Here is a 226128-nt window from a genome sequence, read left to right as displayed (position 1 = left end):
TGCTGGCCAACTACGCGCGGCACTACAAGACCGGTGAGCCGCTGCCGGCCGAACTGGTCGAGAAGCTGCAGGCGTCCACGCAGTACGGCGAGGGCTTCGCGACGACGGAGTACCTGGCGGCCGCGCTGCTGGACCAGGCGTGGCACCGGCTGGGGACCGAGGACGTGGTCGAGGACGTGGCGCAGTTCGAGGCCGCGGCGCTGGAGAAGGCCGGGGTCGCCGTGGCGGCCATCCCGCCGCGGTACCGCAGCACGTACTTCGCGCACATCTTCAGCGGCGGGTACGCGGCCGGCTACTACTCCTACATCTGGAGCGAGGTGCTGGACGCGGACACCGTGGAGTGGTTCCGCGCCAACGGCGGGCTGCGCCGGGAGAACGGCGACGCGTTCCGGCGCGGGCTGTTGAGCCGGGGCGGCAGCGTGCCCGCCATGGACGCGTTCCGCGACGTCGTCGGGCGCGACCCGGAGATCGGCCCCCTGCTCCAACGCCGCGGCCTCACCGGCGCCTGACCCCCACGCGTGTCCCCTCTTCCGGCCGGGTGTGTCCCCTCTTCCGATCCGCTCGAACGGGGGACACGCCGTGCGGGACGAGGGGACACGCGGGGTGGGACGAGGGGACACGCGGGTCAGTGGGTGGTCCATTCGGGGTGCGGGCCCTCGTGCAGGGCCGCGTATACCTGGTCGCGGAGCCGGTTGGCCTCGGCGTCGGTCAAGGTGCGGTCGACCGGACGCAAGACCAGGCGCACCAACGCGTTCAGCTGCCCTGGCTTCGTGCCCAGCCGCGCTTGGACGGCGGTCGGCAGGTCCTCGTGCGGGGTCACCGCCTGCACGGTGAGCGACTCCACGAGGTCGCCATCGACAGCCGCCCTTGCCTTGTCGCCCAACAGTTCTTCGTCCGCGACCGACACCACCAGGGACAGGTCGCGGCGCACCGGCGGCATCATCGAGACCGGCCGCCACGGCGCCAGATCCTGCATCTGCGACGCGATCCGCGGATCGGACGACCGCAGCAGGCGGATGTCCGGCACGCCCTTGCGCAGCATCAACGCCCGGTCCAGGCCCATGCCCAGGGCCAGGCCGTGCCAGGAACCGGCCAACCCCGCCGACCGCAACACGTGCGGGGCGGCCAGACCGCATTCGGCCAGCTCGACCCAGCCGTCCGGTGTCTCGACGTCGATCTGGCGCCCGCTCGTCGTGTACGGGTGCGTCGCGGGCTCGGCACGCCACCGCGCCCCGGGCAGCACCGCCCGCACCAGGGTGTCCACCATGGACAGTAAGTCGTCCTCACCGAGCGGGCGGGTGGCGATGCGCCACAGGTCGACCTGGTGCGGCGTTCCCACGTGCAGGCGATCGATCACGTCCCGGCGATACACCACGCCAGGCAGCACCAGCAACACGTCGTCCGGCGCTTCCAGCGCCCGCAACGCGGGCGGGATCCCGGCCGACGTGTGGCTGCGCAACATCACGGTTTCGCTGGCATACCGGGAATACCGGCCGTCCCGCGTGATCGCGGCCGAACCATAACCCAGGCGGTCGTAGTTGTCCTCAGTGGACACGAGAGGCCGGTCGCGGTGCCAGGACACCCGGGACGGCCAGGAATCGGCCAAGGCGGCGACGGCCGCGGACAGCAGCAACTGCATGGCGTGCGGCCCGGACGCGGGATCGGTGAGGTCGCGCAACGACAGCGCAGCGGAGAGTTCAGCCGGGGAAAGAAGGGTGTTCATGGTGAGTCCTCGGAAGGTCGTAGCGGCTTGGGGATTCACCCCCGGCCGCGACGACACGCGGGACTCAGGACGTCAGGCGTCGCACCCCGCGGCCGAAACCCGGCCGGGGGCGGAGAAATCGCCGACTGCTCATCACTCCATCGTAGCGGCAACGGCAACCGCTTTTGTCAAGTTCTGACCAAAAGCCAACACGGTAAGGGATACGCTGCCAGGCGTTCATCTGTTCAAGGTCAACAACCTGGGGGAACATTGATGATGTCCACTTTGGTGCGCCGTGTCGGCCTCACGATCGCGGCCGGCGTGGTGCTGGGCGCGACGTGGACCGGCACGGCCGCGGCCGCGCCGGCGCAGAGCGCCGACAAGGCGGTCGTGGCCGTGGATTCGGCAACGCCGGCAACGGCAACGGCATCGGGCCGGAAGTGGTGCGGGTTCAACTACGACACCTGCGAGGCGTCGCGGCTCGAGTTCGTCCACTACGGCTACCAGACGAGCCCGCTGTACTGGGCCGGCACCGACAACACGTGCCTGCCGGGTAGTCAGTGCAACGGCTACTACTTCGACTGGTGGGACTAAAGCCCTGACCGAATGAGCGGGTGTGGTTCGGTACGGATCCCGTGCCGAGCCACACCCGGCGAACTACGTCAGGTCCGCCTTGCGCAGCCGGAACACCTGCAACGTGAGCCCGTAGTACTTCTCGGTCTCGCCGACCCACTGCATCCCGGTCTTGTGGGCCACGGCGGCGGCCCGCTCGTTGCGCGGGCGCACCACCGCGAACACCTCGTCGATGTCCTGGCTGAACGCCCACTTCGCGAGGGCGTGGGTGATCTCGGTGGCGTAGCCCTTGCCCCACTGCGCGGGGTGCAGTTGCCAGCCGATCTCCAGATCCTCGTTGCCGGGCGGCAACGGCAGCAGCACGGCGCCGCCGATCACCTCGCCGGTCTCGCGCAGGGCGACCGTCCAACGCCCGGCGGGCGGGGCCAGCCGGGCGTCTTCGGCGGTCCACATCTGGATGAGCAGGCGCATCGCGGCGACGTCGGGCACCTGGTCCATGGCGGGGGACAACCATCGGGCCACGTTCGCGTCGCCGTACACGGGCAGCGCGGCGGGCGCGTCGTCCAGCGACCACGCCCGCAGCTGCAGCCGTTCGGTGACGAGGGTGGGGGCCGTGCTGTCCACCGGCTGCTCCACCTGCAGTGGCTCAGAGGTCATCCGCGTACTCCCGTCTGGCTGGCGACAAGACCGACAGTACGCCCGAATCGCCTGCTCAGTCGCCGGTCAACCGGGTCACGGAGGGGAACCCGGCGGACCGCCAGCCGGCGAAGCCGCCGACCACGTCGCGCACCCTGGTCAGGCCGAGTTCCTCGGTGACCTGGTGGGCGGCGAGGCTGGACGTGTAACCCTCGTTACAGATCAGGATGATCTCCTGGTCGAGGTCGTCCGGGCGCAGTTCCTTCAGCCGCCACGGGCCGGTGACGTCCAGGCGCCACTCCAGCACGTGCCGCGAAACCGCGACCGCACCGGGGATTTCGCCGTTGCGCCACCGGAACTCGGTCGGCCGCAGATCCACCAGGACGGCGCCGCGCCGCATGGCGTCGGCCGCCTCTTGCGGGGTGTAGCGGGTGATGTGGGCGCGTGCGTTGTCCAGTAACCGCTCGATGGTGGCTGTCACGGCGCCACCGCCACACGCAGCTCCGCGGCCTCGGCTTCGAGCGCGGTGGTGTCGGGTTCGGGTGTGTCGCAGGCGATCTCACGCAGGTGGTGCAGCCCGGTCGGCAACCAGCAGTAGAAGTTCATCGACGTCAACGCCGGTGCGTAGGCGTGGATGCTGACCGTCGGCGTCATGCTGACGTTGACCAGGTTGTGCACGTAGTCCGGCCCGAACGCCACCGCGTCGCCCGCGGTGTGCCTCCTGGTGCGCAGACCCGGCGTGGTCAGGCTGCCGTGGTCCTCGACGAGACTGCCCCTGGCCACCGCGAACGCGCCGACGCTGCCGCCGTGGTCGTGCAAGAGGGTGTCCTGACCGATGTCCCAGCAGATCAGCCAGACCTCGTAGTCGTCGGTCAGCCGCAGCCGGGAGAAATAGCGTTCCGTCAGGTCGAACCGGACCTCGTCCGCCCAGAGTTCGGGCGTCGCGGCGATGTCGGCGACCAGGGAGCGCAACTGGGCGGGCGTCTGCAGCCCGCGGTGGCGTGTGTCCACGAGATAAGCCTTTCTGCTGCCACACCCGTGATGTCCGCATCCGCCGACCCCCGGATTCGTGGGAGTCGTCGCACCCGGCCATCGCGGGATGTATCTCGCTCGAGCCGCCCTACCGCACGATCGCTGCACGGCAGCCCGAATTCACTATGCTTTTGTCAGGTTTCGTGGGGCACCCGATCGGGCGCCTTGTCCGCAGGGTAACCCCAAGACCTGGAGCGAGCACAGAGCGGGTGGTCACGCCTAAACTCCAAGCGTGCGGATAACGAAGGCGCAACGCAACGCCGTCGCCGAGAAGATCACCAGCCTGGAGCGCACGTTCTACGGGCGGGGGCCGCGCAACGTCAAGGTCTCGGTGAGCGAGGACGACCCGGTCAGCCTGGTCGTGCTGTCGGTGGACAGCCTGACCGTGGCCGACGCGGTGCTGACCGAGCGCGGCTACCGGGCCGCGGTGATCGAGCACCACGAGGCCCTGCACGAGGCGACCCGCGAGGACTTCCTGTCCGCCATCGAGGCGATCGTGGGGGAGCCGGTGTCGGCCTACCTCGCGCAGGTGCACCCGGGCACCGGCAACGCGGTGCGGGTGTTCGTGTTCTCCGACCACGACGAGTTCGACGCGACCGAGGAACTCAGCTCGTGACGGATGGCTGCCGGCCGAGCTGCGCAGCAGCGCGAAGGCTTGCGCCGGCCCGAGCTCGCCGCCTCCAGCCGCGGCATCTGTGGTCCCACCAGTCGATTCCTGCCGATGCCAGTCCCGGGAGGGCAACCTTGCGGTGCACCGCAGGAACGACTGCGGGGCTGCGCACGTTCGCAGGAAGAGGAAGGTGCGCCCGAGCGGTGCGTCACGATCACCGGGTCACGCCGGCGCTGGTCAGCTCGTGAGCCGGTAGGCGCCGGCCGAGTATTCGGCGGTGAGGGCGAAGCGGTCGCCGCGCACGATCGTGTGCCGCCACTCCACCGGGCCGTCGGTGGTGTAGCCCAGGCGCGTGATCGACAGTGCCGCGGCGTCCCGGCCGCAGCCCAGCAGCCGCCGCTCCCCGGCGGTCGGCACTACCGCGCGGATCTCCTCGCGGCCGCGGCTGACCACGATCCCGGTGCGGTCCTCGAGCTCCCGGTAGAGCGCGGTGTGGCGGAAGTCGGCGTCCAGCACCGGCCGGGCCAGCGCGGCGGGCAGCCACACCCGGTCGACGGCGAGCGGCTCGTCGCCCGCGTGCCGCACGCGTTCGAGGAACACCATGGGCGTCGAGCCTTCGAGCCCGAGGCGTTCGGCGATCAGGGCGTCGGCCCGGATGTCGAGAGTGCGCACGGTGCTGTGCTGGTCGAGCCCGGCCGCCTCGACGGAGGCGAACATGCTGTAGAGCGCGCCGAGCGGCTGGTGGATCTCCGGCGCGGTCGCCACTTTCGGCTGCCGGCCCCGCCCGGCCACGATCAGGCCGTCGGCCCGCAACCGCGCCAGGGCCTGGCGGACCGTGTGCCTGCTGACCCCGTAGTCGTGCACCAGCGCCAGCTCGCCGGGGAACTTGTCGGCGAACTCGCCCGCCTCCAGCCGCGTCACCAGGTCGCGCTGCAGCTGCTGCCACAGCGGCAGGTCAGCGTCGCGGTCGAGGGGACGGCTGGTCATGGCCGTCACGGTACTGATGGACAAATGTCCGGTCACCCGGTAACTTAAATGTCCGGACATTTGGAGGTGGCGGATGGCGCTGGTCGACCGGGTAGCACCGGACCAGCAGGTTCAGCCGCCGTCGCCGTTGCCCGGACTGGTGGTCGCCCTCGTGCTCGCGGCTGCGGCCACTGGCCTCGGCCTGCTGGTCCCCGTCGTCGGCGGGCCGGTCTTCGGGATCCTGCTCGGCATCGTGTGCGGGACGTTCGTGCCCGGCCTGCGCTCCGCGCGGCTGGCCGTCGGCTACACGCTCGCGTCGAAGAAGGTCCTGCAGCTCTCGATCGTCGTGCTCGGCCTCGGGTTGTCGCTGGGCACCGTCGTCGACGTCGGCGGCTCGTCGCTGCCGGTCATGCTCGGCACGCTCGCGATCGCGCTCGGCGGCGCGTACGTGCTCGGCCGGCTGCTCGGCGTGCGCGGTGACACGCAGCTGCTGATCGGCGTGGGCACGGGCATCTGTGGCGCATCGGCCATCGCCGCCACCACGGCGGTGATCGGCGCCGAGAAGTCCAAAGTGGCCTATGCGATCGGCACCATCTTCACGTTCAACATCGCGGCCGTCTTGCTGTTCGGGCCCATCGGGCACCTGCTCGGGTTGAGCCAGCACGCGTTCGGGCTGTGGGCGGGCACGGCGATCAACGACACGTCGTCGGTGGTGGCCGCCGCCTTCGGCTACGGGCCCGAGGCCGGCGGGTACGGCATCGTGGTCAAGCTGACCCGGGCGTTGATGCTGGTGCCGATCGTGCTGGTGCTGGCGTGGCGGCGATCGGGCAGGCGCGTGGCGCCGCACAAGGTCGTGCCGGTGTTCCTGGTCGGCTTCCTGGTCGCTTCGCTGCTCAACACCATCGGTCTGGTGCCTGCTTCCTGGCACGGGCCGATCGGCGTGTTCGGCACGTTCCTGATCACGATGGCGCTGGCCGGGATCGGCCTGGGCATGCGTCCGGACGACCTGCGGGCCGCCGGGCCACGACCGCTGCTGCTGGGTGGTTTGCTGTGGGTGGCGGTGGCGGCGTCGAGCCTCGGTCTGCAGGCGCTGACCGGCCAGCTCTGAGTCAGTTCCCTTCGGGCAACCGTGCGTCTTGGCGGTTGAGTTCCTTGCGCACGCTCTCGGGGTCGAGGTCCCCGTCCGCGGCCTGTGCCGCCGCCACCCCGGCCGCGTGCCCGGTGGCGAACGCCGTGCCCATCACGCGCAGCGAGCCACCCGCGAGCCGGTCCCCGTCCATGACCCGGCCGGCCGCGAACAAGTTGGCGGTGTTGTTGCTGCGCAAGGCATCCAGCGGGATGCCGAAGTAACCGGGCGCGTCGAGGAACTCCCACTTCGAGCCCTTGCCCGGGCCGAGGTGGAACTCCACGGGCCACGCGCCGAGCGCGACCGGGTGCGGGCCGAGCCGCGCGCTCTTGACGTGGTCGAAGTCGAGCTTGGTCCGAGCGACCACGTGGCGGGACTCGCGGGTGCCCAGCTCCGGGCCGGTGCTCGCGATGTAGGCGCCCGCGCAACCCGGCAACGAGCGGATGACCTGCAGGTATTCCTGGGCCTGCTTGCGCGCGCTGACCTCGGCGCGGGTGACGTCACGGGCATCGCGGGCGTCATAGGCCTCGTCGACCAGGAACGTGATGAGGTCGCCCGAGATCGGCAGCCGGGTGATGGCGCTGCGCTCGGAGAGCAGCGTCCGACCGGTAGCGCGGGCCGCGCGGATCGCCGTGGTCACGACCTCCCTGGTGACCTCGGCGGTGGCCGGGATGCCGCCGAACCGGACGCCGAGGCTGCCGTTCTGCACCCAGCCGTCGTTGCCGTAGCGCACCTCGGCGCCGCCGTGCGCGGCGAGGTCGGCCTCGCCACTGGCGTCCACAAAGGACCCGGCGGTGACCGTCCGGACGCCGCTGTGGTCGAGCAGGCGGACCGCGGTGATCCGGTCGCCGTCGCGCTCCGCGCCGACGACCTGGCTGTGCAGCAACAGTTCCACACCGGCCTGCATGCACACGTCGTCGAGCACGACCTTGAGCTGCTCCGGGTCGAACGCCACGAACACCGACGTGAGCTTTTGCGGGTCGGCGACAGCGCCCGCCTGCCGAAGCCCGGTAAGTACCTGCTCGGCGACGCCGAACACCACCTGCGTGCTGTCCTCGCGGGTGTAGAGGCCGCAGTAGGTCGTCACGTTGCGCAGGGTCGCGGCGCCGCCGAGGCACGGGCCGCGCTCCACCAGCAGCGTCCGGGCCCCGGCCTGGCTCGCGCCGACCGCGGCCGCCACCCCGGCCGAGCCGCCGCCAGCGACAATCACGTCGAAGTCGGTCACCGGCCCCAACCTAGTAGCGTTCGCCCCCATGGCGAGGACGGCGTTGGTCACAGGCGGCACCGGCGGGCTCGGCTCGGCGGTGACCGCGGCGTTGCTCGACCGCGGCTGGCGGGTGGTCGTGCCGTGGGTCGCCGAGCAGGAGCTGACCCGCGTCGGCGCGCACGAGCGCCTGGAGCTGGTGCAGGCCGACCTGTTCGACGAGGCGTCGGTGACCCAGTGCGCCGACCTCGCCGCATCGTCCCCCGACGCACCGCTGCGCGCGGTGGTCAACCTGGTCGGCGGCTTCGCCATGGGCGGTCCGCTGCACGAGACCCCGGTCGACGAGTTCGACCGGTTGCTGCGGCTGAACCTGCGGCCGACCTACCTCGTCTGCCAGGCCGCGTTGCCCTACCTGCTCGCGGCCGGCGGCGGCTCGATCGTCTGCGTGTCGGCGCGGGCGGCCTTGCACCCGTTCCCGGGGGCGTCGGGATACCTGACCGCGAAGTCGGCGGTGCTCGGGTTGGTCGGTGCCCTGGCGGCCGAGTACGGGTCGCAAGGGGTGCGGACCAACGCGATCCTGCCGGGCGTGATCGACACGCCGGCCAACCGCGCGTCGCAGCCGAACGCCGACCGCAGCAGGTGGGTCACGCCGCAACGCATCGCCGACGTCATCGCCTTCCTCTGCGACGACGCCTCGAGCGCGATGAACGGTGCCCACGTGCCGGTCCACGGTGCCTGAGCAGTCGCCGCCCAAAGAGGAGCCGAAGCCGCCCGAAGGCTTGTCACAGTTCCTCGGGAAGGTGCTGGACCAGCTCAGCCTGAGCGCGTGGCTACCCGCGATGATGCTGGTGGGCTGCTTGGCAGTGCTGACCCAACTGCGCACGCAGGGCAATTTCGACTTCGGCCACGCGGTGGTGGCGCTCACCGCGAAGCCACTCGGCATCTTGGTCGTTCTCTTCTTCGCGTTAGTGCTCGCGACGATGGTCAGCCAGGCGTTCGCCTTCACCGCGATCCGGTGGCTGGAGGGCTACTGGCGTGGGCCGCTGGTGAAGATCGGCATCTATCGCCTGTTGGTGCGCCACAAGGCAAGGCAATGCCTCAAGCTCGAGAAGCGGTCCGAGGACCTCGAGAAGCTGATCGACGAGGAAGCTCTGCAGTCGATGCGGGGGCACGGGATCCCGCGCGAGGTCATCTGGATCATGGAGGCGGAGAACTCGCCGGAAGGGCTCGGCGTTGGTCCATGGACCGAAGAGCACCGCAAGACGGCCGACGATTTGACTTTGCGGCACTTCGCACGCCCGGATCGGCTCGGTCGGTCCTTGCAGCTGATCAAGGCTCTCGACGAGTACCCGCGGATCCACCGGATGATGCCGACCAAACTGGGCAACGTCCTGCGGGCCACCGAGGATGTCGTCACCCCCGAAGGCGAGGAGACCGAGGGCATCGTGCTGCGCAGGGGCGAGACGATCCCGCCCCGGCTCCGGCAGCACCACGACCAGTTCCGAACACGGCTGGATATGTACTGCACGCTCGTGTTCATCCACGTGATTCTGGCCGCGCTCGCACTCGTCGTGCTCGGCACAAGGACCGGCATGTTCGTCGGTGCCGTGCTGGTCGCGGTCGTGTTCCTGATCTTTGCGATCGCCAGTTACTCAGCCGCCATCGCCAGCGCGCGCGGCTACTGCGCCACATTGCGGGCGATCTTCGCCGAGCCCGATTAGCCTTTGCGCTTCATCGGCATGCCGTGACACCGGGGCGGCGTGGCCTGCCGCTTCTGCTTGTGGCACACCGAGCACTCGTAGAGCCGTTGGGGCGGCATCGAGTTGCCAGGGGTCCGGTCATCGACCACCAGAGAACTGTGCGCCGCGCTGTGACCGGCGTCAATAGGCCGATTGATATGCAACGGGTTGCATTGCATCTGGGTGCATAGGTACCGTCGGTCCATGGCGCTGGAGCACGCGATCATGGTGTCGCTCGCCGAACGGGCCGGGTCGGGCTACGAGCTGGCCCGGCGGTTCGAGCGGTCGATCGGGTTCTTCTGGGCCGCCACCCACCAGCAGATCTACCGCGTGCTCAAGCGGATGGACGACGCCGGGTGGGTGCAGGCCGAGACGGTCGCGCAGGACGGGCGGCCGGACAAGAAGGTCTACACCGTCAGCGCGCTCGGCCACGACGAGTTGCGGCGCTGGCTGGCCGAACCGACCGAACCGGCCCCGATGCGTGACGAACTCGCGGTCAAGCTGCGTGGCGCGAGCCTGGGCGACGTCCAGGCGCTGTACGACGAGGTCGCCCGGCACCGCGACCTGGCCGCGACCCGGCTCGACGGCTACCGCGTGATCGAGAAGCGCGACTTCCCCGACCCGGCCCGGCTCACCGGGCGCAATCTGCACCACTACCTCGTGCTGCGCGGCGGCATCCGGGTCGAGCAAGGGCTCGTTGACTGGTACGAGGAGATCCTGCGCGCCCTGGAGGCCGACCGATGACCGGCACGACCAGCTACCCGCACCTGCTCGCCCCGCTCGACCTCGGCTTCACCACGCTGCCCAACCGCGTGATCATGGGATCGATGCACACCGGGCTCGAGGACCGGGCCAAGGACGCGCCGAAGCTGGCCGCCTACGTCGCCGAGCGGGCGCGGGGTGGCGTCGGGCTCATCGTCACCGGGGGATACGCGCCGAACCGGACGGGGTGGCTGCTTCCCTTCGCGGGCAAGCTGTCCACGCGCGCCGAGGCACGCCACCACCGGACCATCACCGACGCCGTGCACGAGGCGGGCGGCAAGATCGCCTTGCAGATCCTGCACGCCGGGCGCTACTCCTACCACCCGTTGTCGGTGTCGGCGTCGGCGATCAAGTCGCCGATCACGCCGTTCCGGCCGCGGGCGCTCAGCGACCGGGGCGTGCGCGCGCAGATCGACGCGTTCGCCCGCTGTGCCGCGCTGGCCCGCGCCGCCGGGTACGACGGCGTCGAGATCATGGGGTCCGAGGGCTACTTCATCAACCAGTTCCTCGCGCCACGCACCAACAAGCGCACTGACGCCTGGGGCGGCAGCGCGGCGAACCGCCGACGGCTCGCGGTCGAGGTGGTCCGGCGCGTGCGGGCGGCGACCGGACCGGACTTCATTGTGGTGTACCGGCTCTCCATGGCCGAGTTTGTCCAAGAAGGACAGTCCTGGGATGAAATCGTCGCACTGGGCAAGGAAATCGAGGCAGCCGGGGCGACGATTATCAACACAGGCATCGGCTGGCACGAGGCCCGGGTGCCGACGATCGTCACGTCCGTGCCGCGCGCGGCCTTCACGTCGGTGACCGCGCGGTTCCGCGAGCACGTCGGCATCCCCGTCGTCACCTCGAACCGGATCAACATGCCCGACGTCGCCGAGCGCGTGCTGGCCCGCGGTGACGCCGACCTCGTGTCCATGGCGCGGCCGTTGCTCGCGGATCCGGCGTGGGTCCGCAAGGCCGAGGACGACCGGGCCGACGAGATCAACACGTGCATCGCCTGCAACCAGGCCTGCCTCGACCACGTCTTCCAGCACCGCAAAGCCTCGTGCATGGTCAACCCGCGCGCGGCCCGCGAGACCGAACTGGTGCTGTCGCCGGCCCGGCACGTGAAGCGGGTCGCCGTCGTCGGCGCCGGACCGGCCGGGTTGTCGGCGGCGACAACGCTCGCCGCGCGCGGGCACCGGGTCGAGCTGTTCGAGGCGCTCGACGACATCGGTGGCCAGTTCGGGATCGCTTTGCGGATTCCCGGAAAAGAAGAGTTCGCCGAGACGATCCGGTACTACCGCCGCCAGCTTGAGCTCACCGGGGTCAAACTCCACCTGGGCGTGCGGGCCACGGCAGGCGCGCTGGGCGGGTTCGACGAGATCGTGGTGGCCACGGGGGTCGTGCCGCGGGTGCCGGACATCCCGGGGATCGACCACCCCAGCGTGCTGTCCTATGTGGACGTGGTGCGGCACGGGAAGCCCGTGGGGGAGCGGGTCGCGGTCATCGGGGCCGGCGGGATCGGCGTGGACGTCAGCGAGTTCCTCACCCAGACGCCGCTCGACCTGGCGGGCTGGCGGGCCGAGTGGGGCGTCACCGAAGGCGGCGGGTTGACCACGCCGTCGCCCGCGCCGTCCCCGCGCACGGTGTACTTGTTGCAGCGCAAGGAAAGCCGGATCGGCGCTGGCCTGGGCAAGACCACCGGGTGGGTGCACCGGGCCGCGCTCAAGGCCAAGCAGGTGCACCAGCTCTCGGGGGTCACCTACGACCGGATCGACGACGACGGCCTGCACATCACCGTCGACAGGCGGCCACGGTTGCTGTCGGTGGACACGGTCGTGGTGTGCGCCGGGCAGGAGTCCGTGCGGTCGCTGGCCGAGGAGCTGCCGGGCGCGCACGTGATCGGGGGCGCGGACGTGGCGGCCGAACTGGACGCCAAACGCGCGATCGACCAGGGCACCCGGCTCGCCGCGGTGATCTAGCGCTCCCGGGTGCCGCGCAGGATCAGGGCTGCGCCGATCAGGACCAGCGCCGCGGTCACGCCGTGCACGCCGAAGGCCGTGGCGGGGGCGCCGTGGTGGGCCAGGACGATGATCATGTCGCCGATCGGGACTATCGCGACGGTCAGCAGGACCCAGCCCAGCGCGCGGAACTGCCCGGTCGCGAGCAGGACCAGCAGGACGACGCCGGAGAACAGGTCGCGCACGCCCTTGGCGTTGCCCAGGTAGGCCGCGGCGTCGGGCCGCGGCTGGTCGGCGCCGACGAAACTCGGGGCCATCGCCGCTGGTCCGGCCAGGTACCGCACCCCGATGTAGCCGATGAACAGGCTGCCCAGCACGGCCAGCACCAGCCCGGTCCGCTTCTCCCACGTCATCTCTGCTCCAATTCCTAGCACTGCTAGATTTTCTAGCAACGCTAGCACTAGCAGCGCTAGGTTTTCTAGCGGTGCTAGGTTTGGGGCATGACCAAGCACGTCCGCAAGGGCCGGGAGCGCGACGAGCGCCACGCACTGATCATCCAGTCGGCCCGCGAACTGGCCGAGGCCGAAGGCTGGGACGCGGTGACCACGCGCCGGTTGTCCCAGCGGATCGAGTACAGCCAGCCGGTGCTCTACACCCACTTCCGCGGCAAGGACGAGATCGTGGCCGCGGTCGCCCTGGTCGGCTTCGGTGAGCTGGTCGACCGGATGAAGGCGACCATCACGCCGAAGGGCGCGACCCGCAAGTCACTGGCCGCCCTGGTCGCCACCTACGTCGAGTACGCCGAGGCCAACCCGGCCGTCTACGACGCGATGTTCGCCCTGTCCACCGGGCTCCCGTTCGCGCAGGACGAGACGCCGAAGCCGATGCGCACGGCGTTCGCCGTCCTGCGTGAGGCCGTCATGCCGCAGAACGGCGAAGGCGACCCGGACGTCTACGCCGAGATCTGCTGGGCGTCGCTGCACGGCCTGGTCTCGCTGGAGCGCTCCGGGCGGTTGCCGGAGCACACCCACCGCCAGCGGATGGCCGCGCTCGTCGACCAGTTCCTGGCCGCGTCCGCGCCCACGCGACCCAAGTGAGCCTTCAGCGCACGCGTCCCGGCAAGGTGAACCGGATCGTCTCGCGGGCCAGTTCGCGTTCCTGGACCGATACCGGGCCGAGGGCCCGCAGGACCTCCACCACTTCGTCCACCAGCGGAGGCGGGGCTGAGGCGCCCGCGGTGAGCGCCACCGTGTCCACATCGGACAGCCAGGACGGCCGCAGGTCGGCCGCGTCGTCGATCAAGTACGCGGGTACGCCCGTCCGGGACGCGAGCTCGACGAGCCGCTTCGAGTTGGACGAGTTCGTCGAGCCGACCACCAGGACGAGGTCGGCGTCGGCGGCGATCGCGCTCAACGCGCGCTGGCGATTGGTTGTGGCATAACAGATGTCATCGGACCCGGGGCCGCGCGCGTGCGGGAAGCGGCGCAGCAGCGCGGCCACCACCTCCGCCGTCTCGTCGACGGCCAGCGTGGTCTGGGTCAGGTACGACACCTGCGCCAGGTCGGGCAGCGCGGCCACGTCCGCCGGGGTTTCCACCAGGACGGTGCGGTCGGGCGCCTCGCCGAGGGTGCCGTCGACCTCCTCGTGACCGGCGTGCCCGATCAGCACCACGGTGTCACCGCGCCGTGCGAACCGGCGGGCCTCCGCATGGACCTTGGTGACCAGCGGGCATGTCGCGTCCACTGTGTCCAGTGAGCGGGCCGTGGCCTCGGCGCGCACGGCGGGGGAGACGCCGTGCGCCGAGAACACGACCGTGGCACCGGGTGGCACCTCGGTCAGCTCCTCCACGAACACCGCGCCGCGGGTCTCGAGGTCCTCGACCACGTGGCGGTTGTGCACGATCTGCTTGCGCACGTAGATCGGCCCGCCGTGCTCTTCCAGCAGCCGCTCGACGATCTCGATGGCGCGTTCCACCCCCGCGCAGAACGACCGCGGCGCGGCCAGCAACACCGTGCGGGCCCGGCCCGACACCGCCCGCCAGGCCGGGTCCGATGTATTGATCATCGACGCTCCTAGCTATCGCGGTGGGTGACGAGGTCGGCGATGCCGGTCAGCTCCGCCGCCGGGCCGGGCGCCGGGTCGGCCAGGCGCAGGTCGCACAGCGCGGCCTCGACCAGCGCGTCCGCCTGCTGGTGGGCCCAGGCCCGCCCGCCCGCCTCGTCGATCAACGCGGCCAGGCCGGGCAGGTCCTCGTCCGCCGTCGCGTACCGCTCGGCCAGGAGTTCGCCCGCGGGCGTGCCGGAGGTGAGGGCGGCCACCACCGGCAGCGACTTCTTGCGGTTCTCCAGGTCCGAGAACACCGGCTTGCCGGTCACGGCCGGATCGCCCCAGATGCCCAGCAGGTCGTCGACCACCTGGAAAGCCAGGCCGAGCTGTTCGCCGAAGCCCCGCAGGTGCTCCACCCGCACGGGCTCGGCCCCGGCGAACGACGCGCCGATCGCGCACGAACACCCCAGCAGCGCGCCGGTCTTCTGCTGCGCCATCCGCACGCACTCGGGCAGCACCACGTCGTTGCGGTCCTCGAACTCCAGGTCCGCGCTCTGCCCGGACAGCAGGTCCTGCACGGCCGCCGCCAGCACGCTGGTCGCCGGGTGCCCGTCCAGGACGTCCATCGCCAGCGTGACCAGCGCGTCGCCCGCGAGGATCGCAGGCCCGACGCCGAACACGCTCCACACCGTGCGCCGGTGGCGCCGGGTGTGGTCGCCGTCCATCACGTCGTCGTGCACCAACGAGAAGTTGTGCACCAACTCCACCGCGACCGCGGCCGGCATGGCGGCCAGCGGGTCGCCGCCCACGGCCCGCGAGGCCAGGAACACCAACGCCGGGCGGATCGCCTTGCCGCTGCCGGCGGCGGACCCGGTCGGCCCGCCGCGCTCGTCCCACCAGCCGAAGTGGTAGCCGACCAGGTGCCGCAGCGAGCCGGGCAGCGTGTCGACGGCGCCGCGCAGCGCGGGTTCCAGCGTCGCCCGGCTCCACGACAGGACTTCGCCGGGGGACCGGGTGCCGGACGGGTCGGCGATCATGTCGGTGGTCATGTCGGCCGTCACCGGTGGATCTCCACGTTCTCCAGCACACCCAGCGCATCCGGCACCAGCACGGCGGCCGAGTAGTAGGCACTGACCAAATAGGACATGATCGCCTTCTCGTCGATGCCCATGAACCGCACCGAGAGCCCGGGCTGGTACTCGTCGGGGATCCCCGTCTTGTGCAGGCCGATCACGCCCGCGTCCTTCGCGCCGGTGCGCATGGCGATGATCGAACTGGTGCCCCGGTCGCTGATCGGGATCTTGTCGCAGGGCAGGATCGGCACGCCGCGCCACGCCTGCACGCGCTTGCCCTGCACCACGACGGGCTCGGGGTACACACCGCGCGCGGTGCACTCGCGGCCGATCGCCGCGATGGTCCTGGGGTGGGCCAGGAAGAACTTCGTCTTGCGCCGCCGGGCCAGCAGGTCGTCCAGGTCCGCCGGGGTCGGCGGGCCGCCGCGGGACTGGATGCGGTGCTTGAGGTCGGCGTTGTGCAGCAACCCGAAGTCGGCGTTGTTGACCAGTTCGTGCTCCTGCCGCTCGCGCAGGGCCTCGATGGTCAGCCGCAACTGCTGGTCGACCTGGTTCATCGGGTGGTTGTAGAGGTCGGCGACGCGGGTGTGGACGCGCAACACGGTTTGCGCCACGGACAACTCGTACTCGCGGGGCGCGGTGTCGTAGTCGACGAACGTGCCAGGCAGGTCGACCTCGCCCTCGTGCCCGGCCGCGAGTTCGATCGCCGCCTCGCCGTGCTTGTTCGACGGCTTCGACGGCCGGGCGAGCGCCGCCGCGATGTGCGCGCGCAGCGGGTCGCCCTGCCCGTTCAGCTCCTGCAACTGCCGGCCACGCAGCACGAGCACCGTGCACGGCGTCGTCGCCCGCACGGTGAACGGCCACAACTCCGCGTGCCCGGTCAGGGCCTGCTGGCCGAAGTGGTCGCCGTCGGCCATGCCGCCCAGCGACACCGGGTCGCCGTACTCACCGGTGCCGATCTTGTCGACTTTGCCGTGCGCGATCAGGAACAACTGGTCGGCGGGCGCGCCCTCGGTGACGAGCACGTCGCCCGGCTGGAACTCCTGCTGGCTGAACCGGCCGGCGAGCGCGGTGAGCGCCTCGTCGTCCTCGAAGTCGCGCAGCAACGAGATCTCCCGCAGTTCTTGCGGGATCACCCGGATCTGCGCGCCTTCGTTGACGAACGTGATCCGGCCGTCGCCGACGGTGTAGTTGAGCCGCCGGTTGACCCGGTACGCACCGCCGGCCACCTCTTCCCACGGCAGCATCCGCAGCAACCACCGCGACGAGATGCCCTGCATCTGCGGGACGGTCTTGGTCGTCGTGGTGATCGTGCGTGCGGCGGTGACGCTCAGGCTCAGCCGCTGTTCGAGAACCTCGGTCACAGTGTCTTCTCCGATGTGGTCAGTCGCGGCCGAGTTCGGCGTTTTCCAGCACTGCCAACGCATCCGGCACCAGGACGGCGCACGAGTAGTAGGCGCTGACCAGGTAGGAGATGATCGCCTTCTCGCTGACGTTCATGAACCGCACCGAGAGCCCGGGCTGGTACTCGTCCGGGAGGCCGGTCTGGTGCAGGCCGACGACGCCTTGGGCCTGCTCGCCGGTGCGCATCAGCAGCACGGAGCTGGTCGCGGTGTCGGTCACCGGGATCTTGCCGCACGGCAGGATCGGCACGCCGCGCCACGACGGCACCTGGTGCCCGCCGAGGTCGATGCTGTTCGGGTAGATCCCGCGCTTGCTGCACTCACGCCCGAACGCGGCGATCGTCTTGGGGTGGGCCAGGAAGAAGCCGGGATCCTTCCACACCGCGGCCAGCAACTCGTCGAAGTCGTCCGGGGTCGGCGGGCCGGTGCGGGTGTGGATGCGCTGCTTGAGGTCGGCGTTGTGCAGCAGGCCGAAGGACTTGTTGTTGATCATCTCGTGCTCCTGGCGTTCGCGCAGGGCCTCGATGGTCAGCCGCAACTGCTGTTCGACCTGGTCCATGGGCTGGTTGTAGAGGTCGGCGACGCGGGTGTGGACCCGCAAGACGGTCTGCGCCACCGAGAGTTCGTACTCGCGCGGCGCGGTGTCGTAGTCGACGAACGTGCCGGGCAGGTCGACCTCGCCCTCGTGACCGGACGCCACGTCGATCGCGGCCTCACCGTGCGGGTTCTGCTTGCGTTCCTCGGCGATCGTGGCCTGCTCCACGTGGGCGCGCAGGGCGTCGGCCTGCTCCAGCAGGTCGCGGAAACGCTGGCGGGACAACGTGAGCACGGTGCATGCGGTGACCGCCTTCGCGGTGAACTCGCTGATCACCTGCTCGTCGGTGAGCACCTGCTCGCCGAAGTAGTCGCCGTCGGCGAGCACGCCCAGCGAGACCTGGTCGCCGTACTCGCCGGTGCCGATCTTGTTCACCTTGCCGTGCGCGATCAGCACCAGCTGGTCGGTCTCGTGGCCGAACTCCACGATCACGTCGCCGGGCTCGTACTCGCGCTGGTCGAACCGGCCGGCCAGCGCGTCGAGGGCCTCCGGTTCCTCGAAGTCGCGCAGCAGCGGGAGCTCACGCAGTTCCTGGGAGATCACGCGGACCTGGGCGCCGTCGTTGACGAAGGTCAGCCGGCCGTCCCCGATGGTGTAGTTGAGCCGCCGGTTCACCCGGTAGGCGCCACCCGATACCTCCACCCACGGCAGCATTCTGAGCAGCCACCGGCTGGTGATGCCCTGCATCTGCGGGACGGTCTTGGTGGTCGTCGCCAACGTGCGGGCCGCCGTGGTGGCGAGGCTCTGCTGCTGCGCTCCAGCCTCGTCCGCCTGCGCACCGGGGGACAGTAGATCGGTCACAATCCACACCTCGTATCTGACAGACCGGAAAAAGGGCGTGCTTGTCCGCCGCCGGAATATTTTTGGCGGCGGCGGATATCGGATTGGCGATCTGTGTATTTTGTCGTTCGAACGCCGATCGCCGAGCAAGCACCACGCTATTGGTGGCGATTGTCGGCCGTCAAGGTGCCCGCGAAGGGATACCCCGTCCGGTGGGACGGTCACACCGGACGGCCGGTTCCTGCGATTGACGGCGCGTGGTCACCACCACGGTTGGCCCAACCGGGTCACACCATGGGATGAGGTCTTATGGCAGCTCTTTACAAACGTTCCGGCGCGTCGATTCCCAGCAGGGACAAGCCGAGCACGAGCACGTCGGCGGTCAGCGCCGCGAGGGCCAGCCGGGAACCGCGCACGTCATCGGGGGTGCTCGACGCCAGGATCGGGCAGTTCTCGTAGAACCCGGTGAACGCCGACGCCGTCTCGAACAGGTAACCGCAGAGTTTGTGCGGTGCGTATTCGGCGACGGCCGCGTCGATTGCTGCGGGAAGCTGTAGCAATTTGACCGCGAGTGCCCGTTCGGCTGGTTCGCCGAGGCGGACCGCGGTGCCCGGCTGGACGGTCTCGCCGGCCTTGCGCAGTACCGACCGGATTCGTGCGATCGCGTATTGCAGGTAGACGGACGTGTTGCCGTCCTTGGCCAGCATTTTCTCCCACGTGAACACGTAGTCCTTGAGCCGGTCGCCGGCGAGGTCGGCGTACTTCACCGCGCCGATGCCCACCGCCCGGGCGACGGCCGCCCGGTCGGCCTCGGCCAGCTCCGAGCGCTCCTCGATGACCTTCGCCGCGCGCGCGACCGCCTCTTCGAGCAGGCCGATCAGCGCCACCGACTCCCCGGCCCTGGTCCGCATCATCTTGCCGTCGGCGCCGAGCACGCTGCCGAACGCGATGTGCTCGGCGCGGTGCTTGTCAGTGAGGTAGCCGGCCTGCGTGCAGACCGCGAAGACCATCTGGAAGTGCTGGGCCTGGGGGCTGCCGACCACGTAGAGCAGGTCGGTGACGTCGCGCTCGCGGGTCCAGTACCGGGCCGTGGCGAGATCGGTGGCGGCGTAGCCGTAGCCGCCGTCGCTCTTGCGCACGATCAGCGGCAGCCGCTGGCCCTCGCGGCCGGTGAACCCGGGCGGGAACACGCAGACGGCGCCGTCGCTGACCTCCGTGAGGCCCAGTTCGGTGAGCTCGTCCACGACCTCGCCGAGGTAGGGGTTGTAGAAGCTCTCGCCGTAGATGTTGGCCTGGGTCAGCCGGATGCCCAGCAGGTCGTACACCGCCTGGAAGTGGCGCGCGGACTCATCGACCAGCCGCTGCCACAGCTGCCGGGTCTGCTCGTCGCCCGCCTGCAGCTTGACCACGCGGTCACGCGAGCGGGTGGCGAACGCCTCGTCGGCGTCGAACTTGGCGCGGGCCTGCTGGTAGAAGGCGTTCAGGTCGGTGATCGAGCCGTCCAGGCCGCTGTCGAGCATGTGCTCGATGAGCATGCCGAAGGGTGTGCCCCAGTCGCCCAGGTGGTTGTGCGGGAGCACCTCGTGCCCGGCGAAGGCCAGCAGCCGGTGCAGCGCGTCGCCGATCACGGTGCTGCGCATGTTGCCCACGTGCATGGTCTTGGCCACGTTCGGGCTCGAGTAGTCCAGCGCGAACCGGCGCGGCGCGTCGGTGACCGGCACGCCCGCCCGCGGGTCGCCGAGCAGCTCAGCCACCCGCTCGGCGAGCCAGTCGTCACGCAGCACGAAGTTGACGAACCCCGGCCCGGCGATCTCGGTCTCGGCCACCATGTCGGCCGCGTCGAGGGCCTCGACCAGGGCGGTGGCCACCTCGCGCGGCGGCCGGCCGAGCTTCTTGGCCAGGCTCATCGCGATGTTGCACTGGTAGTCCACTCCGTCGCGTGTGGACGGACGGATGAGCGTGTCGACCGGGTCGACGCGCACGTCGAGCCCGGTTCGCAACGCGGCGGCCACGCGGGCGCCGAGTTCCATCCCGAGATCTGCGTGCGTGCTCACGACGACTCCTGCCTGCGAAGGGGGTGAAGAACCCAGTATCGCAGGCGACGACGTCCCTCCCGCTCACCCGGGCGTGTCCCACATTCGCGCCGGGTGTGTCCCCTCTTCCGACCCGGTGTGTCCCCTGTTCCAGCAGGGCGTGTCCCCCACTCCGGCTGGGTGCGTCCCACATTCGCGCCCCCGTGTCCGACACCCAGCGCGAACCAACCCGAGGCCAGGCCGCAGCCGACCGCGGCTCGTGGGTTCGGTTTTACACGGGGCACGACGGCCCTAAACTCGCGCGGTGCGGGCGCCTCACCTCCTGCCCGTTTTAGCGCCCGCGAGGGCCGTCGTGGGGGTCCCCGTGTCAAACCGAACCCACCCCAAAAGCCCCTGAACACAACGCGGGACACATCCCGCGCGAGTGGGGGACACCCGGTCGGAACGGGGGACACACCGGGCCGGAGCGGGGGACACACCCTGCGGGAGTGGGGGACACACCCTGCGGGAGTGGGGGACACACCCTGCGGGAGTGGGGGACACACCCTGCTTGAGAGGGGGACACACCCTGCTTGAGAGGGGGACACACCCGGCGTGAGTGGGGGACACGCCCGGGTCGGGGTTATCCGGCCAGTTCGCGCAGCTTGGTCATGAGGGCGAGTCGCTCGGGGTGCGTCGGGGCCAGCGGGGTGACGTTCACCGTGGTCACCCCGGCTTCCTTGAGCGCCGCGAGTCGTTCGGCCACAACGCTTTCCGGTCCGATGAGGTTGGTGGCGCGGACGAGTTCCTCGGGTACCAGCGCGGTGGCTTCCTGCTTCTTGCCGTCGAGGTAGAGGTCCTGGATCTGCTTGGCCTCGGCCTCGTAGCCGTAGCGGCACGCCAGGTCGTTGTAGAAGTTCTTGCCCCGCGCGCCCATGCCGCCGATGTAGAGCGCGAGCTGCGGGCGGATCATGTCGACGTAGGTGCCGACGTCCTCGGTGATGGCCACCGCGGTGGGGATGATGATCTCCAGCTCGCCCAGGCTCGGGTCGCGCTTGGCCTTGCCCTCGGCCAGCGCGTCGCCCCACACCTGCGACGCCCGCTCGGGGTGGAAGAAGATCGGCTGCCAGCCCTCGGCGATCTCCGCGGTCAGGGCCACGTTCTTCGGGCCGATCGCGGCGATCGAGATCGGCACCCGCTCCCGCACCGGCGTGGTGATGAGCTTGAGCGGCTTGCCCAGGCCCGTGCCCTTGTCGGCGGGAAGAGGAATTTGGTAGTGCTTGCCCTGGTAGTTGACCCGTTCGCGGCGCCACACCATCCGGCAGATCTCGACGATTTCGCGGGTGCGGCCCAGCGGCGCGTCGTAGGGCACGCCGTGGAAACCTTCGATGACCTGCGGGCCGGACGCGCCGATGCCCAGCATGAACCGGCCGTTCGACACGTAGTCCAGCCCGGCCGCGGTCATGGCGGTGAGCGTGGGCGTGCGGCTGTAGAGCTGGAGGATCCCGGAGGCGATGGTGAGCCGTTCGGTGCGTGCCGCGATGTAGCCGAGCTGGCTGACCGCGTCGAACGTGTAGACCTCGGGCACGGTGACCATGTCCAGGCCCGCGCGTTCGAACTCGCCCAGCTCGGCGACCGTCTCCATGAACCCGCCCGAGTAGGCGAGCGGCATGCCGATGCGCATGGATCCTCCGTTGGCTCGGGTGGCTACTGGATAGTAACCACGGATCGCCCGGCCCGCGCCCGTGATGCTGGCTACGATCGGGAATGCGAGCGGGGTCGTGACGTTGACCTGTACATACGGCCCGCATCAGGTACTGAGGAGAAGACATGGCAGGCACCGTCAACGCGGTCACCGAGGCGACCTTTGCCGACGAGGTCCTCAAGCACGACAAGCCGGTGCTTGTCGACTTCTGGGCGACGTGGTGCGGTCCGTGCCGGATGATCTCCCCGATCATCGAGGAGCTGGCCAAGGAGCGCGACGACGTCACGTTCGTCAAGATCAACGCCGACGAGAACCCGGCGGTCGGCCGCGACTACGGCGTGATGGGGCTGCCCACCTTGCTGCTGTTCAAGGACGGCGCGCCGATCCAGTCGTTCGTGGGCGCGCGGCCCAAGGGCAAGCTGGTCGCCGAGCTGGACGCGGCGCTGACCCAGTAAGCGCGGTTTCGACGCTGTGGCCCTCGACCTCACCCGAGGTCGAGGGCCACAGTTTTGTCCAGGGGTGTACGACCCGGCCATAGGGCAATTCCTGGACAAATAGTGCCCATAATTCGCACGGGCCTAGGAACCGGTAACACCGGGCATAGCCCGGTCGGAATATCCATGCATGGTCTTGCCAACTGCCCGTCCGGCGCAGGCGGCTAAACATGCACTCCCAGACCGCCGCAGAGTCCTTTTGTTCGGCGCCGAAGCGGTGGCCGCGGTCATCACGGCGTCGGTGGTGAGCTTTCTCGTCCAATGGGTCGTCAATCGGTTGCCGATCGAGCACGAGACCAATGTGCCGATCACGCTCACGTGGACCGCTGTCCTCATTCTGAGCTGCGCGATGCTGATCCTGATGTGGCGGCAATGGTCGTGGTCCGCCACGCTCGGCGCATGGATTCTGCCCGCCGCCCTGACGTCGGTGGTGCAGGCGCTGGAATTGTTCGGAACGCCGTTCTACCTCAACGGTACGAGCGGCGACCAGTTCTTCCGCCTCCAGTACCTCCAGCGGCTCACGGTCTCCGCCGGGCTGGCCGACGACAACTACCCCGGTTTGCCACCGTTCTACCCGGCCGGCTGGTTCTGGCTGGGTGGCCGGTTCGCCAATCTCGTTGGTCATCCGGCCTGGGCCGCTTACAAGCCGTTCGCGATCATGTCGATCGCGGCGGTGTCGTCGCTGTTGTTCGTCTTGTGGAGCCTGGTCACCTCGCGGCGCAAAGCACTCGGCATCACCGCCGTGCTCGCGCTCGCGAGTCTGACCTACGGGGCGTACGAGCCATACCGCTGGCTCGCGATGGTCACCATCATCCTGAGCGCGGTGCTGGCGTGGTGGCTCTTCCGCTCCGTCACGGATCCGAACGACTCGACGAGACGCGGTCCGGCGACCCTCCTGGTCGGGATAGGACTCAGCGTCACAGCCGCGACTTATACGCTGGTGTTCCTCTTCGGCGTGCTACTCCTCGTGCTCCTCGCCCTCATGGCCGCTCTGGTGGCCCGGTTCGAGGGGAGCAGGCCCCGGGACTGGCGCTCCACGGCCACCCTCGCCAAGGACCTGACGCTCAGATTGGTCCTGCTCGGTCTCGTGGCGTTGCCGCTCACATTGCTGGTGTGGGTCCCGTACCTGTACGCCATGCTGAGCCGGCCCACGGCCGCGAACGCGGCGGCCCAGGTCTTCCCGATCGGCCTGGCGAAATTCGGGACGCCGGTGTTGAACCCGACTGTTGCCGGTGCCGTCTGCCTGCTCGGTCTGGTGTGGATCGTCATTTCCTGGCGGCGGAGCACCGTCGCACAGGCGTTCAGCGTCATCCTGGTGGCTTGCGTGCTCTGGCAGGTGCTGTCGACGCTGGTGCTGGTCTTCGGCACCACGTTGCTGCCGTCGTACATCGCCGCGGTGGGCGAGGTCGTCTTGTGGTGCGCTTGTGGGTTCGGGGTGATCGACCTCATCGGGTTCATCCCCCGCCGGGTCAAGATCAGCAACCCGTGGAGCATGCGACTGCTGGCGTCGGTGCTCGCCGTGCCGGTCGCGATCGGGCTGACGCAGGCGGCTCCGCGCAGCGACCTGCTCCCCAGCGCGTTCAACTCGTACGGCCCGGACGGCCACGCCGCGAACCCGAAGGCGAAGTCGGCGGGACGCTACAACGAGCAACTGATTGCGACCATCGCGACCTTGTCCGGGAAGCCGCCGCAGGACAACGTACTGCTCACAAACCACTACCAGCTGTTGGATTTCCAGCCCTACTACTGCTTTCAGACCAGCAAGGAGCAGTACGCGAACCCGCTTGCGCGCTACCCGGAACGGAACCAGGAGCTGGTGAGCTGGTCGCAATCGACGACGCCGACGGAGTTGCTGGCGAAACTGGCGGTCAGCGAGTTCGAGCCGCCGAACGTGTTCGTGTTCTTTCGCAACAAGGCGGGGAACTACCCATTCCACCTTGCCGCCACGGACTTCCCGAAGGAGAACCGGTCGTGGGGGGTGACGTTCCGGTCCGAGGTCTTCCGCTCCGCGGACTTCGCGAGCCGTGACGTCGGTCCGTTCACGGTCATCGTCCGCGTCGAACGATGACCGTGAACGCCTACCGCGCGGTTACCTGACCCGGGTCAGGTAACCGTTGTCGACCAGCCACATCACGTTGAGCTGCGTGGGCGAGCCCGGCACGAGGCTCCCGTCGAGCTGGTACTGCAGGCCGCCGCCCGGCTGCGCGAACCACGCCGCGATGGGCCCCGCGTCCACCGCGAACGGCTTCGTGACCAGGTAGACGTGGTAGTTGCACGGTCCCGCCGGCACGCTGTCCAAACTGGACGGCGGGATCGAGCGCATGGCGTATGGCAGGCCGAGCGGGGCGAGGAAGCCGCCGTACTCGCTGCCGTAGCGGTCGATGCGCTGGCCGGGGGACAAGGTGAGCTGGAACTCGATCGGGTGGCCGTCGACGCCGATGACGTAACCGTTCAACGGCGGGTAGCGCCACGAACCGGTGCCCGAGTCGTAGAACATGTCCAGGAACTGCCGCTCCGGGAGGTACCCGGTGCGGTGGTAGCCGATCAGCTGCAGACCGACGTCCCCCGCCACCGGCAGTTGCTCCGGACCCAGTCGCGAATCGCCGTGGTAGAACGACGCCGAGCACTCGGTGAGCGATCGCGGCGCGGCCTCCGCCGGAGCCGCGACCAGCGCGACGCTGACCAGCACCGCGCCGAGGATCGCCCCCACCCGTCGGATCACGTGAACCTCCCAGGCGGCCGGATGCGTTGTCCCGCAACGGTTGTGGGCAGCCCGGCCAGAAGATCACGCTAGCGGCGCGCGGTCCTGCGGAAAATGGCAGTCACCCGAACGTCACGCCTGGCCGAGCGTTTGCCACCAAGGGTCGATGGATCCGGGGGCGTCGACGTCCACGCGTTCACCCGGTCGAGGGATCGCGATCGCCACGTCCCGGGCTTTCGCCTCCCGCCAGACCCGGTCGGCCGGCTCGGCCCACGCGTGCGTCGAGAGCACGAACGTCGCCCAGTGCACCGGGATCATCAGCCCGCCGCGCACGTCCACGTGGGTGGCGACGCCCTGCTCGGGGGTCATGTGGATGTCCGGCCAGCCCTCGCCGTAGGCGCCGACCTGCACGAGCGTGACGTCGACGGGTCCATGCCGCTCGCCGATCGCCTGGTAGCCGTCGAAGTAGCCGGAGTCGCCGGTGTAGATCACGGACCGGCCGCCCGCCTTGGCCAGCCAGGACGTCCAGAGCGTGCGGTCGCGGGCGAAGAGGCGGCCGGAGAAGTGCTGCGCCGGGGTGGCGGTGATGGTCAGCTCGCCGAGCTCGACCTGCTCGTCCCAGTCCAGCTCGATGATCCGGTCCGCGGGCACCCGCCAGCGGTCGAGGTGCGCGCCGACGCCGAGCGGCACCAGGAACGGCGCGTCCTGCGTGCGCACGAGGTCGCGGATGGTGGCCATGTCGAGGTGGTCGTAGTGGTCGTGGGAGATCACGACGGCGTCGACCCGCGGCAGGTCTTCGATCCGGTGCGGCGGCTGGTGCAGCCGCTTCGGGCCGGCAAACTGCGCGGGTGAGACCCGGTCGCTCCACACGGGGTCGAAGAGCACCCGCGCCCCGCCGAGTTCGACCAGCGTGGAGGCGTGGCCGTACCAGGTGACGTGCAACCCGGTGTCGGTGATCTCGGCTGGTCCCACCAGCGGCACTGCGCCCACTGGCTTGCGGACCTGCTTGCCGAACAGGTAGTCGCGCAGGACGCCACGCAGGTCGCCGGCCATCGTCGAGGTGTGCGCGCGGTTGTGGAACCGGCCGTCGGCGAACTGCCGCGAGCCACGCACCCGCTCGGCCCGCGCTCCGGTCGCCTTGCCGCCGATGGCCGCCGGGATGTCCCGCAACGCGCGCACCGACTCGGCGACCTTCCGCAATCTGCTCATGCCCAAGACTGCCACGAACGGCGGACCGCTCGCCGTCTCGCTGAGAGGTCCCTGAGAGTTCGAGAGGTTCCGGGCGTGGCGCGATGATGTGTGGCTGCAGGGAACGCTCAAGCGGTCTCGCGTTGTTGGTCCTGGGGCGCCTCGACAGGCTGCGTCTGCATGTAGTCGAGGGCCGTGCGGAGTTCGTCCAGCAGGGCATCGGTGAGTCCGATGGCGGCCTCGACGTGCTTGACGGCTTCATGCAGGCGGCGGTCCTTCGACGTCGCGGCGAGGGTCTTCAGGTCTGGAATGGTCCGGTTGTTCAGGTGCCACCTGTTGGCGCAGGCATCGATGCGAGCGGCCCACAGGATGCGGGCCAGGTCAGGCAATGGCTTGGGTGCTTTCTCGGTCATGGCTGCTCCGAAGTCGTGTGATTCGCGAGGGTTCTTCGCGTCAGCATTCCTGCTATTGCGGCGCTGATTGGCATTCCGGTCGTGTCCTCGATGAACAGCCACTGACCGTTCGGGTTGCATTCGAGGAACCAATATTTTCCATTGTGATCTTCGATGAAATCGAAGGCTCCGAAGTTCAAGCCGGATGCCTGGAGGAATTTGACGCAGTGGGCCTGCAGTTGGTCGGGCATCGAGGTTTCCCGGGCCCAGAACGTTCCCTGCCCGGCGTTGGCGCGCCAGTCGCGTACGTCCACGCCGGGAAATGCTTCTTCGCCCCCGCCGACCTCTGCCGCGAACACTTCGTCACCGACCACTGTGACTCGGAGTTCGCGGGCTGGTTCGAGGCAAGCCTGGAAGATCACCGGGTCGGCGATGAGCCCGTCGAAGTTGAGGGGCCGGCCTGCAGTGATGCGGGTGGTGTACAGAACACTGCCTTTGGGCGATCGTGCCGCGAGCGGTTTGACGACGCAGGTGCCGAGTCTCTGGACGAACTCGCGGGCCTGCCGTGGATCTGATGTCATCAGCGTGTCCGGGACGCTGAACCCGATCGATTTGGCCAACGCCAACTGCCTTGCCTTGCACTGGCTTCGCTGGATGGCGAAGTAGTCGGACACCCACACCGCGTCGGGGAACTGCGACATGAGGCATCTGGTCAGCGCCTCCCAGCCATTCAAGGCGTATTCTTGGTAGTCGGCGGGCACTGGCAGGCTCGGCGCCCGCAGTACCAGTGGTTTCCGGTACCAGACGCCGTGGACGTCAGCCAGTTCAGTGCCACAATGTGACACCACTGCCGGTCCGGTCTCGGTGAGCCGAAAACTCAGCGACTGACCGTCGAAGGTCCGAGCTGGGTCCACAACGACCAGTTCGGTGTCCGACGTGAAGTGTTGGGCCACCGGCGGCACGGAAACGTCACCGGTGGCCGTGACAACGACGATCCGCATGGCTAGTCGTCGGAGCCTTCGTTGTCGGTTGTCTTGACATCGATGGTCGTACGGCTGAAAGCCGCTGCTGCCGGGCATGAGGCGATCTCCGCGACAACTGCGTCTGCCGGAATCGCCAGGGCGGCCATGAACGGCACGATTTGCTGCATCGTGATCTCCTTCGATTCGCTGGTGTGATCACGATCGACTATCGCGGGAATGAGCGGTTCAAGGCCAACAGCTCAGAGTTGTACAACACGGAGCTGTACCGGGATCAGTGCAGGCGCGCGTCAATCGCAAGGCGCAGGAGCGCGGCGCCCGCGGCCTGCAGCGGATCGGTGCGGAGCGTGTCGGCGACGGACGCGGTGGTGAAGGGCCGTCGTTGGAGAACCCGTCCCTCGGCGTTGGTGGCCCCGGCACTGCCGAACAGTTCATCGAACACAGGTGCGTCGATGATCGCGACGGTGAGCAGGTCGGTTGCGAACGTCAGCGGGTCGACACCGAGTCCCAGGCAGTAGACCCGTAGCTGGGCGTCGTCGCGGGCTTGGTCGAGACGGGCGGCGAACGGCCAAGAGCCGTAGTCGATGGGCGCTTGTTCGCTGCCGTGGTCTTCATCGTCGCCGTGCAGCTCCTCGGCGAACTCGCGGACCATGTTGCGCCAGAGGGAGAAGTCGTTGTCGATGTTCCACTGGGGTCGACCGGACTGCTGGAAGATTCCGACCGGAATGGCTTGGTACATGCCGCCGGCGTGGCCGACCTTGCGGGGATCACGCCAGTGGAGCAGGAAGGTCTTGTCGCCGGTGTCCGGTTCGTTGCGAATGGTGAGCGTGCTGATCGCGAGGTTCACCGGTCGTTGGGCCGGGTCGCAGGGATCGGTGACCTGTTCGCGAATGCCGTGTGGAGCACGGTGGCCGAGGTGTGCCAGGGCGAACTCGTGCGCCGCAGCCTCCCCGGTGTTGATGCTGTCGAAGTAGGAACCGAGACCGAACTCGAGCACGGCGTGCCCTGGCGTGAGGTTCGCGTCGAGCAGCCGGTAGGTCGGCCGGTTCTCGAACACTGCCGGAGCCGCGACCTGCGCCATGACCTCGGCGTAACGGGTGTACTGGTGGCCATCAGCGCGGGTCGGCAGCCAGTCCAGGCGGACGGTGTCCGACGGTGCGGCGGCGGTGTCGAGACTCAGCACGATCTCATCGAGCGGCAGCGGCTGGGACGGGATCCAGTGCGGTCGGGTGAGCAGCGGCGTGTCGTGAACAGTCTCCGCTGTGGAGTACGAGTCGGCGGCGGCGCGGTCGAGACTGCCGCGGTTGTTGCGCAGGTAGGTCCGGACGTCGAGCCACTGTTGTTCGCTCGGCGTCAGCTTGGCCGTGCTCGTGTTCATGCCGCTCCCAGGCTGGTCACGGGATCAGGACATCGCGATGCTGCCAGGCAAGGGCCAAGCAGGCGGCTCCAGGTGCGGCGATCGGCTCGCTCGACAGGATGCGGTCGACCGCATCCGCGGTGAACGGCACACCATCAGCCGCGCGGCCGTCGCCGATTGCCACCACTTCGCCTTCGTCGTTGAATCGCACCGTGGCGGCGAAGTTCTTCTCGAACACGTCATCATCGATCACCACGACGGTCAAGATCGTGGCCGCGAGGGTCAGGGCGTCCATGCCCATACCGAGCACGAAAGCCGACAACCGGCCGTCGTGACGAGCCGTGCTGAGAGCTTGGTACAGCGGCCAGCGGTCGTAGTCGACGGGTTGGGTCCTGGTCCCGTCGTGCTCGGGCTGACCCAGTAGTTCCTCGGAGTACTCGCGGACCATGTTGCGCCAGAGGGAGAAGTCGTTTGCGCGGTCCCACAGCGCCACGCTCGATGGTTGGAACTCCCCGGCCGGAATCACGTCGTACACCCCGGCGGCGGTTGCGACCCGCGATGGGTCTCGCCAATGCAACAAGAAGGAGGGCGGAGATGGAAATCGTCGCAGACGAAGGGTCAAGGTGGTGATCGCGGGGATGATCGCCCGCCGGCCCGGGGCGAACGGGTCGCCGATGAGGTCCCGGAACGGTAGTTGACCGCCCAGTCCGTCTGCGTCATCAGGAAGGCCGTCCATGCATGCGATCGACATTTCGTGGGCGAGTGCCTCCGACACATCCAGTTTGTCGAAGTAGGCGGCCAGCCCGAACTCCAGTTGACCTGACGTGATGGATCCGCCGAGGTAGCGGTAGCTCGGTCGTGATTCGAACAGCCGCGGCCGGTCGAGGTGTTTGACGGCGGAGGTGTAGGAGGCGAACGACGTTCCCTGGTGGTGTAGCGGACGGACGGCCGACGTCTCCGGTTCCATGCCGGTGATGTCGAAGTGTTGGCGTTGCTCGCACAGGCTCAGCCTCACTTCGTCCAGCTCCACCGGCTGATCGGCCACCCAGCCTGGAGCGGCGATCAGCGAGGTCCGCGGGAGCCGATATCTGGCGGGGTAGTACCGCACGGCAAGCAGGCCGAGCTCGAAACGGTGTCGGTTGAGCCAGTCGCGCTGCGCACGCCAAGTGCCTTGGCTCCTGGCCACATCCGGTGCCATCGCGTGCGGAGTTGCCGACTGGTTGAACGACCCGGCCAAGCCGAGCCGCTCGGGAGGGATCCCCAAAGTCCGTGCGAAGGCGCGGCGCAGTTCGATCGTCAGCTGGCGTGTGCCGGTCTCCAGCTGGCTCAAGAACTGCTGCGTGATTCCCACCGCGCTCGCGACAGCGCCCTGGCTGCGGCCGCTGGCGAGGCGATACTCGCGGACGACCGAACCAGGGTGATCCTCGATGTTGGGCAGCTCGCCGGTACGACGCAGCCACGGGATCGAATTGTCGTCCGCCGGCTTTCGATCGGCGGTCACGAGACGATCACTCCACCGTGTGCTGCTCGCGCGAACTTCGGGAACCGCGCGGTCACCTTGGTACCCGCCCCGGGAGCTGTGTCGAAGATGAGTGCGTACTGGTTCCCGTAAAGCATGCAGATCCTGTTGTTGATATTCGCGATCCCGACGTGTGCCCCGGGGATGCTGCCGCCTTTGGCAATACCCTCGAGCAGGCGACCGGCGTCCATCCCCACGCCGTCGTCCTCGATGCTGACCAGTACCTCGCTTCCCCGATCCTGCGCCAGCAAGGTCAACGTACCGCCGCCGACCTTCTTCGCGATGCCATGGCGCACCGCGTTCTCGACCAAGGGCTGTAACGACAGGAACGGCACCCGGGTCTGCAGGACCTCCGGAGCGACGTTCACGTGTACCTTCAGCCTGTCGTGGCCGTAACGAGCGACCTCCAGAGCCAGGTAGCGACACACATTGATGACCTCTTCTGCCAAGGTCGTGAACATTCCAGACGAGCGAAAGGTTTCGCGGGTGAACTCGGCGAGGTCGAGCAACAGCTCCCGAGCTCGCTCGGGATTGGTAGCAATCAGACCGAGGATGGTGTTCAACGCGTTGTAGAGGAAATGCGGCGAGATCTGCGCGAGTAGCGCCTTTGCTTCAGCTGTGGCCAACCGCATGCGAACCGCATCGAGTTGACGGAATGTCATGCGATCGCACAAGAATTGGGCGATGGCGTCGGCTGTCGACCGCAGCCGTACGAGGTCGGCTCGGCCCAACATGATCAGCGCGCCTTCGACTTGCCCCTCGACGGTCAGCGGCACGATGACCACCGAGCGCACCGCGCACCGGCCGCGGGTCTGACACGGCAGGTGGTCGTGGGTGGCATGGGTGACATAACCCGACGTGACGACCCCCACCGCGAGGTGGCAGATGTCGTCGTAGTGCTCGTTGGCTGAACCATCCCATGACAGCAGTTCGCCGTTGGCGTCCACGAGGCCAAGCGCGAGGCACTTCGCTACTTCGCGCAGTAGCGGTGCTGCTTTGTCCGTGGCCCGCTGGGTCATCCCGCCTCGGCAGTGGTCGGCTGCCTCTGAGATCCGCTTCAGCGCGTGTCCGACGACGTCTTCAACGGCGGATCGGTGACGCCTGATCCCGAACAGGGCTCCCCCAAAGTCGACCATGAGGCTGCAACTTTCTGCAAGCATGAAGCATCAGCCTGTGCAACGCAAAGTCTCGGCCGCGCATGCCAACGGGCGGGGGCGACCTCGGCGTGACCGTCCGTCATGGATCCAGGGGCGTGCCGCCGGTAGGGGTGGGGGCTGGTCCTTGAGGGGGGTTGATCCGAGTTCTTGTCGAGTCCGGCTCGACGCAGCGTGGTCAACCTCGGGATGTGTAACCCACACGGGCGACCGGGCCCGTGTCCCTCGTGAACGATCGGGGATCGGCGTGGAACCCAATGAAACTCTCCACCCCGCCGGGGCGGCGGCCCTCGCGGGCACCGATCGGCTGGCCGCGGCCAAGGCACGGGTGGCCGAAGTGGACGCCGCGTTCGGCGACCCGTGGCACCGCGACAACCCGATCGGGTTCACCGCGATCGGTGCGGCCGACGAGGCGGGCGAGCTGCCCGCCGAAGGCGTGCGGCGCTACCACGAACTGGGCCTGAACAAGGAGTTCGTGCCCGCGGAACTCGGCGGCCGGCTCGATGGTCTGGACCTGCTCGGCCCGACGCTGCGGCCCATCTTCCGCCGCGACGCCGCGCTGGCCACCGGCTGCGCGCTCACCGCCTACATGGCCGCGACCGTGGTCTGGCTCAACGGCACCGAAAGCCAGCGCAAGCGCCTGGCCGACGTGCTGCTGCGCAACGGCACGGCCACGATCGCCTTCCAGCGCTTCGACCACGACAACGAGTTCGTCAGCGACGAGTTCCGCGCGCGGCGTGACAGCGAGGGCATCGTCTTCTCCGGGCGCAAGCTCGCGATCAACAACGCCGCCGACGCCGACCTGCTGATCACCTTCGCGGCCGTCGGCGACAACGCCTACTCGGTCTTCCAGTTCGACCCCGACGAGGCGGGCGACAAGCTCCGCAGGCTGCCGCGGCACACCACCAACGGCGCCCGCGGCCTGAAGATCTCGGGCCTGGAGTTCGCCGACGCCCGGCTGCCCATGGACACCCTGGTCGGCGGCTGGGGTGACGGCACGGCCGTCGGCCTGCGCACGTTCCCCCTGATCCACTCCTCCGTGCCGTCCATGGTGGTCGGCATCGGCGACACGGCGCTGCGCACCGCGGCCCGGTTCGGCCAGGAGAAGGGCGCCTACACCCGCGGCGTGCTCGAGGTGCCGCGGGCCCGGGCGGCGCTGGCCGGGACCTTCGCCGACCTGCTGATCGGCGACTGCCTCTCGCTGGTCGCCACGCGTGCGGTGCAGTTGATGCCCGACCAGTGCGACGTGCTGGGCGCGGTCGTCAAGTACGTGGTGCCGAAGCTGGTCAGCGAGACCATGTACCACCTGTCCGTGGTCATGGGCGACGCCTTCCACGCCCGCAGCGGCCACAACGCGATCTTCCGCAAGCACGTGCGCGACCTGGCCACGGTGACCTTCGGCCACGTGAGCAGCGCCGTCTGCCAGGCCACCATCGCGCCGTACCTGCCGGTGCTCGCCACCGAGAAGCTGGACCTGGCGCACGCCGCACCCGCGGACCTCTTCCGGATGGAGCGCCCGCTGCCCGCCCTCGACCCGGCGAAGCTCGCGGTCTTCGGCGGCTCCGACGGCCTCGGCGCGCACCTGGCGACCGCGGCCGCCGAGCTGCCCGTGGCGGTGGTCGGCGGCGCCGTCGGCCAAACCCTCTTGCGCCAGCTGGAACTGCTGCGCACCGAGCTGGACGAACTGCAGCAGGCCTGCGCGACGCTCGACGGTTCCGGCTACGCCGCCGACCCGAAGGCGTTCCCGCTGACCGACCGCTACGCGCTCGTGCTGGCCGCGGCCACGTGCCTGGGCGTCTGGCTGAACGCGGGCGCCGGTCCGGACGAGTTCCTCAACGACCCGTGCTGGCTGGTGCTCGCCCTGCACCGGCTGCTGCGCCGGCTCGGCTTGCCCGGCCCGCAACTGCCCGCCGAGGTGGAGCAGCGGGTGTGCGAGGAGAGCCTGCGGCGCGCGGCCGAGGCACGCAGCTACGACCTGTTCGGCGTGGAGCTCTCGGGATGACCCTCACGGCCGCACCACCGCCGGTGCTCCAGGTTCGCGGCCCGGACGGGCCGTGGACCGGGGCGCTCGCGGCGTTCGAGCGAACGGGCGTCGCGGTGGTGTGCGCCACGCAGGCGGACTGGCGTCCGCACCTGCCCACCGGCTCGAACCTGAAACGGTTGCTGGGCCGGGATTTCCGCCGGTTCCGCGCGCTCGCCTCGGACGAGCTGCGGGCGCGGTTCGTGGCCAGCCGGATGCTGGTGAAACACCTCGCGGCCGGGCCGCTGCAGGTCCGGCCCGAGGACCTCGAGCTGGGGTACGGCATGCACGGCCGCATGTACCTGCGCGGCTGCGAGCAGGTGGAGATCAGCCTGAGCCACACGCGCGACGTGCTGCTGGTCGGGATCAGCTCGGTCGGCCTGATCGGCGTGGACACCGAACCGGCCGACCGCAAGCTCTACGGCCGCGACGTCGAACGGCTGATGTGCACACCGCACGAACGGTCCGAATTGGACGCGTTGGAACTGACCGACCGCAACGACCGGCTGTTGCGCCTGTGGACGTTGAAGGAGGCGTACAGCAAGGCGCTCGGGCAAGGCTTGCTGTTCCCCTTCACCGAGTTCGGCTTCGTGCCGCAGGGCTGGTCGGCGCAGCTGGCCCGCGCCGACGGCACGCCGGTGGGCGACGCGCAGTGGCGCTACTGGACGGTGCCGGTGGCCGGGAAGTTCCTCGGCGCGATCGCCGTGCAGAACAACCGCCGCTCCGAGCGCCGGGACACCCGGGTCGGGACGGCGTTGCCCCAAAGGCTCGTCAACAGCATTCAAGACTCACTCCGCGCGCGGGCGGGGTAGCACCGGAAAGAGGTCGGCAGATGGACGTGCAGTTGCTCGGGCCGCTCGCAGCGCGGCTCCACGGCAGGTCGGTGGTCCCGGAGGCGGCCAAGCCGCGCAAAGTGCTGGCGTTGCTGGCGTTGCGCGCGGCCCAGGTCGTCCCGGTGCCCGTGCTGCTGGAGGAACTGTGGGAGGAGAGCCCGCCGGCGAGCGCCATGACGACGTTGCAGACGTACGTCCTGCAGCTGCGCCGGATGATCTCCGCGGCCATGCCCGACCAGCCGGTGGCGGCGGCGAAGGACGTGCTGTGCACGCGGTTCGGCGGGTACCTGCTGAACCTCGGCACCGGCGCGTCCGACGTCGCCGAGTTCACCCACCTCGGTGCGATGGGCGAGCACGCCCTCGCCCTGGGCGACCCGGACACCGCGAGCCGCTTGTTACGTGACGCCTTGAAGATGTGGCGTGGTGCGGCCCTGGTCGACGTGGAGGTCGGCCCCCGCATCGGCGCCGACCTGCAGTTCCTCGCCGAGCAGCGGCTGACGATGCTGGAGCAGCGCCTGGACGCGGACCTGCAGCTGGGCCGGCACGCGGAGGTGCTGGGGGAGCTGGCCGCGCTGACCTCGGAGCACCGGATGAACGAGCGGCTGTGCGAGCAGCGGATGATCGCGCTGTGCCGGTCCGGGCGGCGCTGCGATGCGTTGCTGGCGTACAACAAGCTGCGCAAGGACCTGGCCACCGACCTCGGATGCGAGCCGGGCAAGCGGTTGCGTCGCCTGCAGATGGCCGTGCTGAACTCCGACCCCGCGCTGGATGCCCGCCCGGGGCGGCGCCCCCGGCTGCTGCTCGGCTGACCTCACTTGCCGGCCGCGGAATCCTGTGGAAGCAACGGCGCCGCGGTCAGTAGGGTGCGCGATCGGCAGCGTGTCCGGTCGGTCCGAGGAGGTGCGTGGTGCTCGTCGAGGGTGTGCCCACGACGGTGCTGTGGCGGCCGACGGGACCGGAGGAGCTGGCGCTCGTGCGGGAGTCGGGCTGGCGGGCGTGGCCGCCGCGGTTGCCGGAGCAGCCGATCTTCTACCCGGTGCTCGACGAGGACTACGCGATCAAGATCGCCCAGGACTGGAACGTGCCCAATTCCGGCGTAGGCTACGTGACCCGGTTCCGCGTTGAGTCGGAGTTCCTTGACCGCTACCCGGTTCGCCAGGCGGGCGGCCGGACGATCCTGGAGTTGTGGGTGCCCGCCGAAGAATTGGACGAGTTCAACGCGCACATCGTCGGGTCGATCGAGGTCGTGCACGAGTTCCGCTGATCGCTTTCAGACCAGGCGCGACCGGGCCGCCTGCACCGCGGCCCGGTCGGCTTCCGGGCCGCGGAAGCGGTCCGGAAGCAACGGGGTGACCACGCCACGCGGGTGGCGGCGGGCGATCGCGGACAACCCTTGCCCAGGACCGGCTTCCACCAGGTGAACGTCCTGAGTGGACAGGATGTTGTCCAGCGTCGGCCAGAAGCGAACCACCGAAGCCGGTTGCATGCACCAGAATTCCGGCGTGCCCGGCTCGGTCAGCGGCTCGGTCGTGTAGGCCGACCAGAGCCGCAGCCGCGGCTGCTTCAGCGGCACCGAGCGGAACGCGGGCAGTGCGCGCTGGCAGACCGTGCCGATCGCCGGGCTGTGGAACGGGCGGTCCGACTTGGCGCGCAGGCAGACGAAACCGTCCGCCTTGAGCGCCCGCTGCACCGCCGCGAGCGGCGCCGCCGAGCCGGCGAGAAGAACCTGGTTGGGCGCGTTCTCGGCGCCGACCACCACGTCCTCACGCAGGTAGGGCAGGACCTCCGCGGCCGACGCGGCAACCGCGAGCATGCCGCCGGGCGGCGCTTCGGCCAGCAGCCGGGCCCGTTCCAGGAGCAGCGCCGCCACGTCCTCGACCTCGAAGATCCCGGCCAGGGTGGCCGCCGCCAGCTCACCGATGCTGTGCCCGACCAGCGCCCACGGCCGCACGCCCCAACCGAGCACCATCGCGCCCAGCGCGTAGTCCACGGCGAAGAGCAGCGGTTGCGCGCGTTCGGCGTCGTCGACCGGGTCGCCGTCCAGCCAGGCGCTGCGCAGGTCGTCGTCGAAGAGCGGGAGGACCCGGTCCATGGTGGCGGTGAAGGCGGGGTCGTGGCCGTAGAGGCCGGCGGCCATCCGCGCGTGCTGCGCGCCCTGGCCGGGGAACATCAAGACGACGGGCCGGGGGTCCATCCCGCCACTGTGACCGGCCGGCCTAGACCCCCGGTCGACCGAACGTAGTGCGGAAGACACCCGGCGTGAACGTGGGACACGCCCTGCCGGAAGAGGGGACACACCCGGCCGGAACGGGGGACACGCCGGGTCGGAACGGGGGACACACCCGACCCGACTGTGGGACACACCCGGTCGGAAGGAGGGACACGCGCGGTGGGTGGGTGGCGTGGGGCTTCTAGTGGGGTTGGCGGGCTGCGTCTACTGGCCGTCTAGTCGGGCGCCGGACAGTGGGGCGTGTGCGTTACGACGGTCTCTTCCTAGCTGGGCACGGCGCGTGGCTGCCGCCCGCGGTGCCCGTCGCCGACGCGCTCGCCGCGGGCGAGGTCAGTGCACGCGATGCCGATCGCGCCGGGATCGAGTCGGTGTGCGTTGCCGGTCGTGACGACGAGGACGCCCCGCCGCGGATGGCCGCGCGCGCGGCGAAAGCGGCGATGGCGCGGTCCGGGCACACCCTGGCCGAGATCGACTTGCTGCTGCACGCGACCGTCTACCACCAGGGCCACGACCTCTGGGCGCCCGCGTCGTTCGTCCAGCGCGAGGTGCTGGGCAACACGTGCCCGGCCATCGAGGTCAAGCAGATGTCCAACGGTGGCATGGCCGCGCTGGAGCTGGCCGCCGGCTACCTCAGCGCCGGGCCCGCGCGGGTCGCGGCGCTGCTGACCGCGGCCGACCGGTTCGCCAAGCCCGGTTTCGACCGGTGGCGGAGCGACCCGGGCACGTTCTACGCCGACGGCGGCACCGCGCTCGTGCTGTCCACCCGGCGTGGCTTCGCCCGCCTGCTCTCGATCGCGACCTGCGCGGACGCGGACCTCGAGCGGATGCACCGCGGCGACGACCCGTTCGGCCTCAAACCGTTCGCGGTGCGCGACACCGTGGACCTCGAAGCGTTGAAGAACGCGTTCGTACCCAAGTTCGGGCTGGCCGCCGGGATCGCCCGGGTCAAGGCGGGCCTCGGTACGGCGGTGAAGCACGCGCTGGCCGACGCCGACCTCGAACTGTCCGAAGTGGACTGGTTCGTGCTGCCGCACCTGGGGCAGCGGCGGCTGGAAGCGGGCTACCTGCGCCCGCTGCGGGCCGAGCCCCGCCGCACGACCGCGCGGTTCGGCCGCCGAATCGGGCACCTGGGCGCGGGCGACCAGTTCGCGGGCATCGGGCACTTGGCGGACACGGCGGGGGAACCCGGGCAAGCGGTGCTGGTCATCGGTTCGGGCGGCGGGTTCAGCTGGACGGCGGCCGTGCTGCGATTCGAGGAGGTGACCCGGTGACACGGGTCGGCATCACGGGCATCGGCGCGGTCGCTCCCGGCGGCGTCGGGGTCAAGGCGTACTGGGAACTGCTGACGCAAGGACGCAGCGCGACCCGGACGATCACCGCGTACGACCCGTCGCCGTTCCGGTCGCGGGTGGCCGCCGAGGTCGACTTCGACGCGCGGGCCGCCGGGCTCGGCCCGCAGGAGATCCGGCGCCTGGACCGGGCCGCGCAGTTCGCGCTGGTCAGCGCCCGGGAAGCGCTCGCCAGTGCCGGGCTGACACCGGGCGAACTCGATCCGGACCGGACCGGGGTGGCCCTGGGCAGCGCGGTCGGGTGCACACGCAGCCTCGAAGAGGAGTACGTCGTCGTCTCCGACGGCGGGCGGCTGTGGGAGGTCGACCACCGCTACGCCATCGCCCAGCTCTACGGGCACTTCGTGCCCAGTTCGATGGCCGCCGAGGTCGGCTGGGCGGTCGACGCCCGCGGTCCGGCCGCCGTCGTGTCCACCGGCTGCACGTCCGGCCTCGACACCATCGGCTACGCGGCCGAGCTGATCCGCGAAGGCAGCGCCAGCGCGATGATCGCCGGGTCGACCGAGGCGCCGATCTCGCCGATCACGTCGGCCTGCTTCGACGCGATCAAGGCGACGACGCCCCGCAACGACGACCCGGCGACGGCCTCGCGGCCGTTCGACCGGACCCGCAACGGGCTCGTGCTCGGCGAGGGCGCGGCGTTCTTCGTGCTGGAGGACATCGACGCGGCGCTGGCGCGCGGCGCGCACGTCTACGCCGAGGTCGCCGGGTACGCGACCCGTTGCAACGCCTACCACATGACGGGCCTGCGGATGGACGGGCACGAGATGGCCGAGGCCATCACCGTGGCCCTGGCCGAGGCGCGCACCGATCCGTCCGATGTGGACTACGTGAACGCGCACGGGTCGAGCACCAAGCAGAACGACCGACATGAGACCGACGCCATCAAGCAGGCGCTCGGCCTCGAGCACGCCCGCGCGACGCCGGTCAGCTCGATCAAGTCGATGATCGGCCACTCGCTCGGCGCGATCGGCTCGTTGGAGATCGCTGCGTGCGCCATGGCCATCGAGCACGGCGTCGTCCCGCCGACGGCGAACCTGCGCGAGCCGGACCCGGAATGCGACCTGGACTACGTACCGGTCACCGCCCGCGAGCACCGCACCGACGTCGCCTTGACCATCGGCAGCGGGTTCGGCGGGTTCCAGAGCGCGATGGTGTTGAAGCGGTGCCCGTCATGACCGCCGGGCGTGTCCCACATCCAAGCGGGGTGTGTCCCACACCCGGGTCGGGTGTGTCCCACGTTCAGACCGGGTGTGTCCCACATCCAGAGCGCGGGCGCGGCACTCGACGGCGGCCCGACTGTGGGACACGGCAGGTCCGAGTGTGGGACACACCCCGCGGGAGTGTGGGACACACCCGGTCGAAGGAGTGCGCGTCATGACGGCCGTGATCACCGGGATTGGCGTCACCGCGCCGACCGGACTGGGCACCGACTCCTATTGGGAGGCAACGAAAGCGGGCCGGTCGGGCATCACGCCGATCGACCGGTTCGACGCGAGCGGCTACCCGGCCCAGCTGGCCGGCCAGGTCCCCGGGTTCACCGCGGCCGAGCACCTGCCCTCGCGGCTGGTCCCGCAGACCGACCGGATGACCCAGCTCGCGCTGACCGCGGGCGCGTGGGCGCTGGAGGACGCCGCCTACGAGCCGGACGCCTTCGGCGAGTACGGCGTCTCGGTGGTCACGGCCGCGTCCGGCGGCGGGGTCGAGTTCGGGCACCGGGAGCTGGAAAACCTGTGGCGCAAGGGGAAGAAGTTCGTCAGCGCCTACCAGTCGTTCGCCTGGTTCTACGCGGTGAACACCGGGCAGCTGTCCATCCGCCACGGTGGGCGCGGGCCGTGCGGCACGCTGGTGACCGAGCAGGCGGGCGGGCTCGACGCGGTCGGGCAGGCCCGCCGGCACGTCCGGCGCGGGACCCCGCTGGTGGTCACCGGTGGGGTCGACGGCGCGTTGTCGCCGTGGGGCTGGGTCGCGCAGTTGTCGACCGGTCTGGTCAGCGGTACGGGGTACCGGCCCTTCGGCGCGGAAGCCGACGGCTACCTCCCGGGTGAGGGCGGCGCGATCCTCGTGCTGGAGGACGCGGAGTCCGCCGCCGCGCGCGGGATTCCCGCCTACGGCGAGATCGCCGGGTACGCCGCCACCCTGGACCCGCGACCGGGACTCGACGCGCCGCCGGGCCTCAGAAGGGCAGCCGAGCTGGCGCTCGCCGACGCGCGGGTCACGCCGTCCGAAGTGGACGCGGTGTTCGCCGACGCCGCCGGGGTGCCCGAGCTGGACCGGATCGAGGCTCAAGTCCTCTGTGGTCTGTTCGGACCGCACGGCGTGCCGGTGACCGCGCCGAAGAGCGCGACGGGGCGGCTCTTCGGCGGTGGTGCGGCGCTGGACCTGGCCGCGGCCCTGCTGTCGCTGCGCGACGGCGTGCTGCCGCCGACCCCCGGCGTCGAGCGCCCCGACCACCCGATCGACCTGGTCACCGGCGCGGCGCGCGAGTTGCCGCTGCGCACCGTCCTGGTACTGGCCCGCGGGCACGGCGGCTTCAACGCGGCCGTCGTCGTGCGGGCACATCACGGAAAAGGAGCACACCCATGGCGCAGCTGAACCTCGAGGACCTGGTCGCGATCATGCGGGACTGCGCGGGCGAGGACGAGCACGTGAACCTCGACGGCGACATCCTCGACACCCTCTTCTACGACCTCGGCTACGACTCGCTCGCCCTGCTGCAGACCACGGGTCGCATCGAGCAGGAGTTCGACATCGTCCTCGACGAGGACGGCATCACCGAGGCCGAGACCCCGCGGGCCCTGCTGGCCCTGGTCAACGACTGCCTCGCCCAAGCGGCCTGACGCCCACCATCATTCATTCCGCATGAATACGTGGACGCCCGAATCAAACCCGCAGGTCAGCCCCCAGACCCCTGCTCGCCCCGACGGGAATTAGCCCGCTGAATCCCGTCGTGGGGGAGCCGTTCGAGATGTTGTCCAGAGTGGCTTGAGCACAGGGGATCACGGTGTGGCCATGCAGGACAGACTCGCGGTGGTGACCGGAGGGACCAGCGGGATCGGGCTGGCCGTGGCGCGGCTGCTCGGTTCGCGGGGCTACGCCGTCCACCTCTGCGCACGCACGGCGGAAGACGTGGTCAGCACCGTCAAACAACTGCGGGCCGAGGGCATCGACGCCGACGGCCGCGCCTGCGACGTGCGGCGCAAGGCCGACGTCGAGGAGTTCATCGCCGCGGCCGCCGCGGCCCGCGGGCCGGTCGAGGTGCTGGTCAACAACGCCGGGCGCAACGGCGGTGGCGTCACGGCCGAACTCGCCGACGACCTCTGGTACGACGTCATCGACACCAACCTCAACAGCGTCTTCCTGGTCACCCGCGCCGCCCTGTCGACCGGCGGGATGCGTGCGGCGGGCCGCGGCCGGATCATCACCATCTCTTCCACCGGCGGCAAGAACGGCGTCGCGCTGGCCGCGCCCTACTCGGCCGCCAAGAGCGGGGTCATCGGGTTCACCAAGGCGGTCGCGCTGGAACTGGCGAAGACCGGCATCACCGTCAACGCCGTCTGCCCCGGCTACGTCGAAACCCCGATGGCGCAACGGGTGCGCCAGGGCTACGCCGCGCACTGGGGTGTGTCCGAACAGGACGTCCAGACCAAGTTCGAGGCGAAGATCCCGCTCGGGCGCTACGTCGCGGCCGACGAGGTCGCGGGCCTGGTCGGCTACCTCACCACCGACGCCGCCGCGGCCATCACCGCGCAGGCTTTGAACGTGTGCGGGGGCCTGGGGAGTTACTGACACCCGCCCCGCGCCGGGAGCAAAGGAGTACCACCGTGCCAACCCCGAAGTTACGCACCGCGCGGCACGCCATCACGGTCGCGGCCGCGCCCGAGCGGGTCTACCGGCTGATCGCCGACGTGCGGCGCTGGCCCCAGCTCTTCAGCCCGACCATCCACACCGAACACATCGGGCGCACGGAAACCGAGGAGTCGGTGCGCATCTGGGCGCTGGCCAACGGCGAGGTGCGGGACTGGACCACCCGGCGGGAGCTGGACCCGGCCGGCATGACGGTCGCGTTCCGCCAGCAGGTGTCCAGCCACCCGGTGCTCGGCATGGGCGGGGTGTGGCAGGTCTACCCGGACCGGGCCGGCGCGCGCGTCGAGCTGCTGCACGACTACCGGATCGTCGACGACAACGAGCAGGACGCCGCGTGGGTGGCCCGCGCGGTCGACCGCAACAGCAGCGCCGAGCTCGGCGCGTTGCGGGAGATGGCGCAGGCGCCCGGCGAGCTGGACGAGCTGTGGCTGTCCTTTTCGGACTCGGTCGAGGTCGACGGCGACCCCGAGGACGTGTACCAGTTCCTCGCCCGGGCCCAGGACTGGCCGCACCGGCTCGCCCACGTGGCCCGGCTGGACCTCGATGAGGAAGTGCCCGACGTCCAGCACATCACGATGGACACCGTGGCCCCGGACGGTTCGGTGCACACCACGAGCTCGGTGCGGGTGTGCTTCCCGAGCTCGCACATCGTCTACAAGCAGACCCGGATGCCCGAGGTGCTCACCGCGCACACCGGTCGCTGGACCATCGAACGACGAGACGCCGCGGTCGTCGCGACCGCGCACCACACCGTGGTGCTCAAGCCCGAGGCACTGGACACGGTGGACGACGTGCGGACCAAGGTGCGGGCGGCGCTGGGCGGCAACAGCCTGGCGACCTTGCGCCGGGCCAAGGAGTTCGCGGAAGCCCGCCGTCCGGTGGAGCGTGTGGCATGAGGGTGGCTGTGAGCGTGCCGCTCGGACCGGTGGATGCGTTGCCCCGCTTGGCCGCCCAGCGCTGGCCCGACCGGGTGGCGGTGTCGGTGGCCAACGGCGACAAGGTCACCTACGCGCAGCTGGAGAAGCGCGTGTCCCGCCTGGCGGGCGGGTTGCGTGCGTTGCTCGGCGCTGACGACGCCGTGGTCGCGGTGTCGTCGGTGGCCGGGATGGACTTCCCGGTCGCCTACTACGCCGTGATGCGCAGCGGCAACGTGGTCGCGCCGGTCAACCCGGTGCTGCCCGCCGACGTCGTCGTCCGGCTGCTCGCCACCAGTGGCGCGGTCGCCGCGCTGCTGGCGCCGCACGTGTACGAAGCGGTGGCGCCGCTGCTGCACCGGGCGCCGAAGCTGCGCCACGTCATGGTGCTCGGTGCCGACGAGCCGATCGCCATGGGCAGCGTGACGTCGGGTCGCGCGCCGGACGAGGCCACCGCCGCGATCATGTTCACCAGCGGGAGCACCGGGCCCGCCAAGGGCGTGCGCCTGTCGCACCGCAACCTCAAGGCGGGGGCCGCCCAACTCGGTGCGGCGCACGACCTGACCGAAGGCACGGTCGTGGTCAACGCCTTGCCGATCTACCACCCCATGCACCTCAACGCGGGCGTGCTCGCGGGCGTGACCCAGGTGCTCGCCGGACCGGAGCCGGTCGCCGCCGTGCGCACCGCCGCCAACGTCGGCGCCACCCACTTCTACGCGTTGCCGTTCCAGCTCACCCGGCTCGCCGGGCACACTGACTTCGGCCGGCTGGCCGCCCCGACCGTGCGCATCGCCGCGTGCGGTGGGCTGCCCCTGCCATCCTCCATTGTAGACAAATTGACTTGTCACTTCGGCTTCCGGCTGTTGCAGGGCTACGGGTTGACCGAGACGGCCGGGCTCGCGCACTCCGACCTCGTCGGCGCGCCCAAGCAGGGCACGGTCGGCCCGGCGCTGGCCGCCGCGCAGACCAGGGTCGTCGGCCTGGAGACCGGCGCCGTGCTCGCGCCCGGCGCGATCGGCGAGGTGCAGGTGCGCGGACCGCAGGTCTTCGTGGGCTACCTCGACGCCCCGGCCCCGCTCGACGCCGAGGGCTGGTTCGCCACCGGCGACGCCGGTTTCGTCGACGAGGACGGCTACCTGACCGTGATCGACCGCGTGCGCGACCTCTTCCGGGTCGGCGCGACGCTCGTCTCGCCCGCGTCGATCGAGCGGCGCCTGCACGCCCACCCGGACGTGCGGGAGTGCGCGGTGGTCGGGCTTTCCGGCCTCGGCGCCGCCGCGCTCGTGGTGCCGCGTGGGCCGGTGGACGCCGACGCGCTGCTCGGTGCCCTCAACGCAGGCGCGTCGCACGCCGAGGCCGTGCGCCGGGCCGTCACCGCACCCGCGATTCCCCGCCTGGCCAACGGAAAGGTCGACAAGGACGCGGTGCGCGCCCGGCTCGCGGACTCGGTTCCGGTGGTCCTGTCGAACTCCAGTTGAGTGCGAGGAAGCGGTCGGACCATGGAGAAGAGGCCGAGAGAAGGCAGCCGCCATGGACCAGTTCCGCAGTGATCAGGACGATCAACGCGATCAACCTGACCAGTCGGCCCCGGTGCTCGCCGTGGTCGGGATGGCCGGGCGTCTGCCCGGCAGCCCCGACCTCGACGCGTTCTGGACGCTGCTGACCGGTCGCGGCACCGCCGTCACCACCGTGGCGTCCGTGCCGCCGACCCGGTGGGATCCCGCCGCGCCGCTCGACCCCGAGCTCCCGGTGCCCGTCAAGGCCGGGTTCCTCGCGTGGATAGACCAGTTCGACCCCGCGTTCTTCGGGATCCCGGCGGAGGCGGCCGCCGACCTGGACCCCCGGCAACGGCTGATGCTCGAGGTCGCGTGGCAGGCGCTGGAGGATTCGGGGGTGCCCGCGGCGAGCGTCGCGGGCGCGCGGACCGGCGTCTACGTGGGTGCGGGCGCGGGCGACTACGCGTTGCTGCGCAAGCAACGCGGCGCCCGGCCCAGCGCGCACAGCTTCGCGGGCACCGCGCCGGACATGATCGCCGGGCGGGTGGCCGGGTTCCTGGGCATCACCGGCCCGAGCATGGTCGTGCAGAGCGGCGGGTCGTCCGCGCTGGTCGCGTTGCACGTCGCCGCCACCGCGTTGCGCGCCGGGGAGATCGACGCCGCGCTGGTCGGCGCGGTCAACCTGATCATCACGCCGGACGCCACCGTGGGCCGCAACCGGGTGCAGCCGGGGTGCGTGCGTGGCGAAGGCGTTGTCGCCTGCTGCGTCAAGACCTTGGCCAAGGCACAGGCCGACGGCGACCGGATCCGGGCGCTGATCACCACCACCTCGGCCGGGCCCGCGCAGCCGCCGCCGAACCTCGCGCATGTCGAGCGGCCGGACGCGCTCGTCGCCAAGATCGGTGACCTGGAAGCCGCTTCGGGGCTCGCCGGGCTGGCGAAAGCCGTGCTGGCCCTGGAAAACCACCTGGTGCCGGGGGAGCAGCGGGTGCAGCTCGGTCCCGGCGCACGCGTCGGCGTCGCCACCGAGGGGGCGCACGCGGTGCTCGCCGCCGCGCCGCCGGTCTCGCTGCCGTCCCTGGCGAGCGGGCCCGCGTTCGTGCCGCTGTCCGCGCACTCCGAGGACGCGTTGCGCCAGCGGGCGGCCGACATCTCCACCGTCGACATGGCGCCCGCCGTGCTGGCGGGCACCCTCGGCCGGCGCCGCGACCACTTCCCCGTGCGCGCCGGGTTCATCGCCGAAGACGCGGAGGAGCTCACCGGTCTGCTGACCGAGTTCGCCGCGGAGTACGAGGAGGCTCCCATCCCCGGTGTCGTCACCGGACGCGCCCGCCGGCTCGACGAAGCCGGTGCCCGCGTCGCGTTCGTGTTCCCCGGTCACGGCGCGCAGTGGGCCGGGATGGGGCGGGAGCTCTACGCCGCCGACCCGGTGTTCGCGACCGTCCTGCGACGGTGCGGGCAAGCGCTTGCGCCGCACGTCGACTGGGACCTGCCACGCGTGGTGACCGGCCGCGACGACTGGACCGCCGAGCCCGACGTCGCGGCGCCGGTGCAGTGGGCGCTCGCGGTCGCCATCGCCGAACTCTGGCGTGCCGCGGGTGTCTCGCCGGACGTCGTGCTCGGCCACGGTGCCGGCGAGATCGCCGCGGCCACGGTCGCCGGCATGTTGTCCTATGAGGACGCCGCACTGGTCGTGACCCGCCGGGTCGCGGTGGCCGGCCGGTACGCCGGAGCGGGCCGGATGCTCGCGGTCGGGCTGGACGCCCGCAAGGCGATGCTCGCCGCCGAGCCGTTCGACGGCGCGCTGGCGCTGGCCGCCGACAACGGGCCGGCGGGCTGCGTGCTGGCCGGGGACACCGATGCCGTGCTCGCGCTCAAGCAGCGCTTCGACGCCGTGGGCACCGACTGCCGCCTCGTGGGTGAACCCGTTGCCGCGCACAGCAAGCACGTCGACGTGCTCACCGAGGACCTGCTGCTCGCGTTCGACCCCGTCCACCCGCGGGCCGCCGACACCGAGCTCATGTCGCCGGTGCAGGTGCGGCCGGTGGCCGGGGACGAGCTGACCGCGCGGTACTGGACGGAGAACCTGCGCCAGCCCGTGCTCTTCGCCGACGCCGTGGACGCGGTGTTCGACCGCGGCGTCACGCACGTGATCGAGATCAGCGGCCGCCCCGCGCTCACCGACGCGATGGGCCGGTTGGCCGCGCGGCGGGCCGAACCGCCGGTCGTGCTGACCAGCCTGCACGAGGGTCACGCGGGCCCACGCGATGTGCTGGCCGCCTTCGCCCGCGCGTACGTCAGCGGGCTCGAACCCGTCGGGTCGGTACCGCCCGGCCCGCCGGTCGCGGTGCCCACCTACCCGTGGCAACGCGACACGCACTGGGTCGCCGACGGCAGCGGCGGCGACAGCACGGACCTCGTGCTCGCCCCCGCGCCCGGCGAACACGACACGTGGCAGGCCGTCCTCGACCTCGACCAGCGCGACCACCCGTGGCTCGCCGACCACCTGGTGCACGGGACCGCCGTGCTGCCCGCCGCGGCGATGCTGACCTTCGTCCTGGGCGCGGCCCGGTCCCGCACCGGCGCCCTGCCGGTCCGGCTCGACGCCATCCGGTTCACCGAACCGCTGCCGTCCGGCGAGCCCGTGCGGCTCGCCCTGGTGTGGCGCGACGACGTGGCCGACGGCGGCAGCGTCGTGCTGAAGTCGTTGCCGAGCGGTCGATCCGCGTGGACCGAGCACGCCAGCGCGCGGGTGACGGCCGGTGAGATCGTTGCGCCGCCGGACTTCCCACGCCACCTCACCGACATCGAGCCGGTCACCGCGGCGGCCTTCTACGCGTGCTGCCGCGACGGCGGCACCGACTACGGCCCGGCCTTGCAGGGCGTGCAGGCCTTGCACACCAACGGCGACCACGCCCTCGGCGAGTTGCTGCTGCCCGAGCGGTGCGCGGCCGGGCAGCGGCCCCACCAACTGCACCCGGTGCTGTGGGACGCGGCTTTGCAGGTGTCGCAAGCGTTGCTGGACGGCGACGACGCCGTGGTGCCGGTGTCCGCGACCGCCGTGCACCGGCACCGGGACTTCGGTGACCTCGCCGAGCCGGTGACCTCGGGCTACTCCTACGTGATCCGCCAGGGCAGCGGGCTCTTCGACGTGCACCTCTACGACATCCACCGCCAGCCGCTGCTCAGCGTGCTCGGCCTGGCCGTGCGGGTGCTCCCGCCCGAGGCCGCCGGTCCGGACGAGCGCGTGCACCGCCTGGTGTTCGTCGAGCAGTCGTGCGAGGAGCGGCTGCTCGCCGGGACCCAGCCGCTGGGCGTGTGGCTGGTTGCGGGGGACGACACCACGGGCATCGCCGCCGAACTGGTCGCCGCCGGGGTCAAGGTGACCCAGTCCGCGACCGTGGTGACCGAGGAACTGCTGCGCGAGGTCGTGCCGACCGGGCTGCTCTTCCTGGCCCCGAAGGCGGCCGACGGGCTCGACCGGCAACGCGCGGCGCTGCACGAGCTGAGCCTGACCGTCCGCGCGGCGTCGACGCTGCCCATCCCGCCGCGCGTCGTGGTGCTGACCACCGGCGCGCAGCCCGTGTCCGACGGCGACCTGCCGGACCCGGGTGCCGCGTTGTTCTGGGGCTACAGCCGGGTGTTGCGTCGCGAACACCCCGAGCTGCGCTCGCTGGTGCTCGACGTCGACGGCACGGTTTCCGACGCCGTGGCCGCCGAGGAGATCGTCGCCGACGAGGGCGAGGACCAGGCCGCACTGCGGGGCGGGCGCCGCTACGTGGGCAGGCTGACCAGGGGCAACGCCGACGAGCCGCCGATCCCGGCCTGGCGTGGACCCGCACAGCCCTACCGCCTGGGCGTGGACAGCCCGGACTGGGCCGGCTTGGTGCACAAGCCGTTGGCGCGGCGGATGCCCGGCCCCGGGGAGATCGAGGTCGCGGTGACCGCGACCGCCCTCTCCCGCCGCGACACCCGGTTCACCGCGCCGTTCGGGGCCGACTGCGCCGGCGTGGTGACCGAACTCGGGCCCGGCGTGACGGAGTTCGAGCCCGGCGACCGCGTGATCGCTTGCGTGCCAGGGGCGCTGGCCTCGCACGTGACGGTGCGCGCCGAGCACGCCAAGCCCGTCCCCGAGAGCATGGACGACGCCGACGCGGCCGCCGTGCCGCTCGCGTTGGTCACCGCCTGGCACTGCCTGCACGACCTGGCCCGCCTCGACGCGGACGACACCGTGCTGATCCACGGCGCGGCCGGCGGGGTCGGCCTGGCCGCGATCGCCGTGGCCCGGGCCGCGGGGGCGACGGTGCTGGCCACCGCCGGCACCGAGGAGAAGCGCGCGCACCTGCGGGCGCTGGGCGTGGCGGACGTCTTCGACTCCCGGACGCTGGCCTGGGCCGACCAGGTGCGTGGCCGGGTCGACGTCGTGCTGAACACGTTGCCCGGCGCGGCCATCCGGCTGGGACTGGATGTGCTCGCCGACGACGGACGGTTCGTCGAGCTGGGCCGCCACGACATCGGCCGCGGCCACTCGATCGGGCTCGCGCCGTTCGCCAAGGGCATCAGCGTGGCGGCCGCCGACGTGATCGGGATGATGGACCGCCGTCCGGCCCGCTTCGCCCGGCTGCTCGACGAGGTCTGGACCAGGGTCGCCGCCGGGGAGTTCGCCCCGCCGCCGTTGACCCGGTTCACCTTCGACGAGGCGTCCGAAGCCCTGCGGTACCTGGCCGACAGCCGGCACATCGGCCGGATCGTGCTCGTGGACCCGGCCTCGGTGCGCTCGGTCGCGCCGGAACCGCTGCGGGACGGGCGGTTGCGCGGCGACGGCACGTACGTGATCACCGGCGGGTTCGGCGCGCTCGGTTGCTCGCTGGCCGAGTACCTGGCCGCCCACGGCGCGGGTGCGATCGCGTTGGTCGACCGCGTGGCGCCGGGGGAGCGGGCCGTCGCCACCGTGGACAAGCTGCGTGCGGCCGGGATCGCGACGCACCTGGTGACCGTCGACGTGACCGACCGGGACGCGCTCGACGCCGCGTTCGGGGTGCTGCGTGCCGAGTTGCCGCCGCTGCGCGGGGTCGTGCACGCGGCCGGGATCGACGACGGTGCGCCCATCGACGAGCTGACCGACCAGGCGCTGGCCGCGGTGCTCGCGCCGAAGGTAGACGGCGCGGCCAACCTGCACGCCGTCACCGCCGACGACCCGCTGGACCTGTTCGTCGCGTTCTCCTCGGCGGACGGGCTGCTCGGCGAGCCCGGGCAGGCGGCGACCGCGGCGGCCGACGCGTTCCTCGACGCGCTGATAGCCGCGCGCCGGACGTGCGGGCGGGCCGGCCTGTCCGTGCAGTGGGGCCCGATCTCGGACAGCACGGCCGACGGCGACCTCGTGCCGGAGCAGGCGTGGCGCGCGCTCACCGGGTTCCTCGCCGCGGCCGAGCGGGTGGTCGGGTTCGTGCCGCTGGACCTGTTGCGGTTCTTCGACGCGCATCCGGACACGGCCAACCAAGCGAGCTGGCAGGTGCTGTGGCGCCTCACCGAAGCGATCAAGGCCGAATCGTCAGGAGCAACAAGGAGGTAGGACCGTGGACCAGACACCGAAGATCCCCGGACCGCGGCACGTCGTGCTGGAAGGTGGCCCGGCGGGGATCACGCCGGGTGCCGTGCCGGACGGGCACCGGCTCGACGACCGGGACCGGCTGAAGATCCCGCACCAGGGCGGCTACGAGCACTTCGAGCGCCAGCAGGGCGAGGCGGCCGACACGGCCGTCTACCGCTGGGTCGCCCGCACCAAAGTCGCCGAATAGGGGTCGAACGGGCAACTTTTCACCCGTTTGGCAGACATCAGGGGGCCACGCCGGGCACTCTGTGTGGCGGGGACCACAGGTGTGACTAGGAGGTGGACCGATGCCTGACCTGACATCGCACCCCGGTGCGGTCGAGATCGTGCTCGAAGGGGGCCCGGTGGGCATCTCGCCTGCCGGCGTGCTCGGTGGGCGTTCGCTCGCCGACCAGGACCGGCTGAAGGTGCCGTTCCGGGGCGGCTACGAGTACTACGAGCGGCTGGCGACGATGCCGGTGGCGGGCACCTTGCGAGCGGTTTTCCGCTGGGTGGCCGCATCGCCGAACTGAATTCGGTTCGTGGCGCCGGACCGGGAAACCGGCCCGGCGCCGACGTGTGTCCACGGTATCGAAAGCATCAAACCGACCGGCCGGTACGGCTCGGAACGATCACGACAGCTTGCACAACGGTCGGTGATTTGACAAGTTCGGATCGTCAAAAGTGCCCGGACGGGTAGCGCCGGACGGGGCATCAATGGGCTGGCTGGGTGAATTTTCGCTGCCCCATTTCCGCTAGTTTTGGCGTAATACCTCGGGAACCTCGGTGCGGGTCTACGATCATGGCTCTCGCACCCGTGATGGCCGGAGAGGCGCCGGATGATCAAGATCATGCTCGCCGAGGACATGAACATGGTCCGAGGTGCGCTGGTCGCCTTGCTCGCCCTCGAAGAGGATTTCGAGGTCGTCGCCGAGGTCGCGCGGGGCGACGTGATCGTCCCGACCGCGGTCAAGCACCAGCCGGACGTGGCCGTCATCGACATCGACCTGCCCGGCATGGACGGCCTCACCGCGGCCGCCGAACTGCAGCGCGAGCTGCCGAACTGCCGCACGCTCATCCTCACCAGCCTCGGCCGCCCGGGCACCCTGCGCAAGGCGCTCTCCGCCCGGGTCGGCGGGTTCATCCTCAAGGACGCACCGTCGAGTGAGCTCGCCGAGGCCATCCGCGGCGTGCACGCCGGGCGCCGGGTGATCGACTCGAACCTCGCGCTCGCCGCGTGGGACACGGCCGAGTGCCCGCTCACCGCCCGTGAACTCGAGGTGCTGCGCCTGGCCGCCGACGGCTCCGAAGCCGTCGAGATCGCCGCCCGGCTCTTCCTGTCCGCAGGCACCGTGCGCAACTACCTCACGGCCATCGCCACCAAGCTCAACGCACGCAACCGGGTGGACGCGATCCGCATCGCCCGGGACGCCGGCTGGCTGTAGTACTTGCGGGCCGGCTCCAGCGGCCGGCCACGCGACGAGCACCGGCGCTAAGCCGCCTCGGTCACCAGGTCCGGCTTCACACCCGGCCGCAGCGGAACCGCCGCCGTCAGCCGGAACCGGCCGTCCGTGCCGACGCCCGCGCTCAGCAGGCCGCCCAGCGCGGTCACCCGGTCGGACAGGTTGTGGATGCCGCTGCCGCTGTTGTCGCTGCGCGCGACCTGCTCCATCGGCTCGTCCGGCACGCCGTCGTTGACCACCAGGATGGCCACCTGGTCGTCGTTCTGCCGCACGCAGATCTTCACTTGCTCGGCCTTGCTGTGCCGCAACACGTTCGTCACGCCCTCGCGCAACACGGTCGCGAGCACCGTGGTGACCCGGGCCGGCAGGTCGTCGTAGTTCATGTGCATCTGGACGTCGACGTCGGCCGCGGCCAGCACCGAGCGGGCCGAGCGGGACTCGTCCTCCAGCGAAAGCTCGCGGTAGCCGCTGGCCACCGAACGCACGTCGGCCAGGGCCTGGCGGGAGATGGCGAGCACCTCGGAGAGCTCCTCGCGGGCGCGTTCCGGGTCCTTGGCCACCAGCCGGTGGGTCAGCTCGCTCTTCAGCGTGATCGCCGAGAGGCTGTAGCCGAGCAGGTCGTGCAGGTCGCGGGCGAAGCGCAGCCGTTCCCGGGCCACGGCCATCTCGGCGAGTTCCGAGCGGGCCGCGTTGACCTCCTTGACCAGGGTGGACAACCGGGTCAGCCCGTAGACGACCAGGCCGGTGATGCTCGTGGACACGAAGATGTAGACGGTGTCGGTGACCTCGAAGCCCGCGCTGGCCTGGTAGAGGGTCATGCTCAGCACGACCAGGCCGAACGCCGACCAGGCCGCGATCGCGGGCAGCACGAGCAGGGCTGTGCCCGCGACGAAGCCGGGCATGCCGGTCCACGCGTGGTGGAACACCAGCAGCGGCAGGTACGCCAGGGCCGCCTGCAGCACGTTCATCGCGATGCCGGTGTGGGTACGCACCTTGATCGGGTCGCGGCTGAAGTACAGCAGCTGCAACGCGAGCAGGGCGAGGGTGTCGAGCACCGCGAACACCTTCGGCAGCACCCCGAGGTCGGGCAGCGTCGAGATGTTGGTGAGCGTCACGGCGCAGAAGCCCGCGAAGACCCCGATGAGCACGCCGCGGCTCAGCCGGGGGGCGAGGGTTCCGTAGTCGCCCTGCGCTTCCACCGCGGGATCGCGCCGGGGCCACGACCTCTTGCGAGGCTGCCGTGGGCGGCCGTCGCCGGTCTCCCCGGCCTCCATCGCGCGCGCTGTCATGCGGGTGTCCCCCGTGACGTCTTCACTGAATGGTGCAAGCATAAGGGGAAGCCCCTCCCACCGGGAGACTCTTTGCGCCGTATGGACGCACCGGGAAGGCAATTCGTGACCACTTGGCGACAGATAGTGCCGTCTTATTAGGTTTCATTGTCAAGTCCCGGAATCCTGTGTTTCCGATCCGTTATCCGAGCGTTGGGCCGGAAGGCCGATCAGGAACTCACCCACGCTGCATTCCGCGGGCCAGTCCAGGCCGAAGGCGCGGCTGGCCAGCTCGCCGTCGCCGACGGCGAGCGCGCACGGCGCCAGGCCCATGGCGGTCGCCGCCAGGTACAGGGTTTGCTGCAACACGCCGACGTGCTTGAGCGTGGTGGCGTAGGCGAGCCCGCCGTAGACCCACGCCAGGCGCGCGATCCGCGCGGTCATGCTCAGCAGCACCGGCGGCCGCCGCGTCATGCCCGCGGTGACCATCGCGCTGTCCAGCAGCTCGGCCCGGTCCTGCTCGACCGCGTTGATCAGCGTGAGCACGTGGGCGTGCGGGTCGTAGTGGTAGATCCCGCACGGCAACCCGATGCAGCGGTCCACCGTCAGGTAGATCTCCAGCTCGTGCAGCCCGAACGCGCTCGGGTACGGCCGGTCCGAGGACAGGTTGCCCGGCACCGGCTCGCCCGGCCCGGGGCGGAACTCGCGGACCCGCGCGGCCCGGTAGAGCAGCTCACCGAGCTGGCTCGCGGTCACCGGCCGCTCAGCGAAGCGGTGGAAGGACCGCCGTCCCTCGACCACCTCGGTCAGCGTCGGGTCGTTCATCGCGAGCGTCTCGAGGTTCGGCCGGTGCAGCGGGTAGCGCGGGCCCATCGGCGCGGGCCGGAGCACCGGCGCCGGAGCGAGCCGGTCGGCGTAGGGGAACACGGGCCCGAGCGGACCCTCCTGGCGGCCGACCCGCGTGCGGGCGTGGAACTGCAGGTCGTGGTGCGACCACGGGATCAGCCCCGGGTCCTCGTCCTCGGCGTAGCGGGCCACCCGGCCGGAGCCGGCCCAGGTGCCGGTGACCACCATCGCGGTGGCGACCAGGTGCTCGACGAGGTCCATCGCGAGGCCCGGGTCGATGCCGAGCCCGGTGGCGACACCGGCGATCGTGGTGGTGGTGCCCAGCGACGCGGCCAGCAACGTGGCCGGCGCCCGGTGCAGCATCACGCGGTAGAGCGACAGCGGCGACTCCAGCTGCAGCCCGCCGTCCGGCCCGCCGCGCAACGAGGCGAACCGGGAGAGCCGGATCGGCTGGTCCACCCCGACCTGCGGCCGGGTGAACCGGGCCTGGCGGGCCACGGGGATCGCCGAGAGCAGCAGTCCACCGTTCTCCTGCACGCCGAGCGAGTACACAACCGAGGCTTGCAACAGGTCCATCGCCTCCTCGAGCCGGCCGCACTCGGCGTCGAGCTGGGGCTCGCCACCGCGGACGGGCACCCGGTCATCGGCCAGCACGTTGCGCAGGGAAACCGGACCCAAGGTCATGCGGCGCAAGGACTCCCGCACCATCGGCCCGGGTTCGTCCAGCGCCACTTCACCCCACGGGGTGAGCACGACGACCGGCCCTTCGAGGTCCCCGTCGGACTCGATGAGCACGTCCTCGCGCAGCGACAGTAGTTGCCGATCACTCGGCAACCGTTGCGCGGCATCAACATTCACAGCTGCTCCTAGCCCCGACTACAGGAACATTGGTATTGGGTTGAGCTCCTCGTACGGCGTCGGCTCGACGAGCCGGCCCAGCCGCACCGGGACGTCGAAGAGCCGGCCGGGCGCGTACCGCGCCCAGAACCCGCGCAGTCCCGGTACGACGACCTTGACCACCGGCAGGCCGATGTCCGGCCTGGTCTGGTCCAGCACCAGCAGTTGCATGCCGTCGGCGCGCAACCGGTTGTGCAGGAACTCGATGTCCTCACGCAGGTCCGTGCGTGGCTGGTACTCGAAGTCGGCGGGACCCTTGGCGGGCACGTCGACCGCGGGCATCAGGTACGGCTGGTTCTCGGTCGTGGCACCGCGCCACCAGTCGATGATCTCCCCGTCGCCGCAGCCGTAGCGGTTCTCGGCGAGCACGGAGGGCATCATCTGGTTCAGCTCGGTCAGCGCCCGGCGCAAGGCGACCTTCGGATCCAGGTGGGCCCCGAACCCGAGCATGATCTCCTGCGTGTCGGTCCCGGCGTCCACCCGCCGCGACAGGGCGGCGATCACCGGCACGCCGAGGTCGGCGGTCAGGTCGATGGCCCACACCGCACGGCCGAGGCCCGCGTGCACCTCACGCAGTTCCTCGATCCACGGGTCGGCGAACGCGTCGAGGTCGATGCCCGGCTGCGGTGTGCGGTTGTACCACCACAGCGCGACGGCGTCGCGTTCGATGAGCTCCAGCACCCCTTGCAGCACGGCGTCTTCCAGGCTGCTGCCGGCCGCGTTGCCGTTGGAGTCGGCACGCACGCCGATCCCGGGGGCACCGAAGTAGAGCATCGCCGTGGGCAGCAATCGCTGGCGTCCCTCGGTCAGCGACCAGATCGGCGTCCAGCCCATCTCGACCTGCTCGTCGAACGGGTCGCACACGTACTGCAAGGCCGAGTGCGACGCGTTCCACCGCACCCGGTCGGCGTACTGCCGGTCGTCGTAGAGCAGGCAGGCACCCGGGTGCAGGGCGGCGTCGCCGAGCGAGGCGTAGCTGCCGCGCACCTGGTACTCGTCGCCGTGCCACGTGCCCGAGTGCCGTTCCAGCGCCTCGCACAAGGCGCTCACCTCGGCGTGTTCCGCGGTGACACCCTTGCCGCCGTTGCACGCGCGCAACGCGGCACGGAGGCCATCGAGACCGCCGCCGGTGCTCGGGTTGCTGCCGGCCAGGAACGAGTTGAAGAACGCCGGACCCCTTGTGTCCCGGTGGATCCCGGTCACCACGCCGGTGATCGGGCTGATCAGGTGCTGGTAGGCGGCCATGGTCTTGTCCGGTGCCGCCGCGCGGTGCCCACCACCGGAGTAGCAGGCCTTCTGCCGCGAACCCAGCCGCACCGGCCTGCGCACCGCCGCCGCGACCAGACCCGGGTCACCGCACGCCGAACACTGCGGGCGGCGGCGAAGCTCGTGCCGGGTGCCGGTCAGGTCGAAGCCGTCCAGTGTCCACACGCAACTCTGGCCCGGGTAGCGGTAACCGGCGAGCCACTTGCTCGCCTCCAGCGCGACCAGGCCCAGGGCCATCGTCGTGCTGGCCGGGAGTTCGGCCATCGTCCGTTCGGCGGGACCGGTGCGACCGAGCGTGGCCTGCACGTGCGCCTCCGCCTGCCGGTGGCTCCAGAGCCGGTGTGCGAGGCAGTGCCAGCACGCGCCGTCCGGGGTGAACACCGGGCCGATCCAGAGTTGGGTCCCGGACGGCCGGGCAAGCAGCCACGGCCGCCCGGCCGCCCGGTGCACGCTGTCGATCTCCCCGAGGCGGGGGGACAGGTAATCGGGGCAAAGCACCACGGTGAGCGCTGTGCCGTCGTCGGGTCCCTTGTTCGCGACCGTCAACCCTCCCGCGCGCAGCGTCGTCAGCGCCTGTGCGCCGTCGATGCCGCCGAGGGTGATCAGTGCGACCTCGCCGGAAGCGGTTCGCGCTGCCGCTTCCTGCGGGTCGAGCCCGGCGCTTTCCCAATAGGTCAGCACCTTCTCGTCGGCTTGGTCGGTGCCCGGTGCGGTCGGTGGCCGCACGGTGACCAGGCCAGCCTTGGCCAGGTGCTGCATGAGTGAGCCGATGCGTTCCGGCGCGAGGCTGTCGGGGGCCTCGTCCAGCAACGTCGGTAGATCCCGGGTGCCATCCAGCAGGGGGGTCAGCGCCTCCAGCTCCGCACTGCGCAGGGCTGTCACGCCGCGCTCGGAGAACAGGTACGTGGCCTCCCCAGCCACGACCTCAGCCCGCAGGTTTCGCTTGAAGCCGACCAGTCCCGCGGCCGGTGACCCCGGGGTGTGCATTACGCCACCCGCGCCAGACGCGGCAGTTCGCCGACGGTGACGGGCAGCGGCGTCCAGCAGACCTTGGCCGCGCTCGCGGCGGCCATGTCGCTGGTGGACCAGCGGTCGAGCTCGTCGATGACGAGGTCGATCTCGGAGGGGGCGCTCGTGGCGGCGAAGGCCTCGAGGCCGGTGAATAACTTCAGGTCTGCTGGCTGCGACATCAGACTCTCCCTGTGCTCACGGGTTGTGTGTGTGTGGTGTGTGTGCCGACCGGGTGGTGGTCCGATCTGCGGTTCCGATTCTGTTGTGGTAGGGATCACGTCCGCCAGTGCCTCGCTCATCGGCGCGATGTGTGTTTTTCATGCCTGCGCCCGGGGTGTTTTCACTGGTCATTCGTGCCTCAGGCACTGCCCGTGACCGGCCCGGTCTGTGAAGCTCAGCAGTGCGCTGGAACTACAAGCCGGCGAAGGAGGTTGGGCTCATGGATATCAAGGTCCTGGGGCCGCTCGAAGCCCACGAGGGTGGGAAATCGATCGTGCCGAGCGCCGCGAAGCCGAGGCAGATCCTGGCTGTGCTGGCTTTGCAGGCCAGTCAGGTCGTCACGGTGCCGACGCTCATGGAGGAGCTGTGGGGTCCCGACCTGCCGCGCAGCGCGTCGACGACGTTGCAGACCTACATCCTGCAGCTGCGCAGGCTGATGACCGCGGGACTCGCGGCCGCCATGACCCGCAAGGCCAAGGATGTGCTGGTCACCCGGCACGGCGGGTACATGCTCGACGTGTCGGAAGACGAAGTGGACGTCCACGTCTACGACCGGCTCAGCATCGCGGGCCGTCGGGCGCTGGAGGCCGGTGACTACGAGTCGGCGTCGCGCCTGCTCGGCTCGTCGCTGGACCTGTGGCGTGGTCAGGCGCTGGTCGACGTGCAGGTGGGCAGCCGGCTCGAGATCGACGTCATCCGCCTCGAGGAGTCGCGGCTGGGCGTGCTGGAATCGCGCATCGACGCGGACCTGCGCCTTGGCCGGCACCACATGCTGCTCTCCGAGCTGGCCGTGCTGACCGCGCGGCACCCCATGCACGAGAGCCTGTGCGCGCAGTTCATGATCGCGTTGTACCGGTCGGGCCGGCAGTGGCGTGCGCTGGACATGTACCAGCGGCTGCGCGACACGCTCGTCTCCGAACTGGGCGTCGAGCCCTCGGCGCGGCTGAAGCACCTGCAGGGCGCGATCCTGAACTCCGACGCCCTGCTCGACCAGCCCGCGCACCGCGAAGCCTTGGCACAGCAGCAGATCGGCTGACTCGGAAGGCGAACCACGCCATGACCTCACATGGGCAGGTGGGCGGAACCGTCTCCGCGGAGCGGGGCTCGATGTCGCGGCTGCTGGTCTGGGCCGCACCCGACGAGGTGAGCGAACGGTCGGTGCGCCTTTCGTTGCGGCGGTGGATGAGCCGCTGCGGCGACGGGTTCGACCGGGTGGCCGACACCTGGTCGCAGCCGGTGCAGGGTGCCGTGCGCGGTGCCGTGGTCGCGTCCTCGGGACCGGAGGCCGTGCAGGCCCTGGATCTCGAGCGGCCCGGTGTCGTGCTGGGCAGGCCGGCCCCGGAACTGGCGCCGGTGGCGTTGCTGTTGCCCGGCGAGGGTGCGCAGCACCACCGGATGGCGGTCGGCATCTACCGGCACGACCCGGTGGCCACCGAGGCGATCGACGAGGTGCTCGACCTGATGGGGGCCGAGGGGGACCGCGTGCGGGCCGACTGGCTCGCCGAGGCGCCGCTGCTCTCGCCGCACCACCCGATGCGGGCGTTGCCCATGGTGTTCGCTGTGGACTACGCGCTCGCGAAGGTGTTGCTGGCGTGGGGGATCCGCCCGGGTGTTCTGGTTGGACAGGGCGTGGGGGAGCTGGCCGCGGCCGTGCTCGCCGGCGTGGTGTCCTTGCCGGACGCCGTGGACATGCTGGTCGCGGTCGCGTTCGAACTGCTCGCCGCGCCCGCCGGTGGCGCACTCGCCGTCGCGGCCGGGGCGGCGGAGGCGGCGCCGCACCTCGACCGCGAGGTGTCGCTGGCCGCGGACAACGGGCCCGGGCAGATCATCGTGTCCGGTGTGGACGGTGCGCTGCGGCGGACCGAGCAGAGCCTGCGGGCGGTGGGGATCTCGTGCATGCGCGTGCGTGCCGAGGCCGCGTACCGCAGCAACGTCGCGGTCCCGGCCTGCGACGCGGGCATGGACGCGTTGCGTGGCAAGCTCTTGCGGCCCCCGACCTGGCCGTTGCTGTCGACGACGACCGCCGCCCCGGTGAGCGCCGAGGAGGCGACCGACCCGGCGTTCTGGGCCTACCAGGCGTCGCGGCCGGTGCGGTTGCGGGAGACGTTGAACCTGCTCTTCGCCGGTGGCGGCTACCGGTGCATCACGGCCGGGCCCGGGCAGGGGCTAGCCTCGCTGGTGCGCAGACACGTCGCGGTGGCGACCGGTGCGAGCAGCGTCTCGTCGCTGCTGTGCGCGCGCCCCCGCAACGCCGACGACGACCGCCGCACCGTGCTGGCCGAAGCCGCGCGGTTGTGGGCGTCGGGCTATCCGGTGGACCTCGAGCAGGTGCACCGCCTGGCTTGAGCCCGGTTCGAGGTCGGCGGCGGAGCCTTGTCGTCATGTCGCCCGTCAGCCTGTCCGACCTGGTGTCGATCCTCGCCGAATGCGGGTCCGCCGACGCGGCGGTCCCGCTCACCGACGACGTGCTCGACGAGCCGTTCTACGACCTCGGCTACGACTCGCTGCTGTTGTTGCAGGCAGCGGAGTTGGTGTTGCAACGCCACGGCGTCGACGTGCCCGAGGAGGTCCTCGACCTGGCCGAGACGCCGCGGATGCTGCTGGAGCTCGTGGACCGCTGCGGACGTGGCGCTCTTGTCTGATTCGGGGGTACTCGCATGGTGATCACGGCCAACAACGTGCTGACGGTCGTGCTGATCGTGGCCGCGCCGCTGTGCGTCGGCTGGGGCGGGTTCGCGTTGAAGAGCGGGCTCAACGTCCTCGCCGGGTTCAGCGGCATCGTCGTGTGGGCGGCGATGTGGTTGCTGTTCGGTGAGTCCTGGTCGCCGTACGAGGCACACGGGTTCTACCGAGCCGTACTGGAAGGGGCGTACTTCGGCGGGGCCGCCGCCGCGCTGGCCGGCAGCGGGCACAAGGGCTTGTCGACGTTCTTCAGCATCCTCTACGCGATCAACGTCGCCATCCGCAACTTCTGGCCGTTCTAGAGGTTTGCACCCTGGATGCTCTCTCGGCTGCAGGCGTGCCGGCAGGTCATGCCCGCAGTCCCGGCACCGGCGCGTACATGAGGCATTCGAAGCATGGTTGCCCTTCCGGCTCCGGAAAGGCGTCCGCCGCCGCCGGGTCGATGACCAGCCCGCAGTAGGCGCGCAAGCCGCTGGTCTCGGGCACGGGAACGACGTGCAGGGTGCGTTGGCTCTCGCCGACGACGCCGCGTTTGAGGCGCAGCAACAAGATCGGGTGTTCCGTCATCGTTTCGCCAGCCACTGCTGGATGAGCTGCCTCAGGGTCGAGTCGTCCGCCCATTCCGTGTGTGGCGCGGGAATGGCATCGATGAGGGGTTGCGGCGTTTCGAACACCGGCCCGTCGTTGAAGTGGTCGCTGAAGATGTACACACGGCGCTGATCGACGCAGGTACCGCGCATGACCGCCACGTAGCGGTCGCCCTTGACCCAGCGGAAGGTGAATCCGTTGACGAACATCCGTGAGCAGGCTGTGGCGCCTGCGTAGGGATGCGTGAGCCCTCGAATGGTCATGAGTTCCTCGTTGCCCTGAATTGGTGATTCCTGCCAAGAAAACCGCAGGTCAGAGTCAGGGGACACCCCGCGTAACCGTGATCTTGTGTGACGATGTGTCCCTGTTCAACAGGGAGGGAACATGACGACGGCTCGGAGCACCCGGCAGGAACAGCGGGCATTGGCCGAGCGGTTGCGGGCCCAGCACCGGAGTTGGGTCCAGATCGCCGAGGTGTTCCAGCGCGAGTACCACGTCAATGCCCGAGCAGCGCTGCGGTTGGTCCGGGGGTGGAGTCAACGGGAGGCGGCGGACCGGTGGAATGCGCGGTGGCCGGCCGCTCCCAAGACCTTCAAGAACTTCTCCTACTGGGAGCAATGGCCTGCGGCGACCGGCCACGCGCCTTCGCTGGAGGTGTTGAGCAAGCTCGCCGAGCTGTATGAGTGCAGCCTCGCCGACTTGGTCGGCGACTGCGGAGATCACCGCAAGAGGGATGCGCAATACCGCGATACGGCGACACTGGTGAGCATGACTACAGCCCAAGACGGTGTGAGTGTTCAAGAGTTGGTCGAGCGGTTGGAAACCGCAGACGTGCACGAGGTGGCACGGCTCGCGGCGAGGTGGTCGCAGGCGGTCGGCTCGGCGCTGAACCGTCGATCACTACTTTTGAAGATCAGCGCGGGTCTGTCCTTGGCGGCCGCTTCTCCGGTCTTTGCCGAAGGTGGTGACTCGCTTCCGCCGCCGAGTTCGGTGGACGGTGACTTCGCCGGCATCTGGCACAGCCGCTACCGGTACACCAGCACTGGTCGCGATTCCGAGTTCACGGGCGAACACTTATGTGGTCATGCGGCAAAGCGGCAGCCGATTGCTGGCCGAGAGCGTTCCGGCGGACAACGGCTCGGTGCTCGCGCTCGACCTCACCGTCAACGGCACGGTTGCCACCGGCACATGGTCAGAACGCACTGCCACGGACGGCTACTATCGCGGCGCGGTCTACCACGGGGCGATACAGCTCGTCATCGATCCGATGGGCAAAGCCATGTCTGGCAAGTGGATCGGCTTCGACCGCCAGTTCAACGTCAACAGCGATGTATGGGAGTTGCGCTGGGTCGAGAAGGCAAACTCGATGAACACGATCCGTGGTTATCACGGCAAGGCGTAGCCGACCGAAGTCCATGGCGCTGCGATGCGCTTGGCGAAGCCGCCGAAGTGGAATTCCGTTTCAATGCGCCAGTTTCCGGTCGGCTCTCCGGTTGCGCGTTGCAGACGGGCGACATCTTCAGCGAGGAAGCTGCCGCCCTTCAGGGCGGAGAACCCGACCGCTTGCTGCCCCGGCCGCAACCCGGTCTTGCGGCGGTAGGTCGTGCGGTCCAGGTAGGTCAGCCGCATCCCTCGTTCCACTGCGAACGCCAACGAGTCGTTGAGCGGCAGGTGTTCATCGCCTCGAACCACGCCGATCGTCTCGAAGCCGCAGAGGTGACCGGCCGCGGCGACTGCCCGTAGATGGTTGGAGTACGCGCCGCCGAAGGTGAGGAGTTGCTTGACGCCCTGCTCGCGGGCGGCCGCCAGGTTGTACTTGAGCTTGCGCCACTTGTTGCCAGGCACCTCCGGGTGCATGAGGTCGTCGCGCTTCACCCACAGGCGGACACCGGCCGCCCGGAAGGCCTCCAGTTCGACCACCGGCGACGGCAAGCGCAGCCCTGGAATCACCTGGTCATCATGCCTCGAACGACACACGAGCCCGGCACTGGCGGTGCCGGGCTCGTGCGCCTGGGGGTGTTGCGGTTGGCTCACTCGATCATGTGCAGCAGTTGCTGGGCCAACTGCTGGTCATCGTCGTCGTAGGACTTGCTGATCTTGGTGACCGAGTGGGCCAGGTTCGTCACGTTCTTGCTGATGCCGTCGACCTGGTGGTGCATCGACGTGCCGAAGCTCTGCAGGGCGTCCGCGAACCCCGACTCCTTGCCGATCCTGCCGAAGCTGTGCTCGGCGATGCCGTGGATGGACGCCAGCTGCTTGCCGTCGGTGGACACCAGGGACTCGGCGATCTGCTTGCTTCCGCCCGCGTAGCTGCCGAGCATCGACGTGTCGACCGAGTAGTCGCCTTTGCCACCGCTGTGGCCATCGGGCTGCTTGCCGCCGGTGGTGAGCCGGTCGTGCGGCTTCTTGCCGCCGTGCGTCTTGGTCGCGTGGTGGGCCGCGACGCGCGCCTTGTGCAGGTACTTCTTGTACGCGCCGTTGGTGTAGGTCGACCACGGGCCGAAGTCGTGGCCGTCGCTGCTGATCGAGTTGGCGACCCGGGCGTTGGTGGCCGGGTCGAACAGCTCGTCGTTGGACTTCAGGTGGTACTGGTGGCGCCGGTCGGGACCGAGGGCGCCGATCATGTTGATCTGCCACAACCCGTAGGAGTTGTCCGGCGGCACGCCGTTGTGCGCCTTGGGATCGCCCCCGGACTCGGCGAGGGCCACGGCCACCGCGGTGGACAGACCCGTGCCACGGAAGCCGGCCCGGTAGGCGTAGTTCGCGATCTGCTCCGCGCTCAAGTGGCTCATGTGCACAAGGGTGCGGTCGCGGTTCGCGCGTGCCCACACCCACTGCACGGGATGGCCTCGGCGGTGCACAGATGGTCAATCGGTGGGAACCAGGGCGGGTCATAACCAGGACCTGGGTAATAACGCGCGGATCCGGTACCGCCGACAGCACGCCGGCTCGATTGGTAGCGTTCGGTAGCAGGTCATGTTCTGAGAGTGGCACAAGGACCACCGCAGGTGAACCCGTATCCAGGGGTGTTCCACTCGACCGTGTGACGCTCACTCGGACAGCGCAGGGTGCGATGATCGTCCCAGTGGTTTCACCGTTGCGACCGCCTTGCGCTGCCCGTCTTGCGTATCACCTTGCCCTGGGCTGCACTTACCTGCATGATTGAGCCGTATTTCGCGCATTTATGAGCAGGAGACGCCATCGTGGCCGAGTCATTCGTGGACGGGGAGATCGCCAGCCAACCGGAGTGCTGGCGGCGGGCGGCGCAGGTCGCCGAGTCCCGCTCCGCCGACCTCCCGCAGCCGGGCGCACGCATCGCCGTGACCGGCTGCGGCACCTCGTGGTTCATGGCCATGGCCTACGCGGCCTTCCGGGAATCCGCAGGTCAAGGCGTCGGTGACGCGTTCGCCAGCTCCGAGTTCCCGGTCGGCCGCGACTACGACCTCGTGGTCGCGATCAGCCGCTCCGGCACCACGACCGAGGTCGTCGACCTGCTGCGCACGCTCGCGGGCCGGGTGCCGACGCTGGTCATCACCGGCGTCGAGGGCAGCCCGGTGACCGAGCTCGCCGACCGCTCGATCGTGCTCGATTTCGCCGACGAACGCTCAGTGGTCCAGACCAGATTCGCCACGTCCGCGCTCAGCTTGTTGCGCGCGAGCACCGGCGAGGACCTGACCAAGGCCGTCGATGACGCCGGACAAGCCCTCACCGCCGATCTAGGGGTCCTGCCGGACGCCGAGCAGTTCACCTTCCTCGGCCGCGGCTGGACCGTGGGCCTCGCGCAGGAGGCCGCGCTGAAGTTCCGCGAGGCCGCGGGCGCCTGGACCGAGGCCTACCCCGCCATGGACTACCGGCACGGCCCGATCAGCATCGCGCAGCCGGGCCGGGTCACGTGGATGTTCGGCGAGGCACCGGAAGGACTCGCCGACGAGGTGGCCGAGACCGGCGCCCGGTTCGTGACCGGCGGTGGCCTCGACCCGATGGCGCACCTCGTGCTCGCGCAGCGGGTCGCGGTGGCCGCGGCCAAGCGCCAGGGCCTGGACCCCGACCGGCCACGCAACCTGACCCGGTCCGTCGTCCTCGGTCATGCCTGAGCGCCTTGTGGTCGCCGTCGACGTCGGCGGCACCGACACCAAGGCCGCCCTGGTCGACGCCGAGGGGACGGTGCGCGCCGAGCGCAGGCTGGCCACCCCGCCGCCCGGACCGGACCGCGTCGCCGAGATCGTCGAGGTGGTCGCCGAGCTGGCCGACGCCCTGGCCAGGCAGGCCGGGACGAGGCCGGACGCGCTCGGGCTGGTGGTGCCCGGCATCGTCGACCCCGCGCGCGGCATGGCCGTCTACTCGGCCAACCTGGGCTGGCGCGACGCCCCGCTGCGCGACCTCGTCGCCGAGCGGACCGGGCTGACCGTCGCGTTCGACCACGACGTGCGCGCGGGCGGGCTCGCGGAGGCCCGGCTCGGCGCCGCGCGAGGCACGACCAACTCCATGTTCCTGCCGCTGGGCACCGGCATCGCCGCCGCGTTCGTGCTGGCCGGCCGGGTGCACGCGGCCGACGGCTACGCGGGGGAGATCGGCCACGCCAACGTCGGCCACGACGAGCCGTGCAGCTGCGGGCTCGTCGGCTGCTTCGAGGCGATCAGCTCTGCGGCCGCGGTGGCCCGCCGCTACGCCAAGCGCACCGGCCGCCCGGTGCGCGGCGCCGCCGAGGTCGCCGCCCTGTTGCCCGACGACCCCGACGCGCGGGCCGTGTGGGCCGACGCCGTGCACGGCATCGCGTTCGCGCTGGCCTGGACCGCGAGCATGTTCGCGCCCGAGGTCGTCGTGATCGGCGGCGGGCTCTCCCTGGCCGGCGCCGGGCTGCTCGACCCGGTGGCCGAGGAGCTGGCCGGGATGCTCAGCTTCCAGCGGGCGCCCAGGCTCGTGACGGCCAAGCTCGGCGACCAGGCCGGCTGCCTCGGCGCCGGTTTGCTCGCCCTCGACCTGCCCGCCGCACCCGAGGAGTCCTGATGCCGCTCGCGTCCACCTCCGCCGTGCTCGCCGCGTCGGCGGGCGGGACGGGGGCGTTCAACGTCATCCAGCTCGAACACGCCGAAGCCCTGGTGGCGGGGGCCGAGCGGGCCAGTGCGCCGGTCATCCTGCAGATCAGCGAGAACTGCGTGCGCTACCACCGCGCGCTCGCCCCGATCGCGCTGGCCACGCTGGCCGTCGCGAAGGCCGCCACCGTGCCGGTGAGCGTGCACCTCGACCACGTCGAGTCGGTCGACCTGGTCCAGGAGGCGGTCGAACTCGGCGTCGGCTCGGTCATGTTCGACGCGTCCAAGCTGGACTACGCGGACAACGTCACCCAGACCCGCGACGTCGCGGCGTGGTGCCACCAGCGCGACGTCTGGGTGGAGGCCGAGCTGGGCGAGGTCGGCGGCAAGGACGGCGTGCACGCCCCGGGCGCACGCACCGATCCCGCGGAGGCGGCCGAATACGTGCGGGCAACGGGGGTGGACGCGCTCGCGGTCGCGGTCGGCAGCTCGCACGCCATGCTGACCCGCGACGCCGCGCTGGACTTCGAGCTGATCGAGGCGCTGGCCGCCGCGGTGGCGGTCCCACTGGTCTTGCACGGTTCATCCGGGGTTCCCGACGCCGATCTGGCCAAGGCCGTACGATCGGGGATGAAGAAGATCAACATCGCCACCCACCTGAACCACACGTTCACCGACTCGGTGCGGGAAACCCTTGCCGCGCAGCCGAACCTGGTGGACACCCGGCGCTACCTCGGGCCGGCTCGGGACGCGGTGGCGGCCGAGGTCGCCAGGCTGATCGGAGTGCTCGCGTGATCGTGACGGTGACGCCCAACCCGGCGCTCGACGTCAGTTACCAGGTCGACCGCTTACGCCCCGGGCACACGCACCGGATCGGCACCGTGCACGAGCGCGCGGGCGGCAAGGGCTTCAACGTCAGCCGGGTGCTGACCGACCTCGGCCGCGACACGATCGCGATCGGGCCGGTCGGCGGGGTGCTCGGCGACTCCGTGCGCGCCGACCTCGACGACGCGGGCATCCGCCACGCGCTGCTGCCGGTCAGCGCGCCGACCCGGATGACCATCACCGTCGTCGCGACGTCCGCGCCGGAGGGCGAGGAGGCGACGCTCTTCACCGAGCCCGGCGGCCCGGTCGCCGACGACGACTGGCGCCGGCTGCACGACCTGGTGCAGTCCCACCTCGAGACGGCGAAGGTGCTGGTGTGCTCGGGCAGCCTGCCGCCCGGAGCCCCGGTGGACTGCTACGCCGACCTCGTCCGGCTCGGGCACGCCCACGCCATCCCCGTGCTGGTCGACGCGGGTGGCCCGGCCCTGCGCCAGGCGTGCGCGGCGGGCGCCGACGTGGTCAAGCCCAACGCTGCCGAACTGGCCGAGGCGGTCGGCGGGGACGACCCGGTCGCCGGCGCCGAACTGCTGCGGGCCGAGGGTGCGGGCGCCGTCGTGGTGTCCCTCGGCGTGGACGGCATGATCGCGGTGACCGGGGACGGCCGGTGGCGTGCCGAGCCGCCGTATGCCGTCGCAGGCAACCCGACTGGGGCGGGGGATGCGGCCGTCGCCGCGCTGGCCACGGGGCTGGCCGAGGCGCAGCCGTGGCCGCAGCGGTTGCGCGCGGCCGTGGCGTGGTCGTCGGCGGCCGTGGCCGCGCCGGTCGCCGGGTCGGTCGACCAGACCGTGCTAGCCGACGTCCGCGACCAGGTGCGCCTGACCAACCTTGACCTGACCGAACCAGCCAGACCGACCTGAGCTGACCGACCTGGGCTGACCGACCTGGGCTGGGGGCGCACGGCCCTGAGCGGCGGCCCCCGTGGCTGCCCGCCGGCGCCCAAGGGGAACGAGACGCAACCCAGCCACGGAACCCCACGAAACCACCACTGACCAGCTCAACGCGCCCATACTCGGAAAATCCGGGGAGGCGGGACAGTAACTCCGGGGAGGCGGTACAACCGGAATAATTGAGCGTGCAACTAGGTTGGCGTGGGCACGAACCCGAGGAAGGGGCACGAAATGCCTGCCGTGACCGTCGAGGACATCACCGCGTTGCCGCGCATCCCGGTGCCGGACGAGGGTGCGCTGCCGCGCCCGGTCCTGACCGTGACCACCGCGCCGTCGGGCTACGAGGGGGAGGGGTTCCCCGTGCGCCGCGCGTTCGCCGGCGTGGACCTCGCCCGGCTCGACCCGTTCGTGCACATGGACCAGATGGGCGAGGTCGAGTACGCCCCCGGTGAGCCCAAGGGCACGCCGTGGCACCCGCACCGCGGCTTCGAGACCGTCACCTACCTGCTCGACGGCGTCTTCGAGCACCAGGACTCCAACGGTGGCGGCGGCACGATCACCAACGGCGACACGCAGTGGATGACCGCGGGCGGCGGCGTGCTGCACATCGAGAAGCCGCCGGAGTCGCTCGTGCAAAGCGGTGGCCTCTTCCACGGCGTCCAGCTCTGGGTGAACCTGCCGCGGGCGCAGAAGTGGGTCGACCCGCGCTACCAGGACCTGCGTGGCAACAGCGTGGCGCTGCTGGCCAGCGACGACGGCGGTGCCCTGGTCCGGTTGATCGCCGGTGACCTCGCCGGACACAAGGGTCCCGGCTCGACGTACACGCCGATGACCATGCTGCACACCACGCTCGCGCCCGGCGCGCGCCTGGAACTGCCGTGGCGCAACGACTTCAACGCCCTGGTCTACGTGCTGGCGGGCAACGCCACGGTCGGCAAGCAAGCCCGTCCGGTTCGGACCGGCCAGCTCACGGTGTTCGGCCCCGGCGACTCGGTTGTCGTTGCGGCGCAGCAGGAACAGGAGTCCCGCTCGCCCGAGGTGGACCTGCTGGTGCTGGGCGGACTGCCGATCCAGGAGCCGATCGCGTGGGGCGGGCCGTTCGTGATGAACACCCGCGAGGAGGTCTACCAGGCGTTCGAGGACTTCCAGAAGGGCAAGCTCGGCTCGATCCCCGCGGTGCACGGCGCACCCACCGACCCGATCACCGGCTGAGACAAGGAGATCCGCGATGCCGCAACCAGAAGGCCAGGCGCTGGAAGCGATCCGCGCCCGCCGTGCGGAACTGCGCACCAAGTACCTGCGTGAGCTCGGCGACCGGCCGCCGACGACCGCGCGCGGCGTGCACCACGTCGCGTTCATCTGCCGGGACGTCGAGGAAACCATCCGGTATTACCAGGAATTCCTCGGTTTCCCGTTGGTCGAACTGGTCGAGAACCGCGACTACAACGGATCGAGCCACTTCTTCTTCGACATCGGCAACGGCAACCTGCTCGGCTTCTTCGACTTCCCCGGCCACGACCACCCGGAGTTCGCCGAGACCATAGGTGGATTGCAACACCTCGCAATCTCGGTGTCGGACGAGCAGTTCGCGGCCGCCAAGGCGAAGCTGGACGAGGCCGGAGTGGACTACCTGGGCCCGGACCGCGGCATCGAGGACAGTTTGTACCTGCGCGACCCGAATGGCGTGAACGTCGAGCTCTACAACGAGGAGCTGGGCATTTTCGACGGCCACCGGATCGTCTAACCGTCGACCTCCCCGGCCCGGTGGGCCGGGGCGTCGGCGTCGGCGGGATCGGTCTGCCCGGCCTCGGTGGCCGCCCGCTCCTCGTCGAGGATGCGCCGCACCGTCCCGCTTGCCTTGCGCAACCGCCACACGGCCACGGCGACAAGACAGGCGACGGTGATTCCTCCGACGATCCAGGTGGTGGTCAACACGACTGCCTCCGAGGGCCCAACTCTACGTACCCGTGCGGCCACTCGGCCAATCCGAGGTAGTTTCTCCGATCGTGGCGCACCGGACGGGCGCGCCAGAGCGAGGAGAGCCTGATGACGGACGCGGAGCCGGTCCGGTTGGTCGAGGTCGTCGTGGACGCCGTCGCGGATCAGGTCGCATTGCTGCGTTCGGTCGCGGCGGACGTGGCCATTCGCGGCGACTTCGACCTCGATGCCATCGAGGACCTGCGGATGGCCGTGGACGAGGCAGCGGCCCTGCTGGTCGGCTGCGCGGCACCCGGTGCCCGTCTGCACTGCGAACTGCGCCCGGAACGCCAGCAGGTGCGGGTCCGGCTCGTCGTCGACGCCAAGCCCGACGCCCAGGTCGAGCACAGCTCGATGGGCTGGCAGATCCTGACGGCGCTGGCCACCGAGGCCAACGCGGAGGCCGCGGAGGGGCGGATCACCATCACGCTCGCCCGTGCGCGCAGCGAGAAGATCACGGCGTGACCGACGCAGCGCCCACGCCGGCCGAGGACGAGCTGGCGCCGTTCCGCCGGCTGGCCGCCCTGGCCGAGAACGACCCCGCGCGTCGCGAGCTGCGCGACGAGCTGGTCCGGGGACACCTGGACGTGGCGCGCAACCTGGCGCGCAAGTTCGACCACCGCGGTGAGCCGCTGGACGACCTGGTGCAGGTCGCCACCGTCGGGCTGATCAAGTCGGTCGACCGGTTCGACCCGGAGCACGGCAGCGGCTTCCTGGCCTTCGCCGTGCCGACCATCATGGGCGAGCTGCGCAGGCACTTCCGCGACACCGCGTGGGCGGTGCGGGTGCCGCGCAGGCTCAAGGAGCTGACCGGCACGGTGGCCAACGCCCGCTCGGAACTGAGCCAGCAGCTCGGGCGCGCGCCGCGGCCCAGCGAACTCGCCGACCACCTCGGGATCAGCCTCGAAGACGTGCGCGAGGTCCTGGTGGCCGGCAGCGGTCAGACGGGCGCGTCGCTGGACCGGTTGCTCGAGGAGTCGCCCGGCACCCAGTTCGGCGCCGAGGACCCGGATCTCGACGAGGTCGACAACCGCGAGGCCCTCGGGCCGATGCTGGCGGCGCTGCCCGAACTGGAACGCACGATCGTGGTGCTCAGGTTCTTCCGGTCGATGAGCCAGGCGGCCATCGGCGAACGGGTCGGGGTGTCGCAGATGCAGGTCTCACGCGTGCTCGCGCGGACACTGCGCCGCTTACGGACCCAGCTGGACAAACAGTAGCCGCCTCCCCGGCGTTTCCGAAAATGGTTGCGCTGCGTCGATGGCCGGCGGCTCCATGGGTTTCCGTGGCTGAGCTGCGTCTCGTTCCCCTTAGGTGCGGATGACTGCCACTCGAGTCACGGAGAAGCCTCTTGGTCGCGGGTCACGCGTGTGCGGCGATGCGGGCGGCGCGGCGGCGCTTGCTGATCACGTCTCGGCGCTCGCCTTCCCCCATGGCGCCCCAGATGCCGTAGGGCTCCTGCACGGCGAGCGCGTGCTCACGGCACTGCTCGAGCACGGGGCAGGCACGGCAGATCGCCTTGGCGCGCTCCTCGCGGGCCCGGCGGGCCGGTCCGCGTTCGGCGTCCGGGTGGAAGAAGAAGGTGCTGTCGACGCCACGGCACGAGCCGTGCAACTGCCAGTCCCACTCGTCGGCAACCGGGGTTGGTAGGCGTGTCAGCTCTGCCATGATCTTCCCTCCCGTCCGGGTGCGGCCCGCTCCGCACGTGGACTGAGGTACCCGGGGGTACGACGGGTGAAACAGCAAGGTTGGATGGGCTCGTACGTGCAGCAGCCGCGTACTGTGCACACGACACGGTGACCGGGAGGTCTGACTTGCAGATCACGAGTGCAGGTGAGGGCTCGGTCGTGCTCTCCGTGACCGGAGAGATCGACCTCAGCACCGCCGACGAGCTGCAGAACGCGCTCGACGCGGCACTCGCCGCGAAGGACACCACCGAGGTGGTCGTAGATCTGTCGGAGGTCGGATTCCTCGACTCCGCCGGACTACGTGTGCTCGTGTCCGGGCAACGCACGGCCGAGGAGCGTGCGCTCGGCTTCCGGGTGACCGGCGCGCAACCGCGCGTCCGCAAGGTCATCGCGATCACCGGGCTCACCGCCACCCTCGGCCTGGACGTCGGTTGAGCGGCGGGTTGGCGGAAAAGATGATTCAAGGCTGTCGGCAAGGGGTATGAAAGGGCCGTGAGCACCGGGGCCCCACCACCCAGCCCCGACGTCCGGATTCCGGACGTCGGGGCTGATGTGATGAGCGGGATGCGTGCATTCGAGGTGGCGACCTCCCTGCCGAGGGCAGCGGAAGCGGCCGGGCTGGCTCGTGCCTTCACCGCCAAGACGCTCGCCGCGTGGGGGATGGCCGACGAGGTCACCGACGACATCCTGCTGGCGTGCTCCGAGCTGGTCACCAACGCCGTCGAGCACGGCGCCGGCATGGTCACCTTGGTGCTGCGCCACGACGGGCCCTTAGTCGAGCTGCGGGTGGGCGACGAGGGTGGCGGCACCCCCGAGGCCCACCCGTTCGGCCCGCGCTCGGTGCGCAGCCGTGGCCTGGCGATCGTGCAGGCGCTCAGCGCCGAGTGGGGCTGGAGCCCCGGCGAGGACGGCAAGAGCGTCTGGGCCCGGTTCCAGGTCTCCAGCTAGTCGTTCAGCTCGTCAAGTCGTAGACCGTGGCGCCGCCGACCGTGGTGGCCTGGTAGTTCGCCGCCACCCATTCGGCGATTCCCCCGCCCGAGCCACGCCCGCCCATACCGCCCATCCCGCCGGTCACGTAGTAGCGCACCTTGCCCTCGTGCACCCACTGCTGGAACTGCGCCAGCGTCGGGGCCGGGTCGCTGCCGCCGAACCCGCCGATGCCGATCACGGCCTTCCCGCTCGCCAGCTCCAGGCTCGCCGCTTGCTGCGCGCCTTCGGTGGCCGCCGCCCACGTCGTGGTGGTGTTCGCGAGCAACGAGGTCAGCGCCGAGTCGCCTGTCCTGTCGCCCGGCCCGCCTCCGCCCGGTCCGCGGCCGAAGTCGTTCGTCACCGGCCCGGACGTCGGGATGGAGCCCTGGTGCGCCACGGCCGCCGTCGCCACGCCGTACGCGCCCGCGCCCAGCCCGGTGACGAGGATCGCGGCCGCCGCCAGCACGGTCGCGGCTCGCCGGAACTGGTGCACGCCGACCGCGATCGCCGTGGCCACCAGGATCGCGGCGACCAGGACCACCCAGCGCAGGGCCGGCAGCCAGTCCGCCGTCCGGTGCAGCAGCACGAAGCCCCAGACGCCGGTCACCGTGACCATGGCGGCCAGCGCGGCCCGCGCCGGGGTGTGGTCACGGCCGCGCCAGAGTTCGCGGCCGCCGATGCCGACCAGCGCGGCGATCGCGGGCGCCAGCGCCACCGAGTAGTACGGGTGCGTGATGCCGTTCATCAGGCTGAACACCAGGCCGGTGACGAACAGCCAGCCGCCCCAGAGCAGCAGCGCGGCCCGGGTCTTGTCGGTGCGGGGTGCCGTCCGGGTGAACCACAGCCCGGCCACGAGCGCGATCAGCGCCGCGGGCAACAGCCACGAGATCTCCGTGCCGAAGCTCGCGCCGAACAGGCGCGTCAGACCGGAGCTGCCGCCGAAACCCGCGTTGCCGCCGCCACCGGGATTGCCGTCGCCACCTGACAGGCGGCCGAAACCGTTGTAGCCCAAGGCGAGTTCGAGCAGGCTGTTGTCCGTCGAGCCGCCGATGTACGGCCGTGACGCCGCCGGCCACAGCTCGACCAGGGCGACGAACCAGCCGGCCGACACGACCAGTGCGAGCGCCGCCGCGCCGACGTGGGCGAGCCGCCTGCCGATCGTCGTCGGCGCGGCCAGCAGGTACACCAGCACGAACGCAGGCAGCACGAGGAAGCCCTGCAGCATCTTGGTCAGGAACGCGAACCCGAGGAACACCCCGGCGAGCACCAGCCAGCGCGCGCTCGCCTTCTCCGTGGCGCGGACCACGGCGTAGGCGCCGCAGATCATCAGCAGCACCAGCAGCGGATCGGGCAGGTTGAACCGGAACATCAGCACTGCGACCGGCGTGAGCGCCAGCGCCGTCGCCGAGAGCAGCCCGGCGGCGTAGCCGGACGTGCGGCGCACGGTCAGGTACAGCATCCCGACCGCGGCGACGCCCTCGATGGCTTGCGGCGCAAGCACTGTCCAGCTGGAGAAACCGAAGATGCGCGCGGCGAGCCCGCTCACCCACAGGAACGCGGGCGGCTTGTCCACGGTGATCGCGCCACCGGAACCGGAGTCGAGCGCACCGAACAACCACGCCGTCCAGTTCTGCGACCCCGCTTGCGTTGCGGCGGCGTAGAACTCGTTGCCGTAGCCGCTGGCGCTGAGGTCCCACAGGTAGAGCACGGCGGCGCCGAGCAGCAGCGCGAACACGGACGGCCGGACCCAGCGCGGTTGCCCGCGTTCCGGTGGCGTGGCCGCCGGAGCGGTCTGGTCGGTGCGGTCGAGCGTTGCGGCGGTCATGACTGGGCCTCTCGGGTCTGGCTGGTCTGGCGGGACTGGCGGAAGACCCAGCCGCGGAACAGGACGAAGCGAAGGACGGTGGCGGCCAGGTTCGCGAGCACCAGCGTGCCGAGTTCGAGCCATCGGCCGGGAGTGGTCAGGTGGTTGAGCAACGCAAGCGCGCCGCTGGTCAGCGCCAGGCCGAGGAGGAACACGACCATGCCTTCGAGCTGGTGGCGCCCGGCCCCCGCGCGCCCGCGCACGCCGAAAGTCAGCCTGCGGTTGGCGGCGGTGTTGGCCACGGCCGTCGTGGCGAGCGCCAGCACGTTGGCGGCCTGCGCCCCCATGCCCGTGCGCAGCAAGGCGTACAGGACCAGGTAGGCGATGGTGCTGGCCACGCCGATGGCGGCGAACCGCACCAGCTGCTTGGGCAGCCCGGCGGGCACACCCGGGGCGTCCACCCCGACCGGCGCGCGACCGAGCTGGGCCCGCAGCGACCGCACCGGCACCGCGCCGGTGGCCAGGCCGCGCCCGAGCCGCACGATGCCCTTGAGGTCGGCGACGGTCGTCGCGACCAGGTCGACCCGGCTGTCCGGGTCGTCCACCCAGTCGACCGGGACTTCGTGGATGCGCAGCCCCGCGCGCTGGGCGATGACGAGCAGTTCGGTGTCGAAGAACCAGCCGGTGTCGGCCACGTGCGGCAGCAGTTCGCGGGCCACGTCGGCGCGGATCGCCTTGAAGCCGCACTGGGCATCGGAGAACCGGACCGCGAGAGCGCCGCGCAGCAGCAGGTTGTAGCCGCGGGAGAGGAACTCGCGCTTGGCGCCGCGCACCACCCGCGCGCCACGGGCCAGCCGGCTGCCGATCGCGACGTCCGAGTGCCCGGAGAGCAGCGGCGCGATCAGCGGGCCGAGCGCGGACAGGTCGGTGGAGAGGTCCACGTCCATATAGGCCAGCACCGCGGCGTCGGAGTCCGACCACGCGTGGCGAAGCGCCCGGCCGCGGCCCTTCTCGCTCAGGTGCACGGCGTCGACCTCGGGCAGCTCGGCCGCCAGCGCCGTCGCGATCGCCATCGTGGCGTCGGTGCTCGCGTTGTCGGCGACCGTGATCCGGAACCGGTAAGGGAACTGGTCGGTCAGGTGTCGGTGCAGGCGCCGGACGCAGGCCTCGAGGTCGTCCTCCTCGTTGTGCACCGGAACCACCACGTCCAGCACCGGCGTGGTGGCGCTGGTGTCGACCGGGCGGATCGAGGCGCCGGCTTGGATCGCTGTCATGGTCCCGACGATCTCGGCGGGCGCTGGGTGGGCCGTGTGCTAAACCTGTGTCCCTGCTGTGAGGTGTGGTGGCATGCTGCGGCTCGTGGAAATCCGTGACGCCACCGCCGACGACTGGGCCGCCATCTGGCCGTTCTTCCACGAGATCGTCGCCGCCGGTGAAACCTATTCGTACGACCGGGACATGACTTCGGAGCAGGCCCGGGAACTGTGGATGGTCGCGCCGCCGAAGCGCACCTCGGTGGCCGTTGTGGACGGTGCCGTCGTCGGCTCCGCGTCCATGTATCCCAACAAGGGCGGCGGCGGCGCGCACGTGGCGAGCGCGAGCTTCATGGTGAGCCCGTCGGCGTCCGGGCGTGGCGTGGGACGGGCCCTCGGCACGGACATGCTGGCCTGGGCGCGCGCGCAAGGCTTCCGCGCGGTGCAGTTCAACGCCGTGGTGTCGACCAACACCCGGGCCGTCGAGTTGTGGAAGTCACTGGGTTTCGACGTGCTGGCCACGGTGCCCGAGGGTTTCCGCCACCCGGTGCACGGTTATGTGGGGCTGCACATCATGTACCAGAAGCTGTGAGGTCTTGTGTGGGTTCTCAACCGGGTTTTAGTGGGTTCTCAACCTCGGGTCGAATTGTTTAACACGCTGCGGTCAGCATCAAGGGCGCCTGCGGCGTCGCTTCGCGATCGGCTTCGCCGACCCTTGACCCTGACCGCAGCGTGCTAAAGGGCGCCCGGACGAGGTTGAGGGGGCGGTCTGGTGTTCGCTCTTTCGTGGTTTGCGTTGCCGAGCTGCGGTTGCGTTGGTTTGTCGGGTTGAGCCCGTTTGCTGTTAGGCCGTTTGGTCGTATGTTGTGGTATCATTGGGCTATGGACCTGGGGGAGCTTCAGTCGCTTGTCGCCGAACGTCGGCGGCTTGATTTGGCGATCCTGGATTCGATTTCTCGGGTTGATTGGCGTGAGTCCGGGTATCTGCATTTGTGGCAGTTCCTGATGGACGCGCTACGCGTGGGTCGACGCGAAGCGAAGCAGTTGGAGACTCAGGTTTCGCTGTTGTGTCCGAAGGTGGGCATCACCGGGCAGGTGATCCCGGCGAAGCTGCCTGCTGCGCGGGCGGCGATGGCCGAGGGTGTGATCTCTACCGAGCACGTCACCCGCATCGCGAAGACGGTCGCGGCGGTGCCCGATGAGCACGCCGACCAGGTCGAAGCTGACTTGGCCGAGCTGGCCCGGGAGTTCAACCCGGCTCAGCTTGCCCGGCTGGGTAAGCGGATGGTCGATGTTCTGAACCCGGATGGTGACGAACCGGACGATCCCACCGTGGTGGAAGCGCAGAACATCCTGGATTTGCAGGAGCGCGAGGATGGCTCGCTGGAGGGCCGGTTCAAGTTGGGCGCGGAGACAGCTGCTGTTCTGCGCCCTTTGTTGTCCTCGTTGACCGCGCCGCAGCCGGGCGACGACCGCACCTTGGTTGAGCGTCAGGGTGATGCGCTGGCGGAGGTGATCCGCTTCGCCGCCGACTCCGGTAAGGCTCCGGTGGAGGGTGGCGAGCGCCCCCACATCGCGGTCACGGTCTCTCTGGAGACCTTGCAGACGGCGATCGGCAAGGCGACTCTCGACGACGCCCGGTGGATGACTCCGGAGCAGGCCCGCCGTTTCGCTTGCGACGCCGAGATCATCCCGGTCGTGCTCGGCACGAACTCGCAGCCGATCGATATCGGCGAATCGAAACGCCTGGCCGACAAACGATTGCGCCGAGCCCTGGCCATCCGGGACAAAGGTTGCGCCGTCCCGGGATGCGAACGAACACCGAACCAATGTCACGCCCACCACGTACAACATTGGGCGGATGGCGGTCCTACGAGGTTGGACAACATGGTGTTGGTGTGCCAGTTCCACCATCGCCTGATCCACCATGCCGGTTGGAAAGTCCACATGGACAGCGGCCTGCCCATCTTCACCAAACCACCGTGGGCACAAGCCGCCGCCTAACCTCGGGCACCGCTACCACCGCGCTCGGCATCCGTCCTTGATGCTGTTGCTGCCATGCTCGGCGCCACCGCTACTCGGCTCCTGTCGCGACGCTCGGCTGCCACCCGGTGCCGCCGTAGTGCTCGGCTGCGGCCGAGATGCTCGGTTGTCGCCACAACGCCAGGCGGCCATCGCCACCCGAGGTTGCCGCCATGCTCGGCTGCTCTCGCCATACGCGGCGGCGGCGATGCTCAACGGCCACCGCTACCCGATGTTGCCGGCACGCTCAGGTGCTCTCGGGCGCCGTAGAAGGCCTTCGCCGTGTCGCGGTCGGGCACGCCGAGTTCGGCGCCGCGACGTGCCGCCGCTGGTTGCTGCCGCGATACTTGATTGCTGCTGCGGTGCGCAGCGGCCACCGTCTCCTCGTTGCCTTCGCCGCACTCGGCTGCCGCCTCACGGCAGGCCGCGGCCCGGCAATCTGTCGCGATGCTCCGCTGCGACCAGCCTCGACTGCCGCATCCTCGACTGCCCCGTCGTCGTCTCAGTCCGCGGTCGGAAGCCCATCGCGCATCGTCCGGTAATCCTCCCGCCCCTGGAGTTGTCCACACCCGTCCAGCTATCCACAGATCGGGCTCTTTCCCGTTGCGGGGCTTGAAATTCAATAGACTGGCACCGGGGCGGCCCCCCGGGTTGGGTGGGGGCGTGCATACTCGACCACAGAGGCCGCAGGTAGCTGAAAGCGTTGGTAGCACGGCAAAAACTCCCCTGATGGGCCACAAGAGAAGCGCGCGCTAGGACAGCGCACCGAACCGGCGCAACCGGACCTCGAAGGAAGTGTGTCCGGGCTCGCTGGACACGCTCACCACCCCGTCATGGGCGGCCACGACCGCCGCCACGATGGCTAGGCCCAAGCCGGTGCTGCCCGCCGCTCGGGAGCGGGAGCTGTCGCCCCGGGCGAACCGTTCGAACACCGACGGTTGCAACTCCGGTGGAATGCCTGGGCCGTCGTCGACCACCGACAGCACCGCGTCTTCACCGTCCACCCGCAACGCGGTGGTCACGGTTGTCCCGGCGGGCGTGTGGGTTCGGGCGTTGGTCAGCAGGTTGGCCAGCACCTGGTGGAGACGCTGGTCATCGCCTGCCACGGTTACCGGGTCTGGTGGCAAGTCCAGCTGCCAGTGGTGAGCGGGACCGGCGATTCGCGCGTCGCCGACCACGTCGGTGACCAGTCGCGACAGGTCTACCTCGCGTCGTTCCAGGGGACGGCCGGAATCCAGGCGGGCCAACAGGAGCAGGTCATCTACCAGGGTCGTCATCCGGGCGGATTCCGATTCCACGCGGCCGATCGCGTGCGCTACATCGGGCGGCACCGGCTCGGGGCTGCGCTTGGCCAGTTCCGCGTACCCGCGGATCGCCGCCAGCGGGGTGCGCAGCTCGTGGCTGGCATCGGCGACGAACTGGCGCACCCGCGTTTCGCTGTCGTGGCGGGCACGCAGGGCATTGCCGATGTGGCCGAGCATGCGGTTCAGGGCCGCCCCGACGCGGCCGACCTCGGTGCGCGGGTCCGTGTCGGACTCCGGCACGCGCACGGACAACGCCACCTCACCACGGTCCAGCGGCAGCTCGGCGACCCGGCTGGCCGTGGCGGCCACGCGGTTGAGCGGGCGCAACGTCCGGCGCACGATCAGGATCCCGGTCCCGGCGGCCGCCACCAGCCCCGTCAACGCAACCGCGGAAAGCACCCAGGACAGGTTGGTCTGCAACGACTCCGCGAGCACCATCGGCAACCCGGTGACCACCACGCCGAGCCTGGTCGGCACGGCCATCAGCCGGTACTCCCCGAGCCCCGGCAGGTCCTTGGAGTGACCTTGGCCATCGACCGGGACCGTGGTCAGGACGGCGGTGGCCTCAGGCGTCAGGTCCTGCTGCTCGGCCGCTTGCAGCGTCAGCTGCTTCGCGTCGTAGACGACGTCGTCCACGATGCGGGCGGTGACCGTGCCCGGACCGGTGCCCGGCGCGCCGACCGGGGGCGGGCGGTGATCGGGACCGGGATGGGGACCGCGCTCACCGGAGCCCCCACCCTCGACGTACGCCTGCGCACGGTGGCTCGCGTCGACGAGCTGGGTGTCCAACTGCTGCAACACGAAGCTGCGCAACGACAACACGGTGACCACGCCGATCACCAGGCAGACGCCGGCGACCACGACCACCAGCTGGGCGATCAGCTTGGTCCGCAGCGTCCAGGGCCTACGCCGCCGGCTTGAGGACATACCCGGCGCCTCGCATCGTGTGGATCATCGGCGCCCGGCCGGCGTCGATCTTCTTGCGCAGGTACGAGATGTAGAGCTCGACGATGTTGGCCTGGCCGCCGAAGTCGTAGCTCCACACCCGGTCGAGGATCTGCGCCTTGGACAGCACGCGCTTGGGGTTGCGCATCATGAACCGCAGCAGCTCGAACTCGGTCGCGGTCAGCGCCACCTGCTCGCCCCCGCGGCGCACCTCGTGGCTGTCCTCGTCGAGCACGAGGTCGCCGACGACCAGCTCGTTGCCCGCGTCCGCCGTGGTCACGCCGGTGCGCCGCATCAGCCCGCGCAACCGCAGCACGACCTCCTCGAGGCTGAACGGCTTGGTCACGTAGTCGTCGCCACCGGCGGTGAGCCCGGCGATGCGGTCCTCGACGGCGTCGCGCGCGGTCAGGAACAGCACGGGCAGCTCGGCGGCCTCCGCACGCATCCGGCGCAGCACCTCGAGGCCGTCGATGTCGGGCAGCCCGACGTCCAGTACGACGGCGTCGGGGCGGAACTCGCGGGCCGCCGTCACCGCGCCCAGCCCGTCGCCGGCGCTGCGCACCTCCCAGCCCTCGTAGCGCAGGGCCATCGACACGAGCTCGGCCAGCGTCGACTCGTCGTCGACCACCAGGACCCGCACCGGGGTGCCGTTCGGTCGTCGCAGGTCCGACTTGGAAGGTGTGCTCACCGCGCTCATGCCTCCCATGCTCGCCTGCTCGCGTAAGGCGAAGCTTTGCGTTCCCTGTGTATCAGCTGTGGGTCGCTTCAGCGCGCTGAGCAGGGCGAACGCCCGTCCACAGTAAGCCCGAACCCGGGACACAGGTGGCACACAGGGTCCGCGGCGAGCGTGGTCATCGACAGCCGAAGCACCAGCAGGAGGAGCGCATGACCACCGAGCAGCAGGACCGGAGCCCGGCGCCGGAGCCCCCAGCGCCCGAAGGACAAGGATCCGGGCAGCCGCAGGACCAGGTCTGGGGCGCGGCCCCGCCCCCTGCGGCCAAGGCCCGCTGGTCCGGGCGCAAGACGATCGCCGCGGTGGCCATCGCCGTCGGCATCGCGGGCGCGGGTGGCGCGGCCATCTACGCGGCCACCAACAACGACTCCGGGCAGGGCGGGGGACCGGGCGGCATGGGTGGTCCCGGGGGACGCGGACCCGGCATGGGCTTCGGCCGCGGGATGGAGGAGTCGCTGCACGGCGAGTTCGTCGTGTCCGACGGCAACGGCGGGTACCTGACCGAACTCACCCAGACCGGCAAGGTCACCGCCATCACCAGCACGTCGCTCACGGCGGCCAGCGAGGACGGCTACACGAAGACGTACACGCTCGACGCGTCGACCGTGGTGCGCAACGGACCGCAGAGCGCCCAGCTCAGCGACATCGAGAAGGGCGACACGGTGTCCATCGTGGCCAAGAAGAACGGCGACGCCGCCACCGCCACGACGTTGATCGAAGGCGGTCAGCAGCCGGGGGCCTTCCCCCGCCGCAACGGCGCGGGCGGCAACGGCGGCGGCTTCAACGGTGGCCCCGGCAACGGTGCCCCGCCGACCACATAGGACGGATCATGAACGCACGACAAGTCGGAAAACGCAACGCGGCCATCGTGACCGGTGCCCTGGTCGCCGCCGCGCTGGGCGGGACGACGGCCGTGGTGCTCGCGGTCCAGCCCGCCGCGGCGACGGCCGGGGACACGTCGACCACGACCAGTTCGACTGACGACTCCGGTAGTTCGTCCACATCGGACAACGGCGGTGGCCTGTCGGTCGACGAGGGCGGCAACGGCCCGGCCCACGGCCAGAGCGGCGGCTCGTGATGGCTGTCGTTCTCACCGCCGGCCCTACCACCACCCAGTGGCCCGTGTGGAGCACGACGGCGCGGGTCGTCGTGACCGAACCCGCGGCGCTGGCACGCGCGACCGGGATCGTGCGCGACGTCCTCGATGCCGTCGACCGCGCGGCCAGCCGGTTCCGGGCGGACTCCGAGTTGCGGCGGCTTGTGCCGGGCGTGCCGACCACGGTCAGCCCGGTGTGCGCGCAACTGGTCCGGGTGGCGCTCATCGCCGCGGAGCGCACGGGCGGCGCCGTCGACCCGACCATGGGCCGGGCGCTGGGTGACCTCGGCTATGACCGCGATCTGTCGCTTGTGGACGTTGACGGGCTCGCGATCCCTTTGGTGGTAAGGCAAGCGCCGGGTTGGCGGTCGGTCCGGCTGACCGGTCGCCGGCTGACCGTGCCCGAAGGCGTCGAACTCGACCTCGGAGCCACCGCGAAGGCGCACGCCGCCGACGTCGCGGCCCAGCTCGTCGCCGCGGTGCTGGACACCGGCGTCCTGGTGAGCCTCGGCGGCGACATCGCCACCGCGGGTCCCGCGCCGGAAGGCGGCTGGCGGGTCCTGGTCCGCGATCAGCCCGACGACCCGTCGTGCGTGCTCACCATGCCCGCCGGCCGCGCGATCGCGACGTCGAGCACCCGCAGCCGCGGGTGGCGCCGCGGCCGGGCCCAGCTGCACCACATCCTCGACCCGCGCACGTGTCTGCCCGCAAAACCGGTGTGGCGCAGCGTCTCCGCCGTCGCCGAGTCCTGTGTGGACGCCAACACGGCGACCACGGCCGCCCTCGTCCACGGCGTCGACGGGCCACGCCGGATGAGGCTTGCGGCCCGGTTCGTCGCGCTCGACAAGACGGTCGTCACCGTAGCGGGGTGGCCGCGATGACCGATGCCCTGTGGTACCTCGGCCGCGGTACCGGCGTGATGGCGTTGGTGCTGCTGACGATCAGCGTCGCGCTGGGTGTCGCGGCCCGCTCCGGTGAGCCGCTGGGCCCCCTGCCGCGCTTCGCCGTCACGGCCGTGCACCGCAACTCGGGGCTCATCGCGTCGGTCCTGCTCGTGGGGCACGTGGTGACGCTGCTCCTCGACCCGTACGCGCAGCTCAAGCTGATCGATGTGCTGGTGCCGTTCCTCGGCACGGCCGAGCCGTTCTGGCTCGGGCTGGGCACGCTCGGCCTCGACCTGCTGCTCGCCGTCGTGGTCACCAGCCTGCTGCGGATGCGCGTCGGCGTGCGTGGCTGGCGGGCCGTGCACTGGGTGAGCTACGCGGCCTGGCCGGTCTCCTTGCTGCACACCCTGGGCATGGGCACCGATGCCGCGACACCGTGGCTGCTGGCGTTGTCGGTGCTGTGCTTCGTCGCCGTCGCGGCCGCGGCGGTGTACCGGTTGACCTTGCGCGCGGAGGTGTCCCGATGACCACAATGGACACACGGGTCCAGCCCCGGCTGCTCGACGCCGCGGCGGCGGACCTCGGCGAGCACCACCGCGGTCACGGGCCGATCCCGTGGCAAGGCGGGGTCGGGCGGATGATCGGCGAGCTGCAGTCGGCCGGGCTCACCGGTCGCGGCGGAGCGGGCTTCCCGACCTGGCGCAAGGTGGCCGAGGTGGCCACGGCCGCGCGGGCGGTGGTCGTCGCCAACGGCGCCGAGACCGAACCGGGCTCCCGCAAGGACGACACGCTCCTGCGCCGCTGCCCGCACCTCGTCCTCGACGGGGTGCAGCTGCTGGTCGAGGCCACCGGCGCGGACGAGGCCTACCTGTACGTCAAGCCGGGGGATGCCATGGCCTCCGTGCGGCACGCGCTGACCGAGCGCCACGGCTGGGATCGCGTCGCCGTGCGGGTCGTCGCCGCGCCGAACCGGTTCGTCGCGGGCGAGGAGAGCGCGGTGCTCGCGGCCATCGCCGGTCGTCCCGCCCGGCCCGCCGACAAGTGGCTGCCGGTGGTCCACTCGGGGTTGCGTGGGCGGGCGACGCTCGTGCAGAACGTCGAGACGTGCGCGCACGTCGCGCAGATCGCCCGCAACGGCGCCCGCTGGTTCCGCGGGCTCGGCACCCGCGACGAGCCCGGCACGATGCTGGTGACTGTTCATGGCGCCGTGCGCGAGGTGCCGATCGGCATCGCGTTGTCGGAGCTGGTGACCGGCCCGGTGCTGGTCGGCGGCTACCACGGGGCGTGGCTCAGCAGCCCGGCCCCGCACCTGAGCCGGGCCGCTTTGGCGCCGTTCGGCGCCGCACCGGGCGCGGGCGTGCTGCACCCGTTGGCCCCAGGGCGGTGCGGGCTGGTGGAGACCGCCGCCATCACGCGTTACCTGGCCGGCGAGAGCGCGGGCCAGTGCGGGCCGTGCCGCAACGGGCTCCCGGCCACCGCCGCCCTGCTCAGCGCCCTGGCCGACCGGACGGCCCCGCCGGACGCCGTGCACCGCCTCGACCACCTGACCGGCCTGGTCGTCGGGCGCGGCGCCTGCCGCCACCCGGACGGCACGGCGCGGCTGATCCGCAGCACGCTCACGGTCTTCGGCGACGAGGTGCGGCTCCACCTGGCCGGGAGGTGTTCCCGGTGACCACGCTGCACATCGACTGGACGGCGTGCCACGGCCGCGGCCTGTGTGCCGAGCTGCTGCCCGAACTGCTGGCCACCGACCCGTGGGGCTACCCGATCGCCCGCACCGGCGGCGACGTCGACGTTCCCGCCGAACTGCACGCCGACGCGGTCACCGCGACCAAGTTCTGCCCCCGCCTGGCGCTGCGCCTGCGGGCGCGCTGACAGGATGGCGCGGTGCATCTCGCGGCGACCAACACCGACCTGTGGCACCAGCTCTTCGGCGACCAGGCCGAGCCGCCCGCGGCGATCGTGCTGGTCACGGCCGCGGCCGCGCTCTTCATCGTCTTCGTCGACGGCTTGTGGCGCCCGGCCCGCAACGTGATCACGATCGTCCACGAGGCCGGGCACGCGCTGACCGCCGTGCTGGCCGGGAGACGCCTCTCGGGCATCCGGCTGCACTCGGACACGTCGGGGCTGACGCTCTCGCGGGGCAAGCCGTCCGGGCCGGGCATGGTGATGACGGCGTTCGCCGGGTACCCGGCGCCGTCGGTGCTCGGTCTGCTGTTCGCCGGGCTGCTGGCCGCCGACAAGCTCGCGGTGCTGCTGACCGTGTGCGCGCTGCTCGTGCTCGGCAGCCTGGTGATGATCCGCAACGGCTACGGGATCCTCCTGCTCGTCGTGGCCGGCGCGGTGCTGTTCGGCATCTCGTGGTTCGCCTCCGACCAGGTGCAGGCGGGCTTCGGCTACCTGATCACGTGGCTGCTGTTGCTCGGCGGCCTGCGCCCGCTCGGCGAGCTGCAACGCAAACGCCGCCGTGGCCGGGCCCGCGATTCCGACGCCGACCAGCTGGCCCGGCTCACCGGTGCGCCGGCATTGTTTTGGATATTCGTGTGTGGCTTGATTGGTTTGGGCTGCTTGGGGGTATCAGCAGTTTGGTTGCTCGTTTGACCCGTGACACATGGGGACCGCCGCGCGAGAAACCGGGGTAGAGGGGACACATCGGAAGGAGTCCAGTGACCCCACGGCCACGGAGCGGCAGACGGACCCAACGCGAGCGTCGCGAGACGACAGTCGGGAAATTGGTCGACGCGACCATCGAAGCGGTCGCGGACGTCGGGTACGCCCGCACGTCGGTGCAAGAAATCTGTGGCCGGGCCGGGCTTTCGCACGGCGGCATGTTCCGGCACTTCGACACGCGGCTCGACCTCGTGGTCGCCGCGGCCGCGGAGGTCGCGGCCCGGCAGACCCGCGGCTTCGCCGACCGGTTCGCCGGGCTGAGCCCGGCGCAGACGTCGTTGGCCGACCTGCTGCGCCAGCTTCGCGACCTCTCCCGCGACCCGGTCAACGCGGTGTGGCGGGAATTGCTCGTCGCCGCCCGCACCGACCAGCGCCTGCGTGATCGGCTGCGCCCCATCGTCGAGAACTACCGCGACGACGTCTACGCGGCCGCGATGCTGGTGCCCGGCATCGCCGCGTTCGACGAGGAGATCCGCGAAGTGCTGCTGTTCAGCGTGCTCTACCTCTTCGACGGCGAGTCGCTGGTGCGCCCCGTCGCCGAGGACGGGCCACGTGAACAGGTGCGGCTGACCCTCGCCGAGCGCTGCCTGAACAGCCTCACCGGGTAGCGCCGACTCACCGACTGGCACCGACGAACTGGACGACGCCGTCGAAGCGTTCCTCGACGGCGGTGAAACCCTTGCCCCGCAACAGGTCGCCGACCTCGCCGCGGTCGAACATGTGCTGCCCGCTGGCCGCGCCGAGCACGGTGTCGACCAGCCGCGCGGGTTGCCACGCGTGCCTGCCGCTGGTGAGCAACGCGATCCGGCCGCCCGATTTGAGCACGCGCCCGAACTCCTCGAGCGCCACCTCGGGCTCGGCGAACATGTGCAGCGCGGCGAAGCAGCACACGGCGTCGACGCATCCGTCCCGCAGCGGCGGGTGCACCGCGTCCGCGCGCAAGTAGGCGACCGGTTCCTCTCTTCCGGTCGCGGCGACGGCTTTGTCCAGCATCGTGGTCGACGCGTCCAGTCCGATGCTGAGCCCGCCGGCGCCGACGACCCCGCCGAAGTACCGGGTGAACCCGCCGGTGCCGCACGCGACGTCGAGCACGACGTCGCCGGGTCCGAGGTCCAGCAGCTGCTTCGCCAGCCGGTGCTCGCCGGCCATCGACGGACCGAACGGGCCTTTGGCGATCCGGCCCAGCGCGGGGCGCCAATAGCGTTCGTAGACCGTCGGCAGCAGCGTGGTGCGCATCAGGCGCTGGGTGACGCCGGTGGGCGGTCCGGCCTGCACGGCGTCGCCGAGGAGGTTGACGTAACCCCGCTCGCCACCTGGGTCGGCGGGTGGGTCGGCGAGCAGTGCGCTGAGGCGTTCCGTGGGCGTCACAGTGGCCACCGTAAACTTGCTGACCTCGCAGGACGATCCGAAGAGGTGCGTGCCGTGCAGGTCTCCGTTGCCGAGCTGGTGAACCGCTGCGCCGTCGCGGCCAAGCAGGCGGCGCCGTCGCTCGCGGACGCGCCGGCCGCCGCGATCGACGCGGCGCTCGCCGCGATGGCCGACCGGCTGACCTCGTCGCGGGCCGAGGTGCTCGAGGCCAACGCCGAAGACGTGCGCGCGGCCACCGAATCCGGCATGAGCGCCGGCTTGCTCGACCGGCTGCGGATCACCGACGAGCGCCTGACCGCGATGGCCGAGCAGCTGCGGCTGCTGGCGTCGGCCCCGCACGCGTCGCGCGAGGAAGAGGTCGGCGCGCTGGACGGTGGCCTGCGCCTCGTGCGCCGCTCGCGGCCCGTCGGCGTGATCGGGGCGAACTACGAGGCGCGGCCGAACGTGACGGTGGACGTCGCCTCGCAGCTGGTGAAGTCGCGCAACGCGGGTGTGCTGCGCACGGGCGGCGCCGCGCTCCGGTCGGCGACCTCGCTGATCACGTCGGTGGTCGCACCGGCGCTGTCGGGCGCCGATCTCGACCCGGCGGCGATCCAGCTGGTGCCGACCCCGGACCGGTCGGCGGCCTCGGCGTTGGTGCAGCAGGCGGGGCTGGTGCCGTTGGTGATCCTGCGAGGCAGCGGGGACAGCACCCGTGAGCTGGGCGAACTGGCCGCCCGCCACGGCGTGCGCACGCTGGCCCACGCCGACGGCGGCGGAGTGCTGTACGTCCACCCGGCGGCCGACCGGTCGATGGCGTTGGACCTGATCACCCGGAGCCTCGACCGCCTGGGCGTGTGCAACCGTCTCAACCTGCTGCTGCTGGACGCCTCGCTCTACGACGACTTGCTGCCCGACGTCCGGGCGGCGTTGTCGAAGGCCGGGGTTGAGGCGTCGCTGCCCCCGCACCCGCACGCGCTGGGCTACGAGTGGGCGCTGGACTCCGCCCACGAGGCCACGGTGACGGTGGCGCCCGCCTTCGGGGCGACCGACGCCGCCCGCCTCGCCAACGAGGAGACCTCAGGTCTGGCCGCGGCCATCGTGACCGACGACAAGGCCGCCGCCGACGAGTTCATGGCCGCCTACGAGGGCACCGGCGTCTTCTGGAACGCGCCGACCCGGCTGCTCGACGGCTTCAAGCTGCTCGGCGTGCCCGAGACCGGCATCAACATCGACCGGGTCCCCGGCCCACGCGGCCCGGTCACCTACACGGACCTGGTCCTACGCCAGTACGCCGTGGTCCCCGGTTAATCCAGCCAGCGGGCCAGGCGGCGGGTTGCTTCCGGTTGCCACTCCGGCGACTTCTGGGCGCGGAACGCCACCCACACCGCCGCGTACAGCTCACGGAAGCGCGTGCACACCTCCAGTTCCTCCGCGTCCACCGCACCCGGGTAGGCCCGTACGGCCGCCTCGCCGTCGAGGCGGCCGGTCAGGCGAAGGCACGCCAGGTCCCAGCCCAGCGGTCCCTGCCACGCGTCCTCGAAGTCGTTCCACACCAGGCCCGCGCCGGTGACCAGGACGTTCCCCGGGTGCGCGTCGCCGTGCAGGGGCCGAGCCGGGAACTGCGCCACCGCCGACGCCAGCGCCGAAGCCTCCGCGCGGAGCCGGTCGGGCAGGTCGAGACCCGGCAGGATCGCCACGAGGTCGCCCGCCGGGCCGCGGCAGTCCGACAGGTCGAGGCCGGTCATGGCGTCGTGCAGGGCCGCCAACTCCACGGCGAAGTCGACTGGATCGACCGGCGCGTCCGGCGAATGCGGCTCGAAATCCCAGAACGCCAGGGTGAAACCGGCATGGAAGTGCGGTCCGGCCGGTGGATCGACAGCGGGCCGGGTGGCACGAACCCCGCGCGAAGCCACGTGACGCGCGACGCGGATGTCCCGCTCGATCCACGCCCGCACCCCGGCCCGCGCCCGTGCCGTCTCCGTCGCCACCCGGGCCACCACCGGACCGAGCCGGACCAGCGTGTTGGCGCCGTCCTTGAGCACCTCGGGGTCGGCACGCAGGCCGTACGAGGACGCCACGGCCACCGCGGCCCCCACCGCTTCGTCGATCACCGGCGCATGCTCTCACCAGGGCGGTTCGTGCCGCATGCCCATTGCGGGGTGTGACCCGCGTAACCCCGCAGCCCAAGCGCGCTACCCCCGGGCAAGCGGGATACGATCCGTTGCGCGACTCGCGGCACGTTCGCGTGCCGTGACCGACGAACACAGCAGGAGGCAGTAGTGACGGCCGTAGCCCCGCAGCCGATCGCGACCAGGCCGTACCCGGCCCGGACGGCGCGCAAGGGTTCCTACCTGCTCGGCATGTTCCGCACCACCGACCCGAAGCAGCTGGGCGTGATGTACGTCGTCACGTCGTTCGCGTTCTTCATGGTCGGCGGCGCGATGGCCATGCTGATCCGCAGCGAGCTCGCGGTGCCCGGCCAGCAGTTCCTGTCGCAGGAGCAGTACAACCAGCTGTTCACCATGCACGGCACGATCATGCTGCTGCTCTACGCGACGCCGATCGTGTTCGGGTTCGCCAACCTGGTGCTGCCGATCCAGATCGGCGCGCCGGACGTGGCCTTCCCGCGGTTGAACGCCTTCTCCTACTGGCTGTTCCTGTTCGGCGGCATCATCGTCATCTCCGGCTTCCTGACCCCGGGTGGCGCCGCCGACTTCGGCTGGTTCGCCTACACCCCGCTGTCGGACAAGATCCACTCGCCGGGCGTCGGCGCCGACCTCTGGATCATGGGCCTCGTGGTCGCCGGTCTCGGCACCATCCTCGGTGGCGTGAACATGATCACCACGGTGGTCTGCCTGCGCGCCCCCGGCATGACCATGTTCCGGATGCCGATCTTCACCTGGAACATCTTCATCACGTCGATCCTGGTGCTGCTGGCGTTCCCGATCCTGACCGCCGCCCTGCTCGGCCTCGCCGCCGACCGCCACCTCGGCGCGCACGTGTTCGACCCGGCCAACGGTGGCGTGATCCTCTGGCAGCACCTGTTCTGGTTCTTCGGCCACCCAGAGGTCTACATCGTCGCCTTGCCGTTCTTCGGCATCGTGTCCGAGATCTTCCCCGTCTTCAGCCGAAAACCGCTGTTCGGCTACCGCGGTCTGGTCTACGCGACCCTGGCCATCGCGGCCCTGTCCGTCGCCGTGTGGGCGCACCACATGTACGCGACCGGCGCCGTGCTGCTGCCGTTCTTCTCGTTCATGACCTTCCTGATCGCGGTGCCGACCGGCGTGAAGTTCTTCAACTGGATCGGCACGATGTGGAAGGGGCAGCTGACCTTCGAGTCGCCGATGCTGTTCAGCGTCGGCTTCCTGGTCACGTTCCTCTTCGGTGGTCTGACCGGCATCCTGCTGGCCGCCCCGGCCATCGACTTCCACGTGTCGGACACCTACTTCGTGGTCGCGCACTTCCACTACGTGCTCTACGGCACGATCGTGTTCGCCACGTTCGCCGGCATCTACTTCTGGTTCCCGAAGTTCACCGGCCGCTACCTGGACGAGAAGCTGGGCAAGCTGCACTTCTGGACCACGTTCATCGGCTTCCACGGCACGTTCCTCATCCAGCACTGGCTGGGCAACGAGGGCATGCCGCGCCGCTACGCCGACTACCTGGCCAGCGACGGCTTCACCACGCTGAACACGATCTCGACGATCGGCGCGTACATCCTCGGTGCGTCCACGCTGCCGTTCATCTGGAACGTCTTCCGCAGCTACCGCTACGGCGAGATCACCACCGCGGACGACCCCTGGGGCTACGGCAACTCGCTCGAGTGGGCCACCACGACCCCGCCGCCGCGGCACAACTTCCTGGAGCTGCCGCGCATCCGGTCCGAGCGCCCCGCATTCGACCTGCACTACCCGGAGGAAGCGGCGATCGCGCACCGCGACGACGTGAAGTACACGGGCTTCGGGCACCGGTCCGCGACCGCGGTGAAGCCGGCGCCCTCGGAGATGCTGGCCGAGAAGATGAACCCGCCGGAGATCTCCGAGGACAACCCCAAGAAGCCGAACTGACCTCGTGACCACCCCGGCCACGGCGGGCCCCACGGTGTTGATCACCGTCACCGGCCCGGACAAGCCCGGTGTGTCGTCGGTGCTCTTCGCCGTGCTCACCCGGCACGGCGTGGACATCGTCGACGTCGAGCAGGTGGTGATCCGCGGCCAGCTCGTGCTCGGTGTGCAGGTCGGCAACGTCGAGGACCCGGAGGGGCTGCAGGAGTCGGTCGAGCAGGCCATGGCGACCGTGGCCATGCAGGTCGACGTCCAGCAGAGCGCCGACGTCGGCACGCCCGCGCGGCTGGGCTCCAGCCACGTGATCGTGGTGCTCGGCCGGCCGGTGACCGCACGCGGGTTCACCGAGTTCGCGCGCAGGCTGGCGGCGTTGAACGTCAACATCGACGCCATCCGCCGGGTCGCCGACTACCCGGTCACCGGGCTCGAACTGCGGGTGTCGGTTGCGGGGGACACCCCGGAGTCCGATGTGGAGCTGCGGTCCGCGGTCGCCGACGTGGCGATGCGGGTCGGCCTGGACGTCGCCGTCGAGCGGGAAGGTCTCACCCGGCGGGCGAAGCGGCTCGTCGTGTTCGATGTGGACTCCACGCTCGTGCAGGGCGAGGTAATCGAGATGCTCGCGGAGCGCGCCGGCTGCGGCGAGCGCGTCCGGGAGATCACCGAGGCCGCCATGCGCGGCGAACTGGACTTCACCCAGTCGCTGACCCAGCGGGTGGCGGCGCTGGCGGGGCTCTCCGAGTCGGTGCTCGACGAGGTGGCCGCCGACCTGCTGCTCACGCCGGGTGCGCGCACCACGATCCGCACCCTCAAGCGGCTCGGCTTCCGGTGCGGCGTGGTCTCGGGCGGCTTCACGCGCGTGATCAAGCCGCTCGCCGACGACCTCGACCTGGATTACGTCGCGGCCAACGAGCTCGAGGTCGTGGACGGCAAGCTGACCGGTCGCGTGCTCGGCAAGGTCATCGACCGGCCGGGCAAAGCCGCGGCGCTGCGCGAATTCGCCGACCGGTTCCACGTGCCGCTGGCCCAGTGCGTGGCCGTGGGCGACGGGGCCAACGACATCGACATGCTTGGTGCGGCCGGGCTGGGCGTCGCGTTCAACGCCAAGCCCGCGCTGCGCGAGGTGGCCGACACCGCGTTGTCGCACCCCTACCTCGATGTGGTTCTGTTCATCCTCGGCGTCACCAGGGCCGAGGTCGAGGCGGCCGACGCCGCCGACGGCATCGAGCTCGACCGGCCGTGAGCGTTCTCGACCCGCTCGCCGCGCGGTACGCGTCCTGGCTGGGGCTGCCCGCCGCCGCGACCAACGACGTCGAGGACGAGGATCCGCTCGCGGTGCGCGCGATGCCGGTGATCCTGCGCATCGAACGCGCGGAACCCCCGGCCCGCACGCCGCTGCTCGAAGCCGCGGCCGCCGCGGCCATCGCCGTGTGCCTCGATCCTGCGTCCGAAGTGGACGGTCCGTGGCACGAAGACGTGCTCGCGTGGGTGAGCGGGCGGATCCGCAAGGTGTCCCGCCGCGCGCGTGGCGCGCATTGGGCCGCGGTGCAAGAACTCCCGGGCGTGACGGTCGACGTCGCCGGCGCTTCTGTTCGGGCTCTGGTGCCTGCATTGGTGGCCGAGACGCCGCACGTGGTGTCCCGCCTGCAGATCTCCGGCAGCGACCTGCCCGCGGACGAGCCGAGTCCGGTCGAGGACGGTGTGCCGGTGCTGTACCTGAACCCGGTCGTCGCCATGACCACCGGCAAGGCGGCCGCGCAGGTCGGGCACGCCACCATGCTGGTGGCCGCGCTGCTGCACGCCGACGGCCGCGACACCGACCTGAAAGCCTGGGCGGAGAACGGTTTCCGCTGCGCGGTCCGCACGCCGAGCCGGGATCAGTGGCGCGACCTGCACCCGGGCGATGACCCGGTGGGCGCGTGGCGACGGCGTCGCGTGGTCGCGGTGCGCGATGCCGGGTTCACCGAGGTCGACCCGGGCACGGTCACCGTGCTCACCCAGTGGCCTAGCTGAGGCCCCCAGCCCCAACCTCGGGCACGAGTGTTCAATGGCAGAGCGAGCAGTCAGCCGCTTTGGTCCAGGGTCCAGTCGACGGGCGGCGCCGGATCGGTGCGCAGCCGGCTGTACAGGTAGCCGTCGCGCCATTCGCCGTTGCGGAACTCGCAGCCGCGCAGGACGCCTTCGAGCTGGAAACCGGCCTTGGTCAACGACTTCTGCTCGGCGATGTTCTCCGGGTGCGTTCCCGCCTCGATGCGGTGCACCGGCGTGTGGCGGAACAGGTAGTCGCACAGCATCGCCTGCGCGCGCCAGCCCAGCCCGCGGCCGCGGAACTCCGGCAGCAGGACGATGCCGATCTCCCAGCACCGGGCCTGGCCGCCGTACTGGTTGGCCCGGTAGATCACCATCCCGGCCACGCCGGCGGGGTCGCCGGACTCGACGTGCACCATCAGCCGGCCGTCGTCGGTGCCGAGGTAGCCGTCCTCGGCCAAGCGGCGGGCCGGCTGCTGGGCGTCGCGGAACCCGCCCCAGTCCAGCCCGATCAGCCCCGGCTCGACGGCGAAGCGGGCACACAGGTCCAGGTCGTCGCTGGTCACCGGGCGCAGCCGGATGGTCGGCGTGCTCACGTCACTCGCCCGGGCGTCGCCACACCACGAAGATCGAGTCCTCCAGCGTGGTCATGGCCTCCACGAACCGGTCGTTGTCGAACTCCGGCAACGACTGCAGCCGCGCCATGAGGTCGTCGGCCGCCGGGTCACCGGCCGGCACCGCGCACCCGCCGCCCCCGTCGCGGACCAGCAGGAAGAACACGTCTTCCTTCCACGGCCCTTCGGGGATCGTCCGGATCGCCACCTCGGCGAGCTCGGACCAGCCGACGGACTCCTCAGTGCCGTCCGCCAGGTGCCTGCGAACCCCCTCGTCGTCCACGACGACGGTGGCGTGCTCGGTCACTCGACCTCCGATGGTTTCTTCTCCGCTGGGGAAGCCAGTCTACGCAAGGCGCCACGCGCGACTTCAGTGTCATAGGTGGTCCAGAACGGCGGCAGCGACGCGCGCAGGAACCCGCCGTAGCGCGCGGTGGCCAGCCTGGAGTCCAAAATGGCCACCACGCCGCGGTCCTGTGTGGACCGCAGCAGCCGGCCTGTGCCCTGGGCGAGCAGCAATGCGGCGTGCGTGGCCGCCACGGTCAGGAAACCGTTGCCGCCATAGGCTTCCACCGCCCGCTGACGCGCGGACGCGAGCGGGTCGTCGGGGCGCGGGAACGGGATCCGGTCGACCACGACCAGCGACAACGACGGCCCCGGCACGTCCACGCCCTGCCACAGCGACAACGTGCCGAACAGGCACGTCGCCTCGTCCTCGGCGAACTTGCGCACCAGCAGGCCGGTGGCGTCCTCGCCCTGGCAGAGCACCGGGACCGACAGCTTGTCGCGCAGCTCGCTGGTGGCCTGCTTCGCCGCCCGCATCGAGGAGAACAGGCCCAGGGTGCGTCCGCCCGCCGCCTCGACCAGCTCGCGCAGCTCCTCGAGGAAGACCGGCGTCAGCCCGTCCCGCCCGGGCGGCGGCAAGTGCTTGGCCACGTAGAGGATTCCGCTGCGCGGGTGGTCGAAGGGCGACCCGACGTCCACGCCGGTCCACACCGGACCGGAGTCGTCCGACGGCACGGCCTTCTCCGTCGCGGCGCCCTCTGGGCGGGCCGACTCGCTCTGCTTGGCCGGCAGGCCCCATTGCCTTGCCAACGCGTCGAAGCTGCCGCCGAGGGTCAGCGTCGCGGACGTCAGGATCGTGGTGTTCTGCTCGAAGAGGCGCTCGCGCAGCAGGCCGGACACCGACAACGGCGCCACCTTCATCGACGGCGGGCGCGGGTTCATCGAACCCTCGTCGCCGGTCACCCACACCACGTCGTGGCGCTTGCCGACCTCGGCGTCGAACGCACTCAGCAGCCGGACCGCCGTGTCGTGCACCTCGTCGAGCAGGGCCAGCGCGAGCTTGCGGGCCGTGCTGCCCTCGAGGTCGTTCTTCTCGCCCTTGCGCTCCGAGCCGATCGCGGTGATGCAGTTGTGCGCGCAGTCGCGGACCGCGGCCAGCGCGCCCTGCATCGGCGTCGGCATGGCGTCGAGCCGGCCCACGGCCAGGTCGTCGAGCATGATCGCGAAGCCGTCGGCGGCCTCGGCCAGCCGGTCGGCGATGTCCTGGTCGATCAGCCGGCCGCTGCGCCGGGCGGCCGCGGCGATGGCCGAGCTGGTGAGCTCGGCGGTGGCGGCCGAGGTGACCCGGTCGACCAGGTCGTGCGCCTCGTCGATGACCACCACGTCGTGCTCGGGCAGCACCTGGATGCCCTGCAGCGCGTTGATGGCGAGCAGCGCGTGGTTGGTCACCACCAGGTCGGCCTTGCCCGCCTCGGCCTTGGCCTTCTCGGCGAAGCAGTCCTCGCCGACCGGGCAGCGGGTGACGCCCAGGCACTCGCGCGCCGACACCGACACCTGCCGCCACGCCTGCTCGTTCACGCCGGGGACCAGCTCGTCGCGGTCGCCGGTCTCGGTGTCGCTGGCCCACTCGCGCAGCCGGGTCACCGCGCGGCCCATCGCGGAGACCGCGAACGGGTCGAACAGCGCGTTGTCCTCGGGCTCGTCGGGCACGCCGCCGTCGAGTTTGTGCAGGCAGAGGTAGTTGCGCCGGCCCTTGAGGATGGCGAAGGTGGGGCGGCGGCCGAGCTCCTTCTTCAGCGCGTCGGCCAGGCGCGGGAGGTCGCGGTCGACCAGCTGGCGCTGCAAGGCGATCGTCGCCGTGGAGACGACCACCGTGCGGCCGGTCTCGACGGCGTGCCGCAGGGCCGGCACGAGGTAGGCCAGCGACTTGCCGGTGCCGGTGCCCGCCTGCACGGCGAGGTGGTCGCCGGTGCGGATGGCCCGGTCGACCGCCTCCACCATCGCGACCTGGCCCTCACGCTCGGTTCCGCCGACCGCGGCGACGGCGGTGGCGAGCAGATCGCGAACGGAAGGGAGGGTGGCGGGGGACGGGGACACAGACGAGACCGTACTCGGGGGGACCGTCAGTCCTGTGACACGTCCGGGTGGATCGGGCGCGTCATGTCTTGTTGACGCTGTGCTATGCGCCGACCATCGGCAGCATGAAGATGCGTGCGCCGGCCGTGGCGCTTCTGATCGTCGCGACTGCGACATCCCTGACCATGCTGGGTGGGCCGGCGAGTGCCGCGCCCACCGCGCCGAAGAAGGGCGCCGCGTCGGTCGGGGCCGTGTCCGTGACCCTGGACGGGGTCGCCACGAACCAGGCCTCGATCGCGCCGTGCACCACGCTGGGCGCCAACTCCACGCCCGGGACGACCCCGGTGGCGGGCGTGGTCTACGGGAAGGCGGAAACGAGCTGCACCCGGGACAAGGGGGAGGCCACCGCGGTGGCGAGTGGCAAGCGGTTCAAGGTGACCGTGCTGCGCCGCCACCGGGGGCCGGTGATCGCCCTGACCAGCTGGTCGGTGCAGTGCAGCACCAAGAAGACCGGCAGCACCGCGAGCATGACGCTCAGCGGCCTGACCGGCGTGACGGTGCCGTCGAACATCCCCGTGAACTACACGGTGACGGTGCCCGGGCACAAGCCGAGCGATCCCGTGCTGGCCAAGGTCGTGTTCAACGAGCTGGTCGTCCCGAGCCCGCCGGACGGCAGCATGGTCATGAACCTGATGCACATCAAGCTGTTCCCGAACACGCCGAACAGCCCCGACCGCGGTGACATCGTGCTGGGCACGGTCGACTGCGATCCGAACAAGTGAGCCTGGTGGGGCCGGGAGTACCGCCCGGCCCCACCGACCCTTTCGAACTCAGTGGTCCAGGGCGACCACGCCGGGTGTTTCCGCGTTGCGGCGGGTCTTGGTCCACCCGTTGCGCTTGCGGACAAGCCGGGCCGCGGCCCGCCACGACGTCAGGTAGAACGTGTAGATGTACACCGCGTACGCGAAGCCGTAGCCCAGCGCGCGGATCCGGCCCACCGACCTATCGCACCGCGCGCGGTAGATCGGGCCCCACACCAGGAACGGCAAGAGGCCGAACAGGCCGTAGCCCACGAACAACAGCCAGGCCCCGCCGGTGAACCACGTCCACACCTCGGCCGGGTCGCTCGCGGCGCGAACCCCCAGCAGCACGAACGGGATCGGGTAGACGATCGTGCCGATCAGCTGCATCCACGGCTGGGCCAGGTAGTAGAGCATCTCCGCGGCACCGAGGGTCGACAGGTGCGGCGAATCCCAGATCTGGCGCACATAGCGCGCGCACTGCATGGTGCCCTGGCCCCACCGCGTGCGTTGGGCCAGGAACGGCCGCAGCCGGTACAGGCCTTCCTGCGCCACGTGCGTGTCCACGGTGAACCCGGTCCGCCAGCCCGCGGTCAGCAGGTGCACACCCAGCTCGAAGTCCTCCAGCAGCGAACCGCGCCACGGGGTGCCCGCCGCGCCCGCGATGCTGTCCAGCGCGGCCAGCCGGGTGAACTGGCCGTTGCCGCCCATGGAGATCGTGCCCGTGTGGGCGCGGGACATCTGGATCGCCGCGATCGCGGTGCGGAACTCCAGGTCCTGCATGCGGACCATGGCCGCGCCGAAGAGCCGGCGCAGGCGCCCGCCCTGCTGTTCCCGCACGCCGACGTTGCTCATCCGCACGTCGACCTGGACCGCGCCGATCGCGGGGTCGCCGAAGAGGTGGCCGGCCGCGCACACGGCGAGGCTGTCGGGGGCGGGCCTGCCGTCGGCGTCGACCACGACGACGACCGTCCTGGCGGTGTCGGCGCCCGCGCCGACCCACACCTTGAGCGCGCGGTACGCCGCGTTGAGCGCGTCGCCCTTGCCGGTGCGCGCGTGCGGGCGGCGCCTGCTGACCAGGTGCAGGTGGCGGTCGTCCTTGCCCAGGGCCGTCACCACGGCGGCGGTCGCGTCGTCGGAGTCGTCGTCGATGACCCACACGTGCCCGCCGGGGAAGGTCTCCCGCAGGTAGCGGACGGTGTCGCCGACGACGGCCTCCTCGTCGCGGCACGGCACGAAGAAGTGCCACGCGAACGCGTCCGGGTCACCCGAGGGCAGCCTGCGGTGGCGCAGGTAGGGCACCACGATCAGGCAGACGTAGGTGATGAACGCGACGCTCATGGTGAGCGCGATCGCTTGCGTGAAGCCGAGAACCAGCTGCGAGCTCACGCCGTGCGCTCCCTCGTCCGGTCATCCCGGTTCCGCGTGGCGAGCCACACGAACAGCACCAGCGCGACCGCGCCGCCGAACACGCTCACCATCGAGCCGAGCATGGTGTGGCCCCAGTAGTAGCCGAGGTCGGTGCCGAGCCAGTTGACCAGGCCGACGATGGTCAGCACGCGCAGCTGGTTGACCACGATCACCGCCAGCGCGGCGACGCCGAGCGCGATCAGCACCTGGCGGGTGATCCGCGGCCGCAGCGCGATCATGATCGCGCCGACCACGAGCAACGGGAGGACAAGGAACGCCGACGTGCACTCGGGGGTCATCTTCAGCCCGAACGGGTGGTCGCCGCCGAGTCCGAAGTAGACGGTCTGGCGCGTGTCCGCGACGTACACGCCGTGCCCGGTGGTCAACCGCAGCACGCCGCCGGCGAGCACCACCTCGGCGGTGCGGTAGAGGCGCTGCCAGAAGACCAGGGCGGCGGCGAGCGCGATGAGGCCCGCCACGAGCGCCTTGGTGGCGGGCGGAACGCGTCTGGGCGCGGGGGGTTCGGTCACGGGAGTCCTTCCCTGGGCAAGGGGTCCGGTCGATCATCGGTCAGAACGGCGCGGTGGCGTATCGCTGGATCGGGTGACGTGAAGGTCCCGTTCGTGGGTCAAAACTGCGGAACGTTCGGAGCCTGGCCACTTGATCGGGCGACGTGTCACACGTTCAGGTCCTATGTGGCCGGATCTGCTTACCAATTGGCTCTGTTGCGCGATATCCACCGGCGCACACCAGTGCGCAATCCAGATGACGGAGGAAATTGATGCCAAGACGATTGGCGCGCCGAGCCGGTCTGACCGCGCTCACCGGCGTCGCCGCGGCCGTCGCGTTGCTGGCCGCCGCCATGCCCGCGTCGGCCGCGCCTGGCGACGGATCGGCGTATGCGGCCAAAGTGGACGTGACGCTGCTCGGGGCGTCCGCGGTGACCGTCGGCCCACTGTCCCCTTCGAACACCAACGGGCCGACGAGCGCCACGCTGGCCAGCATCTCGGTGCCAGGCATCCTCAGCACCGGCATCGTCAGCAGCAAGTCGGTGCTCGACGAGAACACCGGCGTGGTGCACACCGAGGCCAGCATCGCGAACGCGAAGGTGACCCTCGGCACGGCCAAGCTGACCGCCGACGTGATCGGATCGCACTGCGACGCCACGCAGTCCGGCGTCACCGGCGGCTCGACGCTGGTGAACGTGCAGATCCCCGGCGCGCAGGTCCCGGTGAACCCGGCACCGAACACCAAGGTGAACGTGCTCGGCCTGCTGGTGATCACCTTCAACGAGCAGATCGACAACGCGGACGGCAGCAAGACGATCAACGCCGTGCACATCAAGCTGAACGCGCTCGTCGGCTCGGGCGACGTGATCCTGGCGTCGTCCACCTGCGGGCCCGCGGCCCCGCCGATGCCGATGGCGTCCGGTGCCGGTCTCTGGGTCGGCCTCGGTCTGCTCGGCCTGGTCGCGGTTCCGGCCGGCACGGTGGTCTTGCGCAAGCGGCGTGCCGCGGCGCAGGCCTGACGGGAGGAGTCGCGCATGTACGGAGGCGGTGGCGGTGGCGCCATGGGCGGTGCCGCGAGCGGTGGGGCAGGAGCACTGGCGATGACGGGTGCTCCCGTGGTGTGGTGGATCGTGCTGGGCTTCGCCCTGCTGATCGCCGGCGTGCTGTTGCTGCACGCGAGCCGCAGGCGCCACCGGATCCCGACCGCAACCGGACCCGGTCGGTGACCGCCCGATGAGACCGCCGCCGGTGCCCGGTTCTTCCGAGGATCAGGCACCGGCGGCGCTCATCGGGTGAAAGGAGGAACATGAGCAAGGACGTCGTGCTGCTTGCCGGTACCCGCCCGGAAGCGGTGAAGGCCGCCCCGGTGGCGTTGGCGCTGGCCGGTCACCCCGTGCTCCGCCCTCGGATCGTCCACAGTGGACAGCACGCCGGCATGGTCGAACAGGCCCTGGCCCCGTTCGGGCTGAGGGTCGACGACCGCCTGCCCGTTCAGCGGGACACCGGAGGTCAGCCCGAACTCGTGGCGCAGCTGCTGCCCGCGCTGGACGACGTCCTGGCGACCCACGACCCGGCCGCGGTGATCGTCCAAGGCGACACCACCACGACGCTGGCGGGGGCGCTCGCCGCGTTCTGGCGCCGGGTTCCGGTGGTGCACCTGGAAGCGGGGCTGCGCACCGGCGACCTGGCCTCGCCGTTCCCGGAGGAGGCCAACCGCCAGCTGGTGGCCCGCATCGCGGCGTTGCACCTGCCGCCGACGGAGCAGGCCGCGCAGGCCCTGCGCGCCGAGTCGGTGCCCAGCGAGCACATCGTCGTCACCGGCAACACGGTCGTGGATGCCGTGCGCCACATAGCATCCGCGGCGCCGCCGGCGCGCGACCCGAAGCTCTCGGCGCTGGAGCACCGGGTGGCCACCACCGGCGGCCGCCTGGTCCTGGTGACGGTCCACCGCCGCGAGTCGTGGGGTGCGCCCCTGGACCGGGTGCTGGCCGCGGTGCACGACCTGGCCGACGCCCACCCGGACATCCACGTGCTGTTGCCCGCGCACCCGAATCCGTTGGTACGCAGGCAGATAGCGGCGACACCGAGCCACCCCCGGGTCGTGGTCACCGAGCCGCTGGACTACCCGGACCTGGTCCGCGCCCTGCGCGGCGCCTCCCTGGTGCTCACCGATTCCGGCGGCATCCAGGAGGAGGCGCCCAGCTTCGGCGTGCCGGTGCTGGTCCTGCGCGAGGTGACCGAACGCATGGAGGCCGTGGTCGCCGGCTGCGCGTGGCTGGTCGGCACCGATCCGGCCCGAATCCGCACGGAGGCCGACCGCGTGCTGTGCCAACGGTTGCGCGTCCCGCTGGACCGCAACCCATTCGGCGACGGTCGCGCGGCGCTGCGGGTCGTGGCAGCCTTGGAGGAACTGCTGGGCCTCACCGCCGCCATGGTCTGTGAGGCAAGCTGAACGTCCAGGTTGGCCGTGGTTGCCTCGGCACCGGTCACCCGCCCAGTCTGGGTTCGCCGATCAGGGACACCCCAGCCCCGCGCAGTTCGACCAGTGCACTGTCCACAGTGGTCTTGGCGACGCCTGCGGTCAGGTCGAGGCGCACCGTGGTGGCGAACCCGGCCTTGGCGGCATCGAGCGCCGTCGCCCGCACGCAGTGGTCGGTGGCGATCCCGACGACGTCGACGGTGTCCACGCCCTGATCCCGCAACCACCGGGTCAGCGCGGTCCCGTGCGAGGCTCCCTGGAACCCCGAATACGCCGCTTCGTATGCCCCCTTGGAGAACACGGCCTCGATCGGCGCGACGTCCAGCTCGGGGTGGAACGACGACCCGGGCGTCCCGGCCACGCAGTGCACCGGCCAGCTGGCCACGAAGTCCGGCGAAGCGCTGAAGTGGTCACCGGGATCGACGTGGTAGTCCCGGGTGGCGATGACCCGGTCGTAGCCGCCCCGGCCCAGGCGGGCCGTGATCTCGGCGGCCACCGCGGCGCCGCCGGCCACGGCCAGCGACCCGCCCTCGCAGAAGTCGTTCTGCACATCGACGACGATCAACGCGTTGGCCACGGCGGTCACCCCACGTGCACGGTAGTGATGGCCGGTTCCCCGGCGGACAACTTCAACCCTTCCCAAGGCAGCGACACAAGTCCACCCCGGACCCGCTTGCGCGCCTGCTCCAGCGACGGCAGCCCCTCGACCACGGAACCCCCGCGCATCAACGGCATCGCCAACTGCCGGTCGTGCTCGGCCGCCTCCGGCTCGGGCCCGGCCGCCGGGTAGATCACTTCCTCCAACGCGGTTCCGGTCGGCTTGTGCCTGCGGATCGCCAGCTTGCGCCCGCCCTTGGACTCCTTGTGCGACGACCGTTTCGCCACCGGCCGCCCCGCCACCTCGACCAGCTTGTAGACCATCCCGGCGGTGGGCGCGCCCGACCCGGTCACCAACGAGGTCCCGACCCCGTAGGCATCCACCGGCTCGGCGCGCAGCGCCGCGATCGCGTACTCGTCGAGGTCCCCGGACACCACGATCCGCGTGTGGTTCGCGCCGAGCTTGTCCAGCTGCTCGCGCGCCTGGCGGGCCAGCACACCGACGTCGCCGGAGTCGATCCGGATCGCGCCGAGCTCGGGCCCGGCCACCTCGATGGCTGTGTCGATGCCCTTGGTGATGTCGTAGGTGTCCACGAGCAGCGTCGTGTCACGCCCCTGGGCGGCGACCTGCGCGGCGAAGGCGTCCCGCTCGCTGTCGTGCAGCAACGTGAAGGCGTGCGCGCTGGTCCCGGTCGTCGGGATGCCGTGGCGCCGCGCGGCCTCGAGGTTCGACGAGGTGGCGAACCCGCCCAGGTAGGCGGCCCGGGCGGACGCCACGGCCGCCTCCTCGTGCGTGCGCCGCGACCCCATCTCGATGATCGGCCGGCTGTTCGCGGCGCTCACCATCCGCGCGGCCGCCGAGACGATCGCGCTGTCGTGGTTGAGGATCGACAGCACCAGCGTCTCCAGCACCACGGCCTCGGCGAACGTGCCGCGCACGGTCAGGACCGGCGACCCGGGGAAGTACAACTCGCCCTCGGGGTAGCCGTCGACGTCGCCGGTGAAGCGGTAGCCGGCCAGCCAGTCCAGCGTGTCCTTGTCGACCACTTTGCGATCAGCGAGCTCGCGCAACTCGTCGTCGCCGAAGCGGAACGCGGCGATCGCGTCGAGCACCCGCGCGGTCCCGCCGACGACGCCGTAGCGCCGCCCGTTGGGCAGCCGCCGGGCGAACGTCTCGAAGACGCACGGCCGGTCGCCGGTCCCGTCGGCCAGCGCCGCGGCCAGCATGGTCAGCTCGTAGTGGTCGGTGAGCAACGCCGTGCTGCGACCCAGCTCAGTCATAGGGGCGAGCGTATAGCGATCCGGCGCCCCGCAAAGGTGATCCTCATCGGGGCAGCGGCGAGATCACCACGCCGTCGCGCTCGGCCCGCCGCTCACCCCAGTCGTACATCGCCTGCAGCATGGGCCCGAGTTCGCGCCCCTCGGCGGAGAGCCGGTACGACACCGTCACCACGGCGTCCTCGTCGTGCACGGTGCGCTCGACCAGCCGGGCGCGCTCCAGTTCGCGCAGCCGCTGGGTGAGCATCTTCTCGCTGATGCCGGGCAGCAGCCGGCGCAGCTGGCCGTAGCGCAGCTCGCCCTGCTTCAGGTGGGCCAGGATGACCGGTGTCCAGCGGCCGCCCACCAGGTCGACCGCCAGCTCCACCGGGCAGTGATATTCGGGCTGGTACTCGGGCACGCACTCCACGGTACGTACTTGATCAGGCCTGGCCAACGTGGTTGCGTGCGGCCGTGACCAGTGATGTCCCCACGTTGTACGAGTGGGCCGGTGGCGCCGAGGCGTTCACGAAGTTGATGACCACCTTCTACGCGGAGAAGGTCCCGAACGACGACCTGCTCGCGCCGGTGTTCGCCCACATGGGCCCGCACCACGCCGAGCACGTGGCGTTGTGGCTGGGCGAGGTGTTCGGCGGGCCGCCGGCCTACTCCGCCGAGTACGGCGGGCACCCGCACATGATCGCCATGCACGCCGGGCGGGGCATCACCGAGCAGCAGCGGCGACGCTGGATCCAGCTGCTGCTCGACACCGCCGACGAAGTGGGCCTGCCGAACGACCCAGAGTTTCGTGCCTCCTTTGTCGGTTACCTCGAATGGGGGACCCGGATGGCGGTGATCTTCTCCGCTCCGGGCGCGGAGGCGAACCCCGACGAACCGATGCCGCACTGGAACTGGGCGCTACCGCCCTGGCAGGGGTAGCCGACACGCCCGCGGGCCCGGAAAGGTGATCTGGCGAACGCCCCCGAATCGGACATGCCACCATTGGGGGTATGACCACGCCAGCCGCTACCGAGCAGACGCAGGCCGAGCCTGCGGGCGCCGAGGTGGCCGCCGAGGACCAGCCGTGGCAGACGGTGGTCTGGAACGACCCGGTCAACCTCATGTCGTACGTGACCTACGTGTTCCAGAAGCTCTTCGGCTACAGCCGGGAGAAGGCGACGAAGCTGATGCTCGACGTCCACCACAAGGGCAAGGCGATCGTGTCGTCGGGGTCCAAGGAGAAGGTCGAGGGTGACGTGGCGAAGCTGCACGCCGCGGGCTTGTGGGCCACGATGGAACACACCTCGTGAACGTCTGGAAGCGCAAGGGCGCGACCGTCGTGGCCACCATGGACCGGCAGGAGGCCGCCGTGCTGCGCGGCCTGGTGTCGCAGATCAACGACATGCTGATGGCCCGCGCCGAAGAGGCGCCGCAGGACGAGCTGGCCGAGCTGACCGGCATCCGCACCGGGCCGACCACCTCGCCGGACGACCCGATCCTGTCCCGGCTGCTGCCCGACTTCCACCGGCTCGACCCGGACAAGCCCGACAAGACCGAGCAGGACTCCGCGGCCGCGCTGCGCTCGCTGCACGAGCCGGAGTTGCTCGAGCAGAAGACCGGCGTCGCCGAGGTCGTGCTGGAGACCTGCCCGCCTGGCGGCGGCCGGGTGTCGCTGACCTTCGAGCAGGCCGACGCGTGGCTTTCCGCGCTCAACGACGTGCGGCTGGCGCTGGGCACCGCGCTCGACGTCACCGAGGAGATGCCCGACGAGCTGCCCGAGGACGACCCGCGCAGCCCGCACCTCGGTGTGTACCACTGGCTGACCTGGGTGCAGGACACCCTGGTCGACGCGCTCGCGGGTGACTAGGTGATCACCGACGTGGCCGGCATCGAGGTCGGTCACCACCAGCGCATCGAGGATGGCTGGGCCACCGGCACCACCGTCGTGCTCGCCCCGCCCGGCACGGTCGGCGCGGTGGACGGGCGCGGCGGCGCGCCCGGTACCAGGGAAACCGACCTGTTGCGCCCGGAAAACCTGGTGCAGCACGTGAACGCGGTCGTGCTCACCGGCGGGAGCGCCTACGGGCTCGACGCGGCCACCGGCGTGATGCGCTGGCTCAGCGAACGCAACACCGGCTTCCCGGTCGGCATGCAGCCGCACGAGGTCGTCCCGATCGTGCCCGGCGCCGTGCTGTTCGACCTGCCGCGCAGCGCGTGGGGCAACCGGCCGGACGCCTCCTTCGGTTATGCCGCATGCGAAGCGGCCGCGGGCGGACCGGTGGAGCAGGGCTGCGTCGGGGCCGGCACGGGGGCCAAGGTCGGCTCGCTCAAGGGCGGCATCGGCACCGCGAGCACGGTCGCCGAGGCGTGGACCGTCGGCGCACTCGCCGCCGTCAACGCCAAGGGCGAGGCGGCGGACCTGGCCACCGGGCGGCTCTGGGCCGGCGACCAGTTCGATGTGGACTGGCCCGACCGCCCGGGCGACCTGCCCACCGTCGAGCAGACCGGCCTGAACACCACCATCGGCGTGGTGGCGGTGAACGCGGCACTGTCCAAAGCGGAGGCCGGCCGGCTCGCGATGGCCGCCCACGACGGCCTTGCCCGGGCGGTGCGCCCCGCCCACTCCATGTTCGACGGTGACACCGTCTTCGCGCTCGCCACCGGCGAAATGCCGCTGCCCGACGGCCCGATGCGGGCGGTGGCGCTGGACAGCCTGTGCGCCGCGGCCGCCGAGGTGTTCGCCACCGCGATGGGCAACGGCGTGCTCGCCGCGACCTCGCTCGCCGGGCTGCCCGGCTACCGCGACGTCTGGCCCGGCGCGCTGCGCGCGTAAGCGGCTCCCGGCGTTCACCCGCAAGAACCTGACCAGAAAGCCCGCTTTGCCGGTATCTTCCGTGCCGGATCGTCCCGTCGTGTGCATCTGACGTAACGAGAGGGCGTTTCACCGTGAAGAGAAGGCTCTTGTCGGCGGCCATCGGCGCGCTGTTGCTGACCGCCTCGGCGGTCCTGGCCGTCGCCGCGGCCCCGGCGGCCCAGGCCGCCGCCCGCAACGGCGTCTGCGAATCGGGCGAGTTCTGCCTCTACTACAACAGCGACAACCAGGGGTCGCTTGTCGACTTCACCGGCTCGGTCGCGACCTACGGCACCGGCACGGACTGCATCAAGTTCATCAGCTCCGGCAACGGCCGCGGCCAGTGCGTGAAGAACAACGCGGCCTCGGCGTGGAACCGCACGTCCGTCCCGGTCACGGTCTTCTACAAGAGCGACTGGTCCGGCGCGATCGACTCGTTCATCGCCGGCGCGAAGGGCAACCTGAGCTCGTCGCTGAAGAACGAGAACGCCGGTCACGTCGTCGGCAAGCCGGGCAACGACCGCATCGAGTACGGGGTCTACCACACCAACGACGCCCGGATCACCGCCTACTTCGACGGCTACCTGTCCACCTCGGGCCGGCACGAGGGGATCGACATCGCCCTGAGCCCCGGCGCCAACGTGTACGCCCTGCTCGACGGAACGGTGATCTACAAGAACGAGGGCGGCGGTGGGCTGTCCACCATCTCGATCTACAACGCGAGCCTCGACCGCAGCATCATCTACCTGCACTCCAACCCGCTCGACGGGCTCGCCGTCGGTCAGCACGTCGACCGCGGCCAGCACATCGCCGACGAGGCCTCACGCGGCGCCAGCGCGTCGCACACGCACGTCGAGATGCGGCCGGGCCGGCACGAACTCGCGGCGAAGAGCGTCGACGACCCCGTGCTGGACAACCCGATCCCGACGACGTTCTGGATGAACCACGGGTACAACATCTGCTGCCAGTGACCTCTTGATCGGCCCACCGCCCGCCTGGGCGGTGGGCCATCGTAGGGTCGCCCCATGATGTGGCTCCGGATCGCGCTGACCACGCTCGTGCTGGCAGCGGTGACGTGGCTCGGGGTCGCGCTGAACGTCTTCCACGTCGGCGGGGGCACCCTGCTGATCTGGCTGAGCGCCCTGCTGGTCCTGGTCCTCCCGCCGATCGTGGCCCGCAGCGCGGGCGTGGCCGTGCTGGGCGTGTTCGCCGCAGGCATCCACCTGGTCATGATCTTCGGGGCCGGGCTCACCGTGGTCGACGGCCTCGTGCTGCAGACGCGGGGCGTGCACGTGCAGGCCGCGGTCACCGGCTACACCGATCACTGGACGGCCGCGCAGTTCACGCCGCCGTCGAAGTACACGAAGAACGCGCTGGTCGTGGTCACGCCGGACGGCCAGCACGGCATCGTGGCCGTCGACGGCGACCGGCCGGGCGCGTCGGTCGAGGTGGTCGAGGACCCGCAGGCGGCCGTGGACCTGCACCGGCCGGACGAGGTCGACTTCACCGTCGGCCTCGTGGTCGGGCTCATCGACCTCTTGATGATCTTCGGATTGGCCTGCTACGCAGGTCGGACCGCCCGCAAGGGCCGCGTCTCACCAAGCGGGAAAGCTCCGACCTCGACGTAAGATGGATCTCGTGCTGCAGCTGCGCCAGGACCTCGTCGACCAGATGGTCGCCCACGCCCGCCGGGACCACCCGGACGAGGCGTGCGGGCTGCTCGTCGGTCCGGCCGGCGCGGATCGCCCCGAGCGGTTCATCCCGATGCTGAACGCGGCCCGGTCGCCGACGTTCTACCAGTTCGACGAGGGCGAGTGGCTGCGCGTGTACCAGGAGACCGACGCCGCCGACGAGGAGATCGTCGCGGTGTTCCACTCCCACACGGCGACCGAGGCCTACCCGTCGCGCACCGATGTCGGGATCGCCGACAACTACGCGATGTTCCTGCCGAGCCCGCACTACGTGCTGGTCTCCACGCGCGAGCCCGACACCCACGAACTGCGCTCGTACCGGATCGCCGACGGCGCGGTCACCGAGGAGCGGGTCGACGTCGTCGAGTCCTACCGGTTCGCGGGCACCGGCCCGGACGACCGTCCCGATCGCTGAGACCGGCACTCGCAAGCGTCTTCGACAAGCACGTAATCACGGAGGTATGCCCACCATGGCCGTCACGGTCTCCATCCCGACCATCCTGCGGACCCACACCGGCGGCGAGAAGACCGTCTCCGCGGACGGCGCCACCCTCGCCGAGGTGATCGACAACCTCGAGGCCAACCACGGCGGGCTCAAGTCGCGCCTGGTCAAGGAGGGCTCGCTGCACCGGTTCGTCAACGTCTACGTCAACGACGAGGACGTGCGCTTCGCCGGCGGCCTCGACGCGAAGGTCGCCGACGGCGACAACGTGACGATCCTGCCCGCGGTGGCCGGCGGCTGATCGTGGCCCGCTACGACTCGCTCCTGGACGCCCTCGGCGACACGCCGCTGGTCGGGTTGCCCCGGCTCTCGCCGTCCGCGGACGTGCGCCTCTGGGCGAAGCTGGAGGACCGCAACCCGACGGGCTCGATCAAGGACCGCCCTGCCCTGGCGATGATCGAGGCCGCCGAGCGCGACGGCTTGTTGCGCCCCGGCGCGACGATCCTGGAGCCGACGTCGGGCAACACCGGCATCGCGCTGGCCATGGCGGCCAAGCTCAAGGGTTACGGGCTCGTGTGCGTGATGCCGGAGAACACGTCGGAGGAACGCAAGCAGCTGCTCGCGGCCTACGGCGCCCGGATCGTGCACTCGCCCGCGGCGGGCGGCTCGAACCAGGCCGTGGCGATGGCCAAGGAGCTGGCGAAGAGCAACCCCGACTGGGTGATGCTGTACCAGTACGGCAACCCGGAGAACGCGGGCGCGCACTACCGCGGGACCGCGCCGGAGATCCTGCGCGACCTGCCGTCCATCACCCACTTCGTGGCCGGTCTGGGCACGACGGGCACCTTGGTCGGCGCGGGGCGGTACCTGCGCGAGCACAAGCCGGAGATCCAGATCATCGCCGCGGAGCCGCGGTACGGGGAACTGGTCTACGGCCTGCGCAACCTCGACGAGGGCTTCGTCCCGGAGCTGTACGACCCGGACGTGCTGACCGGCCGGTACTCGGTGGGCTCGTACGACGCCCTGCGCCGCACGCGGCAGTTGCTGGAGAGCGAGGGCATCTTCGCCGGCATCTCGACGGGCGCGATCCTGCACGCCGCGCTGGCCGTGGCGGAGAAGGCCGAGCGGGCGGGGGAGAAGGCCGACGTGGTCTTCGTCGTGGCCGACGGCGGGTGGAAGTACCTGTCCACGGGTGCCTACAGCGGCACCCTCGACGAAGCCGCCGCCCGCCTCGAAGGCCACCTCTGGGCTTGAGGGCCGCATCACCCGGTCGACCAGCTCCGGACAAGCTGCCTGCGGACGCACGCTGCGCGGGTCAGCGGGCCGGGGACACGGCTTCGATGTTGGCGACGGTGAATTCGCGATCCGCGCCACGCAGGTGGCAGTAGGACTCCATCCATCGGTCCCAGAGCCGGATGGGGCGGATCCGGCGAATCGTACGGTTGCCTTCCTTGTTCCGGTAGGAGATCACCACGTCGTCGCGGTGTTCGATGGCATGGGCGAGCAACGCCAGTTCGGCGTCGTCCAGGCGGGGGTTGAGTCCGGCCAGGGTCCGCTCGGCGCGGCTCACCTTGGCGTGGTCACCGTTCGGGTCCGCGACGAGGCGACGGGCCAGCTCGGACGCGTCGAGGGTCGGTCGGGGTGGGTCGATCGGGTCGGTGTCGCTGAGGTGCCCGGTGACCCGCTCGACCACGACGGCGCCGGTCGCGTCCTCGACGACCGGGAAGAAGCCCGCCGCGCGCAACGAATCGAGCACCCGGTCCGGTTCCAGCGGACTCGTCAGCACGGTCGGCGCGGCCCGGACCAGCTTGAGCTTGGCCAGCGACCGGGTGCCGGCGATCTCGGCGACCATCGCCTCGTCGGCCACCAGGCACGATCGTGTCGCTCGCACCCGCACTCGACCGTGGCGCCGGGCGGTGTCGTTGACCAGGTACTCCAGTGGTTGCGGCAGCGGCTGGTGGGCGATCGCGGCCAGCTCGGCGAGCAGTTCCGGCGCCGTCCAGCCCGCGTCGAGCGCGCCTCGGACGCTGTTCGCGCTGAACCGCCAGACCGCGCCCGCGCCGCGGGTCTCGTTCACCGCGGCGGCGGCGAGCAGGTTCGCCACGGCCGCACTCGGCTGACCGGACACCACGGCGGTGAGGTCCGACTGCAGGATCACCCGGCACTCGGTCGCCGGTAGCAGTGCCGCGCAGCGGTCGGCGACACTGTCGGGGTTGGCGTCGACGATCGTCGCCCCGAGTTCGGAGACCCGGTCCTGGGCGACGACGCCCAGCAGTTCCGCTTCCTGGATCACCGCGGCGATCTTCGCGTCGCGCGCGGCGGCGTCGTAACCGTGCATGGGGTAGAACCAGTCGATCTCGCCGCCGACGCCGCGGACCGACAGCCCGTCCGCGGCCGCGGTCCGCACCAATGCGCGGCGCATGGCGCCGGCCTCGGACACCAACGGCAGCGGTGGCGGCTGCACCTTGTCGTCATTGACCTCCCGGAGCAGGGGAGCGTGTTCGATCGCATACCAGGCTGTGGCCGCCGCCGCCCATTGTTCGCTCGGCGTCGCGGCGCGCCACCGCGAGTGGGCGGCGGTCGGCGCGTAGCCGCCGTCGGTCTCGCCAAGCAGTTCGGCGGCATACGCGATGTCGATCCACAGCGGCATCGTCTGCACTGGGATCGACAGGCGTTTGGCGAGGTTGCCCTGCTCACGCGCGCCGACCCCGCCCTTCTTCAACATGGCGACGGGTTTGCGGCCGGCCTCGTCCAGCAAGGTGGCCAGGATATGCACGGCTTCTCGCGCCGCCCCCTGGGCGATCGTGTCGGCTGCGGTCGCGGTCGCCTCGGCCTTGGCGACCTCGGGGCGTCCGGTCAGTCCAGCCGCCAGTCCGGCCAGCCACGCTCCCACCGCGACCTCGCGAGGGACCTCCGGTCGCCGGTTGACCAGCAGCACCAGCCCGGCACGCACTAGGACGTCGACCGGCGACCGCCGCGGATCCACATAGCCGAACATGACGCCCAACAAGCCCGACCGGAGCTCGTCCAGTAGATCCCTGGCCGGATTCGGCAGTTCGGCGATCCGGGCGGCCACCCGCTTGGGGTCCGCCAACATCTCGGTGAGTGCATCGATCAACTCCGGCTTGCGCGCCCCGGCAACCGGGATGTCCCAGGCCGACGCGGTGACCCGCAGGTCGTCGGCATAGGCCGGTTTGGCGATCTGCGCCAGCGGCTTCGCGTCGCCGAGTTCGGCTCGCCAGTGTTCCTGCAGTCGCTCGGGCAGCCGCAGCACCTGCCCGTCCGACCACGCCAGCCCGATGCCGCGCAGCATTGCCAGTTCCGCGTGCACGGCGGGCTCCGAAGTGTCGAGGAGCCGGGCGATGGCTGGCACGGTGGCCCCGTCACCGAGTACCGCGATCGCCTCACCGACGAGGTGCGTGTCGTGGTTGAGCAGGCGCAGTGCCTCGACGATCGAGCCGGGACCGCCGAGCCGCTGGGCAAGTTGTTCGAAGCTCCGCGGTACGGGTTCGACGCGCACGTCGGGCCGAGCCGCAAGCAAGTCGGTCAGTTCCGCGGCGTCGAGGGCGGCCAGGCGAGCAGCGAAGGACGCGGACCACACCACTGCATTGTCCAAGACACCGAGGAGCGCGGACGAGGGCCCTCATGTCGGGGACGACATCAGGGATTTCACCCGATCCGTCCGTTACACGATCCCCGTAGCCTGAACCCGTGAGCACGCTACCGACCGCGCCGGCCGCCAAGCGCGGTGTCGCGCGGGTCCTCCCGCCCAATCCAGCGCAGGCCGCCATCGTCGTCGGCGGGTTCACCGTCCTGCTCTACCTGGTGGAACTCCTCGACCGGATCATGAGCGGCAAGCTCGACCACGGCGGCATCATCCCGCGCCAGGTGTCCGGGCTCGACGGCATCCTGTTCGCGCCCTTCCTGCACGACGGCTGGGGTCACCTGCTCGGCAACACGTTGCCGGTGCTGCTCTTCGGGTTCCTCGCCATGGCCGGCGGCCTGGGGCAGTGGATCGTCGTCACGGCCACGATCTGGGTCATCAGCGGGCTCGGCGTCTGGCTGACCGCGCCGACCGGTTCGCTGACCATCGGCGCGTCCGGGATCGCGTTCGGATGGCTGGCGTTCCTGCTGGTCCGCGGCTTCTTCGCCCGCAGTTTCCTGCAGATCGCGATCGGGCTCGTCCTGCTGTTCTACTGGGGCAGCACGCTGCTCGGCATCCTGCCCGGCAACCCCGGTGTGAGCTGGCAGGGTCACCTGTTCGGCGCGCTGGCCGGCGTGTTCTGCGCCTGGCTGGTCAGCGTCGCCAACCGCAAGACCAAGCCCGCGGCCGAACCCAAGCCCGAACTGCCCGGCACGCTGGGGCTGTGACACCACAAGCACCGACACGGCAGGCACCCATCGGGGTCTTCGACTCCGGCGTCGGCGGGCTGACCGTGGCCCGCGCGATCATCGACCAGCTGCCCGCCGAACGCTTGCGCTACGTCGGCGACACGGCCAACGGCCCGTACGGCCCGTTGCCGATCGCCGACGTCCGCGCGCACGCGCTCGCCGTCGCCGACCGGCTGGTCGACGAAGGCGTGAAGATGCTGGTCATCGCGTGCAACACGGCCTCGGCCGCGTGCCTGCGTGACGCCCGCGAGCGCTACCCGATCCCGGTCGTCGAGGTCGTGCTCCCGGCCGCGCGGCGGGCCGTCGCGACGACCCGGTCCGGCCGGGTCGGGGTGATCGGGACCATCGGCACGATCCGCTCGCGCGCCTACGACGACGCGTTCGCCGCGGCCAACGGCGTGACGCTGACCAGCGCGCCCTGCCCGAAGTTCGCCGAGTTCGTCGAGCGCGGCATCACGTCCGGGCGCCAGGTGCTCGGCCTGGCCCAGTCCTACCTGGAACCGTTGCAGCAGGCCGATGTCGACACGCTCATCCTCGGCTGCACGCACTACCCGATGCTCACCGGCGTGCTGCAGTTGGTCATGGGCGACGGCGTGACGCTGGTGTCCAGCGCGGAGGAAACCGCGAAGGACGTCGTGCGGGTCCTGTCGCAGCAAGACCTGCTCGCCGAGCCGGGTGAGGCACCGCCGAACCACGAATTCCTGGCGACCGGGCCGGTCGAGCCGTTCGTCAAGCTCGCGCGGCGGTTCGTCGGCCCGGACGTCGGCCGCGTCGCGAGCCTTGCCAGCGCCCGCTGATCGTGTTGTGGTGTCCCGTGTGCTCCTGACAGTCCTCGGTTGCTCCGGCAGCGTGCCCGGGCCCGGCACGGCCGCGTCCGGTTACCTGCTGGAGGCCGAGGGCTTCACCCTCGGCATCGAGCTCGGCACCGGCACGCTCGCGCAGTTGCAACTCGACCGCGACCCGTTCGCCTTCGACGCGTTGCTGTTCTCGCACCTGCACCCCGACCACTGCGCCGACTTCAGCCCGCTCACCGTGCTGCGCCGCTACCACCCGGAACGGCCGGCGGGCCGGCTGCCCGTGTACGCGCCGGCCGAAGCGCCGAGCCGGTTCGTCGCCGCGTACAGCCCGGACGCGCAGGACCGTGCCGTCACCGACCTTTCCGACGCCTACGCCTTCACCGCGCTCGGCCCCCGGACTGTCCACATCGGACCCTTTGCGGTGACCGCGGACCGGGCCGCGCACCCGTGCGAGGCGTTCGCGTTTCGCATCACGCACGACGGCACGACCCTGACCTACACCGGCGACACGGGCTGGTCCGACGCCGTGACGGCACTCGCCCGCGACGCCGACGTGCTGCTGTCCGAGGCGTCCTGGACGCACGCCGACGACCGGCCACCGGACCTGCACCTGTCCGGCACGGAAGCGGGCCGGCTCGCGAGCGTGGCTGGAGTGGGGCGGTTGCTGATCACCCACGTAACGCCGTGGACGCCGGTCGACGACGTGCTGACCGAGGCGAAGGCCGAGTTCGCCGGGGAGATCACACGGGTACGCCCACGCGAGGCGTATCGGCTGTGACCGGGTGGCCGGTGCGCAACACGAGCCAGCCGATCACGCCCGCGGGCAGCACGAGCCAGCACGAGAGCACCCGGTAGACCAGGACGACGGCGGCCGCGGGTCCGGCGGCCGCGCCCGCCGCGACCAGCCCGGCCAGCAGGCTCGCCTCGATCACGCCGATCCCGCCGGGCGTAAGGGGAATCTGGCGCACGAGTTGCACGGCCAGGTACACCGCGCCCAGCTGCCACAGCGTGACCGGCAGGTGGAAGGCGGCGGCCGCGGCGGCCAGGCACAGCAGGTCGGTCAGCCAGTTGGCGCCGGCGGCGCCGAGGGCGAGGGCCCAGTGCCGCGGCGCGACCTCGCGGGCATCGGTGATGGCGGTGCGCAGCACCTCGGGCAGCCGCACCCGCATCTTGGTGGAGCTGTGCCGGGCCAGGTGGACGATCAACGGGATCAGCACCAGCGCGGCGGCCACGGAGAGTTGCACGGTCAGTTGGTGGGTCCGCCAGACTTCCGCGACCCGCATCGCGACCGCCGCCGCGCCGCCGGTCAGGGACAACAGCCCGAGCGCCACGAACGAGATCAGCCCGGACAACACCATCACGGTGGCCGCGATCGAGCGGCTCGCGCCGTCCGCCCGGAACCAGCGGAACGCGTAAGCCGCGGACACGGCGCTGCCCGCCGGCATGGAGATCGCGAGCGCGGAACGGCTGTAGGCCAGCGCGATCGCGCGGTGCCGGGGCATCTTCACGTCGAAGGCGAGCAGCAGACGCCGTTGCTGGCGGGCGAACATCGCCATGGAGAACAGCTCGGCGGCCGCGGCGACGACCAGCCAGTCGGTGTCGGCGTCGTGCAAGGCGGCGACGACCGCGTCCATCGAGGGCAGCTTCCCGGACACGGTGAAGATCGCGGCGATCCCCACCGCGGGGAGTGCGCTCCATCGCGCTACCGAACGCCAAGCGATCATCTGCGGCTCTTTTCACTGCTCAGTGAAATCATGCGCTCGTTCGCGCGTGGCGTCGCCTCACTGTCGCCGAGGTCACTGGGTCCTTGACCCGCGGTCCGCCCCGACACGCGCGTGTAGGCCCTTCCGACCCGGTGTGTCCCCCGTTGCGCCCGGGTGTGTCCCCCGTTCGCGTGGGGTGAGTCCCGCGTTGTGTTCGGGTCTTGTGGGGTGGGTTCGGTTTGACACGGGGACCCCCACGACGGCCCTTGCGGGCGCTGAAAACGGGCAGGGGGTGAGGCGCCCGCAGCGCGCGAGTTTAGGCCGTCGTGCCCCGTGTAAAACCGAACCCACGAGCCGCGGCTGGCTGCGGCTTGGTCTCGGGGCGGCCGGCGGAGCTTTTCCGGGCAAGCAAACGCGACTCGGCATTCCGGCGTGGTGTGTCCCCAGCTCCGTGCGGGAACCGGAGGCGCGAAGAGAGGACACGCCCTGCGGGAAGAGGGGACACGCTGGGTCGGAACGGGGGACACACCGGGTGGGAGGAGGGGACACGCCGGGTCATAGGGTGGCGGCGTGGCACGAAGCGATGGCAGGCAAGACGACGAGCTGCGCGAGATCCGGATCACCCGCGGCTTCCAGGAGTGGCCGGCGGGCTCGGTGCTCGTCGAGTTCGGCAAGACCAAGGTGTTGTGCGCGGCGAGCGTCACCGACGGCGTACCGCGCTGGCGCACCGGTTCCGGGCTCGGCTGGGTCACCGCCGAGTACGCGATGCTGCCCTCGGCCACGAACACCCGCAGCGACCGCGAGTCGGTCAAGGGCCGGGTCGGCGGGCGTACGCACGAGATCAGCCGGCTGATCGGCCGCTCGCTGCGCGCGTGCATCGACCTCGCCGCGCTGGGGGAGAACACCATCCAGCTCGACTGCGACGTCCTGCAGGCCGACGGCGGCACCCGCACGGCGGCCATCACCGGCGGGTACGTCGCGCTGGCCGACGCGGTCACGTGGCTCGGCGCCGCCGGGCTGCTGGCCGACCCGCAGCCGCTCTCGTGCTCGGTGTCGGCGGTCAGCGTCGGTGTGGTCGACGGCCGGGTCCGGCTGGACCTGCCGTACGAGGAGGACTCGCGGGCCGAGGTGGACATGAACGTGGTGGCCACCGACACCGGCACGCTGATCGAGGTGCAGGGCACCGGCGAGGGCGCCACCTTCGCTCGGTCCACATTGGACAAGATGCTGGACGTGGCGCTGGCCGGCTGCGCCAAGATCAACGAGCTGCAGACCGCCGCGCTGGCCCAGCCGTACCCGTACGAGCTGCCGACGCCCTCGCCCAAGGGCAAGAAGTGACCCGCGCCTTGCTGGCGTCCCGCAACGCCAAGAAGCTGCGGGAGCTGCGCCGGATCGTGGCCGCCGAGGGCATCGCCCGGCTCGAGATCGTCGGCCTGGACGAGGTGCCCGCGTTCCCCGAGGCCCCCGAGACCGGCGCGACGTTCGAGGAGAACGCGCTGGCCAAGGCCCGCGACGCCGCTCGCGAGACCGGCATGCCCGCCATCGCCGACGACTCCGGCATCGCCGTGGACGCGTTGAACGGCATGCCCGGCGTGCTCTCGGCGCGCTGGTCCGGCAAGCACGGCGACGACGACGCGAACCTGGACTTGCTGCTGGGCCAGCTCGGCGACGTGCCCGACGAGCGCCGGGGAGCGGCGTTCGTCTGCGCGGCGGCCCTGGTGATCCCCGGCGTCGACGAGATCGTCGTGCGCGGTGAGTGGCGCGGCACCCTGATCCGCGAACGCCGCGGCACAGGCGGTTTCGGCTACGACCCGATCTTCGTGCCCGCGGGCTCGGCGATCACCTCGGCCGAGATGTCGGCCGAGGAGAAGGACGCCGAGTCCCACCGCGGCCGGGCGTTGCGCCAGCTGGTGCCGCACCTGCAGCGGCTCTAGGCCGGCACCTTCTCCGTGTCGCGGCGGGCGAAGTCCGGGGCGTGCTCCGGGCGCGGCCCTCGCGCGATCATGTAGGCCGGGATGCGGCGCAGGAACGGGAACGTCTTGCTGAGCCACAGCACCCCGGACGGCATGCCGTTGCGCTTGCCCGACAACGTCGGGCCGACCACCTTCGTGTGCAGGATCCGCTGCAGGCCCTGGATCAGGGCCATCGGCAGCCACCGGCGTCGCTGCACCTTGGCCAGGTCGGCCTCGGTGACGGTTCCGGTGCGCAGCGGCTCGGCGAGGATCGTGGCGGCGGCGACGGCGTCCTGCACCGCGAGATTGATGCCGACACCGCCGATGGGGGACATCGCGTGCGCGGCGTCGCCGATGAGCAGCAGGCCGTCGGTGTGCCAGCGGTGCAGCCGGTTCAGCTTGACGTCCAGCAGCTTCACCTGGTCGAAGTCGGTGATGGCGGCCACCCGGTCGGCGAACTTCGGCTCCAGTTCGGCGATCCGCTGCCGGAAGCGGTCCAGGCCCTCGGCCCGCAACGCCGCGTCTGAGCCCTTCTTGGTGAAGTACGCGAGCTGGTAGTAGTCGTCGCGGTTGATCACGATCATGAACTCGCCCATCCGGATGCGGGCGCTCAGGTTGCTGATCTCGCCGGGCTCGTCGTGGCGCGGCAGCCGGAACCACCACGTGTCGAACGGCACCGGGTACTCGTGGGGCGTCATGCCGAGCGGCTCGCGCAGCACCGAATGCCTGCCGTCGCAGCCGATGGTGAGGTCGGCGCGCAACTCGCCGGTCGCGCCGTCGGCGGTGCGGTAGCGGACCCCGACGACCTTGCCGCCCTCCTGGATGGCCTCGGTGACCTGCGTGTTCATCCGCAGCGTGAACGTCGGCTCCGCGCGCCCGGCGTCGGCCAGCAGGTCGAGCAGGTCCCACTGCGGCACCATCGCGATGTAGTTGTACGGCGCGCGCAGCTTGCTCACGTCGCCGATCGCCAGCGTGCCGCCGTCGGGCGTGGGGAACGAGATCCGGTCGAGCTTGCTCTGCGGCAACGCCCGGAACCGGGCGCCGAGGCCGAGTTCGTCCATCAGCCGGATGGTGGTGGCGTGCACGGTGTCGCCGCGGAAGTCGCGCAGGAAGTCGGCGTGCTTCTCCAGCACGGTCACCTCGACCCCCGCCCTGGCCAGCAGCAGCCCCAGCACCATGCCCGCGGGGCCGCCGCCGACCACCACGCAGGTCGTCTTCTGGACGTCGGTGGTCATGGGGTCCTCCTCTTTTCAACGTCTGATGAATAAAGCATCCCGCTGGAGACCGGCGACGTCAAGGCGAACGCCACTGGTTACGCTGATCGGGTCATGAGCACCGCACCTGAGCAGGTCCGCGCCCGGTTCTGCCCGTCGCCGACGGGCACCCCGCACGTGGGACTCATCCGCACCGTCCTCTACAACTGGGCCTTCGCCCGCCACAACGGCGGGAAGCTGGTGTTCCGCATCGAGGACACCGACGCCGCGCGCGACTCCGAGGAGAGCTACAACGCCCTGCTCGACGCGTTGCGCTGGCTGCGCATCGATTGGGACGAGGGTCCCGAGGTCGGCGGGCCGGACGGGCCGTACCGGCAAAGCCAGCGCGGCGAGATCTACACCGACGTCGCCAAGCGCCTGCTCGACGCGGGGGAGCTCTACGAGTCGTTCTCCTCACCGGAGGAGGTCGAGGCGCGCCGCAAGGCCGCGGGTCAGGACCCGAAGCTCGGCTACGACAACGCCGACCGCGAGCTCACCGACGAGCAGAAGGCCGCCTTCCGGGCCGACGGCCGCGAACCGGTGCTGCGCCTGCGGATGCCGGACGAGGACATCACCTTCACCGACCTCATCCGCGGTGAGATCACGTTCAAGGTCGGCTCGGTGCCCGACCCGGTGCTGGTGCGGGCCAACGGCGCCCCGCTCTACACGCTGACCAACCCGGTCGACGACGCGCTCATGCGCATCACGCACGTGCTGCGTGGCGAGGACCTGCTGCCGTCCACGCCCCGCCAGATCGCGCTCTACCAGGCGCTGCAACGCATCGGCGTCGCCGAGTTCACCCCGACGTACGCGCACATGCCGCTGGTGCGCGGCGAGGGCAACAAGAAGCTGTCCAAACGCGACCCCGAGTCGAACCTGTTCTTCTACCGGGACAAGGGTTTCCTGCCCGAGGGTTTGCTGAACTACCTCGCCCTGCTCGGCTGGTCCATCGCCGAGGACCGCGACGTGTTCACGATGGACGAGATGATCGCGGCGTTCGACATCGGCAAGGTCAGCTCGAACCCGGCGCGCTTCGACCTGAAGAAGGCCGAGGCCATCAACGGCGACCACATGCGTGCGCTGGACCCGGACGACTTCGCCCAGCGGGTGCTGCCGTACCTGAGCGACGCCGGCGTCCTGCCCGCGTCGCCGTCGCCGGAGCAGGTCGAGTTGGTGCGCGCCATGACCCCGCTGGTGCAGGAACGCATCGGCGTCCTGTCCGACGCGGCGCCGATGATGCGGTTCGTGTTCGTGTCCGAAGAGGACTTCACGGTCGAGCCCGACGCCGCGGCCAAGAACTTGGGCGAGGCAGCCAACTCGGTGCTGGAGGCCAGCATCGCGGCGATCGAGGGCGTGACCGAGTGGTCGGCGGCCGAGATCGAGCAGGCGCTCAAGACGGCGCTGATCGACGGCATGGAACTCAAGCCGCGCAAGGCTTACGCGCCGGTCCGCGTCGCCATCAGCGGCCGGACGGTGTCGCCGCCGCTGTACGAGTCGATCGAACTGCTCGGCCGCGAGCGGACGCTGTCGCGGCTGCGGGCCGCACTGGCCTAGCGCTCGCCCGGCTCGACGCGCAGAGCCTGCTCTTCGGGGCCCACGTCCGCCGCGGGCCCCGCGTCCTCGGCGACCGCGTCCGGCTCGGTGTCGACGACGTCCTCGTCCGGGGTCGTGACCTGCCGGCCGGGCTCGGTCCGTTCCCGTCCGTGGGTCGCGTCGATCTGCCAGCTGGGCGGGTTGTCGGCGGCGGGGTCGTCGGCGAGCTCGAGGTGTTCCTGCTGTTCGGATTCCATGCGCCGGGTGTACCCGTGCCTGCCGCCACGCAAAACGCGGGCGACCCGGCGCGTGGGTCGCCCGCGTTCTCTTCTGCGGTCAGGCGGAAGCGATCATCTTGAACCACGGCGAGGTCGCCGTCAGCTGGTCGATCATCGGCTGGCCGACGATGGCGGCCAGGCTGTTGCGCGCCGCGATCAGCTCGTTGCGTCCGGCGTTGCCGCCGAACTGCTGCTGCAGCTGCCACGGCGTGCCGATCGGCAGGGGCAGGGGTGCGCCGAAGCCGATGCGCTGGGGCTGGTGGATGAAGATCAGCCCGGACCCGAGGTCCCGCGCGGGGTTCAGGTCGTAGCCGTGATCGCCCTGCGCGTAGCCCACGAGGCCGTTGGCGAACGCCAGCAGGTTGGTGATCATGTTGGCGGAGTTGCAGATGCCGTCGTTCTCGTTGCAGACGTTGCGCACCGCGAGGTCGCCGTAGTGCTGGCCGCCCTTCATCGTGACGCCGGGCAGGATCGTCGGCACGTTGGTCTCGATGCCGCCCGCGACGCCCCCGATGCCGCCGTCGCCGAAGTCGCGGCGGGGGTTGCCGTAGAGCACACCGTTGAGCTGCCCGTGCGGGATGGCGTCGCTCTGCGAGAACTGCTCCAGCACGTCACCCGCGACGACCGCGCCCTCGGAGTAACCGGTCAGCACGAGCCGCGCGCCGGGGCACGCCGCGTGGTAGTCGGTGACCGCGCGGGTCAGGTTCGCGGTGCCCTCGGCCACGGACGCGTCCAGGGCCTTCTGGTCGACGACCGGGAAGACGCCCGCGTAGTACTGCACCTGCACGATCTCCCACCCGGCGGGCGGGGCGTGGTTGAAGCCCGAGTTGTTCCAGTTGGCCAGCGTCTGGCCGCTGCCGTAGCCGTCGGTCTCGAAGACCGCCGTGCCCGCGCAGGCCAGCGGGGCCGCCTGTGCCTGTGCGCCGACGCCCACCACCGAGACGGCGGCCGCCGTCACCGCGGCCGCTGCCAGTGTGCGCCTGATCCCTGTCGAGACCATGTAGCTCCTCCCAAAGCTCCATCGGCAATCGTTTACCGAGTGCCGCCGATCCTGGTCAGGACCTGACGGTAATGTTCACGAACACAGTTGTACATAAATTGGTGGCATTTGCGAACACCGGTGTTCGCAGGCGGCTAGGCTGGGGATCATGCGCACTGACATGGCAGGCCGGCGGGTGCTCATCACGGGGGCCGCGCGGGGCATCGGCGCGGCGCTCGCCCGGCGGTTGCACGAGCGGGGCGCCCGCCTCGCCCTCGTCGGGCTCGAGCCGGACGAACTGGCGAAGGTCGCCATCGACTGCGGAGACGCGCCCTGGCGGGAGTGCGACGTCTCCGACGCCGCCGCCCTGTCCGCGGCCGTCGACGAACTGGCTCAACAGCTCGGCGGGCTCGACGTCGTCGTGGCCAACGCCGGCATCGCGCGGCAGTGGTCGCTGCTGCACGGCGACCCGGCGATCCTGGCCACCACGTTGCGCGTCAACACGATGGGCGTCTGCCACACCATCCAGGCCGCCACGCGGCACGTGAACCACCCCGGCGGCTACCTGCTGGTGGTCTCGTCGCTGGCCGCGGCCGTGCACCTGCCCCTGCTCGGTGCCTACAGCGCGTCGAAGGCGGCCGCCGAAGCGCTCGGCGACACCGCGCGGATCGAGTTGCGGCCCTCCGGCGCACGGGTCGGCGTGGCCTACTTCGCCGAACTGGACACCGACATGACCGCGCGCGGGTTCGACACCGACGCGTCGCGGGCGTTCTTCGGGCCGAGCGGGGTCCGCGGTGGCGTGACCCCGCTGTCGGTGGCGATCGACAAGGTGGAGAGCGGCATCGCCCGCCGGGCCACGCGGATCTGCGTGCCCCGATGGGTCCGGCCCGTGCTGTGGGCCCGCATCCCGGCGCAGTTCGCGATCGGCCTGCGCTCGCGGGGACGCAAGCTGCACGAGATGTTGAAGATCGCGCGCACCGAGGAGGTTCCGTTCACCACTGAGCAGCCGGAGCAGCCGGAGCGCCCAGCGCGCGACTAATCTGGCCGGGTGGCGAGCTTTCCGACGCTTCCCCGAGGCCGGCACGGCCTGACGCGGGAGCAGGTCCGCACCTCGCAGCGCGCGCGCTTGCTGCTGGGCATGGCCGAGTCGGTAGCCGAACACGGCTACATCAAGGCGACGGTGGCCGACGTGCTCAGGCGCGCCTCGGTCTCCCGCGAGACCTTCTACCAGCACTTCTCCGACAAGGAGCAGTGCTTCCTGGCGGTGCTCGACGAGTCCGCGCGGCTGCTCGCGCACATGCTCCCGATCACCGAGGGCGAGCCGACCGAGCCGATGCTCGACCGCTTCGAGCGGCTCCTCACCACGTACTTCGGCGCGCTCGCGGACCAGGCGCCGTTCGCGCGGGTGTTCTTCGTCGAGTCCTACGCCGCGGGCGTGCCCGCGCAACGCAAGCGCGTCGAGGTGCAGGAGCGCTTCGTCGACCTGATGACGGCGACGTTCGAGCGGTCGCCGGAGTGGGCGACGCTGCCGGACCCGCAGTTCGCGTGCCGGGTCCTCGTGGGTGGCATCAGCTCGATCGTGTCCGCCTGTCTGATCGCAGGGGAGCCCGAACGCCTGCGGTCGTTCACGCCGCAGCTGGTCGACCTGATGCAACGGCTGCTCGGCTCGGCCTGATCAGCCGAGCACCGCGTGCACGGTCGTGTAACCGATCAGCGCGGCGCCGAGCCCCGTGAGCACGCTCACCACGACGTTGGCCGCGGCGTAGAAGTAGCTGCGGCGCTCGACCAGGCGCAGCGTCTCGTAGCTGAACGTGCTGTACGTGGTCAGTGCGCCGCAGAAACCCGTACCCAGCAAGGCAAGCGCGGACCCGCCGAGGCCGGAGCCGGTGAGCCCGCCCAGGATCAGGCAACCGACCGCGTTCACGGTCAGCGTGCCCCACGGGAACATGCTGTCGTGACGGGCCTGCACGGTCCGGTCGGTCAGGTAACGCAGCGGCGCGCCGACCGCCGCGCCCAGGAACACCAGGACGGCCGTCATGCGGTGACCTCGACCGGCGCCTTGGTGAACGACCTGGTCAGCCACACCCCGGCGAGCACGGCCAGCAAGGCTGCGACCAACGTGCCCGCCAGGTAGCCGAACGCCAGCACCACGGTTCCCGGCTCCAGCAACCCCTGCGTCTCCACGGCGTAGGTGGAGAACGTGGTGAACCCGCCGAGCACGCCCACGCCGAAGAACGGCCGCACCAGTGGGTGGGCCTGCAGGACCTCGGTGACCAGCACCATCAGCACGCCGATCAGCAGGCACCCGACGACGTTGGTGAGGAAGGTGCCCCACGGGAACCGGCCGGGTTCGCTGGGCAGCCACTTGCCCATCCCGAACCGGGCGAGGGCGCCGAGCCCGCCACCGAGGGCGATGACCAACAGGATCGCGCCGTGCGACCGGGCCAGTTCGCTTTGGTGGGCCAGGACGTGGAGGTCCACGTCCGGATCGATGGGTTCGGTCAGTTCGGCGTCGCCGCTCACCCACGCCTCCCATGCGTCGTCGACTCTGCTCGGGAGGGACCGTTGGCGCCGTGTCGGTCGCGGTTGTTCCGGAAGACCCTTCCGGAGCGGCGAGCCCCACCGCCGCGCCCGGCCAGGATAACCGACCCGATCAGCGGGGGTTGCGCTCGCGGCGCAGGACCGCGAAGGCCGGGACGGCGAGGGCGGCCGTGAGCAGGAACGTCGCCGGGTAGCCGATGGCCCCCACGGCCAGGCCCGCCCCCAGGGCTCCGGCGGCCATGCCGAGGTCGTAGGCCGCGTTCCAGATCGCGCTGACCGTGCCTTCGCCGCCGGCCGGCACGCGGGCGTACATCAGGCAGAGCGTCGCGTTCTGCAGCACGCCGAACCCGGCGCCGAACAGGGCCGCACCGCCGATGACCGCGGCCGGGCTGTCGAGGGCGGCCATGCTCGCCATACCCAGCGCGGTCAGCAGGAGACCGGGGGCCAGCAGCCGCAGGGCGCCGTGGCGGTCGCCCAGCTTGCCGGCGAACCAGCGGACCGCGGTGGCGGCCGTGGACTGGACCAGCAAGGCGGTCGTGGCCACCCACGCCGGGCCGTTCAGCATGGCCAGCGGCAGGAACGTGACGACGACGCCGGCCGCGGCCGTGGCGGCGGTGAAGATCAGCGCCGGGCGGGTCAGGGCGGAGTTGCGCAGGCCGGCGAGCACGCCGTGCTGGGACTCGGTGCGCGTGCGGTCGCGCCGCGGCAGGCCGGGCACCGACAGCAGGGCGAGCAGCGTAGCGGCCGCGGTCACCACGAACACCGGCTCGCAGCCCCAGCGCTGTGCCGCCCACACGCCGGCGGGCAGGGCCAGCAGGCTCGGGACGCCGCTGACCAGGCCGACGATGGCCAGGCCCTCGCCACGCCGCTCGGCCGGGATCAACGTGGCCGTCACCGCGCCACCCGCCACGGCCACGATGGCGAACCCGGTGCCCCGCACGATGTTGACCACCACGATCGCGGTCATGCTGTTGGTGGCCGTCAGCACCAGTATCGGCGCGCCCAGCAGGAACAGGCCGACGGTCAGCGCCCACCGGTAGCCGATCCGCGCGATCAGCCGCGGGGTCACCAGTTCGGCGGCCACGGTGGCCAGCAGCAACGCGACGGTCGCGAAGCCGGCCCCGCTGTCCGAGCCCGCCTGCTTGGCGAAGATCGGCACCACCGACAGCGGCAGGAAGAACCCGATCGACGAGCCGACGATCGAGACGAACCGCAGCAGCAGCGCGCGGGACACGAGCCGCGGGCGGGCGGTGGCGGGGGACTGGGTGAGCACGGCGCTTGTCATAGGAGAAACGCTATGACGCAACCGGACCACCGGTAAGGTCCAGTTCCATGGCTGTGGAGTGGGCCGGTTTGGGTCCGGAGCTGTTGATCACGATCGACCGGGACAGCGGCACCGGGCTGCGCGCGCAACTGGAAGACCAGCTCAGGGCGGCGATCCGGACCGGGCGGCTGGCCGAGGGGGAGAAGCTGCCGTCCTCGCGTGAGCTGGCCCGCGCGCTCGGCCTCTCGCGCGGTCTGGTCCAGGACGGCTACGCGCAGCTGCAGGCGGAGGGCTACCTGACCAGCCGGCCCGGCGCGCCGACGCGGGTGGCGCCGTGCGCGGTCGTCGATCCGCCGCCGCCGGTCGGCCGCCGCGAACCCGAGCGACCGCGGATAGCGGACTTCCGGCACGGCGTCCCCGACCTGCGACTCGCCCCGCGCGAGGACTGGGCGTGGGCGGTCCGCGAGGTCTGCCGCACCGAGCCCAACTCCGCCTTCGACTACGGCGACCCGTGCGGCGAGCTCCGGCTGCGCAAGGTGCTGGCCGCCTACCTGGGCCGGGTGCGGGCCGCGGAGGTCCACGCCGACCGGCTGATCATCACCTCCGGAATGGCGCAGGCGCTGGGCTTGCTGCTGCGCGTGCTCGCCGCGAACGGCGTGCGCACCCTTGCCGTGGAGGATCCCGGCGCGATCAACTCGACCACCGAACAGGCCACCGCGGCCGGGCTCGCGACCGTCCCGGTCCCGGTCGACGAGGACGGCCTCGACGTGGCCGCCCTGGCCCGCACCGACGCCCGCGCCGTGCTGGTCACGCCCGCCCATCAGTGGCCGACCGGCGTGGTGCTGGCCGGGCACCGCAGGCAGGAACTGATCGCGTGGGCGCGCGAGCGCGACGCCGTGATCATCGAGGACGACTACGACGCCGAGTTCCGCTACGACCGCGACCCGGTCGGCTCCGTGCAGGGCCTCGACCCGGACCGGGTGGTCTCGCTCGGCACCGTGAGCAAGTCGCTCGCCCCGGCCCTGCGCCTGGGCTGGCTGGTCACCCCGGACCGGCTGCACCCCGCCCTCGCCGACGCCAAGCGCATCGCCGACCGCGGCACCGCGGCCCTCGACCAACTGGCCCTGGCGACCTTGATGGAGTCCGGGCGCTACGACCGGCACCTGCGCCGCGCCCGCGCCGAATACGCCGCACGCCGGGAAATCCTGCTGACCGCCTTGGCGGAGCACGCGCCGGGGCTGCGGGTCACCGGCCTGGCCGCGGGCTTCCACGCCGTGCTGCACCTGCCGCCGGGTGCGGACGAGGATTCCGTTGTGGCCCAAGCGTTGTCGAGAGGCGTGGGCTTGCACGGCATGGCCCGCATGCGGCGCGTGACACCGACCGACCCGCAGCTGGTGCTCGGCTTCGGGGACACGCCTCGGCAGGCCATCGCCGCCGGCATCGCGGCGATCGGGGACCTCTTGAGGTAGTGTCATTCTGTAGTTGTCAATGTGCGAACCGTGACCGGCTGCCGTTCAGTCTGCCACAGATTCGAACGTATGTTCGTACACGATCGGGTGATTGGGCTAGAGCCAGCCGGCCTCGGTAGCGATCCGGATGGCGTCCACGCGGTTGCGCGCGTCCAGCTTGGCCATCGCCGAGGCCAGGTAGTTGCGGACCGTGCCGTAGGACAGGAACAACTGGGACGCGATGTCGCGCGGGTCCGTGCCCGACGCATAGTGCCGCAACACATCGGTCTCCCGTGGCGACAGCGGTGACTCCCGCGCCCGCAACGCGCTGATCGCCATGTTCGTGTCGAGCACCTGCTCGCCCGCCGCCACCCGCCGCACGGCCGCGACGAGGTCGGCCGCCTTGGTGTCCTTGAGCAGGAAGCCCGAGGCACCGGCCGCCAACGCCGCACGCAGGTTGGCCGGGCGGGCGAGCCCGGTCAGGATCAGCACCCGGCACCGCGGCACGGCCGCGCGCAGCTGGCCGGTCGCGGTGATGCCGTCGAGCCCGGGCAGGTCGACGTCGACGATGGCGACGTCCGGGTGGTGGCGCTGGGCCGCGGGCACGATGGCGTCGCCGGTGCCCACCTCGGCGACCACCTCGAGGTCGTCCTGCAGCGACAGCAGCGCGGACAACGTCTCCCGCAGGATTCCGGTGTCCTCAGCCAGCAGCACGCGCACCACGACGCACACTAACCTGGCAGCTCAGCGACCACGACGAAGGTGCCGCCACCGGCCTTCGTGGCCAGTTCGCCACCCAGCGCGGCCACGCGGTCGCGCATGTTGGCCAGGCCGCGGCCGCGCCGGTCGTGCGCGGGCGTGGCGCCGTCGTTGCTGACCCGCAGGCGGACGAAGCCGTCGGCGCCGGCCAGGGTGATCGCGCACCGCTGGGCGGCGCTGTGCCGCAGGATGTTGGTGACGGCCTCGCGCAGCACGATGGCGAGGGCCGCGTCCGCGTCGGCGGCCAGGGGCACGGGCGCGCGCTCCGTGAACACGTCGATGCCTGACGCCGCAAGCACTTCCTCCGCCGCAGTGAACTCGGCGGCAAGCGACAACTCGGGCCGTTCGGCGGCGATCCGGCTCGCGTCGTCCTGCACGGCCGAGCACAGCCGGACCACTTCGGACAGTTCACGGGCCGCGAGCTGGTTGTCCCGGCCGATCAGCTCGCCGACCAGGTCGGTCTTCAGCGCCAGGGTGGACATGCCGAGGCCGAGCAGGTCGTGGGTGTCCTGGGCCAGGCGCAGCCGTTCGCGCACGGTCGCCAGCGCCGCCAGTTGCTCGCGGCGCTCGTCCAGCCGGTCCGCGAGCCCGGCCAGCAGCGACAACCCGTAGGTCATCAGGCCGAAGGCGATGCCGATCGACGTCGCGTAGAGCAACCAGGTCGTGGTGATGGAGTCGCGGATGACCGCCGGCCACCTCAGCCAGGTCAGCACCGGCAGGCTTGTCGCCACCAGGACGAACCAGAACCACCGCCACGGTCCGCGGACCAGCAGCAGGACCGAACCGGCGAGCCACGCCAGGAAGATCAGCCCGGCGGCCTCCATGGCCGGGAACTGGGCGTAGGTCAGCACGGCGAGCAGGGCCAGGGTCAGCGGCCAGTGGCGCGGCCGCTCGCCGCCGTGCTGGGCGCCCGAGTGCCGCCACTGCAACAGCGGGATGCCCACCGACACCACGATCGCCAGCACGACCACCGGAGCAGAAACCTGGTGGCCCGACCCCGGGGCGTCTGTCGGTGCGAACACATTCAGCATGTTCACCAGCACGAACATGGCCAGCACGGTCGCGAGGACGCCCTTGGTGAGCAGTGGCCCAGGCACCCCGCCGGGTTCGCTGCGCCGCAGCGGTTCGACGGGGTCGTGGGCACGCAGCTGCCGTCCCTCGGCCAGGGCGGCACGGGCGATCCGGCCCGCGGCCGTGACCTCGCCGCGCGCGTCCTCCTCGGTCGTGGAGAGCCAGCGCAGCGCTGCCCGCGCGTGCTTCGCCACCTCCTGGATCCGGCCCTCGATGGCGGTCGCGAGTTGCTCGCTCGTGCGGCGGCGCTCGCGCAGGACGGCCGCGTCGGCCAGTTCGTCCTGCGTCCGCGCCAGTTCGCCGACCACCCGGGACAGCCGGACCAGTCCGAACAACCCGAGTGCGTTGTTCACCGCCGCATCCACCGCCCACAGGCCGCCGGAAATCGCGGGTAGGTATGGAACGCCGACGACGCCGTTCCACAGCAGCGCCTCCACCCCCAGCAGAGACGCGGCCACCACCCACGACCCCGGCGACGGCAGCACCAGCAGCACCATGCCCATCAGCAGGCCGGACGCGCCGCCGACCCACTGGTTGCCGAACACGGCGAACGGCACGTAGGTGACGACGGCCTGCGCGGCGAGCAGGGCCAGCGGCACCCGCCGCCACGGACCGCGCGCCCACCCGCCCGCGTACCAGAGCGGCAGCACGAACACGGCGAGCAGGAACGGCAGGTACCAGGCGGTCTTGTGCGCGGTCGTGTCGGCGCCGCGCGCCACGAGCAACGCGACGAGGAACGCCACCGGCAACACGCGCGCCGACCTCGGTGCTTCCGGGACCGCCACAGGTCGTGACTCTAGGTGCCCGCCCACCCGGTCGCGCTAGTGCGGATTGCACGTCTTCGGTGTTCGCAACGCACGCCGAACTCGTTCGGCTCGCAATGTCGAAGCAGGCCGGTCGTCTCCGACCCTTGGCGAGCAGTCACAACTGGGAGGACACACGACCATGACCAACACCCAGCTCGTCCGGGTGCACAACCTGTCGGTCTCGCTCGACGGCTTCGCCACCGGCGACGGCCGGACGGCCGACGAGCCCTTCGGGCACGCGAGCCTGCGCTTGCACCAGTGGTTCTTCGACACGGCCATGGGCCGCGCGCAGTTCGGGGAGCCCGGGGGCACCACGGGCCTCGACAACGCGATCGCCGAGATGCACGACCACGACATCGGCGCCGAGATCATGGGTCGCGGCAAGTTCGGGTGGCAGACCGGACCGTGGGCCGACGAGTCGTGGCGGGGCTGGTGGGGCGAGACCCCGCCGTTCCACACGCCCGTCTTCGTGCTCACCCACCACCTGCGGCCGTCGCTGGAGATGGACGGCGGCACCACCTTCCACTTCCGCGACGCCGCGCCCGCCGACGTGGTCGAAGAGGCGAAGAAGGCGGCCGGCGGGCGCGACGTGCGCCTCGGCGGTGGTCCGAGCGTGGTCCGCGACTTCCTCGTCGCCGACCTCGTGGACCACATGCACGTCGTCGTCGTGCCGATCCTGCTCGGCCGGGGCGTGCGCCTCTGGGACGGGCTGGAGGGGCTCGACCAGCGCTTCGACATCGAAACCGTCGCCTCGCCCTCGGGCGTCCAGCACGTCACGTTCACGAAGAAGGCCTCATGAAGATTTTTTCGGGGGCGATGTCGAAATCGCCGCGCTCCCTCCGACGCACTCATGACAGGCCAACCAGGAGGGCATCATGACCACATTGACCGAGACGGCCGCCGCGGTCGTGACGCGACACCCGAAGCTCGCGCTCGCGCTGCTGGCGCTGCCGTCCCTGCTGATCGCGATCGACATCAGCGTGCTCAACGTCGCGCTGCCCGCGATGTCCGCCGACCTGCGGCCCTCGCCGGTCGAGCTGCTGTGGATGAACGACATCTACGGCTTCATGGTCGGCGGCACCATGGTCACGATGGGCACCATCGGCGACCGGATCGGCCGCCGGAAGCTGATCATCATCTGCGCCACGATCTTCGCGCTGGCCTCCGCGGTCGCCGCGTTCTCCAGCGAGCCGTGGATGATCATCGTGACCCGCGCGGTGATGGGCATCGCCGGTGCCGCGATCATGCCGGCCTCGATGGCGTTGATCGGCAGCATCTACCCGGACCCGAAGGCCCGCGTCGCCGCGATGGGCGCCTACATGACGTGCTTCCTGACCGGCATGGCGATCGCTCCGCTGATCGGTGGCCTGCTGGTCGAGCACTGGTGGTGGGGCTCGGTGTTCCTGCTGGGCGTGCCGGTGATGGTGGTGGCCGTGATCGCCGCGCCGAAGTTCCTGCCGGAGTCGCGCGCCGACGAGCCGGGCAAGCTGGACCTGCGCAGTGCCGCGCTCTGCCTGGCGTCCATCCTGCTGGTCGTCTACGCGCTCAAGTCGTTCGCCAACAACGGTTTCACGGCGACGGCGACCGGGTTCGCGGTCGTGGGCATCGCGCTGGGCGTGGTGTTCGTCCACCGCCAGGGCAAGCTCGAGCACCCGCTGGTGGACCTGGGCCTGCTGCGCCGTCCCGGCGTCGGCCGGACCATGGTCGTGCTGCTGCTCACGGCGCTGGTGATGGGCGGGACATCGCTGTTCGTCTCGTTCTACCTGCAGTCGGTGCTGGGGCTGAGCCCGCTGCAGTCGGCGCTGGTGCTGGTGCCGCAGATGGTCTCGATGATGATCGCCGGCAACCTGGGCCCGCGCCTGGCCCACAAGTTCGCGCCCGCCAAGATCGTCGGCGTCTGCACGGTGCTGATGCTGGCCGGGTTCACCATGTTCGCCGTGGCTCCGGCCAACACCACCGGGCTCCTGGTGATGATCGCGGGCACGATCGTGACCACCGGCGGCATCGGCGCCGCGTTCCCGTTCCTGATGAACGACGTGATCTCGCACGCGCCGGAGGACCGCGCGGGCTCGGCCGCCTCGCTGGCCCAGACCGCCAACGAACTGGGCATCGCGATCGGGCTGGTCGTGCTCGGCTCCGTCGGCACGGTGGTCTACCGCGCGTCGATGGGCACGTCGGACGGGTCCTGGGTGGACGGTCTGCGCCAGGCGCACGACACGGGTGACTCCCTGTTGCTGAGCCACGTGCGGGAGTCGTTCGTGACGGGCTTCCACACGGCCTGCCTGGCCGCGGTCGCGATCATGGTCGTCGTCGCGACGCTGGCCATCCGCGCGGCGCGGACCAGCCGCACCGCGTAAGGGGTCTTCGTGCTGCTGCTGTCAGGTGAACGCCGACAGCAGCAGCACGAACGCGAAGCCCACCACGGAGATCGCGGTCTCCATCACCGACCAGGTCATGAACGTCTGGCCGACCCGCAGCCCGAAGAGCTCCTTCACCAGCCAGAACCCGGCGTCGTTGACGTGGGACAGGAAGAGCGAACCCGCCCCGATCGCCAATGCCAGGAGCGCGGCGTGCGTGGGGGTGAGCCCGCCCGCCAACGGGGCCACGATGCCCGCCGCGGTGACCGTCGCGACCGTCGCCGACCCGGTCGCCAGGCGCAGCGCCACCGCGATCAGCCAGCCGAGCAGCAACACGGAGATGTTGACGTGGTTGGCGAACTTCGCCACCGAGTCACCGACGCCGGCGCCGATCAGCGTCTGTTTGAACCCGCCTCCGGCGCCGACGATCAGGATGACCGCGGCGATCGGGCCCACGCTCTGGCCGATCCGGTTCGCGATGCTCGAACTCCTGGCGCCGACCGAGTAGCCGAACACCACCATGGCGATGAGCACGGCGATGGTCATGGCGATCAGCGGCTCGCCGATGAAGTCGAGGAACGACCGCACACCGGGCGCGGTCTTCGGGTCCGGCCAGATGATGTCGGCCAGCGCCCGGGCCAGCATCAGCACCACCGGGCTGACGATGGTCAGCACCGTGAGCGCGAACGTCGGCTTGCGCCGGGCGTACTCGGGGTCGTGGCCCTGGCGTTCGGCCTCGACACCACCGGCCTGCGCGGGCGCGCCGACCGGGACCCAGCGGGCGAGCAGGTAGGACAGCAGCGGCCCGCAGATGATCACGGTCGGGATCGCGACCAGAAGCCCGAGCGCGAGCGTCGTGCCGAGTTGGGCGTGCACGGCGGCGATCGCGATCAGCGGGCCGGGGTGCGGCGGGACTAGGCCGTGCAGCACGGAAAGCCCGGCCAGGGCGGGGATCGCGATGCGCATCAACCGGTGCCCGGAGCGCTGGGTCACCAGCACGATCACGGGGAGCAGCAGGACGAGGCCGATCTCGAAGAACATCGGCAACCCGATGATCACCGCGACCAGGGTCATCGCCCACGGCACCATCGCGCCGTGCGCCCGGGCCAGCAGCTTGTCGATCACCTGGTCGGCGCCGCCGGAGTCGGCCAGCAGCTTGCCCAGCATGGCGCCCAGCGCGATCAGCAGGCCGACTTCCTTGAGGGTGTCGCCGACGCCCTTCTCGAAGTTGGTGATCACGTCGCCGGACCCGACGCCCGCGGCCAGCCCGACCACGATCGAGCCGATCACCAGCGCGAGGAACGGGTGCATCCGCGCGACGGCGATCAGCGTCACGATCAGCCCGATGCCGATCACGGCGACGATGATCAGTCTGGTGTCGTGCCCGGTCCACGCGGTATCGGGCGGCGGCTGCTGGGCGAACGCCATGAGCCTTGACATGACCGGCTCCCCTCGACGGTGATCAGATCGAGTTTGGCACCAAGTCAGGGGGTGCGCGGGCTGAAAGCGATCGCGTGCACGGCGGCCGCCACCTCGGGCCAGGCCGGGTCGTGCGGGTCGGCCGGGAAGCCCAGCAGCGGGGCCAGCCGTTTCCATGCGTGCGGGTGCGCGCGCTGGTAGGCGAGCAGGGTCGCCTGCGTCTCGTCGGCGTCGAGGAACCGGTGCCGGGGCGCGAGCCAGCGGTGGGTGCCCAGCCGCACCTCGATCGCCGGTGCGGCAAGCAGGTTCCGGTACCAGTCGGGGTTCTTGCCCCACGCAGCGATCACCACGACCTCGGGCACGGTCGGGTCGTTGCGCACGGTCTCGACGACCACCTCGCGCCGGGCACCGCTCTTGCGCCCGCGGTGCGCCAGGTACAGCAGTCGGTTGCCGGTCAGCCAGCCCAACCTGGCGCGGTAGAGCCAGATCGGGGTGCGCAGCAACAACCGCAGCAGGCCACGGGGTTTGCGATCGGTGACCGGCATCAGCTCTGTCCTCTCCCGACGGTGTGCAGTTCGGTGACGAGCGCGCTCGGTTTGCCCGCCAGCGACTTCGCGATCAGCTTGTTCATGCCGGGCAACCGGATCAGCGCGAGCATCGCCCGGCGCGCCGCCAGCCCGGCCCGCGACTGGGGGAGGAACCAGCGCACGGACTTGCGTGCGGTCCGCTGCTTCTCCTCGGCGATCGGCCGCCACAGCCGTTCATACCCGTCGAGTCCTTCGTCGACCGACTCGGCCTGGTGCAGCTGCTCCGCGAGCACGAAGGCACCGGCCACCGCGAGCGAGGCGCCCTGACCGGCCAGCAAGGACACCGCGTAGCAGGCGTCGCCGAGCAGCACAACCCGCCGCTCGTGCCAGCGCGGCAGCACGATCTGGGCCACCTGGTCGTAGTAGAGCTCGCCGGCGGGTGGGCACTGCGCGACGGCCGCGGGCACCAGCCAGCCGAGCGACTCGTACTCCGCGCGCAGCACGGCGGCCGGGTCGTCCGGGAGCGCCGGATCGGCACTGCACCGCACCGCGAAGGTGGCGACTTGGCCGTCACGCAACGCGTACAGGCCCATCTGTCGGTCCACCGAGTGCGTGAGCCAGAACTTGCCCTGGACCCGGGCGTGCACCGCCGGGTCCCGGAAGGTGTAGGCCGCGGTGTGGAAACCCAGGTAGCGCAAGCACTCCTGCTCCGGTGCGAAGACCTGCGCGCGCACCCACGAGTGGATGCCGTCGGCGCCCACGAGCAGATCCGCCGCCAGCTCGGTGCCGTCGGCGAGGGTGACCCGCACCCCGTCCGGGTGGTTGTCGATCGCGACCGGCGCGATGCCGAACCGCAGGTCCACCGCCTCCGGCAAGCTTTCCCGCAGGGCCAGTTCGAGGTCCGGGCGTGTGATGCTGAGCAGCCGCCCGCCCGCGCCCCGGACGAAGTCCTCGTACGTGATCTCGCCCTTGCTTCTGCCGTTGGCGTCGACGAACACCGCAGCCTCGACGTCATAACCCAGCTCTTGGAGCCGGGGCAGCACGCCGAGCACCTCGGCGGCGTCGTAGCCGAGGCCGAAGAAGTCGATCATGTAACCCTGGGTGCGCGGGCCGCGGGCCTGCTCGAGCACCACGACCTCCCAGCCGCGGTCGGCCAGAGCGCGGGCGAGCGCGAGCCCGGCGATGCCGGCGCCGCAGATGATTGCCTTCATGTCAGGCCTCCTCGGGTGAGCTTCACTTTCTGGCCGTCGACATTCGGGCCTCGGACAGCCGGGCTTTCATGTCGGGCCTCGGACAGCCGGGCTTCCTTCTGGGTCTCCGGTACTCGGGCTTCATGTCGCGTCTCGGAACACCCGGGCGAGCACCGGGGTGATGACGTCGCCGGTCACGGTGGGATCCATCGCCCGGTGCATGACCAGCCCGTCGATGGCCGCGCCGAGCACGGTCGCGGTGGTGTCGGGATCGGGCACGTCGTGCTCGGCCAGCCACGCAGCGAGCTGCGCTCGGAACTCCAGCAGCAGCCCGGCCACCACCTGACGCAGTTGGGGGTCCCGTGCCGCCGCGAGATAGGTCTCGACGAACAGCAACGACATCGGGTCGGTGCCGGTATACGAGTCGAGCGACGCCATCAACAGCCCGAGCGCTTCCGCGGGGGTGCGCGCGGCGGCGAGGGCGGGACCGATCAGGGCGGCTGCTTCACGCATCTGGCCGGTCGCGGCCTCGGTAAGCAGGGCCTGCACGGAATCGAAGTGGTAGTGCACGAGCCCCGGCGCGACCCCCGCCCGCTCGGCGAGCACGCGGGTGCTGACCGCGGCCCAGCCGCGCTCGACGATCAACTCGACGGCGGCGTCGAGGAGTTTGCGCCGGACCTCCCGGCCGCGTTCGGCCGCTGTTGGCGACATGTGCCTCACCTTGGTCGTTCACCTTGGTCGCTCGCCTTGGGCGAGTGCCCAAGATGGTTGTAAGGCTACACCTGGTCTGGCTGAGTTGCTGCTGGGTGCCTTGGCTGGGGCTGGGGGCTCTTGACGCAGGTGGCGGGTTGCGGATGACGCGGGGGTGGGCGGGCTGCGGGGGCGGGCTGGGTTGGCGCGGGGTGAGCGGGCGAGGTGGGGGCTCTCGCGGCGGGAGGTGCTTGCCGGGGGTGGCGGCGAGGACCGGGTGACTGACATTGGTTGAGTGGTCGTTCCCGGTTGCTCTCGTGTGGGTGGGGCTGCCGCGGGTGTTCGCCGCCGGTGGTTGGGTTGGTCTCGGGGTTGGTGGCGGCGAACACCCTTGCCATCGGTGGCGGTGGTTGCGTGGCGTGGGTGGCCGGGTTGAGGGGTTGCGTTGCGAGGGCAGCCGGCGGTTGCCGGGTGGTCCCGGCGGTGGCTGGGTCTTTGTAGGTGGTTGCTCTCAGGGTGAGGGTTGCTTGCCGTCGTTGGCGGCTGGGAGTGGGTGACTGAGGAAGGCCGGGTGTTCTGGAGCGGTTGCTCTCGTGTGGGTGTTGCTGCCGCGGGTGTTCGCCGCCGGTGGTTGGGTTGGTCTCGGGGTTGGTGGCGGCGAACACCCTTGCCATCGGTGGCGGTGGTTGCGTGGCGGGGGTGGCCCGGTTGAGGGGGTTGCGTTGCGAGGGCAGCCTGGCGTTGCCGGGTGGTCCCGGCGGTGGCTGAGTTACAGGAATTTACGCTGCGTCTTTTAGCCGGCGCGTTGTAGCCAGGGTGGTGGGGTGAATACCGGCAGCCCGTTATCCATGTGCACCGTCCATTCGGTGTGATGGATCAGCCGATGGTGATACGGGCACACCAATACCAGGTTATCCAATGTGGTTGAGCCGCCGTCTGCCCAATGTTTGATGTGGTGGGCGTGACATTGGTGTGGTGTTCGCGCACAACCCGGGGCGGCGCAGCCTTGGTCTCGGATGGCGAGGGCTCTGCGCAATCGTTTATCGGCCAACCGTCGGGTTTCCCCGATATCCAACGGCTGCGATTTGCTGTTCAGCACGATGGGGATGAGTTTCGCCTCGCACGCCACGCGGCGGGCCTGCTCCGGGGTCAGGGTGCGGGCGTCGTCGAGGGTGGCCTGGCCGATGCGGGTTTGCAGGGTCTCCAGGGAGACCGTGACCGCGATGTGGGGGCGTTCGCCGCCCTCGGCCGGAGCGTGGCCGGAGTCGGCGGCGAACCCGATGATCTCCGCTAGCGCGTCACCCTGCCGCTCGCTCAGGATCCGGTCATCGCCAGTCTGGGGCTTGGCCAGCGGGGAGAGCAGCGCGCGCAGCACGCTCGCGTCCTCCCCACCGAGCCGGAACTGGCCTGACAGCGACCCGTCGCGGTGTTCGTACAGGTCCAGCGTGTTCTGCGCATCCACCACCGTTCGTTCGATGGGTTTGCGACCGTCGGGGTTCAGGGCGGCGACGATGCGCTCGCCCAGGCGGATGAGCTGGGTCGGGTTGAACTTCCGCGCCAACCCCGTCATGTCCGCCTCGACCTGCTCGACGTGCTCGACCGGCACGCTCTCCACCGTGGTGGCGATCTTGTCCACATGCGCACCGGAGATCTCCCCAGCCGCCATCGCCGCCCGCGCGGCAGGCAGCCGCGGCGGGATCGACTGACCGGTGATCCCGACCTTCGGACACAACAACTCGACGTGGTGTTCGAGGCGTTTCGCCTCCTGGGCGGTCACATGCAGGACATCCTGCAAAAACCGCCACAACTGCGGGTACCCCGACTCTTTCCACTCGATCTGGGAAATGTCGTCGAGCAGCTTCAACTCCAGACGCCGCAACTGCGCGACAGTCGAGTTAAGCTCCCCCAGCTCCATACCCCGATCATACCACAACAATCGACCAAACGGCCTAACCGGGAATGGTGGAATATTCCAGTCCTTCACGCAACCCAGCCACCACCGGAACCACCCAACAAACGGCAGGCAACCGCGCAACGCAACCATTCAACCCCGCCATCTACGCAGCGCAAACCGCCGGCACCGTTGGCAAGGGTGTTCGCCGCCCCAACCCCGCGACCAAACCAACCGTCCGGCGGCGAACACCCGCGGCAGCCGCTCCTAATAGCGGGCCACCATCGGGACCATCCAAACAAACGGAAGCTCAGTCGTGATCGGTATGACGCAACGCCGTGAAGATGTCGTTCTCCTCAGCCGGTTCCACGCACGCGACCAACTCTTCGATCGCAGCCTCCGGATCAGCATCATGTCCAATGAGGACGATCTGGGTCCGCCTCGGTTCGCCCACCGGCCATGGGGTGCGGCGGAACCGGAGGTAGCCGCCGACGCAGTTCAGCAGGAACCGGTCGCCGAAGCCGGCCGCACCGAAGTCCACCGGGCCCTTCACGCGGTAGAGCCCGGTCGGCCGTTTGCGCAGGAATTCCACCAGCAGCCGCGGGTTCACCGGCTCGTTGGCGACGAACGTGGCGCTGCGATAACTGTCGTGCAGGTGCTCGTGGTGGTCTAGCAGGTCGGCGAAGGAGAGCTGGCGTGCGCCCACGTCGGGCGCAGGCCGGTCGAACAACAGGCCGGGGGCGATCTGGCCGTGGCTGGTGGCCACCACGGTGGCGTTCTCGGCGATGCCCCGAACGGTTTCCAGGACGGCCGCGGCGTCCGATTGGCGGTCGGTCTTGTTGACCACGACCAGGTCCGCCAGCCGTAGGTGCCGGTCGAGGTCGATGTGCTTGGCCCGGGTGTCGTGGAACTCGACGGCGTCGACCACCTCGACCAGGCCGCCGTACTCGATGTGCGGGTTGGCGCTGGAGAGCAACCGGCGCACGAGGTCCGCGGGTTCGGCCAGGCCGCTGGCCTCGATCACGACGGCGTCCACCGGGCCGTCGGGGTGGACGAGCTTGTCCAGCAACGCGTCCAGCTCGCCCTCGTCGACCGCGCAGCACAGGCAGCCGTTGCCGAACCCGATCGTCGCGTCGACTTGACCGGCGACCAGCATCGCGTCGACGTTCACGCTGCCGAAGTCGTTGACCACGGCGCCGATCCGGATGCCGTCGGCCGCGCGCAGCAGGTGGTTGAGCAGCGTCGTCTTGCCCGCTCCGAGGTAACCCGCGAGGACGACGACCGGGATCGAACGCGACATCAGACGCTGCGCAGCACCGACACCACGACGCCGAGCACGACCGCCTTGTCGCCGTCGATCACGTCGTAGTTGGGGTTGCGGGGCTCGAGGTAAACGTGGCCGTTGCGCCGCCGGTAGACTTTGACCGTGGCCTCGTCGTCCAGCATCGCCGCGACGATCTGCCCCGAGTGCGCCTCCTGCTGCTGGCGCACCACGACGAGGTCGCCGTCGCAGATCGCGGCGTCGATCATCGAATCACCGCGCACGCGCAGCCCGAACACGGTGCCGCGCCCGGTCAGGTCGCGGGGCAGGGTCAGCAGGTCGTCGAGGTGCTCCTCGGCCGCGATCGGCACACCGGCGGCGATGTCGCCGACCACCGGCACGGTCACCGAGTCGCCGTTGTCGGCCTGCGTGGTCTCGCTGCCCAGGAACGCGCGCACGTCGATGGGCCGCGACACGCTGTCGCTTCGCCGCAGGAAGCCCTTGTCCTCGAGGCTCGCCAGGTGCTTGGACACCGTGGACGTCGACTTGAGCCCCACGGCGTCGGCGAGCTGGCGGGTGCTCGGCGAGTACCCGTGCCGCACCACCCAATCCCGGATCTCCAGCAAGATGCGTTGCTGTCGCTCGGGCAGGGCGGCGGCGTCGAGGTGGTCGAACAGATCGGTCACCCGGCGATCCTAGAGACTCTGCGCATGGAGTTCTTCTGCTACCACCGCGACCGGCCCCGATCGGTGGACCTGCGTGACGCGATGGTGGAGGCGCACTGGTCCTACATGGACGGCTTCGCCGACGAGTTGATCGCGCGCGGCCCGACCCTGCTCGACGACCTCGACACCCCCACCGGCAGCGTGCACATCGTCGACGTGCCGGACGCGGCGGCGGCCCGTGCGTTCGCCTTCGACGAGCCCACCTACCAGGCGGGCGTGTACCGGGACGTGCTGATCCGCCGCTGGCACAACCTCTTGGGCCGCACGATGTGGGAGTTCCCCGGCGGTCGCGAGGGCGGCAACCGCTACCTCGTGCTCGGGCTCGGCGCCGGCGAACCCGCTGACCGGAACCTGCCACGAGACGACTCCGAACTGATCGCGTACGGGCCGCTGACCTCGGACGACGGCACCGCTTGGCTCGGCACGGCGGTATTGCTGCGTGCCCCGGACAAGGACGCCGCCCGGGCCGTGCTCACGGCCGACCGGTATGCCGCGATCGAGGTGCACAACTGGCAATTCGGCGGGCGTTCGTCCTAAAAGGATAGACGGGAGGCGCGCCGGGCCTGGTGCACGCGCGTCGTATCCTCACCGGGAGGGCCGGGGGAGAAGGGGGAGTGGCGGCGGCATGGAGAAGGACACGATCGGCTGGTACCGCCTGGACGGCGTGATCGGCACCGGCGGCATGGGCGAGGTCTACCGCGCCCACGACACCAGCCAGGACCGGGTCGTCGCGCTCAAGTTGCTCGCCACCGACCTCGCCGCCAACGAGGAGTTCCGCGAGCGGTTCCGCCGCGAGGCGCGGCTGACCGCGCGCCTGCGGGAACCCCACGTCATCCCGATCCACCGCTTCGGCGAGATCGACGGCCGGCTCTACCTGGACATGCGCCTGGTCGAGGGCGAGAGCCTGCGCCGGCTGCTGGACCGCAGGCAGCGGCTCTCGCCCGCGCTCGCCGTCACGATCATCTCCCAGCTGGCCCAGGCGCTCGACGCCGCGCACGCCGACGGCCTGATCCACCGCGACGTCAAGCCGACCAACGTGTTGCTCACCGGTCAGGAGGACGACAGCGCCGGGGTCTTCGTCTACCTGATCGACTTCGGCATCGCCCGCCCGGTGATCCGGGGCAGCGACCCCACCCTGACCCAGGCGGGCGACAACCCGGGCACGTACGCCTACATGGCGCCGGAACGCTTCGACGGCTCGGGCAACGTCGGCAAGTCGGTCGACATCTACTCGCTGGCCTGTGTCCTGTTCGAGTGCCTCACCGGCAAGCGGCCCTTCGACCGCGACGACGCGCCGTCGGTGATCTACGCGCAACTGCACGACCAGGTCCCGAGCGTGGGCTCGGCGTTCGACGCGGTGATCGCCCGCGGCATGGCCAAGGACCCGGCCAACCGGTTCACCTCCGCAGGCGACCTCGCGTGGGCGGCCCGCCAGGCGCTGGCCACGATCACCACCCCGACGGCTCCGACGGCCCCGGTCATCCAGTCCGCTCCGGCCGTCCAGACCACCCCGCCTGCCGCCGAAGAGAAGCGGCCCGCTCCGGTGTCCAAGCGGCAGTGGCTGCTGGGTGCGGCCGTGGCCGTCGTGCTGGTGGCCGCGGTGGTGGCCGGGCTGCTGCTGTGGTGGCCGAAGGACAAGCTCTCCGGCACCGCGCAGGCGGGACCGACGACGCCTGGTGCCAGCACCACGCCGCTGGTCGCCAACCGCCCGGACGACGTCCAGCAGTTGATCAGCCGCCTGCCGACCGGCTTCGCGTCGACCAACTGCCATCCCGGCGCCGACCCCGAGGCGCCCGGCGCGCTCGCGGTCCTGGTGTGCACCAACGGCCCGGCCGGCGGCCCGGAGACGGCGACGTTCGCGTCCTACCGCGACGGCGTCGACCTGACCGCCGCGTTCGAGGCCTACGGGCAGCGCCACCGCATCCTGCCCGCGACCATCGACGACTGCGACAAGGGCGTGACCGGGCGCTCCAACTGGACCTCCGACGGCAAGGTCGGCGGGCAGATGCTCTGCTACCGCGACGGCCACGGCGCGCACGTCGTGTGGACCGACCTCAAGCTGAACACCCTGTTCATCGCGCACAAGGCCGACGGCAACGCCGCGAAGCTCAACGACTGGTGGCGCTCGACGTAGGGTCCGGCGTGTGACATCGCTGCACGCCCGGTTCGACGACCTCCAGACCGGCACGGTGCTGGGTTTCGCGGGCGCCCGTTCGCTGCTCGAGGCCCACCGGCCCGACGAGGTGCCGTTGGTGCTCGACGCCGTGGACCGGGCCACGCGGTCCGGGAAGTGGGCCGCCGGCTTCCTGGCGTACGAGGCCGCGGCCGGCCTCGACCCGGCGTTCGCGGTGCACCCGGGCGTGCCCGGTCTGCCACTGGCGTGGTTCAGCCTGCACGACGGGCCGGTCGAGTTGCCCGCGTTGCGACCCGGCGGCGACGGCCGGGCGCTCGACTGGGTGCCCGCGTGGAGCGCGCCGCGGTTCGAGGCCGAGGTCGAGGCCGTCCGCTCGCGCATCGCGGCGGGGGAGGTCTACCAGGTCAACCTGACCACGCGGATGACCGCGCGCTTCGACGGGCCGGTGACCGGGTTCTACCGCGACCTCGCGCTGGCCCAACGCGGCGCGTACAACGCTTTCCTCGACGCCGGGCGGTTCTCCGTCGCCAGCGCCAGCCCGGAGCTGTTCTTCGAGTTGCGTGGTGACGAGGTGCTGCTGCGGCCGATGAAGGGCACGGCGCCGCGCGGTCGCACCCCGGCCGAGGACCAGGCGCTCGCCGCGGCGTTGGTGGCCAGCCCGAAGGAACGGGCCGAGAACGTGATGATCGTCGACCTGGTGCGCAACGACATCGCCCGCGTCGCCGCTTCGGGCAGCGTGCGGGTGCCGTCGTTGCTGCGGGTCGAGCGGTACCCGACGGTGCTGCAGCTGACGTCCGACGTGACGGCCCGGCTGGTGCCGCACACGTCGTTGACCGACCTGTTCCGAGCGGTGTTCCCCTGCGGCTCGATCACGGGCGCGCCGAAGATCTCGGCGATGCGGTTGATCCGGGAGCTGGAACCGTGGCCGCGGGGCGTCTACTGCGGCGCGATCGGTTACGTGGCCCCGCCGACGGCGCCGGTGCGGGCGCGGTTCAGCGTCGCGATCCGCACCGCGGTCGTCGACACCGAAACCGGGCACGCGGAGTACGGCACGGGTGCGGGCATCACGTGGGGATCCGATCCGGCGGCCGAGTTCGCCGAGGTGATGGGCAAGACGGCGGTACTGGGCTCGATAGTCAGGCCTTCGCCTTCGCGCGGGGGTGGCTCGCCTGGTCCGACGCGTCGGGTGGCAGCGGGATCCAGCGGTGCGACCAGCTGATGACCGAGTCGAGCACCGGCTTGGTCTCCTCGCCCATCGGCGTGAGGTGGTACTCCACCTGGACCGGCGAGGTCGGCAGGACCTCGCGGCGCAGCAGGCCTGCTTCCTCCAGCTCGCGCAGGCGCCGGGTCAGCATGACGTCGCTGATCCCCGGCACCGACGCCCGGATGTCGGCGTAGCGGCGTGATCCGGTGAACATCACCCGCAGGACCGCACCCGTCCAGCGGGCGCCGAGCAGCTCGATCGCCGTGTGGAACCGGACGCAAACCGGATGAATGTCACTCATGCCACTGACAACGCCGGTTGGGCCGACCGTGTTCCGAAGCCGCTAAGGAATACTTAGCGGCTAAGTCCTGTTGAGCCGGGCGTGAGCAAACTACAGATCATCATCGCCAGCACCCGTCCCGGCCGGATCGGCCCGAAGGTCGCCGCGTGGATCGAGCAGTCGGCCAAGGAGCACGCCGGTTTCGACGAGGTCGAGCTCGTCGACCTCGCCGCGGAGAACCTCCCGATGATGGACGAGCCGCACCACCCGCGGCTGCGCCAGTACCAGAACCAGCACACGAAGGACTGGAGCGCGAAGGTCGCCTCGGCCGACGCGTACGTCTTCGTTATGCCGGAGTACAACTACGGCTTCACCGCGCCGCTGAAGAACGCGATCGACTACCTGCACGTCGAGTGGGCGTACAAGCCGGTCGGCCTGGTCACCTACGGCGGTGTCTCGGCGGGCACCCGCGCCGCGCAGATGATCAAGCAAGTCGTCACGACCCTGAAGATGGTGCCCGTGCCCGAAGCGGTGTCGATCCCGTTCGTGCACAGCATGATCAACGAGGACGACGAGCTGGAGCCCAACGACGTCATGCGGTCCGCGGCCAAGGGCATGTTCGACGAGCTCCGCCGGGTGAGCGATGCGCTGGCCCCGTTGCGCGCGCAGTGATCCGTCGCTGACGGGCGCCGGCCGGGACCGGCGCCCGCTCAGGACGCGCGGTGGATGAGCAACGCGCCGCCGAGGGCGCCCAGTGCGCCCACACCCAGGGCGAGGAACCCGGTGTGGAAGGCGGCGTTCGCGTCGGGCAGGCGTGCCGCGATGAGCACGGCGAAAACCGCTCCACCCAATGAGCCGCCGACCCGCTGCAGGATGTTGACCTGCGTGGTCGCGTCGGCGAGCTGATCGGGTCGCACCGCTTTGTACGCGGCGATCCCGGTCGGCATGGCCGCCAATGCGACGGCGCCGCCGAAGCCGGCCAGCAGGAGTTCGACGACGATGATCGGGGCGTCGACCGGCAGCCAGGCGAACGGCGCGGCGGTGAGCACCGCGAGCGTCGCGCCGACGAGCGAGACCGGCGCCGCCCCGTGGCGGTCGACCGCTCGCCCGGTGAACGGCGCGACCGCCGCCGTGGCGCCCGCGAACCCGAGCATGCCAAGGCCGGTCTGCACCACGTCCAGGTGCCGTCCCAGCTGGAAGTACAGCGTGACGACGATGCCGCTGCCGAAGATCAACGCGCCGGTGCACGCGGCGGCCAGACTGGCGGCGCGGTAGCGCGGGTCGCGGTAGAGCGACAGGTCGAGCAGCGGGTGGGGATGCGCTCGCGTCCGCCGGACGAACCACGCGAGCGCGGCGATCCCGGTCGCGGCCGCGACGAGCGCGATGCTGTCGACGCGCCCGGTCTCGCCCCACCGCGTCACCGCGAGCACGACCAGCGGCAGGCCGGTGGTGACGAGCGCGAGCCCGCCCGGGTCGAGGCGCTGGGCGGTTCCTCGCTCGCCGCGCGGCACGTACCGCAGCCCGAGGAGCAGCCCGGCCACCCCGATCGGCAGGTTCACGGCGAAGAGCCACGGCCACGGCAACGCGTGCAGGATCAGCCCGCCCACCAGCGGGCCGAGGGCGGGCGCGACGCTGACCGCGATGCCGAGCGTCGCCATCACCCGGCCGAGCCGGGCCGCACCCACCTGCCGGCCGAGCACGGTCTGACCGGCCGGGATGAGCAGACCGCCCGCGAGTCCTTGCAGCAGGCGGGAAACGATCAGCAGGCGCACGTCCGGCGCGAGCGCGCAGAGCCCCGAGGCGACGGTGAACCCGGCCAGTGAAGCGAGCCAGACGCGGCCGACCCCGAACCGGCGGCCCAGCCACCCGGTCACCGGCAACGACAACGCGAGCGCGAGCAGGTACCCGCTCGCGACCCACTGCGTGACCGCGAGGTCGGCCCCCAGGTCCCGGCTGATCGATTCGAGGCCGATGTTGACCACGGAGGCGTCGAGGCCGCTGGCGAACGCGCCGAACACGATGACCCAGCAGATGCGCCACGTGGGCCAGCCGATGGTCGTCGTGGTCATGACCGCAGCGGCCGCAGCGCCGTGGACCAGTCGACGAGTTCGTCGAGCATGCGCCTGAGGATGTCGTCGTGGTGCGCGGCCGGGGTCAGCGTGCCGGGCTCGGCCATGTCCGAGAGGTCGAAGTCGGTGAAGAGCCCCAGGCTGACCTGGCTGCGCACGCACGCGACCTTCACCTCGGCGAGGGTCAGGCGCAGGTGCTCGACCGCCCGGGTGCCGCCGTTGAGGCCGTAACTGACGAAACCGGCGGCCTTGTCGTTCCACTCGGCGAAGAGGAAGTCGATGGCGTTCTTCAGGGCCGCGGGCATCGAGTGGTTGTACTCCGGGGTCACGAACACGAAGCCGTCGCAGGAGCCGACCAGGCGGGCCCAGTTCTTCGTGTGCGGGTTGCGGTAGTCGCCGATCGCGGCGGGCAGCGGCTCGTCCAGGAGCGGCAGGTCCAGGTCGGCCAGATCGAGCACCACGACCTCGGCGCGCTCCCGCAGGTGTGCGGCGGCGCGCTCGCGGACCCACTCGGCCACCTGCGTGGCCCGACGGCCCGGCCGGGTGCTCCCGGTGATGACGGCGAGTCGAAGCAGAGGTTCCATGCCCCGAACGTACAACGATCGTTGTAGTGATTGCAACGATCGTTGTACTTGGTCATACTGGCCAGGTGCCAACGGACAAGCAGCGAACCCTGCTCGACGGTGCCTTGCGGCTGTTCGCGCGCGACGGGTACGCCCGCGCGAGCATCGACGCGCTCGCCGCCGAGGCGGGGGTGTCCTCGCGCACGATCTACAACCACTACGGCGACAAGGCGGGTCTCTTCCGCGCCGTCATCCTCGACAGTTCCGACCACGTCGCCGAACGCCAGATCGCCTTGGCGGACGCCCTGCTCGGCCGGGTCGTCGACCTGGAGGCGGACCTGGTCGAGTTCGGCGTGCGGTGGGCGACCCCCGAGCCCGACTTCGCGCCGCACTTCCGCCTGGTCCGCCACATCGAGGCCGACCTCGACAACATCGACCCCGCGACGGTCGCGGCCTGGCACGAGCGCGGCCCGCTGCGCGTCCGCCACGCCCTGGCCGCCCACCTCGGCCGGCTGAGCGACGCCGGGCTGCTGGCCATCGAGGACCCGTTGCTGGCCGCGGTGCACCTCGTGCACCTCACGGCGACCAGCGTCGCGGCCGTGCCCGACGCGGACCGCGAGGCCGTCGTGCGGGCCGGCGTCAAGGTGTTCCTGCGGGCCTACGGAGCCTGATCGGCCCTGAGGTGGTCGAGGACCAGCCGCCAGGTGTCCTCGGCGGCCCGCTCGTCATGGGTGGGCCGGCTGGGGGCGAGGTAGCCGTGGCCCACGCCGGGGTGGCTGACGAGGCGATGACCGCGGGCGGTGAGCCGCTCGCGGAGCACCGTCCGTTCGGCGTCGGTGACGAGGAAGTCGTCCTCACCGACGACCAGCAGGACGGAGCCGGTGATCCGGTCGAGGTCGTCGATGGCGGGCGCCGGCCGGGCGACCGGTGGGCTCGGTGACGTGAGCCAGCCGGGGTAGACCAGCGCGACCCGCGCCAAGGGCAGCCGGGTGGCGGCGACGAACCCGAGGTAGCCGCCGGCACTCAGGCCCAGCAGGGCACAGCGCTCCGGGTGACCGCCGGTGGCGAGGTCCGCGGCGGACGCGATGTCGTCGACGAACTCGTCCTGGGTCGCCGAGCCGAGGGCGGCGAAGGCCGCGGCTCGGCCCGCGTCGTTCTCCGGGAAGACCGAGGCCCCGGGTGTGCGGTGGTAGAGGTCCGGGCAGACCACGGGAAACCCTTCGGCGGCCAGGCGTTCGCACACGGCCAGCACATGCGCCGTGATGCCGAAGAGTTCCGCCAGCACCACGACCGGCGGACCCTTCGTTGTCGCCGGCCGCAGGACGTGGCCGGGCACGCGCTCACGCACCGGCCCGCCGCGTGCGGTCGACGGCGAACGAGGTCCGGTCGCCGACGAAACCCGCGGCGACGGCGGTCAGCTCGGCCATGGTCTGGTCGTCGAGGGTGAGCTCGGCCGCGCCCGCGTTCTCCCGGATCCGTTGGGGCCGCCGGGATCCCGGGATGGCGACCACGTCGTCCCCCTGGGCCAGCAGCCAGGCCAGCGCGACCTGTCCGGGCGTGGCGCCGAGGCGGTCGGCGATCGCCGCGATGGTCTCGGTTTGCTTGGCGTTGCGGGAAAGCGCGTCGGCGCTGAAGCGGGGATCGGTGCGGCGGAAGGCACTCGTGGCGGGGTCGCGTGACTCGGCCGCACCGGTGAGCAGCCCACGCCCGAGCGGGCTGTAGGCGACCAGGCCGACCCCCAGTTCGCGGGCGGCCGGCACGATGTCGTCCTCGGGCGCGCGCCAGGCCAGCGACCACTCCAGTTGCACGGCCGCGATCGGTGCGGTGGCGCACGCCCGGCGCAGTTGGTCCGCGCTGACCTCGCTGACGCCGAGGTGCCGCACCAGCCCGGCGGCCACCAGGTCGGCCAGGGCACCGATCTGCTCCTCGATCGGGTACGCCGGATCGACCCGGTGCAGGTAGTAGAGATCGAGGTGCTCGCGCCCGAGCCGGCGCAGGGAGGCCTCGCAGTAGCCGCGGATGCGCTCCGGTGCCGCGTCGAGCCGCACCCCGGCGTCGTCGCGGACGATGCCGACCTTCGTCGCCACCTGGACTTCGCTGTCCACATCGGACAGCGCGGCGCCGAGCACGCTTTCGTTGTGGCCCATGCCGTAGCTCATCGCGGTGTCGAACAGGACGATGCCCGCGTCCAGGGCCGCGTGCACCGCCTCGGCCACCGACTCCTGGGCCGGACCGTAGCCCTGGGACAGGCCCATGCACCCCAGTCCGATGGCCGGTGTGGCCAACGCCCCCAGCTTCCGTTGTGTCATGGCGCCATCGTCGGCGCCGGTCAGCCATCTGTCCAAGACATGGTTCTTCTGTTGAACATAAGGCAGGCTTATGGCATGGAGCTCAGGACGCTGGCGTACGCCGAGGCCGTGGCGCGGCTGGGCACGTTCACCCGGGCCGCGCAGGAACTGCACGTCGCCCAGCCCGCGGTGTCGGCGCAGATCGCGACGCTCGAGCGCGAACTCGGCGTCCAGTTGTTCGTCCGGACCCGCCGGGGCGTGACGCCGACGGACGCCGGCGCCCGGGTCGTCGAGCACGCCCGCCGCATGCTCGACCAGGCGGAGCAGCTGCGCGCGGACGTGGACGAGCTGCGTGGTCTGCTGGCCGGGCGGCTGCGGGTGGGCATCACCCCGCTGGTCGGCGGTCTCGACGTGCCGGCCGCGGTGGCCGCCTTCCACCGCGAGCACCCCGGCGTGGCGCTGCGGATCCGGTCGGGCCTGATCGACGCGCTGCTGGCCGAGCTGGCGGCGGGCGAGCTGGACGCGGTGGTCGGGCCCATCGACGAGCGGACCGAGCGCCGCTTCGAGGTGACGGTGCTCGCCACCGAGACCGTGGTGTTGATCTCCGCGCCCGCCGCCGCGGTCCCGCGCGCGCTCGCCGACGTGGCGGATCAGGCGTTCGTGTGCCTGCACGCCGAGAGCGGCTTGCGGGCCATCCTGGACAAGGCGGCCGCCGCGCACGGTTTCGTCCCGAACGTCGCCGTCGAGGCGGCAACGCCTTGGCAGATCAGGGAATACGTCTCGGCCGGGCTCGGCGTCGCCTTGCTGGCCGCGTCCGTGGCGCGAGCCGAGGGACCGCCGGTGCGGATCACGGTCCTGGATCCCAGCCCGGCCCACCCGCCGCTCGGCGTCATCCGCCGGCCCGGCGGCCCGCGCGCCGCGGCCGCGTTCGCGGTCCACCTGTCCGCCTAGCACCCACTTGTGTCCTTTGTGGAAGCGTTGGTTGCCGTCGCACCCGGCTTCGTCCCGCCTCGGTCTTCGGCTGGGTGAGCGTTCGCTCGTTTTGGCTGGGCCGTCGAGTGGCGGCGGGATCGGGCAACCGGATCCACTATGGATCGGCCGAATGCGAGCGCCATCCCGAGGACAAGATCTGGGCGCGGACTGTAGGGTTTCCCCTGTGTCGGACGGGGACTGCGTCAGTACTCGCTGTCACGGAGCGTTGTGACTGCGTTCGGCGGCTGGGGGCGCCATCGGAGCAGCATTGCCGCACGTGACCGCGAGTTGGCGCTGATCGACGAGGTACTGGCCGGTGTGCGCGCCGGGCAGGGCACCGCCGTGTTCTTCGTCGGGGAGAGCGGGATCGGCAAGTCGCGGTTGGCCGACACCGCCGCCGATCGGGCGTTCGGCGCGAACATCGCGTTGATGCGCGGACGGGGCAGCGCGTTAGGCCAACTGGTGCCGTTCCGTTCACTCACCGAGGCGCTGCTTTCGTTGCTGCGCGGGGCAAGCCCGCTCGACCTGTCGGTGCTCGGGCCGTACCGGCCCGTCCTGGCGAAGCTGGTGCCCGACCTCGGACCCGTCGCCGAAGCGCCGGACGACTCGCTGGTGATCCTCGCCGAGGCGGTGCTCAGGTTGACCGCGCTGGCCGGCGCCGGACGTGGCTGCGTCATGGTGCTCGACGACCTGCAGGACGCGGACCCGGAAACCCTCGCGGTCATCGAGTACGTCGTGGACAACCTGCGCATGCAGCCGACCGTGCTGATCGGCACGGTGCGCAACGAACCTTGCCCCGCCTTGGAGTTGGCGCGCGCCGCGGCCCGGCGCGGGTCCGGCGTGCTGGTCGAACTCGAGCGGTTGAGCCGCGACCAACTCGGCGCGCTGGTCGCCTCCGCGTTGGACACCACGCCGGACGCCGTGCCGGAAGCGGCGCTCGACCTCGTGTGGGCCGGTTCCGCGGGAAACCCTTTCCTGGCCGAGGAACTGCTGGGTGGCATGCGCAGCGACGGCCTGCTCCAGCAGCGCGAGGGCCGGTGGGTGGTCGAGTCCAGCGGCCGGACGGCGATCCCGGCGACGTTGGCGCGCAGCGTGATCAACCGGGTCGAGCTGCTGACCGAGCCCGCGCGCGACGTGCTGGTCGCCGCCGCCGTGCTCGGGCAACGCTTTCCGTTCGCCGTCCTGCCCGCGATGTCCGGGCAGGGGGAGCGGGAGCTGCTCGGCTTGCTGCACGGTGAACTGGCCGACCACCTCATCGAGCCGGACGAGGAAACGCCGGACTGGTACGCCTTCCAGCACCGGCTCATCCGGGAGGCGTTGCTGACGCAGCTGCCCCCGACCGAGCGAGCCGCGCTCGCCGCCCGGGCCGCGGACGCCGTCGAGCAGGTGTACCCCGGCTTGCCCGGTGAGTGGTGCCCGGCCGTGGCCGGGCTGCGGCTGGCCGCCGGCGAGCGGGTGCGGGCCGGCTTGTTGTTCGCCGAGGCGGGCCGGCGCGCCCTGGCCTCGGGCGCGGCGAGTTCCTCGGTGTCGTTGCTCGACCGCGCGTTGGAGCTGTTGGCCGGCGGCACGGTGGCCGAGCGGGCCGGCGTGCTCGAGGACCTGATCAACGCGCTCACCGAGGCTGGGCTCGTCGAGCGTGCGCTCGCCTCGGTCGAGCTGTTCGACCACCTGAGCGTGCAGGTCGACCGCCCGCGCCGGGCGCGGTTGCACACCAGGCTGGCCTGGGCGGCGATCATCGCGGGGCGGCCGGCGAACGCCGCGCAGCAGGTGGCCGCGGCCCGGTCGCTGCTCGGCCCGGACGCCGCGCCCGCCGACGTCGCGTCGGTCGACGTGGTGGCAGCGCACCAGATCATCGACGAGCCGGGTCCCGACAAGTTGCGCCGCGCCGAGGAGCTGGCTCGGCGGGCGGCGGCCGTCGCCGAGGCCGAGCCGCTGCCGGAGGTCGCGTGCCAGGCGTTGCAACTGCTCGCCGCGTTGGTCCGCTCGCGCGATCCCGACGAGGCCACCGCCTGTCTCGAACGATCCCGGGCGATAGCCGAGGCGCACGGCCTGCCGGTGTGGGAGATCCACGCGCTGGTGCGGATGGGCAACGAGGAGGCGTTCACCGACGGCTCGCTGACCCGGCTGATGCAGGCCCGGCAGCTCGCGACGTCGGCGGGCGCGGTCACCGCGCGCTACCAAGCGGAGGGCAGCATCGCCTTCTGTCAGGTGCTGATGGCCGACTTCGAAGCGGCAGGCGAACTGCTGGACCAGGTGTACGCGGCCGTGACCAGGTTGGGTCTGCACGACACCGCGCAGTACGTGTTGCTGGCGCGGGCGGTGCTGGCCGCGCACCGGGGCCGTCGCGGCGAGATGAACGCGGCGCTCACCGCGTACCGGGAGTTGGAACGGGCCACCACCACGGGGCAACCGCAGAACAGGCCGCGGATCTACGGCCTCGGGCGGGCGTTCTGCGCGCTGCTCGAGGAGGACCGGGAGCGCGCGGTCACCGACCTCGGCAAGGCGCTCGCCGCCGAGGCGGAGAACCCGACGGTGCTGTTGCTCACCGGCCGGTACGGGCTGCGGATCCTGTTGGAAGCCTTGGCCGGGAAGCTCGACCTCGCCTGCTACCGCGCGCAGCGCGACGACCCGGCGGGGCAGATGCGCTGGGACCGGATGTTCGCCGAGTTCGGGCACGCCGTGCTGCTCGGTCGGGCCGGCTCGGTCGACGAGGCGAAGGCCGCCGTCGAGGAGGCGTTGCGGCTCGGCGAACCGTACGTCATGGCGCGCCACCTGAGCCTGCGGCTGATCGGTGAGGCGGCGCTGGCCGACGGCTGGGGTGAGCCGGTGGAGTGGCTGCGGTCGGCCGAGACCTACTTCCACGAGCTCGACGTCGTCCCGGTGGCCAGCGCGTGCCGGGCGTTGCTGCGCCAGTCCGGGGTCAAGGTGTCCCGGCGCAGCGCCGGTGCGGACGAGGTGCCAGAGCATTTGAGGCAGATTGGGGTGACCGGAAGGGAATACGAGGTGCTGCAACTGCTCGCCGCCCGGTTGGCCAACCGGGAGATCGCGGCCCGGCTGCACCTCTCGCCGCGCACGGTCGAGCGGCACGTGTCGAATCTGATCACCAAGACGGGCCGGCCGAACCGGATCGCGCTCTCCGAGTACGCCGCCAACCAAGAGTGACGCGCTGAGGGGCGCCCACGCGGTGCTGCGCGCGGACGCCCCGCAGGGTCGAGGAGTGCGTGCTTCAGGACGACAGCTGGACGAGGCAGCAGGTCGGACCGTCGGGCTGACCGAGGCCGCCGCCACTGCCGAGCCCGCCGCCCCCGAGGCCGCCACCGAGAACACCGAGACCGGTGGCCAGGTCGCCCACGGCGAAGGCCACGCCGGCGAGGGCGGTCACCCGCAGCCCGAACGTGACCGTCGGCATCAGGCGGGTGATGGCGTTCGCCTTGACGTCCTCGCAGTGTGCTAACTCAGCGATGATGTTCATGACGCTCCCTCTTCCTGGTGGAGATTCTCGTGGAGATCAGTGGTCGTTGGTCGGCTGCCACAGCAGCGGCGTGGGGACACGGTCGGGGAAGGCGAGCCGGAGCAGGCCGTGCCCGACGCCCGCGCTGCCGGTGCACAGGCTCGGGGTGGCGACGGTGGTGAACTGGCCGTACGGCTCGCCGTAGCTGGTGATGGCGTCGAGGATCTGACCGGCGCGGGTGCGGCGGGCGGCGACCGCCACCGGGTGGTCGCCGAGGGCGGTCAGGGCCTCGACGACGCCGAGTTCGCCGTGGCACAGGCCGAGGTTGCGCAACAACGGTCCGTCGGTCAGCCCCTGCACGGCAGCCTCGATGTCCACTGTGGACGGCAAGGCGGCCGTCATGGCGATGACCTGGCCGGCGGTGCCCGCACACCAGCCGCGGTCGGCGCTCGTCTCCCGGCGGGCGTTGAGCACGGTGTGCATCGCGAGCCGGGCGGCAGCCGCGTGCTGGCGAGTCCCCGCCCGCTGCGCGTACGTGGCCAGCGTCCAGGCCAGTCCCGCGAGCCCGTTGGCGAACCCGGGCGGCAGGTCCGTGCCGCTGCCGTCGCCGTCGGTGCTGATCACCAGTTCGGCCAGCTGGTCGGCCACGGCGCCGACCTGGTCGAGCAGTTCCGGCGCGCCCAGTTCGGTGGCCACCGCGCTGATGGCCGCGACGTAGCCGGCGTGCCCGGTCGCCAGGTCCGGCGCGGTGGTCGCGTTGGCGGCGATCCCGGCCAAGGCCGCGCACCGGCGGGCCTGCTCGGCGATGTCCACATCGGACAGCAGAGTGGCCAGCCGGGCCAGGGCGTAGGCCGTCCCGGCCAGACCGGCCAGCCCGCCACAGCCCACGGCGGCGACCAGATCCGGTCGCTTCTCCAACCCGGCCAACAGGTCGGGCACGGCGACGACCGCGCGACGGGCCACCTCGGCGTAGCGGGCCACGCCGGACACCGCGTGCAGCTCGGCGAGGAACAGCGCGACCCCCGGGTACCCCTCGGCGAGGCCCGCGCCCATCGGCAGCAACGCGAAGTGCGCGTCCTCCAGCGCTTCGATGCCGAGCCAGTTCACCCGTTCCCCGTTGGTGAAGCTGCGGGCGAGAAGCTGGTCGGCGATGGCCGACGCGGTGGCGAGCAGCCGGTCGGTGGTCGCCGCGATCCCCGCGAGGTCGCCCGGGCGGGTGGTGCGGTCCGTGTGGTCCGGCACGGCGCGGGTGGCCAGCGCCGCGGCAGTGATCCACTCCTGGGCCCGGCGGTCGGCGTCGGAGAACTCGGCGAGGGCGGTGCGCGTGCTGGTCAGGCCCGGCTCGATCAGCTGATCGGGCAGGCGGCGCCCCGCCGACCACAGGTCCGTTGCGCCGGGGCGGGTGTGGAACACCGGCACGTCACCGGCCCACAACGCGGTGAGCTCGGCCTCGGCGACGCCGTTGCCGGTGTCGCGCCGCCAGAGCACCTCGAGGGCCTGGTCGCGGTCGAGTGCGTCGGCCAGCAGGGTCGGGTGGGTCGATTCGTCGAGCAGGGTCACGTAACCCTGGGTCGGCCGCAGCACCACGCGCACCTCGACGTCGTCGCAAGTGGACAGCAAGGCGGCGAAGTCGTCGCGGTCGGCCAGGATTGTGTCGTAGGCCTCGTGGAACCCCGCCAGCAGTTCGGCGGCGTGCTCGGCCGGCTCGGCGGGCGTGCCGTCGACGTGGGGCCGGTTCGCGGCGACGGCGAACTTGCCCGGACGCCGGGTGATCGCCAACTCGCCGCTGTCGGCCATGGTCCAGTCGACGACGGTGCGCTGCGCCGGGGTGTCGGGGGCCGCGCCGAGCCCGGAGATGTCGGCCGCGCCGAGGTCGCCGACGGCGAGCATGGGCAGCATCCCGGTGCTGTACACCGACTTCGCGAGACCGGCGGCGGCCGGGTCCAGGTCGGTGCCGGTCCGGGCCGGCTGGAAGAGCGTCTCGGTGTCGATGAGCACCGGCTGGTCACCGGCCGCGATGAGGTTCTCGAAGTGCACGTCGGTGGCTCGCACCGCGTGCAGCAGCGCGAGCAGCGCGCCCGCCCGGCGGTGGAAGCGGGCCACGCCCTCGACCGTGGTCGGTGCCGACTCGACGAACTCCACCCAGCCGTAACCGTTGCGGGGCAGCGCCTTCGCCGTCCGGATGGGCAGCAGGGGGAGGCGTTCGTTGAGCCAGTCGACCAGCTCGGTGAACCGGACGTGCGCGGCGACGTCCCGCGGCTTGTAGACCACCCGGGCGCCGTCGGCGAAGGTGAGCACGGCGACGCTGCGGCCGTGGTCGTGGCTGTCGGCCAGACCGGTGTCCACCGCGACGCACCGGCCGGGGTCGGTACTGAGCAGCTCGTCGGCGATGGCGGTCCGGTCGGCGGCGAGCCGGTCGAGCAGTTCCACCACGGCGTCCGAGGCGAACATGGCGGCCTGGCCGAGCAGCCGGCCGAGCACCGGGTACCGGCCGACGAGGTCGGCCAGCCCGTCCGGGCTGGCCAGCGCCGCGACGAACTCGGGCAACGGCGAGCCGCTCGCGTTCGCCTCGTGCACCAGGGTGCGGCGGGCGATCCGGGTCAGCTTGCCGGTGAGCCGGTCGGCCACCGCTGCCGCGACCGAGGCGAGGTCGACGTCCGCGTCGTGCCCGCTGCCGATGATCCGGTCGACCGTGCCGGCGACGAACGGGCGAAGCGGCACGGTCAGTGCCGCGCGCCAGTCCGCCGGGTCGGCGGGCGGTTCGGGGAGCAGGTCGGCGGTCCGGTTCGCGTTGGCCACAGCCTGCTCGACCACGTCCACCCACGCCGGTCGCCCGATCGAGGGCCGTTCGTGGCGGGCGAGCGCGGGCAACCACCAGTCGGCGGCCAGCCGGCCCGACTCCTGTGGTGAGTGCCGCTGCGGTGTCATGCCGAGAACACTCCCACCCACATCCCCCACGCACATGCGTGCTCACCACCCACTTAGGGGTTGCGACCCCGCAGCCCGTGCGTAGCGCAGGCCGAGGGGCCGTCAACCGCACCTAAGGGGAACGTGACGCAACCCAGCCACGACCACGGGACCAACTAGAACGCTTCCTTCCCAGGGCGACCGGCGGATAAAAATCCGGGGAGGCGGTACTGACTAAGTGGGTGGTGAGCACGCATGTGGGTGACGGTGGCGGCGACCCACTATTGGCGCCATGGACAACGGGACCCACACGCAGACCAGCTTCGCCGAGCTGCTGCGCACCTATCGCAGGCGGTGCGGCGCCACCCAGCGCCAGCTCGCCGACCTGTCGACGCTGAGCGTGCGGGCGATCCGGAACCTGGAGAACGGAACGGCGAGCAGGCCCCGCAAGGACACGGTGCGGCTGATCGCCGACGGGCTGGGCCTGTCGGCCGGTGAGCGCGCGGCGTTGGAGGCCGCCGGTGGGCGAGCAGGCACCGACGTCAAGCTGGTCTACGGTGACGCGGCGACCCGGCCGCCCGCCGCGGTGTCCAGCCTGATCGGTCGCGACGCCGAGCGTGCGGCGCTGTGCGAACTGTTGTCCGCCGGCTCGCAACGCCTGGTCACGATCAGCGGGATCGGCGGGGTCGGCAAGACCCGCGTCGCGCTGGCCGTCGCCGACGCCCTGCACGCGAGCAGGCTGCCCGTGTTGTGGCGCTCGGCGGACGAGCGGTGGCACCGCCCCGGCGGCACCGACCGGCTGAGCACGCTGATCAACACCGGGCTCGACGAGCTGTTCGCCGGCCGGGGCGTCGGCGCGCTCCCGGTGCTGCTGGCCGACCGGCCGACGCTGCTCGTGCTCGACGGGTACGAGCCGGACCACACCCGGATCGACGACGTGCTGGCCCTGCTGGCCCAGTGCCGTTCGCTGCGCGTGCTGATCACCTCGACCCGCCCGTACGAGCACCGCAACGAACGGATCTTCCCGCTGCCGCCGCTGGCCGTTCCGGCCGACGGTGCGCACGACGTCGCGTCGATCGCCGAGGTGGCCTCGGTGCGGCTACTGGTCGAGCTGGTCCGGGCCGTGTCGCCGCGCTTCGCGCTGACCAGCGCGAACGCGGACGACATCGCCGAGCTCTGCCGATTATTCGACGGCGTTCCCGCGGTGCTCGCGGGGGCGTCGTCATGGCTGGTCATCGGTGATCTGCCCACGTTGCTCGACCAGGTCCGCGCCGACCCCTACGGCTTCGTCGCCGCGGAACTGGCCGGGCACGGGGTCTCCTTGCCGGATCTGCTGTCCCATTTGGACGAGCGGGAGGCGGCGGTGCTGGCCGCGCTGGCCGCGCTCGACCGGCCGTGGTCGATGTCGGAGGTGGTCGGGCTCACCGGGTCCGCCTCGCTCACGGCCATCCGGGTGATGCGCAAGTTGTTGCTGCTCGGTCTGGTGCGCGTGGTCGGGACCGCCGGCGGACCGGGTCGGTCGCTGTTCCGCACGCTCCGGTTCCTCCGCTCGTTCCCGCGAACGGCGACGACCGGCAGTTCCACGAACTAGTGCCGCGTAACTACCGCAGGAAGGTTCCTCATCCCGCTGTGCTGTGTCCGTACCATTCACCGCTATCGAGAAACGCAGGTCAACCGAAATGACAGAGATCGCCGTTCGAGACTCCGTTCCGTCTGTTTCGAGGAATGCTTCTATGCCTGGAGCCCAGCCCCCCGCGGCTGATTTGGTGGGAGTTACCAAGAGGTTCACCGATGCGCGGGGCAACAAGTTCCCCGCGGTCGACGACGTCAGCTTCCGGATCCAACCCGGCGAGGTGGTTGCCTTCCTCGGTCCCAACGGGGCCGGCAAGACGACGACGATCGACATGCTCCTCGGGTTGACCAAGCCGGACGCGGGCAAGATCACCGTGTTCGGCGTCGAGCCCCTCGCGGCGGCGCGGACCGGCAAGGTGTCGGTGGTGCTGCAGACCGACGGGCTGCTGCCGGAACTGACCGTCGAGGCCACCGTGCGGATGGTCGGCTCGCTACACCCGAACGCGGACGTCGAGCGGGCCATCGCCCGCGCGGGGCTCACCGAGCTGCGCAACCGCAAGGTCGGCGCCTGCTCCGGCGGGGAGAAGCAGCGGCTGCGGTTCGCGCTCGCGCTGCTGCCGAACCCCGACTTCATGGTCCTCGACGAGCCGACGGCCGGCATGGACGTCACCGCCCGCCAGGAGTTCTGGGCCGCGGTCCGGGCCGACGCGCAGCGCGGCATGACGGTCATGTTCGCCACCCACTACCTCGAGGAGGCCGACCGCTTCGCCGACCGGGTGATCATGCTGGACCACGGCCGGATCCTGGCCGACGGGTCCACTTCGGACATCCGAGCGGCGGTCGCCGGCCGGACGGTCTCGGCGGTCGTCTCGGCCGAGCGGGCGGCGGACGCGGTCGCGGCGGTGCCCGGCGCGCGGGTCCTGGAGACCAGGGGCGAGCGCGTCTACTTCGCCGCCGACGACTCCGACGCGCTGCTGCGCGCCCTGCTCAACTCGACGGATGCGACGGACGTCGAGGCGGCACCCCGCAGCCTCGAGGACGCGTTCGTCGCCATCACCCAGCATGCCAAGGAGGGCATCCGATGACCACCGCGCTCGCTCCAGGCCGCCGCTCGGCGCGGTTGGGCGGGATCAACCCGACCTTCGTCCGCTACGAGCTCTCGCGCAGGTTCAACCGGCAGACGCTGATCTTCATGCTGCTGCTGCCCGCCGTGCTCTACCTCGCGTTGTTCAACACCGGCCCGCAGAACGCGCGGCTGCCGCACGGCAACTTCGCCGCGTGGATGATGCTGGGCATCGCCGTCTACGGCGGCGCGATGGCCGCGACGTCGACCGCCGCGACGATCTCCATCGAGAAGACCGTCGGCTGGCTGCGGATGATCAAGCTGTCCCCGTTGTCGCCCAGCGCGTACATCGTGGTCAAGATCCTCTGCAGTGTGCTGGTCGCGGCGCTGCCGGTGGCCGTCGTCGGCGTGCTCGGCGCGCTCACCGGCGCCGCCGCCGACCCCGCGGTGTGGGTCGCGGGCCTGGTGGTGGCGTGGCTGGGCTCGGCGGTGTTCGCCGCGCTGGGTATCACGCTCGGCCTGGCCATGAAGCCGGAAATCGTCATGCACATGCCCGGTCTGACGATGACCGCGCTCGCGTTCCTCGGCGACCTGTTCATCCCGTTGTCCGGCACCATGCTGGAGATCTCCCGCTACACGCCCATGTACGGCGTCGGAACGCTGGCCCGGTATGCGCTGACCGACGGCTACACGTTCAACGGCGACCACAACTCGCTGTGGGGTGCCGTGCTGAACCTGGTGGCCTGGCTGTTCGCGTTCTCCTTCGCCGCTTCGCGCCGCCTTGCGAAGTCGACCAACCGCATGTGATCCCACCCCCCACAGCGACGCCCCCGCCGGCATTTCCGGCGGGGGCGTCGCCGTTTTCCACGCGGTAGTACCGGGGGTAGTTGGCGCCGGGAAATGCCGCCGTCGAGTGCCGCTCGGTGGCCTGGTTCGGATTTACCGTTTGTTCCGTCAGCGCAGGAATGCGGAATTCACCAAATGCAGAAGGGAGAGACCGTGTTTGCCGTCGTCGCGCCCGGGCAGGGCGCTCAGACACCGGGGATGCTGACGCCGTGGCTGCGCAATCCGGCGGCTGCCGCGCTGGTCGCCGAGTGGTCGGTCGCCGCTGACTGCGACCTGGTCCACCTCGGCACCAGCGGGGGCGCCGAGCTGATCGCGCGCACCGAGCACACCCAGCCGTTGCTGGTGGCGCAGGCGCTGCTGGCGCTGGGCGTCCTGCCGGACGCGACGCCACACCCCGACGTGGTCGCCCTGGGCCACTCGGTGGGCGAGCTGGCCGCCGCCGTGTTCGCCGGCGTGCTGGCCCCGCAGGACGCGGTGGCGCTGGCCGGCGTCCGTGGCCGGGCCATGGCCGCGGCCTGCGCCGCCGCCCCGACGTCCATGGCCGCCGTCGTCGGTGGCGAGGAGGCCGCTGTGCTGCACCGGATCGAGGAGCTGGGGCTGGCCGCGGCGAACTTCAACGGCAGCGGCCAGATCGTGGCCGCCGGAGCGCGCGACGCGCTCGCCGACCTGGTGGCCACCCCGCCGGCCGGTGCCGTGGTGAAGCCGCTCGCCGTGGCCGGGGCGTTCCACACCGACTACATGGCGCCCGCACTCGACGAGTTCGCCGCCGCGGTGGAAAAGGTCCGCTTCGCCGAGCCGACCGGCCGGCTCGTGTCCAACTTGGACGGTGCCGTGGTCACGTCGGCCGCCGAGGTGCGGCGCCGCCTGGTCGCCCAGGTGGTCGCGCCGGTGCGCTGGGACCGCTGCCTGGCGACGCTGGCCGAACTGGCGCCCTCGGTCGCGGTGGCGTTGCCGCCGGCCCGGACGCAGGCCTCGATCCTCAAGCGGCAGGTGCCCGGCGTCCGGGTGGTGCCGATCGCGAACCCGAAGGACGTCACGCGGTTCGAGGGGACGTTGGCCCATGTCTGAGACCGTCTACGACCTGCTCGCCGCCGCACGCACGACGCGGGCCGACCACACCGCGCTGATCGATCCGACCGGCTCGTTCAACTACGCGGAGTTGGGCGCCGTCGTGGACCGCGCGACGTCGTGGTTGCACGCCAAGGGAGTCGGCGACGGCGAGCGGATCGTGTATGCCGGCGAAGGTGATCACCGGTTCGTCGCGTTGTTCTTCGCGGCGCTGCGCCTCGGCGCGGTGTTCGTCCCGGTGCACCCCGGCCTCACCCCATCGCAGATCGACTACATCGCCGGCGACTGCGCGGCCAAGCTGGTGCTGGCGCAGTCCGAGGTGGACGGTGCGTGGGCCGAAGTGCTTGCCACGCCATCGAGCCCGGTGCCGCACGTCTCGCCGGACCCCGACGCCGTCGCGCTGCTGATCTACACCTCGGGCACCACCGGCACGCCGAAGGGCGTCGTCTGCCCGCACCGGCAGGTGGTCGCCGCGGCGCGGGCGATCAACGCGCGACTCGGATACCGGGCCGACGACGTGGTGCTCTGCCGGCTGCCGCTGTCCTTCGACTACGGCCTCTACCAGGTGCTGCTCACCGTGCTCGCCGGCGGTACGCTGGTGCTGACCGAGGGCCGGGCCGCGGACGGCCTGCTGCTGCGCACCGTGGTCAAGCACGGGGTCACCGTGCTGCCGGTGGTGCCGTCGCTGGCCCGCATGCTGCTCACCCTTCAGCGCCGCTACCGCGAGACCACGAAACTGCGGTTGTTCACCAACACCGGGGCGCGGCTGGGCCGCGACATCGGCTCGGCGCTGCTGGAGCTCTTCCCGGGCGCGCGCTACGCCTCCATGTACGGCATCACCGAATGCAAACGGGTGTCCATTTTGGACCCCGAGGACTACGAGCGGCACCCGGACTCCGTGGGCCTGCCGATCCCCGGCGCCACCGTGCGGATCGTCGGGCCGGACGGGGAAGACCTGCCCGCGGGCGACATCGGCGAGATCGTGGTCAGCGGGGCGACGGTGATGGCCGGCTACTGGGGCGTGCCGCTGTCCGAACAACGCGCGTACGTCCGGCGCGCGGACGGCTCGCTCGAGCTGCACACCGGCGACCAGGGGTACCTGGACGACGCCGGCCGGCTCTACTTCGTCGGCCGCGACGACGCGATCATCAAACGGCGTGGCATCCGGATCAGCCTGGTCGAGGTGGAGAACGCGGCCGAGCAACTGGACGGGGTCGCGGCCGCGGTCGCGTTGAAGCCGGACACCGAGGACGGGCAGTTCCGCCTCGCCGTGCAACTGGACGGCGCGCTGACCGAGACCGAGGTGCGCGACGCGCTCGCCGTGCGGCTCGACGCGGCCCGGCTGCCGGACCGGGTGTTCCGGATCGACAGCGTCCCGTTGACCCGCAACGGAAAACCGGACGCCAAGGCGATCGCCGCGCTGCTGGACGAAACCACCGACCGGCCGGGTTCGGCCGCCGCTTGAGGAGGACGAAAGAAATGCAGCAGGCACAGTTCGACCAGTTCGTCACCGAGCGCACCAAGATCGTGGTGACGGATCCGCAGAAGCCCTTCGTCGATCTCGGGCTCGACTCCCTCGGCTTCCTCAACCTGGTGATGGCGGTCGAGGAGCAGTTCGGCATCGAACTCGACCCGGACGACCTGGCCAATCCGGAACTCGCCACACCGGCGGGGCTGCGTGCCTACGCGGCATCGCGGTCCACGGAGTAGGGACGCGGTCGCCATGTGGACAACCAGCAACCCCGCGATCGAGATGCCCGCGTTGTTCGAGCGCGGCGCGGACACGATCTCCTTCGCCGGCGGATTACCCGACCTGTCCGGGCTGCCCCTGACCGAGCTCGCCGCGCAGGTTTCCCGGCAGCTGCGCCTCGGCGGCCGGACCACGTTGCAGTACACCACCCCGCACCTCGCGTCCAGCCTCGTGCCGGCCGTCGCCGAGCTGATGGCCATGGAGGACGTCACGGCGCGGCCGGAGCACCTGGTGCCCACGGCGGGATCGCAGCAGGGTCTGCTGGCCGTCGCGCTGGGCCTGGGGAACCCGGGCGAGGCGATCCTGTGCCAGACGCCGAGCTACCCGGGCGCCACCACGGCGTTCCGCACGGCCGGTCTGGTCCCGGTGTCCGCACCGTCCGATGTGGACGGCGTGGATCCGGACGCCCTGCGGGAAGAGGTGTCGCGGCTGCGTGCCGACGGCCGGACGGTCCGGCTGCTCTACGTGAACCCGACGTTCCACAACCCGACCGGGGCCACCATGCCGGTGCCGCGCCGGACGGCGCTGCTCGAGGCGTGCCGCGAACTCGACCTGCTCGTCGTCGAGGACAACCCGTACGGGCTGCTCGGCTTCGACGGCACGACGACGCCCGCGCTGGCCTCGATCGACCCGGACAACGTGGTGTACCTCGGCACGTTCTCCAAGATCTTCGCGCCCGGCCTGCGCTGCGGCTGGCTGGCCACGCCACCCGCGCTGACCGCCACCCTGCGCTCGGTCGGCGAGATCATGACGCTGTCGCCGTCGGCGTTCGCGCAGGCGATCCTGGCCGCCTACCACGGGAAGCACGGCTGGGACGGCCTGATCGCGGACTTCCGCGCCGGGTACGCGCGGCGGGCCGCGTTGATGACGTCCGCGCTGGCCGACGTGCTCGGCCCGGAGTGGGACTGGCGGCAACCGGCCGGCGGGTTCTACGTCTGGCTGCGCCACCGCGACGGCACCGATACGGCGTCGTTCGAGGGCGCCGCCGCCGCGGCCGGGGTGTCCTTCGTGGCCGGCCGGCACTTCAGCGTGGCCGGTGAGCACGCCGACGGCCTGCGCCTCGCCTTCTCCTACACCCCGGCCGACCGCATCGCCGAAGGCATCCGGCGCCTGGGCAAGGCCTTGTCCCCGGTGGAGGTGGCGGCATGACCACCGTGGAAGCCCGGCCCGAGGTCGACTGGAGTGCGTTCGGGCCCGATCAACCGCTCGGGGACACCGACTACCGGCTCTTCAGCATCGGCCTGCTGCGCAGTGCCGGGTTCAGCGCCTCGATCCTGGACCGCTTCAGCGCGCAAGAGTTGGCCGCGGCCGTGGGCACGCAGGTGTTCACCGCGGCATACGACGCCGCGGAGGCGCGTGAGTCCCGGCTGCTCGCGGAGCTGGCCGGCGACGAGCAGGTCCGCACCGCCATCGCCTGGCAGAACCGGACCGTGTTCGACGTGCTGGACAAGCTCGACCCCGGTTACCGGAGCAAGCCGCAGAAGCGCCGCGACCGGGAGAAGGCGCTCGCCATGTACCTGCAGCGGTACTGCTCCAAGGCGGAGACGATCGGGTCGTTCGGCCCGGCGGCCTGGTTCTCCATCGGCACCGGCGATGCACCCATGACGATCGACTACGGGCCGGCCCTGGTCGAGGCCAGGAAGATCTACTTCGAGCGGTGGGCCATCGCCGAGCTCGGCAACTGGATGGCCGTGCAGGACGGGGCGCGCTGGTGGTTCCCGCCGGTGCTCCGCCCGGACGTGCACCTGGACGGCGAGCGGCTGCTCGTGCCCGGACGCGGTCCGGTCCGGCTCACCCCGGTCGAGGCGCGGGTGCTGGCGCTAGCGGACGGGAACCGGCACGCCGACGACATCGCCGCCGCCATCGCTGACCACATCGCCGAACCGGATGCCGCCGCCGTGGTGCGCAAGGTCCTGACCAAGCTGACCCGCCAGCGTCTGGTCACCTGGGATGCGAACATCCCCGTCAACGACCGCGCGGCGGAGGTCCTGCGCCGCCGGGTCGACGCCATCGGTGACCCCGATCTGTTCTTCCGCTTCGACGCCATCCTCGTCGAGTTGGACGCGCACAAGGCCCGCATCGCCGAAGCGTCCACTTCGGACAAGCTGGTGGCCGCGCTGGCCGAACTGGACGACTGGTTCAGCGCCACCACCGGCACGCAGGCCACGCACTCCGGCGGGAAGTCCTACGCCGGACGCACCCTGGCCTACTTCGACGCCACCCGCGACGTCCGGATCGACCTCGGTTCGGCGTTCTTCGACCGGTTCGCCCAGCCCCTGGCCGTCGTCGCCGCGGCCGCCGACTGGTTCGGCAACCGGCTCGCCGACCTCGTCGAGCAGGCCACCGCCGAACTCGTCCGCGCCGCCGCGGCCCGGACCAAGGGTCAGGTCACGCTGGCTGACATCTGGACGGGAGTTCTCGCCCTGTTCTGGGGCGACGACCCGCGCCCGGTGACGACGGCGATCGCCGAGTTGTCCGCGAAGTGGGCGAGGACCATCGGCGCGGCCGATCTCCCGGTCGACACCACTCGGATCACCCTGGACGCCACCGAGGTGGCCGAGCGGGCCCGCGCCGAGTTCGGCGACCGGCCCGGACGCTGGCCGCACCTCGCCGTGCACAGCCCCGACCTGCAACTCGTCGCCGCGTCCACGGACGCGGTCAACGCGGGCGACTACACGGTGGTGCTGGGTGAACTGCACGCCTGTCTGTCCACACTGGACTTGCAGTTCCTCGACTGGACGGTGCCGAGCGGCCACGGTTCGCTGCGGGACCTGGTCAACGCCGGCATCCCCGGCAGCAGGCACGTGCCGCTGTTCCCGGTGGGCTGGCGGCGTAACTCCGGCCGGTTCGTGCCGACCTCGCTCGGCTCGGCGGAGCGCTCACTCGGCTTCACCCGCGCCCCGGTCGTCGACCGCGGGCGGGTGGACCCGGCAGTCGGCATCGCCCTGACCGCCGACGACGGCCAGGTGCTGGCGACCACACCGGACGGTGTGACCCGGCGGCTGCCCGAACTGCTGGCCGTGCTGCTGTCCATGGTCGCCGCCGACGCGTTCAAGATCGGCCTGCCCGGCCGGCACACGCCCCGGCTGGCCATCGACGACCTTGTCGTGTTCCGCGAGAGCTGGCGGATCCCGGCCGCGGAACTCGAGTTGCCGGAGAAGCCGGACCGGCACCGCGACTACCAGTGCGTCCAGCGCTGGCTCGACACGGCCGGGGTGCCGGCCCGGGTGTTCGTGAAGTTCGCGGGCGAGGACAAGCCGGCGTTCTTCGATCTCACCAGCCCCACGATGGTGCGGTGTTTCGTCAACCTGGCGCGGGCCGCGCTGCGCGTCGACGCGAACACGGTCCTCGGGCTCTCCGAGCCGTTGCCCGACCCGCGCGAATCGTGGCTGTCCGATGTCAACGGCGACCGCTATGTCAGCGAGTTGCGGCTTCAGTTGTGTCGAAAGGAGGCGTCGTGACGAGCACAGCACCACCTTTATCGTCCTCGTACGAGATCTCTCGGCCGAGGAAATTCCACCCCGACATCGTTTCCGCCATCGGCGACACGCCGCTGATCGCGCTGGACCGGCTGTTCGACCCGCGCAAGTTCCGGGTGTTCGGCAAGTGCGAGCGGTTCAACCCGGCCGGCAGCATCAAGGACCGGGCGGCGTTGTCCATGATCACCCGGGCGCTGGACGACGGCGACCTCATCCCGGGGGTGTCCACCGTCGTCGAGTCGACGTCGGGGAACCTCGGGATCGCGCTGGCCCAGATCTGCAACTTCTACGGCCTGGACCTGATCCTGGTCACCGACCCGAAGGTGACCGCGCAGAACGCGGCGCTCATGCGGGCCTACGGCGCGCGGGTCGAGCTGATCGACCAGCGTGACCCGGAGACCGGCGAGTACCTGCCGATGCGGCTGCGCCGGGTCCGGGAGTTGCTGGGCACCACGCCCCACGCGTGGTGGCCGGACCAGTACGGCAACCTGGGCAACCCGGCCGCGCACCACGCGACCATGGGCGAGATCGTCGCCTCGCTCGCCGGGGAGATCGACTACCTGTTCCTGGCCGCCGGCACCTGCGGCACGCTGCGCGGCTGCGCGGAATACATCCAGGGCAACGGTTTGCCGATCACCGTGGTCGCCGTCGACTCGGTCAACAGCGCGATCTTCGGCGAGCCGGCCGCCTGGGAACACGGGCACACCCGGCGCATCCCCGGGCACGGCGCGGCGGTCGCCCCGGCGCTGCTGCGCGACGGGCTGGCCGACCGGGTGATCAAGGTGACCGACGCCGAGTGCGTGGCCGGCTGCCGCGCGCTGCTGGCGACGGAGTCGATCCTGGCGGGCGGCTCGTCCGGTGCGGTCATCTCCGCGCTGCGCCGCTCGGCGTCCTGGATCGAGCCAGGGTCCACCTGCGTCGCGTTGCTCCCGGACGGCGGCGACCGGTACCTCGACACCATCTACTCCGACGCGTGGGTCGCGGAGAACATCGAGGACTTCGTCAACCTGGACGACCTCGACGACATCGAAGAAATATCCGAAACCGACAAGCCGGACACGGTCGCGGCTTAGGGGAAACGTCATGCGACTACTCAATTCCGGAGAAGTGGCCATCGCGCTGAACGGGGCGGAAGGTGAAGTACTCGCTGCCGTGCGGCGGGCATACCTGCTGCACGCCGCCGGGCAGACGCAGGTCCCGTTCTCCAGCTTCCTTCGGCCGGTCGAGAAGGAGGGCAGCCGGATCATCGTGCTGCCCGCCTACCTCGGCGGCGACGACCCGGCGATCGGGGTGAAGTGGATTTCCTCGTTCCCGGAGAACGTGCGGCACGGCTACCAGCGGGCCTCCTCGATCTCCGTGCTGAACAGCCTGGAAACCGGGTACCCGATGGCAGCATTGGAATCCAGCCAGATCTCCGCCGCGCGGACCGCGGCCTCGGCGGCGCTGGCGTCGTCGGTGCTGGCCCGCGAGCCGGTGGAGACCATCGGGCTGATCGGCACCGGCACCATCAACCACCGCACGATCAGCTACCTGACCCTCGTCCACCCGACGGTGCGCACGGTGCTGCTCTACGACGTGTTCCCCGAGCACGCCAAAGCATCGGCGGCCCAACTGGCGCAGCGGTACCCGGACGTGCGGTTCACCACCGCCGACCTGGCCGGCGTGCTGTCCGCCGAGGTGGTCAGCATCGCGACCACCGACTCCACCTACTGGCTCGACCTCGGCGCCCACGCCAGCCGGCCGGCCGGGCAGGTCGTGCTGCACCTGTCCCTGCGCGACCTGTCCATCGAGTCGATCCTCGACGGCGTGAACGTGGTGGACGACGTCGACCACGTGCTGCGTGAGCGGACCTCGTTGCACCTCACCGAACAGCAGGTCGGGCACCGTGCGTTCATCGCAGGCACCGTGGGCGACCTGCTCGGCGGCGCCACCCTGGAGCGCAACCCGAACGCCACGACGATCTTCTCCCCGTTCGGGCTCGGCGTGCTCGACCTCGCGGTGTCCCAGGCGCTGGTGCGCATCGCCGAGCGCGACGGCCTGGGCACCGAGGTGTCCGGCTTCGACCCGGGCAGCCACCTCGTCACCAGCACGTTGGGCGGTGCGGCATGACCACGACCGAAGTCGCGCCCACCCCGTCCTTCCTGGACTTCGAACCAGGCACCGTTGCGCTGGTCACCGGCGCCTCCCGCGGCATCGGTGCGGCCATCGCGTTGCGGCTGGCCGAGCAGGGTTGCGATGTGGTGCTGAACTACAACCGCAACGCGGAGAAGGCGGACGAGCTCGCCGAGCAGATCCGCGGCCTGGGCCGGCGAGCCATCACCGTGCAGGCCGACATCGCCGACGAGGCGAGCGTGCTGGCCATGTTCAAGACGATCCGGGCGGAGCTCGGCTCGGTGGGCGTGGCCGTGCTCAATTCCGGCATCACCGCGGACGGGCATTTCGCGGCGCTTTCCACCCGGAAGTGGCAGGACGTCATCTCGACGAACCTGAACGGCACTTTCTACACCACCCGGGAGGCAGTTAAGCAAATGTTCTCGACGGGCGGATCCATCGTGGTAATCTCGTCGACGAGCGGAGTTGCCGGCCGACCCGGCCAAGGGAATTACGCGGCGAGCAAAGGCGGCGTCATCGCCATGGCTCGCTCGCTGGCCTACGAGGTCGCGCCGCGTGGCATCCGGGTCAATGTGGTGGCGCCGGGCTTCATCGAGACCGACATGGTCAAGAAGGTCCAGCGCAAAGAGCTGGAGATGGCGACGAAAGCCATTCCCCTCGGGCGCATCGGAAACGCGGTCGAGGTGGCGAACGCGGTGACTTTCCTCGCCTCCCCGGCGGCCTCGTACATCACCGGAAAGGTGCTCACCGTCGACGGCGGAATGATCACCGGTTAAACCCGAAGCTATTCATGGAAGAGGACAGCTATGTCTACGACCGCCACCTATGACGAGATCAGGGAAGCCGCGCAGGCGCGGCTCGACAAGAACATGAAGATCAAGACGCTGATCATCGACCGGCTCGGTCTCGAGGTCTCGCCCGAGGTCGTCTCGGACAACCAGCCGCTGTTCGGCCGGGGTCTGGAGATGGACTCGCTGGACTCGCTGGAGATCGTGGTCATGGTCAACAACGAGTTCGGCGTCTCGGTCAACGACGACGACATCGAGGCGTTCGGTTCCATCAACGCCCTCGTCGACTTCGTCGAAGCGCACGAGGACTGATCACCATGACCGCGATGTTGTCGAAGCCGGACACGAAGACCGGACCGGCGACGTTCAGCTACTCGTCGGACGACATCAAGAAGATGCTGCCGCACCGGTGGCCGATGCTGATGATCGACCGGGCGTACGACGTCATCCCCGGCGAGTCCGGGAAAGGCGTGAAGAGCGTCAGCGTGAACGAGCCGTTCTTCGCCGGCCACTACCCGGACCACTCGATCATGCCCGGCGTGATGATCGTCGAGTCGATGGCCCAGCTGGTCGCGGTCATCTACGTCGCGGAAATGCTGGAAAGCCCGGTCGAGCAGCCCGCGGGTGACGTTTCCGAGCAGGTCGGATACCTCGGCGCGATCAAGTCCGTCAAGTTCAACAAGCTGGTGGTGCCGGGCGACCAGTTGGTGCTCTCGGCGCAGCTGGGTCCGCGGCTCGGCGGCCTGCGGTCGGTCACGGTCAAAGCCACCGTGGACGGCCAGACCGCCGCCTCGGGCAGCCTCATCGTCACAACTGGCCGGGCCGGCTGAGCCACGCCGGAAGCGAGTTCTGGAGTTCTGGAAAGGAGGTGTTGGTGGTGGCGATTGTCATCCGGCAGCACCGCAACGAGGACCTCGCGGCGGTCGCCGCGCTGTACAACAGGTTCGACGACAACCCGAACCCGCTGGCCGGCGGGGTGACCGCGGCGGAGATCGAGCGGGAACTGGCCGACCGGGAGACCGCGGCGTTCCTGGTGGCGACCGACGGCGAAGAGATCGTCGGCACGTTCGGCTTGTTCCGCAACACCGGGCGGCGCAGCGCACGAGCCGGTGAACTGATCGCCGACATGTTCTTCGTGGCGCCCGCGTACCGCAACGGCGTGCTCACCGGCCGGCTGTTCACCGAGGCCGTGGAGTTCATGTTCAGCACCAACTGCCTGGTGCTGCGGCTGACCGTGAACCCGGCGAACACCCCGGCATTCCGCCTGTACCGGCGGGTCGGTTGCGTCGCGATCGGCGTGCCGATCGCCGGCGAGGACGGCAACGTCGAGCTGTACAACTACATCCCGCTGATCCTGCGTGGGGTGATCGCCGACCTGCCGCAGGCCGCGCTCGCCGCCCTCGGGTCGCTGGCCAGCTTCGGCGGCGTGACCCGAGGACGCGACGACGACCTGCGTTCGGACCTGATCGAAGTGGACGGTCTCAAGGCGGTCCGCTACGACCTGCTGCTCGGCGAGCACCGGATCACCGCTGTGGTCGACGTCGACGCGGGCCGGGTGCACCGGGTCGAGTTGATCACCCCGGACGGGGCGGTCACCCCGCTGCGCCACCAGCTGCCGCCGCCCGGCGGTGCGTCCGATGTGGACAGTCAGGTCTACGCGTTCGGCGACGACGCGCTGCGCTGCGAGGTCGACGGGCGGGACGGGACCGTGCGGGTGCGCTCAGGTGCCCACTCGGGCCCGCTCTACACCTCGACGTGGCCGTCGATCCACGCCGACCGGGTGGCCGGCTGGCGTGAGGCGCAGCCGGTCGAACTGGCCGTCACCGAGGTCGACGGCGGCGTCCGGATGGTCGAGCGGGCCGGGGACGACTCGCTCACCGGCACCGTGACGCTGGTCGACGGCGTGCTGACCCAGCGATTCGAATCCACGGTGCCGGTGCGGCGGGTGTTCGGCACGGTCGGGCTCCGCCAAGGCCGGTTCGCCGTGACCGAGCCGGGCAAGGCCGCGGAGTCGCACCCGATCGGCCTCGGCCTGGGGGTGCGCGACTCGACCGAGATCGTGTCCGCCGCGCGGGCGCTCCCGGCCGGCACCGAGCTGGCTTGGCTGGGTGGCTCGGCCGAGGTGCGCGTCCAGGTCGCCGAACCCACCACGCTGGTCCACTCCACCCTCCTGGCCCGCCGCCCGGATCCAGTCCTCCGCACGACCTTCGCCGTGCCCGACCGGGGCAGCAGGGTGAAGGTCAGCGCGAAGGCGGGCGGCGTGACGTCCTGGGTGGACGGTGGGCACAAGGTGCTGCGCAGCCCCCACCCGAGGACCGCCGCGTTCGCCAGCAACCCGCGCTGGCGGGCCGGGCTGTGGGTGACCACCGAGCGCGCCAGGCACGACCGGGAGTCCGGTCTCGGCTGGGGCGCGGGCCGCCCCGGCTGGGAGGAGAAGAACCCGCGCTGCCTCGTCCACCCCGATCAGCAACTCGTCATGACCCTCGACCTTCCCGTGGTCGAGGTGGCGGCACCGGCGGGCGACGGCGAGGTCGTCTGCTGGCTCACCCCGCACACCCCGGCCACCACGACCGTGCTGGTCGACCAGCACGGCACCCGGACGACCTTGTCCACCGACGACTTCCGCCAGGTCTGGGCGTCCACAGTGGACGTCCAGCTCACCGACGGCCGCTGGCTGGCGATCGGCCCGGCCGGGGGAGCGGACCAGGAGATCGTCGTTCGCGCCACCGCGGCGGGGGTGCTCGTCGGCTGCGTCAGCGCCGCCGACGGCAACCCGGCCGCCTGGCACTTCACCATCCACTCTGGACTTCGGTAAGGAGACACCTCAGATGACCAGCACCGAGATCAAGCCCGGCCGGACCGCGGCCGACGACTACGCCACCATCCGTTCCACCGTCGGCGTCTACCAGATCGGCCGGCCGCTCGTGCGGCTCACCGGCGACGACCGCTACGAGTTCATCGACCGGTTCGCGTCGCGCTCCAGCGAGTACGTCGACCCGGAGACCGTCCGCGAGTTCGTCGCGCTGAACGACGACGGCACCCCGTTCGCCATGCTGCTGCACATCGAGATCGACGACGTGACCTGGTTGCTGCCCCGCACCGAGGTCACCGCCGAGCAGCTGGCCGGTTACCTGGGCCAGTTCGACGCGGACGACGTCACCGTCGAGGTCGCGCCGGAGGGCTTCGCGGCCACCGCGTTCGAGGGCCCGCAGGCCTGGCAGGTCGCCGCGAAGTTCATCGACTTCGACGTCTCCGGCCTGGTGCTGCACGGTGTCACCGAGGCGAGCGTCGAGGACGCCGGGACCGCGTTCATCGCCCGCGTCGGCACCACCGGCGAGTACGGCTACGTGCTGGTCTCCGACGCTCCGGGCGCCGCGTACGACGCCGCGCTGTCGGCGGCCTCCAGCGTGGGTGGTTCGGCCATCGGCCCCGACGGGCTGGCCCGGGTGCAGGCCGAGGCCGGCCAGGCGGTCTACCAGCTCGACCTGTCCACCTTGAGCGTCAACGACGCCGACCTCGCGTGGATGATCGACTGGAACCGGGTGGGTGAGTTCCACGGCTCGGCGCAGCTCGAGCCGCCGACGGTCGAGTCGGCCCGGCTCGTCGCGCTGGTCGCGCCCGCCGGGACCACCGTCGAACCCGGCGACACGCTGTGCGCCGGTGGCGTCGAGGTCGGCGACGTGGCCAAGCAGACCCCGTCGGCCAACCCGGCCGAAGAGCTGGTGATCGCCTTGGTGCAGAACCCGTTCTGGGTGCCGGGCGTGCCGCTGACCGGCCCCGACGGTCAGGCGTTCACCTCGGTCACCATGCCGCGGGTCATCGCCAAGTCGCTGCACGTCAAGATCGACTGAGCGGCTGATCGAGATGAGCAACCCAACCATTGCCATCACCGGCGTCGGGCTGATCACCGGGGCCGGCGACGACGTCGAGAAGTGCTGGGCGTCGCTGGTCGAGGGCACCACCGGCATCAGGCAGAACACCCTGTTCGACACCAGCGAGCTGTTGTCGAGCTGGGTGGGCCTGGTGACCGCGGAACAGCGCGCGGACATCGACCGCTGCTACAGCCTGGCCGCCACGGCGGTGTCCGAGGCGCTGGCCGGCTCCGGGCTCGACTTGTCCACTGTGGACCGTGATCGAGTGGCCGTCGTGGTCGGCTCCAGCCTCGGTGCGATGTCCACTTTGGAGGACGTGCACCGCAAGCTGGTGGCGACCGGCGAGCTGGACGCGGTGAAGGCCGCAGGCTCTCAGGTGTACTGCGTGGGTGACTTCATCGCCGCCGAGTTCGACCTGCGCGGACCGCGGATCGTGCTGTCCAACGCGTGCGCGGCCAGTGCGGTGGCGGTCGGCTACGCGGCCGAACTGCTGTGGCGCGGCGACGTCGACTACGTGGTGTGCGGCGGGGTCGACCCGATCGCCTTCCTGTCCGCGTCCGGGTTCACCTCGCTCGGCGCGCTGGACCCCGAACCGTGCTCGCCGATGGCCGCGTCCACCGGGCTGACCCTCGGCGAGGGAGCCGGCTTCATGATCCTCGAGGCGCCGCACACCGCGGCCGAGCGCGGCGCCGACGTGCTCGCCGAGGTCGGTGGGTACGGCCTGACGTGCGACGGCTACCACCAGACGGCACCGGACCCGGGCGGGAAGGGTGCGTTCGCCTCGATGAAGCAGGCGTTGCACACCGCCGGGCTCACTCCGTCCGATGTGGACTACATCAACCTGCACGGCACCGGGACGCCGGCCAACGACGTCTCGGAGCCGAAGGCGATCAAGCTGCTCTACCAGGGCGGTGCCACGCCGCCGGTGAGCTCGACCAAGTCGATGGTCGGCCACACGCTCGGCGCGGCGGGGGCCGTGGAGGGCGTGGTGTCCACCCTGGCCATCAGCAGGGGCGCGCTGCCACCGACCATCAACACCCGCGGCATCGAGCCCCCGTCGAAGCTGGACATCATCCCGGACACCGGGCGGCCCGGCAGCCCCGCGGTCGTCCTGTCGAACTCGTTCGCCTTCGGCGGCAACAACGCCACCGTGGTCTACACCAAGCCGGGCCAGCCGACCGGGGCCAAGCCCACGGAGGCCGTCCGCGACGTCCTGATCACCGGCGTGGCCGGGCTGGCCGGGTCGGCGACGGACACCGAGGCGCTCACGAAGTCCTTCGTGGACAACGAGAGCTGCTTCGCCCAGCAGGTGGACATCGACGGGCTCGGGAACGTGCCCTTCGGCCGGGTGGACACGAGCGTGCTGGCCGGCAAGCTGAACCCGGGCAAGGCCCGGCGGATGGACCCACTGTCCATCTTGGCCTCCTCGGTGGTGCGCGACGTGTATGCCCGGCACGGCAAGCAATCCCGCGCCGAGCAGGAGGAGACGGGGATCGTCTTCGCCACCGGCATCGGGCCGTGCTCCTCGGTTGTCGGCTTCCACGAGCCGGTGATCACCGGCGGCATGGCGGCGGCCAACCCGTTGATCTTCCCGAACACGGTGGTCAACGCGGCGGCCGGGCACGTGGCCATGCAGTACCGCTACCGCGGCTACACCGCGACCATCGTCAACGGCGGCACCTCTTCGGTGCTGGCGTTGCAGCTGGCCAGCCGGGTGATCGCCCGCGGCGGCGCGGAACGGATCATGGTGGTCGTCGCCGACGAGTACCCGCAGCCCGCGGTGCGCACCGTGGCGTCGCTGCCCGGCTACAGCCGCGACGGCGCGGTCGTCCCGCACGGGCGCACCGGCGCGGTGCTGTCCGAGGGCGCCGTGGCCATCCTGCTGGAGAGCCCGGAGGCCGCCTCATCCCGCGGTGCGACCGCGCTGGCCAGCGTGGCGGGGTTCGGCCTGTCCGGCGAGTCGGTCGGCATCGGCGGCCTCGGTCCGGACGGCTCGGCCTGGGCGCGCTCGCTGCGGCTGGCGATGGGCGATGCCGGCGACCGCCCGGTCGATGCCGTCGTGTCGGCGGCGTCCGGGCGCAGGCTCGTCGACCTCGCCGAGAAGCGCGCGCTCGCCGCCGCCGGCCTGGCGGAAACCCCCGTGGTGACGCCGAAGGCGGTGTTCGGCGAGACCTTCGGCAGCGCGGCCGGTCTCGGTCTGGTCGCCGCGCTGACCGGTGGCGTCCACGGCCGGGTCCTGTTGTCCAGCTTCGCCTACGGCGGCAGCTACGCCGCCGCCGTGCTGGACATCCCGTCCGCGGGGGAGGAGTCGTGACCGCCCGCAGGCCCGTGGCGGCGCCATTGGCCAACGGAGGCATCGACTGCGTGATCACCCAGCACACCGGGCTGCCGCGGGACTGCATGGGCAACCGGCTGTCCAAGCCCGGGCGCTGGCTGATCCGCAACACCCTCGGCGCGCTGTACGGCATGCACGTCGACACCGACGGCCCGGCCCGGCTGACCACCGACGAGCACCGCCGCTGGTCGCTGCCCGCGCACGGGCTGAACATCAGCCTGGACATCTCGGTGAGCCATGTCGACGCGTTGTCCGTGGTCGCCGTGTCCGCGGGCACCAAGGTCGGTGTCGACGTGCAGGACGTCCGGCCGCGGCCCGGCGCGCTGGCCTGGCTCGGCGAGCTGCTGGGCCGCGACGAACCGGCCACCATCGCCGACTTCGCCGAGTGCGAAGCCCTGATCAAGGCCTCGCACCTGACCAAGCAGACCTTCGCCGGGGTCCGGCTGCCCGCGCGTGAACCCGGCTGGCGGGAGATCGACGGCTACGGCTACCACGTGAGCGGGCACGTGCTGCCGGGCGATCTCCACCTGGCGCTCGTCGCCGCCGCGCCGGTCGAACTGCGGTGCTGGTACCGGGTGGGCGGCGGCCGGCCAACCGAAATCAACCTCACGGCATTGGAGGGCGGTGTCCCCCATGAGCTCGGCACTCAGCACACCTACGCGCTACGTCCGGCGGATGTCGGCGATCGAGCGCGGCTACCTGTTCGCGAGCACCGCGGGCGGCACGCCGCAGCTCATCCAGACGGTCATCGAGGGGGACGGGCGGCTTGACCCGGCCGAGCTCGCCCACGCCGTCGAGGTGGCCACCGACGCCAACCCCGGCATGGCGGTGACCAGGAAGAACTCGAACTGGCGGGGTGGCGGTCCGCGCCCACCGGTGACCGTGCTGCCGGATTCGACTGAGCTGGTGCACAGCGACCGGGGTGACATCGTGGGTGCGGCGCCGCTGTACGAGGACATCGACGTGGTGCGGGGCCCGGTCGCGGAGATCCTGCTGCAACCGGGGCCGCGGACCAGGCTCGTCGTGCGGGCCAGCCACATCGTCACCGACGGCCGCGGCCTGCAGCACTGGCTCGCTGACGTGTTCCGGGTCCTGCGCGGCACCGACCCGGTCGGCTCACCGGCCACCGTGAACGACACGCATTTCCTTGCCGCCGCGGGGAAAGTCGCCCCGGTGGCCGGGACCGGCAAGATCCCCACCCAGCCGACGATGCTCGGCTCCGGGCCGGCGAGCGGACGCCCGTTGTGGGTGCGCCGGACGGTGCCCGCCGCGCCCAAGGGAGTCACCGCGCGGATTGCCGCCGCCGTGTCGGGGCGGCTGCCTGCCGAGTGTGGGCACGTGCTGGTGCCGGTCGACCTGCGCAGGCACGACCGGAGCATCGACTCGACCGCCAACCTGACCGCCCAGTTGCTGGTGCCGGTCGAGCGCGGCGGTGACTGGCGGCGGATCCACAGCCGGTTGCTCACCGGTCTGCTGCGCAAGCACGAGGTGGCGCAGCAACTCGGCCGGGACTTCCGCAACACCAACCCGTTCGTCAACTCGCTCACCGAGGCCGCGCAGTACACCGGGGACGCCTTCCCGGCCGCCGCGATCATCTCCGACCACGGCCCGTTCGACCTCACGCGTTACGCGGCGCCGACGTTCGCGCCGGACACCATCTACACGCTGCCCATGCTCGTCCCGTACGTCGAGATGTTCGTCAGCGCGTTCCAGCTCGACGACCGCACCGAGCTGACCGTCGGCGCACGCGAGCGTCCCGGTGCGGTCGAGGCGGCCCGTGCCCTGCTCGACGACACCGCCGCCCTCCTGCTCAGCGATTGACTCCACAAAGGACACTCCGATGACTCTCGCCCCCAGCCCGCCGGAATCCGTCGCGGATCCGGCCGAAGCACCGCCGCAGACCCCGCCGCCACCGGGTCCGTTGACCGTCGCGGTCGCGGTGTCCGGCTCCTTCCTCGCGATGCTGGACACCACCATCGTCAACGTCTCGCTGCACGCCACGTCCGCTCGGTTCGGCGACATCGGCTCCGTGCAGTGGGTGCTGACCAGCTACCTGCTCGCGCTCGTGGCCACCATGCCGGCGACGGCGTGGCTGACCAGCCGGTTCGGTCCGAAGCGGGTGTTCGTCACGGCGTTGACGATCTTCATGCTGGGCTCGGCCGCCTGCGCGCTGAGCCCGACGTTGGCCAGCCTCGTGGCCGGGCGGGCCGTGGCGGGTGGCGCGGCCGGCGTGCTGCTGCCCGCCGCGACCGTGCTGCTCACCTACGGCCAGCCACTGGAACAACTCGGCAAGGTGCAGGCGCTCAACGGCAGCGTCATGATGCTGGCCCCGTTGCTCGGCCCGGCGGCGGGCGGGCTGCTGGTCGCCGGCTGGGGCTGGCCTGGGGTCTACGCCATCAACGTGCCCCTGTGCCTGGTGATCCTGATCGTTGCGGCGGTCAAGGTGGCCCGCGACCGCGGTGGGCAGACGACCCCGCTCGACGTGCGTGGCCTGCTCGCCATCGTGCTCGGCACCACCGGCCTGGTGATGGCGATCGGTTCGTTCTCGCACGGGGTTTCGTTGACGTCCAAGGAATTCCTCGTCCCGCTCGGCGTCGGTGTCGGTGGGGTGGTCGGGTTCGTCATCCGCGAGTTGCGTGCGGAGCACCCGCTGCTCGACCTGAGGTTGTTCGGCATCGGCGTGTACCGGATGGCCGCGCTGAACATCGCCTTCCTCGGGTTCCTGCTCTACGCCCCGATGGTGCTGATCCCGCTGTACTTCGAGGCGGCGCGCGGGGAGAGCGCGGTGCTGACCGGGCTGCTGGTGTCGGTCGGCGGGGTCGGGGTCGTCGTGGCCGGCCGGGTCTGCCGCTGGCTGATGCCGAAGATCCTGTGTGCGCGGACGATGCTGATCGGCATCGGGCTGACCATCGCGGCCACCGTCCCGATGCTCATGCTCACCGCGAGCACGTCCTACTACCTGGTCTGCGCGGCGCTGGTGGTGCGTGGGATCGGTACCGGGCTGACCATCGTGCCCGCGATGACGGCCGCGTTCATGTCGATCAAGGCGGCCCAGATCCCCGATGCCGCCGCGCAGCTGAACCTGGTGCAGCGGATCGGCGGCACGTTCGCGGCCGCGGTGATGATGGTGGTGCTCGGCTACCAGGCAACTGTCCACAAGGGACTGTCCGCGCCGGCGTTCGCCGACTCGTTCGGTGTGCTGCTGGCAACCTCGGCGCTCACCCTGTTCCCGGCGCTCGCCCTGCTGCGCGCGGAACTGCGGGCCAAGCGGGCGTCGTGAGCGGGTGGCACTCAGCGCAGAACCGCACTTATTGCTGATTGACAATCATCGCATCCTGGCAGTGACTTCCAGTACAGTGGGCGGATGCGGACCGTGCTGATCTGCGGAGCGGGCATCGCCGGTTCGACGCTGGCGTATTGGCTGGCGCGCCACGGGTTCGAGCCCACTGTGGTCGAGCGGTCGCCGGGGCTGCGCTCCAGCGGGAACCCGGTCGACGTGCGTGGACCGGCGCTGCCGGTGGTCGCGGCCATGGACGTCATGCCCCGGCTGCGCGAGGTGGCGACCCGGGTGATCAGGCTGCGTGTGTTCGACGCGGCCGGGCGCCAGGTCGCCACCGTCGCCATGCCCGCGGCCAAGGGCGACGAGGTGGAGGTGCCGCGCGCCGACCTCGCCACCGTGCTGTACCAGGCGGCGCGCGACGATGCCGAGTTCTTGTTCGACGAGACGATCACCGCCCTGCAGCAGGACGAGCGCGGTGTCGACGTCACGTTCGACCGGGCGCCGCCGCGCCGCTTCGACCTGGTGATCGGCGCCGACGGGCTGCACTCCGCGGTGCGCCGGCTGGCTTTCGGGCCCGAACCCGACTTCGCGCGGCCCCTGGGCATGTACGTCGCCACCGTGCCGTTCCACGAACCGGCCGAGTACCCCGAAGACGTCCTCGTCCACAACACCCCCGACCGGATGGTCGCGATCCACCCCGGCAGCGGCCAGGCGGGCGCGGCGTTCATCTTCCGGTCGGCCACGCGAGGCGTCGAGGCGCGCGACACCGAGCGGCAGAAGCGGTTCGTCACCGACGTCTACGCCGGCGCCCGCTGGCGGGTGCCCGAGCTGCTCGCCCGGCTCGCCGACACCGACGACCTGTTCTTCGACGCGGTCAGCCTCGTCGACCTGCCGCGCTGGTCGCACGGCCGGATCGCGCTGGTGGGGGACGCCGCGTCCTGCGTGTCCCTGCTCGGCGAGGGCTCGAGCCTGGCCATCGCCGGCGCGCACACCCTGGCCGCATCGCTCGCCGAACAGCCTGCCGACCACGCCGAAGCGTTGCGCCACTACGAATCCGTGCACCGGGCCCGCGTCAAACCGAAACAACGCGGCGTCCACCTCTCGGCCGCGGTGCTGGTGCCCAAGACGAGGTTCGGCATCGCCGCCCGCAACCTCGTCGCCAAGGTCGTGCCCGGATTCGGCTGACGCCCGCGGTACCCGGCGGGCCGAAACACGGCAGGATGACCGGCATGACATTGCCTGCCCTTCCCGAGGAATCGTTCCAGCGCGTGCTCTGCGTCGTCGCGCACCCGGACGACATGGAGTACGGCTCGTCCGCTGCCGTCGCGCGCTGGACCGCGCGCGGCATCGAGGTCGGTTACCTCCTGCTCACCCGCGGCGAGGCGGGCATGCCGAACCACCCCGAGGAGACCGCACGGCTGCGGGCGGCCGAGCAGCGGGCGGCCTGCGCGCAGGTCGGCGTCGAGCACCTGACCATCCTCGAACACCCCGACGGTGTGCTCGTCTACGGACTGGACCTGCGCCGGGACATCTGCCGGGAGATCCGCCGGTTCAAGCCCGACGTCGTGCTCGGCACCGGGTTCGCGATCGAGGCACCCTGGGGCTTCGACCAGGCCGACCACCGGGCGGCCGGGCTCGCGACGCTCGACGCCTTGCGCGACGCGGGCAACCGCTGGGTCTTCCCGGAGCAGATCGAGGACGAGCACCTCGAACCGCATTCGGTGCGCTGGTACCTCGTCCCCGGGGCCGGCGACTCCGCCACCCACGGCGTCGACGTCACCGGTGAGCCACTGCGCCGTGGCGTGGCCTCGCTCGAGGCGCACGCGGCCTACCTTGCCGCGCTGCCGGACCACCCGGCGCCGGCGGATTTCATCCCCATGGTCGCCGCGATGGGCGGCAAGGCCATGGGCGTCGAACACGCGGTCCTGTTCCGCGCCACCGACTTCCAGGCACCACCGGCGTTCGCCACCGACGCCGAGCAGGACTGACCCGTCTGGCTCAGAGGTGGCGCCGAACCGGGCCGGCCCGCAGGTGCGGGGACATGGCGCCGTCAGGGTGGACGCGGATCGGGATGCGGCGCCCTTGGCGGGCGGGCTCGTCGTCGCCCGTGGGGGCGGCGCGTTCGCGGAGTTGTTGTCGGTACGCGGCGATCACCTGGCGAGCCGGTCGCGGTCCGGGTGGGCTGTCCCGGAGTACCGGTCGGGGTGGCAGTCGCGAAGCGCGCGGCGGTAGGCGGCCTCGAGGTGCTGGGGACTGGCTCAGGGATGGCGCCGGACCGGGCCGGCCCGCAGGTGCGGGGACGCGTTGTTGTGGGCGGTGTCGGCGGTGTGGATGCGGACCGGGATGCGGTGCCCTTGGCGGGCGGGCTCGTCGTCGCCCGTGTGGGCGGTGCGTTCGCGGAGCTGGCGGTAGGCCGCGATCACCCGGGCGAGCCGGTCGCGGTCCGGGTGGGCTGTCCCGGAGTACCGGTCGGGGTGGCAGTCGCGAAGCGCGCGGCGGTAGGCGGCCGCGATGTGCTCGGGACCGGCCGCGGGATCGACGCCCAGCACCGTGTACGGGTCGGGGACGGGCTCGTCGGTGGTCATGTCGTAGTGGGCATGAGCCGGCTCGTCTCGGCGTAGAAGCCGCGCGCCGCGGTGTGGGCGTCGTGCAGGGCGCGGCGCAGCGCCGCCAACTCGCGACCGGCGCGGGCCAGGGGCGGACCCGCCGGGCCGCCGTCGAGGTGGTCGGTGTGCTGGGCGATGTCCTGGGCGAGCAGGGTGGCCAGCCCGTTCAGTTCGCCGGTCAGCCGGGCGAGTTCCCAGCCGGTGGCCCGCAGTTCCGCCACGCTCGGTCGATCGTCCAGTTCCGCGGCGAGGATGGCGGCGTCGATGGTGCGCGTCGCGGTGGCGAGGGTGCTGGTGATCGTTGCCGGTGTTCGGCGTCGGGTGGTGCTCATCGTCTTACCCGCTCTTCGTGGTTCAGTGCCAGGGTTCGTCGTCGGGCACCGGTACTTCGCGCTGCTGGTCGGCGAAGTCGGCGGGATCGGCCTCGGTGACGGCGTCCGGGTCGATGTCCTCGGTGTCGTTTGCGCTGTCGTCGGTAGTGGTTTCGGCTGGGCGCTGCTGGTCGACGAAGTCGGCGATGGGGACGGCATCGTCAGTCATGGCGAACTCCTTGCTCGTCGCGGATCGCCCGCCCCGGCTCGCGGACGGCCTTGGCGGGCGGGCGATCGACGAGCGGATCGATGGCTCAGGCGTTGATCTGCTTGGCCTCGCTGCCGGCGTTGACGGTGATCTTGCGCGGCTTGGCCCGCTCGGCCAGCGGGATGCGCAGCGTGAGAACACCGGCGTCGTAGTGGGCGTCGACGTTGTCGGCTTCCAGCGTGTCGCCCAGGAACAGCTGCCGGGAGAACACGCCACGCGGCCGCTCGGCCACCTGGACCTCGGCGCCGTCGCCGTAGTCCGGGTCGCGTTCGGCCCGCACGGTGAGCACATTGCGTTCGACGTCGAGGTCGATCGAGTCAGGTGCGACGCCGGGCAGGTCGAACTGCACCACGTACTCGTTGCCGATCCGGTAGGCGTCCATCGGCATGGTCGCCGGTCGCGCGGTCGTGCCGTTCGCGCCGAAGACCTGCTGGGCCAGCCGGTCGAGTTCCCGGAACGGATCGGTTCGCATCAACATCGTGTGCCCTCCTTGTCTCCTTCCTGAATTCGGCTCGAAAGTCGTGGGTCGCGGCCCCACCGCCCTATCTCCGGACGGTGGGGCCGGATGGGGGAACGTGATCGTGTTGCCTGGTCGAGGCGAGGTGCCGCGGGGCTGCGCCTACGGGCGCGGGGCCGGGACGCGCAAGGTCTCGCCGGCCGTCATCTGGAGCAGGTACCTCGCCGGACCGGGGTTCGTGGGAATCGAGTGACCACCCACCTTCCTCGTCGGGAGTTCGGCAAGGGCCGGCTGTGGCGGAGGGCCGCGCTCCCGACGTGGTGGTTCTTGCGGTGGGATCGGCACCGACGGCCACCGGTGGGATCCCGGTGCGAGCACAGGTAGGTGTCGGGGACGTCCGCGCTCGGGACGCCCTCGGGGCGTCGGCCGCGGTGGCACGCGACGGTCGAAGTTGGCGGCCACGATCGCGCTGAACTCCGCGTCCAACAACGCGGGGTCCGCGCAGACCAGCTCGGCGAACCCGCTGGTCATGTCCCGATCACGGGTGATGTCCGGCATCGTCGCTCACTCCCCGGCGCGTGTCGTGATTGCCACCAGGTCATGCATTGCTCACTCATTTCTATAGCACGCACTGCAGGTTGTTTCAAGCATCTACCGCAGATAAGCTCAAGTGCGTGACTGACCTGAGCCACCTGGACGACCAGGACTACCCGGCCTTCACCACCGGTCAGGCCGCGAAGATGCTGGGAGTGCAGGAAGCGTTCCTGCGCAGCCTGGAAACCCACGACCTCGTGCGCCCCGAACGGTCGGAGGGCGGGCACCGCCGCTATTCACGCCGCCAGCTCACGCTCGTGGCGCGGGTACGCGAACAACTCGACGAAGGGCACACGCTCGCCGCCGCCGCGCGGATCACCGGCCTGCAGGACCAGCTCGCCGACGCCCACAACCAGATCAACGAACTGCGCGCCCAACTCGCCCGCCACAACCCGGACCGCTGACCCCACACCCGGACGCTTCCCCAGGCGTGTCCCACCTTCAGGCCAGGTGTGTCCCACGTTCCGACCGGGCGTGTCCCACGTTCGAGCCGGGCGTGTCCCCTCTTCCGACCGGGTGTGTCCCACCTCCGGACCGGGTGTGTCCCCCGTTCCGACCGGGTGTGTTCCCCGTTCGCTCAGGTGTCCCGGCTCGGTCACTCGGTCGCGGCGCGGTCGTCGAGTTCGGCTCGTCGCGCCACGATGGTCTCGGCGATCTTCGTCAGCCTGATGTTCAGGTCCTGCGACGTGCGGCGCAACAGGTCGAACGCGTCCTCGGCGCTGATGCCCCGTCGCTGCATGAGGATGCCCTTGGCCATGCCGATCGTGTCCCGGGAGTCGAGCGCCTTGCGCAGGTGCTGTTCCTGCAAGTCGGCTCGGGTGAGTGCTTGCGTGTTGGCCAGGGCCAGCGAGGCGTGGGTGGCCAGCAGCAGCGCGATGTCGCGGTCGTGGGCGTCGAAAGCGTTGGCCTCACGGGAATAGCAGTTCAGGGCGGCGCACGGTCGCGGCTGGTGGGCGTCGTACAGCAGGGCCGTGGACAGCACCGAGCGGAACCCGTGCTTGGCCGCCGCGGGCCCGAAGCTCGGCCACGCCGGCTCGGTGGCCAGGTCGGGGCTGGAGAAGTAGGCCGGCCCCGGCGTCTTGCTCGCTTCGACGCACGGGCCCTCTTGGTTGTCGTATTGAAGTTGGTCCAGTTCGACGGCGACCGGGTCGGTCTCGACCGGGGTGTGGTAGGTCCCGTCCGGCGCGCACAACGTCACGCTGACCACGTCGGCACCGGGCACGACCTCCAGCGCGACCACCACGACCTCTTGGAGCGCGCCGGCGACGGTGTCGGCGTGCAGCAGGGTCTGGGTCAACAGGGCGAACTCGCGAGCCAGCGGGCCGATGTCCTGTGAGGAGGGATCATGGCTGCCGGCGACGAAGGCGACCTTGTCCCGATGCCAGTCCTGCTCGGTGGCAGCCATCCGGCTGGTCCTCCTGTCTTCACCACTGGCGCGGTGCCGCCCGGGTGTCCCGACGATGCTGTCGCCAACGCTAGTACCGGTTCACGTCGGCGGCGCCCTTTGGCACGAGCCGCATACCGATGAGTTCGCGGTGCGGGGCGCACCACAACCATGTGAAGTAACGCTACTCAGCGTAGTGGTCACATGGAGTAGTAGTTCGTGATCCTGTGTTTGTGGGGGAGAAGCACGGCAATACGAACGCCCATGACGACAGAACGCGCATCGGGGTATGCGGCGGCACTGCCCCGAGAACACGGCGGAGGCGGCAGATCCCGGCCTTCGCTCCCGGGCACGCGACCCTTGAAACTGGCGATGGTGTCCGAACACGCCAACCCCCTCGCCGTGCTCGGCGCGGTCGACGCGGGTGGGCAGAACCTGCACGTGGCCGAGTTGTCGGCGGCGCTGGTGCGGCTCGGCCACGAGGTCACCGTCTACACCCGGCGGGATCACCGTGACCTACCGGAATGCGTGGTCGCGCCGAACGGCTACCGGGTGGTGCACGTGCCGGCCGGCCCGGCCGAGCACATCCCCAAGGACGACCTTCTCCCGCACATGGACGCGTTCGCCCGGTACCTGCGCGAGCGCTTGCGCGACGACCGCCCCGACGTGCTGCACACCCACTTCTGGATGTCGGGTCTCGTCGGGTGTCGCGTCGGCCGCGAACTGGACGTCCCGGTCGCGCACACCTACCACGCGCTGGGGACGGTGAAGCGTCGCCACCAGTGCGACGCCGACACGAGCCCGGCGGAGCGGGTGGCGGTGGAGTCGGCCATCGGCCAGGCCGCGGCCCGGGTCATCGCGACGTGCAGTGACGAGGTATTCGAGCTCGCCCGGATGGACGTGCCCCGCGAGAAGATCTCGGTGGTGCCGTGCGGGGTGGACACCGATCAGTTCTCAGTGGACGGTCCGGTGCCCGCGAAGAAGCTGCCACGACGCATCGTCAGCGTCGGCCGTTTGGTGCCACGCAAGGGTTTTGCCGACTTGGTCGCGGCCTTGCCCGCCCTGTCCGGCACCGAACTGGTGATCGCGGGCGGGCCCGCGCAGGGTCAGCTCAGCGACGACCCCGAGGCCGCCCGGTTGCGTGCGCTGGCCGCGGAGTTGGGGGTCGCCGACCGGTTGTCCTTGCTGGGGCAGGTTTCCCGCGACGACATGCCCGCGTTGCTGCGCTCGGCGGACGTCGTGGCGTGCGTGCCGTGGTACGAGCCGTTCGGCATCGTGCCGCTCGAGGCGATGGCGTGCGGTGCGCCGGTGGTCGCGGCCGCGGTGGGTGGGCTGACCGACACGGTGGTCGATGGCGTCACCGGTGTGCACGTGCCCGCTCGCGACCGGTCCGCACTCGTCGCCGCGCTGCGTGGACTGCTCGCCGACGCCTCCCGTCGCGCCGAGTTCGGCGCGGCGGGACGCGACCGGGTCTGCTCGCGTTACACCTGGTCGCGCGTGGCGGTCGACACGGTCCGGGCGTACCAGAAGGTGTGCCCCGTGGCGAGCGCTCCCGCCGATTACCTTATGGGGGAGAGCTGATGACGGTCCAGCTACCCGATCCGGTGACCACCGCCCACCTCGACGACCTGCAGGTCGCGCTGACCGCGTTGCGCGCCATGACCCCGCGCCTCGCGTGCTGGGGCAACGACCTGGCCCACCGGCTGTCGACGGGCGGGCGCCTGCTCGCCGCGGGCAACGGCGGCTCGGCCGCCGAGGCGCAGCACCTGACCGCCGAGCTGGTCGGCCGGTTCGACGGTGACCGGCCGCCGTTCTCCGCGATCGCCCTGCACGCCGACACCTCCAGCATGACCGCCATCGGCAACGACTACGGCTACGCCGAGGTGTTCGCCCGGCAGGTGACCGCGCACGCGCGTGAGCGTGACGTGCTGGTGCTGCTGTCGACCAGTGGGCGCAGTGAGAACGTCGTTCGCGCGGCGCACGCGGGCCGTGCGGCCGGGGCGAGCGTGTGGGCGCTGACCGGTCCGGGGCCGAATCCGCTCGCCGAGGCCGCCGACGACGTCGTTTGCGTACCGGGCCCGACCGCCGTGGTGCAGGAGGCCCACCTGATCGCCGTGCACCTGGTCTGCGCCGCCTTCGAGAACGCGCTGCGCCGACGGCGGGAAGGCCGGTGGGCGTCGTGAACCTGGTCGTGGTGGGGGACTGCCTGCTGGACGTGGACCTGATCGGCACCGTCACCCGGTTGTGCCCCGACGCGCCCGCACCGGTGCTGGCCCAGCGGTCGCAGCGCAGCCGGGCCGGCGGGGCCGGGCTCGCGGCGCGCCTGGCCGCAACCGACGGCGTGGACGTCACCCTCGTCACCGTGATCGCACCCGATGCGGATGGCGCCGTCCTGCGCGAGTGCCTGGACGGGCTGCGGACCGTGGCGGGCCGGGCCGAGCGGTCCACCTCGGTCAAGACACGGCTGATCGCCGACGGACGGCCGATCGCGCGAGTGGACCGCGGCGGCGACGGACCGGCACCGCTCGCGGACGACCGGATGCTGGCCGCGCTGCACGAGGCCGATGCGATCCTGGTGTCCGACTACGGCTGCGGGCTGAGCGCCGACCCCCGGTTGCGTGCGGTGCTCACCGAGCGGGCCGCGCGGGTGCCGGTCGTGTGGGACCCGCACCCGCGAGGTGCTGAGCCGGTTCCCGGTGTCGCGGCGGTGGTGCCAAACTTGGCTGAGGCCAAGGGATTCGCCGGTGTCGATGAGACAGGCCTGGCGGGGGCGTCCCGGTCGGCGGCGTGGTTGCGCGAGGCGTGGCAGGTCGACGCCGTCGTCGTCACGATGGGTGCGCGGGGCGCGTTGCTGGTGACCTCGAGCGGGGAGCAGCTCGTGCCGGCTCCCGAGGTGCGGGCCGTCGACGTGTGCGGTGCCGGGGACCGGTTCGCCTCCGTCGTGGCGACGGAGTTGATGCGTGGTAAGGGTTTGCCGCATGCGGTGGCCGACGCGGTGCGTAAGTCCGCGGCCTTCGTCGCGGCGGACATTGCCGAAGAGATGTCCCGACAGTCCATAGTGGACGAGAAGGCGACGGCGCAGGAACTCGTGGCGGCGGTGCGGGAGCGGGGCGGCACGGTCGTCGCCACCGGCGGCTGCTTCGACCTCCTGCACGCCGGGCACGCCAGGACGTTGCGGGCAGCGCGGGCCCTGGGTGACTGCCTGGTGGTGTGCCTGAACTCCGACGAGTCGGTGCGCCGTCTGAAAGGCGCCGGCCGGCCGATCACCGGTCAGCGCGAACGAGCCGAACTGCTGGCCGCGCTGGACTGCGTCGACGCGGTGGTGGTGTTCGACGAGGACGGCCCGCAACAGGTGTTGTCGCAGCTGCGTCCGGACATCTGGGTCAAGGGCGGGGACTACACGCCGGACCGGTTGCCGGAGACCCCGTTGGTGCGCAGCTGGGGCGGCACGGTGGTGGTGACGCCGTACCTGGAAGGCCGCTCCAGCACGAGGATCGCGGAAACGTTGACGTCGATCGTGGAGGAGGGCGACTGTGTCCCAACAGGACGGTAGGACTTTGCTGGTGTCCGGCGGAGCCGCCGGACTCGGCGCGGCGGTCGTTGCCGCGGCGGCCGAGCGGGGCTGGCGGCCGCTGGTGCTGGACAAGCAGGCGCCCAGCGGCCCGGTCGCCGATTTCCGTGCCGTGGACGTCGGCGACAGCGCCGAAACCGAGGACGCGGTGCAGCAACTCGTGCGCGAGCACGGCGGTCTCGACGCGGTGGTCACCGCGGCCGGTGTGGACAGTTGCGGCCCGCTGACGTCGGTGTCCGCGGCGGACTGGGAGCGGGTCATCCGGGTCAACCTGCTCGGCACGGCCGCCGTAGTGCGCGCGGCATTGCCTGCGCTGCAGCGCTCGCACGGTCGCATCGTGACCGTGGCCTCGACGCTCGGCTTGCGGGTCGCGGGGGACGCGTCCGCCTACTGCGCTTCGAAGTTCGGCGTCGTCGGCTTCACCAGGGCGATGGCCATGGAACTCGCCGGCCAGGTCGGGGTGACCCTGGCGATCCCCGGTGGCATGCGCACCGGGTTCTTCGACGGTCGTGAGGAGCAGTACAAACCGCCGGACGTCACCAAGCTGAACCGGCCGGAGCACGTGGCGGAGAACATCATGCACGTGCTGACCCGCCCGCGTGGCGCCGAGATCCGCGAACTGGTGATGTGCCACGAGGAAGAACCGTCCTGGCCATGAGCCGCGCGAACGGCGTGAACCACTACGAGCTCTCCGCCGAACTGCCCGGGCTGGTGGCCGGGCGGGCACCGACGGTCTACGTGCTCGGCGACGTGATCCTCGACGAGTGGTTGTCCGGCACCGCATCCCGGTTGTGCCGAGAGGCGCCCGCTCCGGTGGTGGAGATCGAGCATCGGATGGTCGCGCCCGGCGGCGCCGCCAACACGGCGGTCAACCTGGCCGCGCTGGGCGCCCGCGTGCGCCTGGTCTCCGCCGTCGGCGACGACGAGCCCGGCAGGGAGCTGCGCTCGGCGCTGGCGACGGCCGGCGTGGACACCGAGCTGGTGGCGGCCTCGCCGCGGCGGCGGACCGTCGCCAAACGCCGGATCGTCGCCGGCGATCAGGTGCTGCTCCGCTACGACGACGGGGTCGGCAGGCGCGCGGACGCGCCCGCACCCCTCGCCGTCGACGTGGACCTGTCCGAAGCCGACGCCGTGGTCCTGTGCGATTACGGCCTCGGCGTGCTCGACTCGCTGCACGACGCGGTTCGCGCGGCCAGACCCGGGATCGGCCTGCTGGTGGTCGACGCGCACCACCCGGGGCGGTGGCGGGACCTGCGGCCAGATCTGGTCACGCCCAACGCGGCCGAGCTCGAAGCACTGCTCGGCGCGCCGGTCTCGCGAACCGCACCCGAACGGGACCTGGCGAACCGCCGTGACGCGCTGCACGAGGCGACGGGCGCGACCACCGTGGTGGTCACCCTGGACCGCGACGGCGCCGTCCTGGTGCGCGAGGACGGTTCCGTGCACCGCACGTGGGCGCGCCCGGTGCCGGACACCCACACGGCGGGCGCGGGCGACACGTTCTGCGCGGCGCTGACCTCGGCGCTGGCGGCCGGGCTTCCGGACGCGGTGAGCGTCGAATTCGCCCAGGCCGCCGCGGACGTCGTCGTGCACCGGCCGGGTACCGCGGTGTGCGGCACGGTCGGGCTGGCGGAGCGGCTGAGCAGTTTCCACGGTGCCGTGCTCAGCCACGACCGGCTGGCCGAGGTCGTCGCCGAGCACCGCGAGCGCGGCCGGCGGGTGGTGTTCACCAACGGCTGCTTCGACGTGCTGCACAGCGGCCACGTCGCCTACCTCAACCAGGCCAAGCAACTGGGCGACGTGCTGGTGGTCGCGGTGAACTCCGACGCGGGCGTGGCCCGGCTCAAGGGCCCCGGGCGCCCGGTCAACCCGATCGACGACCGGGTCGCCGTGATCGCCGCGCTGAGCTGCGTCGACCACGTGACCGTCTTCGACGACGACACGGCAACGGGTCTGCTGTCGCGGCTGCGGCCCGACATCTACGCCAAGGGCGGCGACTACACGCCCGAGATGCTGGCCGAGACGCGGGTCGTGCGCGACTACGGCGGCGTCGTCCGGATCGTCGACTACGTCGAGGACCACTCGACATCGGCGGTGATCGACCGGATCCGGGACGGGAGTACCGCCTGAGCCGTCGCAACGTTCGGTCTACACAGGACCGGCGGCCACATTCGGACACAAACGGCAAAGGCCACCGCAATGGCGGCGCCACTACGTGAATCGTTGCCGTCCGGCGGTGTATTTCCCGGTGGAAACGGGTAGATCACCGTCATGACGTGGTGGCGTGCGCACAAGGGTGCGACGATCACGGCCGCGGTCGCCATCGTCGTGCTCGCGGTCGTGGCGGTGTTCGCGCTGATGCCTTCCGACACGGACGACTACCGCAACACGGCGGTGAAAACGGCCCAGGACACGCAAAGCGAGGTCCGCACGGTCAGCCTCGCGCTGCAGGCGGATCTCGCGGGCAAGACGTACGACCCCTATCTGTCCACAGTGCTCTGGCAGGCGCGGTACAACGTGTCGACGTCGGCGAGCGACCTCGCCGGTGAGGAAGTGCCGGATCCGACCGCGGCCGCGGTGCAGAAGCGCCTCTCGGGCCTGCTCGACGAGGCGATCACCTCGATCGGCGCCGCGGACGCCGCCACCGGCATCGAGGATGACAACGCGCGGCACCAGGCGATCGAGGGCGTAGTGCACCGCCTCGACGAGGTCGGCAGCCGGCTGCAGAAGTTCACCGAGGCCACGCGGGCGGAGCTCAATTCATGAGCGGCGGGGCGGGGAAGAAGGTCCTGGGTGTCACCCTCGGCGTCCTCACCGCGATCGGCGGGTTCGTCGACATCGGTGACCTCGTCGCGAATTCGCAGGCAGGCGCACGGTTCGGGACCCGCCTGCTGTGGGTGGTCGTGCTCGGCGTGATCGGCATCTGCGTGTTCGCCGAGATGGCCGGGCGGGTGGTGGCGGTCAGCCACCGGCCGGTGTTCGACCTGATCCGCGAACGGCTCGGCGCGCGGATGGCGATGGTCACGCTCGTCGGCTCGTACCTGGTCACCCTGCTGACCCTGGGCGCGGAGCTCGGCGGTGTCGCGATCGCACTGCACCTGGCCACGAGCGTGAACTACCTGCTGTGGGTGCCGGTCGTGGCGTTCGTGTTGTGGGTGGTGCTGTGGCGGGTCAAGTTCGACACCCTCGAGCAGGTCTTCGGCCTGATGGGCCTGGCGCTCATCGTGTTCGTGGTCGCGGCCTTCGCGCTCAACACCGACTGGTCGAAGGTGGGCGGTGAGCTGACCGCCGCGCCACCGGACACCGAGAACTGGATGACCTACGGGTACTTCGCGGTGGCGCTGTTCGCCTCGGCGCTGACGCCGTACGAGGTGTTCTTCTTCTCCTCCGGCGGCGTCGAGGAGCGCTGGAACCGCTCCGACCTCGTGACCTCGCGGGTAAACGTCTTCGTCGGCTTCCCCCTCGGCGGGCTGCTCGCCATCGCGATCATGGTCTGCTCGTCGGTGGTGTTCGAACCCGCGATGGTGAACGTCAGCAACGTGAGCCAGGCGGTGCTGCCGGTGGCGATCGGGTTGGGCAAGATCGGCCTTGCCGTGGTCATCCTCGGCGTCTTCGCGGTCACCTTCGGCGCCGCCATGGAAACCGGGCTCTCGGCCGGGTACACGGTGGCGCAGTACTTCGGCTGGCAGTGGGGCAAGTCGGTGGCGCCCAAGCGGGACGCCCGCTTCCACACGGTCATCCTCGTCAGCATCGTCATCGGCGCCGTCATGCTCCTGACCACGCTGGACCCGGTGCAGATCACCGAGTACTCCCTGATCTTCTCGGCGGTCGTGCTGCCTCTGACCTACCTGCCGATCCTCCTGGTCGCCAACGACCGCGAGTACCTCGGTGACCAGGTCAACGGCAAGATCCGCAACGCGCTCGGCGTGCTGTTCCTGATCATCATCCTCATCGCGGCGATCGCGGCGATCCCGCTGCTCATCATCACCGGAGCGGGCAAATGACCACGACACCGGACGGACCGGACCCCCTGCGCATCGACTTCCATCTGCTCGACCGGCAGATCGTCGACCCGGCCGGCGCCAAGATCGGCAAGGTCGACGACGTCGAACTCGAGGTCGGCGACCAGGGCGAGCTCCGCATCGCCGCGCTGCTGGTCGGCCAGCACGTGCTCGGTGAACGCCTCAAGGGCGCGGTCGGCCGCTGGCTGGCCGCGGTCGCCACCCGGCTGCACCCCGAAGGCCGCCCGCAGCCGCTGCGCATCCCGTTCGAACACGTCACCAAGGTCGACAGCGAGGTGATCGTCGGGTTGCGCAAGGAGCTGTTCGAGACACCCCCGCTGGAGAAGTGGTTGCGGGACAACCTGATCGGCCGGATCCCCGGAGCAGGCCATGCGAGCGAGTGACCTCATCGGCCGTCAGGCCTACGACCGCGGCGGCCGCCCGCTCGGGCGGATCACCGAGCTGCTCACCACACCGACCGACGAGTGCTACGTCGTGCGCGCTGCCCTCGTCACGCCGGGGCACGAGGGCAGGCTGATGGGCTATTCACGACCCGGCTTCGACGGCCCGTGGCTGATCCAGCGCATCGTCGAGCTGCTGAACCGCGGAACCCACGAGGTTGCGTGGGAGGACATCCGGCTCGACCCGGGTGCGTGACCCGCCGCTCGATTCTTCGACGGATCCATTTCTGTGCGTTTGTCACTGTTTTGCTTGGCCGAACGGCTGAATGCGCGGTGAAGTGGCGCCATTCGGTGGTGCGGGTTGCCGGGAAACGGCGATACGGTGCATCGCCTGTTTGGTTGGTGTGGACCGGAATCGTGAGGCGAATACATGACCACGTTGCGAAGATCGATGAGAGTGTTGCTGATCGCCGTGCTGGTTTTCGCGATCGGGCTGCCGGCCACGGCGAACGCCCAGGGAGAACAAACGAACGCCAGCACCATCCGTGTGGTGGCAACGGGTTTGAACGCTCCTCGCGGCGTGGTGTACGACCAGCGGCGCAACCGGGTGCTGGTCGCCGAGGCAGGGGTGCTCGCAGGGGACACCGGTCCGTGTGGTTTCGCCGAGCGCGGCCTGCCGTTCTGCTTGGGCCTGACGGGTTCGGTCTTCGAATACTCCGAACGGAGTGCCCAAGGGCGCAGGATCGTCACGGGACTGCCCTCGGCCGGAATCCAGAACGGGCTGTCCGTGGTCATTGGTTTGCACGATTTGGCGATCACCGGTGACAAATTGACCGCGGTGTTCGGGTTGCTGGGCACCAAGGCGTATCGCGATTCACTTGGTCCGGATGCCGCGACAATGGGACAGGTCGTGACGATCAACCACGCGGGCAAAGTCGTCCCGCGCGGTGACGTGACCGCCTTCGAGGACCAGTACTTCCCGGGGCACATCGAGTCCGATCCCTACGGCATCCAGACCGGCCCGTACGGGACGGTGGTCGCCAACGCGGGCGGACCGGATTCGCGGGGCAACGACCTCCTGCTGGTGCGCCCGAACGGAGCGATCAGCGAACTGGCGCAGTTCCCGGCCCGCCAGCCGGCGGCGGACCCGACCGACACGATCGAATCGGTGCCCACCACGGTGATGCAGGGGCCCGATGGCGCGTTCTACGTCGGTGAACTCACCGGAGCGCCGTGGTACACGGGCGAAGCCCGGGTCTACCGCGTCGTGCCCGGCCAGCCCGCGACGATCTACGCGCAGGGATTCACCAACATCATCGACTTGACCTTCGACCCGCAGGGCCGGCTGGTGGTGCTGCAGACGAGCACCAACAACCCCTTCGACGTGACCCGCGACGGCGCCCTGGTCCGAGTCGAGCGCGACGGGTCCCACACCACGCTGGCGAGCGCCGGACTGCGCAACCCGGGCGGCGTGGCGGTCGCCGGTCCGAGTTCGTTCTACGTGACCCTGGGCACCGCGACCAGCGGCGGCACCGGAGAACTGGCCCTGGTCCAGCTCACCAGCTGACCCCGGCGATCTCGCGACGCCCGCCCATGCCGAAGGGCGGGCGTCGCGCCATCGCGTCGGCGATCTGAAGAACTCCAAACGGGTGCGCGAACTACGCTGAGCCGGCTCGACCCTGATCTTCAGACCGCGCGTCAACCCGGAGGAACCGGTGAAGCTGCTGCTCACCTCGGGCGGCGTCACGAACCCGAGCATCCACTCGGCGCTCGTGCAGCTGCTAGGCAAGCCGATCGCCGAGTGCCGCGCCCTGTGCGTGCCGACCGCGCAGTGGGGTCACCCGATGTGCGGCCCGGCCTCGGTGCGCGGCTTCGTGGCCGCCGAGCCCACGTGGCGGCATTTCTCCGGCCTGGGCTGGGCGTCGCTCGGCGTTCTCGAACTCACCGCGCTGCCCACCATCGGCGCGCAGCGTTGGGTGCCCTGGCTCCGGGAGGCTGACGTGCTCCTCGTCGACGGCGGCGACGCGACCTACCTGTGCCACTGGATGCGGGAGTCCGGGCTGGCCGAGCTGCTGCCGTCGCTGCCCGACTTGGTCTGGGTCGGGGTGAGCGCCGGGAGCATGGTGATGACGCCGCGGATCGGCGCGTACTTCGTCGAGTGGGCGGACGCGCCGGACGACCGCACGCTGGGCGTCGTCGACTTCTCGATCTTCCCGCACCTCAACGCTTTTCCGACCAATTCCCCGGCCGATGCGCAGCGGTGGGCGGCCGACATCGAGGGTCCCGCCTACGCCATCGACGAACAGACGGCCATCAAGGTCGTCGACGGCGCCGTCGAGGTGATCTCCGAAGGAGAATGGACGAAGTTCGGGTCATGACCGGGGCGATGCCGACGCCGGGTGTCCTGACTCCGAGCTTCCCGGCTCCAAGGGTGGAGCTCGGACGGTGGTTGGCGCTGCAGGTCGAGTTGTTGCGTGGCGCCGTTGTTCGCGGCGACGAGGTGGCGATCGAGGTGCTCCGCTTCGCCGACGTGCCGCCGCCCGCCCAAGGCGATCGGCTCGGCGTCGAGCCGGCGCGGTTGGCCATCGCCAAGGATCACTGGTACGCGGACTGGACGGACGCGCTCGCCCACGGGCACGACATCGTGGACACCCGGTTCGAGGCCGCCGCGGACGCCGTCCACGCGGGCGACCTCGACACGCTGCGCCGGCTGCTGGACGCGCAGCCCGCACTGGCAACGATGCGTTCGCCCTTCCCGCACCGGCAGACGTTGGTGCACCACGTGGCGGCGAACGGGATCGAACGCGAACGCCAGCTCCGGTCGCCGACGAACGCGGTCGACGTCCTGCGGTTGTTGCTCGAGCGGGGCGCCGACTCGGACGCCACCTGTGAGAGCTACGGCGCAGGGAGTGGCACGACGGCGTTGTGCCTGCTCGTGTCGTCGGTCCACCCGGCGGTCGCCGGCGTGCAGGCCGCCCTCGTCGAGGCGCTGTGCGACGCCGGTGCCCGAGTGGACGGGATCGACGACGACGGCCTTCCACTGTGGACCGCGATCTTGTCCGGGCACACCAAAGCCGCGGAGGCGCTCGCCGGATGTGGTGCCCGCGTGGACAACCTCTGCTTCGCGGCGGCCCTCGGCGACCTCGACGAGGTCCGGCGGTACTTCGGCGCGGACGGTGGCCTGCGCACAACTGTCGCGCCGCTGCAACGGATCGGTGCCCACGGTCCGGAGCTGGTGCCGGCCCTGGTCGTCGAGTACGCGCTGATCTGGGCCGCCGCCCACGCCCGCCGCGACGTGGTCGAGTTCCTGCTCACCAAGGACCCGGACCTCCGCGTCACCGAGCCGTGCTTCCACGCCACGGCACTCGGCGCCGCCCGGTACCACGGAAACGACGAGATGGTCGCCTTGCTCAGCCGCCGGGCAGGGCCGTGATCTCGTCGGACGACGGGGCCGAGATGGTGACCTTCTTGCCCCAGTCGGTGAACTCCATGTTCATCTTCACGAAGGCCTTGGCGCCGACCGGCTGATCCATCGTCACGCGCAGCGGGAGGCTGTCCCTGCTGATCCAGACCGACTCGTCAAGGCTCTTGATGCCTGCCGCGGTGACGGCTTGGCGCTGCTGGTCGGTCAGCGTGACGTGGTTGCTGGCGAGCAACTTCGTCACGTCGATGGCCACGTCGTAGCGGTCGGCCGCGGTTCCGCCGACCTGGTCCGGCCGCACGCCCTTGATCGTCACAGCGTCGTTGTCCTGCAGGTAGCTCACGGCCTGCCGGGGATCCGCGGACCGCTCGATCTGCTCGAGCTGCGGTCCGAGCTGCTTCGACAGCTGGTCCGTCCCGTCCGGACTGATCTTGACCCACGGCTTGTTCGCGGGCACGCCCGCGTTCGCCGGCAGCTTCAGGTACGCCACGTGGCCGTCGATCACCATCGACATGGTCAGCTGCTCGGTCCCCGAGTCGATGGCGTACTCGGCCTGCATCTGCAGGCTGCCGGCGGTTTTCTTGGAGTCGCCCGTGAACTTGATGGCCACGTTCTGCCCCGCGCCGTCGACGGTGATCGTGCCCGCGGTGTGCGCGCTCCAGTCGGCCTTCGTCTTGCCCGCCATCGCCTGGATCAACTGACCGAACGTGACGTGCTGCACCGCGAGCCGGTCACCACCGGCCGACCCGCCGTTGGCGCTCTTGCCGCACGCGGTCATCGAGCCGGCGGCCACCAGCACGAGCAAACCGGCACCGATACGTCGCAACACTGCGATTCCCCCCAAGCCAATGGCAAAGATGTGTCAACCGGTCATCGAGGCATTCATGACCATCGTTACCGCCGCCATGGACTTCGGCGAGCGCGCCATTCATGCCGCCACGCGATATCGCATGTGCGTGACGTCGGGTGCGTTGAGCACGCGGGTCAGCTCCAGCTCGACGTGGTCCGCGCCGAACAGCCGCCGCCCGCCGCGCCGGAGACCGGAACGTGCTGGTGCACGGCGCCACCCTCGCGCAGTCGCTGTTTCGCGCGGGGCTGCTCGACGAACTGGAGATCCACTTGATCCCGGTCGTGCTCGGCGCCCGAGATTTCGATCGACCTTCAAGTCGCCCGGACCGGACAATGCCGAACGTGGACCTCATCGAACTCGTCCTGGGCGACATCACCGAGCAGGATGTCGACGTCATCGTGAACGCGGCGAACTCTTCCCTGCTCGGTGGCGGCGGCGTGGATGGCGCCATCCACCGCAAGGGCGGCCCGGAGATCCTGGCGGAGTGCCGAAAGCTGCGGGCCGGGCACTACGGCGGCGGGCTCAAGACGGGGCAGGCCGTGGCCACGACCGCCGGACGGCTGCGTGCTCGCTGGGTCGTGCACACGGTCGGACCTGTCTGGCCGTCGACCGAGGACCGTTCCCACCTGCTGGCCGACTGCTACCGCAACTCGATGCACGTCGCCGCCGGCCTCGAAGCGCGCAGCATCGCCTTCCCCGCCATCTCCACCGGGGTCTACCGCTGGCCGGTCGAGTCCGCCGCGGAGATCGCCTTGACCGCGATCACTCAGACGACAAAGGAAATGCCAGGGATCGTCGTCGTGCGCATGGTGTTGTTCGATCAGCGGACCTACGACGTGTTCCAGTCAGCTGCCCGATAGATGCACTCTCACCGTCAGAAGGCCTCGATGACGCGGTCCAGCCATTCGGTGAGGAGTCGCCTTTCCGCGTCGGTAAGGGTTTTCAGCTCGGCGGCGACCGCCCGGAAGGCGATCGTCGCGGCGGCTCGGTCGTCCTGCCGGCGTGGGGCGGCGTCGGTGAGGATGTGGCGCAACACGGCGTCGTAGAGGGCGTCGGCGAGTTCGGGGTCGCGGTGCTGCGGCGGGGTGGCGAGCAGGGTCTGGATCGCCCCGACGCCCGCCGCGTGGATGAGCTCGACGGCTCGCCGTTCGCTGACCCGCAGCCGTCCGGTGGCCGCGACGCGGCGGACGCGTGACTCGAGGACCCGTCGGCCGGACTGCGCCGCGGGGGAGTGCCGCACCCGGTCGGGATCGCTGAGCAGGCGGAAGACCGCCGGGTTGGCCAGTCCGAAGTCGATCTGGGTGCGCCAGCCCGCGCGCAGGTCGGCCAGCGGATCGACGTCCTCGGCCGCAGCGGCCTCGACGGTGGCGGCCTTGGTGGCGACGTACGCGGCCATGACGTGTTCGGCCACGGCTTCGAGCAGGCCGTCCTTGTCCCCGAAGAGGCGGTAGATGGCGGGGGCCTGCATCCCGGCGGCCTCGGCGACGCCACGGGTGGTGACGGCCGCCGGGCCCTGCTCGCGCAGCAGCCGTGCCGCCACCTCCACGATTCGTGCCCGTGCGTCGGTCCTGGTCTCGCTGCTCGCCTCCACCATGTTACCGATGATAGCGCCAGCTTGTTATCCCCGTTGTATCGGTGTTACCGTCAATCCGATTCCACTGATAGCAACGAAGGGTGACCACGTTGATCATCGTCACCGGTGCGACCGGCGCACTGAACGGCGCGACCGTCGAGCACCTCCTCGACCGGGTCCCGGCCGGCGAGCTCGGCGTCGCCGTCCGCGATGCCGCGAAGGCCGTGCGGTTCGCCGAGCGTGGCGTCGAGGTGCGCCACGGCGACTACGCCGACCCCGCGTCGCTGCCTGCCGCTTTGGCGGGCGCCGACCAAGTGCTGCTGGTTTCGTCGAACGACCCCGGCGCCGACGCGGTGAGCCTGCACCGCGCGGCGATCTCGGCCGCCTCGGCAGCGGGCGTCGGGCGCATCCTGTACACCAGCCACCAAGGCGCCGCGGCCGATTCCCCGTTCCGGCCGGCGGTGGTCCACGCCGCGACGGAGCGGCTACTCGCCGATTCAGGGGTGCCCTGGACGTCGCTGCGCAACGGCTTCTACGCGCACAGCCTCGCCTGGCTCGCCGGCCCGTGGCGGGAAACCGGCGTCGTGACCGTTCCCGCCGATGGCCCGGTGTCGTGGACCGCGCGCGAGGACGCCGCCGAAGCCGCGGCGATCATCCTGACCTCGAACCACGCTTACGAGGGCCCGACCACGATCACCGCCAATGCGGCCCCCACCTTCGCCGACCTCGCCGAGACCGCCTCGGACCTCACCGGCCGCGACATCCGCATCGCTGTCGTCGACCCCGACGAATGGGTCGCCGCCCAGGTCGCCACCGGCCAACCGGAGCAGATGGCACGCTTCACCCTCGGCATGTACCAGGCGGCCGAAAAGGGCTTCTTCGCCGGCACCGACCCGTTGCTGACCACCCTGCTCGGCCGCGAACCCCGCTCCGCCCGCGACATCCTGGCTCGACCGCAGTAGGCGCTCGAAGCCGGGGTTCAAGGAATCACAGTGCTGACGAGACGCCGGATCCGGTCGAGGTCGATGTCCGCCGCGAGGTGGGTCTCCTCCGGCAGCTCGTCCGTAGACGGGTCGATACCGAACAACAGGCGTGGCAGCGTGGGGTGGATGACGAGCCCGATCAGGTCGTTCGAGATGGGCGATCGCGTTGCCGTGGAACAGTTCCTCGTCAGCCGCGGCTTCTCCGCGGCGATGGCGCAATCGGTGCTGGACATGGACCTCGCCGCCGAACGCGGCATCAACAACACCGTGCCACGCACCACCGGGAACACCACGCCCACCACGTTCCGCGAGTTCGCCGAAGAAGCCATCAAGCCGGCAGTAGCCGAACCGGTGGCGCGGTAAGAGGTTCCTCGAAGGGCGACTCCGTCAGCCAGAGGTGGAGACGACCGCCGACGAGATGTCCTGGACAATTAGCGGTCATTCATCGCCGTGCCGGTAACCGCGGCCTCAATAACATCGACGATCTGAAGAAAGTCTGATCTGACTCAGAAGGGCGCGGCATGTCGCAAGGAACAATGACCAAGCTTCGTGGCCCGTTGGTAATTTTCGCCGGAGTCGTGCTCGCCGTGGTCGGGTTCACCACCCCGGCTTCAGCGACGGTGTTGTGGCCCAACGAGGACAACATGCTGGGGGCGAACCCCTACCGGTACTCCTACATTTTCGACCCCGGATCGGGTGCGATCACCCAAGAACAATTCGCTTCGCCGCAACTGACCGACTTCTACACGGGGCACGGGTTCGACAAGAACTTCATGTACTGGGCTCCGATCGTGGCGATCGACCCACCGAACGAAATCTGGAACGGGTGCGACGACAACGGCGGCGGCCTGTGCCCCGAGGCCAACATTCACTCGGGAGTCCAGACGGTGGCCGCTGAGGTCGCCTCCGGTCAGGTCCACGTCAAGTTGTGGAACGGTGCGTTCATCGGTGACGCCTGCGGCAACTGGAACCACAGTGGCGCCGGGCCGGTTCCGACGATCAGCGGTACCAAGTACGAGGACCTCAACGGCGACGGTGCACGCGAGGCGGGCGAACCGGGGCTCGCCGGCTGGCAAATCGACCTCGTTTACGACGGCACCGTGGTAGCCACGACCACCACCGGCACCGACGGTGGCTACCGCTTCGCGCTCGACGCCGACCGCCTCCCCATCAGGGCCGGCACATACGCGGTCGCCGAACACAGCCAGCCGGGCTGGGTTCAGTCACACGCCCCGGACGCGGTCCCGATCGGGTACGGCGTCGCCGACAAGAACTTCGCCGGGCGCGACTTCGGGAACTACCGGCCGGCGACCGTCGAGGGGCGCAAGTTCGACGACCACGGTGCCGATGGCTCCGGTACCGGAGATCCCGGGATCGCCGATTGGACAATCACCTTGAGCAACGGGGCCAGCGCGACCACTCGGACCGACGGCAACTACGGCTTCGGCGGGTTGCGCCCGGGCACGTACACCGTGCAGGAGCAGGCGCGCGACGGTTGGCGGCAGACCGCGCCAGGTACTGGCACTCGCACGGTGACTGTCACCAGCGGCCAGGTGGTCGACGGGGCCGACTTCGGCAACGTGTGCCTCGGCGTGATCAGCGTGACCGCGCCGGACGGAGTTGCCACTCGCGTCGACGAGGTGACCGTGCCCGGCATCCTCACCAACGACCCGCCGGTGCCCCGCACCGCATCCGGCACCGCGACCATCGCGAACCTGCTGCCGGGCACCTATCGGGTGACGTTGACGTTGCCGGACGGGGTGTTCACCACGGATCCGGACCTCACGTCGATCAACGGCAGCTTTGCCATCGTCAAAACGGTGACCGTGCCCGAATGCGGAGCGGCCACGATCACGCCGGTGTTCGTCACGTCCCAGCCCGGCAAGATCACCGGTGGGGTGCGCATCCTGGTGCCCGGCGGGTTCGCCACCGCGGGCTTCGAGTTCATGCAGCGCACCGACGGCCCCAGGGGCACGCTGGAGTTCAACGACCACGCGAGCGGCATACGTCTTCATACCTCCGACATCACGGGCATTTCGGTGTCCGGGACCGATGCCTACATCTTCGGTCACGCCACGGTCGGCGATGCGGTGTATTCGTTCCGTCTGCACCTGGTCGACGCAGGCGAACCAGGCAGCGCCGACCGCTTCGAGTTGATCCTCGCCAACGGTTACACGGCCGGATTCGCTGAAACCCTCGACGGCGGCAACGTCCAAATTCACTGACCCGAGACGCCCGCTCTGGCGAGCCACGAACTCGTGGCGACGGAAGGCGGCCGGCCCGGTGGCGTGCAAGCCGATGCCAAGCACGGTGAGCACGCGACCAGGCCGGCCGTCAAAGTCTTCGGACGACGCGAGGGCGATGGATCTCCGAGGCGTTCGTGTAGTCAAAAGGCACTCGGTACACGGCGTGTACGAACAATGGACCGATCACGCATGCACTTCCGCCCAGCAAGCAGGCGCTGGCCGCTATGCGACGGGTACGCCGTTGCGTCGTGCAAATGCTTGGATGCCGGGCATCGACTTGGCTGTGGGCTGGCGCAAGAGGCTCATCGTGATGTGCTGGATGGGCTTGCGGTAGCGAACTTCGTCGGGGGATGCGTGTTCGGCGCGGAGCAGAGCTCGGTAGCACTGTTCCGGCTTGTCCCATTGGTAGAACGAACGAGCAACATCGGACCAATAGCGGGCCAGACGTTCGACTTGGTGGATTGCACGCGGGTCGATACCGCGGGCTGTTTCTACCGCCGTGCCGGAGTCGCCGAGGACACGGGCGATGCTGATCCGGTAGAGGTCCACGCCGGTGGGACCGAAGGCGGTGAACCTGTGGTTGGCGTCGACGCCCAGCCGGTTGGCCGCCTGGACTGCTTCACCTATCAAGGTGTGGGCATCTTCGCGGTGCCCGTCGACCGCAGCGGTGTAGGCGGCGGTTGACAACAACGACCCGTACACGGACAGGTGCTCGGGTCCGCGGTGCAGGTGTGGCTGGAGCATCGCCGCGGTGTCGACGACGAGATTTTGAGCGGTGTCGGCGCGGCCCGCGCGGCGAAGCACGATTGCCCAAGTCCGGCTAGCACTGGCGTGCGTCAGGATGTCGTCGGTGGCGTGAGCGGCTTGCATTGCTCGATCGGCCGTGGTCCACGCGAGTGGGTCGTTGCCGATCTTGACCATCAGTTCGGCGGTTAGGGTGTACAAGTCGGACAGATGCCTGTCGGCCGCGACGATGGCCTCGTCGCCGCTGACTTCGTGCCGGGTGGCATGCGCGGTGGGCAGCAGCCGGAGGAGGCTCGTTGCGACGTCGGTGTAGCGGCCTTGTTGGAAGACCTCGCGTGTCGCAGCCAACTGCTCGTGAAGCTGTGCCAGTCCCGTAGGGATTCCGCTGGCCGGCGGCGTGAGAAGAGCATGTTCCAGCGCGCGAATCGGATCGGTGATCGGTGATGCCGATGCTGGCCGGATGCCGCATACCGCCGAGCCGGCCAGTCCGGTCAATCCAGCCAGCAACGTACGACGACGCATCGGATCGATCTCCTCATCCCGCGGCAGGATGACGGTGACCATAGCGGCGGGTCGGCTGCTGTGCACGGATCGTGGTGGAGTGTCGGCCAAACCGAGCAGCGACGGAGGAATGTCAAGCGCATCGACGAGACTGCGCAGCACCGCCACATCACGCAACGGTTGCTTGCCCCGCTCGAGCCGGGACAACGTCGATACCGAGTAACCGCAAAGCGCGGCCAAGTCCGCAAGCGTCTGATGCTTGGCGAGGCGAACGGCCCGAATTATCGCCCCAGCGTCGCCTGAGTTCACGGCGGCGAGAACCGCGTCGCTGTGCCAGATCGCAGGGTTCGGCCGCATCCCGCGCTCCTTGTTCGGGCCAGGCCTGTCAGCATAACCGGCAATCACTGTGAGTGCCATCGCTCTTGCATAGCGTGCAAATCTGATGTCGTACCTCGCAAACCCACTGGTCAATTGACGCTGCTCATCGTGTCCTTGGAAGCGCTACGGCAACGACCACCGTCCACGTCCGCTCCCCAGGAGGACACCGTGACCAGTTCCGCTATTTCGTCGCCGCGAGGAAAGATCGTGGCTCGGGAAATGACTGCCGCTGAGCTGGACGATGCCGGTCTTCTGCGTGCTGACGAGAACGTCGCGATCAGCCGGTACGCGGTGTTCGTTCCAGTCGATGAACTGGGGGAATCACGCCCGATCACGATTCACGCCGGCGCGGTGATCGGCCGGTTCGCGGTCGTGCACGGCGGAACGACGATCGGCGTGCAAGCTGTCGTCGAGGACCACACCGTCGTCGGCCAGCCCGAGCTCGGTTATGCCGTCGGGCGGATCCACCCGGGTGTCGGTGGTGGCGTTCATGTTGCTGCGGGCGCCGTGGTTCGTGCGGGTGCGGTGATCTACGCCGACGTCCAAGTGGGTGTCAACACCGTGGTCGGACATCATTGCTTGCTCCGCACCGCCGTGCGGGTTGGTGCGGACACCCAGCTCGGGCACCACCTGACGATCGAGCGGGCCGCGCGCATCGGACGGGATGTCAGGTGTTCACCGGGTTCGCACATCACCAGCGACACCCTCTTGGCGGACCGGGTCTTCCTCGGCGCCGGGGTGCGCACGATCAACGACAAGACGTTGACGTGGCGGGATCCGAGCCGCCGATCGGTCTTGGCCGCGCCTCGGTTCGACTTCGGTGCGAAGGTCGGCAGCGGTTCGGTCGTGCTGGCGTCGGTGACAATCGGTGCGCACGCCCTGGTCGGCGCGGGTTCCCTCGTCACCCGCGACATCCCCGCCGGAGCGTTGGCCTATGGGCACCCCGCACGAGTGCAGGGGCGGGCATGACGATGCGTTCCAGATTGGTCGACGTCCTGAAACCTTGGCTCGAACCTCTGGAACCCATGGTGGCTGTCGGCTGGAAACAACTGAGGATGTTGACTTCGTCCTTGGATGTCCTGCTCGCCGAACATCCGGTCGATCCGGACCTCGTGCCCGGCCCAGAACGAAGCCGCAGACTCCGGAAAATCCGTTCAGGTCTGGTGCATTACGACCTTGTCGATGCCCCATCTCCTGTCCAGGTGCTGACGCAATTCGCCTGTGGTTACCGCGATATCGACCTGCGTGACGCCATAGGTATGGGTCATGGCGCGCTCATCGCGCGCCACGGCAGCGCCTCCACTTGCGCGCGATGGCTACCCCGGCTCGCTGCCGGAGAACTCGCTGGAATCGCGATGACGGAACAGCATGGCGGCTCACGACCAGCTGCCATACGCGCTCAAGCGCAGGTTGCCTGCGACGGAACTTGGCTGGTTTCAGGTCGCAAGACCTGGATAAGCCGGTTGACCGAAGCGGCCGTCTTCGTCGTCTTCTTCCGTGCTCCCGATGGACGCCTGGCAGCGGCCACAGTGGACGCTGCGGATCCCGGTTTGCGTCGCTATCCCGTTGCGCCGGCCGGCCTTGCCGGGTGGAGCTGGGGAGTCCTCGAACTCGACTGCGTCCAAGTGCACCCCGAAGACGTTCTGAACGGTGACGGAATGGCACTGCTGAGGCAGCACTTCGCTGCCTACCGGCCCCTGGTCACGGCTACGGCTTTGGGCGGCGCGGCTGCGGTGTTCGACACGGTCACCGACGCTCTGGTCGAGCGGCGCACAGCAGGTGGTGTTCCACGACTTAGGGATTCCGCTCTGGTGACCGTTGGGCGCGCTCATATCCAGGTTGTCACCGCGCTGCTCGGCACGATCCTGGCTGCTCAGCTAGCCGAGTCAGGCCAGATCGACGCGGAGCGGTGGGGTGCCGCGATGAAGGCGCACGGCATCGACGTGGCCAATCAGGTCGCCGCTGAGCTGGTGCTCTTGCTCGGAGCGGCCGGATTCCGTGCAGACTGCCAGGTCGCGAAGATCCGACGTGACCTCAACGGGCTGCTGTACGCCGACGGCATCCATGACAGCCTGTACCGCGCAGCAGGCAAGCAGCACACGGCACCGGCTGCTGCCGTCCCAACACCTCGCGGCGTGTCCGGATCAGCTGATACGCCTGCCTTGCTCGCACAAGACGGTCACGCCCTCGGCGAGGGCGGCGAGGGCGGCCTCGAGCCGATCGGCCAGTAGAGGTTTGACCTTGGTCCTGGCCTCTTCGATCGTGCGGAGGCTTGCCGACACGATCTCGCCGTCGGCGAAGTCGAGTCCGCCCACGTCCTGGTCGGTCAGCGGGCCACCATCGAAGACGAAGACGACGCCCTCCGGGCGTGAGTCTTGGGGGCGTACGTAGTCCACCACGAGCAGCCGTCCCAGTGGACGGTCCCATCCCAGTTCCTCGGCGACCTCGCGGGCAGCCGTCGTCCAAGGCGACTCGTCCGGCTCGACTGCTCCGCCCGGGATCTCCCAGTTCGGCTTGTACGACGGTTCAACGAGCAGGACCCGGTTCGTGCCGCACCAGAACAGCACGCCTGCGGCCATGCGTTTGCGGGGCAGTGCAGCCACATATTGGTCGACGGGCAACACCTTGGCGCCGCTGCCGCTGACAGCCGCCGGACTCGATGTCGTCACCCATCACACACTAGACACTCCATTGTGGTCGGGCGCCGCCGCACCACGACCTGCACCGGTACCGATACGTCGATGCTTCGGGGTCCCAGGTCGCGCGGAGCTTCTGGCTAACGTGGGCTTGGGCCCAGCAGGCTGTCCGTTGTGGACGGACTGTCCCCCTTGAGTTCCACGAAGATGGCGTGGGTGTCGGTGGTGCCGACGTTCTCGCCGGAGTGTTCTTGTGCGCCCAGCCACCGCGCCTCACCGCTGGGCAGCTCGACATCGACGTGCCGGCCGTCGGCCGAGACGCGCCTGCTGAAGGAGCTGAGCGTGACCATGACGCTGTCGGGGTGGCGGTGCGGATGCGTGCTGTCGCCTGGCTTGTCGTGATACTCCAGGACCCGGACCCGCTCGTTCTCGAAGATCACCTTGTAGAGCTCCGGGTCGGTCGCGGTGGGGTCCTGGACGCTCATGCTGCTCACCCGGTTCGCTTCGATGGACAAGGTTCATGGGACTACAATCCCATGGGACTACGGTACCATGAAGGCAATGGGCTATGAAGAAACCGGCCGTACCGAGCAGAAGTCGCGCACCCGGCAGGCACTGGTCGAGGCCACCCGCGAACTGCTCTCGCAGGGCCTGACGCCGAAGGTCGAAGACGCCGCCCAGCAAGCCGGCATCTCCCGCACCACCGCCTACCGCTACTTCCCCAACCAGCGGTCCCTGCTCCTGGCGGCGCAACCGCAGATCCAGCCGGCGACGCTGCTCGACGACGACGCACCCGAGGACATCAAGCAGCGGTTGGACGCCTTCATGGCCGCGTTCACCCGGTACAACTTCGACTGGGAACCGCAGCTGCGTACGGCGTTGCACGTGTCCCTGGAACCGGGAGCCACCCCGCCGGTGCTTCGGCGGGGACGGGCCATCGGCTGGATCGAGGACGCCCTGGCACCGGTGAAACTCAGCCACCCGCGGGTCGACGTGCACCAGTTGGCGGTGGCCATCCGGTCCGCCACCGGTATCGAAGCCTTGATCTGGCTGCGCGACGTCGCCGGCCAGACCCGCGACCAAGCCGCCGAAACGGTGCGCCGCACCGCGCAAGCCCTTCTCGACGCCGCACTGGGCAAGCACGACCGCACCTGACGGCCAGCCGGAGCCTGCGAACGCAGGGGCAATGCCTTCAGCTGCCGGTCCGCACGAAGTCGCTGATCAGATCGGCGAGCACGTCGGGTTGGTCGATCATCGAGAAGGTTCGTGCGTTCTTGATCAGTTCGAAGCGTGCGTGCGGCAGCGTCTTGGCCAGCCGGTGGCCGTCCTCCACCGGGAAGAAGGCATCGTCGGCGGACCAGGCGACGAGCGCGGGCTTGGTGAACGAAGGCAGGCGTGCCGCCGCATTCAGCGTCACGGATTGCGTCATCGAGGCGGTGAAGCGTCGCAGGTCGTCGGCAATGGCGCTGTCGGAGAGGGCCGGCTGCACCCATTCTCGGGTGAGGTCCTCGAGGTCCGCGTGCGCCAAGTCGCCGAAGGCGCGGCGGCGCGCGGTGCGGGTGCGCATCGGAAGCAGCGCCATCCGAAACAGTCGCGAGGACCGCGCAGCCGCGATCAGGGGCCTCAGGATCGGTGGCGGGAAGTGCTCGAATGCGTCGCAACTGGCCAGCACGAGTGCCCCGACGCGGTCCGGCTGGGTACCGGCGACGATCTGGACGAGTGCGCCGCCGGTGTCGCTGCCGGTGAGCACGACGTCGTCGAGGTCGAGGGCGTCGAGCAGTGGGGTGATCATGCCGGCGACGCCGCTCATGGTCAGATCGGCGCCGGGGCGCATCGCTTCGGGGTGCGCCCCGAGCGGCCAGGTCGGCACGATGCACCGCATCCCTCGATCGGCCAACCGCTGAGCCAACGGCCGCCACAGCGAGCCGCCCATGGCGTAGCCGTGGACGAACACCACCGGCCGGCCGTCGGCGGGTCCCGTCTCTTCATAATGGAGCGTCCCGGAATCCAGCATGATGGTTGACATGGAGCCTTCTCCGATCGAAGTTACGTACAGCCTGTCCGCAACCTTACCAACAGGCTGCATGTAAATGTCCAGAACCCAACCCGAACGCTCGGCTGCAACCCAGGCCGCGCTGGTCGCGGCTGCGCGCAAGCTCTGGGCTGAGCGCGGCTACGCGGCGGTCGGCACGCCGGAGATTGCCACGGCGGCGGGCGTGACGCGTGGCGCGATGTATCACCAGTACGCCGACAAGGCAGCCTTGTTCGCGGCCGTGATCGAAGCGGTGGAGGCGGACGCGATGCGGCGGCTGTCGACCGCGGTGGCCGCCGCCCGTCCGGCCTCGCCGGCCGAGGCGATGCACGCCGCCGCGAATGCTTGGCTGGAGATCGCGGCCGAGCCGGAGGTCCGTCAGATCGTGCTGCTCGACGCTCCGGTCGTGCTTGGCCCGGCCGGGTTCCGCGAACTCAACCAGCGCTACGGCCTGGGTATTACGGAACAGCTCTTGGCCGGCGCGATCGACGCCGGTCAGTTGACGCCGCAACCGGTGCGGCCACTCGCGGCGCTGTTGCTCGCCGCGATCGACGAAGCCGCCATGGTGGTTGCCGTTGCCGAAGATCCTTCAGCCGCACGGATCGAAGTACGGGCCGCGGTGCGCAACCTGCTCGACGGCATCCTCAGGGACCCGGCCTCCGGTGACTGATATTCCGCTGGTCGGCCGAACCTGCGGCCAAACAGCGGAGGGGTGGAGCGCTAGAAGCTGACGTCGCCGTGGATGTCACGGGCCTGCACGACCTTGCCTGACACCTCACCGGTTACCTGGTTGGTGACACCACCGCGGTCGGCGCGCTGTTCGACGCTGACCTTGGCCCATTCCGCACGCAGCGCCCTGCTGAACTCCGGGTCCGCGGTTTCCTCCACGGCCAATCGCTCGGCGAGGGCATGCACGGCCTGCTCGTCCTGGGGTGCCGCCGTTGCGGCCTCGAGCGCCGCGCGTGCCTCGGCGCGCTGTTCGAACCGCTTCTTGACCATGTCGTAGAGCGACGAGACAGCTTTGGTCGCCAATGCTGCGGCAATGGACACCAGCACGGGCTCGGGCATTTGAGGGCCTCCCAGGTCGACTCGTCTTCGATGACCGTAGCAAGGACGTGACCAACAAGGCCGGGGACAACAGCGGCAACTTGTGCAGGCCGGCGTCATTCACGGTGGCGTGCATTTCTACGCGAAGTCGATGCCCCCGCCGGATCAGGTGCCCAGGGCAACTCCCCATTTCACCAATCAGCGTCAGGTGCTGGCCGGCGCCGACTCGGCGTTTGCCGAATTGTGCAGGCCCACGCCCGGCACCGTATCAACCGACGATTCGGTCACGCGCTCTGTCGCACCGACACACGAGCCCCACGTCGTCCGTCAGTCGAGGCGCACCAGCGTCTTGCCGGTGTTGCTGCCGCGCAGCATGCCGAGGAATGCCTCGACGATCCGCTCGAACCCGTCCACCACGGTCTCGTCGGAGAAGACCCGGCCGGCGAGCAGGTGCGGGATGACGAACTGCTCGAATTCCGGTCGCACTTCCAGGTGGTCGCGCACCAGGAATCCCTCGATCCGCAACGCCTTGTGGACCACGTCGTAGAGGTTCGCGGGCGCGGCCGGCGGGTCGTCCGGGTTGTTGTACTGGGCGATCGCACCGCACCACGCGACCCGGCCGTGCTTGCGCAGCGCGCCGATCGCGGCCGCCAGGTGGTCGCCGCCGACGTTGTCGAAGTACACGTCGATGCCTTGCGGCGCAACGGCTTTCAGCTGCTCGGCGATCGGCCCCGCGTGGTGGTCGAAAGCCGCGTCGAAGCCGAGCCGGCCGGTGAGGTGCTCGACCTTCCCAGGCGACCCGGCGCTGCCGACGACCCGGCCGGCGCCGAGCAGCCGGGCGAGTTGACCGGCCGCGCTGCCCACCCCGCCCGCGGCCGAGGAGATGAACAGGTCCTCGCCCGGCCGCAGTTGCGCGATCTTGGTCAGCCCGACGTACGCGGTGAGGCCGGTGCCGCCGAGCAGACCGAGGTAGGCGCTGAGGCCGATCCCGTCCGGCGGGTCGACCGGTCGCGCGTCGGCCGCGTCGAGCACCGCGTGCGTGCTCCAGCCGTCGCGGTGGAAGACCGTGGCGCCCACCGGCAATGCGGGCGCGGCCGAGGCGATCACCCGGCCGAGGGCGCGGCCCTCCAGCCCGAAACCCCGCTCCCAGCCGCCCTCGTCCATCAGTTCACGCATGTAGGGGTCGACGGAGAGATACAGATTGCGCACGACAACCTGACCGTCGGCCGGGTCGGGCACGGGCCCGGTGACGAAGGTGAAGTCGTCGGGACTCGGTGCGCGGTGCGGGCGGCGGACCTGGCGGACGGCGGTGTACGTGCTGGCCACGGCTTCTCCTCGGCTGGATGTCGCCGCACGGTAGGTCGCCAGGAGCGGCGCCGGGCAGAGCGTGGTGTCGATCGATCATCCCGATCCATGAGACCCGCTCATGGATCGGGTGGACCAGCTCTACCGTGACGCCGTGGACAGCGACCTCACGCCGCAGGAACTCCGCCTGCTGGTGGCCATCGACCGCATGGGCAGCTTCACCGCCGCCGGTGCCGCGGTCGGCCTGTCCCAGTCCGCGGTGTCGCACGCCGTGCGGACCTGTGAAACCAAGGTCGGCACGGTGCTGTTCGAGCGCGGCCGCACCGGCGCGCGGGCGACCCCGGCCGGTGTGCGGGTACTGGTGCACGCGCGCCAGATCCTGCGCCAGCTCGACCTGTTGCGCCGCGAGGCGAGAGACGCGGCGGCGGGCACCGTGACCGGGCCGCTGCGCATCGCCGCGTTCCGCAGCGCCGCCGCGCACTTGCTGCCGCCCGCGCTCGAGCGGCTCACCAAGCGCTACCCCGGGTTGAGCCCGCAGGTGCAGATCGTCCCGGAACTGGGCCGGGGCACAGCGGGCGAGGTCGCCGACGGCCACGCCGACCTGGCCATCGCGACCCTCGCCGAAGACGCGACCGCACCTGCGGGTCTGCTCGCGGACGAGCTCATGGTCGAGCCGTACCTGTTCGTGAGTCCCGCCGGGCACCGCTCGCCGCGGCAACTGCCGTTGATCGACTGGGCCGAGAACTGCTCGTCCTACGCCCGCGCGTGGTGGGCGCGGCAGGACTGGCTGCCGGCCGCGACCGTCACCGTGGCCGACGACGGCGTCGCGCTTTCCATGGTGGCGCAAGGCATCGGCATGGCCATCCTGCCGCGGCTCACCCTCACGACGCAGCCCGCACGCGTCACCGTGACCCCGGTGGACGACCAGCCACCGACCCGCCGCCTCGTGCACGTCACCACGGCGGGCAGCCGCCGATCCGCCGCGGTCCGCGAACTGATCCGGGAACTGCGCACCGCCGCGGCGCCGGCCGCGCGCTGATCCCCACACACGACCGCGGCCGGCTACTCGGCGCGGCGGCCGTGGACGGCGAGGGCGAGCGTCCCCGCGGCGGCGGCCGCCATCGCGACCACGGTGAGCGTGGTTTGGCCGTGGCTCAGGATGATCCCGCCGACCGCTGCTCCAGCCGCGATCCCGAGGTTGAGCACGGTGATCACGATGCCGCCGGCGAGGGGGCGGAACGCGGGGGTCGACACCCGCAACACGCGGGCCTGCAAGATCGGCGGGAAGGCGCCGATCGCCAAGCCCCACACCGCGACCCCGGCCGTGAACAGCACCGGCCGGTCGCCGCCCAGCGCCAGCAGCGCGAGGCCGAACACCACCAGTGCCGCGGCGGCGGCGACCGCGGCGGTGGGGAACCGGTCGGTGGCGGTGCCGGAGACGAGGGTGCCGAGCCCGCCCGCGACGCCGAAGACCAGCAGCAGCACGGGCACGTCGGCGGTCGTGAAGCCACCGAGGCCGGTGACGAGCGCGGCGACGTAGGTGAACACTGCGAAGTGCCCGACCAGGACCAGGCTTCCGGCGATCGCCACCCGCAGCACGCGGCGTGCGCTGTGGTCCCGTGTCCCGGCCGGTTGCGGGGCTGCTTGCGGTGCGGGACGGCGGGCCAGGACCAGCCACAGCACGAGCCCGGTCAGCAGGAAGAGCACCGAGAGCCCCGCGAAGACCGCGCGCCAGCCGGTGTGCCCGGCGACGAACGTGGCGGCGGGCAGGCCGGCGAGGCCCGCGACGGTCGGTCCGGACAACACGATCGCCAACGCGCGGCCGAGCTTGGCGGGCTCGACCGCCGCGGCCACGTACGCGACGACGCGCGCCCAGAACAGACCGTGGGCCGCGGCGGCGAGGACGCGTCCGGCCAGGGCCACGGCGAAGTCCGGCGCGAACGCGGTCACCAGGTTGGCCACCGCCAGCACGGCGAGGGTCGCGGCCAACAGCACCGTGGCGGGGATCTTCATGGTCATGCGCACGAGCGGGATCCCGACGACGGCGACCGTGATCGCCCACCCGCTCACGAGCGCGCCCACCGCGCCGCTGGACACCGCCAGGTCGCGGCTGAGCACCGGCAGCAGACCGGAGGGCAGCATCTCCGCGGTGACGGTCACGAAGGTCGCGGCGAAGAGCACCGCGAGCACGGGCCACACCGTGCGATTGGCTTGGGGAGCGGGGACTGGAAGGGGTTGCGCTTCGATCACCGGAGTAAGCTAAACCTTGACATTGATGTGAAGGTCAAGCCTCGGGAGGGGCGGATGCGCATCGGCGAGGTGGCGGACCGCACCGGCGTCGCGAACCGGATGCTGCGTTACTACGAGGAGCAGGAACTGCTCACCCCGGGGCGGCACCGCAACGGCTACCGCGACTACACCGAGAGCGATGTGCGCCGGGTCGAGACGATCCGCGACCTGAGCGCCTCGGGGGTGCCGACCCGGTTCATCAAGATCGTCCTCGACCGCCAGGCCGATGCCGGCGCGTGGACCAGCAAGTGCGACGCGATCCTGGCCGACATGGTCCGCTGCCAGATCGCCGAACTGGACAGCAAGATCTCCTGCCTGACCACGAGCAGGGAAGCGTTGCGGAGCTTCCTCGACGAAGCCACCCTCGAGCGGACCGTTCGCGCGAGCGCAGGTTAACGCTGTGTTTCCGAACCCGGTGGGCTCGCCGGGGCGGTGGTAGACCTGGCACATGCACCTCAGTCCGCAGGAGCGGGACAAGTTGCTGGTCCACGTGGCGGCGGACGTCGCGCGGCGGCGGCTTGAGCGTGGGGTCCGGCTGAACCACCCGGAGGCCGTCGCGTTGATCACCGAGCACGTGCTCGAAGGTGCCCGCGACGGACGCACCGTCAGCGATTTGGCCGCGAGCGGGCGGTCGGTGCTCAGGCGCGACCAGGTCCTCGACGGCGTGCCGGACCTGGTGGACTCCGTGCAGGTCGAGGCGACCTTCCCGGACGGAACGAAGCTCGTCACCGTGCACGAGCCGATCGTCTAGGAGGGTCGGATGCGTCCAGGCGAGATCATCCCGGGCGACGGTCCGGTCGAGCTGAACCCAGGGCGGCCGCGGGTGCGGCTGCTGGTGCGCAACGTCGGCGACCGGCCGGTGCAGGTGGGCAGCCACTACCACTTCGCCGCGGTCAATCCCGGGCTGGAGTTCGATCGCGACGCCGCGCGCGGGCACCGGCTCGACGTGCCCGCGGGCACGTCCGTGCGGTTCGAACCGGGGGTCGAGCGTGAGGTCGACCTGGTGCCGTTGGCCGGGGCGCGGCGGGTGCCGGGCCTGCGGTCCGAGTACGCCGGGGAGTTCTGATGCCTGCCGTCGACCGCGTCCGGTATGCCGAACTGTTCGGGCCGACGACCGGCGACCGGATCCGGCTCGCCGACACGGACCTGTTGATCGAGGTCACCGAGGACCGCTCGATGGGCCCGGCGGGCAGCGGCGACGAGGTGCTCTTCGGTGGCGGCAAGGTGATCCGCGAGTCCATGGGCCAGGGCACGGCGACCCGGGCCGAGGGCGCGCCGGATCTGGTGATCACCGGCGCGGTGATCCTCGACCACTGGGGTGTGGTCAAGGCCGACGTGGGCGTGCGCGACGGCCGGATCGTCGGCATCGGCAAGGCGGGTAACCCCGACACCATGGACGGCGTCGATCCGGCCCTGGTGATCGGACCGTCGACGGAGGTGTTGGCGGGCAACGGGAAGATCCTCACCGCCGGTGGCATCGACTGTCACGTGCACTTCGTGTGCCCGCAACTGGTCGAGACCGCGCTCGCGGCCGGTCTGACCACCCTGGTCGGTGGTGGCACGGGCCCGAACGAGGGCACCAAGGCCACCACCGTCACGCCCGGGTCGTGGCACCTGGGCCGGATGCTGTCCGCCATGGACGGTCAGCCGGTGAACGTCCTGTTGCTGGGCAAGGGGAACACGGTCCGCCGCGAGGCGTTGCGTGAGCAGCTCGTGGGTGGTGCCGGTGGGTTCAAGCTGCACGAGGACTGGGGCAGCACACCGGCGGCGATCGATGCTTGCCTGACCGTGGCCGACGAGTCCGGCGTGCAGGTCGCCATCCACACGGACACGTTGAACGAAGCCGGTTTCCTGGAGTCCACAATGGAGGCGATCGGTGGCCGGTCGATCAACGCCTACCACACCGAGGGCGCGGGCGGCGGGCACGCGCCGGACATCATCCGCGTCGTGTCGCTGCCGAACGTGCTGCCGTCCTCGACCAACCCGACCCGGCCGCACACCGTCAACACCCTCGACGAGCACCTGGACATGCTGGTGGTCTGCCACCACCTCAACCCGTCGGTGCCAGAGGACCTCGCCTTCGCCGAGAGCCGGATCCGGCCGACGACGATCGCCGCCGAGGACGTGCTGCACGACCTCGGGGCGATCTCGATGATGAGCTCGGACTCCCAGGCCATGGGCCGGATCGGTGAGGTGGTCATCCGCACGTGGCAGACCGCGCACGTGATGAAGAACCGCCGCGGCGCCCTGCCCGGTGACGGGGCGGCCGACAACCTGCGGGCCCGCCGCTACGTCGCCAAGTACACGATCAACCCGGCCATCGCGCACGGCATGGCCGAGGAGATCGGCTCGGTCGAGGTCGGCAAGCTCGCCGACCTCGTGCTGTGGGATCCGAGGTTCTTCGGCGTCCGCCCGCACGTGGTGCTGAAGGGCGGGTTCGCGGCGTGGGCGGCGATGGGCGATGCGAACGCGTCCATCCCGACCCCGCAACCGGTCTACGGCCGGCCGATGTTCGGCGCGTCGATCGGGGCCGCGCTCGGTGTCCACTTCGTCGCGCCCGAAGCGGATCCCGCCCTCGCCGACCGCTTCGGCATCTCACGGCGGCTCGTGCCGGTCGCCGACACCCGTTCGGTGACCAAGGCGGACATGGTGCTCAACGACGCGACCCCCGACGTCCGCGTCGAGCCGGACAGCTTCGCCGTGCACGTCGACGGGGAGCTGGTCGAACCGCGGCCGGTGAGCGAACTGCCCATGTCCCAGCGGTACTTCCTGTTCTGATGGACCTCGCTGCGCTGATCATCGCGGACTCCCGGTTCCCCGGGGGCGGGCACGTGCACTCGGGCGGGATCGAGGAGGCCGTGGTCCGCAAGCTCGTGGTGTCCGAACGCGACCTCCCGGCCTTCCTGCTCAGCCGGCTGCGCACCGCGGGCGCGCTGGCCGCGACCTTCGCGGCGGCCGCGGCCCACGCCACCACCCGCGAAGTCCGAAGTGGACATTGGCGGCGGCTGGACGCCGAGTTCGACGCGAGGACCCCGTCGCAAGCCCAACGCGCGGCTTCGCGCGCACAAGGGCGCGGGACCGCACGGGCCGGACGCGTCGCGTGGCCCTCGCCCGCCTTGTCGGACCTGCTGGGGGAGTGTCCGCGACCGCACCACCCGATTGTTCTCGGCGTGCTCGTGGGCGTGCCGCACGATGCCGCCATGGCCGCCGCTTACCTGGCGGTGAGCGGCCCGGCCAGTGCCGCTGTGCGGCTGCTCGGGCTGGATCCGTTCCAGGTCAACGCCGTCGTCGCCCGCTTGGCCGAGCCGATGCGGGAGGTCTGCGCCCACGCCGCCGACGTGGCCGGCCACGACCCCGCCACGCTCCCCGCGCCGTCGTCGCCGGGACTCGACCTGTTCGCCGAGGCGCACGCCGCCCAGCACGAGGAAGAGGTGCGTCTGTTTGCGAGTTGAGCATGGACACGGGCACGGCCACCACCACCAGGTCGACTTCGACCCGACGGCGACCGCACCGGATCACCACGACGCCACACCGCACGCTGGACGGGCGTACCGGATCGGCATCGGCGGACCGGTCGGCAGCGGCAAGACCGCGCTGACCGCCGCACTCTGCCGCGCGCTCGGCGACGAGCTGGAACTCGCCGTGGTGACCAACGACATCTACACCACCGAGGACGCGGACTTCCTGCGCAAGGCAGGCGTGCTCGCGCCGGAGCGGATCGAGGCGGTGCAGACCGGTGCGTGCCCGCACACCGCGATCCGTGACGACATCACCGCCAACCTGGACGCGGTGGAACGGCTCGAGGAGAAGTTCCCCGGCCTCGACCTGGTGATCATCGAAAGCGGCGGCGACAACCTGACCGCCGTGTTCAGCCGCGGGCTCGCCGACAGCCAGATCTTCGTCGTCGACGTGGCGGGTGGGGACAAGGTGCCCCGCAAGGGTGGTCCCGGGGTCACGACCGCCGATCTGCTCGTGATCAACAAGACCGACATCGCGCACCTCGTCGGCGCGGACATGACCGTGATGACCTCCGACGCGCACCGGATGCGCGGCGACCTCCCGGTCATCGCGCAGTCCCTTGTGGACACTCCGGACGCACCCGCGGTCGCCGCCTGGGTGCGCTCGCTGCTGCCGACCCGGACCCGATGAAGGCGCACGCGCGGCTGACGGCGTGCTTCGACGGCTCGCGCACGGTGCTGCGTGAGCTGCGGTCGATGGCGCCGCTGAGCCTGGTCCCGCGGCGGGATACGGGGCCGGAAGCCGTCGTGCACCTGGTCAACTCGGCGACCGCACCGCTGGGCGGCGACAACCTGCGGCTGACCATCCAGGTCGGCGCAGGCGCCGTGCTCCACGTGGTCGCGGTCGCGGCCACCCTCGTCCTGCCCGGTCCGCACGGGACACCTTCGACGTCCCTGGTGGAGCTGGACGTGGCGGACGGCGGATCGCTGGAATACCTGCCCGGGCCGGTGATCGTGACAGCGGGGGCGAACCACACCGCTGAACTGCGCGGTGACATCGCCGGACACCTGCACGCCCGCGAAACGCTGGTGCTCGGCCGCGACGGCGAACGACCGGGCCGCCTCACCACCACGCAGCACCTGACCCGCGGCCCCGTGCCCCTGCTGCGGCAAACCCTCACCGTCGGCGATCCCGAACTGGACGCGAGCATCGCGCACCTGGCTGGTCACCGAGTCATGGCGACCGCACTGATGATCGGCGAAGCCAGCCGAGCGCCGGCCAGTGGCCGGTGGTGGTCGCGCACCGCCCTCGCCGCCGGCGGAACGCTCGCCACCTCGCTCGCGCCCGACGTCGTCACGGCCCAAGCCCGCCTGGAGGCGGCCACGTCGGCCTGAGTTCGTTCCCGCCGGACTGGATCCCCACTACGCCTGGAGGTCGGGGAGGGTTCCGGCTTGCGGAGGAGTCGCTAGTCAGTGTTACTATCTACCGGTACTCAACACCGCTAGGTAGTGGAGAGGTGCCGGGTGGGCAAGCAGTTGACCGAGATGCTCAAGGGGATCCTCGAGGGCATCGTCCTCGCGGTCCTGTCCGGCCGGTCCGCGTACGGCTACGAGATCACGGCGTGGCTGCGTGATCAGGGCTTCGCCGACATCGCCGAGGGCACCGTCTACGCCGTGCTCGTCCGGTTCGAGCGGCGCGGTCTGGTCGACGTGGAGAAGGTCCCGTCGGAGAAGGGGCCGCCGCGCAAGGTGTATTCGCTCAATGGTCAGGGGCGGGAGTACCTCGACGACTTCTGGCGGACGTGGGGCTTCCTCGCGGATCGCCTGGACAAGCTACGCGAAGGAGGGGGATGACGATGGCGTTCTCGAAGATCGTCGAAACCGTGATCGGTCCCAAGAAGCAGTGGCGGCAGTACAAGGCGCGCTGCAAACGGCTTCCCGAGAACTACCGCATCGCGATCGAGGCGGTCGAGCGGTATCTGATGTACGAGGGTGGGGCGGACGGCAAGGGCATCATCCCGATGTTCGAGGACCTGATCGACCTGTTCGAGCAGAGCGCGGCGGCCGGGACGCCGATCCGGGACATCGTGGGGGAGGACCCGGTGGAATTCGTGGACACGTTCGTGCGGAACTACCCGATCGGGCAGTGGCGGGTCCGGGAACGGACGCGGTTGGTCCGCGGCATCCAGCGCGCTGCCGGAGAGACCGTCGAGGGGGAGGACCGATGACGACGCCGAACGCGATCCACGTGCAGGGCCTCGAGAAGTCGTATGGCGACGTGAATGTGTTGCGGGGGGTGGACTTCGAGGTGGTGCGGGGCAGCATCTTCGCGCTGCTCGGTTCCAACGGGGCGGGCAAGACGACGGTCATCCGCATCCTGTCCACCTTGCTCAAAGCCGACGCCGGCACGGCCACCGTGCACGGTTTCGACGTCGCGACGCGAGGTGCGGACGTGCGGGAGTCGATCAGTCTCACCGGCCAGTTCGCCGCCGTCGACGAGATCCTCAGTGGACGGGAGAACCTCGTCCTGATCGCCAAACTGCGGCACCTGAGGAATCCGGGTGCCATCGCCGATGGCCTGCTGGCGCGGTTCTCGCTGACCGATGCGGGCGCGCGGCGGGTGTCGACGTACTCCGGTGGCATGCGCCGTCGCCTGGACATCGCGATGAGCCTGATCGGGAACCCGCCGGTGGTCTTCCTCGACGAGCCCACGACCGGGCTCGACCCGCAGGCGCGCATCGAGGTGTGGGACGCGGTCAAGGAGCTCGCAGGTCAGGGTACGACCGTGCTGCTGACGACCCAGTACCTGGACGAGGCCGAGCAGCTCGCTGACCGGATCGCGATCCTGCACGAGGGCCGGATCATCGTGAACGGCACGCTGGCCGAACTCAAGAAGCTGCTCCCGCCCGCCAAGGTCGAGTACGTCGAGAAGCAGCCGAGGCTCGAGGACGTCTTCTTCGCCATCGTCGGCGGCAAGGATCGTGAGGACCAGGCATGACCAAACACTTCTTCGGGGACACCACTGTCCTGTTGGGACGGTCCCTGCGGCACATCACGCGCAGCCTGGACACGATCATCACGACAACGATCATGCCGATCGCGTTCCTGCTGTTGTTCGTCTACGTCTTCGGCGGCGCGATCAAGACCGGGTCGAGCTCGTCGTACGTGCAGTACCTGCTGCCCGGCATCCTGCTGATCACGGTCGCCACCGGCATCTCCTACACCGCGTTCCGGCTCTTCCTGGACATGAAGAACGGCATCTTCGAACGGTTCCAGTCCATGCCGATCGCCCGGTCCGCGGTGCTGTGGGCGCACGTGCTGACCTCGCTGGTGGCGAACCTGATCTCGCTGGTGGTTGTCGTGCTCGTCGCGCTGCTCATGGGGTTCCGCTCCGGGGCGAGCGTGCTCGGGTGGCTCGCGGTGCTCGGGATCCTGGTGCTGTTCACCCTGGCGTTGACGTGGATCGCCGTCATCCCGGGCCTTACCGCGAAGTCGGCGGACGGCGCGAGCGCCTTCTCCTACCCGTTGGTGTTCCTGCCGTTCCTCAGCTCCGCGTTCGTGCCCACCGGCACCATGCCCGGCCCGGTGCGCTGGTTCGCCGAGAACCAGCCGGTGACCTCGATCGTCAACGCGATCCGCGGACTGCTCACCGAGCAGCCGGTCGGCTCCGACATCTGGATCGCCCTGGCCTGGTGCGCCGGCATCCTCGTCGTGGCCTACTTCTTCGCGACGCTCACCTACCGCCGCAAGATCTCCTAGTACTCCAGCGCACTTCGTTGCACCGGTACCCATACGTCGACGCTTCGGGGCCCCAGGTCTCGCGGAGCTTCCGGCTAACGTGGGCTTGGGCCCAGCGGGCTGTCCGTTGTGGACGGACCGTCTTCCTTGAGTTCCACGAAGATGGCGTGGGTGTCGGTGGTGCCGACGTTCTCGCCGGAGTGTTCTTGCGCGCCCACCGACCGCGCCTCGCCGCTGGGCAGCTCGATGCCGGGCCGTCCCGCTTTCGTTGTGCTACACCGCCGTGCCGCGCTTGCGGCGCACCGTCAGCCAAGCGACCGCGGCGAGCGCGGCGAACACCACCAGAGCACCCAGCAGCCACCACCGGTTGGTGGCGAACCACGAGTCGTCCTGTGCGGCCACCGCGGCGGCACTGGGCAGCTGGGCCGAGTGCGACGCACAGACCAGCGGCGCCCCGGCCGGAGTCGTCCGGGCACACACCACCGTCGCGAGGCGCTGCTGGTCACCGGGCACCCGCACCACCGACATCGACGTGTGGAACACCGCCTGCGCGGCCGGTTTCAGCGTCACCGTCCAGTCCACCGACGCGTCCTGGGTGGTCCCGGCCGGTTCGGCCGATTCCAGGTGCGTGCCCGCGGGGACGCTCTGCGACACCCGCAGGCCACGCACGCCTGCCGAGCCGAGGTTGCGGACCGTCACGGTGAACGTGAGCCGTTCGCCTTGCGCGGCCGACCCCTGCGGGCTGTCCACGGCGATGCTCAGTTGCGGCGCCGGCTCCGCCGCTGGGGCACCGGCTAGTGCGAGGATCAATGCTGCGGCCGGGACTGCGGTCAACAAGGTCTTCTCCTTACAGGGTTCCTGCGATGTATTCGAGGGTCGTGGTGTAGGTGCCCGACGGGACGTCCGGGACCTGCACCTGGTAGTCGTTGCTGACCGCGTCCCCGCCGGGCGAGGACGGCATCGGCTGGCTGTGGACCGTCACGGTGGCGTCCGGGGACAGTGGCTGGTAGGCCCCGTCGCCGGTCTCGCGCACCTGCAGCAGGCCGACCGGGAAGCTCCCGCCGGGTCCGGTCAACGTGGGACCGGCGGCGCGCACCTGCACCGAGTAACCGGTGGTGCTGTTGGTCGTCACGGTCATCGTGACCGCGCCCGGCAGCTCGACGGTCGCGCCGGGCAGGCCGCGCAGGGCGAACGACGGCGTGAGGTCGGTCAGGGTGATGAACCTGGCGATCACCTGCGTCGACGTGGTGCAGTTCGCGGCACATGTGGCGCCCGTTGCCGAGGACGACACCGTGTTGGTCAGCACCAGGTCGCCTGCCGGGTTCACGTCGGTCGTCACCGAGAAGCCGATCGTCACCGTGGCGCCCTTGGCCACGGCGCCGGTCCACGTCAGCGTGCCGGTCGCGTAGCTCACGGTCCCGGAGCTCGCCGTCGCGCCGCCCGCGTACTGGGCGTCGTCCAGCACGCCGGCCAACTGGTCGTCGATCGTCGCGGCCGGGTAGTCGGCCTGACCGGTGTTGGTGGCGGTGATGGTGTACCGGACCGGTCCGCCGGCCACGACGGTGCCGCGGTCGGCCGACAGGGCGAAGTCCAGGTGCGGCACCAGCAGCCGGATCGACGTGTAGCAGCCGGTCTCGGTGCCCGTCGGGCAGGTCGCGCCGGGCGAGGACGACGTCACCGCGTTGACCACGGTGTGGTCGCCGTTCGCCGGATACCGGGTCACCACGGAGTAGGTGATGACCGCGGACGCGCCGAGGTCGAGTCCGCCGGTCCAGGTGAGCATGTCCGCGTCGTAGCCGACGGCGCCGGTCGTCGCGCTCGCGTCGCCCGCGTAGTCGGCGTCGTCGAGCACCCCGGCCAGCGAGTCGGTGATCGTGGCGGGCAGGTACGGCGTCTGGCCGGTGTTGGCCACCGTCACCTGGTAGTGCACGGTGCCACCCGCGGTGGTCGTCGTGGTGTCGGCGGTCTTGGTGATGGTGAGCGCGGGCTGGAGCACGAGCACGGTGGCCCGGCACTCGTCGGCCGGGGAGTCCGCCGGGCAGGTGCTGCCGGGGTCGGTCGAGGACACCGTGTTGACCATGGTGCGGTCCCCGGTCGCCGGGTCGTGCACGGTGACCGAGTACGTGATCTCCGCGGACGCCCCGACGGGCAGCGCCCCACGCCAGGTCAGCGTGCCACCGGTGTAGGTGAGCACCCCGCCGCCGACGACGGTGGCGTCGTTGTTGTAGTCGGCGCCGAACAACACGTCCTCCAGCGGGTCGCGCAGGGTCGCCGCGTCGTACGCGGTCTCGCCGGTGTTGTCGACGACGATCCGGTAGAGCACGACCGAACCCGGGGTCGTCGTCGGGTTCTCCGCCGACTTGGTGATCGACAACCTCGGCACGAACACCACCGTGGTGGCGGTGCAGGAGGGCGCGGGATTCGTTGCCGGGCAACTGCTGCCCGCCGCGGGCGCCACCGCGGTCACGGCCAGCCGCTGGTCGCCGGGGTCCGGCGCGCGCACGACCACCGCGTAGCTGATGGTGGCGGTCGTGCCCACCGCGAGCGTCCCGGTCCACGTCACCGTCGGCGCGGTGTAGCTCGCGGCGCCCGAGGTGGCGGTGACGGCGCCGTCGAACGTCGCGTCGTCCAGCACGTCGGACAACGACGCCGTGACCGTGAGGTCGGACTGGGGCGTCTGGCCGGTGTTGGTGACCGTGATGGTGTAGACGACGCGGTCCCCAGGGGTGGCCGTGGCGCGGTCGACGGCCGTGGTCACGGACAGGCCCGGGATCAGCACCGTCACCGTGTGCACGCACCCGGCGGCGCTGCAGCTGCTGCCGGGGTCGTTGGACACCACGCGGGTGACCAGCCGCAGGTCACCGGTGTCGGGGTCGGCGACGGTGACCGTGTACGTGATCGTCGCGGTGGCACCGATCGCGAGATCGCCGGTCCACAGCAGGCCTTCCGGTGACGTGGCCACCGTGCCGCCGGTCGCCGTCGCGTTGCCGTCATATGCGGCGTCGTCGAGGACGCCACCGAGCTGCAGCCGCACGCCCGCGGCGGTGTACGGCGTCTGACCGGTGTTCGCGACGGTCACGGTGTAGCCGACGGTCGCGCCGGGCACGGTGGTGTCGCGGTCGGCGGTGATGGTCGCCTCGAGCCGCGGCACCAGCACGGTGACGACGACCCGGCAGCTCGCCGACGGAGCCGCGGCCGGGCAGGGGCTGCCGGGCTCTTCGGACGTGACGACGTTGATCATCTGCTTGGGGCCGGGATCCGGGTCGTTGACCCGCAGGTGGTAGCTCAGCACCACCTGCGCGGACGGCGCGAGGTCACCGGTCCACGTGAGGGTGGGCGCGGCGTAGCCGACCGTGCCGGCGGTGGCGGTGGCGTCACCGAGGTAGGTGCTGTCGCCGAGGGCTGCCGCCAGCGGGTCGGTCACCACGGCGGACCGGTAGTCGGTCTCGCCGGTGTTGGTGACGACCACGGTGTAGCCGACCGTGTCGCCCGGCGTGGCCGTGGTGCGATCGGCCGTCTTGGTGATCGTCAGTGCGGGGGTGAGCACCCGCACGCTCGTCCCGCAGCCCGGGTCCGTGCCGCCGGCCGGGCAGGTGTTGCCCGGTGCGGCGCTCGACACGGCGGTGGTGATCAGCTTGTCGCCCGGGGTGGGGTAGCGCACGGTGACGGTGACGGTGACGGTCACCGCGCCGCCGACCGGGATGTCGCCGGTCCAGCTGATCGTCTCCGTGGCGGTGTCGATGGTCAGGCTGCCTGTCGTCGCGGTCGCGTTGCCGTTGTACTCGGCGTCGTCCAGCGCGCCTGCGAGCGAGTCGGCCACGGTGATCCCGACGTAGGGCACCTGTCCGGTGTTCACCATCGTGACGGTGTGCCGCACCGCGGTCCTCGGCGCCGCGGTCGCGACGTCGGCGGCGTTGGTGATCACGAGCTCGGCGATGGGGACGGAGCTGGTGCAGCGGGTGTCGCTGCCGCCCGTCGGGCACGTGCTGCCCGCGCTGTCGGACACGGCGGTCTGGCTGAGCAGGTGGTTGCCGGCGGCCGGCCGGTTCACGGTCACCGAGTAGGTGACGGTGACGGCCGTCGCGGTGCCGAGGGCGCCGGTCCAGGTCAGTGCGTCCGCGGTGACCGTGACCGAGCCCGAGGTGGCGGTCGCGCCGCCGGCGTAGCCGGCGTCGTCGAGCACGTCGGCGAGCGGCACCCGGACGGTCGCGGTCGAGTACGGCGTCTGGCCGGTGTTGGTGGCGGTCACGGTGAACGTGACGGCCTGGCCGGGCACGGCGGTCGTCTGGTTCGCCGAGACGGTGATCCGCAAGGCCGGGGTGAGCACGACGACGGTGATGTCGCAGTGCGGGTCACCGGAGGCGGGAAGGCAACTGCTGCCCGCCTCGGTCGACCAGACCCGGTTGATCATGACCTTGTCGCCGGCGGCCGGCCGGTGCGTGGTGACCGTGTAGCCGATCGTCGCGGTCTGCCCGACCGCGAGGTCACCGGTCCACTCGAGGTCCTGGCCGACTTGCCGGACCACACCGGTGCTGACGGTGGCGTCGCCGTTGTAGTCGGCGTCGTCGAGCAGCCCCGCGAGGCTGTCGGTGACGGTGGCGCCGGTGTAGGGCGTCTGGCCGGAGTCGCGGATGGTGATCGTGTAGCCGACCGTGCCGCCGGGCACCATGTAGGGCGCGTTCGCGGTCTTGGTGATCGTGAGACCCGGCAGCAGCACCTGCAGGGTCGCGGTGCAGCGTTCGTCGGTGCTGTCCACCGGGCAGTTGCTGCCCAGTGCGGTGGTGCTGATCGTGCCCTCGAGGGCGCGGTCGCCCTCGGCCGGGTCCTTGATCCGCAGCGTGCCGCTCAGCGTGACCGTGGCGCCGATCGGGATGTCGCCGGTCCAGACCACCGCGCTGCTGCTCAGCACCAGCGTGCCCGAGGTGGCCGACTGCTCCACCGGGATCGCCTCGTCGAGCACCTCGTCGGTCGGGCTGCTGATCGTGATGCCGCGGTAGTCGTACTGGCCGGTGTTGGTGAAGGTCGCCGACAGGTGCACCTGGGCACCCGGCGTGCCGTAGGGCCCCACGTAGTGCTGCTCGATGACCAGCGCGGCCACCGGCACGGTGCTCGTGCACCGCGGGTCGGTGCCGTTCGCCGGGCAGTTGTTGCTGGTCAGCAGCGTGGTCGAGCTGACGGTGCCGGTCAGCACCCGGTCGCCGGTCGCAGGGGCGTGCACGGTCACCGAGTACGTGATCGTTGCGGTGGCCCCGGCGTCCAGCGTGCCGGTCCAGGAGAGCGTCGTGCCCGCGTAGCCGACGGTTCCGTGGTTTGCGGTGGCGTTGCCGTTGTAGTCGGCGTCGTCGAGGATCCCGGCCAGCGGGTCGCTGAGGTGGGCCCCCAAGATCGACAGGATGCTCGAGTTCGTGATCGTCACCGTGTAGGTCACCGTCTTGCCGGCCGCGGTCACGGCGACGTCGGCCGTCTTGGTGATGGTGAGGCTGGTCGCGTTGGTGACCGCGACCGCGGCCGTGCACCGGTTGTCCGTGCTGCCCGCCGCGCAGTTGCCGCCGGCGGCGGAGGACACCACGCTGTTCGCCATCGACCGGTCTCCGGTGGCGGGCTTCCGGATGGTCACCGAGTAGGTGACCGTCACCGATGCGCCGGGTACCAGGGACCCGGTCCAGCCGAGCGTGCCGTCCACATAGGACACCGAGCCGGCCGACGCGACGGCGTTGTTGTTGTAGGTGGCGTCGTCGAGCACACCGGCCAGCGAGTCGGTGAAGCCGAGCGACGGGTACGACGTCTGGCCGGTGTCGGTGATCTTGACCGTGTAGGTCACGGTGGTGCCGAGCGTCGCGTTGGGCAGGTCCGCGGTCTTGGTCATGGTGACCGCCGGGGTGAGCACGGCTGCTCGTTGATCGGCCTCGCTGACCCACGCCGTGTAGACCCTCAGAGTCGTGGCACCGCCACCGCTGTGGCCGAGGCGTCCCGCCACGGTTCGGATGTCAACTCCGGCGAGGATCAACTCCGTCGCCGTGTAATGCCGCAGCTTGTGGAACGTGCAAGCGATCCCCAGGCGCTGGGCCAGCGCGCTGAAATGGCTGGTGACCGTGTCCGGGCGCAGCGATTCGCGGCCGTCCACGGTCGGCGAGAACAGGTAGCAGTCATCATCGAGCGTCAGCCCGACGGCCGCGGCTTCTTGGTCGGCCCACGCCATCAGAGCTCGAAGGAGCCCGATGGTTTCGGAGTCCAGCACCACTCGTCGGTGTTGGTGAGTCTTGGTCGGCCCTTCGCTGATCTCCGAGCCGTCCTGCTTGACCGCTTTGTTGATCTTGAGTGTTCCGTCCTCGCTGAGGTCACCCCGGCGCAAGGCGCACAGCTCGCCGCGCCGGGCGCCTGAGGTCATGGCGAGCCAGACCAGGACGCCCCAGCGGAGGATTCGGAACGCCTCCATCACTATGCGCGCCGCTTGCGGCGCCGTCGGCGGCTTGGGCTCGGGGGGAGGTGCGCTCGGTCGGCGGATCTTCTTCATCGGGTTGAGCGGGAGCCATCCCCATACCGTGACGGCTCGCTCGAACGCCTGGTTGAGGATCGTGTGGATCTCTTGCTGCATAGAGCCGCCCAGCGGCGTGACACGTGGATCCGGCACCGGCCGTCGCACTGGTGGTCTTGCTGTGTGCGGTGCTCGATGAACCCGTCGCCCTTGCAGTGCTCGCGACAGCGCCGGAGCGTGGCGAACAGCCCGTCGAGCTTGGATGCCAGCTCTCGATGATCAACGGTGACAGCACCAACCAGCGGTTCGATGTGTTTCCGGATCTTGTTGTTCCAGCCCCGCCGGGTGCCCGGTGCAAGATCTGCCACTTCCATGAAGTCGTCGAGCATCCTGGCGATCGTGGCGTGCGTCCGCGGAGCACGCTGTTCATCAACTTTGTTGAGGAGCCGGGTCAGCGCCTGTTCGGCAGCCTTCTGCTGCCGCGGCGTACCGGCTGGTATGACTTCGTCCAAGTAGAGCGCTTGCCACTGACTGGGTCCTTGCCGACGTAGACCCGGACCCGCACCGAGCCGCTACGTAGCGGCTGAATCGTCCCCCGCTGTCTCCCCGTGTACAGAGAGTAGCGCAATTTCGCACCACAACTCGCACCACGAAGGCTTGCTACGGCCTTCGTCGAACCATGTTTCTCCTGGTCAGACCGGCGCCCTCGGCAGGACTCGAACCTGCGGCCAAGAGCTTAGAAGGCTCCTGCTCTATCCGCTGAGCTACGAGGGCTTGATGGCGACCGCCACCGCTGCGAGAGGGTAGCTGTCCCCGGTCGTCTGATCGTTCCTGACGGCGCGCACGTTTCCGAATCGCGCCAGTTGAGTGACCAGAACGGTGCAGTAACTCTACGTCGTTACCGTTTGGCCTGTTCAGCAGGGGTGCACGCGGAGTGGTGTGACGGTCTCGCGACGCTGTGTGTCCGGCGTCTGGCGGTGGCCGACCGGCCGCGCTCGGGTCGTTGCGGGGCGCCTACCCTCGAAGGGTGTCCTCCGACGTTTCCGAGCGCGATTCCAGCACGGCCGCCCCCGATCCGGAGCCTCGCGTCCGGGCCGGCATGGCGCCGATGCTCCTCGTCGGTGGCCTGCTCGCGGCGGTGCTCGCGGCCGGTCTGCTCGCGCTGACCGGCGGCAACCGCTACGTGCTGCAGGGGCTGAGCGACCCCGGCCTGCTCACCGAACACGGTTTGATCGTAGTCCGCGTGCTGACCGAGGTGGCCTGCGTTCTGTGCGTCGGCTCGCTGCTCTTCGCCGCGTTCCTCGTGCCACCACAGCGATCGGGCACGCTCGACGTCGACGGTTATGCCGCCATGCGCACGGCCGGCATCTCCGCCGTCGTGTGGTTCGTCGGCTCGCTTCTGATGGTTCCGTTCACCATCGCCGATTCCATCGGCGAACCGGTGACCAGCGTCTTCCACCTCTCCGAACTGTCCGACCTGATGGACGCGCTGCCGCTTGCCAAGGCGTGGTTCATCACCGCGATCGTCGTGCTGATCGTGTTGGTGGGCACGCGGTTCGCGCTGTCGTGGGGCTGGACGGCCACCCTGTTCTTCGTCGCGGTCTTCGGCGTGGTGCCGATCGCGGTGACCGGGCACTCGTCCGCGGGCGGCGCGCACGACCTCGCCACCGACAGCCTGCTGTTGCACCTCGTCGGTGCGGCGTTGTGGGTCGGCGGGCTCGTCGCGTTGCTCGCGCACGGCCGTCGCCGCGGCGCCCACCTCGGCCTCGCCGCGCGGCGGTTCTCCAAGGTGGCGCTGGTCTGCTGGATCGTGATGGCGGTGTCCGGCGTCGTGAACGCGGCCGTCCGGGTGCCCGCAGCGGCGTTGTTCACCACGTCCTACGGCCTGCTGATCGTGGCCAAGGTCGTCGCGCTCGTGGTGCTCGGCGCCATCGGCTACCTGCACCGCGAACGCACGATCCCCAAGCTGGGCACGGGTTCGGGCCCGCTCGTGCGGCTGGCCGCGGTCGAGATGCTGCTGATGTTCGTCACGCTGGCGATCGCGTCGGCGCTCGCTCGCACGCCCCCGCCCCCGCAGGCGGTGCTGAACCCGAACAGCGTGGAACTCGAGCTCGGGTACCCCCTCGACGGCCCGCCGACCGTCGGCCGGATCCTGTTCGACTGGCGCTTCGACCTGATCTTCGGCACCGCCGCGATCCTGCTCGCGGTGTGCTACCTGCTCGGCGTGCGGCGGCTGCGCAAGCGTGGCGACAGCTGGCCGGTCGGGCGGACGATCGCCTGGGTCTGCGGCTGCCTGACGATCCTCGTCGCCACGTCCTCGGGCATCGGCCGGTACTCCCCGGCGATGTTCAGCATGCACATGTCGTCGCACATGCTGCTGTCGATGCTCGCGCCGGTGCTGCTGGTGCTCGGTGGACCCGTGACGCTGGCGTTGCGTGCGTTGCCGACGGCCGGCCGCGGCGCGCCCGGACCGCGGGAGTGGTTGGTCGCGGCCGTGCACTCGCCACTAGCGCGCGCGCTTACCCATCCGGTGGTGGCACTTGCGTTGTTCGTGGGGTCGTTCTACGGCTTGTACATGTCCGGCCTTTTCGACGAGTCGCTGGACCAGCATTGGGCGCACCTGCTCATGTACCTGCATTTCCTGCTGTCCGGCTATGTGTTCTATTGGCCGGTGATCGGTGTCGACCCGTCGCCGCGGCGGCTGCCCTACATCGGCAGGCTCGCGCTGGTGTTCGCGTCGCTGCCGTTCCACGCGTTCTTCGGCGTGATCCTGATGAGCATGCAGTCGGTGATCGGCCTGCAGTTCTACCGGGGCCTCGGGCTGCCGTGGGTGCACGATCTCCTTGCCGACCAACGACTTGGCGGCGGCATCGCGTGGGCATCGGGGGAGCTGCCGCTGATCGTGGTGATCATCGCGTTGCTGAGCCAGTGGGCACGCGCCGACGAGCGTGAGGCCCGCCGCAGCGACCGCAAGGCCGACTCCGACGGCGATGCCGAACTCGAGGCGTACAACGCCATGCTGCGCAAACTCGCGGGCCGCGACACCTGAGTTTTCCACAGGCACCCGGTTATCCACAGATCGGCGTTCGCCCCTTCCCCAGCCCCGAATCCCCGGCAAACTCGAAGCAGAGCCGGCCCATTCCGGGCCGCCAGTCCAAG

Annotated in this window: 228 protein-coding genes, 1 tRNA gene and 1 pseudogene (1 of these 230 running past the window's edge); 142 read left to right on the top strand and 88 right to left on the bottom strand. The window is 70.6% G+C overall.

The features are described from left to right. Nucleotides 1-509, top strand: the 3' end of a protein-coding gene (locus EV186_RS25850) for a M3 family metallopeptidase (protein ID WP_133851971.1). It extends 1552 nt beyond the left edge of the window; 509 of the gene's 2061 nt are visible here — the last part of the coding sequence; its start codon lies off the left edge, out of view; it ends in the stop codon at nt 507-509. A 116-nt stretch (nt 510-625) separates the two neighbouring features. Here EV186_RS25850 and srmL read toward each other — a convergent pair whose 3' ends face one another. Then, entirely contained in the window at nt 626-1723 is a 1098-nt protein-coding gene (srmL, locus tag EV186_RS25845) for a PheS-related mystery ligase SrmL (RefSeq protein ID WP_133851970.1), read from the bottom strand. Between the two features lie 252 nt (nt 1724-1975). On the opposite strand from srmL, the gene EV186_RS25840 reads away from it, so the two are divergent. Continuing rightward, nucleotides 1976-2296, top strand: a complete 321-nt coding sequence (locus tag EV186_RS25840) for a hypothetical protein (protein ID WP_133851969.1) — start codon at nt 1976-1978, stop codon at nt 2294-2296. Between the two features lie 63 nt (nt 2297-2359). On the opposite strand, the gene EV186_RS25835 is transcribed toward EV186_RS25840, so the two are convergent. From EV186_RS25835 to EV186_RS25825, 3 genes are read right to left on the bottom strand one after another with little or no spacing between them, the layout of a single operon-like run. Next, the gene (locus tag EV186_RS25835; protein WP_133851968.1) at nt 2360-2932 is read right to left on the bottom strand and encodes a GNAT family N-acetyltransferase; all 573 of its coding nucleotides are present in this window, start codon (nt 2930-2932) and stop codon (nt 2360-2362) included. Nucleotides 2933-2987: 55 nt separating this feature from the next. After that, nucleotides 2988-3392 (bottom strand): rhodanese-like domain-containing protein, encoded by a 405-nt coding sequence (locus EV186_RS25830; RefSeq protein ID WP_243754269.1) that lies wholly within the window; start codon nt 3390-3392, stop codon nt 2988-2990. Further along, nucleotides 3389-3922, bottom strand: a complete 534-nt coding sequence (locus EV186_RS25825) for a cysteine dioxygenase (protein ID WP_133851967.1) — start codon at nt 3920-3922, stop codon at nt 3389-3391. The genes EV186_RS25830 and EV186_RS25825 overlap by 4 nt, the downstream gene beginning before the upstream one ends. Nucleotides 3923-4175: 253 nt before the next feature. Here EV186_RS25825 and EV186_RS25820 point away from each other — a divergent pair, with 253 nt between their 5' ends. Next, nucleotides 4176-4559 carry a Na-translocating system protein MpsC family protein gene (locus tag EV186_RS25820; RefSeq protein ID WP_133851966.1) on the top strand — a complete coding sequence of 128 codons (384 nt, stop codon included), beginning with the start codon at nt 4176-4178 and terminating at the stop codon, nt 4557-4559. Nucleotides 4560-4790: 231 nt separating this feature from the next. On the opposite strand, the gene EV186_RS25815 is transcribed toward EV186_RS25820, so the two are convergent. Beyond that, nucleotides 4791-5540, bottom strand: coding sequence for a GntR family transcriptional regulator (locus EV186_RS25815; RefSeq protein WP_133851965.1), 750 nt, complete (start codon nt 5538-5540; stop codon nt 4791-4793). A gap of 73 nt (nt 5541-5613) precedes the next feature. Here EV186_RS25815 and EV186_RS25810 point away from each other — a divergent pair, with 73 nt between their 5' ends. Beyond that, nucleotides 5614-6627, top strand: a complete 1014-nt coding sequence (locus EV186_RS25810) for a YeiH family protein (RefSeq protein WP_133851964.1) — start codon at nt 5614-5616, stop codon at nt 6625-6627. 1 nt (nt 6628) lies between these two features. On the opposite strand, the gene EV186_RS25805 is transcribed toward EV186_RS25810, so the two are convergent. Further along, nucleotides 6629-7870 carry an FAD-dependent oxidoreductase gene (locus tag EV186_RS25805; protein WP_243754268.1) on the bottom strand — a complete coding sequence of 414 codons (1242 nt, stop codon included), beginning with the start codon at nt 7868-7870 and terminating at the stop codon, nt 6629-6631. A gap of 28 nt (nt 7871-7898) precedes the next feature. On the opposite strand from EV186_RS25805, the gene EV186_RS25800 reads away from it, so the two are divergent. The 4 genes from EV186_RS25800 (at nt 7899) to EV186_RS25785 (ending at nt 12317) form a co-directional block, all read left to right on the top strand. Further along, complete coding sequence (locus tag EV186_RS25800) at nt 7899-8588, top strand: SDR family oxidoreductase (RefSeq protein ID WP_133851963.1); 690 nt, start codon at nt 7899-7901, stop codon at nt 8586-8588. Beyond that, nucleotides 8581-9570 carry a hypothetical protein gene (locus tag EV186_RS25795; protein WP_133851962.1) on the top strand — a complete coding sequence of 330 codons (990 nt, stop codon included), beginning with the start codon at nt 8581-8583 and terminating at the stop codon, nt 9568-9570. The genes EV186_RS25800 and EV186_RS25795 overlap by 8 nt, the downstream gene beginning before the upstream one ends. Before the next feature lie 222 nt (nt 9571-9792). Continuing rightward, nucleotides 9793-10332 (top strand): PadR family transcriptional regulator, encoded by a 540-nt coding sequence (locus tag EV186_RS25790; RefSeq protein WP_133851961.1) that lies wholly within the window; start codon nt 9793-9795, stop codon nt 10330-10332. Next, nucleotides 10329-12317: an NADPH-dependent 2,4-dienoyl-CoA reductase gene (locus EV186_RS25785; RefSeq protein ID WP_133851960.1), complete on the top strand. Its 1989-nt coding sequence runs from the start codon at nt 10329-10331 to the stop codon at nt 12315-12317. The genes EV186_RS25790 and EV186_RS25785 overlap by 4 nt, the downstream gene beginning before the upstream one ends. On the opposite strand, the gene EV186_RS25780 is transcribed toward EV186_RS25785, so the two are convergent. After that, nucleotides 12314-12709 (bottom strand): DUF4267 domain-containing protein, encoded by a 396-nt coding sequence (locus tag EV186_RS25780; RefSeq protein ID WP_133851959.1) that lies wholly within the window; start codon nt 12707-12709, stop codon nt 12314-12316. The two genes, EV186_RS25785 and EV186_RS25780, sit on opposite strands and share 4 nt — an antisense overlap. An 87-nt stretch (nt 12710-12796) precedes the next feature. Here EV186_RS25780 and EV186_RS25775 point away from each other — a divergent pair, with 87 nt between their 5' ends. After that, entirely contained in the window at nt 12797-13393 is a 597-nt protein-coding gene (locus EV186_RS25775; protein WP_133851958.1) for a TetR/AcrR family transcriptional regulator, read from the top strand. A gap of 4 nt (nt 13394-13397) precedes the next feature. Here the strand turns inward: EV186_RS25775 and ispH are convergent, their stop codons facing one another. The 6 genes from ispH to EV186_RS25745 form a co-directional block, all read right to left on the bottom strand. Further along, on the bottom strand, nt 13398-14360 hold the full coding sequence (gene ispH, locus EV186_RS25770; RefSeq protein ID WP_133851957.1) for a 4-hydroxy-3-methylbut-2-enyl diphosphate reductase: 963 nt from the start codon (nt 14358-14360) through the stop codon (nt 13398-13400). 8 nt (nt 14361-14368) lie between these two features. Further along, nucleotides 14369-15391, bottom strand: a complete 1023-nt coding sequence (locus EV186_RS25765; protein ID WP_133852177.1) for a family 2 encapsulin nanocompartment cargo protein polyprenyl transferase — start codon at nt 15389-15391, stop codon at nt 14369-14371. An 8-nt stretch (nt 15392-15399) separates the two neighbouring features. After that, nucleotides 15400-16779, bottom strand: coding sequence for a family 2B encapsulin nanocompartment shell protein (locus tag EV186_RS25760; RefSeq protein ID WP_243754267.1), 1380 nt, complete (start codon nt 16777-16779; stop codon nt 15400-15402). 19 nt (nt 16780-16798) lie between these two features. Continuing rightward, complete coding sequence (locus EV186_RS25755; RefSeq protein ID WP_424983360.1) at nt 16799-18214, bottom strand: family 2B encapsulin nanocompartment shell protein; 1416 nt, start codon at nt 18212-18214, stop codon at nt 16799-16801. Between the two features lie 299 nt (nt 18215-18513). Beyond that, the gene (gene argS / locus EV186_RS25750; protein ID WP_133852175.1) at nt 18514-20223 is read right to left on the bottom strand and encodes an arginine--tRNA ligase; all 1710 of its coding nucleotides are present in this window, start codon (nt 20221-20223) and stop codon (nt 18514-18516) included. Nucleotides 20224-20848: 625 nt separating this feature from the next. Next, on the bottom strand, nt 20849-21889 hold the full coding sequence (locus EV186_RS25745) for an LLM class F420-dependent oxidoreductase (RefSeq protein WP_133851955.1): 1041 nt from the start codon (nt 21887-21889) through the stop codon (nt 20849-20851). Nucleotides 21890-22035: 146 nt separating this feature from the next. Here EV186_RS25745 and trxA point away from each other — a divergent pair, with 146 nt between their 5' ends. Then, entirely contained in the window at nt 22036-22365 is a 330-nt protein-coding gene (gene trxA / locus EV186_RS25740) for a thioredoxin (RefSeq protein ID WP_133851954.1), read from the top strand. A gap of 238 nt (nt 22366-22603) precedes the next feature. Further along, complete coding sequence (locus EV186_RS25735; RefSeq protein ID WP_166659328.1) at nt 22604-24472, top strand: arabinofuranosyltransferase; 1869 nt, start codon at nt 22604-22606, stop codon at nt 24470-24472. 21 nt (nt 24473-24493) lie between these two features. On the opposite strand, the gene EV186_RS25730 is transcribed toward EV186_RS25735, so the two are convergent. The 8 genes from EV186_RS25730 to EV186_RS25700 all read right to left on the bottom strand — a co-directional run bounded on the left by EV186_RS25730 (nt 24494) and on the right by EV186_RS25700 (nt 31560). Further along, nucleotides 24494-25126: a TNT domain-containing protein gene (locus tag EV186_RS25730; RefSeq protein WP_208115782.1), complete on the bottom strand. Its 633-nt coding sequence runs from the start codon at nt 25124-25126 to the stop codon at nt 24494-24496. Between the two features lie 111 nt (nt 25127-25237). Continuing rightward, nucleotides 25238-26314: an MBL fold metallo-hydrolase gene (locus EV186_RS25725; protein ID WP_133851952.1), complete on the bottom strand. Its 1077-nt coding sequence runs from the start codon at nt 26312-26314 to the stop codon at nt 25238-25240. A 107-nt stretch (nt 26315-26421) separates the two neighbouring features. Further along, nucleotides 26422-26706: a hypothetical protein gene (locus EV186_RS25720; protein WP_133851951.1), complete on the bottom strand. Its 285-nt coding sequence runs from the start codon at nt 26704-26706 to the stop codon at nt 26422-26424. Beyond that, nucleotides 26703-27686: an MvdC/MvdD family ATP grasp protein gene (locus EV186_RS25715; protein ID WP_166659327.1), complete on the bottom strand. Its 984-nt coding sequence runs from the start codon at nt 27684-27686 to the stop codon at nt 26703-26705. Before EV186_RS25715 ends, EV186_RS25720 begins: the two co-directional genes overlap by 4 nt. Nucleotides 27687-27688: 2 nt before the next feature. Beyond that, nucleotides 27689-27835: a hypothetical protein gene (locus EV186_RS39055; protein WP_166659326.1), complete on the bottom strand. Its 147-nt coding sequence runs from the start codon at nt 27833-27835 to the stop codon at nt 27689-27691. Between the two features lie 104 nt (nt 27836-27939). After that, a complete protein-coding gene (locus EV186_RS25710; protein WP_133851949.1) occupies nt 27940-29043 on the bottom strand; it encodes a transcriptional regulator in 1104 nt (367 codons plus the stop codon). A 16-nt stretch (nt 29044-29059) separates the two neighbouring features. Beyond that, on the bottom strand, nt 29060-30523 hold the full coding sequence (locus EV186_RS25705) for a helix-turn-helix transcriptional regulator (RefSeq protein WP_166659325.1): 1464 nt from the start codon (nt 30521-30523) through the stop codon (nt 29060-29062). Next, nucleotides 30520-31560: a sensor histidine kinase gene (locus EV186_RS25700; RefSeq protein WP_208115781.1), complete on the bottom strand. Its 1041-nt coding sequence runs from the start codon at nt 31558-31560 to the stop codon at nt 30520-30522. Before EV186_RS25700 ends, EV186_RS25705 begins: the two co-directional genes overlap by 4 nt. A 382-nt stretch (nt 31561-31942) precedes the next feature. On the opposite strand from EV186_RS25700, the gene EV186_RS25695 reads away from it, so the two are divergent. From EV186_RS25695 to EV186_RS25680, 4 genes are all read left to right on the top strand, one after another. Continuing rightward, a complete protein-coding gene (locus EV186_RS25695) occupies nt 31943-33697 on the top strand; it encodes an acyl-CoA dehydrogenase family protein (RefSeq protein ID WP_133851946.1) in 1755 nt (584 codons plus the stop codon). Beyond that, the gene (locus EV186_RS25690) at nt 33694-34527 is read left to right on the top strand and encodes a 4'-phosphopantetheinyl transferase family protein (RefSeq protein WP_133851945.1); all 834 of its coding nucleotides are present in this window, start codon (nt 33694-33696) and stop codon (nt 34525-34527) included. The genes EV186_RS25695 and EV186_RS25690 overlap by 4 nt, the downstream gene beginning before the upstream one ends. 20 nt (nt 34528-34547) lie before the next feature. Then, nucleotides 34548-35357: an AfsR/SARP family transcriptional regulator gene (locus EV186_RS25685; protein WP_133851944.1), complete on the top strand. Its 810-nt coding sequence runs from the start codon at nt 34548-34550 to the stop codon at nt 35355-35357. A 95-nt stretch (nt 35358-35452) separates the two neighbouring features. Further along, entirely contained in the window at nt 35453-35812 is a 360-nt protein-coding gene (locus EV186_RS25680; RefSeq protein ID WP_243754266.1) for a hypothetical protein, read from the top strand. 6 nt (nt 35813-35818) lie between these two features. On the opposite strand, the gene EV186_RS25675 is transcribed toward EV186_RS25680, so the two are convergent. Continuing rightward, complete coding sequence (locus tag EV186_RS25675; protein ID WP_208115780.1) at nt 35819-36742, bottom strand: acyltransferase domain-containing protein; 924 nt, start codon at nt 36740-36742, stop codon at nt 35819-35821. Nucleotides 36743-37020: 278 nt separating this feature from the next. Between EV186_RS25675 and EV186_RS25670 the strand changes: the two genes are divergently transcribed. The 11 genes from EV186_RS25670 to EV186_RS25620 all read left to right on the top strand — a co-directional run bounded on the left by EV186_RS25670 (nt 37021) and on the right by EV186_RS25620 (nt 51439). Next, nucleotides 37021-38049, top strand: a complete 1029-nt coding sequence (locus EV186_RS25670; protein ID WP_133851943.1) for a ketoacyl-ACP synthase III family protein — start codon at nt 37021-37023, stop codon at nt 38047-38049. Then, nucleotides 38046-39305: a beta-ketoacyl-[acyl-carrier-protein] synthase family protein gene (locus EV186_RS25665; RefSeq protein WP_133851942.1), complete on the top strand. Its 1260-nt coding sequence runs from the start codon at nt 38046-38048 to the stop codon at nt 39303-39305. Before EV186_RS25670 ends, EV186_RS25665 begins: the two co-directional genes overlap by 4 nt. 199 nt (nt 39306-39504) lie before the next feature. After that, nucleotides 39505-40722: a ketosynthase chain-length factor gene (locus tag EV186_RS25660; protein ID WP_133851941.1), complete on the top strand. Its 1218-nt coding sequence runs from the start codon at nt 39505-39507 to the stop codon at nt 40720-40722. Continuing rightward, nucleotides 40710-40967 carry an acyl carrier protein gene (locus EV186_RS25655; protein WP_133851940.1) on the top strand — a complete coding sequence of 86 codons (258 nt, stop codon included), beginning with the start codon at nt 40710-40712 and terminating at the stop codon, nt 40965-40967. The genes EV186_RS25660 and EV186_RS25655 overlap by 13 nt, the downstream gene beginning before the upstream one ends. Before the next feature lie 172 nt (nt 40968-41139). Then, nucleotides 41140-41916, top strand: a complete 777-nt coding sequence (locus EV186_RS25650; protein ID WP_133851939.1) for an SDR family NAD(P)-dependent oxidoreductase — start codon at nt 41140-41142, stop codon at nt 41914-41916. Nucleotides 41917-41951: 35 nt separating this feature from the next. Beyond that, nucleotides 41952-42890, top strand: coding sequence for an aromatase/cyclase (locus EV186_RS25645; RefSeq protein WP_133851938.1), 939 nt, complete (start codon nt 41952-41954; stop codon nt 42888-42890). After that, entirely contained in the window at nt 42887-44386 is a 1500-nt protein-coding gene (locus EV186_RS25640; RefSeq protein WP_133851937.1) for a class I adenylate-forming enzyme family protein, read from the top strand. The genes EV186_RS25645 and EV186_RS25640 overlap by 4 nt, the downstream gene beginning before the upstream one ends. Before the next feature lie 52 nt (nt 44387-44438). After that, nucleotides 44439-49976: an SDR family NAD(P)-dependent oxidoreductase gene (locus EV186_RS25635; protein WP_133851936.1), complete on the top strand. Its 5538-nt coding sequence runs from the start codon at nt 44439-44441 to the stop codon at nt 49974-49976. Nucleotides 49977-49980: 4 nt separating this feature from the next. After that, a complete protein-coding gene (locus EV186_RS25630; RefSeq protein ID WP_133851935.1) occupies nt 49981-50202 on the top strand; it encodes a DUF5988 family protein in 222 nt (73 codons plus the stop codon). 100 nt (nt 50203-50302) lie between these two features. After that, nucleotides 50303-50527, top strand: coding sequence for a DUF5988 family protein (locus EV186_RS25625; protein WP_133851934.1), 225 nt, complete (start codon nt 50303-50305; stop codon nt 50525-50527). A gap of 306 nt (nt 50528-50833) precedes the next feature. Then, a complete protein-coding gene (locus EV186_RS25620) occupies nt 50834-51439 on the top strand; it encodes a response regulator transcription factor (RefSeq protein WP_133851933.1) in 606 nt (201 codons plus the stop codon). 47 nt (nt 51440-51486) lie between these two features. On the opposite strand, the gene EV186_RS25615 is transcribed toward EV186_RS25620, so the two are convergent. The 4 genes from EV186_RS25615 to EV186_RS25600 all read right to left on the bottom strand — a co-directional run bounded on the left by EV186_RS25615 (nt 51487) and on the right by EV186_RS25600 (nt 56924). Next, nucleotides 51487-52746 (bottom strand): sensor histidine kinase, encoded by a 1260-nt coding sequence (locus EV186_RS25615; protein ID WP_166659324.1) that lies wholly within the window; start codon nt 52744-52746, stop codon nt 51487-51489. A gap of 150 nt (nt 52747-52896) precedes the next feature. Further along, nucleotides 52897-54429, bottom strand: coding sequence for a SagB/ThcOx family dehydrogenase (locus EV186_RS25610; RefSeq protein ID WP_133851931.1), 1533 nt, complete (start codon nt 54427-54429; stop codon nt 52897-52899). A gap of 18 nt (nt 54430-54447) precedes the next feature. Beyond that, on the bottom strand, nt 54448-56721 hold the full coding sequence (locus EV186_RS25605) for a TOMM precursor leader peptide-binding protein (RefSeq protein WP_133851930.1): 2274 nt from the start codon (nt 56719-56721) through the stop codon (nt 54448-54450). After that, nucleotides 56721-56924 (bottom strand): hypothetical protein, encoded by a 204-nt coding sequence (locus tag EV186_RS25600; protein WP_133851929.1) that lies wholly within the window; start codon nt 56922-56924, stop codon nt 56721-56723. Before EV186_RS25600 ends, EV186_RS25605 begins: the two co-directional genes overlap by 1 nt. A gap of 260 nt (nt 56925-57184) precedes the next feature. Between EV186_RS25600 and EV186_RS25595 the strand changes: the two genes are divergently transcribed. Genes EV186_RS25595 through EV186_RS25580 form a run of 4 tightly spaced genes read left to right on the top strand, consistent with a single transcriptional unit; the run spans nt 57185 to nt 59948 of the window. Beyond that, entirely contained in the window at nt 57185-58000 is an 816-nt protein-coding gene (locus EV186_RS25595) for an AfsR/SARP family transcriptional regulator (RefSeq protein ID WP_133851928.1), read from the top strand. 38 nt (nt 58001-58038) lie between these two features. Beyond that, complete coding sequence (locus tag EV186_RS25590; RefSeq protein WP_166659323.1) at nt 58039-59310, top strand: acyltransferase domain-containing protein; 1272 nt, start codon at nt 58039-58041, stop codon at nt 59308-59310. Between the two features lie 35 nt (nt 59311-59345). Further along, nucleotides 59346-59606, top strand: a complete 261-nt coding sequence (locus tag EV186_RS25585) for an acyl carrier protein (protein ID WP_133851926.1) — start codon at nt 59346-59348, stop codon at nt 59604-59606. Nucleotides 59607-59621: 15 nt separating this feature from the next. After that, nucleotides 59622-59948 carry a DUF2568 domain-containing protein gene (locus EV186_RS25580; RefSeq protein WP_133851925.1) on the top strand — a complete coding sequence of 109 codons (327 nt, stop codon included), beginning with the start codon at nt 59622-59624 and terminating at the stop codon, nt 59946-59948. Nucleotides 59949-59994: 46 nt separating this feature from the next. Here EV186_RS25580 and EV186_RS25575 read toward each other — a convergent pair whose 3' ends face one another. Both EV186_RS25575 and EV186_RS25570 read right to left on the bottom strand, forming a co-directional pair. After that, the gene (locus tag EV186_RS25575) at nt 59995-60213 is read right to left on the bottom strand and encodes a hypothetical protein (protein WP_133851924.1); all 219 of its coding nucleotides are present in this window, start codon (nt 60211-60213) and stop codon (nt 59995-59997) included. Next, on the bottom strand, nt 60210-60443 hold the full coding sequence (locus tag EV186_RS25570) for a hypothetical protein (protein WP_133851923.1): 234 nt from the start codon (nt 60441-60443) through the stop codon (nt 60210-60212). Before EV186_RS25570 ends, EV186_RS25575 begins: the two co-directional genes overlap by 4 nt. A gap of 875 nt (nt 60444-61318) precedes the next feature. Between EV186_RS25570 and EV186_RS25565 the strand changes: the two genes are divergently transcribed. Next, entirely contained in the window at nt 61319-61636 is a 318-nt protein-coding gene (locus EV186_RS25565) for a hypothetical protein (RefSeq protein ID WP_133851922.1), read from the top strand. On the opposite strand, the gene EV186_RS25560 is transcribed toward EV186_RS25565, so the two are convergent. Both EV186_RS25560 and EV186_RS25555 read right to left on the bottom strand, forming a co-directional pair. Beyond that, nucleotides 61621-62184, bottom strand: coding sequence for a 1-aminocyclopropane-1-carboxylate deaminase/D-cysteine desulfhydrase (locus tag EV186_RS25560; protein WP_133851921.1), 564 nt, complete (start codon nt 62182-62184; stop codon nt 61621-61623). The two genes, EV186_RS25565 and EV186_RS25560, sit on opposite strands and share 16 nt — an antisense overlap. An 80-nt stretch (nt 62185-62264) precedes the next feature. Continuing rightward, complete coding sequence (locus tag EV186_RS25555; protein WP_133851920.1) at nt 62265-63026, bottom strand: transglycosylase SLT domain-containing protein; 762 nt, start codon at nt 63024-63026, stop codon at nt 62265-62267. A 411-nt stretch (nt 63027-63437) separates the two neighbouring features. Here EV186_RS25555 and EV186_RS25550 point away from each other — a divergent pair, with 411 nt between their 5' ends. From EV186_RS25550 to EV186_RS25525, 6 genes are all read left to right on the top strand, one after another. Next, nucleotides 63438-64328 (top strand): SIS domain-containing protein, encoded by an 891-nt coding sequence (locus tag EV186_RS25550; RefSeq protein WP_133851919.1) that lies wholly within the window; start codon nt 63438-63440, stop codon nt 64326-64328. After that, nucleotides 64321-65241, top strand: a complete 921-nt coding sequence (locus tag EV186_RS25545) for an ROK family protein (RefSeq protein WP_133851918.1) — start codon at nt 64321-64323, stop codon at nt 65239-65241. The genes EV186_RS25550 and EV186_RS25545 overlap by 8 nt, the downstream gene beginning before the upstream one ends. After that, nucleotides 65241-66062 carry a class II fructose-bisphosphate aldolase gene (locus EV186_RS25540; protein ID WP_133851917.1) on the top strand — a complete coding sequence of 274 codons (822 nt, stop codon included), beginning with the start codon at nt 65241-65243 and terminating at the stop codon, nt 66060-66062. The genes EV186_RS25545 and EV186_RS25540 overlap by 1 nt, the downstream gene beginning before the upstream one ends. Beyond that, nucleotides 66059-67009 (top strand): 1-phosphofructokinase family hexose kinase, encoded by a 951-nt coding sequence (locus EV186_RS25535; protein WP_133851916.1) that lies wholly within the window; start codon nt 66059-66061, stop codon nt 67007-67009. The genes EV186_RS25540 and EV186_RS25535 overlap by 4 nt, the downstream gene beginning before the upstream one ends. A 261-nt stretch (nt 67010-67270) precedes the next feature. Next, nucleotides 67271-68251 carry a pirin family protein gene (locus EV186_RS25530; RefSeq protein WP_133851915.1) on the top strand — a complete coding sequence of 327 codons (981 nt, stop codon included), beginning with the start codon at nt 67271-67273 and terminating at the stop codon, nt 68249-68251. Between the two features lie 16 nt (nt 68252-68267). Further along, entirely contained in the window at nt 68268-68783 is a 516-nt protein-coding gene (locus EV186_RS25525; RefSeq protein WP_133851914.1) for a VOC family protein, read from the top strand. On the opposite strand, the gene EV186_RS25520 is transcribed toward EV186_RS25525, so the two are convergent. Then, nucleotides 68780-68974 carry a hypothetical protein gene (locus EV186_RS25520; RefSeq protein WP_133851913.1) on the bottom strand — a complete coding sequence of 65 codons (195 nt, stop codon included), beginning with the start codon at nt 68972-68974 and terminating at the stop codon, nt 68780-68782. The genes EV186_RS25525 and EV186_RS25520 overlap by 4 nt on opposite strands. A gap of 111 nt (nt 68975-69085) precedes the next feature. Between EV186_RS25520 and EV186_RS25515 the strand changes: the two genes are divergently transcribed. Both EV186_RS25515 and EV186_RS25510 read left to right on the top strand, forming a co-directional pair. Then, nucleotides 69086-69481 carry a hypothetical protein gene (locus EV186_RS25515; protein WP_133851912.1) on the top strand — a complete coding sequence of 132 codons (396 nt, stop codon included), beginning with the start codon at nt 69086-69088 and terminating at the stop codon, nt 69479-69481. Next, complete coding sequence (locus EV186_RS25510; protein ID WP_133851911.1) at nt 69478-70233, top strand: SigB/SigF/SigG family RNA polymerase sigma factor; 756 nt, start codon at nt 69478-69480, stop codon at nt 70231-70233. The genes EV186_RS25515 and EV186_RS25510 overlap by 4 nt, the downstream gene beginning before the upstream one ends. A gap of 142 nt (nt 70234-70375) precedes the next feature. Here EV186_RS25510 and EV186_RS25505 read toward each other — a convergent pair whose 3' ends face one another. Then, a complete protein-coding gene (locus EV186_RS25505) occupies nt 70376-70681 on the bottom strand; it encodes a WhiB family transcriptional regulator (protein WP_133851910.1) in 306 nt (101 codons plus the stop codon). Between the two features lie 146 nt (nt 70682-70827). On the opposite strand from EV186_RS25505, the gene EV186_RS25500 reads away from it, so the two are divergent. Continuing rightward, entirely contained in the window at nt 70828-71136 is a 309-nt protein-coding gene (locus tag EV186_RS25500) for an STAS domain-containing protein (protein WP_166659322.1), read from the top strand. Nucleotides 71137-71265: 129 nt separating this feature from the next. Next, nucleotides 71266-71649, top strand: a complete 384-nt coding sequence (locus EV186_RS25495; RefSeq protein ID WP_166659321.1) for an ATP-binding protein — start codon at nt 71266-71268, stop codon at nt 71647-71649. 4 nt (nt 71650-71653) lie between these two features. Here EV186_RS25495 and EV186_RS25490 read toward each other — a convergent pair whose 3' ends face one another. Beyond that, nucleotides 71654-73495 (bottom strand): glycosyltransferase family 39 protein, encoded by a 1842-nt coding sequence (locus EV186_RS25490; protein WP_133851907.1) that lies wholly within the window; start codon nt 73493-73495, stop codon nt 71654-71656. Next, entirely contained in the window at nt 73492-74748 is a 1257-nt protein-coding gene (locus EV186_RS25485) for a bifunctional glycosyltransferase family 2/GtrA family protein (protein WP_133851906.1), read from the bottom strand. The genes EV186_RS25490 and EV186_RS25485 overlap by 4 nt, the downstream gene beginning before the upstream one ends. 73 nt (nt 74749-74821) lie before the next feature. On the opposite strand from EV186_RS25485, the gene EV186_RS25480 reads away from it, so the two are divergent. Together EV186_RS25480 and EV186_RS25475 are read left to right on the top strand one after the other, a co-directional pair. Next, nucleotides 74822-75319, top strand: a complete 498-nt coding sequence (locus tag EV186_RS25480; RefSeq protein WP_133851905.1) for a GNAT family N-acetyltransferase — start codon at nt 74822-74824, stop codon at nt 75317-75319. 290 nt (nt 75320-75609) lie between these two features. Further along, nucleotides 75610-76731, top strand: a complete 1122-nt coding sequence (locus EV186_RS25475) for an HNH endonuclease signature motif containing protein (RefSeq protein ID WP_166659320.1) — start codon at nt 75610-75612, stop codon at nt 76729-76731. 70 nt (nt 76732-76801) lie between these two features. Here the strand turns inward: EV186_RS25475 and EV186_RS40565 are convergent, their stop codons facing one another. The 3 genes from EV186_RS40565 to EV186_RS25465 form a co-directional block, all read right to left on the bottom strand. Continuing rightward, the gene (locus tag EV186_RS40565) at nt 76802-76924 is read right to left on the bottom strand and encodes a hypothetical protein (protein WP_279538322.1); all 123 of its coding nucleotides are present in this window, start codon (nt 76922-76924) and stop codon (nt 76802-76804) included. Between the two features lie 577 nt (nt 76925-77501). Beyond that, nucleotides 77502-78980: a sensor histidine kinase gene (locus EV186_RS25470; protein WP_133851903.1), complete on the bottom strand. Its 1479-nt coding sequence runs from the start codon at nt 78978-78980 to the stop codon at nt 77502-77504. Continuing rightward, nucleotides 78958-79704 carry a response regulator transcription factor gene (locus EV186_RS25465; RefSeq protein WP_424983341.1) on the bottom strand — a complete coding sequence of 249 codons (747 nt, stop codon included), beginning with the start codon at nt 79702-79704 and terminating at the stop codon, nt 78958-78960. The genes EV186_RS25470 and EV186_RS25465 overlap by 23 nt, the downstream gene beginning before the upstream one ends. Nucleotides 79705-79883: 179 nt before the next feature. On the opposite strand from EV186_RS25465, the gene EV186_RS25460 reads away from it, so the two are divergent. From EV186_RS25460 to EV186_RS25425, 8 genes are all read left to right on the top strand, one after another. Next, a complete protein-coding gene (locus tag EV186_RS25460) occupies nt 79884-80552 on the top strand; it encodes a hypothetical protein (protein WP_133851901.1) in 669 nt (222 codons plus the stop codon). A gap of 8 nt (nt 80553-80560) precedes the next feature. Beyond that, nucleotides 80561-80809, top strand: a complete 249-nt coding sequence (locus EV186_RS25455) for a hypothetical protein (protein ID WP_133851900.1) — start codon at nt 80561-80563, stop codon at nt 80807-80809. 44 nt (nt 80810-80853) lie between these two features. Next, on the top strand, nt 80854-81708 hold the full coding sequence (locus EV186_RS25450) for an FAD:protein FMN transferase (RefSeq protein WP_243754265.1): 855 nt from the start codon (nt 80854-80856) through the stop codon (nt 81706-81708). Next, complete coding sequence (locus EV186_RS25445; RefSeq protein WP_133851898.1) at nt 81705-82238, top strand: ferric reductase-like transmembrane domain-containing protein; 534 nt, start codon at nt 81705-81707, stop codon at nt 82236-82238. Before EV186_RS25450 ends, EV186_RS25445 begins: the two co-directional genes overlap by 4 nt. Continuing rightward, the gene (locus tag EV186_RS25440; RefSeq protein ID WP_133851897.1) at nt 82235-83383 is read left to right on the top strand and encodes an NADH-ubiquinone oxidoreductase-F iron-sulfur binding region domain-containing protein; all 1149 of its coding nucleotides are present in this window, start codon (nt 82235-82237) and stop codon (nt 83381-83383) included. Before EV186_RS25445 ends, EV186_RS25440 begins: the two co-directional genes overlap by 4 nt. Next, on the top strand, nt 83380-83586 hold the full coding sequence (locus EV186_RS25435; protein ID WP_133851896.1) for a ferredoxin: 207 nt from the start codon (nt 83380-83382) through the stop codon (nt 83584-83586). Before EV186_RS25440 ends, EV186_RS25435 begins: the two co-directional genes overlap by 4 nt. Before the next feature lie 12 nt (nt 83587-83598). Beyond that, nucleotides 83599-84312 carry a M50 family metallopeptidase gene (locus EV186_RS25430; RefSeq protein WP_243754264.1) on the top strand — a complete coding sequence of 238 codons (714 nt, stop codon included), beginning with the start codon at nt 83599-83601 and terminating at the stop codon, nt 84310-84312. Nucleotides 84313-84443: 131 nt separating this feature from the next. Then, entirely contained in the window at nt 84444-84989 is a 546-nt protein-coding gene (locus tag EV186_RS25425; protein ID WP_166659319.1) for a TetR/AcrR family transcriptional regulator, read from the top strand. Between the two features lie 7 nt (nt 84990-84996). Here EV186_RS25425 and EV186_RS25420 read toward each other — a convergent pair whose 3' ends face one another. Continuing rightward, entirely contained in the window at nt 84997-85749 is a 753-nt protein-coding gene (locus tag EV186_RS25420) for a class I SAM-dependent methyltransferase (protein WP_208115779.1), read from the bottom strand. 45 nt (nt 85750-85794) lie between these two features. On the opposite strand from EV186_RS25420, the gene EV186_RS25415 reads away from it, so the two are divergent. Further along, nucleotides 85795-87039 (top strand): aldehyde dehydrogenase family protein, encoded by a 1245-nt coding sequence (locus EV186_RS25415; protein ID WP_133851893.1) that lies wholly within the window; start codon nt 85795-85797, stop codon nt 87037-87039. Here the strand turns inward: EV186_RS25415 and EV186_RS25410 are convergent. Beyond that, nucleotides 87036-87842 carry a phosphotransferase gene (locus EV186_RS25410; protein WP_133851892.1) on the bottom strand — a complete coding sequence of 269 codons (807 nt, stop codon included), beginning with the start codon at nt 87840-87842 and terminating at the stop codon, nt 87036-87038. The two genes, EV186_RS25415 and EV186_RS25410, sit on opposite strands and share 4 nt — an antisense overlap. A 168-nt stretch (nt 87843-88010) precedes the next feature. On the opposite strand from EV186_RS25410, the gene ctaD reads away from it, so the two are divergent. The 3 genes from ctaD to EV186_RS25395 are packed head-to-tail and all read left to right on the top strand — an operon-like array spanning nt 88011 to nt 91805. Continuing rightward, entirely contained in the window at nt 88011-89798 is a 1788-nt protein-coding gene (ctaD, locus tag EV186_RS25405; protein ID WP_133851891.1) for an aa3-type cytochrome oxidase subunit I, read from the top strand. 4 nt (nt 89799-89802) lie between these two features. After that, the gene (serB, locus tag EV186_RS25400; RefSeq protein ID WP_243754262.1) at nt 89803-91035 is read left to right on the top strand and encodes a phosphoserine phosphatase SerB; all 1233 of its coding nucleotides are present in this window, start codon (nt 89803-89805) and stop codon (nt 91033-91035) included. Then, complete coding sequence (locus tag EV186_RS25395; protein WP_133851890.1) at nt 91032-91805, top strand: peptidyl-tRNA hydrolase; 774 nt, start codon at nt 91032-91034, stop codon at nt 91803-91805. The genes serB and EV186_RS25395 overlap by 4 nt, the downstream gene beginning before the upstream one ends. Nucleotides 91806-91855: 50 nt before the next feature. Here the strand turns inward: EV186_RS25395 and EV186_RS25390 are convergent, their stop codons facing one another. The 3 genes from EV186_RS25390 to EV186_RS25380 are packed head-to-tail and all read right to left on the bottom strand — an operon-like array spanning nt 91856 to nt 94972. Further along, complete coding sequence (locus tag EV186_RS25390) at nt 91856-92416, bottom strand: GNAT family N-acetyltransferase (protein WP_133851889.1); 561 nt, start codon at nt 92414-92416, stop codon at nt 91856-91858. 1 nt (nt 92417) lies between these two features. Then, complete coding sequence (locus EV186_RS25385) at nt 92418-92741, bottom strand: hypothetical protein (RefSeq protein WP_208115778.1); 324 nt, start codon at nt 92739-92741, stop codon at nt 92418-92420. Next, nucleotides 92738-94972 carry an ATP-dependent DNA helicase gene (locus EV186_RS25380; RefSeq protein ID WP_166659318.1) on the bottom strand — a complete coding sequence of 745 codons (2235 nt, stop codon included), beginning with the start codon at nt 94970-94972 and terminating at the stop codon, nt 92738-92740. The genes EV186_RS25385 and EV186_RS25380 overlap by 4 nt, the downstream gene beginning before the upstream one ends. On the opposite strand from EV186_RS25380, the gene EV186_RS25375 reads away from it, so the two are divergent. Further along, complete coding sequence (locus tag EV186_RS25375) at nt 94921-95577, top strand: hypothetical protein (protein ID WP_133851887.1); 657 nt, start codon at nt 94921-94923, stop codon at nt 95575-95577. The two genes, EV186_RS25380 and EV186_RS25375, sit on opposite strands and share 52 nt — an antisense overlap. Before the next feature lie 48 nt (nt 95578-95625). On the opposite strand, the gene EV186_RS25370 is transcribed toward EV186_RS25375, so the two are convergent. Together EV186_RS25370 and xrtP are read right to left on the bottom strand one after the other, a co-directional pair. Then, nucleotides 95626-96936: an XrtP-associated glycosyltransferase gene (locus EV186_RS25370; protein ID WP_133852169.1), complete on the bottom strand. Its 1311-nt coding sequence runs from the start codon at nt 96934-96936 to the stop codon at nt 95626-95628. Between the two features lie 44 nt (nt 96937-96980). Beyond that, nucleotides 96981-97535, bottom strand: coding sequence for an exosortase P (xrtP, locus tag EV186_RS25365; RefSeq protein ID WP_243754260.1), 555 nt, complete (start codon nt 97533-97535; stop codon nt 96981-96983). A 251-nt stretch (nt 97536-97786) separates the two neighbouring features. Between xrtP and EV186_RS25360 the strand changes: the two genes are divergently transcribed. The 3 genes from EV186_RS25360 to wecB all read left to right on the top strand — a co-directional run bounded on the left by EV186_RS25360 (nt 97787) and on the right by wecB (nt 99966). Beyond that, nucleotides 97787-98533, top strand: a complete 747-nt coding sequence (locus EV186_RS25360; RefSeq protein WP_133851886.1) for a choice-of-anchor protein CoaP — start codon at nt 97787-97789, stop codon at nt 98531-98533. A 15-nt stretch (nt 98534-98548) separates the two neighbouring features. Continuing rightward, nucleotides 98549-98740, top strand: coding sequence for an LPXTG cell wall anchor domain-containing protein (locus tag EV186_RS25355; RefSeq protein WP_243754259.1), 192 nt, complete (start codon nt 98549-98551; stop codon nt 98738-98740). An 80-nt stretch (nt 98741-98820) separates the two neighbouring features. Then, a complete protein-coding gene (gene wecB, locus EV186_RS25350; RefSeq protein WP_133851885.1) occupies nt 98821-99966 on the top strand; it encodes a non-hydrolyzing UDP-N-acetylglucosamine 2-epimerase in 1146 nt (381 codons plus the stop codon). Between the two features lie 34 nt (nt 99967-100000). On the opposite strand, the gene EV186_RS25345 is transcribed toward wecB, so the two are convergent. From EV186_RS25345 to EV186_RS25335, 3 genes are read right to left on the bottom strand one after another with little or no spacing between them, the layout of a single operon-like run. Then, nucleotides 100001-100570, bottom strand: coding sequence for an isochorismatase family protein (locus EV186_RS25345; protein ID WP_133852166.1), 570 nt, complete (start codon nt 100568-100570; stop codon nt 100001-100003). 5 nt (nt 100571-100575) lie between these two features. Further along, on the bottom strand, nt 100576-101871 hold the full coding sequence (locus tag EV186_RS25340) for a nicotinate phosphoribosyltransferase (protein ID WP_133851884.1): 1296 nt from the start codon (nt 101869-101871) through the stop codon (nt 100576-100578). A 43-nt stretch (nt 101872-101914) separates the two neighbouring features. After that, nucleotides 101915-102268 (bottom strand): winged helix-turn-helix transcriptional regulator, encoded by a 354-nt coding sequence (locus tag EV186_RS25335; RefSeq protein ID WP_243754258.1) that lies wholly within the window; start codon nt 102266-102268, stop codon nt 101915-101917. Nucleotides 102269-102321: 53 nt separating this feature from the next. On the opposite strand from EV186_RS25335, the gene EV186_RS25330 reads away from it, so the two are divergent. The 9 genes from EV186_RS25330 (at nt 102322) to EV186_RS25290 (ending at nt 108085) form a co-directional block, all read left to right on the top strand. After that, a complete protein-coding gene (locus tag EV186_RS25330; protein WP_243754257.1) occupies nt 102322-102786 on the top strand; it encodes a group II truncated hemoglobin in 465 nt (154 codons plus the stop codon). 71 nt (nt 102787-102857) lie between these two features. After that, nucleotides 102858-103157 carry an ATP-dependent Clp protease adapter ClpS gene (gene clpS / locus EV186_RS25325; RefSeq protein WP_133851883.1) on the top strand — a complete coding sequence of 100 codons (300 nt, stop codon included), beginning with the start codon at nt 102858-102860 and terminating at the stop codon, nt 103155-103157. Next, nucleotides 103154-103714, top strand: coding sequence for a DUF2017 domain-containing protein (locus tag EV186_RS25320; RefSeq protein WP_133851882.1), 561 nt, complete (start codon nt 103154-103156; stop codon nt 103712-103714). Before clpS ends, EV186_RS25320 begins: the two co-directional genes overlap by 4 nt. After that, nucleotides 103715-104680, top strand: a complete 966-nt coding sequence (locus EV186_RS25315) for a P1 family peptidase (protein WP_133851881.1) — start codon at nt 103715-103717, stop codon at nt 104678-104680. Nucleotides 104681-104793: 113 nt separating this feature from the next. Further along, nucleotides 104794-105669 carry a peptidase inhibitor family I36 protein gene (locus EV186_RS25310; RefSeq protein WP_133851880.1) on the top strand — a complete coding sequence of 292 codons (876 nt, stop codon included), beginning with the start codon at nt 104794-104796 and terminating at the stop codon, nt 105667-105669. A 54-nt stretch (nt 105670-105723) separates the two neighbouring features. Further along, nucleotides 105724-106326, top strand: a complete 603-nt coding sequence (locus EV186_RS25305; protein WP_133851879.1) for a hypothetical protein — start codon at nt 105724-105726, stop codon at nt 106324-106326. A 1-nt stretch (nt 106327) separates the two neighbouring features. Then, nucleotides 106328-106804, top strand: coding sequence for a M67 family metallopeptidase (locus tag EV186_RS25300; RefSeq protein WP_133851878.1), 477 nt, complete (start codon nt 106328-106330; stop codon nt 106802-106804). Nucleotides 106805-106859: 55 nt separating this feature from the next. After that, nucleotides 106860-107132 carry a MoaD/ThiS family protein gene (locus EV186_RS25295; protein WP_133851877.1) on the top strand — a complete coding sequence of 91 codons (273 nt, stop codon included), beginning with the start codon at nt 106860-106862 and terminating at the stop codon, nt 107130-107132. A 2-nt stretch (nt 107133-107134) separates the two neighbouring features. Then, nucleotides 107135-108085 carry a PLP-dependent cysteine synthase family protein gene (locus EV186_RS25290; protein WP_133851876.1) on the top strand — a complete coding sequence of 317 codons (951 nt, stop codon included), beginning with the start codon at nt 107135-107137 and terminating at the stop codon, nt 108083-108085. Nucleotides 108086-108146: 61 nt separating this feature from the next. On the opposite strand, the gene EV186_RS25285 is transcribed toward EV186_RS25290, so the two are convergent. Next, the gene (locus EV186_RS25285) at nt 108147-110432 is read right to left on the bottom strand and encodes a helicase-associated domain-containing protein (protein WP_133851875.1); all 2286 of its coding nucleotides are present in this window, start codon (nt 110430-110432) and stop codon (nt 108147-108149) included. A gap of 110 nt (nt 110433-110542) precedes the next feature. Between EV186_RS25285 and EV186_RS25280 the strand changes: the two genes are divergently transcribed. The 3 genes from EV186_RS25280 to EV186_RS25270 are packed head-to-tail and all read left to right on the top strand — an operon-like array spanning nt 110543 to nt 112798. Continuing rightward, a complete protein-coding gene (locus tag EV186_RS25280; protein WP_243754256.1) occupies nt 110543-111202 on the top strand; it encodes a rhomboid family intramembrane serine protease in 660 nt (219 codons plus the stop codon). Beyond that, entirely contained in the window at nt 111199-112020 is an 822-nt protein-coding gene (gene murI, locus EV186_RS25275) for a glutamate racemase (RefSeq protein ID WP_133851874.1), read from the top strand. The genes EV186_RS25280 and murI overlap by 4 nt, the downstream gene beginning before the upstream one ends. 19 nt (nt 112021-112039) lie before the next feature. Further along, a complete protein-coding gene (locus tag EV186_RS25270; RefSeq protein ID WP_133851873.1) occupies nt 112040-112798 on the top strand; it encodes an MBL fold metallo-hydrolase in 759 nt (252 codons plus the stop codon). On the opposite strand, the gene EV186_RS25265 is transcribed toward EV186_RS25270, so the two are convergent. Continuing rightward, entirely contained in the window at nt 112761-113699 is a 939-nt protein-coding gene (locus tag EV186_RS25265) for a lysylphosphatidylglycerol synthase transmembrane domain-containing protein (protein WP_166659317.1), read from the bottom strand. The two genes, EV186_RS25270 and EV186_RS25265, sit on opposite strands and share 38 nt — an antisense overlap. Nucleotides 113700-114293: 594 nt before the next feature. Here EV186_RS25265 and rph point away from each other — a divergent pair. Beyond that, nucleotides 114294-115061 carry a ribonuclease PH gene (rph, locus tag EV186_RS25260; protein WP_133851871.1) on the top strand — a complete coding sequence of 256 codons (768 nt, stop codon included), beginning with the start codon at nt 114294-114296 and terminating at the stop codon, nt 115059-115061. After that, nucleotides 115058-115657 (top strand): RdgB/HAM1 family non-canonical purine NTP pyrophosphatase, encoded by a 600-nt coding sequence (gene rdgB / locus EV186_RS25255; RefSeq protein ID WP_133851870.1) that lies wholly within the window; start codon nt 115058-115060, stop codon nt 115655-115657. Before rph ends, rdgB begins: the two co-directional genes overlap by 4 nt. On the opposite strand, the gene EV186_RS25250 is transcribed toward rdgB, so the two are convergent. Next, nucleotides 115654-116910, bottom strand: coding sequence for an FAD-dependent oxidoreductase (locus EV186_RS25250; protein ID WP_133851869.1), 1257 nt, complete (start codon nt 116908-116910; stop codon nt 115654-115656). The genes rdgB and EV186_RS25250 overlap by 4 nt on opposite strands. A 93-nt stretch (nt 116911-117003) precedes the next feature. Here EV186_RS25250 and gltX point away from each other — a divergent pair, with 93 nt between their 5' ends. Further along, nucleotides 117004-118482, top strand: a complete 1479-nt coding sequence (gltX, locus tag EV186_RS25245) for a glutamate--tRNA ligase (protein ID WP_133851868.1) — start codon at nt 117004-117006, stop codon at nt 118480-118482. On the opposite strand, the gene EV186_RS25240 is transcribed toward gltX, so the two are convergent. Then, complete coding sequence (locus EV186_RS25240; protein WP_133851867.1) at nt 118479-118718, bottom strand: hypothetical protein; 240 nt, start codon at nt 118716-118718, stop codon at nt 118479-118481. The genes gltX and EV186_RS25240 overlap by 4 nt on opposite strands. A gap of 79 nt (nt 118719-118797) precedes the next feature. Then, on the bottom strand, nt 118798-119739 hold the full coding sequence (locus EV186_RS25235) for a cutinase family protein (protein ID WP_133851866.1): 942 nt from the start codon (nt 119737-119739) through the stop codon (nt 118798-118800). A 148-nt stretch (nt 119740-119887) separates the two neighbouring features. On the opposite strand from EV186_RS25235, the gene EV186_RS25230 reads away from it, so the two are divergent. Together EV186_RS25230 and EV186_RS25225 are read left to right on the top strand one after the other, a co-directional pair. Beyond that, nucleotides 119888-120757 carry an SDR family NAD(P)-dependent oxidoreductase gene (locus tag EV186_RS25230; RefSeq protein WP_133851865.1) on the top strand — a complete coding sequence of 290 codons (870 nt, stop codon included), beginning with the start codon at nt 119888-119890 and terminating at the stop codon, nt 120755-120757. Nucleotides 120758-120766: 9 nt separating this feature from the next. Beyond that, nucleotides 120767-121393, top strand: a complete 627-nt coding sequence (locus EV186_RS25225) for a TetR/AcrR family transcriptional regulator (protein ID WP_133851864.1) — start codon at nt 120767-120769, stop codon at nt 121391-121393. On the opposite strand, the gene crcB (EV186_RS25220) is transcribed toward EV186_RS25225, so the two are convergent. The 3 genes from crcB (EV186_RS25220) to EV186_RS25210 all read right to left on the bottom strand — a co-directional run bounded on the left by crcB (EV186_RS25220) (nt 121394) and on the right by EV186_RS25210 (nt 123544). Beyond that, nucleotides 121394-121756, bottom strand: coding sequence for a fluoride efflux transporter CrcB (gene crcB / locus EV186_RS25220; RefSeq protein WP_133851863.1), 363 nt, complete (start codon nt 121754-121756; stop codon nt 121394-121396). Then, on the bottom strand, nt 121753-122241 hold the full coding sequence (crcB, locus tag EV186_RS25215; protein ID WP_341815398.1) for a fluoride efflux transporter CrcB: 489 nt from the start codon (nt 122239-122241) through the stop codon (nt 121753-121755). Before crcB (EV186_RS25215) ends, crcB (EV186_RS25220) begins: the two co-directional genes overlap by 4 nt. Nucleotides 122242-122371: 130 nt before the next feature. After that, nucleotides 122372-123544 carry an MFS transporter gene (locus EV186_RS25210; protein ID WP_133851862.1) on the bottom strand — a complete coding sequence of 391 codons (1173 nt, stop codon included), beginning with the start codon at nt 123542-123544 and terminating at the stop codon, nt 122372-122374. Nucleotides 123545-123591: 47 nt separating this feature from the next. Between EV186_RS25210 and pdxR the strand changes: the two genes are divergently transcribed. Next, entirely contained in the window at nt 123592-124992 is a 1401-nt protein-coding gene (pdxR, locus tag EV186_RS25205; RefSeq protein WP_166659316.1) for a MocR-like pyridoxine biosynthesis transcription factor PdxR, read from the top strand. A gap of 96 nt (nt 124993-125088) precedes the next feature. Here the strand turns inward: pdxR and EV186_RS25200 are convergent, their stop codons facing one another. Next, complete coding sequence (locus EV186_RS25200; protein WP_133851861.1) at nt 125089-125694, bottom strand: response regulator transcription factor; 606 nt, start codon at nt 125692-125694, stop codon at nt 125089-125091. Between the two features lie 8 nt (nt 125695-125702). Further along, nucleotides 125703-127586, bottom strand: a complete 1884-nt coding sequence (locus tag EV186_RS25195; protein ID WP_133851860.1) for a sensor histidine kinase — start codon at nt 127584-127586, stop codon at nt 125703-125705. Between the two features lie 160 nt (nt 127587-127746). Between EV186_RS25195 and EV186_RS25190 the strand changes: the two genes are divergently transcribed. Continuing rightward, the gene (locus tag EV186_RS25190; RefSeq protein ID WP_133851859.1) at nt 127747-128406 is read left to right on the top strand and encodes a dihydrofolate reductase family protein; all 660 of its coding nucleotides are present in this window, start codon (nt 127747-127749) and stop codon (nt 128404-128406) included. A 76-nt stretch (nt 128407-128482) separates the two neighbouring features. Next, nucleotides 128483-129964 (top strand): MFS transporter, encoded by a 1482-nt coding sequence (locus EV186_RS25185; RefSeq protein ID WP_133851858.1) that lies wholly within the window; start codon nt 128483-128485, stop codon nt 129962-129964. Nucleotides 129965-129985: 21 nt separating this feature from the next. Here EV186_RS25185 and EV186_RS25180 read toward each other — a convergent pair whose 3' ends face one another. The 7 genes from EV186_RS25180 to lexA form a co-directional block, all read right to left on the bottom strand. After that, nucleotides 129986-131404 (bottom strand): GntT/GntP/DsdX family permease, encoded by a 1419-nt coding sequence (locus EV186_RS25180; protein ID WP_208115777.1) that lies wholly within the window; start codon nt 131402-131404, stop codon nt 129986-129988. A gap of 44 nt (nt 131405-131448) precedes the next feature. Continuing rightward, nucleotides 131449-131928: a nitroreductase family deazaflavin-dependent oxidoreductase gene (locus EV186_RS25175; RefSeq protein ID WP_133851857.1), complete on the bottom strand. Its 480-nt coding sequence runs from the start codon at nt 131926-131928 to the stop codon at nt 131449-131451. Then, entirely contained in the window at nt 131928-133121 is a 1194-nt protein-coding gene (locus EV186_RS25170; protein ID WP_133851856.1) for an FAD-dependent oxidoreductase, read from the bottom strand. The genes EV186_RS25175 and EV186_RS25170 overlap by 1 nt, the downstream gene beginning before the upstream one ends. Nucleotides 133122-133241: 120 nt before the next feature. After that, nucleotides 133242-133811 (bottom strand): TetR/AcrR family transcriptional regulator, encoded by a 570-nt coding sequence (locus tag EV186_RS25165; protein ID WP_133851855.1) that lies wholly within the window; start codon nt 133809-133811, stop codon nt 133242-133244. 772 nt (nt 133812-134583) lie between these two features. Beyond that, nucleotides 134584-135774: an HNH endonuclease signature motif containing protein gene (locus EV186_RS25160; protein ID WP_166659315.1), complete on the bottom strand. Its 1191-nt coding sequence runs from the start codon at nt 135772-135774 to the stop codon at nt 134584-134586. Between the two features lie 217 nt (nt 135775-135991). Beyond that, nucleotides 135992-136981, bottom strand: coding sequence for a CobW family GTP-binding protein (locus EV186_RS25155; protein WP_133851853.1), 990 nt, complete (start codon nt 136979-136981; stop codon nt 135992-135994). Next, nucleotides 136981-137628: a transcriptional repressor LexA gene (lexA, locus tag EV186_RS25150; protein WP_133851852.1), complete on the bottom strand. Its 648-nt coding sequence runs from the start codon at nt 137626-137628 to the stop codon at nt 136981-136983. Before lexA ends, EV186_RS25155 begins: the two co-directional genes overlap by 1 nt. A 24-nt stretch (nt 137629-137652) precedes the next feature. On the opposite strand from lexA, the gene EV186_RS25145 reads away from it, so the two are divergent. The 3 genes from EV186_RS25145 to pabB all read left to right on the top strand — a co-directional run bounded on the left by EV186_RS25145 (nt 137653) and on the right by pabB (nt 141020). Further along, the gene (locus EV186_RS25145; RefSeq protein ID WP_133851851.1) at nt 137653-138204 is read left to right on the top strand and encodes a YciI family protein; all 552 of its coding nucleotides are present in this window, start codon (nt 137653-137655) and stop codon (nt 138202-138204) included. A gap of 88 nt (nt 138205-138292) precedes the next feature. Next, on the top strand, nt 138293-139801 hold the full coding sequence (locus EV186_RS25140; protein ID WP_133851850.1) for a serine/threonine-protein kinase: 1509 nt from the start codon (nt 138293-138295) through the stop codon (nt 139799-139801). Between the two features lie 10 nt (nt 139802-139811). Further along, nucleotides 139812-141020: an aminodeoxychorismate synthase component I gene (pabB, locus tag EV186_RS25135; protein WP_133851849.1), complete on the top strand. Its 1209-nt coding sequence runs from the start codon at nt 139812-139814 to the stop codon at nt 141018-141020. Here pabB and EV186_RS25130 read toward each other — a convergent pair. Beyond that, nucleotides 140938-141306: a winged helix-turn-helix transcriptional regulator gene (locus EV186_RS25130; RefSeq protein ID WP_133851848.1), complete on the bottom strand. Its 369-nt coding sequence runs from the start codon at nt 141304-141306 to the stop codon at nt 140938-140940. The two genes, pabB and EV186_RS25130, sit on opposite strands and share 83 nt — an antisense overlap. 81 nt (nt 141307-141387) lie before the next feature. On the opposite strand from EV186_RS25130, the gene EV186_RS25125 reads away from it, so the two are divergent. Next, entirely contained in the window at nt 141388-141957 is a 570-nt protein-coding gene (locus tag EV186_RS25125) for an NADPH-dependent FMN reductase (RefSeq protein ID WP_133851847.1), read from the top strand. Between the two features lie 38 nt (nt 141958-141995). Here EV186_RS25125 and EV186_RS25120 read toward each other — a convergent pair whose 3' ends face one another. Both EV186_RS25120 and EV186_RS25115 read right to left on the bottom strand, forming a co-directional pair. Then, complete coding sequence (locus tag EV186_RS25120; protein WP_133851846.1) at nt 141996-143354, bottom strand: DHA2 family efflux MFS transporter permease subunit; 1359 nt, start codon at nt 143352-143354, stop codon at nt 141996-141998. Then, nucleotides 143351-143938, bottom strand: coding sequence for an NADPH-dependent FMN reductase (locus EV186_RS25115; protein ID WP_133851845.1), 588 nt, complete (start codon nt 143936-143938; stop codon nt 143351-143353). Before EV186_RS25115 ends, EV186_RS25120 begins: the two co-directional genes overlap by 4 nt. Nucleotides 143939-144003: 65 nt before the next feature. Here EV186_RS25115 and EV186_RS25110 point away from each other — a divergent pair, with 65 nt between their 5' ends. Further along, entirely contained in the window at nt 144004-144588 is a 585-nt protein-coding gene (locus EV186_RS25110) for a TetR/AcrR family transcriptional regulator (RefSeq protein WP_133851844.1), read from the top strand. Here the strand turns inward: EV186_RS25110 and EV186_RS25105 are convergent. Both EV186_RS25105 and EV186_RS25100 read right to left on the bottom strand, forming a co-directional pair. After that, nucleotides 144576-145265, bottom strand: a complete 690-nt coding sequence (locus tag EV186_RS25105; RefSeq protein WP_133851843.1) for a dienelactone hydrolase family protein — start codon at nt 145263-145265, stop codon at nt 144576-144578. The genes EV186_RS25110 and EV186_RS25105 overlap by 13 nt on opposite strands. Further along, entirely contained in the window at nt 145258-146226 is a 969-nt protein-coding gene (locus EV186_RS25100; protein ID WP_133851842.1) for an aldo/keto reductase, read from the bottom strand. Before EV186_RS25100 ends, EV186_RS25105 begins: the two co-directional genes overlap by 8 nt. Before the next feature lie 75 nt (nt 146227-146301). Between EV186_RS25100 and EV186_RS25095 the strand changes: the two genes are divergently transcribed. Next, entirely contained in the window at nt 146302-147156 is an 855-nt protein-coding gene (locus EV186_RS25095) for a LysR family transcriptional regulator (protein ID WP_166659314.1), read from the top strand. 249 nt (nt 147157-147405) lie between these two features. Beyond that, nucleotides 147406-150339, top strand: a complete 2934-nt coding sequence (locus tag EV186_RS25090) for a helix-turn-helix transcriptional regulator (RefSeq protein WP_133851840.1) — start codon at nt 147406-147408, stop codon at nt 150337-150339. A gap of 64 nt (nt 150340-150403) precedes the next feature. Here EV186_RS25090 and EV186_RS25085 read toward each other — a convergent pair whose 3' ends face one another. Next, nucleotides 150404-150649, bottom strand: a complete 246-nt coding sequence (locus EV186_RS25085) for a hypothetical protein (protein ID WP_133851839.1) — start codon at nt 150647-150649, stop codon at nt 150404-150406. A gap of 36 nt (nt 150650-150685) precedes the next feature. Beyond that, entirely contained in the window at nt 150686-153556 is a 2871-nt protein-coding gene (locus EV186_RS25080) for a type 2 lanthipeptide synthetase LanM family protein (RefSeq protein ID WP_166659313.1), read from the bottom strand. A gap of 271 nt (nt 153557-153827) precedes the next feature. Here EV186_RS25080 and EV186_RS25075 point away from each other — a divergent pair, with 271 nt between their 5' ends. From EV186_RS25075 to EV186_RS24980, 20 genes are all read left to right on the top strand, one after another. Then, a complete protein-coding gene (locus EV186_RS25075; RefSeq protein WP_133851837.1) occupies nt 153828-155126 on the top strand; it encodes a helix-turn-helix domain-containing protein in 1299 nt (432 codons plus the stop codon). A 175-nt stretch (nt 155127-155301) separates the two neighbouring features. Then, on the top strand, nt 155302-156192 hold the full coding sequence (locus EV186_RS25070) for an ABC transporter ATP-binding protein (protein ID WP_243754255.1): 891 nt from the start codon (nt 155302-155304) through the stop codon (nt 156190-156192). Next, nucleotides 156189-156977 carry an ABC transporter permease gene (locus EV186_RS25065; RefSeq protein WP_133851835.1) on the top strand — a complete coding sequence of 263 codons (789 nt, stop codon included), beginning with the start codon at nt 156189-156191 and terminating at the stop codon, nt 156975-156977. The genes EV186_RS25070 and EV186_RS25065 overlap by 4 nt, the downstream gene beginning before the upstream one ends. 192 nt (nt 156978-157169) lie before the next feature. Continuing rightward, complete coding sequence (locus EV186_RS25060; RefSeq protein WP_133851834.1) at nt 157170-158084, top strand: ACP S-malonyltransferase; 915 nt, start codon at nt 157170-157172, stop codon at nt 158082-158084. Continuing rightward, nucleotides 158077-159549 (top strand): class I adenylate-forming enzyme family protein, encoded by a 1473-nt coding sequence (locus EV186_RS25055; protein ID WP_133851833.1) that lies wholly within the window; start codon nt 158077-158079, stop codon nt 159547-159549. Before EV186_RS25060 ends, EV186_RS25055 begins: the two co-directional genes overlap by 8 nt. Before the next feature lie 14 nt (nt 159550-159563). Next, nucleotides 159564-159794 (top strand): acyl carrier protein, encoded by a 231-nt coding sequence (locus EV186_RS25050; RefSeq protein ID WP_133851832.1) that lies wholly within the window; start codon nt 159564-159566, stop codon nt 159792-159794. Nucleotides 159795-159807: 13 nt separating this feature from the next. Next, the gene (locus EV186_RS25045) at nt 159808-160983 is read left to right on the top strand and encodes an aminotransferase-like domain-containing protein (RefSeq protein ID WP_133851831.1); all 1176 of its coding nucleotides are present in this window, start codon (nt 159808-159810) and stop codon (nt 160981-160983) included. Continuing rightward, nucleotides 160980-163295, top strand: coding sequence for a lantibiotic dehydratase (locus EV186_RS25040; RefSeq protein ID WP_133851830.1), 2316 nt, complete (start codon nt 160980-160982; stop codon nt 163293-163295). The genes EV186_RS25045 and EV186_RS25040 overlap by 4 nt, the downstream gene beginning before the upstream one ends. Next, entirely contained in the window at nt 163292-164386 is a 1095-nt protein-coding gene (gene sbnA, locus EV186_RS25035; RefSeq protein WP_243754254.1) for a 2,3-diaminopropionate biosynthesis protein SbnA, read from the top strand. Before EV186_RS25040 ends, sbnA begins: the two co-directional genes overlap by 4 nt. A gap of 10 nt (nt 164387-164396) precedes the next feature. Further along, complete coding sequence (gene sbnB, locus EV186_RS25030) at nt 164397-165422, top strand: 2,3-diaminopropionate biosynthesis protein SbnB (protein WP_133851829.1); 1026 nt, start codon at nt 164397-164399, stop codon at nt 165420-165422. Further along, nucleotides 165419-166201 carry a 3-oxoacyl-ACP reductase FabG gene (fabG, locus tag EV186_RS25025; RefSeq protein WP_133851828.1) on the top strand — a complete coding sequence of 261 codons (783 nt, stop codon included), beginning with the start codon at nt 165419-165421 and terminating at the stop codon, nt 166199-166201. The genes sbnB and fabG overlap by 4 nt, the downstream gene beginning before the upstream one ends. A gap of 30 nt (nt 166202-166231) precedes the next feature. Beyond that, nucleotides 166232-166525, top strand: coding sequence for a phosphopantetheine-binding protein (locus EV186_RS25020; RefSeq protein WP_133851827.1), 294 nt, complete (start codon nt 166232-166234; stop codon nt 166523-166525). A 5-nt stretch (nt 166526-166530) separates the two neighbouring features. Beyond that, nucleotides 166531-167043, top strand: a complete 513-nt coding sequence (gene fabZ, locus EV186_RS25015) for a 3-hydroxyacyl-ACP dehydratase FabZ (protein ID WP_133851826.1) — start codon at nt 166531-166533, stop codon at nt 167041-167043. A 47-nt stretch (nt 167044-167090) separates the two neighbouring features. Continuing rightward, nucleotides 167091-169028, top strand: coding sequence for a GNAT family N-acetyltransferase (locus EV186_RS25010; RefSeq protein WP_133851825.1), 1938 nt, complete (start codon nt 167091-167093; stop codon nt 169026-169028). 13 nt (nt 169029-169041) lie between these two features. Continuing rightward, on the top strand, nt 169042-170064 hold the full coding sequence (locus tag EV186_RS25005; RefSeq protein ID WP_133851824.1) for an aminomethyl transferase family protein: 1023 nt from the start codon (nt 169042-169044) through the stop codon (nt 170062-170064). Between the two features lie 13 nt (nt 170065-170077). Beyond that, nucleotides 170078-172399 (top strand): beta-ketoacyl-[acyl-carrier-protein] synthase family protein, encoded by a 2322-nt coding sequence (locus EV186_RS25000; protein WP_133851823.1) that lies wholly within the window; start codon nt 170078-170080, stop codon nt 172397-172399. Between the two features lie 654 nt (nt 172400-173053). Next, nucleotides 173054-174241 carry a hypothetical protein gene (locus EV186_RS24995; protein WP_133851822.1) on the top strand — a complete coding sequence of 396 codons (1188 nt, stop codon included), beginning with the start codon at nt 173054-173056 and terminating at the stop codon, nt 174239-174241. A gap of 19 nt (nt 174242-174260) precedes the next feature. Continuing rightward, a complete protein-coding gene (locus EV186_RS24990; RefSeq protein ID WP_133851821.1) occupies nt 174261-175700 on the top strand; it encodes a DHA2 family efflux MFS transporter permease subunit in 1440 nt (479 codons plus the stop codon). An 84-nt stretch (nt 175701-175784) separates the two neighbouring features. After that, nucleotides 175785-176885 (top strand): FAD-dependent oxidoreductase, encoded by a 1101-nt coding sequence (locus EV186_RS24985; RefSeq protein ID WP_133851820.1) that lies wholly within the window; start codon nt 175785-175787, stop codon nt 176883-176885. A gap of 35 nt (nt 176886-176920) precedes the next feature. Further along, nucleotides 176921-177688, top strand: coding sequence for a PIG-L deacetylase family protein (locus EV186_RS24980; protein ID WP_133851819.1), 768 nt, complete (start codon nt 176921-176923; stop codon nt 177686-177688). Between the two features lie 270 nt (nt 177689-177958). On the opposite strand, the gene EV186_RS24975 is transcribed toward EV186_RS24980, so the two are convergent. The 4 genes from EV186_RS24975 to EV186_RS24960 all read right to left on the bottom strand — a co-directional run bounded on the left by EV186_RS24975 (nt 177959) and on the right by EV186_RS24960 (nt 179363). Further along, complete coding sequence (locus EV186_RS24975; protein ID WP_133851818.1) at nt 177959-178285, bottom strand: J domain-containing protein; 327 nt, start codon at nt 178283-178285, stop codon at nt 177959-177961. Next, a complete protein-coding gene (locus EV186_RS24970; protein WP_133851817.1) occupies nt 178282-178638 on the bottom strand; it encodes a hypothetical protein in 357 nt (118 codons plus the stop codon). The genes EV186_RS24975 and EV186_RS24970 overlap by 4 nt, the downstream gene beginning before the upstream one ends. 22 nt (nt 178639-178660) lie before the next feature. Further along, the gene (locus tag EV186_RS24965) at nt 178661-178846 is read right to left on the bottom strand and encodes a hypothetical protein (protein WP_133851816.1); all 186 of its coding nucleotides are present in this window, start codon (nt 178844-178846) and stop codon (nt 178661-178663) included. A gap of 85 nt (nt 178847-178931) precedes the next feature. Next, nucleotides 178932-179363, bottom strand: coding sequence for an Hsp20/alpha crystallin family protein (locus EV186_RS24960; RefSeq protein ID WP_133851815.1), 432 nt, complete (start codon nt 179361-179363; stop codon nt 178932-178934). Between the two features lie 653 nt (nt 179364-180016). Between EV186_RS24960 and EV186_RS24955 the strand changes: the two genes are divergently transcribed. Then, nucleotides 180017-180340, top strand: coding sequence for a helix-turn-helix domain-containing protein (locus tag EV186_RS24955; protein WP_133851814.1), 324 nt, complete (start codon nt 180017-180019; stop codon nt 180338-180340). Between the two features lie 191 nt (nt 180341-180531). Here EV186_RS24955 and EV186_RS24950 read toward each other — a convergent pair whose 3' ends face one another. Next, on the bottom strand, nt 180532-181341 hold the full coding sequence (locus EV186_RS24950) for a GAF and ANTAR domain-containing protein (protein WP_133851813.1): 810 nt from the start codon (nt 181339-181341) through the stop codon (nt 180532-180534). Nucleotides 181342-181680: 339 nt separating this feature from the next. On the opposite strand from EV186_RS24950, the gene EV186_RS24945 reads away from it, so the two are divergent. From EV186_RS24945 to EV186_RS24890, 12 genes are all read left to right on the top strand, one after another. Beyond that, on the top strand, nt 181681-182901 hold the full coding sequence (locus EV186_RS24945) for a glycosyltransferase (protein WP_133851812.1): 1221 nt from the start codon (nt 181681-181683) through the stop codon (nt 182899-182901). Beyond that, entirely contained in the window at nt 182901-183503 is a 603-nt protein-coding gene (locus tag EV186_RS24940) for a D-sedoheptulose-7-phosphate isomerase (protein ID WP_133851811.1), read from the top strand. Before EV186_RS24945 ends, EV186_RS24940 begins: the two co-directional genes overlap by 1 nt. Next, nucleotides 183491-184873 (top strand): D-glycero-beta-D-manno-heptose 1-phosphate adenylyltransferase, encoded by a 1383-nt coding sequence (rfaE2, locus tag EV186_RS24935; RefSeq protein ID WP_243754252.1) that lies wholly within the window; start codon nt 183491-183493, stop codon nt 184871-184873. Before EV186_RS24940 ends, rfaE2 (EV186_RS24935) begins: the two co-directional genes overlap by 13 nt. Then, nucleotides 184854-185549 (top strand): SDR family oxidoreductase, encoded by a 696-nt coding sequence (locus EV186_RS24930; protein ID WP_133851810.1) that lies wholly within the window; start codon nt 184854-184856, stop codon nt 185547-185549. The genes rfaE2 (EV186_RS24935) and EV186_RS24930 overlap by 20 nt, the downstream gene beginning before the upstream one ends. Continuing rightward, nucleotides 185546-187021, top strand: coding sequence for a D-glycero-beta-D-manno-heptose 1-phosphate adenylyltransferase (gene rfaE2, locus EV186_RS24925; RefSeq protein WP_133851809.1), 1476 nt, complete (start codon nt 185546-185548; stop codon nt 187019-187021). Before EV186_RS24930 ends, rfaE2 (EV186_RS24925) begins: the two co-directional genes overlap by 4 nt. Before the next feature lie 141 nt (nt 187022-187162). Next, the gene (locus EV186_RS24920) at nt 187163-187657 is read left to right on the top strand and encodes a hypothetical protein (protein ID WP_133851808.1); all 495 of its coding nucleotides are present in this window, start codon (nt 187163-187165) and stop codon (nt 187655-187657) included. After that, entirely contained in the window at nt 187654-188895 is a 1242-nt protein-coding gene (locus EV186_RS24915; protein ID WP_133851807.1) for an NRAMP family divalent metal transporter, read from the top strand. Before EV186_RS24920 ends, EV186_RS24915 begins: the two co-directional genes overlap by 4 nt. Further along, nucleotides 188892-189296 (top strand): PRC-barrel domain-containing protein, encoded by a 405-nt coding sequence (locus EV186_RS24910; RefSeq protein WP_133851806.1) that lies wholly within the window; start codon nt 188892-188894, stop codon nt 189294-189296. The genes EV186_RS24915 and EV186_RS24910 overlap by 4 nt, the downstream gene beginning before the upstream one ends. Beyond that, the gene (locus EV186_RS24905; protein WP_133851805.1) at nt 189283-189549 is read left to right on the top strand and encodes a ribosome maturation factor RimM; all 267 of its coding nucleotides are present in this window, start codon (nt 189283-189285) and stop codon (nt 189547-189549) included. Before EV186_RS24910 ends, EV186_RS24905 begins: the two co-directional genes overlap by 14 nt. 294 nt (nt 189550-189843) lie before the next feature. Continuing rightward, the gene (locus tag EV186_RS24900) at nt 189844-190860 is read left to right on the top strand and encodes a ScyD/ScyE family protein (RefSeq protein WP_166659312.1); all 1017 of its coding nucleotides are present in this window, start codon (nt 189844-189846) and stop codon (nt 190858-190860) included. 148 nt (nt 190861-191008) lie between these two features. Next, nucleotides 191009-191671 carry a Type 1 glutamine amidotransferase-like domain-containing protein gene (locus EV186_RS24895; RefSeq protein ID WP_133851803.1) on the top strand — a complete coding sequence of 221 codons (663 nt, stop codon included), beginning with the start codon at nt 191009-191011 and terminating at the stop codon, nt 191669-191671. After that, nucleotides 191650-192726, top strand: coding sequence for an ankyrin repeat domain-containing protein (locus tag EV186_RS24890; protein ID WP_166659311.1), 1077 nt, complete (start codon nt 191650-191652; stop codon nt 192724-192726). Before EV186_RS24895 ends, EV186_RS24890 begins: the two co-directional genes overlap by 22 nt. On the opposite strand, the gene EV186_RS24885 is transcribed toward EV186_RS24890, so the two are convergent. Continuing rightward, nucleotides 192704-193543, bottom strand: coding sequence for an SCO4651 family lipoprotein (locus tag EV186_RS24885; RefSeq protein WP_133851801.1), 840 nt, complete (start codon nt 193541-193543; stop codon nt 192704-192706). The genes EV186_RS24890 and EV186_RS24885 overlap by 23 nt on opposite strands. A gap of 209 nt (nt 193544-193752) precedes the next feature. On the opposite strand from EV186_RS24885, the pseudogene EV186_RS40845 reads away from it, so the two are divergent. After that, a pseudogene (locus EV186_RS40845) lies at nt 193753-193851 on the top strand (dihydrofolate reductase family protein); the annotation flags it as partial. A 45-nt stretch (nt 193852-193896) separates the two neighbouring features. Next, on the top strand, nt 193897-194424 hold the full coding sequence (locus EV186_RS24875; protein ID WP_208115793.1) for an O-acetyl-ADP-ribose deacetylase: 528 nt from the start codon (nt 193897-193899) through the stop codon (nt 194422-194424). Between the two features lie 14 nt (nt 194425-194438). Here EV186_RS24875 and EV186_RS24870 read toward each other — a convergent pair whose 3' ends face one another. Next, nucleotides 194439-195158 carry a TetR/AcrR family transcriptional regulator gene (locus EV186_RS24870; RefSeq protein WP_133851799.1) on the bottom strand — a complete coding sequence of 240 codons (720 nt, stop codon included), beginning with the start codon at nt 195156-195158 and terminating at the stop codon, nt 194439-194441. A gap of 80 nt (nt 195159-195238) precedes the next feature. Here EV186_RS24870 and EV186_RS24865 point away from each other — a divergent pair, with 80 nt between their 5' ends. The 3 genes from EV186_RS24865 (at nt 195239) to EV186_RS24855 (ending at nt 198345) form a co-directional block, all read left to right on the top strand. Next, nucleotides 195239-196099 carry an NmrA family NAD(P)-binding protein gene (locus EV186_RS24865; protein ID WP_341815382.1) on the top strand — a complete coding sequence of 287 codons (861 nt, stop codon included), beginning with the start codon at nt 195239-195241 and terminating at the stop codon, nt 196097-196099. A gap of 147 nt (nt 196100-196246) precedes the next feature. Next, nucleotides 196247-196483, top strand: a complete 237-nt coding sequence (locus EV186_RS24860) for a hypothetical protein (protein WP_243754251.1) — start codon at nt 196247-196249, stop codon at nt 196481-196483. Nucleotides 196484-196656: 173 nt separating this feature from the next. Further along, nucleotides 196657-198345: an SdrD B-like domain-containing protein gene (locus EV186_RS24855; RefSeq protein WP_166659310.1), complete on the top strand. Its 1689-nt coding sequence runs from the start codon at nt 196657-196659 to the stop codon at nt 198343-198345. 243 nt (nt 198346-198588) lie between these two features. Here the strand turns inward: EV186_RS24855 and EV186_RS24850 are convergent, their stop codons facing one another. Beyond that, complete coding sequence (locus tag EV186_RS24850; protein ID WP_133851797.1) at nt 198589-200028, bottom strand: helix-turn-helix domain-containing protein; 1440 nt, start codon at nt 200026-200028, stop codon at nt 198589-198591. 180 nt (nt 200029-200208) lie between these two features. On the opposite strand from EV186_RS24850, the gene EV186_RS40560 reads away from it, so the two are divergent. Then, complete coding sequence (locus EV186_RS40560) at nt 200209-200958, top strand: hypothetical protein (RefSeq protein ID WP_133851796.1); 750 nt, start codon at nt 200209-200211, stop codon at nt 200956-200958. After that, complete coding sequence (locus EV186_RS24840) at nt 200955-202220, top strand: acyl-CoA dehydrogenase family protein (protein ID WP_133851795.1); 1266 nt, start codon at nt 200955-200957, stop codon at nt 202218-202220. The genes EV186_RS40560 and EV186_RS24840 overlap by 4 nt, the downstream gene beginning before the upstream one ends. Here the strand turns inward: EV186_RS24840 and EV186_RS24835 are convergent. After that, complete coding sequence (locus EV186_RS24835; RefSeq protein WP_243754250.1) at nt 202134-202658, bottom strand: NUDIX domain-containing protein; 525 nt, start codon at nt 202656-202658, stop codon at nt 202134-202136. The two genes, EV186_RS24840 and EV186_RS24835, sit on opposite strands and share 87 nt — an antisense overlap. Before the next feature lie 107 nt (nt 202659-202765). Next, the gene (locus EV186_RS24830) at nt 202766-203110 is read right to left on the bottom strand and encodes a cupin domain-containing protein (RefSeq protein WP_133851794.1); all 345 of its coding nucleotides are present in this window, start codon (nt 203108-203110) and stop codon (nt 202766-202768) included. A gap of 76 nt (nt 203111-203186) precedes the next feature. Between EV186_RS24830 and EV186_RS24825 the strand changes: the two genes are divergently transcribed. Next, a complete protein-coding gene (locus EV186_RS24825; protein ID WP_133851793.1) occupies nt 203187-203780 on the top strand; it encodes a TetR/AcrR family transcriptional regulator in 594 nt (197 codons plus the stop codon). Nucleotides 203781-203817: 37 nt separating this feature from the next. Here EV186_RS24825 and EV186_RS24820 read toward each other — a convergent pair whose 3' ends face one another. Beyond that, a complete protein-coding gene (locus tag EV186_RS24820; protein ID WP_133851792.1) occupies nt 203818-204651 on the bottom strand; it encodes an alpha/beta fold hydrolase in 834 nt (277 codons plus the stop codon). Nucleotides 204652-204715: 64 nt separating this feature from the next. Here EV186_RS24820 and EV186_RS24815 point away from each other — a divergent pair, with 64 nt between their 5' ends. Continuing rightward, the gene (locus EV186_RS24815) at nt 204716-205327 is read left to right on the top strand and encodes a TetR/AcrR family transcriptional regulator (protein ID WP_133851791.1); all 612 of its coding nucleotides are present in this window, start codon (nt 204716-204718) and stop codon (nt 205325-205327) included. A gap of 50 nt (nt 205328-205377) precedes the next feature. Here EV186_RS24815 and EV186_RS24810 read toward each other — a convergent pair whose 3' ends face one another. Continuing rightward, entirely contained in the window at nt 205378-205725 is a 348-nt protein-coding gene (locus EV186_RS24810) for a hypothetical protein (RefSeq protein WP_133851790.1), read from the bottom strand. Between the two features lie 306 nt (nt 205726-206031). Beyond that, nucleotides 206032-207030, bottom strand: coding sequence for an NADP-dependent oxidoreductase (locus tag EV186_RS24805; protein WP_133851789.1), 999 nt, complete (start codon nt 207028-207030; stop codon nt 206032-206034). Between the two features lie 100 nt (nt 207031-207130). On the opposite strand from EV186_RS24805, the gene EV186_RS24800 reads away from it, so the two are divergent. Beyond that, complete coding sequence (locus EV186_RS24800; protein ID WP_133851788.1) at nt 207131-208048, top strand: LysR family transcriptional regulator; 918 nt, start codon at nt 207131-207133, stop codon at nt 208046-208048. 23 nt (nt 208049-208071) lie between these two features. On the opposite strand, the gene EV186_RS24795 is transcribed toward EV186_RS24800, so the two are convergent. Continuing rightward, nucleotides 208072-209199: an MFS transporter gene (locus EV186_RS24795; protein WP_133851787.1), complete on the bottom strand. Its 1128-nt coding sequence runs from the start codon at nt 209197-209199 to the stop codon at nt 208072-208074. A gap of 114 nt (nt 209200-209313) precedes the next feature. Here EV186_RS24795 and EV186_RS24790 point away from each other — a divergent pair, with 114 nt between their 5' ends. From EV186_RS24790 to EV186_RS24740, 11 genes are all read left to right on the top strand, one after another. Next, entirely contained in the window at nt 209314-209694 is a 381-nt protein-coding gene (locus tag EV186_RS24790) for a MerR family transcriptional regulator (RefSeq protein WP_133851786.1), read from the top strand. 52 nt (nt 209695-209746) lie between these two features. After that, nucleotides 209747-210049 (top strand): urease subunit gamma, encoded by a 303-nt coding sequence (locus tag EV186_RS24785; protein ID WP_133851785.1) that lies wholly within the window; start codon nt 209747-209749, stop codon nt 210047-210049. Nucleotides 210050-210058: 9 nt separating this feature from the next. After that, entirely contained in the window at nt 210059-210364 is a 306-nt protein-coding gene (locus EV186_RS24780) for an urease subunit beta (RefSeq protein ID WP_133851784.1), read from the top strand. Next, nucleotides 210364-212076, top strand: a complete 1713-nt coding sequence (locus tag EV186_RS24775; protein ID WP_133851783.1) for an urease subunit alpha — start codon at nt 210364-210366, stop codon at nt 212074-212076. Before EV186_RS24780 ends, EV186_RS24775 begins: the two co-directional genes overlap by 1 nt. After that, nucleotides 212076-212750 carry an urease accessory protein UreF gene (locus EV186_RS24770; protein ID WP_133851782.1) on the top strand — a complete coding sequence of 225 codons (675 nt, stop codon included), beginning with the start codon at nt 212076-212078 and terminating at the stop codon, nt 212748-212750. The genes EV186_RS24775 and EV186_RS24770 overlap by 1 nt, the downstream gene beginning before the upstream one ends. Beyond that, nucleotides 212740-213447, top strand: coding sequence for an urease accessory protein UreG (gene ureG / locus EV186_RS24765; RefSeq protein WP_133851781.1), 708 nt, complete (start codon nt 212740-212742; stop codon nt 213445-213447). The genes EV186_RS24770 and ureG overlap by 11 nt, the downstream gene beginning before the upstream one ends. After that, nucleotides 213444-214151, top strand: coding sequence for an urease accessory protein UreD (locus tag EV186_RS24760; protein ID WP_133851780.1), 708 nt, complete (start codon nt 213444-213446; stop codon nt 214149-214151). The genes ureG and EV186_RS24760 overlap by 4 nt, the downstream gene beginning before the upstream one ends. Nucleotides 214152-214280: 129 nt before the next feature. Further along, nucleotides 214281-214610: a PadR family transcriptional regulator gene (locus EV186_RS24755; protein ID WP_133851779.1), complete on the top strand. Its 330-nt coding sequence runs from the start codon at nt 214281-214283 to the stop codon at nt 214608-214610. Continuing rightward, a complete protein-coding gene (locus tag EV186_RS24750) occupies nt 214607-214984 on the top strand; it encodes a DUF1048 domain-containing protein (protein ID WP_133851778.1) in 378 nt (125 codons plus the stop codon). Before EV186_RS24755 ends, EV186_RS24750 begins: the two co-directional genes overlap by 4 nt. Beyond that, nucleotides 214981-215754: an ABC transporter ATP-binding protein gene (locus tag EV186_RS24745; protein ID WP_133851777.1), complete on the top strand. Its 774-nt coding sequence runs from the start codon at nt 214981-214983 to the stop codon at nt 215752-215754. The genes EV186_RS24750 and EV186_RS24745 overlap by 4 nt, the downstream gene beginning before the upstream one ends. Continuing rightward, nucleotides 215751-216515, top strand: coding sequence for an ABC transporter permease (locus tag EV186_RS24740; protein WP_133851776.1), 765 nt, complete (start codon nt 215751-215753; stop codon nt 216513-216515). The genes EV186_RS24745 and EV186_RS24740 overlap by 4 nt, the downstream gene beginning before the upstream one ends. 252 nt (nt 216516-216767) lie before the next feature. Here the strand turns inward: EV186_RS24740 and EV186_RS24730 are convergent, their stop codons facing one another. Together EV186_RS24730 and EV186_RS24725 are read right to left on the bottom strand one after the other, a co-directional pair. Continuing rightward, a complete protein-coding gene (locus EV186_RS24730; RefSeq protein WP_133851775.1) occupies nt 216768-217331 on the bottom strand; it encodes a DUF11 domain-containing protein in 564 nt (187 codons plus the stop codon). A gap of 10 nt (nt 217332-217341) precedes the next feature. Next, on the bottom strand, nt 217342-223089 hold the full coding sequence (locus EV186_RS24725) for a DUF7927 domain-containing protein (RefSeq protein WP_133851774.1): 5748 nt from the start codon (nt 223087-223089) through the stop codon (nt 217342-217344). Nucleotides 223090-223112: 23 nt separating this feature from the next. Between EV186_RS24725 and EV186_RS39045 the strand changes: the two genes are divergently transcribed. Further along, nucleotides 223113-223520, top strand: a complete 408-nt coding sequence (locus EV186_RS39045; protein WP_166659309.1) for a hypothetical protein — start codon at nt 223113-223115, stop codon at nt 223518-223520. Nucleotides 223521-223670: 150 nt separating this feature from the next. Here EV186_RS39045 and EV186_RS24715 read toward each other — a convergent pair. Beyond that, a tRNA-Arg gene (locus EV186_RS24715) sits at nt 223671-223743 on the bottom strand. Between the two features lie 325 nt (nt 223744-224068). Between EV186_RS24715 and EV186_RS24710 the strand changes: the two genes are divergently transcribed. Then, nucleotides 224069-226018 (top strand): bifunctional copper resistance protein CopD/cytochrome c oxidase assembly protein, encoded by a 1950-nt coding sequence (locus EV186_RS24710; RefSeq protein WP_133852155.1) that lies wholly within the window; start codon nt 224069-224071, stop codon nt 226016-226018. Nucleotides 226019-226128 lie beyond the last annotated feature (110 nt).

The organism is Labedaea rhizosphaerae (assembly GCF_004362825.1).
GTDB lineage: Bacteria > Actinomycetota > Actinomycetes > Mycobacteriales > Pseudonocardiaceae > Labedaea > Labedaea rhizosphaerae.
Note: the sequence above shows the minus strand (reverse complement) of the source record. Positions and strands in the feature narration are given on the sequence as shown.

What these genes read in the sequence shown, in the direction of transcription:
- srmL (WP_133851970.1), bottom strand. Translation starts at nt 1,723, where the DNA reads ATGAACACCCTTCTTTCCCCGGCTGAACTCTCCGCTGCGCTGTCGTTG.
- EV186_RS25840 (WP_133851969.1), top strand. Translation starts at nt 1,976, where the DNA reads ATGATGTCCACTTTGGTGCGCCGTGTCGGCCTCACGATCGCGGCCGGC.
- EV186_RS25835 (WP_133851968.1), bottom strand. Translation starts at nt 2,932, where the DNA reads ATGACCTCTGAGCCACTGCAGGTGGAGCAGCCGGTGGACAGCACGGCC.
- EV186_RS25815 (WP_133851965.1), bottom strand. Translation starts at nt 5,540, where the DNA reads ATGACCAGCCGTCCCCTCGACCGCGACGCTGACCTGCCGCTGTGGCAG.
- EV186_RS25810 (WP_133851964.1), top strand. Translation starts at nt 5,614, where the DNA reads ATGGCGCTGGTCGACCGGGTAGCACCGGACCAGCAGGTTCAGCCGCCG.
- EV186_RS25800 (WP_133851963.1), top strand. Translation starts at nt 7,899, where the DNA reads ATGGCGAGGACGGCGTTGGTCACAGGCGGCACCGGCGGGCTCGGCTCG.
- EV186_RS25790 (WP_133851961.1), top strand. Translation starts at nt 9,793, where the DNA reads ATGGCGCTGGAGCACGCGATCATGGTGTCGCTCGCCGAACGGGCCGGG.
- EV186_RS25785 (WP_133851960.1), top strand. Translation starts at nt 10,329, where the DNA reads ATGACCGGCACGACCAGCTACCCGCACCTGCTCGCCCCGCTCGACCTC.
- EV186_RS25780 (WP_133851959.1), bottom strand. Translation starts at nt 12,709, where the DNA reads ATGACGTGGGAGAAGCGGACCGGGCTGGTGCTGGCCGTGCTGGGCAGC.
- EV186_RS25775 (WP_133851958.1), top strand. Translation starts at nt 12,797, where the DNA reads ATGACCAAGCACGTCCGCAAGGGCCGGGAGCGCGACGAGCGCCACGCA.
- ispH (WP_133851957.1), bottom strand. Translation starts at nt 14,360, where the DNA reads ATGATCAATACATCGGACCCGGCCTGGCGGGCGGTGTCGGGCCGGGCC.
- EV186_RS25765 (WP_133852177.1), bottom strand. Translation starts at nt 15,391, where the DNA reads ATGACCACCGACATGATCGCCGACCCGTCCGGCACCCGGTCCCCCGGC.
- argS (WP_133852175.1), bottom strand. Translation starts at nt 20,223, where the DNA reads ATGGAACTCGGCGCCCGCGTGGCCGCCGCGTTGCGAACCGGGCTCGAC.
- EV186_RS25745 (WP_133851955.1), bottom strand. Translation starts at nt 21,889, where the DNA reads ATGCGCATCGGCATGCCGCTCGCCTACTCGGGCGGGTTCATGGAGACG.
- trxA (WP_133851954.1), top strand. Translation starts at nt 22,036, where the DNA reads ATGGCAGGCACCGTCAACGCGGTCACCGAGGCGACCTTTGCCGACGAG.
- EV186_RS25725 (WP_133851952.1), bottom strand. Translation starts at nt 26,314, where the DNA reads ATGAGCAGATTGCGGAAGGTCGCCGAGTCGGTGCGCGCGTTGCGGGAC.
- EV186_RS25720 (WP_133851951.1), bottom strand. Translation starts at nt 26,706, where the DNA reads ATGACCGAGAAAGCACCCAAGCCATTGCCTGACCTGGCCCGCATCCTG.
- EV186_RS25715 (WP_166659327.1), bottom strand. Translation starts at nt 27,686, where the DNA reads ATGCGGATCGTCGTTGTCACGGCCACCGGTGACGTTTCCGTGCCGCCG.
- EV186_RS39055 (WP_166659326.1), bottom strand. Translation starts at nt 27,835, where the DNA reads ATGCAGCAAATCGTGCCGTTCATGGCCGCCCTGGCGATTCCGGCAGAC.
- EV186_RS25710 (WP_133851949.1), bottom strand. Translation starts at nt 29,043, where the DNA reads ATGAACACGAGCACGGCCAAGCTGACGCCGAGCGAACAACAGTGGCTC.
- EV186_RS25700 (WP_208115781.1), bottom strand. Translation starts at nt 31,560, where the DNA reads ATGACCCAGCGGGCCACGGACAAAGCAGCACCGCTACTGCGCGAAGTA.
- EV186_RS25690 (WP_133851945.1), top strand. Translation starts at nt 33,694, where the DNA reads ATGACCCTCACGGCCGCACCACCGCCGGTGCTCCAGGTTCGCGGCCCG.
- EV186_RS25685 (WP_133851944.1), top strand. Translation starts at nt 34,548, where the DNA reads ATGGACGTGCAGTTGCTCGGGCCGCTCGCAGCGCGGCTCCACGGCAGG.
- EV186_RS25675 (WP_208115780.1), bottom strand. Translation starts at nt 36,742, where the DNA reads ATGGACCCCCGGCCCGTCGTCTTGATGTTCCCCGGCCAGGGCGCGCAG.
- EV186_RS25660 (WP_133851941.1), top strand. Translation starts at nt 39,505, where the DNA reads ATGACGGCCGTGATCACCGGGATTGGCGTCACCGCGCCGACCGGACTG.
- EV186_RS25655 (WP_133851940.1), top strand. Translation starts at nt 40,710, where the DNA reads ATGGCGCAGCTGAACCTCGAGGACCTGGTCGCGATCATGCGGGACTGC.
- EV186_RS25650 (WP_133851939.1), top strand. Translation starts at nt 41,140, where the DNA reads ATGCAGGACAGACTCGCGGTGGTGACCGGAGGGACCAGCGGGATCGGG.
- EV186_RS25640 (WP_133851937.1), top strand. Translation starts at nt 42,887, where the DNA reads ATGAGGGTGGCTGTGAGCGTGCCGCTCGGACCGGTGGATGCGTTGCCC.
- EV186_RS25635 (WP_133851936.1), top strand. Translation starts at nt 44,439, where the DNA reads ATGGACCAGTTCCGCAGTGATCAGGACGATCAACGCGATCAACCTGAC.
- EV186_RS25625 (WP_133851934.1), top strand. Translation starts at nt 50,303, where the DNA reads ATGCCTGACCTGACATCGCACCCCGGTGCGGTCGAGATCGTGCTCGAA.
- EV186_RS25620 (WP_133851933.1), top strand. Translation starts at nt 50,834, where the DNA reads ATGATCAAGATCATGCTCGCCGAGGACATGAACATGGTCCGAGGTGCG.
- EV186_RS25615 (WP_166659324.1), bottom strand. Translation starts at nt 52,746, where the DNA reads ATGACAGCGCGCGCGATGGAGGCCGGGGAGACCGGCGACGGCCGCCCA.
- EV186_RS25605 (WP_133851930.1), bottom strand. Translation starts at nt 56,721, where the DNA reads ATGCACACCCCGGGGTCACCGGCCGCGGGACTGGTCGGCTTCAAGCGA.
- EV186_RS25600 (WP_133851929.1), bottom strand. Translation starts at nt 56,924, where the DNA reads ATGTCGCAGCCAGCAGACCTGAAGTTATTCACCGGCCTCGAGGCCTTC.
- EV186_RS25595 (WP_133851928.1), top strand. Translation starts at nt 57,185, where the DNA reads ATGGATATCAAGGTCCTGGGGCCGCTCGAAGCCCACGAGGGTGGGAAA.
- EV186_RS25585 (WP_133851926.1), top strand. Translation starts at nt 59,346, where the DNA reads ATGTCGCCCGTCAGCCTGTCCGACCTGGTGTCGATCCTCGCCGAATGC.
- EV186_RS25580 (WP_133851925.1), top strand. Translation starts at nt 59,622, where the DNA reads ATGGTGATCACGGCCAACAACGTGCTGACGGTCGTGCTGATCGTGGCC.
- EV186_RS25575 (WP_133851924.1), bottom strand. Translation starts at nt 60,213, where the DNA reads ATGACGGAACACCCGATCTTGTTGCTGCGCCTCAAACGCGGCGTCGTC.
- EV186_RS25570 (WP_133851923.1), bottom strand. Translation starts at nt 60,443, where the DNA reads ATGTTCGTCAACGGATTCACCTTCCGCTGGGTCAAGGGCGACCGCTAC.
- EV186_RS25565 (WP_133851922.1), top strand. Translation starts at nt 61,319, where the DNA reads ATGCGGCAAAGCGGCAGCCGATTGCTGGCCGAGAGCGTTCCGGCGGAC.
- EV186_RS25555 (WP_133851920.1), bottom strand. Translation starts at nt 63,026, where the DNA reads ATGAGCCACTTGAGCGCGGAGCAGATCGCGAACTACGCCTACCGGGCC.
- EV186_RS25545 (WP_133851918.1), top strand. Translation starts at nt 64,321, where the DNA reads ATGCCTGAGCGCCTTGTGGTCGCCGTCGACGTCGGCGGCACCGACACC.
- EV186_RS25540 (WP_133851917.1), top strand. Translation starts at nt 65,241, where the DNA reads ATGCCGCTCGCGTCCACCTCCGCCGTGCTCGCCGCGTCGGCGGGCGGG.
- EV186_RS25530 (WP_133851915.1), top strand. Translation starts at nt 67,271, where the DNA reads ATGCCTGCCGTGACCGTCGAGGACATCACCGCGTTGCCGCGCATCCCG.
- EV186_RS25525 (WP_133851914.1), top strand. Translation starts at nt 68,268, where the DNA reads ATGCCGCAACCAGAAGGCCAGGCGCTGGAAGCGATCCGCGCCCGCCGT.
- EV186_RS25515 (WP_133851912.1), top strand. Translation starts at nt 69,086, where the DNA reads ATGACGGACGCGGAGCCGGTCCGGTTGGTCGAGGTCGTCGTGGACGCC.
- EV186_RS25505 (WP_133851910.1), bottom strand. Translation starts at nt 70,681, where the DNA reads ATGGCAGAGCTGACACGCCTACCAACCCCGGTTGCCGACGAGTGGGAC.
- EV186_RS25495 (WP_166659321.1), top strand. Translation starts at nt 71,266, where the DNA reads ATGCGTGCATTCGAGGTGGCGACCTCCCTGCCGAGGGCAGCGGAAGCG.
- EV186_RS25490 (WP_133851907.1), bottom strand. Translation starts at nt 73,495, where the DNA reads ATGACCGCCGCAACGCTCGACCGCACCGACCAGACCGCTCCGGCGGCC.
- EV186_RS25485 (WP_133851906.1), bottom strand. Translation starts at nt 74,748, where the DNA reads ATGACAGCGATCCAAGCCGGCGCCTCGATCCGCCCGGTCGACACCAGC.
- EV186_RS25480 (WP_133851905.1), top strand. Translation starts at nt 74,822, where the DNA reads ATGCTGCGGCTCGTGGAAATCCGTGACGCCACCGCCGACGACTGGGCC.
- EV186_RS25475 (WP_166659320.1), top strand. Translation starts at nt 75,610, where the DNA reads ATGGACCTGGGGGAGCTTCAGTCGCTTGTCGCCGAACGTCGGCGGCTT.
- EV186_RS40565 (WP_279538322.1), bottom strand. Translation starts at nt 76,924, where the DNA reads ATGGCGGCAACCTCGGGTGGCGATGGCCGCCTGGCGTTGTGGCGACAA.
- EV186_RS25470 (WP_133851903.1), bottom strand. Translation starts at nt 78,980, where the DNA reads ATGTCCTCAAGCCGGCGGCGTAGGCCCTGGACGCTGCGGACCAAGCTG.
- EV186_RS25465 (WP_424983341.1), bottom strand. Translation starts at nt 79,704, where the DNA reads ATGGGAGGCATGAGCGCGGTGAGCACACCTTCCAAGTCGGACCTGCGA.
- EV186_RS25460 (WP_133851901.1), top strand. Translation starts at nt 79,884, where the DNA reads ATGACCACCGAGCAGCAGGACCGGAGCCCGGCGCCGGAGCCCCCAGCG.
- EV186_RS25455 (WP_133851900.1), top strand. Translation starts at nt 80,561, where the DNA reads ATGAACGCACGACAAGTCGGAAAACGCAACGCGGCCATCGTGACCGGT.
- EV186_RS25445 (WP_133851898.1), top strand. Translation starts at nt 81,705, where the DNA reads ATGACCGATGCCCTGTGGTACCTCGGCCGCGGTACCGGCGTGATGGCG.
- EV186_RS25440 (WP_133851897.1), top strand. Translation starts at nt 82,235, where the DNA reads ATGACCACAATGGACACACGGGTCCAGCCCCGGCTGCTCGACGCCGCG.
- EV186_RS25375 (WP_133851887.1), top strand. Translation starts at nt 94,921, where the DNA reads ATGAAGATGCGTGCGCCGGCCGTGGCGCTTCTGATCGTCGCGACTGCG.
- EV186_RS25380 (WP_166659318.1), bottom strand. Translation starts at nt 94,972, where the DNA reads ATGTCGCAGTCGCGACGATCAGAAGCGCCACGGCCGGCGCACGCATCT.
- EV186_RS25370 (WP_133852169.1), bottom strand. Translation starts at nt 96,936, where the DNA reads ATGAGCGTCGCGTTCATCACCTACGTCTGCCTGATCGTGGTGCCCTAC.
- EV186_RS25360 (WP_133851886.1), top strand. Translation starts at nt 97,787, where the DNA reads ATGCCAAGACGATTGGCGCGCCGAGCCGGTCTGACCGCGCTCACCGGC.
- EV186_RS25355 (WP_243754259.1), top strand. Translation starts at nt 98,549, where the DNA reads ATGTACGGAGGCGGTGGCGGTGGCGCCATGGGCGGTGCCGCGAGCGGT.
- wecB (WP_133851885.1), top strand. Translation starts at nt 98,821, where the DNA reads ATGAGCAAGGACGTCGTGCTGCTTGCCGGTACCCGCCCGGAAGCGGTG.
- EV186_RS25340 (WP_133851884.1), bottom strand. Translation starts at nt 101,871, where the DNA reads ATGACTGAGCTGGGTCGCAGCACGGCGTTGCTCACCGACCACTACGAG.
- clpS (WP_133851883.1), top strand. Translation starts at nt 102,858, where the DNA reads ATGACCACGCCAGCCGCTACCGAGCAGACGCAGGCCGAGCCTGCGGGC.
- EV186_RS25305 (WP_133851879.1), top strand. Translation starts at nt 105,724, where the DNA reads ATGATGTGGCTCCGGATCGCGCTGACCACGCTCGTGCTGGCAGCGGTG.
- EV186_RS25300 (WP_133851878.1), top strand. Translation starts at nt 106,328, where the DNA reads ATGGATCTCGTGCTGCAGCTGCGCCAGGACCTCGTCGACCAGATGGTC.
- EV186_RS25295 (WP_133851877.1), top strand. Translation starts at nt 106,860, where the DNA reads ATGGCCGTCACGGTCTCCATCCCGACCATCCTGCGGACCCACACCGGC.
- EV186_RS25250 (WP_133851869.1), bottom strand. Translation starts at nt 116,910, where the DNA reads ATGACCACCGACGTCCAGAAGACGACCTGCGTGGTGGTCGGCGGCGGC.
- gltX (WP_133851868.1), top strand. Translation starts at nt 117,004, where the DNA reads ATGAGCACCGCACCTGAGCAGGTCCGCGCCCGGTTCTGCCCGTCGCCG.
- EV186_RS25240 (WP_133851867.1), bottom strand. Translation starts at nt 118,718, where the DNA reads ATGGAATCCGAACAGCAGGAACACCTCGAGCTCGCCGACGACCCCGCC.
- EV186_RS25235 (WP_133851866.1), bottom strand. Translation starts at nt 119,739, where the DNA reads ATGGTCTCGACAGGGATCAGGCGCACACTGGCAGCGGCCGCGGTGACG.
- EV186_RS25230 (WP_133851865.1), top strand. Translation starts at nt 119,888, where the DNA reads ATGCGCACTGACATGGCAGGCCGGCGGGTGCTCATCACGGGGGCCGCG.
- crcB (WP_133851863.1), bottom strand. Translation starts at nt 121,756, where the DNA reads ATGACGGCCGTCCTGGTGTTCCTGGGCGCGGCGGTCGGCGCGCCGCTG.
- EV186_RS25210 (WP_133851862.1), bottom strand. Translation starts at nt 123,544, where the DNA reads ATGACAAGCGCCGTGCTCACCCAGTCCCCCGCCACCGCCCGCCCGCGG.
- pdxR (WP_166659316.1), top strand. Translation starts at nt 123,592, where the DNA reads ATGGCTGTGGAGTGGGCCGGTTTGGGTCCGGAGCTGTTGATCACGATC.
- EV186_RS25190 (WP_133851859.1), top strand. Translation starts at nt 127,747, where the DNA reads ATGACCAACACCCAGCTCGTCCGGGTGCACAACCTGTCGGTCTCGCTC.
- EV186_RS25185 (WP_133851858.1), top strand. Translation starts at nt 128,483, where the DNA reads ATGACCACATTGACCGAGACGGCCGCCGCGGTCGTGACGCGACACCCG.
- EV186_RS25180 (WP_208115777.1), bottom strand. Translation starts at nt 131,404, where the DNA reads ATGTCAAGGCTCATGGCGTTCGCCCAGCAGCCGCCGCCCGATACCGCG.
- EV186_RS25175 (WP_133851857.1), bottom strand. Translation starts at nt 131,928, where the DNA reads ATGCCGGTCACCGATCGCAAACCCCGTGGCCTGCTGCGGTTGTTGCTG.
- EV186_RS25170 (WP_133851856.1), bottom strand. Translation starts at nt 133,121, where the DNA reads ATGAAGGCAATCATCTGCGGCGCCGGCATCGCCGGGCTCGCGCTCGCC.
- EV186_RS25165 (WP_133851855.1), bottom strand. Translation starts at nt 133,811, where the DNA reads ATGTCGCCAACAGCGGCCGAACGCGGCCGGGAGGTCCGGCGCAAACTC.
- EV186_RS25155 (WP_133851853.1), bottom strand. Translation starts at nt 136,981, where the DNA reads ATGTCGCGTTCGATCCCGGTCGTCGTCCTCGCGGGTTACCTCGGAGCG.
- EV186_RS25145 (WP_133851851.1), top strand. Translation starts at nt 137,653, where the DNA reads ATGGAGTTCTTCTGCTACCACCGCGACCGGCCCCGATCGGTGGACCTG.
- EV186_RS25140 (WP_133851850.1), top strand. Translation starts at nt 138,293, where the DNA reads ATGGAGAAGGACACGATCGGCTGGTACCGCCTGGACGGCGTGATCGGC.
- EV186_RS25130 (WP_133851848.1), bottom strand. Translation starts at nt 141,306, where the DNA reads ATGAGTGACATTCATCCGGTTTGCGTCCGGTTCCACACGGCGATCGAG.
- EV186_RS25120 (WP_133851846.1), bottom strand. Translation starts at nt 143,354, where the DNA reads ATGACCACGACGACCATCGGCTGGCCCACGTGGCGCATCTGCTGGGTC.
- EV186_RS25115 (WP_133851845.1), bottom strand. Translation starts at nt 143,938, where the DNA reads ATGGAACCTCTGCTTCGACTCGCCGTCATCACCGGGAGCACCCGGCCG.
- EV186_RS25100 (WP_133851842.1), bottom strand. Translation starts at nt 146,226, where the DNA reads ATGACACAACGGAAGCTGGGGGCGTTGGCCACACCGGCCATCGGACTG.
- EV186_RS25095 (WP_166659314.1), top strand. Translation starts at nt 146,302, where the DNA reads ATGGAGCTCAGGACGCTGGCGTACGCCGAGGCCGTGGCGCGGCTGGGC.
- EV186_RS25085 (WP_133851839.1), bottom strand. Translation starts at nt 150,649, where the DNA reads ATGAACATCATCGCTGAGTTAGCACACTGCGAGGACGTCAAGGCGAAC.
- EV186_RS25080 (WP_166659313.1), bottom strand. Translation starts at nt 153,556, where the DNA reads ATGACACCGCAGCGGCACTCACCACAGGAGTCGGGCCGGCTGGCCGCC.
- EV186_RS25075 (WP_133851837.1), top strand. Translation starts at nt 153,828, where the DNA reads ATGGACAACGGGACCCACACGCAGACCAGCTTCGCCGAGCTGCTGCGC.
- EV186_RS25065 (WP_133851835.1), top strand. Translation starts at nt 156,189, where the DNA reads ATGACCACCGCGCTCGCTCCAGGCCGCCGCTCGGCGCGGTTGGGCGGG.
- EV186_RS25055 (WP_133851833.1), top strand. Translation starts at nt 158,077, where the DNA reads ATGTCTGAGACCGTCTACGACCTGCTCGCCGCCGCACGCACGACGCGG.
- EV186_RS25050 (WP_133851832.1), top strand. Translation starts at nt 159,564, where the DNA reads ATGCAGCAGGCACAGTTCGACCAGTTCGTCACCGAGCGCACCAAGATC.
- EV186_RS25045 (WP_133851831.1), top strand. Translation starts at nt 159,808, where the DNA reads ATGTGGACAACCAGCAACCCCGCGATCGAGATGCCCGCGTTGTTCGAG.
- EV186_RS25040 (WP_133851830.1), top strand. Translation starts at nt 160,980, where the DNA reads ATGACCACCGTGGAAGCCCGGCCCGAGGTCGACTGGAGTGCGTTCGGG.
- sbnB (WP_133851829.1), top strand. Translation starts at nt 164,397, where the DNA reads ATGCGACTACTCAATTCCGGAGAAGTGGCCATCGCGCTGAACGGGGCG.
- fabG (WP_133851828.1), top strand. Translation starts at nt 165,419, where the DNA reads ATGACCACGACCGAAGTCGCGCCCACCCCGTCCTTCCTGGACTTCGAA.
- EV186_RS25020 (WP_133851827.1), top strand. Translation starts at nt 166,232, where the DNA reads ATGTCTACGACCGCCACCTATGACGAGATCAGGGAAGCCGCGCAGGCG.
- fabZ (WP_133851826.1), top strand. Translation starts at nt 166,531, where the DNA reads ATGACCGCGATGTTGTCGAAGCCGGACACGAAGACCGGACCGGCGACG.
- EV186_RS25005 (WP_133851824.1), top strand. Translation starts at nt 169,042, where the DNA reads ATGACCAGCACCGAGATCAAGCCCGGCCGGACCGCGGCCGACGACTAC.
- EV186_RS25000 (WP_133851823.1), top strand. Translation starts at nt 170,078, where the DNA reads ATGAGCAACCCAACCATTGCCATCACCGGCGTCGGGCTGATCACCGGG.
- EV186_RS24995 (WP_133851822.1), top strand. Translation starts at nt 173,054, where the DNA reads ATGAGCTCGGCACTCAGCACACCTACGCGCTACGTCCGGCGGATGTCG.
- EV186_RS24990 (WP_133851821.1), top strand. Translation starts at nt 174,261, where the DNA reads ATGACTCTCGCCCCCAGCCCGCCGGAATCCGTCGCGGATCCGGCCGAA.
- EV186_RS24985 (WP_133851820.1), top strand. Translation starts at nt 175,785, where the DNA reads ATGCGGACCGTGCTGATCTGCGGAGCGGGCATCGCCGGTTCGACGCTG.
- EV186_RS24980 (WP_133851819.1), top strand. Translation starts at nt 176,921, where the DNA reads ATGACCGGCATGACATTGCCTGCCCTTCCCGAGGAATCGTTCCAGCGC.
- EV186_RS24975 (WP_133851818.1), bottom strand. Translation starts at nt 178,285, where the DNA reads ATGACCACCGACGAGCCCGTCCCCGACCCGTACACGGTGCTGGGCGTC.
- EV186_RS24970 (WP_133851817.1), bottom strand. Translation starts at nt 178,638, where the DNA reads ATGAGCACCACCCGACGCCGAACACCGGCAACGATCACCAGCACCCTC.
- EV186_RS24965 (WP_133851816.1), bottom strand. Translation starts at nt 178,846, where the DNA reads ATGACTGACGATGCCGTCCCCATCGCCGACTTCGTCGACCAGCAGCGC.
- EV186_RS24960 (WP_133851815.1), bottom strand. Translation starts at nt 179,363, where the DNA reads ATGTTGATGCGAACCGATCCGTTCCGGGAACTCGACCGGCTGGCCCAG.
- EV186_RS24950 (WP_133851813.1), bottom strand. Translation starts at nt 181,341, where the DNA reads ATGGCTGCCACCGAGCAGGACTGGCATCGGGACAAGGTCGCCTTCGTC.
- EV186_RS24940 (WP_133851811.1), top strand. Translation starts at nt 182,901, where the DNA reads ATGACGGTCCAGCTACCCGATCCGGTGACCACCGCCCACCTCGACGAC.
- rfaE2 (WP_133851809.1), top strand. Translation starts at nt 185,546, where the DNA reads ATGAGCCGCGCGAACGGCGTGAACCACTACGAGCTCTCCGCCGAACTG.
- EV186_RS24920 (WP_133851808.1), top strand. Translation starts at nt 187,163, where the DNA reads ATGACGTGGTGGCGTGCGCACAAGGGTGCGACGATCACGGCCGCGGTC.
- EV186_RS24915 (WP_133851807.1), top strand. Translation starts at nt 187,654, where the DNA reads ATGAGCGGCGGGGCGGGGAAGAAGGTCCTGGGTGTCACCCTCGGCGTC.
- EV186_RS24910 (WP_133851806.1), top strand. Translation starts at nt 188,892, where the DNA reads ATGACCACGACACCGGACGGACCGGACCCCCTGCGCATCGACTTCCAT.
- EV186_RS24905 (WP_133851805.1), top strand. Translation starts at nt 189,283, where the DNA reads ATGCGAGCGAGTGACCTCATCGGCCGTCAGGCCTACGACCGCGGCGGC.
- EV186_RS24890 (WP_166659311.1), top strand. Translation starts at nt 191,650, where the DNA reads ATGGACGAAGTTCGGGTCATGACCGGGGCGATGCCGACGCCGGGTGTC.
- EV186_RS24875 (WP_208115793.1), top strand. Translation starts at nt 193,897, where the DNA reads ATGCCGAACGTGGACCTCATCGAACTCGTCCTGGGCGACATCACCGAG.
- EV186_RS24870 (WP_133851799.1), bottom strand. Translation starts at nt 195,158, where the DNA reads ATGGTGGAGGCGAGCAGCGAGACCAGGACCGACGCACGGGCACGAATC.
- EV186_RS24860 (WP_243754251.1), top strand. Translation starts at nt 196,247, where the DNA reads ATGACGAGCCCGATCAGGTCGTTCGAGATGGGCGATCGCGTTGCCGTG.
- EV186_RS24855 (WP_166659310.1), top strand. Translation starts at nt 196,657, where the DNA reads ATGACCAAGCTTCGTGGCCCGTTGGTAATTTTCGCCGGAGTCGTGCTC.
- EV186_RS24850 (WP_133851797.1), bottom strand. Translation starts at nt 200,028, where the DNA reads ATGGCACTCACAGTGATTGCCGGTTATGCTGACAGGCCTGGCCCGAAC.
- EV186_RS40560 (WP_133851796.1), top strand. Translation starts at nt 200,209, where the DNA reads ATGACTGCCGCTGAGCTGGACGATGCCGGTCTTCTGCGTGCTGACGAG.
- EV186_RS24840 (WP_133851795.1), top strand. Translation starts at nt 200,955, where the DNA reads ATGACGATGCGTTCCAGATTGGTCGACGTCCTGAAACCTTGGCTCGAA.
- EV186_RS24830 (WP_133851794.1), bottom strand. Translation starts at nt 203,110, where the DNA reads ATGAGCGTCCAGGACCCCACCGCGACCGACCCGGAGCTCTACAAGGTG.
- EV186_RS24825 (WP_133851793.1), top strand. Translation starts at nt 203,187, where the DNA reads ATGGGCTATGAAGAAACCGGCCGTACCGAGCAGAAGTCGCGCACCCGG.
- EV186_RS24820 (WP_133851792.1), bottom strand. Translation starts at nt 204,651, where the DNA reads ATGTCAACCATCATGCTGGATTCCGGGACGCTCCATTATGAAGAGACG.
- EV186_RS24815 (WP_133851791.1), top strand. Translation starts at nt 204,716, where the DNA reads ATGTCCAGAACCCAACCCGAACGCTCGGCTGCAACCCAGGCCGCGCTG.
- EV186_RS24810 (WP_133851790.1), bottom strand. Translation starts at nt 205,725, where the DNA reads ATGCCCGAGCCCGTGCTGGTGTCCATTGCCGCAGCATTGGCGACCAAA.
- EV186_RS24800 (WP_133851788.1), top strand. Translation starts at nt 207,131, where the DNA reads ATGGATCGGGTGGACCAGCTCTACCGTGACGCCGTGGACAGCGACCTC.
- EV186_RS24790 (WP_133851786.1), top strand. Translation starts at nt 209,314, where the DNA reads ATGCGCATCGGCGAGGTGGCGGACCGCACCGGCGTCGCGAACCGGATG.
- EV186_RS24785 (WP_133851785.1), top strand. Translation starts at nt 209,747, where the DNA reads ATGCACCTCAGTCCGCAGGAGCGGGACAAGTTGCTGGTCCACGTGGCG.
- EV186_RS24780 (WP_133851784.1), top strand. Translation starts at nt 210,059, where the DNA reads ATGCGTCCAGGCGAGATCATCCCGGGCGACGGTCCGGTCGAGCTGAAC.
- EV186_RS24775 (WP_133851783.1), top strand. Translation starts at nt 210,364, where the DNA reads ATGCCTGCCGTCGACCGCGTCCGGTATGCCGAACTGTTCGGGCCGACG.
- EV186_RS24770 (WP_133851782.1), top strand. Translation starts at nt 212,076, where the DNA reads ATGGACCTCGCTGCGCTGATCATCGCGGACTCCCGGTTCCCCGGGGGC.
- EV186_RS24760 (WP_133851780.1), top strand. Translation starts at nt 213,444, where the DNA reads ATGAAGGCGCACGCGCGGCTGACGGCGTGCTTCGACGGCTCGCGCACG.
- EV186_RS24750 (WP_133851778.1), top strand. Translation starts at nt 214,607, where the DNA reads ATGACGATGGCGTTCTCGAAGATCGTCGAAACCGTGATCGGTCCCAAG.
- EV186_RS24745 (WP_133851777.1), top strand. Translation starts at nt 214,981, where the DNA reads ATGACGACGCCGAACGCGATCCACGTGCAGGGCCTCGAGAAGTCGTAT.
- EV186_RS24740 (WP_133851776.1), top strand. Translation starts at nt 215,751, where the DNA reads ATGACCAAACACTTCTTCGGGGACACCACTGTCCTGTTGGGACGGTCC.
- EV186_RS24725 (WP_133851774.1), bottom strand. Translation starts at nt 223,089, where the DNA reads ATGCAGCAAGAGATCCACACGATCCTCAACCAGGCGTTCGAGCGAGCC.
- EV186_RS24710 (WP_133852155.1), top strand. Translation starts at nt 224,069, where the DNA reads ATGGCGCCGATGCTCCTCGTCGGTGGCCTGCTCGCGGCGGTGCTCGCG.